This is a genomic window from Myxococcus sp. RHSTA-1-4 (assembly GCF_020037125.1).
GTDB lineage: Bacteria > Myxococcota > Myxococcia > Myxococcales > Myxococcaceae > Myxococcus.
Genome location: NZ_JAIQDG010000012.1, coordinates 56,174 through 252,786, shown reverse-complemented (window position 1 = coordinate 252,786; position 196,613 = coordinate 56,174). Strand labels below are relative to the sequence as shown.

At 70.7% G+C, this 196,613-nt stretch carries 147 protein-coding genes and 1 tRNA gene (1 of these 148 cut by a window edge); 52 read left to right on the top strand and 96 right to left on the bottom strand.

The annotated features are described in order from the left end of the window. Positions 1-272: 272 nt before the first annotated feature. The gene (locus K8638_RS18765) at positions 273-512 is read left to right on the top strand and encodes an addiction module protein (RefSeq protein ID WP_223755919.1); all 240 of its coding nucleotides are present in this window, start codon (positions 273-275) and stop codon (positions 510-512) included. Between the two features lie 1,280 nt (positions 513-1,792). On the opposite strand, the gene K8638_RS18760 is transcribed toward K8638_RS18765, so the two are convergent. Genes K8638_RS18760 through K8638_RS18750 form a run of 3 tightly spaced genes read right to left on the bottom strand, consistent with a single transcriptional unit; the run spans position 1,793 to position 3,912 of the window. Then, positions 1,793-2,236: a VOC family protein gene (locus tag K8638_RS18760; RefSeq protein WP_223755918.1), complete on the bottom strand. Its 444-nt coding sequence runs from the start codon at positions 2,234-2,236 to the stop codon at positions 1,793-1,795. A 57-nt stretch (positions 2,237-2,293) separates the two neighbouring features. Next, positions 2,294-3,553 (bottom strand): M56 family metallopeptidase, encoded by a 1,260-nt coding sequence (locus tag K8638_RS18755; protein WP_223755917.1) that lies wholly within the window; start codon positions 3,551-3,553, stop codon positions 2,294-2,296. Continuing rightward, positions 3,550-3,912: a BlaI/MecI/CopY family transcriptional regulator gene (locus K8638_RS18750; RefSeq protein WP_223755916.1), complete on the bottom strand. Its 363-nt coding sequence runs from the start codon at positions 3,910-3,912 to the stop codon at positions 3,550-3,552. The genes K8638_RS18755 and K8638_RS18750 overlap by 4 nt, the downstream gene beginning before the upstream one ends. An 893-nt stretch (positions 3,913-4,805) precedes the next feature. On the opposite strand from K8638_RS18750, the gene K8638_RS18745 reads away from it, so the two are divergent. Beyond that, a complete protein-coding gene (locus tag K8638_RS18745; RefSeq protein ID WP_223755915.1) occupies positions 4,806-6,530 on the top strand; it encodes a hypothetical protein in 1,725 nt (574 codons plus the stop codon). Between the two features lie 3 nt (positions 6,531-6,533). Here the strand turns inward: K8638_RS18745 and hrpA are convergent, their stop codons facing one another. Continuing rightward, complete coding sequence (gene hrpA / locus K8638_RS18740; RefSeq protein ID WP_255662781.1) at positions 6,534-10,211, bottom strand: ATP-dependent RNA helicase HrpA; 3,678 nt, start codon at positions 10,209-10,211, stop codon at positions 6,534-6,536. 301 nt (positions 10,212-10,512) lie between these two features. On the opposite strand from hrpA, the gene K8638_RS18735 reads away from it, so the two are divergent. From K8638_RS18735 to lspA, 3 genes are all read left to right on the top strand, one after another. After that, positions 10,513-11,517: an AraC family transcriptional regulator gene (locus K8638_RS18735; RefSeq protein WP_223755913.1), complete on the top strand. Its 1,005-nt coding sequence runs from the start codon at positions 10,513-10,515 to the stop codon at positions 11,515-11,517. A 142-nt stretch (positions 11,518-11,659) separates the two neighbouring features. After that, complete coding sequence (locus tag K8638_RS18730; RefSeq protein WP_223755912.1) at positions 11,660-12,553, top strand: SDR family oxidoreductase; 894 nt, start codon at positions 11,660-11,662, stop codon at positions 12,551-12,553. 262 nt (positions 12,554-12,815) lie between these two features. Further along, positions 12,816-13,343, top strand: coding sequence for a signal peptidase II (gene lspA / locus K8638_RS18725; protein WP_223755911.1), 528 nt, complete (start codon positions 12,816-12,818; stop codon positions 13,341-13,343). Here the strand turns inward: lspA and K8638_RS18720 are convergent. Together K8638_RS18720 and K8638_RS18715 are read right to left on the bottom strand one after the other, a co-directional pair. After that, entirely contained in the window at positions 13,249-13,842 is a 594-nt protein-coding gene (locus K8638_RS18720; protein ID WP_223755910.1) for a DUF885 family protein, read from the bottom strand. The genes lspA and K8638_RS18720 overlap by 95 nt on opposite strands. 131 nt (positions 13,843-13,973) lie before the next feature. Further along, positions 13,974-14,906, bottom strand: coding sequence for a LysR family transcriptional regulator (locus K8638_RS18715; RefSeq protein WP_223755909.1), 933 nt, complete (start codon positions 14,904-14,906; stop codon positions 13,974-13,976). A gap of 104 nt (positions 14,907-15,010) precedes the next feature. Here K8638_RS18715 and K8638_RS18710 point away from each other — a divergent pair, with 104 nt between their 5' ends. Both K8638_RS18710 and K8638_RS18705 read left to right on the top strand, forming a co-directional pair. Continuing rightward, positions 15,011-15,883 (top strand): aldo/keto reductase family oxidoreductase, encoded by an 873-nt coding sequence (locus tag K8638_RS18710; RefSeq protein ID WP_223755908.1) that lies wholly within the window; start codon positions 15,011-15,013, stop codon positions 15,881-15,883. 1,051 nt (positions 15,884-16,934) lie between these two features. After that, positions 16,935-18,530 carry an amidohydrolase family protein gene (locus tag K8638_RS18705; protein WP_223755907.1) on the top strand — a complete coding sequence of 532 codons (1,596 nt, stop codon included), beginning with the start codon at positions 16,935-16,937 and terminating at the stop codon, positions 18,528-18,530. On the opposite strand, the gene K8638_RS18700 is transcribed toward K8638_RS18705, so the two are convergent. Together K8638_RS18700 and K8638_RS18695 are read right to left on the bottom strand one after the other, a co-directional pair. Beyond that, on the bottom strand, positions 18,506-19,738 hold the full coding sequence (locus tag K8638_RS18700) for a styrene monooxygenase/indole monooxygenase family protein (protein ID WP_223755906.1): 1,233 nt from the start codon (positions 19,736-19,738) through the stop codon (positions 18,506-18,508). The two genes, K8638_RS18705 and K8638_RS18700, sit on opposite strands and share 25 nt — an antisense overlap. A 121-nt stretch (positions 19,739-19,859) precedes the next feature. Further along, positions 19,860-20,663, bottom strand: a complete 804-nt coding sequence (locus tag K8638_RS18695) for an SDR family oxidoreductase (RefSeq protein WP_223755905.1) — start codon at positions 20,661-20,663, stop codon at positions 19,860-19,862. A gap of 75 nt (positions 20,664-20,738) precedes the next feature. Here K8638_RS18695 and K8638_RS18690 point away from each other — a divergent pair, with 75 nt between their 5' ends. Beyond that, the gene (locus K8638_RS18690) at positions 20,739-21,197 is read left to right on the top strand and encodes an SRPBCC domain-containing protein (RefSeq protein ID WP_223755904.1); all 459 of its coding nucleotides are present in this window, start codon (positions 20,739-20,741) and stop codon (positions 21,195-21,197) included. Between the two features lie 56 nt (positions 21,198-21,253). Here the strand turns inward: K8638_RS18690 and K8638_RS18685 are convergent, their stop codons facing one another. Together K8638_RS18685 and K8638_RS18680 are read right to left on the bottom strand one after the other, a co-directional pair. After that, entirely contained in the window at positions 21,254-22,771 is a 1,518-nt protein-coding gene (locus tag K8638_RS18685) for a pectin acetylesterase-family hydrolase (RefSeq protein WP_223755903.1), read from the bottom strand. Positions 22,772-22,884: 113 nt separating this feature from the next. Further along, positions 22,885-25,695, bottom strand: a complete 2,811-nt coding sequence (locus K8638_RS18680) for a PKD domain-containing protein (RefSeq protein ID WP_223755902.1) — start codon at positions 25,693-25,695, stop codon at positions 22,885-22,887. Positions 25,696-25,876: 181 nt separating this feature from the next. On the opposite strand from K8638_RS18680, the gene K8638_RS18675 reads away from it, so the two are divergent. Continuing rightward, on the top strand, positions 25,877-26,479 hold the full coding sequence (locus K8638_RS18675; protein ID WP_223755901.1) for a hypothetical protein: 603 nt from the start codon (positions 25,877-25,879) through the stop codon (positions 26,477-26,479). A 27-nt stretch (positions 26,480-26,506) separates the two neighbouring features. Here the strand turns inward: K8638_RS18675 and K8638_RS18670 are convergent, their stop codons facing one another. Then, on the bottom strand, positions 26,507-27,025 hold the full coding sequence (locus K8638_RS18670; RefSeq protein ID WP_223755900.1) for an ATP-binding protein: 519 nt from the start codon (positions 27,023-27,025) through the stop codon (positions 26,507-26,509). 345 nt (positions 27,026-27,370) lie between these two features. On the opposite strand from K8638_RS18670, the gene K8638_RS18665 reads away from it, so the two are divergent. Continuing rightward, positions 27,371-28,234, top strand: coding sequence for a bifunctional 2-polyprenyl-6-hydroxyphenol methylase/3-demethylubiquinol 3-O-methyltransferase UbiG (locus K8638_RS18665; protein WP_223755899.1), 864 nt, complete (start codon positions 27,371-27,373; stop codon positions 28,232-28,234). A gap of 15 nt (positions 28,235-28,249) precedes the next feature. Here K8638_RS18665 and K8638_RS18660 read toward each other — a convergent pair whose 3' ends face one another. After that, complete coding sequence (locus K8638_RS18660) at positions 28,250-29,911, bottom strand: ATP-binding protein (protein ID WP_223755898.1); 1,662 nt, start codon at positions 29,909-29,911, stop codon at positions 28,250-28,252. Positions 29,912-30,137: 226 nt separating this feature from the next. On the opposite strand from K8638_RS18660, the gene K8638_RS18655 reads away from it, so the two are divergent. The 3 genes from K8638_RS18655 to K8638_RS18645 all read left to right on the top strand — a co-directional run bounded on the left by K8638_RS18655 (position 30,138) and on the right by K8638_RS18645 (position 33,967). After that, a complete protein-coding gene (locus tag K8638_RS18655) occupies positions 30,138-32,138 on the top strand; it encodes a propionyl-CoA synthetase (RefSeq protein ID WP_370644029.1) in 2,001 nt (666 codons plus the stop codon). A gap of 67 nt (positions 32,139-32,205) precedes the next feature. Further along, positions 32,206-32,445: a hypothetical protein gene (locus K8638_RS18650; protein WP_223755896.1), complete on the top strand. Its 240-nt coding sequence runs from the start codon at positions 32,206-32,208 to the stop codon at positions 32,443-32,445. Positions 32,446-32,518: 73 nt separating this feature from the next. Further along, positions 32,519-33,967, top strand: a complete 1,449-nt coding sequence (locus tag K8638_RS18645) for an FAD-binding protein (RefSeq protein WP_223755895.1) — start codon at positions 32,519-32,521, stop codon at positions 33,965-33,967. A gap of 35 nt (positions 33,968-34,002) precedes the next feature. Here the strand turns inward: K8638_RS18645 and K8638_RS18640 are convergent, their stop codons facing one another. Both K8638_RS18640 and K8638_RS18635 read right to left on the bottom strand, forming a co-directional pair. Further along, on the bottom strand, positions 34,003-36,252 hold the full coding sequence (locus K8638_RS18640; protein ID WP_223755894.1) for a PAS domain S-box protein: 2,250 nt from the start codon (positions 36,250-36,252) through the stop codon (positions 34,003-34,005). Positions 36,253-36,399: 147 nt separating this feature from the next. Then, positions 36,400-36,714 (bottom strand): hypothetical protein, encoded by a 315-nt coding sequence (locus K8638_RS18635; RefSeq protein ID WP_223755893.1) that lies wholly within the window; start codon positions 36,712-36,714, stop codon positions 36,400-36,402. Between the two features lie 274 nt (positions 36,715-36,988). Here K8638_RS18635 and K8638_RS18630 point away from each other — a divergent pair, with 274 nt between their 5' ends. Beyond that, positions 36,989-37,498, top strand: coding sequence for a hypothetical protein (locus tag K8638_RS18630; protein ID WP_223755892.1), 510 nt, complete (start codon positions 36,989-36,991; stop codon positions 37,496-37,498). 3 nt (positions 37,499-37,501) lie between these two features. Here the strand turns inward: K8638_RS18630 and K8638_RS18625 are convergent, their stop codons facing one another. Continuing rightward, the gene (locus tag K8638_RS18625) at positions 37,502-38,734 is read right to left on the bottom strand and encodes an SGNH/GDSL hydrolase family protein (protein WP_223755891.1); all 1,233 of its coding nucleotides are present in this window, start codon (positions 38,732-38,734) and stop codon (positions 37,502-37,504) included. Between the two features lie 278 nt (positions 38,735-39,012). Here K8638_RS18625 and K8638_RS18620 point away from each other — a divergent pair, with 278 nt between their 5' ends. Both K8638_RS18620 and K8638_RS18615 read left to right on the top strand, forming a co-directional pair. Continuing rightward, a complete protein-coding gene (locus K8638_RS18620) occupies positions 39,013-39,897 on the top strand; it encodes a LysR family transcriptional regulator (protein WP_223755890.1) in 885 nt (294 codons plus the stop codon). A 107-nt stretch (positions 39,898-40,004) separates the two neighbouring features. Then, the gene (locus K8638_RS18615) at positions 40,005-40,637 is read left to right on the top strand and encodes a CHRD domain-containing protein (protein WP_223755889.1); all 633 of its coding nucleotides are present in this window, start codon (positions 40,005-40,007) and stop codon (positions 40,635-40,637) included. A 25-nt stretch (positions 40,638-40,662) separates the two neighbouring features. Here K8638_RS18615 and K8638_RS18610 read toward each other — a convergent pair whose 3' ends face one another. Then, complete coding sequence (locus K8638_RS18610; protein WP_223755888.1) at positions 40,663-42,291, bottom strand: hypothetical protein; 1,629 nt, start codon at positions 42,289-42,291, stop codon at positions 40,663-40,665. Positions 42,292-42,467: 176 nt separating this feature from the next. Here K8638_RS18610 and K8638_RS18605 point away from each other — a divergent pair, with 176 nt between their 5' ends. The 4 genes from K8638_RS18605 to K8638_RS18590 are packed head-to-tail and all read left to right on the top strand — an operon-like array spanning position 42,468 to position 47,376. Then, on the top strand, positions 42,468-43,469 hold the full coding sequence (locus K8638_RS18605) for an ATP-binding cassette domain-containing protein (protein ID WP_223755887.1): 1,002 nt from the start codon (positions 42,468-42,470) through the stop codon (positions 43,467-43,469). Between the two features lie 35 nt (positions 43,470-43,504). Further along, positions 43,505-44,224: an ABC transporter permease subunit gene (locus K8638_RS18600; protein ID WP_223755886.1), complete on the top strand. Its 720-nt coding sequence runs from the start codon at positions 43,505-43,507 to the stop codon at positions 44,222-44,224. Between the two features lie 8 nt (positions 44,225-44,232). Next, complete coding sequence (locus K8638_RS18595; RefSeq protein ID WP_223755885.1) at positions 44,233-45,867, top strand: GldG family protein; 1,635 nt, start codon at positions 44,233-44,235, stop codon at positions 45,865-45,867. 21 nt (positions 45,868-45,888) lie between these two features. Then, complete coding sequence (locus K8638_RS18590; RefSeq protein ID WP_223755884.1) at positions 45,889-47,376, top strand: DUF4340 domain-containing protein; 1,488 nt, start codon at positions 45,889-45,891, stop codon at positions 47,374-47,376. 123 nt (positions 47,377-47,499) lie between these two features. On the opposite strand, the gene K8638_RS18585 is transcribed toward K8638_RS18590, so the two are convergent. The 3 genes from K8638_RS18585 to K8638_RS18575 all read right to left on the bottom strand — a co-directional run bounded on the left by K8638_RS18585 (position 47,500) and on the right by K8638_RS18575 (position 50,523). Beyond that, positions 47,500-47,979: a ferritin-like domain-containing protein gene (locus K8638_RS18585; RefSeq protein ID WP_223755883.1), complete on the bottom strand. Its 480-nt coding sequence runs from the start codon at positions 47,977-47,979 to the stop codon at positions 47,500-47,502. Positions 47,980-48,283: 304 nt separating this feature from the next. Continuing rightward, positions 48,284-48,799 (bottom strand): DUF3060 domain-containing protein, encoded by a 516-nt coding sequence (locus tag K8638_RS18580; protein WP_223755882.1) that lies wholly within the window; start codon positions 48,797-48,799, stop codon positions 48,284-48,286. Between the two features lie 200 nt (positions 48,800-48,999). Continuing rightward, complete coding sequence (locus K8638_RS18575; RefSeq protein ID WP_223755881.1) at positions 49,000-50,523, bottom strand: hypothetical protein; 1,524 nt, start codon at positions 50,521-50,523, stop codon at positions 49,000-49,002. Positions 50,524-50,677: 154 nt separating this feature from the next. Here K8638_RS18575 and K8638_RS18570 point away from each other — a divergent pair, with 154 nt between their 5' ends. Then, on the top strand, positions 50,678-51,574 hold the full coding sequence (locus tag K8638_RS18570) for an MBL fold metallo-hydrolase (protein ID WP_223755880.1): 897 nt from the start codon (positions 50,678-50,680) through the stop codon (positions 51,572-51,574). Positions 51,575-51,788: 214 nt separating this feature from the next. Here K8638_RS18570 and K8638_RS18565 read toward each other — a convergent pair whose 3' ends face one another. The 10 genes from K8638_RS18565 to K8638_RS18520 form a co-directional block, all read right to left on the bottom strand. Then, positions 51,789-53,798 (bottom strand): sulfatase-like hydrolase/transferase, encoded by a 2,010-nt coding sequence (locus K8638_RS18565; RefSeq protein WP_223755879.1) that lies wholly within the window; start codon positions 53,796-53,798, stop codon positions 51,789-51,791. Between the two features lie 92 nt (positions 53,799-53,890). Next, a complete protein-coding gene (locus K8638_RS18560) occupies positions 53,891-54,634 on the bottom strand; it encodes a hypothetical protein (RefSeq protein ID WP_223755878.1) in 744 nt (247 codons plus the stop codon). After that, complete coding sequence (locus K8638_RS18555) at positions 54,631-55,701, bottom strand: hypothetical protein (RefSeq protein WP_223755877.1); 1,071 nt, start codon at positions 55,699-55,701, stop codon at positions 54,631-54,633. Before K8638_RS18555 ends, K8638_RS18560 begins: the two co-directional genes overlap by 4 nt. Positions 55,702-55,961: 260 nt before the next feature. Beyond that, positions 55,962-57,158 carry a cupin domain-containing protein gene (locus K8638_RS18550; RefSeq protein ID WP_223755876.1) on the bottom strand — a complete coding sequence of 399 codons (1,197 nt, stop codon included), beginning with the start codon at positions 57,156-57,158 and terminating at the stop codon, positions 55,962-55,964. Positions 57,159-57,169: 11 nt separating this feature from the next. Next, positions 57,170-59,350: an ATP-binding cassette domain-containing protein gene (locus K8638_RS18545; RefSeq protein ID WP_223755875.1), complete on the bottom strand. Its 2,181-nt coding sequence runs from the start codon at positions 59,348-59,350 to the stop codon at positions 57,170-57,172. Continuing rightward, a complete protein-coding gene (locus K8638_RS18540) occupies positions 59,347-62,100 on the bottom strand; it encodes an ATP-binding cassette domain-containing protein (protein ID WP_223755874.1) in 2,754 nt (917 codons plus the stop codon). Before K8638_RS18540 ends, K8638_RS18545 begins: the two co-directional genes overlap by 4 nt. Beyond that, positions 62,097-63,287 carry an HlyD family efflux transporter periplasmic adaptor subunit gene (locus K8638_RS45240; RefSeq protein WP_223755873.1) on the bottom strand — a complete coding sequence of 397 codons (1,191 nt, stop codon included), beginning with the start codon at positions 63,285-63,287 and terminating at the stop codon, positions 62,097-62,099. The genes K8638_RS18540 and K8638_RS45240 overlap by 4 nt, the downstream gene beginning before the upstream one ends. A gap of 1 nt (position 63,288) precedes the next feature. Next, positions 63,289-64,530, bottom strand: coding sequence for an enterochelin esterase (gene fes / locus K8638_RS18530; protein ID WP_223755872.1), 1,242 nt, complete (start codon positions 64,528-64,530; stop codon positions 63,289-63,291). Positions 64,531-64,558: 28 nt separating this feature from the next. Next, on the bottom strand, positions 64,559-65,314 hold the full coding sequence (locus K8638_RS18525) for a hypothetical protein (RefSeq protein ID WP_223755871.1): 756 nt from the start codon (positions 65,312-65,314) through the stop codon (positions 64,559-64,561). 35 nt (positions 65,315-65,349) lie between these two features. Then, the gene (locus K8638_RS18520; protein ID WP_223755870.1) at positions 65,350-65,541 is read right to left on the bottom strand and encodes a hypothetical protein; all 192 of its coding nucleotides are present in this window, start codon (positions 65,539-65,541) and stop codon (positions 65,350-65,352) included. A gap of 198 nt (positions 65,542-65,739) precedes the next feature. Here K8638_RS18520 and K8638_RS18515 point away from each other — a divergent pair, with 198 nt between their 5' ends. After that, positions 65,740-66,672 carry a DUF2381 family protein gene (locus K8638_RS18515; RefSeq protein WP_223755869.1) on the top strand — a complete coding sequence of 311 codons (933 nt, stop codon included), beginning with the start codon at positions 65,740-65,742 and terminating at the stop codon, positions 66,670-66,672. 11 nt (positions 66,673-66,683) lie between these two features. After that, the gene (locus tag K8638_RS18510; RefSeq protein ID WP_223755868.1) at positions 66,684-67,175 is read left to right on the top strand and encodes a serine/threonine protein kinase; all 492 of its coding nucleotides are present in this window, start codon (positions 66,684-66,686) and stop codon (positions 67,173-67,175) included. A 35-nt stretch (positions 67,176-67,210) separates the two neighbouring features. Here the strand turns inward: K8638_RS18510 and K8638_RS18505 are convergent, their stop codons facing one another. Beyond that, the gene (locus tag K8638_RS18505) at positions 67,211-68,440 is read right to left on the bottom strand and encodes an alpha/beta hydrolase (RefSeq protein WP_223755867.1); all 1,230 of its coding nucleotides are present in this window, start codon (positions 68,438-68,440) and stop codon (positions 67,211-67,213) included. Between the two features lie 62 nt (positions 68,441-68,502). Between K8638_RS18505 and K8638_RS18500 the strand changes: the two genes are divergently transcribed. After that, complete coding sequence (locus K8638_RS18500) at positions 68,503-69,327, top strand: hypothetical protein (RefSeq protein WP_223755866.1); 825 nt, start codon at positions 68,503-68,505, stop codon at positions 69,325-69,327. Here K8638_RS18500 and K8638_RS18495 read toward each other — a convergent pair. From K8638_RS18495 to K8638_RS18485, 3 genes are all read right to left on the bottom strand, one after another. After that, the gene (locus K8638_RS18495; RefSeq protein WP_223755865.1) at positions 69,324-70,742 is read right to left on the bottom strand and encodes an outer membrane protein transport protein; all 1,419 of its coding nucleotides are present in this window, start codon (positions 70,740-70,742) and stop codon (positions 69,324-69,326) included. The genes K8638_RS18500 and K8638_RS18495 overlap by 4 nt on opposite strands. Next, the gene (locus K8638_RS44900; RefSeq protein ID WP_305071173.1) at positions 70,739-74,527 is read right to left on the bottom strand and encodes a hypothetical protein; all 3,789 of its coding nucleotides are present in this window, start codon (positions 74,525-74,527) and stop codon (positions 70,739-70,741) included. Before K8638_RS44900 ends, K8638_RS18495 begins: the two co-directional genes overlap by 4 nt. A 129-nt stretch (positions 74,528-74,656) precedes the next feature. Then, positions 74,657-77,173: an MASE1 domain-containing protein gene (locus K8638_RS18485; RefSeq protein WP_223755864.1), complete on the bottom strand. Its 2,517-nt coding sequence runs from the start codon at positions 77,171-77,173 to the stop codon at positions 74,657-74,659. A gap of 176 nt (positions 77,174-77,349) precedes the next feature. On the opposite strand from K8638_RS18485, the gene K8638_RS18480 reads away from it, so the two are divergent. Together K8638_RS18480 and K8638_RS18475 are read left to right on the top strand one after the other, a co-directional pair. Beyond that, positions 77,350-78,594 (top strand): MFS transporter, encoded by a 1,245-nt coding sequence (locus K8638_RS18480; protein ID WP_223755863.1) that lies wholly within the window; start codon positions 77,350-77,352, stop codon positions 78,592-78,594. 263 nt (positions 78,595-78,857) lie between these two features. Further along, entirely contained in the window at positions 78,858-79,682 is an 825-nt protein-coding gene (locus tag K8638_RS18475) for an SDR family oxidoreductase (RefSeq protein ID WP_223755862.1), read from the top strand. Positions 79,683-79,744: 62 nt separating this feature from the next. Here K8638_RS18475 and K8638_RS18470 read toward each other — a convergent pair whose 3' ends face one another. Then, complete coding sequence (locus tag K8638_RS18470) at positions 79,745-80,632, bottom strand: RNA polymerase factor sigma-32 (protein ID WP_223755861.1); 888 nt, start codon at positions 80,630-80,632, stop codon at positions 79,745-79,747. A gap of 313 nt (positions 80,633-80,945) precedes the next feature. Between K8638_RS18470 and K8638_RS18465 the strand changes: the two genes are divergently transcribed. Next, the gene (locus tag K8638_RS18465; RefSeq protein ID WP_223755860.1) at positions 80,946-81,395 is read left to right on the top strand and encodes a hypothetical protein; all 450 of its coding nucleotides are present in this window, start codon (positions 80,946-80,948) and stop codon (positions 81,393-81,395) included. 17 nt (positions 81,396-81,412) lie between these two features. Next, positions 81,413-81,709, top strand: coding sequence for a hypothetical protein (locus K8638_RS18460; RefSeq protein WP_223755859.1), 297 nt, complete (start codon positions 81,413-81,415; stop codon positions 81,707-81,709). Between the two features lie 14 nt (positions 81,710-81,723). On the opposite strand, the gene K8638_RS18455 is transcribed toward K8638_RS18460, so the two are convergent. The 4 genes from K8638_RS18455 to K8638_RS18440 all read right to left on the bottom strand — a co-directional run bounded on the left by K8638_RS18455 (position 81,724) and on the right by K8638_RS18440 (position 90,798). Further along, positions 81,724-87,702: a flagellar hook-length control protein FliK gene (locus K8638_RS18455; RefSeq protein WP_223755924.1), complete on the bottom strand. Its 5,979-nt coding sequence runs from the start codon at positions 87,700-87,702 to the stop codon at positions 81,724-81,726. Beyond that, a complete protein-coding gene (locus K8638_RS18450; RefSeq protein ID WP_223755858.1) occupies positions 87,695-88,312 on the bottom strand; it encodes a LysM domain-containing protein in 618 nt (205 codons plus the stop codon). The genes K8638_RS18455 and K8638_RS18450 overlap by 8 nt, the downstream gene beginning before the upstream one ends. 378 nt (positions 88,313-88,690) lie before the next feature. Further along, positions 88,691-89,413, bottom strand: coding sequence for an immunity 52 family protein (locus tag K8638_RS45235; RefSeq protein ID WP_370644026.1), 723 nt, complete (start codon positions 89,411-89,413; stop codon positions 88,691-88,693). Positions 89,414-89,430: 17 nt separating this feature from the next. Next, on the bottom strand, positions 89,431-90,798 hold the full coding sequence (locus tag K8638_RS18440; RefSeq protein ID WP_223755856.1) for a restriction endonuclease fold toxin 5 domain-containing protein: 1,368 nt from the start codon (positions 90,796-90,798) through the stop codon (positions 89,431-89,433). Positions 90,799-90,985: 187 nt separating this feature from the next. Between K8638_RS18440 and K8638_RS18435 the strand changes: the two genes are divergently transcribed. Further along, entirely contained in the window at positions 90,986-91,930 is a 945-nt protein-coding gene (locus K8638_RS18435; protein ID WP_223755855.1) for a hypothetical protein, read from the top strand. 12 nt (positions 91,931-91,942) lie between these two features. Here K8638_RS18435 and K8638_RS18430 read toward each other — a convergent pair whose 3' ends face one another. Beyond that, a complete protein-coding gene (locus K8638_RS18430; protein WP_223755854.1) occupies positions 91,943-93,226 on the bottom strand; it encodes an AAA family ATPase in 1,284 nt (427 codons plus the stop codon). A 176-nt stretch (positions 93,227-93,402) separates the two neighbouring features. Here K8638_RS18430 and K8638_RS18425 point away from each other — a divergent pair, with 176 nt between their 5' ends. After that, positions 93,403-93,615: a hypothetical protein gene (locus K8638_RS18425; RefSeq protein WP_223755853.1), complete on the top strand. Its 213-nt coding sequence runs from the start codon at positions 93,403-93,405 to the stop codon at positions 93,613-93,615. Between the two features lie 113 nt (positions 93,616-93,728). Next, on the top strand, positions 93,729-94,586 hold the full coding sequence (locus tag K8638_RS18420; RefSeq protein WP_223755852.1) for a DUF2911 domain-containing protein: 858 nt from the start codon (positions 93,729-93,731) through the stop codon (positions 94,584-94,586). Positions 94,587-94,616: 30 nt separating this feature from the next. On the opposite strand, the gene bshA is transcribed toward K8638_RS18420, so the two are convergent. Genes bshA through bshC form a run of 3 tightly spaced genes read right to left on the bottom strand, consistent with a single transcriptional unit; the run spans position 94,617 to position 98,196 of the window. Continuing rightward, positions 94,617-95,780 (bottom strand): N-acetyl-alpha-D-glucosaminyl L-malate synthase BshA, encoded by a 1,164-nt coding sequence (gene bshA / locus K8638_RS18415; RefSeq protein ID WP_223755851.1) that lies wholly within the window; start codon positions 95,778-95,780, stop codon positions 94,617-94,619. Further along, complete coding sequence (gene bshB1, locus K8638_RS18410) at positions 95,777-96,574, bottom strand: bacillithiol biosynthesis deacetylase BshB1 (RefSeq protein WP_223755850.1); 798 nt, start codon at positions 96,572-96,574, stop codon at positions 95,777-95,779. Before bshB1 ends, bshA begins: the two co-directional genes overlap by 4 nt. Beyond that, entirely contained in the window at positions 96,571-98,196 is a 1,626-nt protein-coding gene (bshC, locus tag K8638_RS18405; RefSeq protein ID WP_223755849.1) for a bacillithiol biosynthesis cysteine-adding enzyme BshC, read from the bottom strand. The genes bshB1 and bshC overlap by 4 nt, the downstream gene beginning before the upstream one ends. 142 nt (positions 98,197-98,338) lie before the next feature. On the opposite strand from bshC, the gene K8638_RS18400 reads away from it, so the two are divergent. The 7 genes from K8638_RS18400 (at position 98,339) to K8638_RS18370 (ending at position 114,117) form a co-directional block, all read left to right on the top strand. Beyond that, positions 98,339-100,825, top strand: a complete 2,487-nt coding sequence (locus K8638_RS18400; protein ID WP_370644025.1) for a PIG-L family deacetylase — start codon at positions 98,339-98,341, stop codon at positions 100,823-100,825. Then, positions 100,822-100,986, top strand: a complete 165-nt coding sequence (locus K8638_RS18395) for a hypothetical protein (protein ID WP_223755847.1) — start codon at positions 100,822-100,824, stop codon at positions 100,984-100,986. Before K8638_RS18400 ends, K8638_RS18395 begins: the two co-directional genes overlap by 4 nt. After that, positions 100,983-102,695 (top strand): sodium:solute symporter, encoded by a 1,713-nt coding sequence (locus tag K8638_RS18390; RefSeq protein WP_223755846.1) that lies wholly within the window; start codon positions 100,983-100,985, stop codon positions 102,693-102,695. The genes K8638_RS18395 and K8638_RS18390 overlap by 4 nt, the downstream gene beginning before the upstream one ends. A gap of 215 nt (positions 102,696-102,910) precedes the next feature. After that, positions 102,911-104,638, top strand: a complete 1,728-nt coding sequence (locus K8638_RS18385) for a serine/threonine-protein kinase (protein WP_223755845.1) — start codon at positions 102,911-102,913, stop codon at positions 104,636-104,638. 178 nt (positions 104,639-104,816) lie between these two features. Further along, the gene (locus K8638_RS18380; RefSeq protein ID WP_223755844.1) at positions 104,817-110,714 is read left to right on the top strand and encodes an alpha-2-macroglobulin; all 5,898 of its coding nucleotides are present in this window, start codon (positions 104,817-104,819) and stop codon (positions 110,712-110,714) included. Next, positions 110,711-113,023 carry a penicillin-binding protein 1C gene (gene pbpC, locus K8638_RS18375; protein ID WP_223755843.1) on the top strand — a complete coding sequence of 771 codons (2,313 nt, stop codon included), beginning with the start codon at positions 110,711-110,713 and terminating at the stop codon, positions 113,021-113,023. The genes K8638_RS18380 and pbpC overlap by 4 nt, the downstream gene beginning before the upstream one ends. 128 nt (positions 113,024-113,151) lie before the next feature. Then, entirely contained in the window at positions 113,152-114,117 is a 966-nt protein-coding gene (locus tag K8638_RS18370) for a hypothetical protein (RefSeq protein WP_223755842.1), read from the top strand. Between the two features lie 92 nt (positions 114,118-114,209). Here K8638_RS18370 and K8638_RS18365 read toward each other — a convergent pair whose 3' ends face one another. Together K8638_RS18365 and K8638_RS18360 are read right to left on the bottom strand one after the other, a co-directional pair. Further along, positions 114,210-114,890, bottom strand: coding sequence for an SRPBCC family protein (locus K8638_RS18365; RefSeq protein ID WP_223755841.1), 681 nt, complete (start codon positions 114,888-114,890; stop codon positions 114,210-114,212). Between the two features lie 174 nt (positions 114,891-115,064). Further along, positions 115,065-116,477 (bottom strand): L-serine ammonia-lyase, encoded by a 1,413-nt coding sequence (locus K8638_RS18360; RefSeq protein WP_223755923.1) that lies wholly within the window; start codon positions 116,475-116,477, stop codon positions 115,065-115,067. A 331-nt stretch (positions 116,478-116,808) separates the two neighbouring features. Between K8638_RS18360 and K8638_RS18355 the strand changes: the two genes are divergently transcribed. Next, on the top strand, positions 116,809-117,630 hold the full coding sequence (locus K8638_RS18355) for a bifunctional 2-polyprenyl-6-hydroxyphenol methylase/3-demethylubiquinol 3-O-methyltransferase UbiG (RefSeq protein WP_223755840.1): 822 nt from the start codon (positions 116,809-116,811) through the stop codon (positions 117,628-117,630). 21 nt (positions 117,631-117,651) lie between these two features. Here the strand turns inward: K8638_RS18355 and K8638_RS18350 are convergent, their stop codons facing one another. From K8638_RS18350 to K8638_RS18320, 7 genes are all read right to left on the bottom strand, one after another. After that, positions 117,652-120,504 carry a cation-translocating P-type ATPase gene (locus tag K8638_RS18350; RefSeq protein WP_223755839.1) on the bottom strand — a complete coding sequence of 951 codons (2,853 nt, stop codon included), beginning with the start codon at positions 120,502-120,504 and terminating at the stop codon, positions 117,652-117,654. A 19-nt stretch (positions 120,505-120,523) separates the two neighbouring features. Next, on the bottom strand, positions 120,524-121,501 hold the full coding sequence (locus K8638_RS18345) for a vWA domain-containing protein (RefSeq protein ID WP_223755838.1): 978 nt from the start codon (positions 121,499-121,501) through the stop codon (positions 120,524-120,526). Beyond that, positions 121,501-122,436 (bottom strand): vWA domain-containing protein, encoded by a 936-nt coding sequence (locus tag K8638_RS18340; protein ID WP_223755837.1) that lies wholly within the window; start codon positions 122,434-122,436, stop codon positions 121,501-121,503. The genes K8638_RS18345 and K8638_RS18340 overlap by 1 nt, the downstream gene beginning before the upstream one ends. A gap of 72 nt (positions 122,437-122,508) precedes the next feature. Then, the gene (locus K8638_RS18335) at positions 122,509-123,825 is read right to left on the bottom strand and encodes a hypothetical protein (RefSeq protein ID WP_223755836.1); all 1,317 of its coding nucleotides are present in this window, start codon (positions 123,823-123,825) and stop codon (positions 122,509-122,511) included. A 163-nt stretch (positions 123,826-123,988) separates the two neighbouring features. After that, positions 123,989-124,813, bottom strand: a complete 825-nt coding sequence (locus K8638_RS18330) for a hypothetical protein (protein WP_223755835.1) — start codon at positions 124,811-124,813, stop codon at positions 123,989-123,991. 15 nt (positions 124,814-124,828) lie between these two features. Continuing rightward, positions 124,829-125,632, bottom strand: a complete 804-nt coding sequence (locus K8638_RS18325; protein WP_223755834.1) for a hypothetical protein — start codon at positions 125,630-125,632, stop codon at positions 124,829-124,831. A gap of 61 nt (positions 125,633-125,693) precedes the next feature. Beyond that, positions 125,694-127,712: a serine/threonine-protein kinase gene (locus K8638_RS18320; RefSeq protein WP_223755833.1), complete on the bottom strand. Its 2,019-nt coding sequence runs from the start codon at positions 127,710-127,712 to the stop codon at positions 125,694-125,696. Positions 127,713-127,959: 247 nt separating this feature from the next. On the opposite strand from K8638_RS18320, the gene K8638_RS18315 reads away from it, so the two are divergent. After that, positions 127,960-128,634, top strand: a complete 675-nt coding sequence (locus tag K8638_RS18315; protein WP_223755832.1) for a GNAT family N-acetyltransferase — start codon at positions 127,960-127,962, stop codon at positions 128,632-128,634. A gap of 16 nt (positions 128,635-128,650) precedes the next feature. Here K8638_RS18315 and K8638_RS18310 read toward each other — a convergent pair whose 3' ends face one another. The 22 genes from K8638_RS18310 to gstA form a co-directional block, all read right to left on the bottom strand. Then, entirely contained in the window at positions 128,651-129,676 is a 1,026-nt protein-coding gene (locus K8638_RS18310) for a hypothetical protein (RefSeq protein ID WP_223755831.1), read from the bottom strand. Between the two features lie 82 nt (positions 129,677-129,758). Beyond that, positions 129,759-131,153, bottom strand: coding sequence for an ammonium transporter (locus tag K8638_RS18305; protein ID WP_223755830.1), 1,395 nt, complete (start codon positions 131,151-131,153; stop codon positions 129,759-129,761). Between the two features lie 211 nt (positions 131,154-131,364). Next, positions 131,365-131,649, bottom strand: a complete 285-nt coding sequence (locus K8638_RS18300; RefSeq protein ID WP_223755829.1) for a hypothetical protein — start codon at positions 131,647-131,649, stop codon at positions 131,365-131,367. 180 nt (positions 131,650-131,829) lie between these two features. Then, positions 131,830-132,921 carry a UvrB/UvrC motif-containing protein gene (locus K8638_RS18295; RefSeq protein WP_223755828.1) on the bottom strand — a complete coding sequence of 364 codons (1,092 nt, stop codon included), beginning with the start codon at positions 132,919-132,921 and terminating at the stop codon, positions 131,830-131,832. 258 nt (positions 132,922-133,179) lie between these two features. Beyond that, a complete protein-coding gene (locus K8638_RS18290; RefSeq protein WP_223755827.1) occupies positions 133,180-134,376 on the bottom strand; it encodes a cytochrome P450 in 1,197 nt (398 codons plus the stop codon). A 41-nt stretch (positions 134,377-134,417) separates the two neighbouring features. Further along, positions 134,418-135,323, bottom strand: coding sequence for an ABC transporter substrate-binding protein (locus tag K8638_RS18285; protein ID WP_223755826.1), 906 nt, complete (start codon positions 135,321-135,323; stop codon positions 134,418-134,420). Between the two features lie 15 nt (positions 135,324-135,338). Next, positions 135,339-135,494, bottom strand: a complete 156-nt coding sequence (locus K8638_RS18280) for a hypothetical protein (RefSeq protein ID WP_223755825.1) — start codon at positions 135,492-135,494, stop codon at positions 135,339-135,341. A 29-nt stretch (positions 135,495-135,523) separates the two neighbouring features. Then, complete coding sequence (locus tag K8638_RS18275; protein ID WP_223755824.1) at positions 135,524-136,300, bottom strand: ABC transporter permease; 777 nt, start codon at positions 136,298-136,300, stop codon at positions 135,524-135,526. A gap of 13 nt (positions 136,301-136,313) precedes the next feature. After that, positions 136,314-137,135: an ABC transporter ATP-binding protein gene (locus K8638_RS18270; RefSeq protein ID WP_223755823.1), complete on the bottom strand. Its 822-nt coding sequence runs from the start codon at positions 137,133-137,135 to the stop codon at positions 136,314-136,316. After that, on the bottom strand, positions 137,132-137,923 hold the full coding sequence (locus tag K8638_RS18265; RefSeq protein ID WP_223755822.1) for an ABC transporter permease: 792 nt from the start codon (positions 137,921-137,923) through the stop codon (positions 137,132-137,134). The genes K8638_RS18270 and K8638_RS18265 overlap by 4 nt, the downstream gene beginning before the upstream one ends. Further along, a complete protein-coding gene (locus tag K8638_RS18260) occupies positions 137,920-139,401 on the bottom strand; it encodes an aminotransferase class V-fold PLP-dependent enzyme (RefSeq protein WP_223755821.1) in 1,482 nt (493 codons plus the stop codon). Before K8638_RS18260 ends, K8638_RS18265 begins: the two co-directional genes overlap by 4 nt. Continuing rightward, positions 139,401-140,666: an ATP-grasp domain-containing protein gene (locus K8638_RS18255; protein WP_223755820.1), complete on the bottom strand. Its 1,266-nt coding sequence runs from the start codon at positions 140,664-140,666 to the stop codon at positions 139,401-139,403. Before K8638_RS18255 ends, K8638_RS18260 begins: the two co-directional genes overlap by 1 nt. A 64-nt stretch (positions 140,667-140,730) precedes the next feature. Further along, complete coding sequence (locus K8638_RS18250; RefSeq protein ID WP_223755819.1) at positions 140,731-142,395, bottom strand: B12-binding domain-containing radical SAM protein; 1,665 nt, start codon at positions 142,393-142,395, stop codon at positions 140,731-140,733. A gap of 64 nt (positions 142,396-142,459) precedes the next feature. Next, positions 142,460-143,827: a cytochrome P450 gene (locus K8638_RS18245; RefSeq protein WP_223755818.1), complete on the bottom strand. Its 1,368-nt coding sequence runs from the start codon at positions 143,825-143,827 to the stop codon at positions 142,460-142,462. A 77-nt stretch (positions 143,828-143,904) separates the two neighbouring features. Beyond that, positions 143,905-144,387 (bottom strand): DUF1330 domain-containing protein, encoded by a 483-nt coding sequence (locus tag K8638_RS18240; protein WP_223755817.1) that lies wholly within the window; start codon positions 144,385-144,387, stop codon positions 143,905-143,907. A 52-nt stretch (positions 144,388-144,439) separates the two neighbouring features. Further along, positions 144,440-145,555: a DNA alkylation repair protein gene (locus K8638_RS18235; RefSeq protein ID WP_223755816.1), complete on the bottom strand. Its 1,116-nt coding sequence runs from the start codon at positions 145,553-145,555 to the stop codon at positions 144,440-144,442. A 13-nt stretch (positions 145,556-145,568) separates the two neighbouring features. Then, positions 145,569-146,912: a coproporphyrinogen-III oxidase family protein gene (locus K8638_RS18230; protein WP_223755815.1), complete on the bottom strand. Its 1,344-nt coding sequence runs from the start codon at positions 146,910-146,912 to the stop codon at positions 145,569-145,571. 41 nt (positions 146,913-146,953) lie between these two features. After that, the gene (locus tag K8638_RS18225; RefSeq protein WP_223755814.1) at positions 146,954-147,775 is read right to left on the bottom strand and encodes an amidohydrolase family protein; all 822 of its coding nucleotides are present in this window, start codon (positions 147,773-147,775) and stop codon (positions 146,954-146,956) included. 24 nt (positions 147,776-147,799) lie between these two features. After that, positions 147,800-149,386: an NAD(P)-binding domain-containing protein gene (locus K8638_RS18220; RefSeq protein ID WP_223755813.1), complete on the bottom strand. Its 1,587-nt coding sequence runs from the start codon at positions 149,384-149,386 to the stop codon at positions 147,800-147,802. 41 nt (positions 149,387-149,427) lie between these two features. Continuing rightward, positions 149,428-150,438: an acetylserotonin O-methyltransferase gene (locus K8638_RS18215; protein WP_223755812.1), complete on the bottom strand. Its 1,011-nt coding sequence runs from the start codon at positions 150,436-150,438 to the stop codon at positions 149,428-149,430. Positions 150,439-150,770: 332 nt separating this feature from the next. After that, positions 150,771-151,130 (bottom strand): VOC family protein, encoded by a 360-nt coding sequence (locus K8638_RS18210; protein ID WP_223755811.1) that lies wholly within the window; start codon positions 151,128-151,130, stop codon positions 150,771-150,773. After that, positions 151,127-151,735, bottom strand: a complete 609-nt coding sequence (gene gstA / locus K8638_RS18205) for a glutathione transferase GstA (RefSeq protein ID WP_223755810.1) — start codon at positions 151,733-151,735, stop codon at positions 151,127-151,129. Before gstA ends, K8638_RS18210 begins: the two co-directional genes overlap by 4 nt. 312 nt (positions 151,736-152,047) lie before the next feature. Between gstA and K8638_RS18200 the strand changes: the two genes are divergently transcribed. Next, positions 152,048-152,911 (top strand): hypothetical protein, encoded by an 864-nt coding sequence (locus K8638_RS18200; protein WP_223755809.1) that lies wholly within the window; start codon positions 152,048-152,050, stop codon positions 152,909-152,911. Between the two features lie 205 nt (positions 152,912-153,116). Beyond that, entirely contained in the window at positions 153,117-154,724 is a 1,608-nt protein-coding gene (locus K8638_RS18195; protein ID WP_223755808.1) for a hypothetical protein, read from the top strand. Positions 154,725-154,790: 66 nt separating this feature from the next. Here K8638_RS18195 and K8638_RS18190 read toward each other — a convergent pair whose 3' ends face one another. Then, positions 154,791-157,682, bottom strand: coding sequence for a polysaccharide deacetylase family protein (locus tag K8638_RS18190; protein ID WP_223755807.1), 2,892 nt, complete (start codon positions 157,680-157,682; stop codon positions 154,791-154,793). A 157-nt stretch (positions 157,683-157,839) separates the two neighbouring features. On the opposite strand from K8638_RS18190, the gene K8638_RS18185 reads away from it, so the two are divergent. Further along, on the top strand, positions 157,840-158,325 hold the full coding sequence (locus K8638_RS18185; RefSeq protein ID WP_223755806.1) for an OsmC family protein: 486 nt from the start codon (positions 157,840-157,842) through the stop codon (positions 158,323-158,325). Between the two features lie 9 nt (positions 158,326-158,334). Here the strand turns inward: K8638_RS18185 and K8638_RS18180 are convergent, their stop codons facing one another. Next, complete coding sequence (locus tag K8638_RS18180; RefSeq protein ID WP_223755805.1) at positions 158,335-158,703, bottom strand: hypothetical protein; 369 nt, start codon at positions 158,701-158,703, stop codon at positions 158,335-158,337. A gap of 301 nt (positions 158,704-159,004) precedes the next feature. On the opposite strand from K8638_RS18180, the gene K8638_RS44895 reads away from it, so the two are divergent. Further along, a complete protein-coding gene (locus K8638_RS44895) occupies positions 159,005-161,644 on the top strand; it encodes an AAA family ATPase (RefSeq protein ID WP_305071172.1) in 2,640 nt (879 codons plus the stop codon). An 11-nt stretch (positions 161,645-161,655) separates the two neighbouring features. Here the strand turns inward: K8638_RS44895 and K8638_RS18165 are convergent, their stop codons facing one another. Together K8638_RS18165 and K8638_RS18160 are read right to left on the bottom strand one after the other, a co-directional pair. Continuing rightward, on the bottom strand, positions 161,656-163,221 hold the full coding sequence (locus K8638_RS18165; RefSeq protein ID WP_223755804.1) for a PAS domain-containing sensor histidine kinase: 1,566 nt from the start codon (positions 163,219-163,221) through the stop codon (positions 161,656-161,658). A gap of 113 nt (positions 163,222-163,334) precedes the next feature. Then, the gene (locus K8638_RS18160) at positions 163,335-164,588 is read right to left on the bottom strand and encodes a hypothetical protein (protein WP_223755803.1); all 1,254 of its coding nucleotides are present in this window, start codon (positions 164,586-164,588) and stop codon (positions 163,335-163,337) included. 324 nt (positions 164,589-164,912) lie between these two features. Here K8638_RS18160 and K8638_RS18155 point away from each other — a divergent pair, with 324 nt between their 5' ends. Next, positions 164,913-165,950, top strand: coding sequence for a hypothetical protein (locus tag K8638_RS18155; protein ID WP_223755802.1), 1,038 nt, complete (start codon positions 164,913-164,915; stop codon positions 165,948-165,950). 17 nt (positions 165,951-165,967) lie between these two features. Here K8638_RS18155 and K8638_RS18150 read toward each other — a convergent pair whose 3' ends face one another. Further along, a complete protein-coding gene (locus K8638_RS18150) occupies positions 165,968-166,534 on the bottom strand; it encodes a YqgE/AlgH family protein (RefSeq protein ID WP_223755801.1) in 567 nt (188 codons plus the stop codon). A 30-nt stretch (positions 166,535-166,564) separates the two neighbouring features. Continuing rightward, a complete protein-coding gene (locus K8638_RS18145) occupies positions 166,565-167,509 on the bottom strand; it encodes a hypothetical protein (RefSeq protein WP_223755800.1) in 945 nt (314 codons plus the stop codon). A gap of 499 nt (positions 167,510-168,008) precedes the next feature. On the opposite strand from K8638_RS18145, the gene K8638_RS18140 reads away from it, so the two are divergent. After that, complete coding sequence (locus K8638_RS18140) at positions 168,009-171,149, top strand: adenylate/guanylate cyclase domain-containing protein (RefSeq protein WP_223755799.1); 3,141 nt, start codon at positions 168,009-168,011, stop codon at positions 171,147-171,149. Between the two features lie 77 nt (positions 171,150-171,226). On the opposite strand, the gene K8638_RS18135 is transcribed toward K8638_RS18140, so the two are convergent. Continuing rightward, positions 171,227-171,502 carry a DUF6289 family protein gene (locus tag K8638_RS18135; RefSeq protein ID WP_223755798.1) on the bottom strand — a complete coding sequence of 92 codons (276 nt, stop codon included), beginning with the start codon at positions 171,500-171,502 and terminating at the stop codon, positions 171,227-171,229. Positions 171,503-171,682: 180 nt separating this feature from the next. Between K8638_RS18135 and K8638_RS18130 the strand changes: the two genes are divergently transcribed. Continuing rightward, a complete protein-coding gene (locus K8638_RS18130; RefSeq protein ID WP_225937380.1) occupies positions 171,683-172,342 on the top strand; it encodes an HAD family hydrolase in 660 nt (219 codons plus the stop codon). A gap of 161 nt (positions 172,343-172,503) precedes the next feature. Continuing rightward, positions 172,504-173,415, top strand: a complete 912-nt coding sequence (locus tag K8638_RS18125; RefSeq protein WP_223755796.1) for a phosphate ABC transporter substrate-binding protein — start codon at positions 172,504-172,506, stop codon at positions 173,413-173,415. Between the two features lie 117 nt (positions 173,416-173,532). Here K8638_RS18125 and K8638_RS18120 read toward each other — a convergent pair whose 3' ends face one another. The 6 genes from K8638_RS18120 to K8638_RS18095 form a co-directional block, all read right to left on the bottom strand. Then, the gene (locus K8638_RS18120; RefSeq protein WP_223755795.1) at positions 173,533-174,300 is read right to left on the bottom strand and encodes a viroplasmin family protein; all 768 of its coding nucleotides are present in this window, start codon (positions 174,298-174,300) and stop codon (positions 173,533-173,535) included. Between the two features lie 111 nt (positions 174,301-174,411). Beyond that, on the bottom strand, positions 174,412-174,993 hold the full coding sequence (locus K8638_RS18115; RefSeq protein ID WP_223755794.1) for a nucleotidyltransferase family protein: 582 nt from the start codon (positions 174,991-174,993) through the stop codon (positions 174,412-174,414). A 187-nt stretch (positions 174,994-175,180) separates the two neighbouring features. Beyond that, positions 175,181-176,293: an XdhC/CoxI family protein gene (locus K8638_RS18110; RefSeq protein ID WP_223755793.1), complete on the bottom strand. Its 1,113-nt coding sequence runs from the start codon at positions 176,291-176,293 to the stop codon at positions 175,181-175,183. Positions 176,294-176,444: 151 nt separating this feature from the next. Continuing rightward, positions 176,445-177,890 (bottom strand): hypothetical protein, encoded by a 1,446-nt coding sequence (locus K8638_RS18105; protein ID WP_223755792.1) that lies wholly within the window; start codon positions 177,888-177,890, stop codon positions 176,445-176,447. A 529-nt stretch (positions 177,891-178,419) separates the two neighbouring features. Continuing rightward, positions 178,420-179,052: a bifunctional 2-polyprenyl-6-hydroxyphenol methylase/3-demethylubiquinol 3-O-methyltransferase UbiG gene (locus tag K8638_RS18100; RefSeq protein ID WP_223755791.1), complete on the bottom strand. Its 633-nt coding sequence runs from the start codon at positions 179,050-179,052 to the stop codon at positions 178,420-178,422. A gap of 186 nt (positions 179,053-179,238) precedes the next feature. Further along, entirely contained in the window at positions 179,239-180,828 is a 1,590-nt protein-coding gene (locus K8638_RS18095) for an MYXO-CTERM sorting domain-containing protein (RefSeq protein WP_223755790.1), read from the bottom strand. Between the two features lie 163 nt (positions 180,829-180,991). On the opposite strand from K8638_RS18095, the gene K8638_RS18090 reads away from it, so the two are divergent. Continuing rightward, on the top strand, positions 180,992-181,393 hold the full coding sequence (locus K8638_RS18090; RefSeq protein WP_223755789.1) for a hypothetical protein: 402 nt from the start codon (positions 180,992-180,994) through the stop codon (positions 181,391-181,393). A gap of 1 nt (position 181,394) precedes the next feature. On the opposite strand, the gene K8638_RS18085 is transcribed toward K8638_RS18090, so the two are convergent. From K8638_RS18085 to K8638_RS18075, 3 genes are all read right to left on the bottom strand, one after another. Continuing rightward, entirely contained in the window at positions 181,395-182,573 is a 1,179-nt protein-coding gene (locus K8638_RS18085; RefSeq protein WP_223755788.1) for a winged helix DNA-binding domain-containing protein, read from the bottom strand. Between the two features lie 65 nt (positions 182,574-182,638). Then, positions 182,639-182,956 (bottom strand): hypothetical protein, encoded by a 318-nt coding sequence (locus K8638_RS18080; protein ID WP_223755787.1) that lies wholly within the window; start codon positions 182,954-182,956, stop codon positions 182,639-182,641. Positions 182,957-183,133: 177 nt separating this feature from the next. Further along, positions 183,134-184,111 carry an NADPH:quinone oxidoreductase family protein gene (locus K8638_RS18075; protein WP_223755786.1) on the bottom strand — a complete coding sequence of 326 codons (978 nt, stop codon included), beginning with the start codon at positions 184,109-184,111 and terminating at the stop codon, positions 183,134-183,136. Positions 184,112-184,320: 209 nt separating this feature from the next. Here K8638_RS18075 and K8638_RS18070 point away from each other — a divergent pair. Together K8638_RS18070 and K8638_RS18065 are read left to right on the top strand one after the other, a co-directional pair. Beyond that, positions 184,321-184,451: transfer RNA gene (locus tag K8638_RS18070), tRNA-Tyr, on the top strand. A gap of 725 nt (positions 184,452-185,176) precedes the next feature. Further along, on the top strand, positions 185,177-187,414 hold the full coding sequence (locus K8638_RS18065) for a M4 family metallopeptidase (protein ID WP_223755785.1): 2,238 nt from the start codon (positions 185,177-185,179) through the stop codon (positions 187,412-187,414). Between the two features lie 179 nt (positions 187,415-187,593). On the opposite strand, the gene K8638_RS18060 is transcribed toward K8638_RS18065, so the two are convergent. From K8638_RS18060 to K8638_RS18045, 4 genes are all read right to left on the bottom strand, one after another. Further along, a complete protein-coding gene (locus K8638_RS18060; RefSeq protein ID WP_223755784.1) occupies positions 187,594-188,901 on the bottom strand; it encodes a DUF418 domain-containing protein in 1,308 nt (435 codons plus the stop codon). Between the two features lie 116 nt (positions 188,902-189,017). Beyond that, positions 189,018-189,995 (bottom strand): HNH endonuclease, encoded by a 978-nt coding sequence (locus K8638_RS18055; protein WP_223755783.1) that lies wholly within the window; start codon positions 189,993-189,995, stop codon positions 189,018-189,020. Positions 189,996-190,149: 154 nt separating this feature from the next. Further along, entirely contained in the window at positions 190,150-190,536 is a 387-nt protein-coding gene (locus tag K8638_RS18050; RefSeq protein WP_223755782.1) for a nucleotide pyrophosphohydrolase, read from the bottom strand. A 34-nt stretch (positions 190,537-190,570) separates the two neighbouring features. Further along, entirely contained in the window at positions 190,571-191,407 is an 837-nt protein-coding gene (locus tag K8638_RS18045; RefSeq protein WP_223755781.1) for a metallophosphoesterase, read from the bottom strand. A 115-nt stretch (positions 191,408-191,522) separates the two neighbouring features. Between K8638_RS18045 and K8638_RS18040 the strand changes: the two genes are divergently transcribed. After that, positions 191,523-192,185, top strand: coding sequence for a hypothetical protein (locus tag K8638_RS18040; protein WP_223755780.1), 663 nt, complete (start codon positions 191,523-191,525; stop codon positions 192,183-192,185). A gap of 19 nt (positions 192,186-192,204) precedes the next feature. On the opposite strand, the gene K8638_RS18035 is transcribed toward K8638_RS18040, so the two are convergent. The 3 genes from K8638_RS18035 to K8638_RS18025 form a co-directional block, all read right to left on the bottom strand. Next, complete coding sequence (locus K8638_RS18035; protein ID WP_223755779.1) at positions 192,205-193,158, bottom strand: DUF2381 family protein; 954 nt, start codon at positions 193,156-193,158, stop codon at positions 192,205-192,207. A gap of 11 nt (positions 193,159-193,169) precedes the next feature. Continuing rightward, entirely contained in the window at positions 193,170-195,089 is a 1,920-nt protein-coding gene (locus K8638_RS18030) for a serine/threonine-protein kinase (RefSeq protein ID WP_223755778.1), read from the bottom strand. Between the two features lie 1,368 nt (positions 195,090-196,457). Further along, positions 196,458-196,613 carry the 3' end of an imm11 family protein gene (locus tag K8638_RS18025; protein WP_223755777.1) on the bottom strand. It continues 417 nt past the right edge of the window, so 156 of the gene's 573 nt are visible here — the last part of the coding sequence; the start codon falls outside the window, past its right edge — the gene reads right to left on this strand; the stop codon is at positions 196,458-196,460.

Sequence of the window (196,613 nt, the reverse complement as noted above, 5' to 3'; positions counted from 1 at the left end):
CCGCTCCCCGAAGCTATCGCTACCTCTCCTGCCGCCCCGCCCGCCAGGGAGCCTCCTCCATCACCTTGAAAGGGGTGGGGTTTAGGGCACCCCGTGTCCACGGGTTCAAATCCTGTCTCCCCGACCATAAAAGGCCCAGGAGTTTCGCGGACTTTCGCGAGGACTCCTGGGCCTTTCTCTTTTCCCCAGCAACCAGAGGGGCTGCTCCCAAGCGGGCATCCGAACCAGGCGCTCATTGTCCGTGCGCGGGGGCGGGGCCTACAATCAGCCGTATGGCGACCAAGGACGCACTGCTCTCGGACGCACTGCGACTCCCGCCCGAGGAGCGCGCCGAAGTCGCCCACAAACTGCTGCTCAGCTTGGAAGAAGGGGCGGAGGACCCAGATGCCCAGTCCGAGTGGTCTGCGGAACTGGAGCGCCGGGCTCGTGATGTGCTCGACCGGAGCGTAAAGACGGTGCCCTGGGAGCAGGTCGAAGAACGCATCCGCGCCCGGCTCGGCCAGCGACGGTGAAGGTCCGTCTCGAACTCCACCCCGAAGCTGGCCGTGAGGTGGATGCTGCCGTTGATTGGTACGAGGGCCAGCGGGCCGGCCTGGGAGCCGAGTTCTTCGCTGACCTCCGCCAGAGTCTCCTGGGGATTGCCGAGAACCCTCGCACCAACCCCGTCTGGCATGGTGGACGAGCGAGGGACCTGGGGGTGCGGCGTCGCCTTTATGGAGCGCTTCCCGTTCACGCTGCCCTACCTTGTGCTTGAGGAACTCGTGGTGGTGCTCGCCGTCGCGCACGTTCGCCGCCGGCCGGGATATTGGCTCCAGCGTGCAAGGCCGTTGCTGCGGCGCTGAAGCAGCAGCACCTGAGCGCGCCAAGCAGCCGTTGTTTGAGTTCTCGACGCTGACGCGGTTGGGGGCGGCCAAGCGGATCGCTACCCCTGTCTACCGAGTTTCCGCGGCCGAGGGCTTGCGGCGTCGAGCCGGGGGCGGATTGCGGTAGCTGTCGCCCTCGATGACCAGGACGTGGGCGTGGTGGAGCAGCCGGTCCATGGCCAGGCCTGATGCGTTCTCGCCGGGTCGGACTTGAAGACGGGCCGTCAGGTCGCGGGGGTGGGCGCGCGAGGGCATGACCGGGTTCGTACACCACCCAGAGAATCCTTTGGATGCTCGCTTCCCTGGCGGGTGGGGTGTGCTCGAAACCCGCCCCGTGGCCAAAGGCGGAGGGATGGGGCCGGCGAGCCCCATCCCCCCTATGCCCCGCTCCGCGACCAGAGCGGCTCGGGGCGCGAAGGAGTCGAGCATGGGTGGACTTCGAGGACAACAGCGGCGCCTGCTGGGGCAGGCGCGCCTGCCGTGGGATGAACGGGTGACGGACCCACGCGACCCGCGAGGCACGCGCCATGTGCACCTGGGCCTGTTGGGACAGGTGGTGGCGGCCTTCGCGGTGGGCAAGAAGGGGACGAAGCAGGCCGCGCAACTGGCCGAGGACGTGGGAGCCCGGACGCGCCAGCCAAGTGGGCCAGAGAATAGCCGTCCGGACCGTGTTTGGCGAACTTCGCGCCCCGAAACACAAAGGACCAGAGCTGCTTCGGGTACTCGTTGTCGTCGAGGCGGAGGGCATCTGTCGGCACTTCCGCCCTGAGCGAAGTGTGCCCACGGAACGCTCGAAATGAAGGTCGAGGTCCCCCTCATACCGTTCGACTGTTCGGCAGTTGGACACGCGAGAAGCCCGCGCTCGGCGATTCATCGGGGTTCCTCGCCCCGTCACGTAGGTCTCAGCCAGCCAGCGGTGAAAGGCAGCCTCATTCATGTTGATTCATCGCGACTGGCGGGCATGCCCGCGTCCGGGTCATTCTCCTGCAATAGCCGTGTGCGTGTCTTCGGCGCTTCGGCTTCGGAACGTGCTGATCAATCAGGATGGGGTTGCCATCGGGGTCGATGAGCATGAGGCTCGCGGGACCGGTGGAGGACTCGTCGGCGGCGGTGGCGAGGGTGAGGCCGCGGGCCTGGAAGGTTCGCTGGAGCTCGCGGACATCGTCGAAGTCAGCGAGCGGATTGGCGTTGCGGTCCCAGCCGGGGTTGAAAGTCAGAATGTTCTTGTCGAACATGCCTTGGAAGAGGCCGATGGTACTGGTCTCATTCTGCATGATGAGCCAGTGCTGGGCCGGGTCACCGCCGATGGCACGGAAGCCGAGCTTCTCGTAGAACGCGCGGGAGGTGGCGATGTCCTTGACGGCGAGGCTCACTGAGTTCGGCAGAGCCCGAGGCCTTCTCTCCCTTGGCGCTGGCTCGGATGACTCAGGTCAGGTGCCGGCTTCAGCGGCGGTCAGCGTGATGTGCAGCTCGATACTGTCGTTCTGCCCGTCTGCCTGCGGGTCGGTGCCCACTCGAATCCGGCCGGGCTGGCCACTGAGCATGCTAATCCTTGGCGTCGCGAAGATCTTGCCATCCCGCTTGATGGCCAAATTGAACATCAGCACATCGGGCCGGTTGCCCATGCCGCGCCCGACCGTCCCCTCGATGGTCCAGTCGTGGCCATCGGCGGATTTGTCGATAACGACCGACTGACCCAGCATCGTCACGAACGTCGTGGTCGTGGGCTCGCCGCCATGGATACGCAGCACTGCCTTCACGAGGATGCTGCCTGCTGGAAGGTTGGCCGCGGCTTTCTCGTTCGGCTGCGCGGCCCATGCGGCGTAACCCCCGGTCAGGGTCAGGGCGAGTACGCAGACGCAGCCGGAAAGCCACCGCTGGAACGAGGGAAGAGGTTGCTTGAGCATGATGATTCTCTCCTTGAGTGGATGACAGAAGCCCCAGTGACACCCCAGCGGCCAGGGCTGCATGGCCAGCTGGGTCTTCAACATCGCCTCGCCGTAGGTGCGGCGTGACTCCGGATGGCGTGCAATCACACGTTGGTCGCAGGACAGCTCCTGGTCCTGGCGGAAATGCCGCGCGGCGTAGTGCAGCAGCGGGTTGAACCAGAACAGGCAGCGCAGCAGCACCACGATGGCGTTGAACCGCGGGTCGCCACGGACGAGATGCTGGTGCTCGTGCTCGCGGAGCAGTCGCCGCTCCTCTTCGCCGTAGCGCACATCGAAATCCACCGGCACGATGATGCGCGGCCTCCACAAGCCCACGGCGGCAGGAAGGCCGGCAACCGTCTCGGCCTGATACATGCCGTCATCGCGCGGGCGTACGTGCCCCAGCGCGCACCAGAACCCGCGTTGCAGCGCGGCGAACCACAGCCCCGCGGCCACCGCGCCCACCAGCCAGACCGCCAGCAGCCACGCCGCCGCGTTCGTCGTGGAGCCCTCTTCGCTCGCCAACGTCCATGGCGCCGCTTCAGCGATGAACGTGAGGACCGGTGCCGGAGCGGGCCCCTCACTCGACGCGGGCAGCAACACCGCCAGCAGCGCGGCAGGCACCAGGCTCCACGCGGCATACGCAATCCGCGCGCCGAATCCCGCGCGCAGCACTCCGCGCAGCACCATGACCGCCAGGACGGCGGCACTGGAAGCCAGCGTGGTCTCCAGCAGCGCGCGCAGCACCCCAGCGGCCGTCATGGGTCCAGCTCCTCGAGCAGCTTGCGCAGCTCGGCGACGTCCTTCCGGCTGAGCTTGCGGTGCTGACTGAAGTGCGCGACCAGCGGCGCAACGCGGCCGTTGAACAGACGTTCCAGCAGCCCCTGGCTCTCCTCCAGGACCCAGTCCTCGCGCCGGAGCACCGGGGTGTAGAGGTAGCGACGGCCTTCCTTTTCCGCGTCAATCGCGCCCTTCTTGAGCAGGCGATTGAGGAGCGTCTTGACCGTGGCCTCCTGCCACTGCTGCGCCTCCGCGAGCGCCGCCACGACCTCCTCGGCGGCGAGGGGGTGCTGGCGCCAGAGCACTTCCATCACGAGGGATTCGGCTTCGCTGATCTTCATCGTTTACACCCGTAATTTACCTGAGAGATTACGGATGTAATCGTTCTTGTCAAGGGGCCGCTTCACAGAAGGACGGATAGGAGCCCTGTTGAGGGTGGCGGGCTGGTGAAGAGGGGCCAAGAAGGGTCGCTGGAGGGTGACGCGCGGGCTGTGCGCCGGGCCAGAGCAGAGGCCGTGCGGCCCCTCGGGGCACATGCCGGCCCAAGCGGCCCAGCCAGGCGGCAGGCCGCCGGGGCGTGGGCTTCCAGGTCACTGTGGATGCTTGGGCTCAACACCCCGCGCTCTGGGGTGGAGCCAGTGCCGGGGCTCGCTTCGCAGGCCGGGAGGGCCATGCCAGGTGCTCCAGAATGGCGCGCCCCCCACCGGGGGCCGTCAGGGATGCCAGCACCCTCCTGCGGCCTCCACACCGAGAGCAGGCGAAGACATCCAGCGCTTTCCGTCCTGCGCAGCAGTCCCGCCCAATCCAATCGCGGCGTGCGCTCCATCGTCGACTCCACCGTCGCATCCAGGGCCGGGCTCTCCTCCAGCCCCGGCTCCGCCCCCGCTTGAGGGAGCGCGAGAAGAAGGCCTCGTGCCGCATGCAGTGCGCGCAGAGCTGCGCCCGGGGGGGGCGGCGTGCGCTTCGAGGCGTTGCCGCCGCCCACGCAAGCAGAAGTGGAGAGCAGCAGCCGCACCTGCACGCCAACGACAGGCAGGGGCTGGAGTGGCTATGCGGCTGGCCTGGCGCTCCGTCACATGCAGCGGCCCCCCTCCCTATCTACCTGGAACCTCGCGGACCCCCATCCTCGATGACGCCCGACGAGTGAACGGCAGTGCGTCTGGCACGGCCGGAGCAAAGTGCTGAGCGCAGTTACAGGCGACCTGCGAAGTCGCCGCTTGAGGAGGGTGCCACCGTGAAGATCAGACTCGCAATGTGTACCGTGCTCGCGTTCCTTGGCCTATTGATCCCGCGGCCGGCGGCGGCGGGATGCCACTTCTGGAGCTTTGCCGACGGCACCATCGATAGCGACAAGGACATCTCCGGCGGCGAACCGAATGGACGCCCCCTCGTTCGGTTCTTCCTCGTCTGCCACGACAGCCTCGTGGACCACGCCACCCTCAACCCCGATCTGGGTGTCGGCGAAGTGCACTCCATCCCGGGAAGCGTTCCGTTGATGGTCGCTGCGCACGGCGGCAATGGAAATCTCCTCAGCTTCAAGAAGGGAGACGACGACCTGTCACCGATGGAGTCGACGTACCTGATGATCTACCCGCAGGGTGTCTGCGACGGTGACTCAGGCAAAAGCGCGGTCAGCGTTCAGCGGCAGACGCAGACCTACAACATCCTGAACAACGGCAACTGGCCGACGAACATCGTCACCTCCTGCACCGAGGATCTGGAGCAGACGACAGGGGCCATGGAGCAGGCGGTCGATCGGAACGCCGCGTTGACCAGCAGGGGGATGCAGAGCAAGTTCGAATGGCGCAGCGTGAAGGTCATTGACGGCGATCCGCTCGACCAGGAATACCTGATCAACTGCCAGGGGGGCATCGGGAGCCCCTGCGGTTTCCGTCTTGACGACTACAGCGTCCCCGGAAACGGGACGGGCGTCGACGCGCGTTACGCGGAGAGCGACCAGTATGCCTATCGCGATCTGCGGGCGATTGCCGGCATTGTGGCGCGGGTCAAGGCCATCTATTACCCGGTGAATGCGACGCCCCTGAAGCGATTCCTCGGGTTCTCATCGGGGGCCGGCCTCGGGCTCACGATCCTGAAATACCGGCATGACCTCTTCGACGCGTACGCCTTCGCGGGACACCCCGTGTCAATCCGATGGGTGCAGGCGGAGGAATTCACGCCGCTCGGAACGGCCAACACCTACTACGACGCCGCCCACTTCGCGAGCGGCCTTGGCTTCAATCAGTATCCGACGAACATCGGCGGACCGGAGGGGACGATGGCCTCCGGAACGTTCGACCTTACGGACGTGGGCAACGGGCACGACCCGTTCAACAGGGGGACGAGCAATGGACTCACGCTCGGCAACCTGAACCCGGCGGGAATCAACAAGCGAGTGCTCTTCGTGCAGGGCTCGGCGGACATGGCGAACCTGATGCGGATTTCCAGGCTCGACCCGGCCGACCCTGCGAGCGCCGGCTACGGCCCGCCTGCGTCCGGCGATGCGCTGCCCTCGCCGCAACTCTGCGGAACGTCGCTCAACACGTCGACGTCGAGCGCGTATGTGTGGCAACGCTACGTGAACCACTCGGCGCAGTTCCTGGACATGACCGCGGGGGCCGCGACGCCGGCGATCCTCGATCGACTGAGCTGCGCCAACAGCGGATGGACTTCCGTGGCGGCCCCGCCGGTCTTGGTCCCGACCAGCATCCTCAGCACGTGCGTGGACTTTGGCTACCCCAACTCATGCGGTGGAGACCAGGTCCTCACCAACTACGTCTACGAGTTTGGCGGCGGGAACATCAAGATGATCATCCCGGACTCAGGCGGTCACACGATGCCGACGGTGTTGAGCTCGGCGGGTGGGTCTGGCGGAGGCGGGAACCAGATCCGCGACTTCAGCCTGGCCCAGGAGGCCTGCATCTGGTTCGGCGACGGCTGCACGAGGACCGTCTGGTAGGGCCTAGCGCAGCGCCGCGAGGGCCGCGCCGACCTTCGCCACCGTCACCGACACGGGCGTCGTCACCTCCGGAGCGAAGATGGCCACGCGGAGCTCCTCGAAGGCCCACCGCAGCTCCCGCGCCGCCTCCTGGTCCCTCACGGTGGCGCGCCTGGCGAGGAAGGTCTCCCACAGCGGGGTGAAGGGCGCGGCCTTCCCTGCGTCCTTGCCGGGGTTCGCCACCGCACGCGACAGCCGTGCCTGGGCCGCGAGCAGGTAGCGCGGGTAGTTCAGCAGGCGCCCGAAGGGAATCCACTCGATGAGGTTCGCGGGGAACAGGTGCCCGAGCTGCGAGCGGATGTCCCGCACGGCCGCAGCGCCGCTCGGCCCCCTGGATGCTGTCTTGAGCGCAGCGAGCGTCGCGGCGAGCTCAGCGGAGGTGACAACGACGGCGTTCGCCCAGTCCCGGGCCACAGGCTCGATGCGCGGTGAGCCCTCACGGACCAGCGCCTCGAAGGCCGCCTTCGTGCGGGGCAGCGGCGCCCCCGGTGCGAGCTTGAACGCATCGTCGACACTGCGTGCGAGGACGAGCGCCCGGAAGGCGTCGGCCTGGCCCCGCGCGGGCGGCGGCGCGCCGTCCAGGGACGGGAAGGGCGGCGGCATGCGCGCGCCGCTGACGGCCACGTGTCCGCGCGCGGCGAGCATCAGGAGCCGGCGGACCCCCGTGCGCGTGGCCGCGTCGGCGGCGGCGGAGGTCTCGAGCAGCACCAGGTCCACGGTGGAGCCCCGGTCGACGAGCGCGGGGTAGCTGCGCACGTCGAGCCCGCCGACCCGCCGGGTGACCACGGGGGGCAGCTCGCCGAAGGTCCAGGCCGTCAGCCCCTTGCGCTCCCAGTCCGAAGTCGGTGCCACGCTGCGCAGCGCCGCCCGTGCACGTCCCCCGTACTGCTCGAGCAGCGTGTCGGCGTCACGGCTCCGCGCGAGCTCCTTTCCCCGCTCGTCGAGCACCCGGAGCGTGATGCGCAGGTACGGCGCCACGGCATCCGCCCGGAAGGACTCCTCGGGCACGTCCACGCCGCACAGCCGGGACACCGCACGCGCGAGCGCTGGAATCAGCGGCCCGCGGAAGGGCACCAGTTCCTTCTCGAGACGGTCGACCAGGGCCGGCAGCGGCCCCAGCTGCTTGCGCCAGGCGCGGGGGACCTGCTCGAGCAGGGCGGTGAGCTTCTCCCGCTGCCACCCGGGGATGGTCCAGTCGAGCTCACCCGGGACCAGCTGGGCGAGTAGCAGCAGCGGCACGCTCAGGGTGATGCCGTCGTCCTCGGCCGAGGGGTCGAAGGTGTACGTCACCGGCACGGACGCGCCGTGCAGGGTGATGGCGTCCGGGTAGTGCGCCGGGGACAGGCCCGGGTCGTGCGAGAGGGCATCCTCCATCGAGAGGACGAGCACGTCGGGGTCGGCCGCCTCGGCCTTGCGGCGCCAGACCTCGAAGCCCGCTCCGTCCGTCACGTCCGCCGGGACGCGCTGGTCGAAGAAGTCCAGCAGCGCCTCGCTGTCGAGCAGCTCGCTGCGCCGGGCCTTGTCCCGCAGGCGCGCCACGCGCTCGAGCACCTGGCGGTTCTTCTCCTGGAACGCCCCCCGGGTGCGGTACTCGCCGCGCACCAGGGCATGCTCGAGGAACATCAGCCGTGCCCGGGCGGGGTCCATGCTGGCCAGGGCCACGGGGCGCTCCTTGAAGACCTGAAGCCCGAAGAGGGTCGCGTTCTCCTTCACGACGGCGCGCGCGGACTTCTCCGACCAGTGCGGTTCGGAGTAGCTGCGCTTGAGCAGGTGGGGGGCCGCCGCCGCGAGCCACTCCGGGTCGAGCTTCGCCACGGTGCGCGCGAACAGCTGGGACGTCTCCACGAGCTCGAACGCCATCACCCAGGCCGGGGGCTTCTTCGCGAGCGCCGACGAGGGGTGAACCATGAAGCGCGTCTGCTTCGCGCCCGTGAAGTGGCGCGGCTCCGGATTCCACTGGCCGATGCGGGACAGGAGCCCGGTGAGGAGCGCCTGGTGCAGGACGTCCCCGCGCGCCGGGGCGCCCCGGCCCTTGCGCGGCAGGCGCAGCTCGCGGACAGTCTCCTCGAGCTGGCGCTGGACGTCCCGCCACTCGCGCACCCGCAGGAAGGACAGGAAGTTGTCCCGGCACACGCGCCGCAGATGGGACGTCCCCCGGCCCTCGGCCTCGCGCACGAACGCCCACAGCTTGAGGAGCCCCGTGAAGTCCGAGTGCTCGTCACGGAAGCGCCGGTGCAGCTCGTCCGCCTTCTGCGCGAGCTCCCGTGGCCGCTCGCGCGGGTCCTGCAGGTTGAGCGCCGCGGCGACGATGAGCACCTCGTCCAGGCACCCGTACTCGGCGCCGGCGAGAATCATCCGCGCGATGCGCGGGTCCACCGGGAAGCGCGCGAGCTGGTGCCCGAGCGGCGTCAAGGTGCGCTCCTTGCCCTCGATGGCCCCGAGCTCCTCGAGCACCCGCCAGCCCTCGGCGATGGCCCTCGGCTGGGGCGGGTCGAGGAAGGGGAAGTCCTCGACGTCACCGAGGCCGAGGGACTTCATCCGCAGGATGACCCCCGCGAGCCCGGTGCGCTTGATTTCCGGGTCGGTGAAGGCGGGCCGCGTGGTGAAGCCCGCCTCGTCGTAGAGGCGCACGCAGATGCCCTCGCGCACGCGGCCGCAGCGCCCCTTGCGCTGGTCGGCGCTGGCCTGGGAGACCGGCTCGATGTGCAGGCGCGTGGTGCCCGAGCGTGGGTCGTAGCGCGACAGGCGCGCCACCCCCGTGTCCACGACGTACACGATGCCCGGGAGGGTGACCGACGTCTCCGCGACATTGGTGGCGAGGATGACCCGGCGCTCGGGGATGGTGGCGAAGACGCGCGACTGCTCGGCGGCCGACAGGCGCGCGTACAGGGGCTGCACCACCGTGCCGCGGAGCTCGCGCGCGTTCAGGGCATTCTCGGCCTCGCGGATTTCCCGCTCCCCGGGGAGGAACACGAGGACGTCCCCGTCCGGGTCGAGCGAGAGCACGTTCGCCACCGCATCGGCGACGGAGTCGGCGAGCTCGTCGTCCTCGGGTGGCGGCTCGTAGAGCACGTCCACCGGAAAGGTACGGCCCTCCACCTGGATGACCGGAGCCCTCCCGAAGAACTGCGAGAAGCGCTCGGTCTCGATGGTGGCCGAGCTCACCACCACCTTGAGGTCGGGGCGCCTGGGGAGGATGCGCTTGAGCCACCCGAGCAGGAAGTCGATGGTGAGGCTGCGCTCGTGGGCCTCGTCGAGCACGATGGTGTCGTAGCGGCTCAGGAGCGGGTCGCCATGAATCTGCGCGAGCAGGACCCCGTCGGTCATGAACTTCACGGCCGTCTGCCGGGACGAGCGGTCCTCGAAGCGAATCTGGTAGCCGACGTCCGTGCCCAGCTCCGTGCCGAGCTCGCGTGCCACGCGCGCCGCCACGCTCGTCGCGGCGATACGCCGGGGCTGGGTGACGCCAATCTGGCGCGGGCGGCCGCGCCCCATGGCGAGCAGGACCTTCGGTAGCTGCGTCGTCTTCCCCGAGCCGGTGGCCCCCGCGACAATGACCACCTGATGGGCGGTGATGGCCGCGGTGATGTCCTCCACCCGGCTCGAGATGGGGAGTTCGGGGGGGAAGTGCAGGGTGGGCAAAGTATGGGAAGTATAGAGGAGATGAAGCGGCCGGCCAGCCACAAGCGGCCCAGCCAGGCGGCAGGCAGCCGGGGCGTGGGCTTCCAGGTCACTGTGGGTGCTTGGGCTCAACACCCCGCGCTCTGGGGTGGCCCCTGCGCTGGGGCCAACCGAGCAGGCCGCGAGGGCCATGCAAGGTGCTCCAGCATGCTGACGTGCTGGCTTCGCCTTGGGTGCGCGCGTCAGGTTGAGGAGTCCGAAGCTCCAGCTCGGCTTCGGCCGGTGGCTTGAATCGCAGTCAGACTTTCGCAATCGTTCGGAGATGCCGAACGACCCCTTCTCGGACGTCCTTCAGCTCACGGAAGCGACCTCGGTGGTATCCGGCGGCTTTGCCGCGAGAGGGGCGTGGGCACTGCGTTTCCCAGCGCCGGGGAAGCTCAAGTTCTCCGCCATCGCGAGGGGGAGCTGCTGGCTGCGCGTGGACGGAAAGAAGAAAGGCGTGATGCTGGAGGAGGGCGACGTCATCCTCCTCCCTGGACGAGACGGCTTCGTCGTCGCGGACAGCCTGACGACGCCGCCGAAGGACGCGCATCGCGTGTTGGCCCGGCGCGGTGTCTTCGCGGAGATTGGCGATGGCCGCGGCCCCGAATGCGTCGTGCTCTCGGGAATGGTCTCGCTCCATCCGTCGAGCGGCTCTCTGCTGACGGACGTCCTCCCCACGCTCGTCCACGTGCGCGCCGTGTCTCCCCAGGCCGCGCCGCTCCGGTGGATCGTCGAACAGATTCTGCAGGAACAGAGCTCGACGTTGCCGGGGGCCAGCGCCGCGTCCGCACAACTGGCGCAACTCCTGTTCGTCCAGGCGCTGCGTGCGCACCTCGCGAGCTCCGGGACGCTCCCCGCGGGCTGGCTCCGTGCCATCAGCGATGAACGGCTCACCCCGGCGCTGCGGCTGATGCATGGCGACCCGGGGCGCACCTGGACGCTGGGGGAGCTCGCGAAGGCCTCCGCCATGTCGCGCACGAGCTTCGCGGTGCGCTTCAAGTCCGTCGCGGGAGTGGCGCCGCTCACCTATCTCACGGGGTGGCGGATGCGCCTCGCGCAGAGGAGCCTGCGCGAAGACGGCACCTCGATAGCGGAGGTCGCCGCGTCCCTGGGATACACGTCCGAGAGCGCCTTCAGCAATGCGTTCAAGCGTGTGACGGGCACCGCTCCGCGCAACTATCGAAACGCGGCCAGGCGGCTTCAGCCGGAGGCCCGCGATGCGTTCGACCTCGAAGCCGGTCCGCGCGCCACGGCCGCGAGACGCGTTCCCCCCCGCGCGGATTGATGGAAACGGCTCGCTGAACGAACGCGAAAGTCTTCCGCACTCTGGCGCATTCTCCGTCCGTATCGCCCTGGTTATTTCTCCGCTCGTGAGCGCGAACGGGGCGTGGACCGCCCTGTTCGGCGGCGCGCAAAGGAGAGTGACAATGCGGGTGTTCATCACGGGTGCCACGGGGTTCATCGGGTCAGCCATCGTTCAGGAGCTCCTCGCGGCGGGGCATCGAGTGGTCGGCCTTGCCCGCTCGGATGCGGCGGCCAGGGCGCTTGCCGCCGCGGGTGCCGAGGTCCATCGGGGTGATATCGAGGATCTGGACGGCCTGCGGAGGGCCGCCGCCGCCTCGGATGGCGTGATTCACAACGGCTTCATCCACGACTTCACGCGGTACAAGGAAGCCTGCGAGATTGATCGGCGTGCCATCGAGGCGCTCGGGGCCGAGCTCGTCGGCTCGGATCGTCCCCTGGTCGTCACCTCGGGGACCGCGCTCGTTGCGCCAGGCCGGCTTGCAACGGAGGACGACGCGCCCGGAGTCGACTCCAGCGTGATGCCCCGTGTCGCCACCGAAGAGGCAGCTGCCGCGCTGGTAGCGCGTGGGGCGCGCGTGTCACTGGTCCGTCTTCCAGTGGTTCACGGCAAGGGAGATCACGGCTTCGTCCCGATGCTCATCGCCCTGGCGCGTGAAAAGGGCGTTTCGGCGTACGTGGGAGACGGGCGCAATCGGTGGAACGCCGCGCACCGGCTGGATGCTGCCCGGCTTTTCAAGCTTGCACTCGAGAAGGCCCCGGCGGGAGCGCGGCTTCATGCGGTGGCTGAAGAGGCCATTGCATTCCGGGAGATTGCTGAAGTCATCGGGAGGCGCCTCGACCTTCCGGTCGTTGCCAGATCGGCGGAGGACGCCGCGAGTCATTTCGGCTGGTTCGTGAACTTCGCCAGACTCGACTTCCCAGCTTCGAGCAAGCTCACTCAGGAGCGTTTCGGGTGGCGTCCGGTCCAGCCCTCACTCATCGCCGACCTCGAGAGCGAGAGCTATTTCGAGAGCTGAGCGGGACCTGCGCTCGATTTCCCCGGGAGCAGGGCTGGCTCGGGAAGACTCGCGCGGCCGGCCCGCAACACGACGGTCCCCCCAGCCACAGCGGCGAGTGTCCATCAGCCGCGCTCTGGGGGAGATCGGCTCCTCGAGGTGTTCGACGACGCCACGGGGGCGAGCTCGCCACGTCCTTCCGTCTACATTCGGCGAAGGCCCGGGGGCGGCCGGACTGAATCGGCGGTCCGGGGGGGTAGTCTCCCGCCGCATGATGCAGACCGTGAATCGCTGGTATCGGCTGACGCTCGTCACCCTGGTCCTCGCGGGGACCGTGGGGTGTGACCAGGCCACGAAGCAGCTGGCCATCTCCGGGCTGCGGGGAGCGCCGGGGCAGTCCTTCCTGGGCGGCCTCTTCCGGCTCACCTACGCGGAGAACCCCGGCGCGTTCCTGAGCCTCTTTGGCGGACTCCCCCGGATCGCGCAGTTCTGGCTCCTCACCGCGGGCGTGGGGGTGCTGCTGTTCGGGATGCTCGCCTATCTCATGGCGAGCGGGAGGCCCGGGCGCCTGCACTTCGTCGCGCTCGCGCTGTGCGTGGGCGGAGGGCTCAGCAACTGGTTCGACCGCCTGACGAACGACGGGCGCGTGGTGGACTTCATGATTCTGGGCGTGGGCCCGGTGCGCACCGGGGTCTTCAACGTCGCGGACATCGCCATCATGCTCGGCATCGGGCTCTTCCTGCTGGGGTCTCCAGCACCGCGGCGCCCTGCTTCGGCAGGTACTGGCCCACGTCGTAGAGCAGCGAGGTGAGGGTGAGGCGGTCCGTGCCGTCCGGGCCCCTCAGCTCACCGGGGCCGTCCAGCACCAGTTCCGAGCCGCCAATCACCGGCACTCCGCCGCGCAGGCCCACGCGCCCGTCTTCTCCGCCAGCCCTCGCGGCGACGCCAAGCACCGGGCCCTGCCGCGCTTCGCCTACGCGGAGCAGCCCGGGAGCGACGTGGTGGGCCCGGTGGCGCTGGGACTGCTCGCGCTGCACGTCCAGCGGCAGCGAGCCGTCGAGCAGCACCACGTCGTGGAACTCGCGCACGTCGAAGCGGGGGCCCAGCTCCTTCTCGGCGCGCGTGCGCAGCTCGCGAATCCGGAGCTGGCCAATCTTGTAGGCCAGCGCCCGGGCCGGCCACGCGATGTAGCGGTCGACTTCGTTGGTGGTGTCCAGCTCCTGGCGCGGCGAGTTCTCCATGAAGAAGTCGAGCGCCTGCTGGCGCGTCCAGCGCTTGGAGTGCATGCCGGTGTCCACGACGAGCAGCACGCCAGCGAGCCCTGGAAGCCCGTCCTCGTCTTCATCCGCGCGTCGAATCCACCGTCCCTGCGTTCAGCCCGTCCACTCTGCCCGCCGTCGCCGCGATGACGCCCGCCGTGCTCCCAGCGTACCGAGTGAATTCAGCGCCCGTCACGTCGACGAAATCGCGGCTGCGTCGACTGCATCTCCCTGACGAAGTCCACGAAGGCACGCAGCGGCGTCGGCGGGTGCCGACGACTGGGGTAGTAGAGGAAGGGCCCGGAGAAGCTCAGCCACCACGCCTGGAGCACGGGAACCAGCTCTCCCCGGTCGATGAAGGGGCGTAGCCAATCCTCGAATAGATAGACGATTCCGCTACCCGCCACGGCGGCATCCACGGCGAGCTCCATGGTGCCACCCAAACCGACGATCAGCGGGCCCTTCGGGTCGATTCTAAGCGTCTCCCCGTCTCGTTCGAATTCCCACGGGTGCAGCGGCCCGTTCGTGGAGCGCCATCGCAAGCAGTCATGTTCGAGCAGCTCATGTGGATGTGAGGGACGGCCACGGCGAGAAAGGTACGCGGGTGACGCGGCCGCGGCGAACCGCTGGACGCGCGGACCGATGGGGACCGCCACCATGTCCTTTTCGAGCCATTCTTCGTAGCGGATGCCGGCGTCGAAGCCTTCGGCGACCACGTCGACGCTACGCTCCTCGGCGGTCACCTCGAGGCAGATGTCGGGGTACTTCGCCAGGAAGGACGGCACGATGTGAGGAAGAACGAGCCGTGCGGCGGCGGTCGGCACGTTGAGCCTCAGCCGACCCGAGGGGCGGTCGCGAAAATCGTTGACCACGTCCAGCGCGGTGCGCACTTCGCTGAGCGCCGGGGTGAGCCGCTCGATCAGGCGCGCTCCTGCGTCAGTGGGTGTGACGCTGCGGGTGGTGCGATGGAGCAGCCGAACTCCGAGCCGGGCTTCCAGTCGACGAACCGCGTCGCCCATGCGCGACGCGCTCGTGCCCGTCGCACGGGCGGCGCTGCGAAAGCCGCCCTCACGGGCGACCGCGAGGAACGCGGTGATGTCTGCGAGGTCATCCATCGATTGTGCGGATTATCGCACAGCCTGTGCGGATTGCCGTGGATTGTCGCGCAGAGGGTTCTGCGTAGGTTTGGTGACGAAGTCCATCATCAAAGGACCCTGTCATGACCGACCTCCACATCGCAGACAGCTACCGCCTCGGCTCTCACACCGTTCGTCGTCTCGGCTACGGCGCCATGCAGCTCGCCGGCCCCGGCGTCTTCGGCCCCCCCAAGGACCGCAAGGCCGCCGTCGCCGTGCTGCGCGAGGCCATCGCGCAGGGCGTCAACCATATCGACACCAGCGACATCTACGGTCCCCATGTCACGAACGAAATCATCCGCGAGGCGCTGCATCCGTATCGCGAGGGCCTCGTCATCGCCACGAAGGTCGGCGCCGTGCGCGGCCCGTCGGGGTCGTGGGAGCCCGCCCTCTCCGCCACCGACATCGAGCGCGCGGTTCACGACAACCTCCGCAACCTCGGCCTGGACGTGCTCGACGTCGTGAACCTTCGCGCGATGTTCAGCGCCGCTTGCCCAGCGGAGGGCTCCATCGAAGCGCCGCTGACCGCGCTCGCCGAACTTCAGCGACGTGGGCTGATTCGACACATCGGCCTGAGCAACGTCACGGCCGCGCAGATCGCGGAGGGACGCAAGCTCACGGACATCGTGTGCGTGCAGAACCACTACAACCTGACGCACCGCCGCGACGACGCAATCATCGACGAGCTCGCCGCGCTCCGCATCGCGTACGTGCCGTTCTACCCGCTCGGCGGGTTCTCACCGCTTCAGTCCAGCACGCTCAACACGGTGGCCGCACGGCTCGGAGCCACGCCGATGCAGGTGGCGCTCGCGTGGCTCTTGCGTCGCTCGCCCAACGTGCTGCCCATTCCTGGCACGTCCTCCCTCGCGCACCTCTGGGAGAACCTCGCGAGCGCCTCAATCGTCTTGAGCGCCGAGGACCTGGCCACGCTGAACGGGCTTGCCGAGCGCTCCTGAAGGCCGACGTCCCCCGAGCGAGGTGCGCGAGGCGCCACCGGCGCGGCGTGGTACCGCCCACGCCCCACGAGCACGTCCCGGGCACCCGAAGTATAGGACGGATAGGAGCCCTGTTGAGGGAGGCGGGCTGGTGAAGAGGTGCCAAGAAGGGCCGCTGGAGGGTGACACGCGGGCTGTGCGCCGGGCCGGAGCAGAGGTTGTGCCGCCCCTCGGGGCACATGCCGGCCCAAGCGGCCCAGCCAGGCGGCAGGCCGCAGGGGCGTGGGCTTCCAGGTCACTGCGGGTACTTGGGCTCAACACCCCGCGCTCTGGGGTGGACCCTGTGCCGGGGCCAGCGTCGCAGGCCGCGCGGGCCATGCCAGGTGCTCCAGAATGGCGCGCTCCCCACCGGGGGCCGTCAGGGATGCCAGCACCCTCCTGCGGCCTCCACACCGAGAGCAGGCGAAGACATCCAGCGCTTTCCGTCCGGCGCAGCAGTCCCGCCCAATCCAATCGCGGCGTGCGCTCCTTCGTCGACTCCACCGTCGCAGCCTGGGCCGGGCTCTCCTCCTCCAGCCCCGGCTCCGCCCCCGCTTGAGGGAGTGAAGCCGGGCCGGCTCGAGCGCTGTGGCACGCGTCCGTTGTCAGCGGCGGAGCAGGCGCAGGTCCAGGAGCGTCTGGCGAAACACGCCGAGCAGGTGGCGGGGACGGAGCCCGGTGAAGCCATCGCCAGCGTGACGGGGGGGCGCCATCAACGTCTACTTCCACGTCATCAACCAGGGCCTCGGCGTCTCCAATGGGGACCTGACGGCGGCGATGATCGCCAACCAGATGACCATCCTCAACAGCGCCTACGCGCCGTGGGGCTGGTCGTTCAACCTGGTCGCGACGACCCGCACCTACGACCCCACCCTGTTCAACAACCGCGACAACTCCACGCAGCAGGCGCGGATGAAGTCGGGACTCCGCCAGGGTTCGGCGGACGACCTCAACATCTACACCTGCACCTCCTCGGGCGGCTCGCTGGGCTGGGCGACGTTCCCCAGCAGGTACCCCAGCGCGCCCGCGGATCATGGACTCCACCGACGACGCGTGCATGAACCGCTTCACCGCGGGCCAGGACGTGCGCATGGACGCGATGTTCACGGCGTACCGCTACAACCAGAAGTCGCCCGCTCGTGGAGTGGGCCCCGCCGCCCTCGTAAGCTGGACCGCCATGCCCCTGACCCGCCTCCTGCCCCCGGTCCTGTCGCGCCTCGATGTGCTCCACGCCCACGCCGCGTCCCCCAAGTCCCGCGCCACGCGACTGCTGACCGTCATTGGCATCGTCCTGCTGTGGCTCCTTCCGGGGCTCTCGCGGGCCCAGGCGCCCACGCCTCCGGAGCCCACGCGCCTCGCCGTCCGCGCCGCGAGGCTCTTCGACGGGAAGAGCGCCAAGGTCCTGCCGGATGCCGTCGTCCTCATCGAGGGACCGAGCATCAAGGCCGTGGGCACCCGCCTTCCCATTCCTCCGGGAACACGGCTCATCGACCTGGGCGACGTCACCCTGCTACCAGGATTGATTGATGCGCACTCGCACCTGCTCCTGGACCTCCCGCTGGATGGCGACGGCTCCATCATTTCCTACGTCGCCCGGACGAGCACCGCCGAGCGCGCGCTCCTGGGCGCGAAGCTGGGCCGCGAGGTGCTCGAAGCCGGCATCACCACGGTGCGGGACGTCGGCAACTCCGGGCGCAATGGTGACGTGGCGCTGCGCAACGCCATCCAGAACGGCTGGGTGAAGGGCCCGCGCATCTCCGCCTGCACCCGCGCGCTCGCGCCGCACGGCGGGCAGCTCGGCACGCTCCAGTCCGCGGCCCAGGGCCTCATCGAGGAGGAGTACGTCACCGTCTCCGGGGTCGAGGACGCCCGGCGCGCGGTGCGCCAGGCGCTCTATGACGGCGCGGACTGCATCAAGGTCATCGTCGACAACGGTCCCAACCTGCTCTCCCTGGAGGAGCTGAAGGTCATCACCGAGGAGGCCCACCGCGGGAAGCGCCCGGTGGCGGCGCACGCCACGACCGAAGCCAGCATCCGCCTCGCCGTCCAGGCGGGCGTCGACTCCATCGAGCACGGGTACTCCCTCCCCGACGACGTACTGGGCCCCATGGCGCGGAAGCACATCTTCCTGGTGCCCACCGAGAGCTCCATGGCGATGTGCGCCGCCTTCGCCTCCACGGTGGCCGACACGGAAAGCCGGCACCGCCAGGAGGAGCGCTGCCGGAAGATGGTCGTCCGGGGATACGAGCGCCTCCGCCGCGCCGTGGCCGCGGGCGTCCCGCTCGCCGCGGGCTCGGACATGTACGCGGCGGTGCCGGGGATGACGCGAGGCCGGTCGAGCCTGATGGTGCTGCCCGCCTATGCGGAGGCGGGCCTCCCTCCCGTGGACGTCCTGCGCATGGCGACGGTGAACGCGGCGGAGCTGCTCCGCATGCAGGACCGGATTGGCTCCATCGCGCCGGGCAAGGTCGCGGACCTGCTCGCGGTGAAGGGGGACCCGTTGAAGGACCTCGGCGCGCTGGAGCAGGTCCGGTTCGTCATGAAGGACGGCCAGGTGGTCCTGGACGCCCGGGGCCCGGAAGTCTCAGGCGACGGAGCTCACAGTCATGCCGGCAGCGCTCCCAGGTAGGCGTCGACCTTGTCCGGCGTCATGAAGAAGTTCGCGAAGTCGGTCGGGTCGTTGAAGCCGTTGACGATGCGCCGGGCCACCTGCGGGGCGCCACTGGCCGCGCCCAGCACCTTGAGCACATGGGGCGGCGGCGGCATCAGCAGGGCGTTGGTCCAGCTCGTGGTGAAGGTGCCGTAGCTGTTCCAGAACGACTCGAAGGTCTGGGTCATGAAGGCGGCGTCAAAGGCCTTGCCGCCATGGCCGACGATGGCCTGCTCGACCGCGTTGGAGAACTTGGCGGCGTTGCTGGAGCCCTGGCCGGTGATGGGGTCGTTGAGCATCACGGCATCGGCCATGCCCATGACGATGCGCCCGCTGGGCAGCTGGCCCACCGGCTTGCGCACCGTGGGGGTGAAGCGCCCGGTCATGATGCCGTTGGCATCGGTCAGCTCGACCTGCTCGCAGCGCGCCGCCTCCCACGGCAGGAACCTGGCCAGGATTTCCTTGGAGCGCGCCAGGTGCTGGGCCGGCGTCGACACGTCACTCCAGCAGTCCATGGGGCCACCGGGCACTCCCTCGAACACCATGATGTCGCACCGGCCGCTGACGGTGAGCGCCGGGAACACGAAGTATTCGCCGACACCGGGAATCAAGTTGAAGTTGACGGCCGAGAAGTCGGCGCGCGGCTTCATGCCGTGTACGTAGGTCAGGGCGAGTGCGCGCTGGGGCGTGTTGTAGGGGCTGCGGGTGGCGTCACGCTCGAACATCTGCGTGATTGCGCCCTTGCCGGCGGACACAATCACCAGGTCGTAGGTCTTCGCCCACTGCTCCAGGTCGTCGATGTTGGCTTCGTGAATGCGCAGGTCGCCGCCCAGGCGGGTGAACTCCTCCATCCAGCCGGGAAATTTCACGCGCTGGTCCACCGACTGGGCGTAGTGGTCCAGCCGGTGGGCCCAGCTCAGGGCTTTTTCGCCGGGCAGCTCGGGGTGCGGCACGCTGAAGGAGATGCCCTCGACCGGCGGGCAGTCCTTTTCCCAGAAGTTCAGGCCACGGTCGCGCTCCAGCTGCAGGCTGTCGTGGAACATGCACTGGCTGGACAGCACCTTGCCGGTGCGCAGCTCTTCTGCCGTGCGGTTGCTGGTGATGCTGACGCGGTAGCCGCGCTTGAGCAGGCTGATGCCCAGTTGCAGTCCGGACTGGCCGGCCCCGACGATCATGATGTTGCGCATGGTTCTGTCTCCTGGTGGGAGCGTGAAGAATTCATAGCAACTTCAGGGCCCTGCCGACCCAAGCACGGCCGCGCCCCTTCCAACAATCCTGTTCAGCGGCGGAGCGCGCGGGCCTTGTCACTCATTCCATCAGCTTGGGAATGGCGGGTTCGTAGGATTCGGGCCCCATGGCCGAGTAACCCCCGTCCACGGCGTAGTCGGCGCCGGTGACGAAGCTGGCGTGGTCCGAGCACAGGAACAGCACCACCTGCGCCACCTCTTCGGGGTCGCCGACGCGGCGCAGCAGGTGAAAGGGCGCGGCCACGCGGTCGGTCTTGGCCCTGTCGCCGTTCGTCAGCTTGTTCATGACGGCCGACCAGGTCCAGCCGGGCGAGACGCTGTTGACGCGGATCTGGTCCGGCGCCAGGTCCATGGCCATGTTGCGGGTGAGCTGCACCAGTGCGGCCTTGCTGACCGGGTAGAGCCAGCGCCCGGGTTGCGCCACACGCGAGGAGATGCTGGCGAAGTTGACCACCGCACCGCGCCCGGCCTTCTTCATGTGCGGATGCACCGCCTTGAGCATCATCACCGCGCTGACCACGTTGACGTCGAGGGTGCCCAGCCAGTCGGCGCGCGAGGACTTGAGGCCTTCATCCACATAGGAGCAGGCCAGGTTGACCAGGAAGTCCACGCCGCCGAAGCGGGCCGCGGTCTCATCGGCGCAGGCCTGCACCTGCGCGTCATCGGTGATGTCGGTGGCACGGAACCACACGCCCTCACCGCAGCTTGCGGCCACCGCCTCGCCACCGGTGACGTCGATGTCGGCCAGGGTGACCTTCACGCCCTGCTCGTGCAGTGCCCGCACCACGGCCGCGCCGATGAGGGTGGCGCCGCCGGTGACGATGGCGGTCTTGCCTGACAAACCTTGGAAAGTGGCCTTGGGCATGCTGTCTCCTGTCTGTGCACCTCAGCATAGAGGAGATGATGCGGCAGGCCAGCCATGAGAATGATGGGAGTCCCCATGGTCCGACTTGAAACCGAGGCCCACATCGACGCCCCACCCGACGCCGTGTGGCAGGTGCTCACGGACTTCGCGCGCTACGGCGAATGGAACCCGCTCATCCCGGAGGCGCTGGGGGAGGCGAAGCTCCGTGGCCGCGTCCGCATGAAGGTCTCCGCGCCGGAGGGTTCGGGGACGTCGTTCACCTTCACGGGCACGCTCGTGCGCTTCGAGCCCGGCAGGGCGCTCGAGTGGACGGGGGGCGTGCCGCTGCTCTTGAACGGACTGCACTACTTCCGCCTGTCCCCCTCCAACGGGGGCACGCGGCTGGTGCACGGGGAGGACTTCTCCGGCCTGTTTTCGTTCATCGCGGGATGCAAGCGGCCGCTGGACCTGCGCCCCGCGTACGAGGGCCTGAACCGGGCCCTCTCGGAGCGCGTGGCGAAGGTGCGCGGGAAGGCCCCCGCACCCTCGCCCTGAGCTCGTGCTCGCGTCGCGCGGCGGCGTCCACCTGGCGGACTCGCGGAGAGGGCGCCCTATTCGCAGCCGGCGGCGTCGCGGTCGGGCACCCAGTTGCAGTCGAAGGTGTGCACCTCGCCCGCGGCGCGGCCTCGGCCGGGGCCGGAGCCGAGCATCGTGTTCCAGAAGCGCGAGAGCACCGCGCCGAGGGAGTTGGCCTCGCCGCTCGGGGGCTTGCTGCTGTAGAGCATCGCCCCGTGCACGTTCGGCTCGAGCGAGCCGTCGGCGTGCTGCACGAGAGGGTCGCTCGGCGCGTAGAGCCACTTCATGCGTGACGACGTGTTCCTCCCCGTGATGCCCATCGCCTGGTTCATGGCCTGCACCCACCTGTCGCGAGCGGCGAGCTCCTCCGGCGTGTTGGCCGCCGACAGGTAAGGCAACCCGGAGTTGGACATGTAGAGCTGGTCCTGCCGGTTCTGGAAGACGAGGGTGGGCAGGTCGAAGCCTCCCTCGGACTCCGGCGCGGTGATGATGTCGTAGAGCACGGGGCCGCTGATGCACTCGTGCGGCGGGTGCACGGGGTCTCCGGGAGTCCGCGCCGCCACGCAGGACGGCGTGAGCGAGGAGCGCCACGTCGCCGTCAACTGGCCGAAGGCCTCCAGGCCCGAGCCGATGCCCAGCACGGGGTAGTCGGGCTCGTCCCAGTCGAGCGGCAGGTAGCTGGCGCTGGAGAAGACGAGCAGCCGTCCCTGCTTCGCCGCCCTGGGGAGCCGCCGGACGACGCGGTGGGTGTTGTTGAAGGCACCGAAGCCGCCCGCCGAGCCTCCACGCCACATCACGCGCAGCGGCTTGCTGTCGTCGAGGCCATAGCGCTCCACGAGCACCGCGAGCATCGCCTCCACATTGATGGCACCCGTGTACCGCCAGTCCCGCCTCGTCCCCTTGTAGGTGATGTCGGGCGCGTCGAGGGCGGTGCCCGTCCACAAGTCACTCGAGCAGTAGTGTCCGAGCACGTCGATGGCGCCGCTGAAGTCGTCCGGCTTCGCGGGGGCGCTCTCGCGCAGGGCGCGGTCGGAGGGCAGGTTCACCGACGAGACGAGGTCGATGCCCCGGTTGGCGCAGCCTCCATGGGGGCTGTCGCTGTCGAACGCGCAGAAGCCGCCGCCCTCCAGGCGGATGACCCACTGCGTGAGCGGGCTTCCGTCGGGCGGAGCAGGGGGGAAGGTGACCTCGAAGACGAACTCGTCACCCAGGTTGCAGCGCGCCTCCGTCCAGCGGCTGTCTCGGAGCGCGGGGCGCACGGTCTCCGTCAGCCGCCGGTTGGGGTCGCCGGCGCGAGTGCACGTGGAGACGTCGTAGCCGTTGCCCGAGGCCCGGCAGGTGGCGGAGCCGCTGGCCCACACCGCCGCGAGGCTGGCGCATGCGACGGAAGTGCCCGGGGCGCACACCGCCGCCTTCTCTTCGAGAGGAGCGCCTGCGTCGTCCGGCGTGGCCGCGTCGGCCGCGACGTCGCTCGGGTGCTTCGGGGGCGGTTCTCCCGCGCCGCATGCGACGCAGGCGAGGAGGGTGGGGAGCAGGAGGTGGATGGAGCGCATGGCCCCGTCAACCCGCGGCCCGCCGTGAAGTTGCGGTGCGTCCGGCCCGCTCGGATGAGGGAAGGCCCGGGAAGCCCGCCCCAGCGTGTGCGCCGGGGCGGGCCTTTTCGAGACTACGGCTTGCTGATGATGACCTCGTACGTCCCGACGCCCGAGTAGTTCACCACCCGGAAGCGGTAGTACGCGGCGGTGCCCGCGTAGGAGATGTTCTCCACCGACGTGGCGCCCGTGCTCGAGGCCACCTGCACCCAGGCGCTGCCGTCCCAGCGGTCCAGGTACAGGTCGAAGTCCGTGCCGCTCGGGCCCGTGAGGCAGGCGGCGTGGGTGCCGCTCACGGTGCTCTGGTAGTAGGTGCCGCCGGGCTGAATCTGCGTCTGCCCGTTCGCGCCGCTGAACGTGCCCGTGTAGCTCGTGCCGGGGCAGCCGGTGCCGGTGCTCACCGTCACGTTCTGCGTCGCCGTGCCCGCGGCGCCCGCGTTGTCCGTCACCGTCAACTGCACCGCGTACGTGCCCGCGGCGGAGTACGTCTTGCTCGGGCTCGCCGCGCTCGACGTCGTGCCGTCGCCGAAGGCCCAGGTGCGCGAGGCGATGTTCCCGTCAGCGTCCGTCGAGGTGTCGCTGAAGGTGGCCGTCAGGCCGCTCGTGGTGAAGGCGAAGTTGGCCACCGGGGTCTGGTTGGCCGCTCCGCCCGTCAGGTTCACCCTCCACGCGCCACGGCCATAGGTGGCGGCCACGAGGACGTGCGGCGAGTCGTCCACCTCCAGGTCCGTGACCACCAGTCCCAGCGGCAGGCCGGCGGAGAACGGCACGAAGGTGTCGCCGCCGTCGGTGCTCTCGTACACGCCGACATCGGTGCCCACGAACACGCGGTTGGTGTCCAGCGGGTCGATGGCCACGCTGTTGGCCGGCACGTTCGGCAGGCCCGAGCCCACGGCCGCCCACGTCGTGCCGCCGGTGGTCGAGCGGAACAGCTTGTTGCCGCCAAAGGCCGCGCGCGTGACGAACACGCGCAGCCGGTTGCCCGGCGTCATCGCCACGTCGGACACGTTGCCGCCCGGGTAGTTCCCCGTGACGTTGGTCCACGTCACGCTCGCGGCCGCCGCGTCCGCGGTGGCATGGATGGCGCCGCTGGACGTGCCGACGTACGCCGGGATGGTGGACCCCGTCAGCATCGGCGTGATGACCGACACGCGGGCGCCCAGGTTCGCCGAGATGGCCGTCCACGACATGGGGCTCGTGGTGGTGGTGCCGCGGTACACCGTGTCACCGGCCACGAAGATGCGGTTGCTGGCCACCGCCATCGGGGTGACCCAGGGGAAGTTCGAGGAGGCCGTGATGCCCGTCGTCGCCAGCTTGCTGAAGCTGCTCGGCGCCCCGCCCGTGGTGGAGCGGTAGATGCTGGGCAGGCTGCCGGAAGGGTAGCTCGTCTGGAACACGTAGTTCGTGTTGGTGGGGTCCACGGCGTTCATGAAGCCGTCGCCGCTCACGAACGTCAGGTCCCACACGGGGCTCGTGGTGCGCCGCGAGGAGGAGTTGTCCTGCGCGCCGCCGAAGAGGGTGTCCGCGTTGTTGGGGTGCACGGCCACGTCGTAGAACTGCGTCACGTTCAGGTTCGAGTTCATGTTGACGAAGCTCGAGCCGCCGTTGTCCGTGCGCCACAGGCCGCCGTCGCTGCCAATCCAGAAGCGGCTGCCGTTGGTGCGCGAGTACAGGACGACGTGGATGTCCTGGTGCACCGTCTGGCCCGAGCCCCACGTCGTGGTGAGATAGCTGAACGTCGTGCCGCCGTCCGTCGAGCGCGCCGGGCGGATGGTGCCCACCAGCACCTGGTTCACGTCCGTGGGGTGCACGGCGATGGTCTGGTTGTAGGTGCACTGTCCTTCGCACGCGCTGCTGTTGCGCAGGCTCCACGTGGCCGCCCCGTCCATGGAGCGGTAGACCTGACTGCCTTGCAGCACGTAGAGCACCTGCGCGTCACCGGGCGCCATGGCCAGGCGCATGCGGCTGCCCGACGGCGTCATGCCGCTGCTGGAGTTGGTCCACGTGGCGCCGCCGTCGGTGGACTTGAAGACGCCCTGGCCGGGGACGCTCGCGTACGCCGTCGCGCTGCCCGGCGCGAAGACGATGTCCTCCACGTTGTAGCTGAGCACGCGCGCCCACGTGGCGCCGCGGTCCGTGGACCGGAACATCCCGGGCCCCGTCGGGGAGCTCGTACCCGTGCAGCTGCCGGCGCCGCCCGCGAGCACCACGTTGGTATTCGTCGGCTGCACGGCCACGGCGTTGACGATGGAGAGCGGCATCGCGCTGGCGCCCGCGCCGTTCCTCGCGTTCCACGTGGTGCCGCCGTCGGTGCTCAGGAAGACGCCCTGGCCGAAGTAGCCCGCGCACCCGCCGCCGTTCTTGTCTCCCGTGCCCACCCAGACGTTGTTGGGCGCGGCCGGCTCCACGTGGATGGCGCCGATGGGCAGCGTGCCCACCGCGTCGAACAGCGGCGTCCAGCTGGTGCCCGCGTTCGTGGTCTTCCACACGCCGCCGGCGGCGCTCCCGAAGTAGACGGTGTTCTCGTCGGCCGGGTGCGGGACGACGGCGTTCACCCGGCCCGAGACACGGCCCATGGTCCAGCTGCCCATGTTCATGGCCGACGGGCCCATGGACGTCCACACCTCGCCGGCGAGGGTGAGCTGGCTCTCGCGTGCACGCCGCTGCTGGCGAAGCTCGTTGACGGCCCGGGCACGCTCGGCCCGTGGGTTGGCGCGCACCTTGTCCAGCCCGCGCGACTCGATGAACCAGCGCTTGCGCTCTTCAATCTCCCGGGTCTCATCCCGGGGACCGCCGCCTGACTCCTGCGCCCAGGCACTGCTCCCCAGCATCGACAACGCGAGCGCGACGAACGCGCCTCGCTGTCCGTACGGCTTCCGCTTCATCTGGACCCCTCCCTGTTCCGGCCGCACGCTAACGCCGGGCCCGGGTTCGCACGGAATCGAAATCGCCCGCCGCGGAGCGTCACGCACACGGCATCAGCCGCCGGCGGCGGCCGTTTTCACGAATCGGGTCCAGGCCCGTCACCACCGAGGGACGAGTCCCTCAAACACAAGGAGTGGTGTGATGATCAAGGCCTACGGACTGAACAACGCGTTTTCCAACGCGCAGGCGAACTGCGTCATCAAGCGCCTCAACAACGCGCCGAAGGGCGACGGGGGCGTGGACGAGCAGACGCAGGAGACGCTCGAGGGGCACGGCATCTGCTCGGGCATGACGACGACGTGGCTGATTGGCTTCCTGAACAACCGGGCGGATGCGTCCGACCCGGCCCAGTTCCAGGACTACTTCATGAACGTCCTGCGCTTCCAGGGGGCGTACCTGAAGGAATCCGGCGGCCGGGCCGACTCGCAGCTGGACGAGCTGGCGAAGGCGCATCTCGACCATGGGCTCAAGGCGCTGTCCGTGGCGACGGCCAAGGTGGCCGATGGGAAGCTGCCCTTTCCGAAGAGCCCGTGGGCGGCGTACGTGTCCATCTGGGGGCACGCCATCGGCATCGGTGAGCGCGACGGCAAGTGGTACATGATGGACCCCAACTACGGGTTGTTCGTGTACTCGGGGCGCGACACGTTCCTGGCGGACTTCAGCGCCATCGTGGAGGCCCGGCGGACCAAGAAGGGCAAGGGGCCGAACGACACCATCAAGCTGCTCTTCTACGCCCTGGCGTGAGCACGCTCGCTCCGCGCTGACGAGCGTCTACCCGTCAGCGTGGGTGTCCGTGGAGATGAACCGGACGTCGCGCCCGCTGCACTCGGCTTCGTCGAGCGGCTCCCACCGGTCGCTGGCCATCTCGAAGAAGGCCAGCGGCACCTCCATCGAGAACGTCTCCCCCTTCTCGCGGTTGCGTTGCTGGACGCGCTCGCGGCGGACCTCGCGGGGGGCATCCAGCACGTAGATGGTGAGGCCCTGGCCCCTGGCGTCCACACGCCGGTAGAACCGCTCACGGTCACGCCGGAGGATGAGGCCAATCTCGAGCACGACGTTGGTGCCCACGTCGAGGGTCCTCGTCGTCTGCTTCCAGATCTGCTCGATGCACCGGCCGGTGCGCTCGATGTACCACTCCATGACGCCCACCTCCGGGCGGTCCGGGCGGAAGAGCTCCGCCATCCACTCGTCCAGGTTCATGCGGACCGCGCGATGCTCCCGGGCGAGCTGGAGGGCGAACGTGGACTTTCCCGCCGCGACCGGGCCGACGATGAGGTGGAGCTGTGCCATGCCGAGACGTTGGTTTGTCGATGCGCGCGGAGTCAAGGCACCCGGCCGGGTCCACGGCCTTCACTGCCCGGTGCGTGCCCCACCGCCTCCACGTCACGGGTGCTGGCGCCCCTCCTCGTGCAGGTGCGCACCATCACGGCGGCACGCGAACGTGAGGGTGCCCGGGGGGCATGCGTGCTGGCTCATGCCGGGTTCGTGGCTCCCTCTCCGAGGACGCCGGTCCGGGGCAGGGCCCGTGTGGCGGCCTGCCCACCCGGCCACGCGGCGGCGTGCCGTGCTTCCTGTCTTTGACACCCTCGAAAGCCGGTGGATAAGGTCCGCGCTCCCCTCACGGATGGATGCCGCATGAAGACCGACCGCACCCGGCTGGAGCAGGTACAGCAGATGTACAGCGAATCGGACGCGGCGGTGCGGGGCCGGTTCGGCGCGGACGTGGAGCAGGCGCTCGCGTACGTCCAGCGCTACACGCGCTTCGTTTCCGCGCACGCGCCCGGGCCCTCCTCCCGCATCCTGGACGTGGGCTGTGGCGGCGGGTGGAGCACCCTGGTGCTGCGCCGCATGGGCCACCGCGCCGAGGGGCTGGACCTGCATGCCCACGCCCTCGAGGCCCGCGCGCTGGACCCCGGATTGCCCTACACCCAGGGGGATGCCACGAAGCTGCCCTTCCCCGAGGGCACCTTCGACGTGGTCTCCATGCGTGACGTGCTGGAGCACGTGCCCGAGCCTCGCAAGGCGCTCGACGAGGCCGTGCGCGTGCTGCGGCCCGGAGGCCGCCTCATCGTCGTCGGACCGAACCTGCTCAGCGTCCCGGTCAACGCGTACTGGGCGGTGCGCCACACCGTGCGCGTGCTGAAGACGAAGCAGCTCTGGGAGCGCCGCACGGAGGAGATGCCCCGGCACCCCGGGGGCAACACCATGCCGGAGTCGTGGGCGTACACGGCCCACCACCTCTGGCACACCGCGCGGAAGCTGGTGCTGGAGCGCAGCCAGCCGCGCTTCCTGATGCGCGAGCCGGACGCGCGCCCGCCGTTCCACGCGGACAATGACGCCTGCTACTACTGCAACCCCATGGACCTGAGGAACTGGGCCCGGCAACACGGGGGCCTGCGGCTCGTGCAGGGCTGGGCCGATGACCGGCGCGGCGGGCGGTGGCTCTGGCCGGTGCTCGGCGGCACGTGGATGGTGTTCGAGCGCGACGCCTCCGCGTAGGCCCTCCAGCCCCCGCTACGTGCACCGCGCCTCCGCCCCGGGCGGAAGGCGCGGGAGGCTGATGGAGAAGGTCGAGCCCTGGCCCGGGGCGCTCTCCACCGAGATGTGGCCCTGGTGCGCCTCGATGTGCTGCCGGCTGAGGTACAGCCCCAGGCTCACCACGCCGGTATAGCCGGACGCCCCCGGTGGAATCGGCTCATAGAGGGGCTCGAAGACGTGGCGCAGGCGCTCGGGCGAGATGCCCGGCCCGTGGTCGCGCACGGTGACCCGCACCTCCTCCCCATCCACCTGATGGGCCTCCACCTCCACGGGCTGACCGGGGCCGGAGTAGCGCAGCGCGTTCTCCAACAGGTGGCCGATGGCCTCGCCGAGAATCCGGCGGTCGGCGACCACCTCGAGGGGACGCGCGGCCTCTATCTGAATCGGGTTGTCGCCGGTGCGGGCGGCCCGCTCCGCCGCCTCGTCCAGCAGGGCCGTGAGGTCGAAGCGCTGGCACTCCAACCTGGGAGGGCCCGGCACCTTCCGCACCGCGGCCAGGAGGTGCTCCACGAGCCGGGTCATCCGCCGGGTGTGCTGGGTGATGGCGGTGAGGCCCTTCTGCTGCTGGGCGGTGAGGTGCTCCATCCGCAGCAGGAGCTGCGCCCACATCTGGATGGCCGTCAAAGGGGTCTTCAGCTCGTGGGCGGCCGCCGACATGAACTCCTCGCGAAGCCGCAGCGTCTCGCGGAGCTGCTGGAACAGGCGCGCCTTCTCGAGGGCCACCGCGAACAGGTGCCCCACCGCGTTGTGGAACTCCAGGTCCAGGAGTGAGACGGGCCGCGGGGCCTCGGTGTAGTAGGTCATCACTCCCACCAGGCGCTCGTCCACGCGCAGCGGAACGGAGACCAGGCCCCGGGCCTGCTGCTCCGTCGACAGCAGGCTCATGCGTATCGGCGTGCCCGGGGCGGTCGAGTCCTCGATGACCTGCGGCTGGCCGAGCCGGGCCGCCTGCGCGGTGAGGAAGGGGGAGTCGAAGGAGAGATGGCGGAGGGACTCCACCGTTGCCAGGGACAGGCCATGGGAGGCGAGCAGCGTCAGCTCCCGGCGCTCCAGGTGGGCCAGCCACAGCCCCACTCCGTCCGCGCCCAGCACCCGGTGGGACTGCTCAATCACCACCTCGGCGATGCGCTCGGGCTCCACCTCGCTGACGAGGACCTGGCCGATGCGGGCGAGCGCCTGCTCCCGGCCGAGGAGCCGGTCGCGCTCCTGCTCGGCCCGCTTGCGCTCGGTGATGTCCCGCCCGAGCACGACGAGGCCCTTGCGCCGGCCGTCCGGGTAGAAGAGGGGCACCTTGGTGACGTCGATGTAGCGCAGCGTGCCGTCCGGCTGGGGCACCGCCTCCTCCGCGCGGGAGTGCGTCCCCCGCTCCCAGGCGCGCTGGTCCGTCTGGTAGCAGTAGCGAAGGGCCTCCCGGTAGAAGTCGGCGAGCTCGGCGAGCTCCAGGTCCGTCTTCCCCTGGTAGTGCACGCCTTGCAGCTGGAAGACCTCGAGGCCCGCGTCGTTGGCCTTCAGCCACCGTCCCTCACCATCCTTCAGGTAGATGGGGTCCGGCGAAGCGTCGACGAGGGTGCGAAGCCGTTCCTCGCTCGTCAGCAGTTCCTCCAGCCACTGGCGGTGCTCGGGGTCGTCCGCAAGCATGTCCAACGCTCCCTGGTCTCGCCCGTGCCCCTTCCGGGCGGCAGGAGCTGACGAACCACGAAGCGCGATGGGCGTCCGGGCAGACCTTTTTGTTCAACCGGGTCAGCGACGTTCCTACTCCACCCCCGGAAGGCCCACGCGAGCAGCCCAGCCCCGGCGAGGATGGCGGCAGGGCCCGGGGCCAGGGGCCGCGTGCATGGGATGAAGAAGACAGAGTCACACGCGCGTGAAGCCAGACAGGGAGGAATGCCCTCCACCCCCCATCCGGTGCCACACCTCTTCGCATGTTAGGGTGAGCAGGGTTTCACGGGAGGGACGACATATGACTGGCAGGTACCGCGAGCTGTACGAGCGGTCGCTCGAGGACCCGGAAGGGTTCTGGTCCGAGGCAGCCGAGGGCATCCACTGGTATCGGAGATGGGACAGGGTCCTCGATGACTCGCGAGCGCCCGTCTATCGCTGGTTCGCCGGCGGCCAGCTCAACACCTGCTACAACGCGCTCGACCGGCACATCGAGCAGGGGCGCGGCGGCCAGCTCGCGCTCATCTACGACAGCCCGGTGACGGAGACGCTCCAGTCGTTCACCTACAGCGAGCTGCGCGAGCACGTGGCCCGGTTCGCGGGGGCCCTGGCCCGGCAGGGCGTGGTGAAGGGCGACCGCGTCATCATCTACATGCCCATGGTGCCCGAGGCGGTGGTGGCGATGCTCGCGTGCGCCCGCATCGGCGCCATCCACTCGGTGGTGTTCGGCGGCTTCGCCCCGCGCGAGCTGGCGGCGCGCATCGACGACGCGAAGCCGAAGGTCATCGTCTCCGCGTCCTGCGGCATCGAGGTGAGCCGCGTCATCCCGTACAAGCCGCTGCTCGACGAGGCCATCCACCTCTCGGCGCACCAGCCGTCGAAGTGCATCATCCTCCAGCGCCCGCAGGTGGAGGCGACGCTCGTGCCGGGGCGGGACCTGGAGTGGCGGCAGTCGCTGGAGGGGGCTCCGCCGGCGGATTGTGTTCCGGTGGAGGCGACGGACCCGCTGTACATCCTCTACACCTCGGGGACGACGGGCCAGCCGAAGGGCATCGTCCGCGACAACGGCGGCCACGCGGTGGCGCTCCGCTGGTCGATGAAGCACATCTACGGCGTGGAGCCCGGAGAGGTGTACTGGGCCGCGTCCGACGTCGGCTGGGTGGTCGGCCACTCGTACATCGTCTACGGGCCGCTGCTGAACGGGAACACCACCGTCCTGTACGAGGGCAAGCCGGTCGGCACTCCCGATGCCGGCGCCTTCTGGCGGGTCATCTCACAGCACGGGGTGAGCGTGATGTTCACCGCGCCCACCGCCTTCCGCGCCATCAAGCGGGACGACCCCAACGGCGAGTTGCTCGGGAAGTATGACCTGTCGAAGTTCCGCACGCTGTTCCTCGCGGGCGAGCGCTGTGACCCGGACACGCTCCGCTGGGCGGAGACGAAGCTGCGGCGGCCGGTCATCGACCACTGGTGGCAGACGGAGACGGGCTGGGCCATCGTCGCCAACCCCATGGGCGTCGAGCACCTGCCGGTGAAGGTGGGCTCCCCGACGGTGGCGATGCCCGGCTACGACGTGCGCGTCCTCGACGAGGAGGGGCGTGAGGTCGGACCCGACAAGATTGGCGCCGTCGTGGTGAAGCTGCCGCTGCCGCCGGGATGCCTGCCCACCCTGTGGAACGCGGAGGAGCGGTACGTGAGCGCGTACCTGAGCGCGTACAAGGGGTACTACCTGACGGGTGACGCGGGCTACAAGGACTCCGAAGGTTACGTGTACATCATGAGCCGCATCGACGACATCATCAATGTCGCCGGTCACCGGCTCTCGACGGGCGCCATGGAGGAGGTGCTGGCCTCCCATCCCGACGTCGCCGAGTGCGCGGTGCTGGGCGCCGCGGACTCCCTCAAGGGCGAGGTTCCGGTCGGCTTCATCGTGCTCAAGGCCGGCGTGACGCGGCCGCACGAGGACATCGTGAAGGAAGTCGTCCAGTTGGTGCGCGACAAGATTGGACCGGTGGCGGCGTTCAAGACGGCCACGGTGGTGCAGCGCCTGCCCAAGACGCGGTCCGGCAAGATTCTGCGCGGCACGATGAAGAAGATTGCCGACGGGACGGAGTACAAGACTCCAGCGACCATCGACGATGCGGCCACCCTCGACGAAGTCGCCGCCGCGCTGCGTAAAGTCGGGTATGCCCAGAAAAAGGGGTAGTCGCGCTTCGGGCGTGTTCCGTGCCAGAATGTGAGTGTTTCACCCATTGCTGGCAAAGGAGACACGGATGTCCTCGATGCTGACGCGCAAGCTGTCCACGTGGGTGTTGATGGGGGCCGCCGCCCTGTTCATGAGCGGCTGCTCCACCGCCGTTGCCGGGGGCGAGGAAGGTGAGCAGGCCGGCGCCGTGGCGTCCCAGGAGCTGACGGCCGCCGGGAGCGAGCACTCCGTGGCGGCCTGTGGCTCGACGTGCTACGGCCCCTGCAAGACGTGTGTCCTCGGGGTGTGTGAGAACACCTGCATGTAGCGGCCCCTCTCTCCTCCTCTGGAAATCTCCCATCGGACAGGAACAGGATGGGCGGACCATGAGTGAGGAAACCATGACGAGTCGAATCCTCTCCCGGAGGTCGGTGCTCCAGGGAGCGTTGGCGGCGGTGTCCTTCATCCCCGCCAGCCGGAGCTGGGCCACCACGCCGGAGCCCGGCTCCATCCCCCTTCCGCCGCTGGACGGCCAGCTCCTGGTCGACGCGGCGTCGCGCACCGCGGCGGCGGAGGACTTCGGCCACATCCAGCACCGCGCGCCCTGGGCCGTGCTCGTCCCCGGCTCGGTGGACGACATCGTGGCCATGGTCCGCTTCGCGCGGAAGCAGGGCCTGCGCATCGCCGCCGCGCGAGGGCTCGGCGAGAGTCACAGCACCTACGGCCAGTCCCAGGTGGAGGCCGGCATCGTCATCAACATGTCCGCGCTCTCCACCATCCACGAGGTTGGCGAGTCGAGCGCCTGGGTGGACGCGGGCGTCCGGTGGCATCAGCTCCTGGCGGCCACGCTGCCTTCCGGCAGGAGCCCGCCGACGCTCACCGACTACATCGAGCTGAGCATCGGCGGGACGCTGTCGGTGGGCGGCATCGGCGGGCAGGCGTTCCGCTGGGGCCTCCAGGTGGACAACGTGCTGGAGATGGACGTCGTCACGGGCGAGGGCGAGCTCGTGCGGTGCTCGCCCTCGCGCGAGCGGCCCCTGTTCGACGCCGTGCGCTCGGGACTGGGCCAGTTCGGCATCATCGTGCGTGCCCGGGTGCGGCTCGTCGAGGTGCCTCCCAGGGCGCGGACCTACACCGCGCTCTACAATGACCTCCACCGCTTCCTGGAGGACCAGCGGCGGCTCATCGAGGACGGCCGCTTCGACTACGTCGAGGGCTTCGCCGTTCCCGCCGCCGGTGGCCGGGCCTACCAGCTCGAGGTGGTGAAGTACTACGCCCCCGGCGCCGAGCCGGACGACGCGAAGCTGCTCGCCGGCCTCGGCTTCCAGCCCGGGACGCTCCAGGTGACGGATGGCAGCTACTTCGACTTCGCCAACCGGCTCGCGCCGCTGGTGGCGCTGCTGAAGCAGCTCGGTGTCTGGGAGTTCCCCCACCCGTGGATGGACATGTTCGTCCCCGCCCGGTCCGCGGAGGCGTTCATCGAGGAGGTGCTCTCACAGACGACCGAGGCCGAGATGGGGCAGGGGCCCATCATCATCTACCCCTTCCGCTCCGCCGCGCTGACCACGCCCTTCCTGCGCACGCCCGCGGACCGGCACGTCTTCCTCTTCTCGCTGCTGCGCACCGCCATTCCGCCGACGCCGGAGAACGTGGAGGCACTGGTACAGAAGAACCGCGCCATCTACGAGCGGCTCACCGCCATTGGCGGGAGGCTCTACCCCGTTGATGCCGTGCCGCTGAGCCCCGCCGACTGGCGCCGCCACTTCCACCCCTTCTGGGGGCGCTTCGAGCACGCGAAGCGGCGCTTCGACCCGGACCACGTCCTCACGCCGGGCCAGGGCATCTTCTGAGGTGGCCTCCGCCAGGGGTACCGGTGGGGTGACGCTCACCGGTATTCCGGCGCGATGGGGACCGAGAAGGAGAACGTCGAGCCCTGGCCGACCGTGCTCTCCACCCAGATTCTGCCCTCGTGGGCCTGGACGAGGCCCTTCGCGATGGCGAGCCCGAGCCCGCGTCCCCGCCGGTCCGCCGAGTCCGCCTGCCAGAAGCGGTCGAAGATCTGCGCCTGCTGCTCCTCGGGGATTCCGGCACCGGTGTCCTGGACGGAGAAGACCACGTCGTCCCCCCTCCGGGTGACCCGCACCGACACCCGCCCGCCCGAGGGGGTGAACTTCAGCGCGTTGCCCGCGAGGTTGGAGAGCACCTGGAGGAGGCGGTCGGGGTCCGCTGACAGCGGCGGCAGGCCGGGCTCCACCCCGACCTCCAGCAGGAGCTGCTTCTCCTCCGCCTGGGACTGGAGGGACTCGGCCACCTCGTGGACGAGCGCGGCGGGCACGACCTGCCCCCGCTGGATGGAGAGCCGCCCCTCCTCGATGCTCGCGATGTCGAGCAGGTCCTCGATGAGCTTCCGCATCGTGCGGCTGGCGCGCAGGATGCGGTCGAGGGAGGGGTGGAGCCACTCGGTGCCGCCCTGCTGCGCCGCCCGGATGGCGATTCGCCGCGCGGCGAGCTCGATGCCCTGCAGCGGGCTCCTCAGGTCATGGGAGACGACGCCGAGCATCTCGTCCCGCGCCCGCACCGCGCGGCGCAGCGCCTCCTCGATTTCCCTCAGGCCGGTGACGTCCTCGTTGACGACGATGGCCCCGGCGAACTTCCCCTGCTCGTCGTACAGCGGCAGCGCGGAGTTGATGATGGTCTTGAAGGAACCATCGAAGCACTGGATGCGCAGCAGCTCTCCGAGCGACGTCTCCCCCTTGTTCAGCGCGCGCGCCAGGGCCCACTCGTCCGCGGCGATGGGCTTGCCCGTGTCGGCCCACCAGGCCTTGTACTCGCCGAACTCGGAGACGCCGACGTAGCGGGCCCCGGCCCAGATGCGCAGCCCGGCGGGGTTGGTGCGAACGATGCGCCCGGTGTGGTCGGCGATCCACACGCCCACCGGAAGCAGCTCGAAGATGCCGTTCAGGAGCCGCTCGTTCGTCCGGATGGCCGCCGCGGCCTGCATCCGCTCACTCACGTCCTGGAACACGCCGACTCCGCCGATGACGTCGCCGTCCGCGTCGCGGATGGGCGCGGCGCTCCCCAGGATGGGGATGCGTTCGCCGGAGTCCTGCTCGATGAGGAACTCGACGCCCATGAGCGTCTCTCCCTTGAAGAGGATCCGGTGCGATGGGAGTTGCTCCGGCGGAACGGCCGTCCCGTCGGGGAAGAGGATGCGGCCGCGGTACTGCTCACTGCCCGCCGTGGGGGAGAGCGTCATGCCGAAGAGCTCTTCGGCGCGGCGATTGAAGCCGAGCCGGCCACTCGGCTCGAAGAGGAGCACGCCCAGCGGGACGGTGTCGATGACGGCCTGCAGCCAGCGCCGCTCCGCGTCCATCCTGGCGAGGAGGCGCTCGCGCTCCTCCTGGAGCCGCTTGCGCTCGGACACTTCGCGGACGAACGCGAGCAGGCGCTTGTCGGAGAGCATCCGCGCGCTCACCTCGACGATGGCCTCGGTGCCGTCCCCGCGCCGGATTCTCCACTCCCCGACATGGGTCTGCCCGGCGAGCATGCTCGCCGTCGTCTCGGACAGGCGTGCCAGCTCCTCGGGCACGACGAGGTCCGCGATGGTCATCGAGAGCAGCTCCTCGCACGTCCGGCCGAGCATCTCGCACGCCTTCGCGTTGGCCACGACGTAGCGCCCGTCCGCGTCCGCGAGCGCGATGCCGTCCGACGCCTCCTCGAAGATGGCCCGGAGCTGCTCCTCGCTCTGCCGCACCGTCGCCTCCAGGTGCTCCCGGGGCGCGCGGCCGCGCGGCCGCTCCTCCTCACGCTTCTGTCCGGTGAGCTCGAGCCCGACGGCGACGGTCTCCACGCCGCGATTCTCCGGAAGGGGCCGAGGTGTCGTGGCCCAGGTGAACCAGCGCACCGGGCCCTGTCGGGTGGGGAGCGGGGCGTCGAAGCGGTGGGGCGCGGGCCGGGCGAAGCCTTCGAGCCCCGGGAGGCTCCCCGGCGGAGCGAGGTCCGAGAGCGACCGCCCGCGGACCTCCTCGAGCGTCCAGCCCGTCACCTCCGCGCAGGCGCGGTTCCACGCGCGAATCCGCCCCGAGGCATCGAGGCCGAGAACCAGGACGCCGCTCACTTCCTGAAGATCGAGCATGGCCCCCCACGCTGCCGGTTCCCTCGGGCTAACGCGGTCGTGAGCCCGGAGTCAATCCAGGGGGAACACCGGAGCAGTGGAGGCGGGCGGGAGGCTGGACGGAGAGCAGGGGGCTCCAGGGGGGGAGGTTCGCTCCCACCCGGTGGGCTACCGCGCCTGCGCGTCGTGCTTCTGGCGGTAGATGCGGCGGCTGAGTTGGTTCTGCTCGCGATGAATCCGCGCGCGCTCGCGGGTGTCGAGGTGGCCGTCGTCGTGCCGCGCCTGGCGGATGTCCCGCTGGATGTCGCGGTGCTGCCGCTCCAGCCGCACCGCCTCGCGGCCGGTGAGCTCCCCGCTCTTCGCGCCCTGGATGATGCGCTCCTGCTGGTTCACCTGCCGCCGGTCCGCCTCCGCCGCGCCCGCGGGCAGCGCCATCACCAGCCCCAGCACCATCGTCCCCATCGCCAGGAAGTTCCGCTTCATGCTCGTCTCCGGGTTCATGCCGGCGGTGCCGGCGGAAGTCATTTGCTGGAATGAACCCGGGGGCAGGCCGGAAGTTGCGGGCTGGGCCAAGAGGGGGGGCCACCCCTTGAAGACCTCGATGGCGTCCGCCACGCGCCCGCCTCGGCGATTGCGGCCGCGAGCCACGCATCGCCGTCCGCCGGGGATGGTGAGCGTTTTCTCAGTCCTGTTTCAATCCAGGGGGACGTGTCTCCGGCAATGCTCGGCGGGATTCATCCCCTCCTGGAGGTCGCCGATGTCGTCGTGCCGTCATGCTGTCGCTGTCCTGTGTCTGTCACTCGTGGGGCTGCTCGCGGGGTGTGGTGAGGGGGGCGGCCTGGAAACGGTGCCCACGGACCAGTGCGCCAGCGGGAAGAAGTGGACGGGTGGGGACAGCGAGTCGGCCCTCATGCACCCGGGTGGCGACTGCATCGACTGCCACTCGCGGAAGGACGGGCCCCGGTTCGTGGTGGCGGGCACCGTGGCGGCGAGCCGCCGCGACGCGGATGACTGCGCCGGTGTCGAGGGCGCGGACGTCATCATCACCGACGCCAACCAGAAGACGTACACGCTGAAGACGAACGAGGCGGGCAACTTCTTCCTGCACGCGGGCGACGCTCAGGGCTTCGCGCTCCCGTTCACCGCGCGGGTGTCGTACCAGGGCACCGTGCGCGACATGGTGACGCCGCAGTCCTCCGGCGCGTGCGCCTCGTGCCACACGGTGGCGGGCACCGGCGGCGCCCCGGGGCGCGTCAACGTCCAGTAATGGCTAGGGGAGCACCCGGTCCTGGATGAACCGGGTCAGCTCCTCCGCCATCTTCTGGTGCGTGGCCGCCGACGGATGCCAGTCCTCACCGACGCCGTCGGCCTCGGGATTCTGCGCGGCCATCAGGTGGCGGTAGACCCGGTCATCCCCCGCCTGGTTGCGCTCCGCCACGAGCCCGGTCACCCACTCGCCGGCGTGCACCGAGGACACGGTGCCATTGCGCTCCTGCTCCTTGTAGCCGTCCGTCATGCTGCCCAGCGTGCACACGATGCGTGCGGACGGGTACAGCTCGCGAAGCCGCGACAGGAACTTCCGGTAGGCCGTCTTGAACGCCGTCTCGTCGGGGAGGAACTCGCGGGTGCCTCCACCGGCGAAGACGTCGTTGGTGCCCATGTTGAGGACAATCACGTCGGGCGCGTAGCTCGCGAAGTCCCAGGCGGCGGGCCTGCCGGGTACCGCGAGCTCGTAGAGCGCCGGCAGCAGCTCCGTCGTCGACATGTCCAGGTTGCGGTACACCCCGTGGCCTGAATAGCAGACGGTCACCAGCTCCGCGCCCAGGCGCCGGGCCGTGAGCCAGCCATAGGCGCGCGTGGGGTTCTCGTTCTTCGACGTGAAGACAGGCGCCGTCCAGGACGAGGACTCGGGAATGAGCGAGACCTCGTTGCCGTAGCCGCAGCTGATGGAGTCGCCGACGAGCTCCATCCGCAGTCCGGGGCGTGGCGGCGGCTCGCGGAGCTCCCCGTGGACCTCCAGGGCCACGAGCTCGCTGGGGCCCACGAGCGTCTCGGTGCGCTTGACGATTTCCACCGTGTGAAGCCCCACGGAGAGCCCGGTGGCGAGCGCGTAGGTGGACTGGTTGCTCCGGACCTCGAGCCGCGCCGGGGGGCCGTCGTCGATGCTCACGTTGAAGTAGTTCGTGGTCGTCTCGTCACCGAGGCCGAAGTCGTTGAGCCGCATGCGCACCGCGTCGCCCCAGAACCGCGCGCGAATCGTCACCCCGGGATGTGAGAAGACGACGCCCGCCTCGGAGCTGTACCTCCGCCCGGTGTACTGCAGGCGGGCGTCCGAGGCCGGGACGCTCACCCACGTCAGGGGGGCCTCGGGAGGGTGCCCCGCGTCCGTCCGCGCGGCGGGCGGCGGCTCGTGGGTGGAGGGCTCCGAGGAGCGCGGGGGCGCCCGGCACGCGGCCATCGACACGCAGAGTCCGATGCCGAGTACGACGTGTCGCGCGGCCATGGTGGCTCCTCTTCCTCGCTCGCCGGGTGGAGGCACTCGGGGCCTCGGAGCATAAGCGGAACAGGGGCCTCCTGATGGGCCGTGGGAGCCCTGTCCGCCGGAGCGAGGCGTGTGTCCGCCTCCACCCATCGCGGCGCTTGCCGCCGGGCCAGGGGCCACACCGGCCCGGGCTGGCCCGGCGATGGAGGTTTCGGGGAGGCTTGCCCCACACGGGGACATGCGTCTTCCTTCCCTGGTCGGAGCGGCCGTGGGGGGACTCCCGGCCACGAGGCAAACACATGGACCTGGAAGAACTGCGCGCCTTTCTCGACGTCGCGGAGACGGGCTCGTTCCTGGCCGCCGCGGATTCCCTGGGCGTGTCGCGCACCACCTTGAGGCGCCGCGTCGAGGCGCTGGAAGCACGCGCCGGTGTGCCGCTCCTCAAGAGCACCCGGACCGGCATCCTCCTGACGGAGGCCGGCGAGGTGCTCGCCCGGCGCGGCCGGGTCATGATGCAGGAGACGAGCGCGCTGCTGGCCTCCATCCGCGAGGTGGGCCAGGAGCCCTCGGGCCTGCTGCGGGTGGTGATGCCCGTCGGACTCCCACCGCACCTGCTCACCCCACTCTTCGGATTGTTGCGGACCACCTATCCGCGGCTGCGCGTCCAGGCGCGCTTCAGTGACAACCCCCTGGGCGAGCCGTTGCACGACGTGGACATGGCGGTCCACTTCGGAGAGGACATGCCCCGGGGAACGTGGATATCGCACGTGGTGATGCGGGTCCGTGAGGGGTTGCTCGCCAGCAAGGAGTACCTGCGGCGCCGGGGCGTTCCCCGCTCCGTGGAGGAGCTGCAGGGGCACGAGCTCTTCTCCTGGCAGGCACCGGGAGGTGATGCGCGCCTCTGGCCCATGCTGCGGGGGCCTTCGTTCGCGGTGGAGCCGGCGCTCATCGCGACGGACATCCACCTGATTCGCTCCTGCTGTCTCTCTGGGCTGGGTATCGGCCTGGTCCCCAGCGTCGAATTGGCGGACCCGGGCGACGGTGAGGACGGGCTGCTGCCCGTGCTCCCCGAGGTGGTGGGACGCGAGCGCCCGGTGCGCATCAGCGTCCCCGAGGCGCTCTCCGAGATTCCCAAGGTGAAGCTGGTGCTCTCGCACATCCACCGCTTCCTCGAGCCGTTCTGAGCCCCTGCGCATTATCCGTCCAACCGGTGTCCACCTTCGGCCATCCCCGGTCCGGTGCCTGAGCTACTTCCCCGGCATTCCTCTCCCTCTTCGTGAAGGAACTGCCCATGCGCAAGCCGACGATTCTCGCCCTCACCGCCGCCCTGGCCTCGCTGTCCGCCCACGCGAAGGACCCCGCGCTCGGCGCGACGACCTTCTACACGTACGAGGCCTTCATGAGCCCCGCGCAGGAGCCCGGCGAGGAGTCGGAGACGCCGAAGCCGTTGCAGAAGAGCCTCGGCGCCACGGCGCCTTCGACGCCGCGTGAGAGCCGCAAGTCCCGGGGGCATGGGCAGATTCGCTTCGCCAGGGACATGACGCGGGCCTACGTCGACGTCCAGATTGACGGGGTGAACCCCGCCGACATCCTCATGTTCCACATCCACTGCGGCCCGCCGGGTGTCCTCGGCCCCATCGTCGTGGACCTCGGTGAGTTCGGCGCCTTCACCAAGACGCTCGTCGACGGGAAGTTCTCGGCGGAGCTGTCCAACAAGAACATCACCTTCATCAAGGACATGCACGGCATCAAGCCCGGCCTGCCCGAGAGCTGCCCCGTCGAGCCGGGCTTCGCGGCCCAGACGAAGACGCTGTCCGCCCTGGACTACCTGGCGCGCAAGGGCGTGCTCTACTTCAACCTGCACACCAAGGCGCATACCTACTACGGGGAGATGCGCGGGCAGCTCTACGCGGCCCAGCCATAGTGGCAGCGGCGGGCAACGCGCCCCTTCAGCGGGCGAGCTGGATGGGGCGCGGGGGCTCCTGCCGGCGCATGTCGACGAGGATGTCGTACGCGCGCGGCTCGGGGAGGACGGGGGCGGCGGCGAAGCGGTAGAGCCGGGAGACGTCGCGCTCCTGGGGGAAGCGCTCGTGCACGAGCGCTCCGAGCATCTCCTTGGCCACCCACTCCGCGTCCACGGACACGGAGCCGAACTCGTCCAGGTAGCGCAGGGGCGCGGAGGCGTCGCTCTGCCGGGCCGTGAGGACGAAGACGCGGGGCCGCCAGCCGGGCACCACCTGGAGCGCGCCCTGCTCCATCCGCGCCAGCTCGCGGCCCTGGGGGAGCGCGAACAGCTCCAGCGACTGCCGGTGCGCGAGCAGGGCGCTCACCGCCACGAACGCGCCCAGCAGCGCGGTCGCCGCGCGGGGGCCGTGCATGGGCCAGCAGTGGCCGAGCGCCACCAGCGACGCGGCGAAGAAGACGCTCCACACGCCGGTGAGGGCGTACAGGGTGCGGTACGTGGGCCAGCGCTCGCCCGCGAGGAAACCGACGGAGTACGCGGCGGCGGACAGCACGCCCAGCCCCAGGAGCCACCTGACCACGCCGTCGGGGCCCGCGCGGCGGCCCTCGGCGAAGAGGCCCAGCGATACGAGCGTCAGTGTCAGGCCCACCATGGGCCAGTAGGCCGCCGGGGGCGGGGCGGCCGTCTTGTTGAGGACGCTCAGCGCCAGCGCGTTGGGCAGCACCTGGGTGAGGGCCCAGAGCGCCTTGTCGACGAAGTGCTTCTCGAACATGACGCGGGGCGAGGGCGTGAAGAGGCCCAGCGCGAAGGACAGCTTCGTGACGGCGAACGCCACGCCCAGCCCACAGCCCATGACGAGCAGGTGCCGCGCCATCCAGCGCGCGGTGGCTCGCAGGTCCGTGTCCCGGCGCACCACCAGCGCCGCCGCGAGCAGCACGGCGTAGAACAGGCCGCTGACCTGGTAGATGAGCGTCGCGGCGCCCATGGCCGCCACGCCGCCCAGGCTCCAGGCCCATCCGCGCCACTCGGCCTCCGTGGGAGACGAGAAGCCCCGCCGCGCCAGGGCGAACGCGCCCGTGCCCAGCAGAAGGGCCACCGCCTGGGGCCAGCAGATGCTCCAGCTGGCGACGACCTGCGCGGAAGGCAGGAGGGTGAGGTACGCGGCGAGCAGCGCCGCGGGGGCCGTGCGCCAGCCCTCCTTCAGTATCAGCAGGAAGACGGCGGCTCCCAGCAGCCCCAGTCCCGCGATGCTCAGCGCCCGCATGCCGCCCAGTCCGTCGAGGTCGCCCGCCGCTCGCGCGGACCCCTCCAGAAGCCAGCCGTACAGCGGGCGGCCCATGGCGGCGCAGACGCGGAGAATCTTCCCCGGCTCCTCGCGGGCCTCGCGCAGGAGGGCATAGTCGTCGCGCAGCCCGTAGCGCTGGAAGATGGCGCCCCCATAGACGAGCCAGGGCAGCAGGAAGAGCAGGGTGGCCGTCCCCGCGAGTCCGGAGGTGCGTGTCGTGATGCGTGTCAGCAGGTGAACCTCTGGAGGGCGGCGAGCCTGGGGGGCGGCATGACACGGCTCGTCATCTGCCGGGGCGCGAAGATGGCGGGATTGCGGGCGCGGGTCCACCGTCTGGCTCTGTGCTTCCGTGGGTTTCGGGCCGGGTATTCGCGTTTCAGCAGGGGTGAAACAGCCGGCCAGGCACCGGGAAAAATCCGCACGCGCTCACGTTGACAGCGCTCATCGCTGTCTTAGGTGCTGACGGCATTCGTGGAGATGAACTGTTCGTTTCATGGGGTGAGCCCGTGTCTCAACCGATGATCCGGATTGAAGGTCTGACCAAGAGCTACGGGGCCACTCAGGCGCTGCGTGGGGTCAGCTTCGAGGTACATCGAGGGCAGGTGGTGGGATTCCTGGGGCCGAACGGCGCCGGAAAGTCCACCACGATGAAGATTCTCGCCGGGTTCGTGACACCCACGTCCGGCACGGCGCGAGTCAACGGCATCGACGTCACCGCCGACCCTGTCGCATCCCGGCGGCTGATTGGCTACCTGCCCGAGAACAACCCCCTCTATGAGGAGATGATGGTCCGGGACTTCCTGGACTTCGTCGCCGAGGTGAGGGGCATCCCCCGGGAGCGGCGCGCCGAGCGAATCCGCAACGCGGTGGACCGCTGCGGCCTGCGCGCGGTGCTGGGCAAGGACATCCACCAGCTCTCCAAGGGCTACCGGCAGCGCGTGGGATTGGCGCAGGCCATCGTCCATGACCCGGACCTGCTCATCCTGGACGAGCCGACGACGGGCCTGGACCCCAATCAAATCGTCGAAATCCGGAGCCTCATCAAGGAGCTGGGCCGGGAGAAGACAGTCATCCTCAGCACGCACATCCTGAGCGAGGTGCAGAGCACCTGCGGCCGGGTGCTCATCATCAATGATGGGCGGCTGGTCGCGGACGACGCGCCGGAGCGGCTGGGGAAGGGCGAGGGCGGCACCGTCACCGTCGTGCTCGCGTCGCGGACCGGGGCCCTGCTCCAGGCGGACGCGGTGCGCGCGATGCTGGAGGGCGTGGCCGGCGTCACCGGCGTGGAGATGGCGGAAGGCGAGGGCGCTGGGACGCTGGGCTTCCGGCTGCGCTACGGCGCCGAGGACATCCGCCGCTCGCTCTTCGAGGCCGCCGTGCGCGCCGACCTCTGCCTGCTCGAGGTGAAGCGGCAGCACGTCAGCCTGGAAGAGACGTTCCGCAAGCTCACCGGCGGCGAGGCCTCGCGCGGTCCCCAGGACCCCGGGACTCCGTCGCTGGCGGCCTGAGCCGGTCCCCAGGCATTCGAAAAACGAGGTGGAGAATGGGAACGACACTGGCCGTCGCCAGGCGTGAGTTCAGGAGTTTCTTCAACTCTCCCGTCGCATACATCGTCATCGGCGTCTTCCTGGTCGTGGCGGGATGGTTGTACTTCAGCACCGTCTTCGTGGCCGGTGAGGCCTCGCTGCGGGCGTTCTTCGGCATCGCCCCCGTGCTGTTCGTCGTCTTCGCGCCAGCGGTGACGATGCGGCTATTGGCGGAGGAGCGGAAGAGCGGGACGCTGGAGCTGCTGCTCAGCATGCCCCTGCGGGACTGGGAGGTGGTGGCGGGCAAGTTCCTCGCGGCGCTGGGCATGGTCGCGGTGGGCCTGCTGTGGACGCTGCCCTATCCGCTCACCGTGGCGGGCCTCACCGCCGAGGGCGCGCGGTTCGACTGGGGCCCGGTGGTGATGGGCTACCTGGGCCTGCTGCTGATGGCGTCCAGCTTCCTGGCGCTGGGGCTCTGGGCGAGCGCGCTCAGCCGGAACCAGATTGTCGGCTTCATCATCGGGCTGCTGCTGTGCTTCGCCTTCTACTTCATCGACAAGTTCGCGATGGTGCTGCCGGAGTCCGCCGGTGAGCTGCTCCAGTACCTCTCGGTGGACTACCACTTCGCCAACATCGCGCGCGGCGTGCTGGATACGCGAGACGTCCTCTTCTACCTGTCGCTCACGGCCGTGGGGCTGGCGCTGACCACGCGCACCCTGGGCAACGTCCGTCAGTGAGGTTGACGATGAAACCCGGTTCCACCAACGCGAACATCTTCCTGGCGGCCATCGTCGGCTGCCTGGTGCTGCTCAACGTCCTGGGGCTGCGCACGTTCGGCCGCTTCGACGCGACCCGGGACGAAATCTACACGCTGGCCCAGTCCTCGCGGGAGACGATGGAGAAGCTCGAGGACCCCGTCACCGTCACCGCGTACTTCACGGACGACCTGCCGCCTCCGTATTCCAGCAACGCGCGCTACGTGCGCGACCTGCTCGAGGAGTTCCGTGCCGCCTCCAGGGGCCGGCTCTCCTTCGAGTTCCTGGACCCCATGACGCAGGAGACGGCCGAGGACCAGGAAGCGAAGAAGGAGATGAAGCGCGACATCTTCGGCCGCGTCTTCCGTGAGCCCACCTCGGTGGAGCGGGAGCTGGCGCAAGAGGGCGTCCAGCCCGTGGAGATTCGCGTCATCGAGGATGACCAGATGCAGACGAAGCGCGCCTACATGGGCATCGTCATCAAGCATCAGGAGAAGAAGGAGGTCATCCCCGTCGTCCAGGACGTCCGCACGCTGGAGTACGACCTCACCACGCTGGTGCGCAAGCTGACGCGCCCGAAGACGCCGGTGCTCGGGGTGGTGCAGGGGCACGACGCGCCCTCGCTCCGCGAGAAGCTCACCGCCGTGCAGACGCTGCTCAGCCAGCAATACGAGGTCCGTCCGGTGGACCTCTCCGGGAAGGAGCGTGTGGACGCGGACGTGGACGCGCTGCTCGTCGTCGGACCGAAGACGGCCTTCCAGCCGGCCGAGGTGAAGGCCATCGACCAGTTCGTGATGGAGGGGAAGAGCGTGGCGTTCTTCCTCGACTCCGTGCAGGTGGACCTGAAGACCTTCGAGCCGAGCGAGGCCACGCATGGGCTCGGGCCGCTGCTGGCGGCCTGGGGCATCCAGGTGGGCGACAGGCTGGTGGCGGACGTGGAGTCGGCGCAGCTCAACATCCAGGAGCGCCGCGGCTTCATGCTCGTCTCCATGCCGGTGCCGTACCCGTTCATCCCCATGCTGGAGCGGCTGGAAGGGGACAGCCCCGTCACCCGGGGCCTGTCGGGCGTAAGCCTGCCGTTCAGCACGGCGGTCACCGCCACCGCGCCGGAGGGCGCCCAGGCGACGGTGCTCGCGAAGTCCTCGCGGAAGAGCTGGCTGGAGGGCAAGCCGTACAACATCGACCCGCGGCGGGACTGGCGCTCGGAGACCGTCACCCCGGACGGCCCGCACCCGCTCATGGTGCAGGTGAGCGGGAAGCTGAAGAGCCACTTCGCGGCGGAGGCGCAGGCCAGCACGGCCAGCGGTACGCCCGTGCTCGCGGAGAGCAAGGGAGAGTCGCGCGTCATCGTCGCGGGCGGCTCGGCGGCGCTGTGGGATGACTTCATGGGCCGGCCCAACCAGGCGCTGTTGCTGAACGTCGCGGACTGGCTGCTGCTGGACCCCGCGCTCCTGGAGATGCGGACCCGTGGAATGGCGGAGGCACCGCTCCGGCAGGAGCTGAGCGCCACGGCGCGCAACGCCGCCAAGTTCGGCAATGCCTTTGGAATCCCCTTCGCGCTCGTCGCCTTCGGGCTCGTCCGCTGGCGGATGCGGGAGGCGCGGCGGGCCACCGTCACCGTCTGAAGCTCGAGCGGAGGAAGAGCCATGAAGAGAGGAACGCTCATCGCCCTTGGCGCGTTCGCGGTGCTGCTCGTGCTCGTGTTCGCCACCCGCGAGCCACGGGTCAGCGTGGGAGTCCGCAAGCTGGAGTCGCCGAAGGTGGAGAAGGCCCGCGTCACGGCGCTGGAGCTGACGGGGGCCCGCAGCGCCACCCTGCGCAAGGAGGCCGAGGGGTGGAAGGTGATGGACCCCGGGAAGCCGGATGCGAAGTACGCGGCGGATGAGGGCCTGGTGACCGCCGTCCTCGACGCGCTGGGGGAGGTGAAGCACCCCGACTTCGTCACCGACCGGGCCGAGCGGCTGGCGGAGTACGAGCTGGATGACGCGAAGGGGCTGAAGCTCAAGGTCCTCCAGGACGGCGGTCCCACGGTGGAGCTGGTGCTCGGGAAGACCGCCAGGAATGGCGGGGTGTACCTGCGCGAGGCGGGCGGAAACGACGTCTTCGCGCATCGGGGACGGCTGGACTGGACGGTGCGCAAGGAGGTCAAGGACTGGCGGAAGCGTCAGCTCGTGGCGCTGAAGGTGGAGGACCTCTCCGAGCTCGTCGTCCGCTCCAGGGATGGCGAGAGTGTGACGTTGAAGGCGGGGACGGGCCCGGGGGAGTGGAGCCTCGCGGAGGGGACGCCGGCGCCCGCCGGGTTCCGGTTCAGCTCGCAGGCGGCGCAGCAGCTCGCCCAGCAGCTCTCAGGCCTGTACGCGCAGGACTTCCTCGAAGGGGAGGCCGCGGCGGATTCCGCGACGGGGCTCGCCGACGCGCACGACACCGTGGAGGCGCGGCTCAAGGATGGAAGGAAGGTCGTGGTGCACCTGGGGCGGGAGCCCGAGGCGAAGGATGGCGCGGGGGCCGTGGCGGCCCGGGTGGAGGGCGACGCGCAGGTGTACCAGCTCCCGGTGTACGCCGCCTCGCAGCTTCGCAAGCGCCTCGCGGACTTCCGGGACCTGGGCCTGTTCCGTTTCGAGCCGTCGAAAGTCACCAGGCTGAAGCTCCAGGCCGGGGGCGCGCCGGTCGTCGTGGTGAAGGAGGGCGCGGAGTGGAAGCTCTCCGAGCCGAAGAAGCTCCCGGAGGGCTTCGAGTTCGAGCCGTCGCAGGTGGACGCGCAGCTCGCGTGGCTGAAGGGGCTTCGCGGAACCCGCCTCGTCGAGGGGCAAATCCCGGACGGGCAGGCGGGACTCGCCTCACCGGCCGCGCTCGTGGAGGTGAGCGTGGAGGGCGAGCCTGTCCACACGCTGCGCCTGGGCAGGGAGGTGCCGGGGGCGGCGAGCGGCGGAAAGGAGCTCTACGCCCGGAGCTCGGTGGACGCGCTCACGTACGCGGTGGGAGACGGCGTGCGGGCGCGGCTGGCCGAGGGCGTCGGGCTGTTCAAGCGCCGCCCGCGGCCGAGCTTCGCCGGGGCCGGGGGGATTCAGGGGCTCGAATCGCTTCCGCCCGAGGTGAGGCAGAAGCTGGAGGCCCAGCTCCGCGCGGCGCAGTGAGCGAGTCACCGGTGGTCCAGGTGTTCGCGGACGACGACACCAATGACCCGCTCATCGCGGCGCATCTACCGGAGCTCCGGCCTGCCGCTGAGAGGCTTGGGGGGGCGCCAGCGCTCGCGCCGCTCAAGGGCCCGAGGGCGGCGCCGCCTCCTGCTCCCAGAGCCGCGAGCGCGAAGCCGTCAGCACCCAGAGCAGGTGGCGCTGCTCGTCGGCGAAGTTGCGGTCGAGGAGGGCGCGTGTCCTGGCATCCCAGTTCTCCTTCAGCGCCCGCTCGTAGGCCCGGTTGGTGATCTGCTCGCCGTCCACCGTGGCGGTGATGAGCTCCTCGATGCTCATCTGGGAGCGGATGGGCGTGAAGCCGTGGCGCTCGCAGCTCTCGACGCTGCCCCGGGGCTGCTCCCGCTTGCCACCCAGCGCCTCAATGCAGTCATTGAGCTCCCGGACATGGCGCAGGTGGTCGGAGCGGAACTCCATCAGCGACTGCTCTATCTGCGGAGACCGGAGGGTCTTCAGCACCGCGTCGTAGAGGGCGATGGCATCCAGGTCGATGTGCAGCAGGTCCTTGAGGGTGGAGAGGAGCTGAGAGTCCGTTTGCTGTGCCATGAGGTGTATCTCCCGCGTTGACGCCGGAGGTCCTTCCGGGCGCCGCGAGAAAAGGTCGGCACCTCGGAAGGCGCACACCACCGGCCTCCGGGGACAGGCTGCCTTCGGAGACGCTCGGGGGGCGATGGCTCGCCAGGCCGCCCTCCCACCGGGGAGCCGCGCGCTCGATGCCCGGCTTCCAGCGAGCGGCTGATGCCCGTGCCGCGGGGCTACTTCCGGCCGGGGCTCAGCCACGGGGCCCGGCCGGGAGCCACCCACGGCGCCCATCTCCTGAGGGGACGGGCGCGCGGGACTTCGACGGCGGCTACTTCACCTGGGTGACCTTGTTGTTCACGCCGGTGCGGGTGACCTTCGGCTTCGACTTGCCGTGCCCGCGCTTGTAGGTGACGGTGTTGGCCGTGCCCTCCACGGTGATGGCGCGAACGGCCTCCGCCTTCACGTTGTTGCCGGAGCCGCTCACGGTGATGCTCTTGCACTCACCGGTCAGGGTGACGGTGTTGGACGCGCCGGTGACCTGCACCTCGGTGCTCGGCGTGCAGCGGTGCGTGGAGGTCTCTCCGGAGCCGGTGACTTCGATGGTGCCCTCGTCCGCCTCGTCGGACGCGGGCTCCACGTCGCCGCCCTGCGCCTGCACGGTGGTGTCGCCGGTCCGCACGTCGGCGTTGCCATCCTGGGTGTTCACCTCCGTGTCACCCGTGCGCACCTTGACGCTGCCGTCCCTGCCCACCTTCACCGAGGTGGGGCCCTGCGCACCGGCGGTCATCGGACCCAAGACACACGCCATCACCACGAACACTGCTGCGCCCAGCTTCTTGCTCATATGTTGATTCCCCTGATGCGGTGCGGACTGACCCATGTCTCCGCGCCGGCTGGACCCATCGACGCCGTGGGCGGCTTCCCATTCAATCCATCCACCAGCAGACAGGTCGCGATGTCTCATAGTGCTACGCGCACCGGGAGCGCCAGCCCCCCCACGAGCCCTCGCGCCCCGGCTGTTGGGGCCCCAAGAAGGGCTCCTGCTCAGTACATGGTGCGCCGGGTGAAGCCGGCGAGCGCCGCCAGCGGCAGCACCGAGCGCGGCAGGTACGGGAGCCTCCACATTCCGCCGTGATTGGCGCCCTGCATGATGAGCTCCAGCGGGTGGCGCAGCGGCACCTGGGGGTTGGAGAGCGCCGCCGGGTTGCGCAGGTCGTGCACCCACAGCGCGGCCATGAGCGCGTTGGTGGTGGCGGGCTCGAAGATTTCGACGCCGAAGGAGGAGGCGCCTCGGAAGCCCGCGGCCAGCAGCGGGTTCTTCACTACCGAGTGCGTGGCGGTGGACGGCGCGACGTTGATGGACACGCGCTGCCCCGCCGCGCGGGTGGCGATGGCGCGCCACTGCTGGAGCCGCTTGGCCAGCGCGTAGTTGGGGCCCTGCTGGAGGATGATGCAGTCGACCGTGCCGTAGCGCTGGCCGTTGCTGCTCTCGATGATGCGGCTGGTGTTCGGCTGGAACAGGGCGCCGCGGCTCACGCCGCGCAGGGTGGCCTGGGCCGCGCGCCCGAGCGCCGCCCGCTTCCCATAGCGCTCGGCCGCCGCGCGGCAGACTTCCTCGGGCACGGCGAACACGTCCGTCGGCGTCGCCATGTACGCCAGCGACGTGCCGGGCCGCGCCTCACCGAGCGTGGTGACGATGGCGTCCATCGCCACCGACACGCGCACGTGCCGCTCGCCGTCGAGGTAGGCGAGGGAGGCGATGTCCAGGTCCCCGGGAAGTGACTTCAGCCAGGCGGCGATTTCCGGCGCCTGGGTGAGCAGGTCCGCGCCCGCCTCGGCGCGCACGTGCTCGGGGCCGTCCCCCGCGGGCGCGGTGGTGGCGACGGGCGCGAGGAGCCGGCCGTTGCCCGTGGCCGCGAGCTCCACGAGGCGCTGCCACACGCGCGGGCGCCGCAGGTCCACCGCGGCCACATTCGCGCGCCAGCGCATGAGCCAGGGGTACGGGCCCGCCTCCGAGGCCGCTCCGAGCAGCACCAGCGTCCGGTCGGAGAGGTCCAGCCACTCCGGGTTGCGCTGCACCTGGCGGAGCGCCTCGGCGTGCGAGGGCTCCATCACGCCCGCGCGCTCCCACTGGTCCAACTGCCGCAGGAGCGTGTCTCCGGAGAGCGTCTGCCCCCGGTACGGCACCTCCCACGTCGCGGGCGCCGTGCGGTCTCTGCCTTCGAGCGTGGCGGTGCGGAAGCCCTCCGCCGAGGGGGAGGCCATGGCTCCGTCAATCGTGAAGGGCTGCCCGTCGCGCCAGAACTGGAACGCACGCCGCGTCGCGTCGAGGCCGGCGCGCGCGATGGTGATGGCATTCTCGGGGCTCTCGAGCGAGCGCTCCACCAGTTGACGGACGTAGTGGGGATAGCGCTCACGCCACCGCCGCTCCGCGCGCAGCTCTCGTGAGGCCTCGGCGCCCGTGGCCTCGAAGGCCGCCTCGAAGACGGCCCGCGCCGTCTCGGTGGTGCTGCGCCGCCCGTCCGGGGTGGAGGGAAACTGAATGCCGCTATCGCTGACGCTCGTCATCCGGCCAGCATGTACAGGCGCCGGTTTCGTCGTTCAATGACGGAGTGCCCTTGTGTTCTGCTCGGGAATTGCCCGTCGGAGAGCGGCCGGGTGAATCCTTTTTCCGCGGTCCCGACTCCTACGTTGCACAGGCCTTCCACGAAGGAGCCACCCCATGCGCATCCAGCATTTCTTCGACCCGCAGACCTTTACCCTGACTTACGTGGTGTATGAGCCGGCCACTGGCGACGCGGTGGTCATCGACCCGGTGCTGGACTACGACCCGGCCTCTTCACAGACGTCCACCGGGTCGGTCGAGGCGGTGGCCGCCTTCCTGGAGCGCGAGCGGCTGAAGCTCCGCTATGTGCTGGAGACGCACGCCCACGCCGACCATCTGTCCGGCTCCCAGTTCCTCAAGCGCCGCTTTGGTGCGCCGGTGGCCATCGGTGAGCGCATCCGGGAGGTACAGGCCACCTTCCAGGCGCTCTTCGACCTTCCGGCGGACGTCCCCACCGACGGGAGCCAGTTCGACCGGCTGCTGGCCGACGGGGAGGAGTTCCAGGCCGGAGCCCTGCGCATCCGCGTCATCGCCACGCCGGGCCATACCCCCGCCTGCGTCAGCTACCTCATCGGTGATGCGGTCTTCACCGGGGACGCGCTCTTCATGGAGGACTCCGGCACTGGCCGGTGCGACTTCCCCCGGGGCAGCGCGACGGACCTGTACCACTCGGTGCACGACCGGCTGTACTCGCTGCCGGACGCCACGCGCGTCTTCGTGGGCCATGACTACCAGCCCGAGGGCCGTCCCCTGCGCTTCGAGACGACCATCGGCGCCTCGAAGCAGGGCAACTCGCAGCTCAAGGCCTCCACCTCGAAGGAGGAGTACGTGCGCTTCCGCACCACGCGCGACGCCACGCTGAAGGCGCCGCGGCTGCTGCTGCCCAGCGTGCAGGTGAACGTGGATGCCGGCCGCCTGCCCCGGCCCCACGCCAACGGCAATCGCTACCTGCACATGCCCGTCAACATCTTCGGCCCCACGGACGAGGCGGGCATCCCGCTGCCTCGCGCCTGACGTGGGCCGTGTCTCCTCCCCGCCCGGCGGGGCTCCCCGGGCCGCGCCCGGGGAGAAGGCGCACGGCGGGGAGCGGGTGGACACTTCACCCATGGCGTGACGGGCAGGGCAGGGCGCCCGCTTCTCCCGCTCGTCGCGCGCGGGCCGTCACCTCACCCGTGGCGTGACGGCCAGGGCGCCAGCTTCTCCCGTTCGTAGCGCGCGGGCCGTCACCTCACCCGTGGCGTGACGGCCAGGGCGCCAGCTTCTCCCGTTCGTAGCGCGCGAGCAGGGCGCCAAGCGCCGTGGCCTTCTGTGCGACGGCGTCCCTGCGCGAGGCCGGCACCGTTGGCGCCGGCTCGGGGAAGGGGCCATTCACGGCGAGCAGGTTGTGGGCCTCCAGCGGGTCCGTCTCCAGGTCGTACAGCTCCCACTGGTCGGACTCGACGCCGCTCGGGTCGAAGTAGCGCGACAGCTTCCAGGTGCCGCTGCGCACGCAGCGCACGTGGTTCGGCTGGCGCACCGGGCCCGGCGCCAGCTCGGGGACGTGGGGCACCGGCACGGACGCGGGCAGCGCGCCGCGCTCACCGGTGCGCAGCAGGTCCACCACCTTGCAGTAGAAGGCGTAGTTCTCCACGTCCTGGACGGAGTGCGGGTCTCCATCCGCCGGCAGCGGCTCGGTGATTTCATCGTCCGTGGCGAAGAGCACGCCCTCGCGCTCCGAGCCATCCGGCTCGCGCACGACCTGCGTCTCGCCCTTCACCACCGGGCCCAGGTCGGCGCCCACGAACGGGGGGACGACGCGGTGCAGGCGCAGCTCCTCGCGGGCCTTGTCCAGCGTCTCCCCCTGGACGCCCATGAGCCCCAGGAGCGTCGGCGCCAGGTCCACGTGGCTGGTGAGCGCATCGACCTGCCGGGGCGCCGGGTCCGAGTTGAGAGACGGGTGGCGGAACACCACCGGCACGTGCAGCGCCTCCTGGTAGGCCGCGTGCCACTTCTCAATCATCATCCCGTGGGCGCCGCCGTACTCGCCGTGGTCGGACATGAAGACGACCAGGGTGTCCTCGTGCAGCCCCACCTCCTCGAGCGTGTTCAGCACGCGGTTGATGTGCTGGTCCACGACCTGGTGCAGCCAGGCGTAGTACTGGACGAAGGCGGCGACCGAGGCCTCCGGGTCCACCGAGAGCTGGAAGGGGATGTTGGAGGCGAGGGTGAACGCAAGCGCGGCGGCCTCGGGGTTGTCGGGCTGCTTGCCCGCGGCCTGCAGCTGCTTGAGCGCGCCCATTCCCGTCCTCGACGCGAGCGCGAGCCCCACCTTGTAGGCGTAGTCCCGCTGGCACGCCGGCTTGTCGGGGCCGAGCGCCTGCGCGGCGGGAGGCGGCGGCCGGGCGCACGTGGCGTCCAGGCCGCCGGGGTTGAGCGGGAAGCGGAAGGTGCCTCCCGACGGCGGCGTGGACAGCGTGCCCTTCGCGGGGATGGGCAGCGGGCCCACCTTGGGGGCGTCCGGGTCGAGGGTGCGCGGCAGGGCCGGGTAGGTGGCGATGTCGTGGGGGTTGGCGAAGGACACCACCGCCATCCACGGGGCCTGCTCGGAGGGCGGGGGCTGCTGGAGGGGCGCCCTCGCGGTGGCGTTGGACTGGACCCGGTCGACCTCGAGGGCCAGCGCCTTGCGGCGCAGGAAGGTGCAGGCGAGGTCGGCGAAGCCGTGGTCCCGGTAGAAGGCCAGGTTGTTGGGGCTGGAGCCGTGCGGCTCGGGGTAGCTCAACTCCCAGTCCTCGAAGCCGTAGCGCGCCAGCGAGTGCTCCGGCGGGTTCGAGACGTGCCACTTGCCGAAGTAGTGGGTGCGGAAGCCGGCGGCCCGGAACCAGTGGCCCAGCGTGGGGATGCCGTCGGGCCGAAGCCAGGGGAAGGCGGCGGCGTCTCCGCTCTTGAAGACGCCGTCCGTCTGGGTGACGCCCGTCCGCGTGCCGTACTGGCCCGTCATCAGTGCGGCGCGGCTGGGGATGCAGGCCGACGTGGCGATGGTGTGGTTGCGCAGCACGACGCCGTTGCGCCGCAGCTTCACGAAGCCGGGGAACCGCGAGGCATAGGGGTTGTCCTCGCGCAGGGGCTGAAAGCCGAGCAGCTCCTTGAGGGGCTCGGCGAAGCCCCACTCCGGGCCGTAGGGGAAGCGGGGGAAGCGCATCTGGTCCACCATGAGGACCAGGAGGTTGCGGGGAGGCTTCGGGGGCTGGTGGCGCGACATGCTTCGGAGGCTCCTGGTTGAGGCGGCTCGAACCGGACGGCGCCCGGCGAGCCTATGCCGTACTGACTCGCCAGGCCCAGCCTCCGTGAACTTCAGGCGGCCACGCCGAGCAGGCGCCACGTGCCCTGGGACGCGCTCAGGCAGTCCGCGAGGAAGCGCAGGTAGCAGTCCAGCCCGCGCGAGCCGAACGCCGCCAGGCGGGGGGCCACCTCGGGACGGGTGACGAGCACCTCCTCCATCATCCGCTCGTTCAGCGCCGTATGGCCCACGTCCACGGCGGCGTGCTCGTTGAGGAAGGAGAGCTGGTCCAGCGTCTGCTGGCCGAGCACCTTCTTCACCTGCGCCAGGATGCGGGGCACCAGCACCACCGCCAGGTAGCCGACCTCGTACTCGATGGCGGCCTGGCCGAGCGGCAGGTCGCCGTGGATGGCCTCGTCATGCACCTGCCGGTACTGGCGCATGGCCTCCGTGGGCGCCTGGGCCACCAGGGCGTCCGCGTCGAGCTGCTGCGCGTAGCGCGCATTCCACCGGTGCACCAGCACCCGCGCGTCCTCGATGGTCATCAGGTGGTGGCCGGCCTCGTGCCTCGCGTGGGTGATGAGCGCCCGGCCGAGCCTCGCCTGCCCCAGCGCGATGCAGCGCTCGCCCGCGCCGCGAATCCAGCCCTCCACCGGCTCCGTCATGTACGCCCCTCGCGCGGACCACTCGATGAGGAAGCGCTCCAGCAGGGCCGGAGAGATGTCCGGCGCCAGCAGCGTGCGCACCACGGGCTCCGTGTCGAGGCGTGCGCGGGTCTCCAGGGCGTGCGGCAGGTACTGCGTCTTCATCAGGCTCATGACGGCTCCTTCTCGGTGTTGGCGGTGGGCAGACGGCTCACCGTCTGCTCGTGGATGTGCTCCAGGAACCCGGGGGCGAGGTCGGAGGGGATGACCCACAGGTACGGCTTCGCCTCCGGGGCCTCGTCCCGCAGGCGGGCCGCCTCGGCGTCACCGTCCTCCTCGCTCAGGAAGACGAAGCCGTCGCGGCCCCGGCGGGCGTACCAGCGGCGCGCGGCGTCCAGCAGCGCCGGATAGGCTTCGCGCCCTCCGGCGGAGAGTGGGAACAGGCGCGCGGAATCCAGCAGGCGGAAGGGGTTCGTTCCCAGCGGCCCCACCTCCAGCACCGCCGCCGCCACGGGTGTCCTCCCGCGGCGCGCCACCACCACGTGCCGCTCGCGCTCCAGCCCCGCGGCACGCCACGGCCGGGCCGCCTCCTCCAGGTCCAGGGCCTCGGGGCCCAGGTCCAGGGCCTCGACGTAGCAGGCGGGGCGGGTGCGGGAAATCTCCTCCGCGAGCAGGGCCCGCTCACCGGCCGTCGCGGGACCGACCTCCAGCCCCCGCGCGTCCTGGCCGCTCGGCGCGTCGCAGGTGACGTCGAGCATCCTCAGCGGACGCAGGAGCACGCGGCCCGTGCCGGCCATCCGCTCGACGAAGCCGACGTGCGCGCGGTGGATGAAGGGCACCGTCGATTCGATGTAGGCCGCCAGCCACCGGAAGCCGGGGTCGCCCTGGGCGTGCGCCACCATGCACGTGTAGAGGTCCCGCAGCATCTGCCCCGGCACGCGCTCGAACCGGGAGCCGCCCTGACGTTTGGCGAGCTGGTGAGTCAGCCACAGGGAGCGGTACGGCTTCATGACGGAGAAGGTCGCTTCCACGCCCCGCTCGGACGTCCACGCGGCCTGGCACAGGAGCCGGGACAGCTCCGGGGCTCGCCGCCCCAGCTCGATGAAGCTCGCGCGCCGTGACTCGAACCACGCCACCGACCTGCCGGCCAGTTCGAAGTAGCCCGAGTCGATGAAGAGCCGCCATATCTCCTCCACCAGGGCGCCGTCGGTGCGCGTCGCGGGGAGGAGTGCTTGTTTCACCAGCTCCCGCCCGCGCTCCGCGTCGAGGCGGTCCAGCGGTTCCGCTCGGAGGTCACGGGCCTTGGAATGCCACGATGTCTCGGGCGACGGGCGGACCCGTGCCTGGGCGTGATGCTCCCTCAAGCTGCCTCCCTCGTTGTGTACGGGTTCGCGCGCGACCTCTCCCGGGCTGATGGGTGGACGTGGCCTGTGCCGTGACAGGTCCCGTCCGCGAGCCGCGCACGAAATTCATACGGAGAAAGCCTCGAGGTCTGGTTGTTTCATGCGGCTCGCGTGGCCCGCAGCAGCCCCTCCTGGACGAGGCGGCGGCACAAGGTCACCCGGGCCTCCTCGGTCAACGTCGCTGGCAAATCCCGAATCCGGAATCGGGATTGCTCCAGGACGTACCGCAGCGCGGGCTCGCAGAAGGCCGGCGCCACCAGGGAGCCGCCGTTGAAGCTCAGGCTCACCTCGTCACCGCTCCGGGTGAGCACGCCGGAGTGCCCCGGCCGGCATTCCAGCTCGCTGTCCGGACGCAGCGCGCCGAGGTGCTCCAGGGAGCTCAGGTAGCCCCCCGGCCCCAGGCCCACCACCTCGTCCGGCTTCAGGAGTTGTTCCTCCAGGCTTTCCAGCAGCGGCTCGAGCGGGCCCAGTGCGCCGAGGTCCTCCGACAGCCGCGCGGCGATGGCCTGGAGCGAGGGCGCCTGTCGCGCGCCTCGGGCGCCGGCGGGCGCCACCGAGCGGCGCCAGTGGACATGCCGCTGGACCACGGTGCGGACGAGCGCGGAGAGCACCGCCTCCATGAGCACCGGCCGGAGCCCAATCGACAGGTGGACGGAGCAGCAGTCCCCGGTCACCGCCGAGTGCGGAACGCCCCTCGGCAGGTACAGCAGGTCCCCCGCCGACAGCTCGAGTTCCCGTACGGGGGCTCCCCAGCCATGGGCCTCTCCACGCGGTGGCGTCTTGCTGCCTTCGAGCGGCAGCTCCTCCTGCACCGCGTACAGGCGCCACCGCTTCCGGCCGGACGTCTGCAGCACGAGGACGTCGTGGCCGTCATGGTGGGTGCCGAAGCCCTGCGATTCCGGGCCGGTGATGTATGCGTTGCCATTGGCGTAGCACCGGAAGCGGCGCTGCACGGCATCCACGAGCGCGTGCACCGCGGGCCAGTGCCGGTGCACTCCATTGAGGTTGAGGGTGTAGCCCTCGCGGAAGGCCTGGTACACCACCTGGGGCGGAGCCTCCTCATGCTCGTGGAAGACGATGTCTGGTTTTCCGCGGGCCACCAGCCGCAGCTCGTTTCCGCGCGGCTTGACGGCGAAGAGGTACTGCTCGACCTCGTCCAATCCAAACAACCCGGAGTAGTGGCCGGGGGCGTGGCGCTGGAGGTGGAGCGGCTCCTTCTCCCAGTACGCCTCCATGAAGGTGGGCAGGGAGATGGGGTCGAGCAGCCTGGAGATGACGCGGTCGAGGTCGGACATGATGTGGCTCCTCACGGATGGGCAATGACCAGGAGGCTGGGGACCCGGGCCGCGACGCACTGGTAGCAGCGGCGCAGCGTCTCGGGGTCGAGCGCGGCGAAGCTCTCGTCCAGCACCAGGAGGTCCGCCTGTTGAATCAGCGCCCGGGCGATGAAGAGGCGGCTGCGCTCTCCGTGCGAGAGCTGCCAGCCCGTCTCTCCGACGATTTGCATGATGCCGGCCGGCATCCGCTCCAGGAGCTCTCCCAGCCCCAGCTCCTGGCAGATGGCCGTCGCCAGCTCGAGGTCCTCCGGACGCGGCGGCCACTCGCGGCTCATCAGCAGGTTGAACGCGAGCGTGCCGGAGAACACATGGTTCTCATGGAACTGGGGCGCGGCGACGACGCCGTTCCTCCAGCGGTCGGGCCCGAGTGTGCGCCGGTCGAGCCCGTGCAGCAGCAGCAGGCCCGCCTGGGGCTGGCGCAGTCCGGCCAGCAGCGCGCCCAGGGTGGACTTGCCTCCTCCGGACGGCCCTTCGAGGAGGAGGTGCTCGCCCCGGTGGACGCGCAGGTCGCAGCCGCGCAGCACGGGCTCGCCCCGCTCCTGGTAGCGGAAGACCAGGTTCTGCGCTTCGAGCAGCACCTCCGGCTCCGCGCGTGAGGCCATGCCGGGGCGCAGGGGGACGGTGTTTCCTTCCCGTGCCTCGACACGGGCGGGCAGCGGAGCGGACAGCACCGGCAGGGCGGCCTCTTCCGTCCGGCTCGCGGCGTGGAAGAGCCCGGCGAGCTGCTTCCAGGCGCTGCCCGACTCCGCGAGGGCGGACAGGCCCACCACCAGCCGGCTGAAGGCGCGGTACGCCAGCAACACCCCGCCCACGCCCACCGCGAGCGCCACCGGGGAGCCGTTTCCGAGCGCGAGCGAGAGCGACAGCCCGAGGACGCCCAGCAGCAGCCAGCCTCGCGGCATCAGGCCGGTGAGCAGCACCTCGCGCCGGTCCAGGTGCTCCGAGACGCGCTGGTAGTGTTCGAGCGCCTCGTCCTCACCCTCGTGCCAGCGCTCCCGGGACTCCTGCGCCAGGCGGGTGCGGTGGCCCACCATGCGCTCGATGAGGTCGTTGGTCATGCTCACACGCGAGGCGTTCCAGCGCTGGCGGGACTGGATGCAGCGCCAGCCGCCCACCAGGGTGAGCGCGGTCCACCCGAGCAGCAGCAGGGCCGGCACCGGACCCGCTCCGACCGCCAGCACCACCCCGGCGAAGAGCAGCTCAATCAGCGCGAGGAGCCCCGCCAGCCCGCCATTCAGCGCCAGCGTCTCGAACGCCTCGGCTTCGAGCACACGCCCCAGGAGCTGGCCCGCCCCCTGGCCGCGGACCTGCTCCACGTCCATGCGCAGCGCTCCGGCGAGCAGGCGTTGCTTCAGCAGACCTCCGCCCCGGATGCTCAGCCGCGCGGACAGCCACTGCGCCAGCATCTGCACCGGCACCTGGGTGAGCAGCAGCATCGCCCAGGCGAGGAGCCAGCCCCGGTCCACCCGGCCCATCAGCAGGCCCTTGCCGATGAGCCACCAGGCCAGCAGGCCCAACGTGTACTGCGTGACGTGAGCCGCGATGAGCAGCGCGAGCTGGCCGGGGATTCGGGCCTGCTGGAGCTGCGTGCGGAAGGCCCGTCCGGGCGGGAGTCGCAGCAACCAGCCCACGTCGAGCCACAGCGTGCCCAGCCGCTCGCCCAGGAGCAGCGTCCGGACCTGGTCGCGGCGGCGGGCGGGGACCTGGGCCTGTTCGAGCAGTGCGTCCACGGAGGGCCGCAGGGGCGTCTCGAGCTCCTGGCAGAGCGCGCCGTGCAGCGATTTCCATTCAATGGATTCCACTCGCGAGAGCGGCGTCAGCACGCGCAGCCGGCCCCGGCGCGCTCCCAGCAGCACCAGCACCTCCGGCTCGCCCTCTCCGGGCAGCCGCACCAGTGCCGGCCCGGCCCGGCGCAGCAGGTGGGGCAGCTCCGCGTAGCGCGTCCCGATGGGCTCCGCCTCGAAGCCCAGGAAGGTGGCGGCGGACTCAATCCAGGGACCGATGGGGTGCTCGCCACGGCGCAGCGGCGCGTCGGGGACGGGCATCCGCGAGACGGGCCGGCCCGGCATCCCGCTGTGATGGGCGAGCCGCTGGAGGGCCTCCCCCAGCCTGGCGGCGGGCCATGCGAGTGTTGACAGGGCAGGTGTCATCCCACGGCCTCCTTTGGCCACTCCTGCTCCGGCCGCTCTCGCGGCGCGGTCTCGATGAGGCCGTCCTCCATCCGGATGCGGGTCCACCCGGCGCCGGACCAGACCTCGGCCTTCGCCTGGGCCTCGGCCTCCAGCAGGGCCCGGTACCGGGAGCCCGGCATGGCGGCCAGCTCGGCGGGCTCGCCGTGCTCGACCACGCGGCCGGCCTCCACCACCAGCACCCGGTCGAAGCCTCGCGTCTCGGCCACGTCGTGGGTGATGCACAGCATCGTCGCGTCCGCCCACAGCCGGCGGGCCCGCTCCAGCAGCTCGTGGCGCTTCACCCGGTCCAGTCCCCGGAAGGGCTCGTCGAGGAGGGCCAGCCGGACGCCGGGCCGGAGCAGGGCGCGGCCGAAGCGCATGCGCTGGCCTTCTCCGCCGGAGACTCGTGCGCCCCCTTCACCCAGCGCCGTCTGGAGCCCATCCGGCAGGGTCTCCAGCACGGACAGCAGGTCCGCCGTCGCGATGACCGGACTGAGCGACGTGGGCAGCTCCGACGCGGCGCCGTAGGTGAGGTTGTCCAGGAAGGAGCGGTTCCAGAGGTGCACGGACGGGTCCACCCAGGCGGTCTCCCTCCGGAGCCGCTCCAGTCCGGCACCGTCGAGGGGGACACCGTCGACGCGCAGCGTCCCCTCGGAGACGCGCTGCCAGCCGACCAGCAGCCCGGCCAGGCTGGACTTGCCGGCGCCGGAGGGACCCACGATGGCCACGTGGGAGCCCGGGGCGATGGAGAGGTCCACGTCCTGGAGCACCGAGTGCCCGCCCGCGCGGACCGCCACCTGCTGGAAGTCCACGGCCACGCCCGGCTCCCGGCGCTCCGCGTGAGTGAGGCCCGGTGTGTTCGCGGGGGCGTGTGCATCGTCCAACGCGCCGAGCGGCTCCAGCAGGCGGAGGGTGACGTTCCGGTGCAGCGGGTACTGCCGCGCGAGCTGAGCCAGCTTCTGTCCCAGCATCGGCAGGTTGAGCGTCCAGTACAGGAACAGCAGGGAGCTGCTCAGCGAGGCGGTCCTCGCCAGGTGCCCGAAGACGAGCGCCACCGCGAGTCCCAGCCCGGCCAGCGCCAGCAGGCCCTCCGCCACCACCGACACCCGCTGCATGGCCACGCCCGAGCGTGCCCACTCCACGACGTGTCCCTCGTGCTCGCGGCGGAGCGCGCGCTCCGCGCCGTGCGCGCGCACCGAGACGAGGCCGAGCAGCGCGTCGAGGTAGAACCGCGAGAGCATGGCGCCATGGCTGCGCACCCGCAGCTCGCGCTCGGCGAGCACCGGCTGGAGGGCGAGCGGCGCGAGGAGTGCCACCAGCATGAGGCCCACGGCCAGCGGGGCGGCGGCGGGGTCGAGCAGGATGAGGCCCGCGGTGGTCAGGAGCAGCTCGAAGGCGCTGAGGACGAGCTGGCCTCCCAGCCCGGGCAACAGGCGCAGCCGGTGCAGGCTGTGGCAGCGCTCGGCCATGTCCGAGTGGGGCCGGCTGCTGAAGTAGCGGTCGTGCATCCTCGGGAGCTTTTCGAGGAAGGCCATCCGGAAGCGGACCTCGAGCCTCCGTCCCAGCCGCCGCATGGACAGGCCATTCAGCAGGTCCAACCCCAGGCAGAGGGAGAGGAAGAAGCAGAGCGCCAGCAGGGCTTCGAGCCACTGGGATACCAGGCTGAGCCGGCCGCTGACCTCGAGCAGCCCACGGAGGAGGAGCGCCTCTCCGAGGGTGCCGAAGGCGGCCAGCGCGAGGCCGGCGATGAGCGCGGCGGGCGCGAGCAGGCCATCGGCGCGCAACATCCGCAGCAGCTCGTGTCCGGGCCGGGGCGGAGGCTCGGCCAGCGCGGCGGCGAGCTCGGGAGGCAGGTCCGCTTGGGGCGGCGAAGTCTCGGCGGTGGTCTCCTCCGGCCGGGAGGTCTGCCGCCGTCCGGCCGTGTGAACGACGACGGCGCCGCGGAAGACGAGCCGCGGCTCCTCTTCCTCTTCGCCCGGGAGGGGAATGACCGGCCAGTAGGGGGGCGCCACGGTGACGGGCCCGAACGGCGGCTCCCGCAGGGCCTGAGTGAAGAACGTGTCCACGGCCCGGGCGGCGGGGCGTCCCGCCGACAGCCCACCGGACCGCACGAGGTAGCCGACCATCTTCCGCGTGGCCTCCAGCGCCGCGAGCGAGTGCCACCCGCAATCCGCCAGCGCGACACGCTGGTGTCCGTCAATCTCCTCGTCACTCAACCCGAGGTCCCGGAGTTGGCCCCGGAGCACGGCGAGCGAGGTCGCGGAGCCCGCCCAGTCCCTCCAGACGGAAGCGGGAAGGGCGGTGGTGTGGAGGTAGAGCTCGCCGATGAAGGACCGCAGCGGCACCCAGCGGCGTCCCCGGCTGGGGTCCATCACCTGCACGAGCCTGCCGTGCCGCCGCCACACCACCACGAAGTGGGTGGCGCCGCTCGGGAGCTGCACCACCACGACGGCGGGCAGCGTCCCCGCGGCCGGCTCCAGCAGGTGGTCGGCGGGGACGAGCGTCTGCTCGGCTTCGAGTCCGCACCGCCGCGCCACCTCTTCCAGCGTGTCGATGGACGTTCCATCGACATCCGTCTGGCACGCCTCGCGAAGCCGGCCGTAGCTGACCGGAATGCCGAAGCCTTCGAGCAGGCACTTGAGGGCCGCGGGGCCGCAGTCCATCCAGGAGGACTGGATGACCTCTGGAGCGAGGCGCCGGCGGCCGTCCGTGGGGCGAAGGCGAATCATGACGCGCCTCCCCGCGCCGCGGCGGGCGGACGCGAAGCGGCGCCCAGCCGCTGTCCCGCCGCGCGGAGAATCAGCGTCGCCGGCGAGAGGTCATCCACCGCGACCTCCAGCGTGCCGGGCAGGCCGTGCTGCCGCGGAATGTGGGGGCTGCTGCCGGGCCGGAGCTGGCACTCCACCCGGACCTTTCCGTCCCGCGCCTCCGACGCGAGCGTGCTGACCGTGGCCGTGAGGGTGCCGTACTCCGCCCACGGGAAGCCCTGGAGCCGCAGCCGCGCCGTCTGTCCGGGACGGATGCGCCCCAGCGCGTCGGAGGGGGCGAAGTCGGCCACGATGCGGAGCTGGCCGGGCGGAATCAGCACCGCCAGCTTGTCCCCGCGCCCCACCTCCGAGCCGGGCTGGAGCCTCGCCACCTCGCCCACCTGGCCGCTCGCGGGCGCACGCAGGACGAACTGCTCCAGCTCGTGGGTGAGGGACGCGATGCGCGCCTTGGAGGTGGTGATCTGTCCCTCCATGGCGGCCAGCTCCCGCTCGAGCCGTGCCACCTGGGCCAGGCCCTCACTCTGCTGGTTCAGGCGCTCCGACTGGAGCCGGCCGGCCTCCTGCTCGAGGGCCTCCAGCGAGGCCCGCCGCTTCTCGTGCTCGGACTTCACGCGGAGGTACTCCAGCTCGCCGATGGCCTGCTTCTTCAGGAGTGGCTCGAGCCGCTGTTGCTCCTCCGCGGCGAAGGACAGCGCGGCCCGCGCCTCACGCTGCCGGGCGCGTGCCTCGCTCAGCTTCGCGCCCGAGGCCAGCCGGCTCGCCCCCAGCGCGCTCCGCTGGGCCTCCAGCTCGCTGCGCAGCGTGTCCACTTGAGGGAGCAGCGTCTCCAGGCGTGCCTGCTCCTCCTGGAGCTTGAGGCGTTGTCCGCTCGAATCGAGCTCCAGGAGCACCTCGCCCTTCTCCACGTGCCGGCCGATGTCCAGGCGGCTCGTGATGACGCGGCCGTCCACCTGGGCCTCCACGGGAAAGACGGCCTTGTCCACCTCGAGCCGGGCGTTCTCGGAGACCTCGTACACGGTGACTCGCGAGCACACGAGCCACACGAGCCAGGTGCAGGTCAGGAGCGCCACCAGCGCGAGGGCCCACCCGGGCCGTCGAAAGCCATCCTCGTCGAGGGCACGCAGGGAGTGGGAGAAGTTCGCCGGCACGTCACACCTCCCGTCCAAGCAGGGACATCAGCCCGTCCGCCAGCCCCGCCATCCAGCCGAGGTAGTCGTGGCCACCGTTGAGCTCGCGGTAGATGACCTCGTGTCCCTTCGCCCGCAGGACGTCTCGCAGGTGCCGGTTGGCGACGAGCTGGCTCGGGCTGTTTCCCGGAGACGGGCCGCGCTCCAGCAGCCCGACGTTGAGATGGAAGCGGACTCCGCTGCGTGGAGCGCGGGCGAACTGGCCGGTGAGCCACTCATGCTCCTCCGCGCCCCCCGGCGCCCACCAGAAGGAGCCGGACTGCGACAGCACGTTGCCGAAGACCTCCGGGTGGCGCAGCCCGGCGTACGCCGCCGCGAGCCCTCCGAAGCTCCAGCCGCCCATCACCGTCCGGGCGGGGGCGGCGCGAAGCCGGAGCTCGCTCCGCACCAGCGGCAGCAGCTCCGCCGCCACTTCCTCCACGAACGCGTCGTTGCACGGCAGCTCGACGTTGCGGTCCGAGTGGTGCAGCAGGACGCAGACCAGCGGCGGGATGTGGCGGCCGGCGATGAGGTTGTCGAGAACGTCCGTCACGCCGAGCTCCAGGTGGCCCGCGCCGTCACAGAGCACCAGGAGCGGCGCGTCTTCCGCCACGGAGCCGCTCGCGGGCCGGTACAGCCAGAAGGTGCGCTCGCGGCCCGAGCGCGCGTCCTGGTACACGCCCTCGTCGAGCCGGCCCCGGGGAACGTCCGGCCGCCGCACCGTCCAGTGCCGTCCCGGCGCCTCCGGCAGCTCGATGACGGACATGGGCGGAAGCGAAGGGTGGGGCGAGAACCGGCGGGGATTGAGCGCGTCCGGGCGCCAGACCTTCATTCGCTCCTCGAGGTACCGGGTCTCTTCTTCGGCGCTCATCTCATGGAGGGCGCGGAGCGGCTCGTCGGGTGAGAAGCAGTAGGTGGTGCGAAGGTCCCGCCTCACCCGCCAGGTGCGGTGCCACAGGCTCGTCCCCGGCACCGGCACCAGCCGGTTGTGTTCAGGCTGCCAGATGGACTCCAGCCCCGGCACGACCACCACGCCGCGCACCGGCTCCTCCGCCCGGAAGACCAGGGTCAGCAGCAGGTGCTCCCGGTCTCCCTCCTCCTCTTCGAGCAGCGGCGTTCCCTCTCGGGTGAGCCGCCGCCAGAAGGACTCGGCGGCGGTGGTGTCGCCCGCCTCGACGTGACGGCGGAGCTCGGAGATGCGCGGGCTGATGGCAGGTCGGCTCAAGGTGAATCCCCCCGGATGACGATGGCGCTCAGGCGAACGCCGTCTGCGGGTCCGTCCTGGCGCGGCCGACCTCTTCCAGGGTCAGCTCGTTGAGCTGGACGATGCGGGTGGGAGCGATGTCGCGGATGAAGTCTCCGTCCCCGGTGGCCAGCGCTTCGTCGATGAGCCGCGCCGTGTAGCCCACGTGCCGCGTCTCGTCCCACATGAGCCGGTCGAGCATCCGCGTGAGGCGCTCTTTCGACTCCTCCGGGCAGTACGTCAGCAGCACCGGGCGCGCCAGCATCTGGTTCACCATGGTGCGGATTTCGGCCACGTTCATCTGGAGCAGGTTGTCCAGGATGGCCTGGTAGGAGTAGGGCGGCAGCCGCTCCGGCTTGTCGTCGGCGCGGTAGATGGGCGCGAGCGTCTTGAGCTCGCTCCGGAGCGCATCGCCCACCGTGCCGGGGAAGATGCGCTCCACCATGCTCGAGTACATCCGGGAGTGGCGCGCCTCATCCATCGCGTGCTGCTGGATGAGGACCGAGACGTGCTCCTCGTGGGTCTTCCCCGCGAGGTACCAGAGCTTTCCGGAGCCCCAGCCCTCGGTGGACGCATTGCCCACGATGATGTTCGCGAACCACTCGCGGTCTCTCGCCATCTCCCGGAACTGGTCGCCGTACCAGGCGACGCTGAAAGGGGGAGGATGTGCCTCGAAGGTGTTCCTGAGGCATTCGCTATAACGCTCCAGCGGCCCGAGCTGATGCTGCTTGAGCGCTTCCAGGGTGACTTCAGCAACGACATTCATGGACACATCCTCCCTGTCTCTCTCACGGGGCCGGGTTACAGGTGCTCAGGCGCGAACGGGGCGTTGCGCGCGAAGTAGATGCAGTCGAACCCCGTGGACGCGCCGGCGCGGACGGCGGTCTTGATGGTCAGCTTGCCGTTGGACGACTGGCGCGACTGCTCGATGGACTTGAGCTGGCTGTCCTTCAGCTCGAAGGAGATCTGCGACGACTCGGTGGTGCGCTGCATGCTGGTGACTCCTGAGGGTTGTGTCGGGTTGGAATGAGGTCGCGGCAACCGGGAATGGTTTCCGCCGTCCCTCACCTGCTTTGAGTGGGGGGCGGGACGGGTGTGATGCATGGCCCGAACGAGGTGCGGCTCCACACCCGACAAGCGGGGTATTCTGGTTGCTACGCTCAGACCCACCTTGTTAGGTTGGTTGAGCCCATGCGCACCTCCTCACTTTTCAGGTGTGGTCTGTTTCTTGCCCTGGTGGTCTCTCCTGCTCTGGCCCGGGACATGAATGAGACCCTCACGATTCGGACCCTCAAGGTGCCTGAGCATCCAGGCCAGCAGGCGCCGTCCATCTTCGTTGCCGGGCAGGTGGCGACGGTGCTGCGTTTCGAGAAAGACGTCGACCCGGCGAGGACGGAGCTCCAGTCCTGGAAGGGTCGTTTCGAGCCGCCGCTCGTGGGTGGCAAGAAGGTGGTGCTGGAGCCGCTACGTGATCTCGCTGGTGGTGAGGCGCTTCCCTTGCGCGTGGCGTTCGTTGACGGGACGGAGCTCATGCTCCTCGTGCGGTCCCGGAGTCGCGAGGACGGGGGATGGATCGACTACCAGGTCAACGTGTTCAGGGACCTCGACAGCTACAACGCCGTCCTTTCGTCCCTTTACGACTCGCTCAACAGGGAGCGAAAGCTGAGCGACGAGAACGAGCGGCTCAAGAAGGAGGAGAACTCCGTCGATCACGCCCTCGCGACGCTGCTCGCGAATGGTGAGGTGAAGAAGACGCCTTTCCGCCTCAAGAGGCGCTGGCGCTCGAAGAACGAGGACATGGACACCCGGGTCGATTTCTACGAGGGCCCCGGGAAGGCGGCGGTCGTGGTTCACCTGACGAACACCGACCATGGCGAGCCCTGGACGTTCGACGGTGCCTACCTGACCCGGGATTTCACCAACTCCACGGCTCGGCCCTTCGCGCTTCGCATGGACCGGCCCATACTCGTTCCTGGTCAGTCGGGAAAGATCGCGGTTGTCGTGGACAAGAGCGCATTTCTGACGGACCAGGGACAGCTCACCGATCTTGCCCTCCAGCTCTTCCGTGGAGACGGTCTCCTCCAGGTGGCCGTTGCGGTGGATCACACGCTGATTCGGCAGTAGAAGTGCCGCTCATGCCCACGACCAAGGCCCTGCTGCTCGGCTCCCTCGTCTTGCTTGCCACGTCTTCCGGCTGCACCACGACGGGAGGTGTTGCACTGCGCCCGGATGGCACACCGGGGCCGCAGGAGTGCTCCGAGGAAGCCAAGAAGGCGATGCGCTACATGAAGCTGCGCGTCGGGGATTCGGCCTGGGTGGCCCTCGACGCGAACCAGCTCGACGCGAGGCGCATCTCTCTCTACGACGGACCTATCGAGAGCATGCTGGACGAAGAGCTTGGGACGCTTGAATCGACGACCCGTCTGTACGGGCAGGTCTGGACGGGCGGCCCGCAGGTCGTCATCCGGTGGTACGAGGCCCATCCTCCGGACAGCGAGAAGGTTCCCATCTGCGCGGTGGCCCGGCTCAGCCGCGACCAGATGCGGAAGCTGCCCGAGTCGAAGCCCGGGATGGCTATCCTCGAAGGCTCTTCCGCTGCGGCCTATATCGTCGATGCTTTCCGCTGACTCGTGTTGTGGCCGCTGTCTCGACGTGCTCCGGCTCAGGGCCGACGCGGGCCGCCGGCGGGCACGTGCCGCTGGAGGAACCGGTCCACCAGGGCCCGGGCGAGCTGCCGGCCGAAGCCGCCATCCCAGACATCGAAGGCGTGCTCCGCGTACGGCAGCGTGAAGAACTGGTGGGGCACGCCGGCCTGCTCGAGCCGGGCGGCCAGCGCCCGTGAGGCGTGGAGCGGCACCACGCTGTCGGCCCCGCCGTGCAGGAGGAGCGTGGGCGGAGCCTTCGGGCCCACATGGGTGAGCGGGGAGAGCAGGGCGTACAGCTCCTGGTGGCCCTCCAACGGCACACCCGTGAAGCCCTCGAGTTGCCGCCGCGTGCCCGGGCCGATGTGCTCGGCCTCGAAGATCAGGTCGCTGGGGCCGTAGAAGCTGATGACGGCCTTCACCGACGTGTCCCCAGCCTCGCAGGAGGGCGGAAGGCGCGGGTCACCTGCGGCGTAGCCGGCGAGCGTGGCGAGGTGCCCGCCCGCGGACTCGCCGAAGAGGACGAGCTGGTCCGGGTCGATGCCGTAGGTGGCGGCATGGGCCTTCACCCAGCCGATGCCGCACAGGACGTCCCCCGGCGCCTTCAGCCCGGTGGCCGGCGGAAAGAGCCGGTAGTCGAGGCTGATGAACGGGTAGCCCCGTGAGGTGAAGAAGTCGGCCCAGGCGCGGGCATGGCCGCGCTCTCCACCGCTCCATCCACCGCCGTGGAGGTAGAGGACGGCGGGGCGGGGACCGGACGCCGGGGCGCCGGGAAGGAAGAGGTCGGCGTGTAGGTCGACCCCTTCGAGGGTGGCGAAGCGCACCGTCTGGCTCGGGAGCGGCCGGTGGCCCACGAGCGGCCGGAAGTAGTCGCGCGGGCCGAGGGGAATGTCGTGGGCCCTCGCCATCCGCCACGCGGACAGCGCGGGCCACACCGCGGCGAAGAAGACGAGCAGCGCGGCGGCACCGGCACCCCAGCGCAGCCAGCTCCATTCCCCGGCGCGCCAACCGCGAGCCGCGAGCAGGGCCGTCAGGAGCGCGGGCACCAGCAGGACGAGGCTGTACTCCCGCAGGATGCCCTTGAAGAAGTGCACGAGCGCGGGTGACCGGGGCGGCGCGAAGAACACCGCCGCCAGCAGCAGGCAGCCGGCGAGGTGGGCCAGCGTCAGCGCGGTCAGCAGCAGCGAGAAGGGGGCGGGGCGGAGCAGCGACGTCCTCCAATGACGTGGACACCCCCGGTTATCGCTCATGCCGCTCTGCCTGGACCAGGGACTCCCATGCTCCCTGGCTCGGACCACGCTACGCTGGGGGGATGGCAGAGCACTCCACCATCCACGTGAAGTTCTTCGACGCGCAGTCGGGCCAGCTCATGGGGGAAGCGGAGATGCCCGCCTCGAACCTCCCCCAGAGCTTCGAGGCCTCCACCACGTTCCAGATTGAGGGCCGCTCCTATCAGGTCGTCTCCGCCTCCCCCATGACGGCCCGCGAGTTCCGGGCGAGCGGAACGCTGCGCATCGACATGCGGGAGGTGCGCATCGAGACGGCGAACCCTCGCGACATCCTCTATTCGCTGCCCACCCTCTGCGAGCAGCTCCCCTCCATCGAGGAGGGCTCGACGAAGCTGGGCCGGCGGGTGCTCGAGCTGCACGAGGATGACTGGCGGCAGGTCGAGCTGGTGACGCTCCTGCACCAGGGGGCCATCGAGGAGGACCTGAGGGCCGTCGAGCGCATCCACACCGAGCACCGCAAGGGCCCCGGCTTCGATGCGCTCCACATGCGCAAGGCGGTGGTTTCTCCGCTGGAGGGAACGCTGCTCACCCTGGCGGACCTGAGGAGCGCCCTGGGTGAGGCCGCGACGTGGCTCGACGGCATCGCGTTCCAGGGCGTCGCCGGACTCGTCGAGGACGGCTTCGCCGTGAAGCTGCCCTCGGGGCTCGCGCTGTACGGCACGCAGGAGGCAGGGCGTGTCGCCGTGCTGGGGCTCCACGGCGCGGGAGCCGGTGCGGCCGTCGAAGGAGACGCGCGCCTGCTGGCGGCGCTCGCCACGCGGCACCAGCTCTGCCTCGTCGACTGGTGCCGGGTGGAGCAGCTCCCCGCCTCCGCCCAGCGCTTCCAGGCCTGGATGTCGGGCGGCTAGTGCTGGTACTGGAGGCCGGCGCCGAGGATGCGCGTCCGCGTGCTGTAGCTGCCTCCGTTGACGGTGTCCGCCGGGAAGTCCTCACCGGCCAGCGGGTTGATGCGAGGCATCGCGGCCTCGGAGGGCGTCACCTCGCGGCGCCCTCCGAAGTCTTGTGAGTACACCGCGTCCAGCCGCCAGCGCCCGCCCACCCGCAGGCCCAGGCCCAGCGAGCCCGACACCTTGTCCGTGTCCACCGTCAGCGGCGATACGTAGGCGGCGGGAATGGCGCTCTGCTCGTAGCTGAGGCCCGCGCGTGCATCGAGAGCGAACGCGCCCACGGTGAGGGCGTACTCGCCTCCCAGCCGGAAGGACTGGCTGTCCTTGAACCGGCGCGGAATGGAGACGGCCGGCACCTGGAATGGGCTCGGGATGCCTGTCACGTCGAGGATGCGCACGTCCTCCGGGAGGATGTCGATGGACTGATGGGACGACCACAGCTCGCGCGCGTAGCCCAGCTCCACCCGCAGCGCTTCGAGGGGCCGCGCCTCCACACCCGCCCGGAGGATGGCCGGCAGCTTCATGCGCATCCGCGCCGTGTCGCCCTCCTGCCGCGCGCGGGCGAATACGTCGGCGCTCGGCAGCCGCACCCGTACCGTGGCCGGCGCGTCCAGCGAGTACCCGAGCTGCCCGCTCAGCCCCACGCGCAGCCAGGGCCTCGGGCGCAGGATGATGCCGAGGTTCGCGCTCGGCGCCAGCAGGCCCGTGGCCTTCAGCTCCGCGAGCGCGTCGTAGGACGGGTCCTCCGGCGCGGAGAGGAGGCGGTCCGGCGGGCTGGTGGCGAACACCGTCCGCGCCGCGAAGCTGCCCACCATCACGCTCACGCCCGCGCCCACCTGGAGGAAGTCGAAGGGGCGGTACGCCGCCGAGACGCCGGGAATGGCCAGCAGGGAGCCGTCCAGGGTGACGAGCGAGTAGCGTGACGGAGAGGGGCTGCCGTCCTCCAGCGACAGCGGGTAGCTCATCAGGGCCACCTGGGGCGCGAGCACGCCCGCTGCGACCACGAATTGCTTCCGCTCACCGAAGGCCCGGGCCCCCGCGAGCGTGGGGATGGGGAGGAAGGCGGATGTGCCCCGCACGGCGGGCATGGCGCTCTCCCACGTGGCGCCCGCGCCGTCCGCCAGCCGCACCCGGCGCGTGTAGTCCGCGGAGAAGCTCACCCACGAGGCGTCCAGCAGCACGCCCGTGCCCGCGTCCACCAGGCCCGCCGGGTTGTACCAGAGCGCCCCCAGGTCATCCGCGCCCGCGACGAAGGCCCCACCACGGCCCAGTGGACGGACGCCGCGGTCCCCCACATAGAGGCCGCTGGCCCCCGCGAGCAGGGGGAGGAGGAGGGCGGTGAGGAGGACCGCGGGAATGGACGTGGACGGCTTCACGGTGCACCTCCGGCCTGGTTCGCCACCACGTAGAACCGCTCCAGCCCGTGCTCCGGGTCGAGCAGGAAGGACGCCAGCTCCCGGGCAATGCGCTGGTAGTCCTCCGCAGAGCGAGGCTCCGGCTGTCCCGGCACCTCACGCTGGATGTCCGCCACCGCCTCGGTGAGGACCTCCCAGGGTGTCCGTGGCGCCGCCTCACCCGGTATCTCCGTGGGCGTCACCAGCCTCGCGAGCACGCCGGGCAGCACGTCGTGAGGGTCCATCTCCCGCGCGCAGACGCGGGTCGTCCCGTCGCCGGCGTACGCCTTGCCCGCGACGCGGCGCCCCAGCGTCAGCGCCGAGTCCACCACGTCATCGGCCTTCAGGGCTTCCGCGCCCAGATGCGCCAGCGCCACACGCTGCCTTCCGTCGGAGGCGAGCCACTGAATCACGTCCACCGAGGTCCCCAGCAGCGCGGGCCACGCGCCGTCCGGTGAGTCCGGGTCCAACAGGGAGTCCGCCAGCGCGTCCACCTGGGCCCGCAGCGCCGCGTCGCCTCGTGCCGCCTCCAGGAAGTCCCAGCCGGTGGCGAGCAGCGGTCCGCCCAGCGCGTCCCGGGTCTCCTGGGTGAGGGTGTCCCGCATCCACGCGCACCGCGCATGGGGCGGCACGAAGGTGTCGGGGCAGCGCGCGTGAAGCTCCGAGCGCAGCAGGTCCAGCGCCGGGGGGAGCAGCCGTGGCACCAGCGGGTTGGCGAACGAGGACGACTCGCGCTCGCCCTGGACCGTGAGGAACTGGTCCGACAGCCGCGACAGGGCGCTGTCCCAGGCCGCGCGCCGGTCCGGCCCGCCGGGGTGCTCCGCCGCGAAGGCGTCGATGAGGAGGGACAGCGGCGTCACCTGGGCCCGCGTCACCCCGTCCTGCCGGAGGTGCGTGGCATTGCCATGCCGGTCCGTCAGGCCCGCCAGGCCGGCGCGGTCCGGGTCGATGGCCGTGCGCACCAGCTCCGCGATGACCCTGACGCCGTCCCACGTCTCGGTCCGGGTGCACCGCCGTGTCGCCGCATCCACCGCCATGCAGTGTGGAACCTGCGTGGCCTGGAGCCGCTGCGTCAGGGCCTGGAGGCTTCCCATGGCATCCCCGCGCAGGAACTCCGCCACGAGCCGCTCGTACCGGGACACTCCCGCCTGGGAGCACATCGGCCGGGTGTCGCCCGGCTGGCGCGTCAGCCGGCACTCCCTCTCCGGCGCGAGCCCGGTCGCCCAGTGCCGGTGCAGCGCCTCCATGACCTGGATGAACAGGTCCTCGCGGTCTCGCATGGTGAAGGCGAGCAGCAGGGGGCGGATGGCCGTGTAGAAGCCCTCGGTCTCCAGCACCATCATCGAGTCCGGTGTGCGCTGGAGGAACCACTCGCCCTCGGGACAGGTCCGCAGGCCCCGGACCTTGCCGTCTGGCGCGGCATCCGGCGCGCCCGGGTCCGGGTCGTCGATGACGCGCTCCGCGCAGACGGAGCTGCCGAGCTGGGTGCCCTGCAAGTCCCTCAGGAAGCGGTGGGTGATGTAGTTCCTTCCGGTGGACGTGGGGCTGTCATTCACCTGGTCGAACACGAGCGTGCGGTTGATCCACTCGGGCTTCGGGCGGAAGTCGCGGCTGTTGCCCGGCGTCCAGAAGCCGGTGATGCCGCTGGATTGCTCCAACACGCTGACCGTCGTCGCGCCGATGCCGAGGACTCCGTTCCGGAGGATGCTCGGCCGCAGGTACAGCCGAGCCTTGCCCACGATGGACTGGAGGTAGAACACGGCCATGTTGTCGATTTTGAAGACCTCGCACTCGCGATACGTCCCGCCGAACAGCGGCAGGTCGATGTCCCCGATGAGGTCCACCCCACGCGCGTGCACCACCGCGTTGGCCTTGTTGCAGTAGGTCACCCCGTTGGCGTCGTGCACGACGTTGAGGAAGCGCTGGAGCATGCTCCGGTTCGCCCCCGCGTCCGGCTGCGTCCGGTCCACCGGCGTGCGCGGGTTGCCGTGCTCTCCCGTGGACGCGTTCAGCGCTGGGCCGTTCAGCGCATTCCGGTCGTAGGTGATGGCGTCGCGGTGCTCCATGTGGCTCGCGAGCGCCTGACCCAGCCCCTGCGACTCCGGCCGTGCGAGCGCCTTCAGGACGTCCTCCAGCAGCCCCGGCTCGCGGGCAATCTCCACCGCCACGTCCAGCAGGTCGTCCCGCAGCGTGTTGCCCGCCTTCAGCTCCGCCTCCGGGTGCGCGTCCGCCGTGCGGGAGAGGAACCGGAGCAGTCCCACCAGCCGTGCCACCTCGCCCGGGTGGTCCGCCGCCAGCGTGCGCAGCAGCGCCAGCGTGTCGTCCGCGGAGGGCTGTCCCAGCACCTGGGCGCCCGCGTGCACCAGGTCCAGCAGCGGTGCCTCGTCCGCGCGGAAGCCGTCATAGGCCACGGTGACGGGAGGGTAGTCGCGCGTGCGCGTCGCCGCCCCGTCGCGAGGCCCCAGCAGGACGGGCAGTCCGTCCAGCAGCTCCGCCACCGTGCTTCGCGGGTGCGTGCCGTCCACGGCGAGCATCGGCCGCACCTCTGAGAGCACCTGCCCCAGCAGCGTGTGCCGCGCGTCGACGTAGGCGTACAGCGGTGCGTTGTCCGGCCCGGCGCGGACGCGGCCCCCGGCGTCGCGCTCGGCGGTGTCCACGAGGCCCGGCACGGGGAAGGGCGTGGGCACGGGCGCGGTGGAGCCCCGGATGAACCGGCCGAGCGCGTCCACGTCCGGGAGCCCGTCCGCGTTCGCGTCCGCGAAGGGCAGCCCCGGGGAGGCCACGGCCGCCACGCCACGCCCATCCCTGCGCACGGCCAGCACCGGAGGCCCGGAAGGCGCGGGCCCCGCCTCGGTGAGCAGCAGGGTGGACAGCAGCTCCGCCCCGGTGCGCGGGCGGGACACCACGTCCCGCCGCGCGAGGTCATCTCGCGTCACCAACAGTGGCGCGCGGGGGGACTCCGGCGCCAGGGTGCGCAGCTCGTGGTGCACCACCTCCAGCAGGGACGTGAAGGCGGCGCGAGCGGGGCCGGGTGTGGACGTGGGCCCCACGGCGCGGGTGGTGGTGTCCAGCACGTCCCGCAGCCCCGGGTACGTGAGCAGCGGCCGCATCAGCCCGAGCACCCGCTCCGGTGGCTGATAGCCCTGTCGCGCATCCAGCGTGGCCCAGGCGCGGGCCGCCTCGGGGGAGGACTCGAAGGACTCCAGCCAAGTGCCCAGCGCGCGCGTCGTGTCCGGCAGCGTGCCGTCGCCGTACAGGGCCGTCATGCGCCCCAGCAGCGCCGCCAGCTCGTCATGGAGCCGCGCCTCGGCCGGTGTCCCCGGGCCGCACGTCAGCGCGGCGTCCGGGTTGGACACGTCCCGTACCGGCACCCCGGTGTCCGGGAAGAGCGCATCCAGCGCGGCCACCACGCGCGGGCGTTGCCGGGCCAGTGCCGCCAGCCGGGCCACGGCCTCCGCGCGCTTCGCCTCGCGCGAGTCCACCGCGTCCGCGGAGGGGGCCGGCAGCAGCGACGTGTCCACGCCGTCCGCGTACCCTCCGTCCAGGCTCCGGTGGCAGACGCCGCGGAAGGAGGCGCCCGACAGGTCCTCGGGCAGGATCAGCGCGCCCATGCGGTCGCACAGGACGCCGAAGAAGGCCTCGCCGAGGGTGCTGGGGGGCGGGGCAAGGCGGGTGGTGTCGAGCTCGGTGCTTCCACACGCGGCGCACAGCAGCAGCAGTGCGCACGCGCGGGCAGGCCACGGCACTCCGGGGGGAAGTGGACGCATGAGACCTCGCGAAGCGGGGGACATCGCTGAGGAGTCGACGCACGACCGGGCTGGCATCCAGCGTCCAGCGACACTTGACGCTCTGTCAAGGGAGGTCCAGAAGCATCCGCTTTCCGTGTAACAACAGACTCAGCTCGCCCAGGGGGACGGGGCCGTCTCGTGCCTGGGGGGCGCCTTGGTGGCCCGCAGCAGGGGGAGCGAGAAGGTGAAGGTGGAGCCCTGGCCCACCTCGCTGTCCACCCAGATGCGTCCGCCGTGGGACTCCAGGATGTTGCGGCAGAGGTACAGCCCCAGGCCCAGGCCGCCGTAGGACTGCACGGGCGTGTTGCTGCCCCGGAAGTAGCGGTCGAAGACATGGGCCCGCTGCTCGGGAGGAATGCCCACGCCCGGGTCGGACACGGCCACCTGGACCTCGTCTCCCGCCATGCCGAGCGTCATGCGGATGGTGCCTCCCTCCGGGCTGTACTTGACGGCGTTCTCCAGCAGGGTGAGCAGCACCTCCTCCAGGCGGAGCCGGTCTCCCAGCACCCAGACCTCGCAGCCTCCCGTCTGCAAGTCCAGCACGTGCGAGGTGCCCAGGCGCGGGAAGCTCGTCGAAATCGAGCGCACCAGCGCGTGGAGGGGCACGGGCGCGAGCCGGATGGAGAGCTGTCCCGTGTCCACCTGGGCGGCTTCGAGCAGGTGCTCGATGAGGCGCTGGAGGCGCCGTACATGGGCCCGGAGCCCGTCCAGCGTCTTCGCCTCGGCGGGGTGGTCCGGCCGCAGCCGGCCCGCGAGCGACTCCATGCGAATCGCCAGCGGGGTGAGCGGTGTCTTCAGCTCGTGCGCGGCCAGGGTGAGGAACTCGTCGCGCGCGCGAATCGCCGCCCGGGCCTCGCGCAGGAGCCGGGTGTGGACCCCCTCCATGCGCTTGCGGTCGGTGATGTCATGGACGAGCACGCCGGCGCCGAACGGCGCCCTTCCCGCCGAGGACCGGACGGGGAATCCACTGGCCAGCAGGTACCGCTCCTCCCCGAACGAGCGGTTCTCCAGCTCCCGCTCCATCACCGGCTCTCCAAGCTGGAGGGTCCGGTGGAGGAGGGGCACCAGGTCGGAGCAGATGTCCCCGGCCCGGCGCTCTTCCGGGAGGTCCCCACCCAGGCCGAGCAGGTGGAGGAAGGCCTCGTTGGCCCGCAGGCACCTCAGGTCGGCATCGAAGAAGGCGAAGCCGATGAGGGCCGTCTGGAGCACGGTGTCGAGCTGGGCCAGGGACTCCTGCGCGCGCCGCACCGCGCCCGCGAGCTGGTCGTGGAGCTGGGCGCGCTCAATCATCAGCGAGCAGCGCCGGGCGAGCTCCTCGGCGAGGGCGCGGTCCTCCCGCTCGAAGCCGCGCCCGGGTGCGGTGCGGAAGAGCGCGAGCTGCCCCAGGACATGGCCCTGGCTGTCGAGCGGGAGCGTGAGCTGCATGCCTTCCCGGGGCGACGCCGCGGCCGCGACGGTGGTCGTGGCCATGGGCCGCGTGGCGTCGGAATCGCGTCTGGGCAGGAGCCACTCCAGGGCATTCCGCTCGCCCGCCACGCCCACGGGGACCAGGTCCGACGGGCCGCCGTGCCGGAGCGACAGCACGCACGCATCCGCCAGCTCGGGGACCACCCTCCGGGCGACGCGCGCGAGCGCCATGTCATCCAGCGACTCGGCGAGAATCGCGCTCGCGTCCGCGAGCAGCCGCTGCCCGCGCTCCACCCGGCGCCGCTCCCGCAGCGCCGCGGCGAGCATGAGGGCCAGGATGCTGAAGACGGCGAGGAAGGCCTGGGTGGCCACGAGCGCCTCGTGGGGCGTGGCCTCGCTGAGCTGGAAGGGGCCCAGCCCCCGGCCCGCGTTCCAACCCGCGATGAAGGCCAGCACTCCCGTGGCGGTGGACACCCCCAGCACGCCGAAGCGCAGGGCCGCCCACACGAAGAAGCCGAAGGCGGCATAGAGGACGATGAAGACGGTGGGCAGCAGCCCGCGGGTGCCGGGCACGGAGGGGATGCTGAACACCCACTGGCTGAGCACCGCGAGCAGCAGCAGCAGTACCACCGCCTCCACGCGGCGCCAGAAGCGGATGCGCGGAAGGGGGAAGACGGTGAGGAAGAACGGGCCCACCAGCACCACGCCGAGCGCGTCCCCCAGCCACCAGCTCGTCCACCACGTCAGGAAGGGCACGTCCGGAGCCAGCCAGCGCGCGGCGGCCGCCGCGGCCAGGAGCCCGCTCACCATGGCGGGGAGCAGGGCCCCCAGCCCCACCAGCGCGAGCACCTCCCGGGGATGGGTGAGCGTCACCGGGCGCCGGAGGACGGCGCGCAGCAGCGAGGCTCCCAGGAGGGGCTCCATGCTATCGGCGATGCCCCAGGCCAGGGCAATCGGCGCGGGGCGCCCGTGGACGAGGAGTTGGAGCAGCGTCTCCGTGAAGAAGATGGCCGCGAGCCAGGCGGGCCAGGTCCGTGCCGGTGTCCGCAGCAGCAGGGCGAGGGTGAAGCCGGCGGGCAGCCAGAACGCCAGGAACCGGGCGGGGTCGGAATAGAAGTACTTGTCGCTGAGCGCCGCCAGCGCGGCATAGACGAGGCCCACGAGGACGGCTCTTGGAAGAAGCGGAGCCGCCAGCCGGACGAAGTTGCCGTGGGCCATCACACCACCGCCTTCCCCACCTCGCGGGGCCGCCACCCGCGAGGAATGCCCATGATGAACGTAGGCACCTGGACGGAGGCGATGACGGGCAGGGAGGGTGGGGGCCGTTCGTTCCAGCGGCCGACGGCTGGCCGAAGAACTGGAGCCGCCCGGCGGAGGAGGGCATCGTCCGGCACATGGACGTGCCCACGTCAGTTCCCGTCGTGCCCCTCACCCTCCAGCGCCGGGTGAGGGCGCTCGTCTTCCTCACCGTCTTCCTGGACCTGGTGGGCTTCGGGCTCATCATCCCGCTGCTGCCCTTCTACGTGGAGTCGATGGGGGGCTCGGCCACCACGGCGGGCGTGCTGCTCGCCCTGTTCTCCTCCGCCCAGCTCGTGGCCACGCCGGTGCTCGGGCGGCTGTCGGACCGCGTGGGCCGGCGCCCCGTCATCCTGCTGAGCCTGCTGGGCAACGCGCTCTCCATGGCGCTCTTCGCGTACTCCACGTACGTCCACCTGCTGCCGGTGCTCTTCGTCTCGCGGCTGCTCGCGGGCGCCACCGCGGGCAACCTGGCAGCGTGCTCGGCCGCGGTGGCGGACGTGACGGAGCCCGGCGCGCGGGCGGCGGGGCTGGGGCGCGTGGGCGCCGGCATCGGGCTGGGGATGGTGCTGGGGCCCGTCATCGGCAGCCAGCTCCACGTCTGGGGCGAGTGGGCGCCACCGCTCGCGGCGGCGGTGTTCGCGGCGGCCGCGCTGCTGGGCGTCTTCTTCCTCTTCCCGGAGACGCACCCGCGCCACGCGCCGCACGCCACGCCCATGCCGGAGCGGCGGCGGGTGTCGCTCATCCAGGCGCTGGCCCAGCCGGGCATCGCGCCCGTGCTCGCGCTCTTCTTCCTGACGTTCATCGGGATGACGAACCTGCAGGTGTCACTGGGGCTGCTGGCGCAGGAGCGCTTCGGCTGGAGCGGGCGGGAGGTGGGGCGCCTGTTCGCGTTGCTCGGGTTGATGTCCTTCGTGTTGCAGGGCTTCGCCATCGACTGGCTGACGCGCGTGGCGCGAAGCCTCACGCTGGTGGTGCTGGGCATCGTCCTCATGGGAGCGGGCCTGGCGTGCATCGCCCTGGCGGCCCAGCCCGCCTGGCTGGTGGTGGCGATGGTGCTGGTGGGCACGGGCATGGGCATGTTGCAGCCCGTGCTCGCCAGCCTCGCCTCCGCGCTCGCCGGGCCGGAGTTGCAGGGCGGCGTGCTCGGCATCGCACAGTCGGCGGGCGGACTGGCGCGCGTGGTGGGCCCGGTGTGGAGCGGCTTCCTCTACTCGCGCTTCCACCCCGGCGCGCCCTTCCTCAGCGGCGTCGCCGCCGCCGGAGTGTCCCTGCTGGTGGCCATGGCCCTGTGGCGGAGCCACCCCGGCATGCGCCCGCCTGTCTCATCCGCCAAGACTTGACCTGGGTGGTTCGTCACCCGTGTCCGTGCGTCCTACCCGACGCATGGCGCTGGAAATGACGCACTCCACGTCCTGACGGGATGTGTCAAACGGTGGGTGAGACTGTCTGTATTTCAACCCGCGCGCAAACCTTCAAACGTGCCAGTGAAAACCTTCAATGCCCTGGCATACAGGCAGGCATGTGTCTGTTTTTTGTCCGGCAAGTCCACAAGTTCCTGTTTCTGGGCGTTAATAAGGAGCATCACCCCTGAGCAGGAGCACGCATGAGCAACTCTCGAAGCAGGGTGGTCCTCATCACCGGCGCATCCTCTGGCATCGGCCAGGCCTGCGCGGAATTGCTGGGCGCGAATGGCCACGCCGTCTACGGCACCAGCCGCCGGCCCACTCCCGACGGTGAGCACTACAAGATGCTGGAGATGGACGTCACGCGTGACGACTCCGTCCAGCGCGCGGTGGACATGGTGCTGGCGCGCGAGGGGCGCATCGACGTGGTGGTGAACAACGCCGGCTTCGTGATGGCGGGCGCGGTGGAGGACGTCTCCATCGAGGAGGCGCAGCAGCAGCTCGACACCAACTTCTTCGGCGTGCTGCGCGTGTGCAAGGCGGTGCTGCCGTCCATGCGGGCGCGGCAGTCGGGGCTCATCGTCAACATCAGCTCGCTGGGCGGCGCGGCCGGGCTGCCCTTCCAGGGGCTCTACAGCGCCAGCAAGTTCGCGCTGGAGGGGCTCACGGAGAGCCTGCGCCAGGAGGTGGCGCCCTTCGGCATCGAGGCCACGCTGGTGCAGCCCGGCGACGTGCGCACGCGCGTCCGGGAGAACCGGGTGAAGGCGCGCGAGTCCGGCCCCGGCTCCGCGTACCGCGAGCTCTTCATGAAGGTGCTGAAGGCGGTGGAGGCGGAGGAGGGCGAGGGCATCGCGCCCCAGGCGGTGGCGCGCAAGGTGCTGGCGCTGACGGAGAAGCGGCGCGTGCGGGTGCGCTACACCGTGGGCCACCTGTCCCAGCGCGTCGCGCTGATGGCCAAGACGCTGCTGCCGTCGCGCACCTTCGAGCACATGGTGATGTCCATCTACGGGCTGCCCCGCCGCTGAAGCCGGGGCAACGGACGCGCCACGGGCGCCGGAAGCGGTTCCCGTGGCGTGGGCTTCGTGGCTCAGGCGGCGAGCGTCGCCTCGTCCACGCCGGCCTCGGCCATCAGCGCGGCCAGGGCGGCCTTGAGCTTGTCCTTGGCGCGAATCTCGAGCTGGCGGGCGCGCTCGCGCGAGAAGCCGAAGTGCTCGCCCAGCTCGCTGAGGGTCATCTCCGCGTCGCCCATCACCCGCTGCTCGATGATGAAGCGCTCGCGCGGGTCCAGACGGCGCAGCGCCCGCTGCACGAGCTCGCGCGTGAGGTCTGCCTGCTGCTTGTCGGCGACCTCGTCCACCGCCGAGGCGGAGTCGGACTCCACGAAGTCCAGGTGGGTGGCGTCACCGTCCTCGCCCATGGGCGCGTCCAGGGACAAATCCCTGCCGCCCATGCGCTGCTCCATCTCCCGCACCTCGGAGGCCTTCACGTTCAGCTTCCGGGCAATCTCCTCGGCGTTGACGATGTGGCCCTCGCCGGCGCCCAGCTTCTCCAGCTCGCGGCGCGTGCGGGCCAGGCTGAAGAACAGCCGGCGCTGCGCCTGCGTGGTGCCCAGCTTCACCAGGCTCCAGTTCTTGAGGATGCAGTTCTGGATGTACGCGCGAATCCACCACACCGCGTAGGAGATGAGGCGGATGCCCTTGTCCGGGTCGAACTTCTGCACCGCCTTCATCAGGCCGATGTTCGCCTCCTGGATGAGGTCGGACATCTTCAGGCCGTAGGAGCGGTACTCGTACGCCACCTTCACCACGAAGCGAAGGTTGGCGGTGACGAGCTGGTGGCCCGCGGCCAGGTCGCCCGCCCGGAAGCGCCGCGACAGCTCCTGCTCCTGCTGCTGGGTGAGCAGCGGGTACCGGTTGATCTCCGAGAGGTAGGTGGAGAGGGAGTCAGGGGACGAGAAGGAGTTGGTAGCCTGCATGGTGTCTCTCGGGGAAAAGAGATCGGGTTGGGGGACCGCGTCACTGCGAACGGGGGGGCCTGTCGCAATGCACATGCCACGGCCGCGAGGCTCCGTTTTCGAGTGGATACGCGGGTTTGCACAAAGGGCCGGCGGTGCTTAGGGGCGGTACCCGGTAGCTTTTACAGGGGGCTTTCCGAAGACTCTTCCGACCGTTCAGCACCGGACGGGAGGGTGGTGCCGGGCGGGTGCGAGCAGGTGCGTCCAGCCAGGCGGGCCCTCGCACGCCGGGCGTGCTCCTCCTTCCCTCGCGCGTCATCGCCACCTTGGGAGGATGGTGCGTCTCTTCCAGCTCTTCGCGGTCTCCGCCGTGGTGATGGGCGTGTCGCAGACCCTCGCCAAGGAGCGCATCTTCGCCCCGCTGCGTGAGCGGCTGGGGGGGCAGGAGACGTGGTTGGGCTACCTGGTGTCCTGCCCCTACTGCATCTCCCACTACGTGGCCTTCGCGCTGGTGCCGCTGACGGGCACGTACGCCATCGACGTGGTGGTGGGGGGCTGGCTGGGGAGCGCGCTGCGCTGGTTCCTCTCCTCCCTGCTGGTCACCGTCATCGCGGCCTTCTTCCGCGTGGTGTTCTGGTTCATGGATGAGTCGCAGGGCCTGGTGCGGCGGCGGCAGAAGACAGAGGAGGAGGAGACCGCGACGAAGCGCCTGATGCGCAAGCACGTGGAGCAGCGGGTCTCCCAGCCGGAGGGGAGCGAGCCTCCACCGCCGGCACCCCATTGAGCGAGGAGGAGGCGAGCATGGCTTCGGAATGGGCGGAAGAGGCGGAGCGGCAGGCGAAGGCCATCACCCGGGACCTCATCGAGGTGGGCCGGGTGAAGGGCTTCCGGGTGACGTACCAGAAGCAGGAGGCGCGCTTCGCCCTCCGGGCCGCGAGTGCCACGACCTGGTTCCCCGCGCATGACTACGAGCGGGGGCCGAACCGGGACATGGACTGGCTCCAGCTCCGCATCGACATCCTCACGCAGGTCCGGCGGGGGCTGCAGGGGATGTGGAGGGAGGAGATGGAGGAGGCGTCCATTCCCTCTCCCTCGTAGGCACGTGAATCGGGTCAGGTGTTGAAGATGCGGATGGCCGTGGCCGCCGCCGCGTCTCCGGGAGCCACCCCCGCGCTGGCCGCGGCCGCCGCGGCCAGGGGCGCACTGCGCGGCTCGAGCGCGCGGACGGTGGCCAGTGCCGCCGCCGCCTCGGGTGTGGCCCCCGAGGCTTGAAGCGACGTGGACTCGGAGATGGCGATGGAGATGGGGTTGCCCATGCCCGCGCTCAGGGCATTGGCGGCCAGGTCGACCTGGGCGGCGGTGATGCCGATGACCGAGGCGCCCGCCGCGGCCGCGACAGCGCGGTGGTTGGCGGGACCTCCCAGGGCGAGCTGGGTGACGGCCATGGCCGCCGCGACGGTGGCGGAGGCGTCCGCGGCGGCACCCGCGCCCTGTGCGGTGGCCGCGTCCGTGGCAGCGTTCACCACGCCCAGGGCGATGCTCCCCGCGGCCGCGTTCGCGTCCGCCGCCGGGATGCCCGCGACCGCGGCCGCCGCGGCGTAGCACTCGGCGGATTGCGCCGCGGCGGGCAGGGCCAGCCCGTCGGCCGTGACGAGCGCGTGGGCGGCCGCTACCGCCGCGCTGGCCTCCGGGGTGGAGTTCATGGCGTTGGCGGCCGCCACCGCCGTGGCGCCGACGGCGGGGACGGCGGCGGCGGTGATGGCGCCCACGGCCGCATCGGCGGCGAGGCCGGCATTCACGGCCGCGGCGGTGACGGCCGCGGCGGCGGCGGCGTAGCAGACCGCGGCATCCACGGGCGCGGCGGGGGCCGTGCCCGCGGCGGTCATGATGGCGGCGGCGGCGGCCACCGCGGCTCCCGCCTCCGCGCTGGAGTTCGCCACCGTGGCGGCGTTGGCCGCGTTGACTGCGACGGGAGGAAGGGCGGCGCCGACGAGCAGGCTGGCGCAGTCCTCCGCTGCGGCCGGAGCCACGCCCGGCACGGTGGCCGCCGCGGCGGCGTAGCAGATTCCCGCCTCCACGGGCGCGGCGGGGACCACGCCGGCGTTGGCAACCGCCGCACTGGCCGCGAGGACCGCGGCGACGGCCGAGGGGATGGCCGGCGGGGGGACGTTGACCAGCCCGCCCATGAGGGCGTGGTAGCCAGGCGCCACCGGGGCCGCGCCCGCGACGAGGTTGGCCGCGGCGTCCAGGTCCGCGGGGTTGGGGGCGCCCTCCGCCATGGCGGAGCCGGCCGCCACCGAGGCCGCGACGGCCGCGGGCAGGCCCGCGCCGAGCGCGACGGCATGCGCGCTTCCGAGGATGGCCGCCGTGAACCGGGGCCCGCCGGCGCATTGGTTGGCCGCATTGGCGCCCAGGGTCGCGGAGGCGGCTGTCCCTGGCAGCAGGGCCACAACCGCGGCGATGGCCTGGGGCACCGCCTCTCCGAGCGACACCGCCGTGGCCGCCAGCATCGCGGACAGGTCCGCGGGGGGCAGGGCCAGGCCCGCGCCCGTCACCGCCAGTTGTGCCGCGGTGACCGCCTCGGCGGCCGTGGCCCCCACCATCGGGTTCAGCGCCACGAGGCCCTGGGCCGCCATGGATGGCAGTCCTCCTCCCGCGACGTCCGCACGCGCCATTCCCGCCGGCCACCAGGCCGTCAGCACCGCGCGGGTCGCGCGCATGCACGCGGGTGTGGCATTCGCCGCGGCGACTCCCGCCACCGCGGCCGTGGCGTGGGCCACCGCCGCGCGCGCCGCGGTGGTGGGTACCAGGCTCCGCTGTGCCGCTCGCGCGGCCGGCACGCTCAGCCGCCCCAGGCCCGCGGCGTTGACGGCGGCCGGCGCAGGCGGCGCGGCTGCTGCGGCGGCGGGGACCACGCCCATGGCGGTGGCGACCGCGGTGGCCGGGGCCATGCCCAGGGCCGCGGTGGCGCGGGCAGACGCCACCTCCGCGCAGCCGTCACAGGCGCGGGAGATGGTGCCCGCCACGGCCGCGGCCGGCCGCAGCGGGCCTTCGTAGGCCGGGGCCACCTCCCAGCCCAGGGCCAGGTGCCCGCGAGGGCTGTCGTCCGGCTGGGTGCTCTGGTCCGCGTACATGCTGGTGTTGCGCCGCGCCGCCCAGCCGCGCCGGCGGTACTTGTCGATGGCGAGGTGCGCGGGATGACCCACGCCCTGCGAGGGGTACCGGTGCGGGAAGGGAGGCACCGCCAGCGCCCCACCCGTCTGACTGGAGACGCCGTACGAGTAGCCGATGCGGTCCGCGGCCGCGTGGGCGAGTCCGGAAGCAACGGGCGCCCCCGCGGTCTGCCCGTTCTGCGCGGCGCGCGCCGCCTCGACGACCTGGGCCACCGTGTCGAAGGGCGCCGCGGGCCCGAGCGCCGCGAGGGCGGCGGCAATCTCCACGACGGAGAGGGGAAACTGCGTCGCCCCCGTCGTCGGGTTTCCTCGGGACAGCATCGCGTCCAGCACCACTTCCGGTGCCACGCCGACGAAGGCGTTGGCCACCGCCACCGCCGTGTTCGCCGGGTCGATGGGGATGCTCGGAGCGGCGCCGAGCGCCGCCTGCACCGCCGCCAGCGGTGGGTTGGGAATGGCGGCGACCGCGGTGGTGATGAAGCCGGCGGCCGCCCCGGGCAGGTGCGCGATGCCGGCTCCGGCGATGGCCGCCGCCGCGCCCAACGCGCCCGCGGTGATGCCCACCTCGGAGGCCTCGGCAATGGCCGTCGCTCCCGCCTGGGCGACTGCGCCTCCGGCGTGGAGGCTCTGCCGTACCGTCACGGCCGCGGCGACGGCCAGCAGCACCGGCTGGGGGGCTCCGGGTTTCACGTTCTCGTGGGCACCCTTCACCGCCCTCCGTGCCGCGGTGACGTGGGCGGCCGGTGGCGCCGCGTCCATGAGGACGGCCTCCGTGGCCGCGCGGACCACCTCGGGTCCTCCTGGCACCGCCGTCACGGGGGCCAGCCCCGCCACGGCCGCCGCGCCGCCTCCACCGAGGGCGGCAATCACCGCGCCCCAGGCCGCGGCCGTCGCGCCGGCCAGTGCGCCGGGGGCCACGGCGCCCGCCGAGACGTTGCCCAGGAGGGTGAACTGGCCCGGCAGCGTGCCGGGAGCGCCAGCCTCCAGCACGACCGCCGCCGCCGCCGCGCGCGCCACCTCGAGCGCCGTGCCGGGCCCCACGAGGCTGGCGGTGTGCGCGGCCTGCTCCGCCGCCGCGGCCAGCTGGGCCAGGTTCGCTGGTGGGACGGGCCCGAGCGCCGCCGCGGCCGCCGCGGCCGTGGCGGTGCGCCGGAGGTTGGAGCCCGGCAGCGCCGCCGCCTGGTGCGCGACGGCGGCCGAGAGGGTGGCCGGGGTGTTGGGCGCCCAGGGGATTCTGGCCGGCTCGAGGAGGTTCTGCCCCACCTTGTTGGAGCCGTGGTGCGTGGCGGTGAGGCCCACGACGACGGGCGGGTGGGCCGTGGGGGCGTACGGGAGCGCCACCGCCGCTCCGGGAGCCACGGCGGCGGGCGGCGCGAAGGGACGCTTCTGCGCGGGAATGAAGCCGTAGTTGACGTCTCCCGTGAGGAGCACGAAGCGCTCGTTGGCGTGGAAGGGCGCCTCGCCCTGGAGCGTCTGCGGCAGCGGGGGCGCGACGGCGTTGCAGACGGCCACCGGGTTGTCGACGCCGGCGGCGCGGGCCACCTCTCCCTCCAGGGACAGGCCGGGCCGGGCCGCGACCAGCGGGGGCGCCTGCGTCCGCGCCACGGCCATCACCGCGGCCTTCACGGCCTCCGCCCCTCCCAGCACCGGCGCGGCGGCCGCCGTGTTCGCCGCGGTGACGACGGGGGAGACGGCCGGGGCCCCCGCGATGGCGCCCTGCACGGCGGCCAGCGCCAGTGCGTCGGCGCCACCCGGTGCCAGCGGGGCGCCGCCCGCGGCCGCCACCCCGATGGCGTTGAAGGTGGGCAGCCCCGTCCCGGGGGCTCCGCCCTCGACGATGACGGCCGCGCCGGCGGCCGCCGCGACCTGCGCCAGGGTTCCCCCCGCGCCCGCCGCCGCGGCGGCGGCCACCTCCGCGGCCCGGCTCAGGCCCACCGCCACGGCGGGGGCGAGCGCCGGTTGCGCCACGGCCAGCGCGGCGATGACCAGCCGCTGGCGGGCGGGCAGCCCCGCTCCAGGCGCCGCGGGGCCCACCGCCGCGGTGGCGGCCAGCGACTGCTGCCGGGCCGCCAGGGCCGCGGGGTTGGGGGCGCCGCCGCCCGGCTGCATCGCCGCGAGGAAGGCGGCCAGGCCGCCGGGGACGCCGGGGAGCGCGGGCCCGCCGAAGGCCGCGCCCACCCAGCCGGGAGGCGCGCCGCCGCCAATGGTGACCAGGCCGCGGCCGGCGCCTCCCAGGTTGTTGGCGTCGGTGGCCACGGGGCCCGCGCCGACGGCCGCGACGCCGGGCGCGTCACGGACACAGACGTATAGCGCCAGCCCGGAGTTGTTGCGTGGGTCCGAGCCCGCGGCGAGCGGGTTCTGGGCGGTATCGCGGTAGTTCCGCTCGATGAAGCCCCAGGGGAACCGCATGTGGCTGCCACCCGGGCGGTCCCAGGAACTCGGCGTGCCGCGAGGCGTGGCGGCAGTTCCGGGCCGCCCCGAGGCCGTCCAGATGTAGAACTCGCCGCCGTCGTGCACCACCCGCGCGACGGTGTCACGGCACACGGCGGTCCCCATGTGCTGCTGGGGCGCGAGCCACCGGCACCGGAAGGACTCCGGGTAGAAGCGGCCCAGGTCGCAGTGGTCCATGTCCCAGTGGGACAGGATGATGAGCGGGCCGTTGCACATGCACGGGCCCACGCAGTGGCCCTGGGGGATGACGGGGAAGGTCGCCTGCTGCCCGTTGGCCGGGCTGCCGAAGTCGTAATAGACGATGGCGCGCCCCTGGTTGTCATACAGCACGCAGCACGAGCCCTGCCCCACGTTGAACAGCCCCACGAAGGGCGCGAAGCTCGCGTTGGGGTCCGACGCGTCCATCGGATTGGGATTGCCGTCACCGATGTAGCAGTGGGCCGTGGGCGGGGGAGGACGCGGGCGTGACGCGGCCCCTCGCTTGCCCGGTGTCTCTCTCCATCCCGGAAGTGAAGGGCCGCCCGCGAGCGCGAGCGCCGGTCCGCCGGGGGGCATCCAGTCGTCGAAGAAGTCCGTCACCGTGTTGGTGATGGCGCGCACGTGGCGGGACAGCTCGCTGGCGGCGGAGCGCATCCACCGGGCCAGCGCCGGCGTGGCGGCGCGGGCAACCACCGGGATGGGAATGGGCTGCAGGGAGGGGACGGAGAGCGGGCCGTCCAGGGGCGGCTCCGGCACCCGGCGCCCGCCGCCTCCCGGACCTCCCGGCGTCGAAGGCGGGGGGAGGGGCGGCGCGGGAAGCGGGAAGTGCAGCGCCTTGAGCGCGCCCTGGGTGAGCGCGCCGCCCGAGCTGTCCTCCACGCGCACGAAGCGGCGCATCCACCGCTCCACCGGCGGTGCGTCCGTGTCCGGCGTGAAGCCACGCACCAGGTGCGCGCCCGAGCGCCGCACGCGCCCGGCTCGCACGAAGTCGTCGTCGGGGCGGGTGCTGTCCGGTGCGGCCTGCAGCTCCAGGTGGAACCAGTCCGTCTCGTCCACGCCATCCCGGAGAGGGTCGCCGGGCGCGAGCTCGAATTCGAAGACGGACACCGGCGCGAAGTCCCTCCCGCCGTCGATGACCCGCCGCAGGAACCAGTAATAGACGACGTAGAAGATGTTGAGCTGGTCGAGCGTCGCCGCGTCGTAGAAGTCCTCGAACTTCCGGCCGTTGATGACGGAGTTGAAGAAGTTGAGGAAGTCGCCCGGGGCGAACATCTTCTCCAGCTCGCTCCAGACCTTGTCCATCCAGTCGCGCTCGACGCACTCCAGGCGCAGGTAGAGCGTGTCGTCGTCGGTCCCCTCGCGCTCCGTGACGAACGCGTAGTAGCGGCCGGGGAAGCGGATGTTGAGCGTGTTGAGCTCACCACCGCGCGCGACGTGGCCGAGCCGGCGGCGCTTCGGGGGGGCGGAGGGAGTCTCGCTCTCAGACACCGTGCGCCTCCCTCAGCTTCTCCCGCGTCGTCTCGTCCACCGTGCCGTTGGGCATCAGCCCGTGCTCGGCCTGGAAGCGCGTGACCGCCTGGGTGAGGGCCTCGTCCCCGCCGGAGTCATCCTCCAGGTAGCCGAGGTTGGCCAGGCGCGCGCGCAGTCCCTCGTCCGTGGACACGGGCTGGAGCGTCCCCAGGGACAGCGTGTATTCCTCGCCGCCGACCTCCAGCCGGGCCTCGCGGGCGCCGGGAGGAATCGCGCACTCGATGAGGCCCTTGTCGTCCGTCTCCCCTTCGTGCGTGACGTCTCCGATGACGAGCCGGTAGGGCACTCGCGCCCGCGGTCCGCCGTCCTCGTGCAGGCGGAGGCGGAAGCGCTCCGGAATGCCCTTGAGCCTGAAGGTGTGCGTCCTTCCCGTCGCGCAGGGCACCCAGCGCTCCGTCTTGTCCGGCAGGACGACCTCGTCGCCGGGCTTGAGCACGTGTGGGCTCGTCCGCTCACGGCGCAGGGGCTCGTTCTCGGGAGCCTCCCAGACGTGCTGGGGGCTCAGTCCATGTGCGTGGGCAATGCTGGAGACGCAGTCGCCTTCCCGGACGGTGTACTTGCGAGTCATGGATGTCGAAGGCTCAGGGAGGGGGGAAGCCCTGTCGATATGGCAATGCGGATGAGGAATGGTACGCCTCGGCAGGGTGAGTCTCCAGCCTGTGTCTGACGTGCTGGCTCCGCATGAGCGCCGCTTCAGGTGCGAGCCAGCGGCCCTACTCGCACCGGGCACAGGGAGCTGAGCAGTATTTGAGAAAATGGTTCTGGCGTGGGTGAGAGCCATTGGCCAGGGCTGATGCTTCCCCTGGGCGCGCACCTGGTTGCGTGCGGCCTGGAGCGCGTTTCTGGAGGGCCTCCGTCAAGACTTCGCCCCACGTCAGCTTCCGCCACCTGGCGGGTGTCGCAGGTGCGTTCCCGGCGCGAGGTGGGGGGCTGGTGCTTCCCGCCTCTACTTCGGCACGGGTTGTTGCAGCGGGCGCAGCAGGCCGGCCCTGTCGAGCAGCTCCTGGACGCGGGCTGCGAGGGCGACGTGCTCCGGGCTGGAGGCGGTGAAGCGCTCGGGGGTGAGGATGATGAGGGTGCCCTTGTCCTCGACGGGCTCGATGCGTACGGGGGCGGGGAGTGGGGGCACGGTGCCGCGTTGGCGCGAGAGGTACGTTATCCAGCCGGTGAAGGTGCCTATCGGTGGGCGCTGCCAGGCCGTGTCCCGGTGCAAATCCGACGTGGCCACTCCACAGTCGGGTTCATAGGCCAGGGCCATTGCGCGCACGACTTCGGCCAGCACCGAGGCAGTCAGAATCCGTTCCGCCGCGCCGCCTTTGTGAGGGGGCATGAGAACGCAGGCTGGGCTCGACCACGGGTCGTCAGAGCCGCAGGCGGCGCTGACCGATGTTGTCTCATTGGGGTGCTCGCCTGCCCATAGCCAGAACCGGAATTCGTCATTCCCAATCCGATTCCTCTTTTTCTGAAACAGCTTTTCAAAGCTTCTTGTATCCGTGGACACCTGGCGCTTGCGTGCATCCGCGAAGGAATTTCCCGTCTCGTGCCACTGGCTCCAGGTCGGCTCTGCCGGTCCGAGCCTCCGAAAGAGCTCTGCCGCACGATGGGCGCATGTTTCGACAGGCTCTTTTCGAGGGAGCCAATAAACTCCCGCGTAGTAGGTGTCATTCATGGCTGGTCCAGTCCTTGTCACGGGAGGTGAATGACGTCGACCTTGTGTAAGTTATACCGGGCGAAGAGCTTGCGCAGAGCATCCGCGAGTTTCTGCTCAGCGACGACCCAACGGACGCGCCTGTCATGGGCAACCCTCTGCTGCCGCTGGGCCTGTTCAAGGAACTTGTTCGCACCCTTGAAGAAGCCCTTGGGGTCGAATGAGTCGTTGAAGAACTTCGCCAGATTGTAGCCCTTGGCCTCCAACAGGACGTCTTCTTTCGGGTCGAAGCCGTCGAAGTCCGCTTCCTCACCGCGCCCCTTCACCCGGTACGCATAGCCCCTGGGCGTTCCCGTCACCCGTTCCTGGTAGGCGCGAGCCGCTTCGGGCATCGACTCATTCACCTGCACCCATTCTCCCGGGCCGCCTGTCGGTAGCAGCTTCACGCCCGGGTTCCCATTGCCCATCGCCGCCATGGCGACCGCGTTGGGGGCCAGGGTGATGACGAGCTGGCCCTCCACCACCGCCACGGACGTCACCTCCGCGGCGGCTTCCAGCCGCACCCCCACCTGACGTGCCGCCAGCGCCGCCGCCTCCGAGAAGCGAGGCAGCCGGGGCAACCGAGTCGCCAGCCATGAAGCGCCCCCGGCCGTGCCCCTGCTCACCAGCAGCGTCGCCACCAGCACGAAGACGCGGGCCCCCTCCGCTCCCATCACCCGGCCGAAGCGCGCGCCGGCCGCGTCGAGCTCCTGGAACGTGGTGGCCCTGTCGGTGGCCTCCTTCAGCTCCGAGCAGGCTCGCACCACCTCGAGGAAGGCGTCGACGCCGAGGTATGCGACCAGCACCACGGCCAGCACCGCCGCCGCCTTGGTGAAGACGGGCTCGGGGTTGGCCGCGAGGATGGCCCACGAGACCAGCGCCGACACCACGACGGCCTTGAAGAGCGTGGGGCTGAAGGTGTCCTCCAGGGCCTCGGCGATGCTCTCGTGCATGGGGTCCAGCGACAGGCCCAGGGCCACCGCCAGCCTGTCCGTGGCCGAAAAGCCCAGGCCGTCTTCCAGCAGGGAGAGGCAGTCACCCGGGGCCTCGTAGGCCCGGCACCAGCGCCCGTAGTCCCTGCGCAGCGCGAACTGCCACACCCCGTCCATGGCCGCGCCATGGCCCGGAGAAGCGGTGCGCACCAGCCAGCCCGCCTGGGACGTGCGGATGGAGAGGGGCACCTCCAGCACCAGCCGGGCCAGTGCCTCCTGGAACTCGCCCTCGTCGATGTCGACGGACTTGTCCCAGGAGGGCGCCGCGTACTCCAGCGGGCGCCCCTGTCCGGTGTCCAGCCGCACCACGCGATTGCTCGCGCAGCCCATGACGCACAACAGCAGGCACAGCGACAGCACCCTCTGGAATGTCACCGTACGCCCCCAGTCCTGGCGCCCGCTCACCACGGGTCTCGGGGCGTGACGTTACGGCATCGAGGGGCCGGGGCACTGATGACCCGCTCTGGGCGCCTGCCCAGGGTCTCCCCCGGGCACGCAACTCCGGAATGGGATTTGAGAAAATGGTGGGCAGGCCCATTTGCTCCGTAGGCGGGAGGTCCCCATGAGCCTCATCGACCGCAGCCGCAATCTCTTCAGCCCCGCTCCGGCCAAGACGTCCGCGGCGGCGCCGAAGAACCTCCTCGACTCAGTGGTGGACGCCGCGAAGCAGGGGCTGGCCGACATCCCCCGCTTCGTGAAGATGGGCGCGGACGTCTTCGAGGCCTCGCACCTTCGCGAGGTGCAGCGCCTCTTCGGCGGCGATGCGAAGCCGGACCGGATGAGCGACGGAAAGTTCGTCGGCGCCAAGGGGCAGTCCTTCCCGCCCGGCACGTCGCTGAAAGATATCCCCGCCGTCACGCCGCTCGACAACCCGAACCCCTCCAAGAGCATCCTCTACGTCAACGGCATCATGACGCCGATGGAGGGGCAGCTTCGCGAGATGCAGTCCATCGCGGACACCGCGGACGCGCGAGTCATCGGCATCCACAACGCCACCCAGGGGCTGGTGACGGACCTGGCGCAGTGCGTGGGTGACAAGCTGGACAAGGGCCACAACCCCGCCGTGGATACGCTGGCGGACACCGTCTACAACGAGCTCAAGGCCGGCCGTGAAGTGCACCTCATGGGCTACAGCCAGGGCGGCCTCATCACCGCGCGGGCTCTGTTCGACGTGCAGCGCCGGCTGCGCATCGAGGACGGGATGTCCAAGGCCCAGACCGAGCAGTTGATGAGCAGGCTCAACGTGGAGACCTTCGGCGCCGCCTCCACGCGCTACCCGGACGGGCCCAGGTACGTGCACTACATCAACGACGCCGACCCGGTGCCCACGCTCACGGGCCTGGGCGGCAGCATCGACCCGCTCGCCTTCCTCAAGGACGCCGGCAAGGGCGCCGTGGTGCACCGCTTCACCGACGGCAACCTCAACCCCATCAGCAACCACATGCTGGACACCCTCTACATGAAGCACCGGGTGGACTTCGACGAGGCCCGCGCGGGGCGCTTCTGACGCCCAGTCCGCTCACCACAGCCCCTGCTCGCGCAGCAGCGCCGCCAGCGGACGCGCCCCCAGCCGGTACGCGTCGAAGAGCCGGCCCGCGGCCTCTCGCGAGGGATTGGCCCAGTCGATGCGCTCCGGGCCCGCGCCGCACAGCAGGAGCGAGGCCCGCAGCTCCTCCGCCGAGGCGTACCGCGTGTGCTCGAAGGGAAGCGGGTTCTGGCTGGCCAGGAACACCTGCCGCGTCCCCAGCTCGCGCATGCTGGCTTCCACCCAGCGCGGGTGCAAGCCATTGGCCAGCTCGTCCAGGATGGCGAAGTCCTCATTCACATCCAGGTAGTAGAGGAAGGACAGCAGCCGCTTCTGCCCGAAGCCCAGCTCCGCGTGGGACAGTCCCCGGCCGTCGAGCCGCCTGAAGTGGAAGCCGAACCCGCCGAAGCCCACCCGGCCGCCGTTCTCGAACGAGCGCTTCTCCTGCACCTCCACGCGGAACGTCCCGGCCGCGAAGCCCGCCAGCGCGACGAAGCGCGCCAGGAAGCTCCGTTCCAGCGCGTCATGCCTCAGCTCCAGCACGTCCGGCGGTGCCTCGCGCTCCACCTGCTCGCGCAGCCACCCCGGCATCCACGTGGGCAGGGCCATCAGCCCGAGCGGGAACACCTCTCCGTCCCGCACCTCCATGGCGTACCGGATGTGGCCGATGCGCTCGAACATCCCGAGCGCCTCGTCGAACCGCTGGGGCGCCAGCAGGAAGGTGCGGCGCAGCAGGTCCTTGAGCCGCTCCTTCAGGTCGCGGTCGATGTACTGCGCCGTCATGAACAGCAGCGTCCACACCGAGCGGTCCAGCAGGGACCACTGCATGGCCCGCGACCAGACGGGCTCACCGTCCACCTTGCAGTCGAGGCCCTCGTTGTCGGCGCGCATCCCCAGGTGGACGGCGGGAGACATGAGCCGCAGGTCCACCTCGAGGCGGGGGTGGAGCCCCAGTCCCTCCGCCGACGGAGTCCGCAGCGGCAGCAGCTCCGCGCCCTTGCGGGGAGGGGCCTCCGGCTCCGGGGTGGCGGAGGGCTGCTCGTTGCGGACGTAGACGTGGAGCTTCATCCCCGGGAAGGACAGCTCGTACTCCAGGGCGAAGGCCTCGTGGATGAGGCCGGAGAAGTCCGAGCCGACCACCGTGGCGAGCAGCTCCAGCAGCGTGGTCCTCCCGGTGCCGTTCTCGCCCAGCACCAGGTTTCGTGCCGGGCTGAACACGAGCTCGGTGCCGGGCGTGACGTTTCGGTAGTGGTGGACCACGAGCCGCGTGAGCTTCATCGTGCACACAGCATGACCACCCCGGAGGCGAGGGGGAACACCTCTCTGCTCCGGAGTGTCCACGTCCACGCGTCGGCCCGCGGGGCAGGGGCCGCGAGTCCCGCACCCGGGGTAGGGTGGGGCCTCCTCCTGAGTGGCGCGCGGGGGACCCGCCGCCGGAAAGGTACGGGCCGGACATGGACTACCAGAAGCTGTTCCAGGTGCTGGTGATGGGCGGTGCGCTGCTGGGCGGCGCCACGGGCTGCGAGAGCCGGGGCTCGGGGGAGCGCTCCGGTCAGACGGAAGAAGGAACGGGCGGCTCCGGCTCCGCGGATGCGGGAACAGCCGGTGGCGCGCAGCGTGACGCGGGCGCACCGGCTCCGGGCGGCGGAGGTGTCAAGGGCTGGTGACGCGCGGGCTCGCGCCATGACGCGGTGCGGGCTGAAGGGAAACGTGTGGCGGCCCGGGGACTCATCTATACACTCCGCCGGCTCTTCAACCTGCCTGGTTGAGAAAGGACGAAGTGAGGACGATGAAGAACGTTGCCCTCGGATGTCTGCTTTCCGCGCTGGTGGCCCTGGTGGCCACGCCCGCGGCCGCCCAGCTCAAGCTCCCCGCCGCGAGCCCCGCCGCCAAGGTGATGCAGGAGGTGGGCGTCACGGAGATTTCCATCGAGTACTCCAGCCCTGGCGTGAAGGGCCGGAAGGTATGGGGCGACCTGGTGCCCTTCGACAAGGCGTGGCGCACCGGCGCCAACGCGGCCTCGAAAATCACCTTCAGCCGTGACGTCACCTTCGGGGGCAAGCCCGTCCCCGCGGGCACCTACACCATCGTCACCCTGCCCTCGCAGAAGGGCTGGAAGATGATGCTGAACAAGGACCTGACCATCTGGGCGGGCCTCAAGCCGTATGACCCGGCCCAGGACCTCGTCACCGTCGACGCCACCACCACCGAGATTCCCCTCCGCGAGCGGCTGGCGTTCCTCTTCAGCAACACCACCGATGACGCGACGTCGCTCGACATGGAGTGGGAGAAGCTGCGCGTCTCCGTGCCCATCAAGGTGGACACCGCCGCGCACGTGCAGGCCGGCATGCAGACCGCCGTGGTCAGCTCCTCCCGGATGCTCGCCAACATGGCCCGCCACGTGGCCGAGTCCACCAAGGACTACGCCGCCGCGCTGAAGCATGCGGATGCGTCCGTGGCCATCCAGTCCACCTGGTACAACCAGTGGATTCGCGCCGACATCCTGGCGCGCATGGGCAAGTACGCCGAGGCCCGCAAGGCCGCGCAGGCGTCCTGGGACCTGGGCCAGAACGACAAGGGCTTCTTCTTCCGCGACCAGGTCTCCAAGGCCCTCGCGGAGTGGAAGGGCAAGAAGTAGCCGCGCCGCCGCTACCGTGCGCGGGGGCCCTCAGCGACGGGGCGCCCCCGCCGCGAGCCGGCGATAGAGCGCCTCGTAGCGGTCGATGGCGGGGCCGAGCCGGAAGCGCTCCAGCACCTGCTCCCGCGCGCGGCGCGAGAAGGCCTTCCAGCGGGCCGGGTCCTCGACCAGGGTGAGCACGTGCCGGGCCATGGCCCGCGTGTCCCCCACCGGCGCGAGCAGCCCCGTCTCTCCCGGCGTCACCAGCTCGGGGATGCCGCCGATGTCGCTCGCCACCACGGGGATGCCGCAGCTCAGCGCCTCCAGCGCGGCGAGCCCGAAGCTCTCCTGCTCGCTGGGGAGGAGGAAGACGTCCGCGGCGGCGAGCAGTTCCTCGAAGCGGTCCTGCTTGCCCAGGAAGGCGACACGGTCCTCCAGGCCCAGCTCCCGGAGGCGGCGCTCGGCGGGCGAGCGCTCGGGGCCGTCGCCAATCATCACCAGCCGGCAGGGACGCTGGCGGTGGACCTCCGTGAAGACGTCCACCACGTCGGTGATGCGCTTCACCGGCCGGAAGTTGGAGATATGGATGAGCACCGGCTCCGGCTCGCGCAGGTCCGGGAAGAGCGGCCGCAGGACCGCGCGCTCTCTCACCGGCGCGTAGCGCTGCGTGTCCACGAAGTTGAAGATGACCTCGATGGGGAAGCTCTCGGGAATGCCGAAGCCCTCCCACGTCGCGCGACGGAGGAAGTCCGAGGGCGCCGTCACCGCGTCGCTGCGCAGGATGGAGAAGCGGGTAATGGGCAGGTAGCTGGGGTCGATGCCCACCAGCGTGGTGTCCGTCCCGTGCAGCGTCGTCACGATGCGCGGTGCCTTGTCCCCCAGCACCTCGCGCGCCATCCATGCGGCGGTGGCGTGGGGCACCGCGTAGTGGACGTGCAGCACGTCCAGGCGCTCGTAGCTGGCGACCTCAATCATCTTGGAGGCCAGGGCGATGGGGTAGGTGCTGGAGTGCTGGAGCGCCGGGTAGTCGCTCTCCGTCACCTCGTGGAAGAAGACCTTGCGGCTGGTGCCGTGCAGGCGCACCGGCAGGTCCTTGGCGATGAAGTGGACGCGGTGCCCGCGGTCCGCCATGGCCAGTCCAATCTCGGTCGCGACCATGCCGCTGCCACCGAAGGTGGGAAAGCAGGTGATGGCCACATTGAGCGGTTCGGTCATCGGCGTTGGGGGAAGAACAGGGGCCGCGCGAAGCTATTCCGGCGGAAGTGGTCCAGCGGGTCGCTCAGTCCCAGCGTCTCGCGGACGACGTAGGGCTCGCCGTGGGAGACGCCCACCTGCGCGCCGTAGAAGGCGTCCCGCGCCTGCAGCGAGGAGAGGGACAGCGGCGAGCCCACCAGTGTCGGCGGCGCGTCCGGGCGCGGCTGCACCTGGCTGGCATAGCAGTGGACCGCCGCCAGCTTCCGCTCGTACACGGAGGACACGTCCACGACGAAGCTCGGCTCGGCCAGGTGCCGCAGCGGATAGTAGAGCACCTGCCGGGGCGTGAAGGGCGCGCCGGGTGGCTCCGCCTCGAACTTGCGGACTCCGGCGAAGAACAGCGCACGCGTCACCAGCGCGCTGGCGGCCTCGTGGTCCGGGTGGCGCTCCTCCTCCCAGGGGACGACGACCAGCTCCGGGCGGAGCCGGCGCAGGACCTCCACCACGCGGGCCACGGCGGAGGTGTGGGCGCGCTCGGCCTCGGGTGCCTCGAAGCCGGCCCACGGGCTGAGCCAGCCGTCCGGCAGGCCCAGGTTCTCCCGGAGGGACAGGCCCAGCGCGCGGGAGGCCGCCTCCGTCTCCCGTGCCCGCGTCTCCGGAGTCCCGCGCGAGCTCTTCTCCCCGCGCGTCAGGTCCACGATGCCGGTGCGGTAGCCCAACGCCGCCATGCGCGCGAGGAGGCCTCCACAGAACAACTCCACGTCGTCCGGGTGGGGACCGAAGGCGAGGACGTCGATGCCGTAGGGCTCGCTCATGGCGTCAAGTCCTGGAGCGCGCCGGAGAAGGGCACGCACGCATCGAGCACCTGCCGCGTGAACGCGCGCGTGCCGATGCGGCAGGCGAAGTAGGGCAGCCCGAGGACGCGCTCCTGCGGCGCGTCCTCCGGGGTGAGCCAGGTGCGCAGGCGGTCCACCCGCTCGGCGGTGACGCCGTCGCGCCGGGTGAGCGCGCGGCCGTACCTTCCCGCGAGCCGGGACACGGCGACGCGGACGGTTCCCCGGGTGCGCTGGAGCGCGTCCTGGAGCGCCGGGTCGAGCGCGAGCAGCGAGTCACCCAGGCGGTCCAGCTCCGACGCGAAGGCGCCGAAGAGGCGGGCCTCCAGGGCCTCGGGCGTCTCGAGGGGCTGGCTGGCGTCACGGGCGGCCAGGCGCGTGAGCAGCTCGTCGCGCGGCGTGTTCACCTCGTCGGGCCGGAGGCCCAGCTTGCCCAGCCACCGCCGGGCGCGGTCATCGAGCACGCGGAAGCGGGCCCGCGGCACGACGAGCGGCATCGGAAGGCCCGCGTGCGCGTAGAGGGGCGCGAGCTGCGCGAAGTAGGCAACCTCGCCGGGGCCGCCGACGTAGGCCGCCGTGGGAAGCCAGGTGTCCTGGAGGAGGGGGCGCAGCAGGGCGGAGGTGGTGAAGCGCAGCGGCTCCCGCTCCAGCCAGCCGAGGAGCGCGTCCGTGGTGACGGTGCCATTCTCCGGGTGGCCCGCGAGGTTCCACCGGCCGGGACCCGCGGGGTCCAGGCGGTAGCGCGGGCCATCGATGGCATCCGGGGAGAAGAAGCCGAGCGGTGAGCCGGGGCGGATGTGGACCTGCTCGGAGAAGCCGGCGTCGGAGAGCGCCCTCACCCGGGCGGACATCGTGTCGGAGATGACCGCCGCTTCCTGGATGGCGCGGCGGTGCACGGGCGCGGCGAGCGGCGCGAGCCGTGCGTCCCTCGGGTCGAGGAAGATGAGCCCCTCCTCGGCGAACACCGTGGAGAGCACCTCGGTGAAGGCCTCCGCCAGCGTGGCCTCGGGACGGTAGGCGCGCTCAAGCAGGGACAGGTGCTCTTGTGCGTGGGGCTCGTCACCCAGCTCGTTGCGCAGCGTGGTCAGGGCGGCGGTGACGCTCGGGCCCAGGCGGCGGTGGGCGATGGGGGCGCGCGAGGTGGCCGCGCCGGGCAGGTCCAGCGCCACGCGCAGCGGCCCCCCGGTGGCCCGGGGGATGAAGCAGTGGTCGATCTCCGGGAGGTCGTGGTCCTCCGTCTGGAGCCAGAAGACGGGCACGCAGGGCCGGCCCGTTTCCCGGGAGAGCGCGCGGGCCGCGACGATGGCGGCGGCGGCCTTGTAGAGCGTGAAGAGCGGCCCGAGGAAGAGCCCCATCTGCTGCCCGGTCACCACGGCCACGGTGCCGGGACGGGAGAGCAGCTCCAGGTTGCGCTCGCGGGCGGGGCTGGGCGCGAGGCGCGCGTTGCGGGCCACGAGCACGTCGAGCAGCGCGGGGGACACGGTGCGCGACGCGGCGGCGGCCACGGCCTCGGCCCGGGCGGCCGGGTGGCGGTAGCGGTCGGGGAGGAAGGAGAGCGCGCGCGCATCTCCTCGGAGCCACTCGGCGGAGAACGAGGACGTCACGGGTCGTGCTTGATAACAGGTCCGATGGAGGCCGGCACGGGAACGGACAAGCGAGCGCCGTACTTATTCCCTGGCCGTCCGCGTCATGTCGTTTGAACGTGGCACGCGCGAGTGCGAGGGCCTTGTTATAGGGTCCGCCCGGATGCGGAACCTGCTCACCTTTGGAATGGCGCTGGTCATGAGTCTTGGAGTCGGGTCGACGGCACTCGCGCAGGCGCCCCGGCAACCGCACGCGGGGGAAATCGCGGCGGGCCTGCGTCGGCTGGGGGTGACGGGCAGCGTGCTCTACGTGGCCGCCCACCCCGACGACGAGAACACCCGCTTCCTGGCGTGGCTGGTGGGCGAGCGCGGCCTGCGCGCGGGCTACCTGTCCCTCACGCGCGGCGACGGTGGGCAGAACCTCATCGGCACCGAGCAGGACGAGCTGCTCGGGCTCATCCGCACGTATGAGCTGCTCGCGGCGCGCCGCGTGGACGGCGCCGAGCAGCTCTTCACCCGGGCTCGCGACTTCGGCTACACCAAGAGCGCCGACGAGGCGCTGCGCATCTGGGGACACGACGAGGTGCTGGCGGACGTGGTGCTCGCCATCCGCCGCTTCCGGCCGGACGTCATCGTGACGCGCTTCACCACGAAGCCTCCCAATCATGGCCACCACACCGCCTCCGCGCTCCTCGCCGAGGAGGCCTTCGCCGCCGCGGCCGACCCGAAGCGCTTCCCCGAGCAGCTCGCGGAGGTGAAGCCCTGGAAGGCGGACCGGCTGCTGAACAACGCGGCCACCTGGAACCTGGCGCCGGGCGCCGACATGTCCGGCTACCTGAAGGTGGACGTCGGGGGCTACGACCCGCTGCTCGGGCGCTCCTGGGGGGAGATTTCGGCGGAGAGCCGAAGTCAGCACAAGAGCCAGGGCTTCGGCGTGCCGGCCGCGCGCGGGCCGCTGCTGGAGTACTTCACGCCCGTGGCCGGGACGCGCCCGAAGGGCGACGTGTTCGAGGGGTTGGACTTCTCGTGGAAGCGCTGGAGCGGCGCCGAGGCCGTGGCCCGCGCGGTGGACGAGGCGCAGAAGGGGTTCGACCCGCGCGCGCCCCACCGAGGTGTCCCCGCGCTGGTGCGCGTCCACGAGGCGCTGTCCTCGCTGCCGGACGACAACCCGTGGAAGGCGTACAAGCTGCGCGAGACGGAGGCCCTCATCGCCGCCTGCGCGGGGCTGTTCCTCGAGGCGCGCGCGGCGGAGCCCACGGCGGTGCCGGGCACCCAGGTGGAGCTGAACCTGATGGCGCTGAACCGCTCGCCCGCCGCGCTCCGGCTGGTGAGCGTGACGCTGCCGGGCGGCGAGTCCGTGGTGGCCAACACGGAGCTGGCCGGGCACGCGCCTTTCAAGCTGACGCGGAAGATGGCGCTCCCCCAGGACGCGGCCATCTCCACGCCGTACTGGCTGCGCAAGCCCGTCACCGGCGGCCTCTACACGCTGGAGGGCGCGGACCGCGCGCTCACCGGCCAGCCCGAGGGCGAGCCCGCGCTGGCGGTGACGTTCGTCTACGAGGCGAACGGCCGGCGCTTCAGCGCGACGCGGCCGGTGGTGTTCGTGTGGACGGACCCGGTGCGCGGCGAGCTGTACCGCGCCTTCGAAATCGTCCCCGCCGTCACCGCGACGCTGGAGCGGGACGTGCTGATGTTCCCCAACGGCGGGGCCCAATCCGTGTCCGTCGTGCTGGCCGCGGGCCGCGCGGAGGCCAGCGGCAAGGCCCGGCTGGAAGTGCCCGAGGGCTGGCGCGTGGAACCCTCCGAGGTTCCGTTCCAGCTCGCCGCGCGTGGTGACGAGCGCACCGTCGTCTTCAAGGTGACGCCTCCGAAGGGGGCCACGGGAAAGGGCCGCCTGCGCGCCGTCGTGGAGAGCGGCGGCCGCACCGAGTCATGGCGGGTCCGGACGGTGTCGTACGAGCACATCCCTCCACAGGCGGTGCGCCAGCCCTCGGAGGCGACGCTGGTGCCCTTCTCGCTGGCCACGAAGGTGAAGCGCGTGGGCTACATCCCCGGGCCGGGGGACCGCGTGGCGGAGAGCCTGGCGGCGGTGGGGTACGAGGTGACGGTGCTGCCCGAGGAGCGGCTCGCCGGGGAGCGGCTGGAGCGCTTCGAGGCCATCCTCGTCGGCGTGCGCGCCTTCAACGCCAACCCGCGCCTCGCCGTGCACCGCGAGCGGCTGCTGAAGTACGTGGAGGGGGGCGGGCGGCTGGTGGTGCAGTACAACACCAACAGCCGCGTGGGCCCGCTCACCACCTTCGTCGGCCCGTACCCGCTGGAGATTGGCCGGGAGCGCGTGACGGACGAGACGGCGGCGATGTCTCCCGTCGCCCCGAGCGAGCCGCTGCTGCGGGGGCCCAATACGCTGAGCGCGGCGGACTTCGAGGGCTGGGTGCAGGAGCGCGGTCTCTACTTCGCTTCCACCTGGGACTCGCGCTACCGGCCCGTGTTCGCCATGAGCGACGCGGGCGAGGCTCCTCTTCAGGGCTCACTTCTCGTCGCCCGTCATGGCAAGGGCGCCTTCGTGTACACGGGGCTGGCCTTCTTCCGTCAGCTCCCCGCCGGCGTGCCCGGCGCCTACCGCCTCCTGGCGAACATCCTCGCGCAATGAGCACACCTGGTCCTTCCCTGGAGAAGCCCGCCGCGCCGCGGCCCGAGATGGATGACGCGCCGCCGCTGCTCGGCTCGTGGCGCAACATCTACCTCGTGGTGCTTGGCACCTTCGTCCTGTTCGTCGCCCTGTTCTGGGCCCTCACCGAGGCATACGCGTGACACTGCTCGACTGGTTGGTCCTCGTCGGGACGACGGTTTCCATCGTCGCGTGGGGCATCTGGAAGAACCGCAAGGCGAGCACCAGCGAGGACTACCTGCGCGGGGGGCGTGAGCTGAGCTGGCCCACCATCGGCCTGTCCGTCATGGCCACGCAGGCCAGCGCCATCACCTTCCTCTCCGTCCCCGGGCAGGCCTACGAGGACGGGATGCGCTTCGTGCAGTTCTACTTCGGACTGCCGCTGGCGATGATCATCATCAGCGCGGTCTTCGTGCCCATCTACTACCGGCTGAACGTCATCACCGCGTACGAGTACCTGGAGTCGCGCTTCGACCTGAAGACCCGGCTGCTGGGCGCGTTCCTGTTCCTCATCCAGCGCGGGCTGGCGGCGGGCATCACCATCTACGCGCCCTCCATCATCCTCTCCGCCATCCTCGGTTGGCCGCTGGAGCCCACCGTGGTGGCCATGGGCGCGCTCGTCATCCTCTACACGGTGACGGGTGGCTCCAAGGCCGTCAGCCAGACGCAGAAGCAGCAGATGGTGGTGATGATGGGCGGCATGGTGGTGGCCGCCATCGTCATCGTGTGGCGGCTGCCCGAGCACATCTCCTTCGGCAAGGCCGTGGACGTGGCGGGCGCCTTTGGCCGGATGAACGTGGTGAGCTTCGACCTGGACGTGCAGGACCGGTACAACTTCTGGTCCGGCATCACCGGGGGCCTCTTCCTGTCGCTGTCGTACTTCGGCACGGACCAGTCACAGGTGGGCCGCTACCTGACGGGACGCTCCATCTCCGAGAGCCGGCTGGGGCTGCTGTTCAACGGCGTCCTGAAGATTCCGATGCAGTTCCTCATCCTGTTCGTCGGAATCCTCGTCTTCGTCTTCTACCAGTTCAACACGCCGCCGCTGCTGTTCAACGAGCCGCTCCGCGAGCGCGTGCAGGGCACGGCGCAGGCGGCGGAGTACGCCGCGGTCGAGGCGAGGTGGGAGCAGGCGCAGTCGGCCAAGCGCGCGGAGGTGGAGCGCTACCTCGCGGCGCGCGAGACGGGAGACACCGCCGCCGCATCCGCGTCGCGGGAGGCGCTGCGGGCTTCCTCGAAGGAGGCGGGAGACATCCGCAAGGAGGCCAAGGCCGTGGTGGCACGCGCGCTGCCGGGCGTGGAGACCAAGGACTCGGACTACATCTTCATCGGGTTCGTGAAGCGCTGGCTTCCGAGCGGATTGTTCGGGTTGCTCATCGCCGTCATCCTGGCGGCGGCAATGAGCTCCATCGCCAGCGAGTTGACGGCGCTGGGGGCGACGACGACGGTGGACTTCTACCGCCGTGTGTTCCGCCAGGATGCGTCCGACCGGCACGTGCTGGTGGCGTCCAAGCTGTTCACCGTGTTCTGGGGGCTGGTCGCCGTGGGCTTCGCGACCTTCGCGTCGCTGCTCGACAACCTCATCCAGGCCGTGAACATCCTGGGGTCCATCTTCTACGGGACGGTGCTGGGCATCTTCCTGGTGGCCTTCTTCCTCAAGCACGTGCGCGGGCATGCCGTGTTCGGGGCGGCGGTGCTCTCGCAGGCGACGGTGATTGCGCTCTTCATGCTCAGCGACATCGGCTACCTGTGGTTCAACGTCATCGGGTGCGCGCTGGTGGTGGCGCTGGGATTGGGACTCCAGGCCGTGCTGCCCCGGCAGCCGGAGCCGGTCGTGACGGCGGGGGCGTAGCGCGACGGGCCCCTGGGCTCCTCACGGCAGCGAAGGTGGGCCTGGGCCCCACGAAAGACGACCCTCCCTCCAGGACACTGGGGGCTGGGCCGGGGCACCCAGGGGTGGACGGCGGCGCGCTCACCGTGCTCCCCTGGCGGGCGCGTGTGGTGGCCGCTGGCCCGGGGTTCGCATCACCCGCGCCCGGGAGGTGCACCGTGGAGCGCGTCCAGCCCATGACGGGCCATCGAGAGGTCGAAGCATCCGGAGAGGCCGCGTGCGTGGTTTGCGAGGCCACCCTGGAGGCCTCCCGGTGCGGCCACTGCGGCGCGGCCGTGGCTCCGGGTGGCTACCTCGTCCGGCGGGTCATCTCCCAGTCGGTCCATGGGCGTGTGTACCTCGCGGAGGACCCCGAGGGCCGGCGCGTGGCGCTCAAGGAGCTGCTCTTCGCGCTGGTGCCCGGCACCGAGCAGCTCGACGCCTTCGAGCGCGAGGCGGCGGTGCTCCGCTCGCTGAGCCACCCGGACATCCCCCGTTTCCTCGCGAGCTTCCGGGAGGGCAGCGGGGTGGGCACCCGGCTCTACCTCGCCCAGGAGTTCCTGGAGGGCGAGTCCCTCCTGCAGCGCATTGAGCGGCGGCGCCTGGACGAGGACGAGGCGTGGACGCTCGCGGGGCAGGTGCTGGGGACGCTCCAGGCGCTTCATCAGCGCACTCCCGCGCTCATCCACCGGGACGTGAAGCCCGCCAACCTCATCCTCCGCCCCGATGGGCGCACGGCGCTGGTGGACTTCGGCGCCGCCCGCCACCTGGCCCGGGAGGTGACGCACGGCTCCACGCTGGTGGGGACGTTCGGGTACATGCCGCCGGAGCAGCTCGGCGGGACGGTGGAACCGTCGAGCGACCTGTACGCGCTGGGCGCCACGCTGGTCCATGCGCTCAGCGGGCGCGCGCCGGCGGACCTGCTGGATGACGGGCTGGCGCTCGCCTTCGAGAAGCATGTCCAGGCGTCCGAGACGCTCCGGACCTTCTTGCGCCGCCTCCTGGCGCCGAAGCGCTCGGCTCGGTTCGGCTCCGCGGTCGAGGCGCTCGCCGCCCTGCGGACCGCCCGGGACGTTGCGCCGGGGCCGGACCGGGCCCTGGGGGCGCCCTCGGCGGGACGGAACGCCCATTCCGGGCGACAGGTGGGCGCGGCCCCAGGGAGGACTCCTGCGGAATGGAGCGTCCATTCCGGGCGACCGGCGGGCGCGGCCCCAGGGAGGACTCCTGCGGAATGGAGCGTCCATTCCGGGCGACCGGTGGATGGGGTCTCGGAGGAGCCGTTCGTGGAATGGAACGTCCATTCCGGGCGACTGGCGGACCGGGCCCCGGGGGCACCTTCCGTGGAATGGAACGTCCGTTCCGGGCGGCTGGTGGACCGGGCTCCAGGGGCACCTTCCGTGGAACGGAACGTTCATTCCGGGCGGCTGGTGGACCCGGCCTCGGGGACTCCCTCCGTGGAATGGAACGTCCGTTCCGGGACCCGACGCGCCCAGGCCGCTGCAGCCGGGGAAGGGCAGGGGCCCGCGGAAGGAACCGCCCTGGCGGCGGCTGTCGCGGAGGAGCGGGGGCACATGGAGGCCACTGCCCAGGATGCAGTGGTCGCGGTGGGGGCGGGCCCCGTGGAGGAAGCCACCGTCCAGGCAGCCCGGAGCGCTTCGTTACTCTCGCGACGTCGAGCGTTCCGCTGGGTGCTCGTGGGCGCGTCCGTGGGCGCGCTGCTCGTGGGCGCGCTGCTGGTGAGTGGGCTCCTGGCGCCGCGCTCCTCGGTGGTCGTGGTGAACGACCCGCCCGATTGGAGCGCTCCTCCCCAGGTGCTTCCGTCCCCCGCTCCGCCGTCTCGCCACACCCCTCCCTCGGGGACCGGGACGCACCGGCACTTCCGCACCCCGTGGCCGGGCGAGTCGGGCGCTTCCGGTTCCCGCTGACGCCCGCGAGCAAGCGGCCGGGCAGCCACGGAGCTCCCGGCATCGTGGCTCCGCGCGCACAGGCCCGTGGTCCGCCGCCCACGGCCCTCGGATTGCGGCCCCTGTCGTGGTTTCATCCCTGATGGTTGGCCCCGGGCTTGCTCCTGCCGGACAGGCCCTTCGCGCCGCACCCCACCCCATGTCCTCAAACGAATCGGAACCCACTCCGCCCCGGCCGCGGCTTCTCACCCGCGTCTTCGGAGAGCTTCGCTGGAACCCACCGCCCTGGGCCGCCACGCTGGGACGCGCCACCTCCCGCGTGGCCCGCCGCGCCGCGGATTGGGTCCGCCAGCACCCCAAGCGCCTGGCGCTCTTCGCCGGCGCCCTGGTGCTGCTCGTCGTCGCCGCGGATGCTGGCTACCGCTGGTACGAGAGCCGGCCCAAGCCGGTGACCTACGTGTTCGAGGCCACCAGCCCCATGCTGACGCGCCTTGAGGACGTGCCGCAGCCGGGCCCGGTGTACCTCCGGTTCGATGGCTCCGTCGCGCGGCTGGAGGCCATTGGCAAGCCCGTCGCGGCCGGTATCACCCTGACGCCCGCCATCCCCGGTGAGTGGCGCTGGACCGATGACCGGACGCTCACCTTCGCTCCGGCCGAGGACTGGGGCGTGGGGCAGGAGTACAAGGTCGTCCTGGACCGCTCGCTGTTCCCGGACCACATCCTGCTCAAGGAGTACGAGACGCGCTTCCGCTCCGCCGCGTTCTCCGCGTCCATCACCGACATGCAGTTCTACGAGGACCCGCGCAATCCGAAGGAGAAGCGCGTGGTGGCGACGCTGTCCTTCAGCCATCCAGTGGACCCGGCCACGCTCGTGCGCAACCTCTCGCTGTACCTGGGCGAGGAGAAGCGGGGCCTGCTCGGCACGAGCACCGAGGGCACGCCGTTCAACGTCACCTACGACAAGCTGAAGGGGCAGGCCTACATCCAGTCCGACCTCATCCCCATTCCGGACCGCACCCAGCGCATGACGCTGGCGGTGTCGCCCGGTGTCCGCGCGGCGCGCGGTGGGGAGGGCACCCAGGAGAAGCTGTCGCGCCAGGTCGACATCCCCGGCATGTACTCGTACTTCCACACGGGAGGCGTGGAGGTGTCGCTCGTGCGGAACGACCGCTACGAGCCGGAGCAGGTGCTGGTGCTCAACTTCTCCACGGGCGTCACCGAGGCGGAACTGCGCAAGAACCTCCAGGTCTGGCTGCTGCCCAGGGACAGGGCGGCGCGGAACGGCGCGCCCGCGGAGCCCGACTTCCACTGGAGCAACCTGGGCGTGCAGTCCATCGGCGAGGACCTGCTGGCCACCTCGTCGAAGCTGAAGCTGGACGCCGTGCCGACGGACCGGGAGCACGCCACGCTGCACAGCTTCCGCATCCAGGCGGACGTGGGGCGCTTCCTCTACCTGCGGGTCAAGAAGGGCACGAAGTCCGCCGGTGGCTACGTGCTGGCGGAGGAGTACAACACCGTCATCCAGGTGCCTCCCTTCCCGGAGGAGGTGAGCATCCTCCACGAGGGCGCGCTGCTCAGCCTGGCGGGCGAGAAGAAGGTCACCGTCCTGTCTCGCGACGTGAAGGCGCTGCACTTCTCGCTGAGCCGCGTGCTGCCGGACCAGCTCAACCACCTGGTGACGCAGACGGAGGGCCGCTTCACCCACCCCGAGTTCAGCTCGTACCAGTTCAACGAGGAGAACATCTCCGAGAGCTTCTTCGAGGTGCGCCCGCTGGAGGGCGCCGGGCGCGGCAAGGCGCAGTACGCCGCCTTCGACCTGACGCCCTACCTCACGCCGGAGAACGCTCCGTCCTCGCGGCGCGGCCTGTTCTTCTTCAAGGTGCAGAGCTGGGACCCGGTCCACAAGCAACCCACGGGCAGGGAGGACGCCCGGCTGCTGCTGGTGACGGACCTGGGCCTCGTCGTGAAGGACAACGCGGACGGCTCGCATGACGTGTTCGTGCAGAGCCTCGGCGCCGGCCAGCCCGCGGAAGGCGTGACGGTGAGCGTGCTGGGGAAGAACGGCGTGCCGGTGGTGAGCGCCACCACGGACGCGGACGGCCACGTCGCCTTCCCGAAGCTGACGGACTTCGTCCGCGAGCGGACGCCCATCGTCTACCTGGCGCGCAAGGGCGAGGACTTCGCCTTCATCCCCGTCAACCGGTACGACCGGCAGCTCAACTTCAGCCGCTTCGACGTGGGCGGCGTGGAGAGCGGCTCCACGCCGGACCGGCTCTCCGCCTTCCTCTTCTCCGACCGCGGCCTCTACCGCCCGGGGGACACCTTCCACGTGGGAATGGTGGTGAAGGCGTCCGACTGGAGCCGCCCGCCCACCGGCGTGCCCCTGGAGGCGGCCGTCATCGACCCGCGCGGCCTGGAGGTGCACAAGAAGAAGATTTCCCTCTCCGCCGTCGGGCTGGAGGGCCTCCAGTACACGACGGAGGAGACGTCTCCCACGGGCAACTACCAGGTCCACCTGTACGTGGTGAAGGACGGCCACCGGAGCAGCCTGCTGGGCTCCACCACCGTGCGCGTGGAGGAGTTCCTGCCGGACCGGATGCGCATCACCACCCGCTTCAACGCCGAGCCTGGCGAGGGCTGGGTGTCCCCGGCGGGCCTCAAGGGCCAGGTGACGCTGAAGAACCTCTTCGGCATTCCCGCCGCGGACCGGCGCGTGTCCGCCGAGGTGTCCCTCAGCCCCGCGTACCCTCGCTTCGGCAAGCACCCCGGCTACATCTTCCATGACCCCCTGCGGGCCCCGCGCAGCTTCACCGAGCGCCTGGAGGAAACCACCACCAACGAGAACGGCGAGGTGGAGGTGGAGCTGGGGTTGGAGAAGTTCGAGAAGGCGACCTGGCGCGTGTCCTTCCTCGCGGAGGGCTACGAGGCGGAAGGCGGCCGGGGCGTCTCCTCCGAGGCGTCCCTGCTGGTGTCGCCGCTGCCGTACCTCGTGGGCTTCAAGCCGGACGGCGGCCTGTACTACCTGAGCCAGGGCTCCGCCCGCTCGGTGGACTTCATCGCCGTGGACCCGAAGCTGAAGAAGGTGGCGGTGCAGGGCCTGAAGGCGGAGCTGGTGGAGCGGCGCTGGGTGTCCGTGCTCACGCAGCAGTCCAACGGCACGTACCGCTACCAGTCCATCCGCCGCGACACCGTGCTGCGCACCCGGGACTTGCCCCTGGGCGAGGGCGGCTTCAAGTACGCGCTGTCCACCGAGCAGCCCGGTGACTTCGTGGTGGTGGTGAAGGACGCGGAGGGCACGGAACTCAGCCGCGTGGAGTACTCCGTGGCGGGCCACGCCAACCTCACGCGCGCGCTGGAGAAGAACGCGGAGCTGGAGGTGAAGCTCGCGCGGGCGGACTACGCGCCGGGCGACGACATCGAGCTGAGCATCAAGGCGCCGTACACCGGCGCGGGGCTCATCACCATCGAGCGGGACCGCGTCTACGCGTGGAAGTGGTTCAAGACGGACGCCACCAGCTCCGTGCAGACCCTCCGCCTGCCTCCGGGGCTGGAGGGCAACGGCTACGTCAACGTGACGTTCGTCCGCGCCATGGACTCGCAGGAAATCTTCATGAGCCCGCTGAGCTACGGCGTGGTGCCGTTCTCCGTGAGCCGGGACAGCCGCGCGCTGCAGGTGACGCTCACCAGCGCGGAGAAGGCCCGCCCCGGCGAGCCGTACCGCATCCGCTACCGCGGCAACCGCGCGGGCAGGGTGATGGTGTTCGCGGTGGACGAGGGCATCCTCCAGGTGGCCGGCTACCGCACGCCGGACCCGCTGGCGCACTTCTTCAAGAAGCGCGCGCTGGAGGTGCGCACCGGGCAGATTCTGGACCTGCTGCTGCCGGAGTTCTCCGTCTCCAAGGCGGTGTCCGCCATGGGCGGCGACGACGAGGGCGCGGCCGCCATCGGCAAGAATCTGAATCCCTTCAAGCGCAAGCGGGACAATCCGGTGGCGTACTGGTCCGGCATCGTCGACATCGACGAGAAGGAGAGGGAGCTCGTCTACCACGTGCCCGACTCCTTCAACGGCGAGCTGCGGGTGATGGCGGTCGCCGTGGGCACGGAGTCGGTGGGCGCCGCGAGCCGGTCCGCCGTCATCCGCGGCCCCTTCGTGATGACGCCGAGCGTGCCCACCTTCGTCGCGCCGGGGGACGAGTTCAACGTGGGCGTGGCGGTGGCCAACAGCCTGGACGGCTCCGGCAAGGGCGCGGAGGTGGTGCTGGAGCTGAAGACGTCCGAGCACCTGGAGGTGCTGGACGAGGTGAAGCGGCCGCTCAAGATTGACGAGGGCCGTGAGGCGAGCACCACCTACCGCGTGCGGGCGAAGACGGTGCTCGGCTCGGGGACGCTGGCCTTCACGGCGTCCCTGGGCAAGGAGCGCGTGAAGCAGTCGGTGGACCTCAGCGTGCGTCCGCCGGTGCCCTTCCTCACCTCCGTCGCGGGGGGCCACCTCAAGGACGGCAAGGCGGACCTCGCCGTGTCCCGGAAGATGTACGGGGCATACCGGACGCTGGAGGTGAGCGCGTCGCCGCTGCCGCTGGGCCTGGCGCGCGGCCTGTCCACGTACCTGGAGAAGTACCCCTACGGGTGCACGGAGCAGCTCGTCAGCCGTGCCTTCCCGGCGGTGGTGCTGAAGGGCCGGAAGGAGCTGCTGGGCCAGGGGCCGCAGGTGGCCGAGGAGTCCTTCGCCACCGCCCTCCAGACGCTGCGCACCCGGCAGAACGAGGAGGGCGCCTTCGGGTTGTGGGCGGCCAACTCGTACGCGCCCACGCTGCCGAGCATCTACGCGCTGCACTTCCTCACCGAGGCGAAGGAGCGCGGCTTCGTGGTGCCCCAGGACTTGCTGAACCGGGGCCTCACCTGGCTGGGCGTGCTGGCGGTCAACACGCCCTCCAACCTCACCCAGGCGCGCAACATCGCCTATGCGCAGTACGTGCTCACCCGCAACGGCAAGGTGTCCAGCAAGGCGGTGGCGTCGCTGCGGCTGTGGCTGGACACGAATGCGAAGGAGCAGTGGCCCGGGGATTTGACGGCCGCGTACCTCGCGTCCACGTACAAGCTGCTCAAGCAGGACAAGGAGGCGGAGGCCGCGCTGAAGGGCGTGCGCCTGGGCGCCCCGCAGCAGATGGACTACGCGGCGCTGTATGACGGGCTGGTCTACGACTCGCAGGTGCTCTTCCTGCTGTCGCGCCACTTCCCGGAGCGGCTCGAGGCCGTCACGGGCGACATGCTGGTGGCCATGGCCCGGCCCATCACCGAGGAGCGCTTCAACACGCTGTCCTCCGCCTACGCCATCCTCGGCCTGGACGCGTATGCCCAGGCGCTGGGCGCGCAGGGGATGCCGTCGCGCGGCGGCGCCGCCGTCCTGGAGAAGGTGGCCGACAAGCTCCGCCCGCTCACCCTGCCCGAGGGGCTCTTCCCCCGGGTGGCCTTCTCGGAGGAGGCCACCGCCGTCCGCGTGGAGGGCTCCACGGAGGCTCCGCTCTTCTTCCAGGTGACGCAGGCGGGCTACGACCTGGAGCTGCCCACGCAGCCCATCCTCCAGAAGCTGGAGGTGCAGCGCGAGCTGCGGGGGCTGGACGGCAAGGTCGTGACGGAGGTGCCGCTCGGTGGCGAGGTGGAGGTCCACCTCAAGCTGCGCTCGCTCGGAGACACCGTCTCGCACGTCGCCATCACCGACCTGCTGCCCGGCGGCTTCGAGGTGGTGATGGAGAAGCCCCAGGACGAAGGAGAAGGAGAAGGAGCAGGAGAAGGCGCGGAGGAGGGTGAGGGGGAGGAGGAGGAGCACTACTACCAGGAGCCCGAGCCCGTCGCGGGCGGCTGGGTGTCCCCGGTGGGCGCGGACCGCTCCTCGTTCTCGCCCGAGTACGTGGACATCCGCGAGGACCGGGTGGTGCTCTACGGCCGGGTGGGCTCCAGCGTCACCGAGTACATCTACCGCATCAAGGCCACCAACACCGGCCGCTTCGTGATGCCGCCGGCCTTCGCCGAGGGCATGTACGACCGCGGCGTGCGGGCGCGCTCGGTCGGCTCGAAGGTGGCGGTGCTCGCGCCGTGAGCCGGAAGGTGTTGCGCCGGGGGCTGTGGGCGGTGCTGGGGCTCGTGGTGCTGTACGCCGCGGTGCCCCGGCCGCCGCTGCGCGAGGGGCTGGGCTTCTCGCAGGCGGTGTTCGACCGCGAGGGCCGGCTCCTGCGGCTCACCCTGTCGCCGGACGAGAAGTACCGGCTCTGGGTGCCGCTGGAGCGCATCCCCCCGGCGCTCGTGGAGGCCACGCTGCTCCACGAGGACCAGCACTTCCGCCAGCACTTCGGCGTCAACCCCGTGGCGCTGGGCCGCGCCGTGTGGAGCACCTACCTCACGGGCGGGCGCCGCATGGGCGGCTCCACGCTCACCATGCAGCTCGCGCGCATCCGCTATGGCATCGAATCCCGCACTCCGCTGGGGAAGCTCCGGCAGATGCTGCGGGCGCTCCAGCTCGAGTGCACGTACGCCAAGGACGAAATCCTGGAGGCGTATCTCAACCTCGCGCCGTATGGCCGCAACGTGGAGGGCGTGGGCGCGGCCAGCCTCGTCTACTTCTCCCGGGGCGTGGAGCACCTCACCCTGGCCGAGGCGCTCACCCTGGCCGTCGTCCCGCAGAGCCCCGCGCGCAGGGACCCGGGCCGTGACGCGGGGGCCCTGACGGCGGCGAGGCTGCGCCTCTTCGACCGCTGGGTGGCGCTCCATCCGGAAGACGCCGAGCGCCGCTCCGTGCTGGCCCAGCCGCTTCCGGTGCGCGCGCCGGAGGACCTGCCCTTCCTCGCGCCGCACTTCGTGGGCCGCGCGCTGCGGGCGAGCCCGGCGGGCTCCAGCGTGAGGAGCACGCTGGACCTGTCCATGCAGAAGCTGCTGGAGCGGCACCTCCGGCAGTACGTGGAGCGGCGGCGCGAGGTGGGCATCCACAACGCGGCGGCCATGCTGGTGGACTGGCGCTCGCTGGAGGTGCGCGCGGCGGTGGGCTCGGCGGACTTCTTCGACGTGGCCATCGACGGGCAGGTGGACGGCACGCAGGCGAAGCGCTCTCCCGGGTCGGCGCTCAAGCCGTTCATCTACGGGCTCGGCTTCGACGAGGGGCTGCTCCACCCGCGCACCATGGTGAAGGACGCGTCCACCGGCTTCCGCGGGTATGACCCGGAGAACTTCGACGGTGAGTTCGTGGGGCCGCTGGCGGCGGAGGATGCGCTGGTGCGCAGCCGCAACATCCCCGCCGTGGCGCTGGCGAAGCAGCTCCGCGCGCCCGGGCTGTACGGCTTCCTCAAGCAGGCGGGCATCACCGGGCTGCGGAGCGAGGAGCACTACGGCCTGTCCCTGGCGTTGGGCTCCGCCGGAGTCTCCATGGTGGAGCTGGTGGAGCTGTACGCCATGCTGGCCAACGGCGGGGTGCTCCGGCCGCTGCGCCTGGGGACGGACGCGCCGCGCGACGAGGGCGTGCGCCTCTTGAGCGCCGAGGCCAGCTTCATGGTGCTGGAGGCGCTGGAGAAGGGGCCCCGGCCCTCGCAGTCCTTCCGGCCGGAGTGGACGCGGGACACGGTGCCGGTGGCGTGGAAGACGGGCACCTCCACGGGCTTCCGGGACGCGTGGAGCGTGGGCGTGGTGGGGCCGTACGTGGTGGCCGTGTGGGTGGGCAACTTCGACGGGCAGCCCAACCCGGCCTTCGTCGGGCAGACGGCCGCCGCGCCGCTGATGTTCGAGCTGGTGGACTCGGTGCGCTCGCGAGATGCCGACGTGCGCACCGTGCGCAGGGCCCCGCCGCCCGGACTCAGCCGCGTCCACGTGTGCGCGCTGTCCGGAGGACTTCCCGGGCCGCACTGCCACCGGAAGGCGAGCACGTGGTTCATCCCGGGGACCTCGCCCATCCGCGCGTGTGACGTGCACCGCGAGGTCCTGGTGGACACGCGCACGGGGCTGCGGGCCTGCGTGCCAGGGCCCTTCACCCGCGCGGAGGTGTTCGAGTTCTGGCCGTCGGACCTGCTGCGCCTGTTCCAGAAGGCGGGCCTGCCGCGGCGCGTGCCGCCGCGGGAGGACTCGAGCTGTGATTTGGAGCAGGGCGCGAGCGAGGGCATTCCTCCTCAAATCACGACGCCGGAGGAGGGCGTGGACTACAACCTGCGGGTTTCCTCCTCCGCGCCCCAGACGGTGCCGCTGGCGGTGGTGACGGACGCGGACGTGCGCCGCGTGTTCTGGTTCGTGGACGAGCAGCTCGTGGGCACCGCGCCGCGCGGCGAGCCGCTGCACTGGGCGGCCCGGCCGGGGACGTACGTCGTGCGCGCGGTGGATGACCGCGGCCGCTCGGATGTGCGCACCCTGCGCGTGCGCCTGGTGCGCTGAGCCGCCGGGCGCTCACCCCCGCCGCTGGATGCGCGTGCGCGCAGGCGGGAGTGGTGGGTTCCCGACAGTGTGCCCGGAAGTCACCGCCTGGCCCGGGCCGGGTTATCCTGGCCTGACGAGGAGCGGCCATGGCGAACGGACAGAGACGGGGCGGCGGCCCGAGCCGGCACGAGGAGACGCGTGTCGCGCTGGAGGAGGACCCGGACGCGACGCGCGACATCCCGCTCCTCACCCGGCCCGAGGAGACGCGCATGGCCCCGCTGGAGACGGGCGCCAATGAGACGCGCATGGGGCCGGTGGAGGACCGGCCCGTCCGTGGCGGCAAGGCGCGCGGGGGCGCGGCACCGGGCCGGGGGGCTCGTGATGAGGAGCTGCCCCCGCTGGATGTTCCCACGGACATCCGGACCGAGAAGCCCCCGGTGGTGGCCCGTGGGGGCAAGGAGAAGGCGTCGGGCTGGCTCGCGAAGGGTGGCGGCGAGAAGCGCGCGAGCCCTCCGCCGGCGCAGGTGGGCGTGGTGCGGCTGAGTCCGCTGGAGCCCGCGAAGGGCAAGATGCCGGCGGAGGACGAGCCCCCCGCGCTGCGGACGATGTTCGCGAATCACTCCGCGCTGCTCGCGGAGCAGCTCCGGGGCGCGATGTCCTCCAAGATGTACGGCCGGGGACCGCACCGCGTGCTGCGCATCGACGAGCCGGAAGGGCCGAGCACCGCGGGAGGGAAGCTGGCCCGGCAGGCGATTTCGCTCGTGCCCCGGAAGGGCAACTCGCCGTCGCTGATTTGCGGCTGGGTGGACGTGTCGAAGCGCGAGGCGCAGCTCCGCAACTTCGAGGCGGTGGCGAAGCGCTACGAGTCCCACCACGGCGTGCCCCTGGAGATGCAGGCGGAGGAGTACGAGCGCTTCCTGCGGGACGTGGAGGAGGTGCTCGTCCAGGCCGTCATCAAGGTGCGCATCATCGTCCCGGAGGAAGGCGCGGGAGCGGTGCGCGTCGTGGCTCCCGTCACGGCACGACGGAAGGGTGTCCCGGTGCTGCTGGCGGTGAGCCTGACCGTGCTGGCGTTCTTCCTGGGCGTGTACGTGGGGCGGATGCCGGGCTGAGCCCCGGCCGGCGGACGCGCGCGGAAACCCGGGCCGCGCCCCGCGACGGAACCGTGTGCACGGGGGCGGCGGTTGATTGCGTCAGCCGTGTTTCACGGCGTGGGCTGGGCGACGCCCGGCGTGCCCTCGGCGGGCTGGCCCTCGGCGGCAGCGGCGGCGGCGGCGGCAGCCTCGGCGGCGGCCTTCTCCGCGGCGGCCTTCTCCGCGGCCACGCGCGCGGCCTCGGCCTCGGCGCGCTTCTTCGCCTCGGCCTCCGCCGCGACCTTCATGCTGGCCAGGCCCTTCTCGAAGTCCTTGCCGACCATCGCGTCCATGTCCATGAACAGGTCGAACGCCTTGCTCATGAAGTTGTTGGTGCCGCTCATGGCCCACGTCACCTCGGTGCCGCCCTCGACGGGCTTGAACGCGAAGGTGGTGGTGTTCGTGGACTCGAAGGGCTTGATGAACTCCAGCTTGATTCGGACGAGCTCGTTGACCTTGCTCTCCTCGATGGTCATCCGGCCCTCGCCCACGTCGTCGTTGCCGGCCCAGGCGTACACCGCGCCCGTGCCCGACTCCGCGCCGGAGTGCGTGGTCTTCTGATTCGGGTCCAGCTTGTCCCACGGCGACCACTCGTTCCACCGGTGGAAGTCGTTCACCAGCGCGAAGGCCACGTCCGGCGTCACCGGCAGGATGGCGGTGCGCTGCAGCTTGAAGTCAGCGGGACGGGTGGCGATGACGGCGACGAGCACCAGGATGGCGGCCGCGAGGCCGCCGAGGATCTTCTTGAGCATGGGGTGTGTCCTCTGGACAGGGGGCCCTGTGGGGGAGCGGGCCCGGGCGCGTCTTAGAGCGCTCGGGCAACCCGACGCAAGGCGCACCCCGGCACCGGCGGGACTCTCCACGTCGGGTCCTCCCTGCCGGCGGCCACGTTGCACGTCAAAGGACCGCGGGCCGGATGCGCCCCGTCAGCACTCCGGCAGGCCGACGCTCAGGTTGGCCACTTCCAGCACGTTGACGGCGAGCCCGCCGCGCGCGGTCTCCTTGTACTTGTCCTTCATGTCGCGGCCGGTGTCGCGCATGGTCTTGATGACCTTGTCCAGGCTGACGAAGTGGCGACCGTCTCCGGACAGCGCCATGCGCGCGGCGTTGATGGCCTTCACGGACGCCATGGCATTGCGCTCGATGCAGGGCACCTGCACGAGCCCGCCAATGGGGTCACAGGTGAGCCCCAGGTTGTGCTCCATGGCGATTTCCGCCGCGTTCTCCACCTGGAGCGGCGTGCCGCCCAGCACCTCGGTGAGCGCACCGGCCGCCATGGAGCATGCGCTGCCCACCTCGCCCTGGCAGCCCACCTCGGCGCCGCTGATGGACGCGTTCTCCTTGTAGAGCACGCCGATGGCGCCGGCCGTGAGGAGGAAGCGCACCACGCCGTCGTCGTTCGCCCCCGGCACGAAGCGCCAGTAGTAGTGCAGCACCGCGGGGATGATGCCCGCCGCGCCGTTGGTGGGCGCGGTGACGACGCGGCCACCCGCCGCGTTCTCCTCGTTGACGGCGAGCGCGTACAGGTTCACCCAGTCCAGCACCGTGAGCGGGTTGGTGAGCCCGGCCTCGGGACGGCTGAGCAGCCGCTGGTACAGGGCGGCGGCGCGCCGCTCCACCCTGAGGCCACCGGGGAGGATGCCTCCGCTGGTGCAGCCCCGGCGCACGCAGGACTGCATGACATCCCAGATGCGCAGCAGTCCGGTGCGAAGCTCCTCCTCGCTCCGCCACGCCTTCTCGTTCGCCAGCATGATGGAGCTGATGGACGCGCGCTGGCGGTCGCAGTGCTCCAGGAGCTCGGCGGCGGAGTGGAAGGGGAAGGGCAGCGGCGTGCCGTCCTGGCGCAGCGGGTCCTGCCCCTGCACCGCCGACTCGTCCACCACGAAGCCTCCGCCCACGGAGTAGTAGACGCGGGCGTCCAGCTCCGTGCCGTCCGCGTCGAAGGCGGAGAAGCGCATGCCGTTGGGGTGGTAGGGCAGCGCGCGGCGGCGGTGCATCACCAGGTGCTCGCCGTCGCGGAACGTCACCTCGCGCTGGCCCAGCACCGGCACGCGGCCCTCGGTGCGCCAGCGGGCAATCACCGCGGGAATGGACTCCACGTCCACGCCCTCGGGCGTCTCACCGCGCAGGCCGAGCAGCACCGCCTTGTCGCTGCCGTGGCCCTTGCCGGTGGCGCCCAGCGAGCCGAACAGCTCCACCTTCAGCTTGCAGAGCCGCTCCAGCTTGCCGGCCTCCGCCAGTCGAAGGACGAACGCGCGCGCGGCACGCATGGGCCCGACGGTGTGAGAGCTGGAGGGCCCGATGCCAATCTTGAAGAGGTCGAAGACGCTGACGGCCATGGGGGCGGAACATGCCACGTTCCGTATTCCCTCCCAGCGCCCGCGAGCGAAACGCGTGTCGCCGTCCGGACGGGCGCCGCTCATTGGAAGGCCAACGTCATCGCCGGGACGCGCTCGTGACGTAGACGCACTGCGTTGGCGCGGTTGCGTCATGTGGCCTGTGCTGACAGGCCGGGGCGCGGCGGCGCTCAGTCCGTTGCGCCAGAGGCCAGGAGGACCATCCGCCTGGGATTCAACTTGTCAGGCAGACTGACTTTGGGACTGACCGCGGGTTGGGATTCGGCGGGGAAGGGTGTTGATATGACATTCATCCGGGCCGATGCTGCGGCCCATGCTCGACATTTCACGAAAAGTGCTCACCCGCGTCCGGCGTGGCCTCTATGCGGCGTTGGCGGACATTCCCACGTCCGCGCACGGCGTCACCAACAGTGCCGTGCCCGCCCAGGCCTCCACGCCCCAGGCCTCCGAGCCCCAGAACGCGAAGGCCCTCTGGACCGAAGCCCTGCCCACCGAGATTGCCTTCTGGGACAACTGGTTCAAGACCCATGGAGGCGAGTGGCCCGAGGACTACAAGGTCCGCATGGACCCGGACACCCCGCTCCAGAGCTTCGTGGAGGCCTACCTCCCGCCTGGGGGAGAGGACATCATCGAGATTCTCGACGTGGGCGCCGGGCCGGTGACGAAGCTGGGCAAGCGCTCCGCCAACCGGAAGATTCGCATCACGGCGGTGGACCCGCTCGCGGATGCGTACGACCGCGTCATGGCGAAGTACGGAGTCACTCCTCCGGTCCGCACCACGTGGTGCCACGGTGAAATCCTGACGACGCGGTTCGCCCCGGAGACGTTCGACCTGGTGTGGGCCCAGAACTCGCTCGACCACAGCTATGAGCCGGTGCGCATCATCGAGCAGGCGCTGACGTTGACGAAGACGGGCGGCTACCTGGTGCTCGCGCACGCGCGGAACGAGGCCGTCAACGAGAACTACCAGGGCCTGCACCAGTGGAACTTCGACGGCGAGGACGGTGACTTCATCATCTGGAACCGCCAGAGCCGGGTGAACGTCTCGAAGCTGCTCCAGGCGCGAGCGGAGATTCGCGCCCGGGTGGATGCCACGTTCATTGAGGTCAGCTTCCGGAAGACGGTCCGCGGGTAGCCCCCGCGGGGAGAGAGGTGCTCAGCCGGCGGCGGGCCGCACGCCCACCACCGGCTCCGGCGCGGACGTCATGGCGTGGGGCCGGACGAAGAGCAGGCGCAGGCCGTTGGCGACGACGAGGAGCGTGCTGCCCTCGTGGAGCACCACGGCGTGGCTGATCTGCGTGAGGCCGAAGATGGCGGCGATGATGAGGATGCCGCTGATGCCCAGCGAGATGACCAGGTTCTGCTGCATCACCGCCGTGGCCTGGCGCGCCAGCCCCAGCGCGAAGGGCAGCCGGGACAGGTCGTCGCTCATCAGCACCACGTCCGCCGTCTCCAGCGCCGCGTCCGAGCCCGCCCCGCCCATGGCCACGCCCACCGCCGCCGCGGCGAGCGCGGGCGCGTCATTCACGCCGTCGCCCACCATGGCCACCGAGCCCTGACGGCCCAGCTCCCGCACCGCCGTCACCTTGTCGGCCGGCATCAGCGGCGCCCGCGCCTCGTCCAGGCCTACCTGCGCGGCGATGGACTTCGCCACCCGCGCGTTGTCGCCGGAGAGCATCACCGTGCGCCCGATGCCGGACTCCTTGAGTGTGTGCACCACGTGCCGCGCCCCCGGCCGCAGCGTGTCCGCCACGCCCAGCACCCCGAGGAAGCGCTCCGCCTTGCGCACCACCATCGTCGTCTGGCCCGCCTCCTCCAGCCTGTCCACCTGGGCGGCAATCTCCGCCGGCACCGCCTGCCCCTCGAAGAGGGCGAGGCTGCCCACGTCCACCCGCGCGTCACCCACCTTCGCGCGGATGCCCTTGCCGTGGATGGCCTCCAAATCGCTCCCCGCCGGGGCCTGGATGCCGGCCTCGGCCGCCGCCTCCACCACCGCCTTCGCCAGCGGGTGCGCGGAGAGGGACTCCACCGACGCGGCCGTGCCGAGCAGCTCCTCGCGCGATACGCCCTCCGCCGGAGCGGTGGCGAGCAGCTTCGGCCGGCCCACCGTCAGGGTGCCCGTCTTGTCGAAGGCGATGGCGTTCACCTTCGCCAGCAGCTCCAGGTAGATGCCGCCCTTCACCAGCACGCCGCCCCGCGCCGCCGCCGCCACGGCGGACAGCACCGCCGACGGCGTGGAGATGGCCAGCGCGCACGGCGAGGCCGCCACCAGCAGCGCCACCGCGCGGAGGATGGCTTCCTTCACCGGCGTGCCCAGCAGAATCAGCACCACCGGGAACACCACCGCGCCAATCATCACCAGCGGCGCCACGATGCGCTCCAGCCGCTGCGCGAAGCGCTGGTTGGGGCCCTTCTGCGCCTCCGCCTCCGCCACCATGTCCACCACGCGCGCCAGCACCGACTCCGAGGAGAGGCGGGTGACCTCCACCTCCAGCATGCCCTCGCAGTTGATGGTGCCGGAGAACACCTCGTCCCCCGGCTTCTTGGCGACGGGGATGGACTCGCCCGTAATCGCCGCCTGCTCCAGCGAGCTCTTTCCCTCTCGGATGATTCCGTCCAGCGCGACGCGGTCGCCGGGGCGCACGACGATGCGCTCGCCGCGCTGCACCTCGCCCACCGGCACCTCCACCACGTCACCCCCGCGGCGCACGCGCGCCACCTCGGGGCGGAGCGCGCCGAGCGACTCGATGGAGCGCCGCGCGCGGTCCATGGCCCGGTGCTCCAGCGCGTGGCCCGCGCCGAAGAGGAAGAGGAGGAAGGCGCCCTCGAACCAGGCGCCCAGCACCGCCGCGCCCAGGGCCGCCACCACCATCATCGTCTCGATGTCGATGCGCAGCTGGAAGAGCGACTTCACCGAGCCGCGGATGGCGAAGAAGCCGCCGGTCGCCATGGACAGCGCCCAGACGAGCGTGGGCACCAGCGGGGACACCTGGAAGTAGCGCTCCAGCAGCCAGCCCCCGAGGAGCAGCACGCCGGAGACCCCCACCAGCGGCATCTCCAACAGGGGCGCCAGGCCTCCCCCGTGCGCGTGGTGCGAGCAGGCGTGCCCGTGCGAGGGCACCTCCAGCGCGTATCCGAGCGCCTTCGCCTTCGCCTCCACGTCCTTCAACGTGACTTCCTCACTGTCGTACTCCACGACGAGGCGCTCGCTGGCGTACGCCACGCTCGCGGAGAGGACACCCTTCAGCTTCCCGAGTCCGGTCTCGATGGTGGAGGCCGCGTCCGCGGACTCCATGCCGCGCACGAACCACGTCTGGTGCTTGTAGCGCGCGGAGACTTCGGCCCCGGTGCGCTGCGCGGCGGTGAGGAGCTGCGTCGCGCTCACCAGCTCCGGCTTGTAGTGGATGCAGACCTCCGCGTAGCCCTGGTCTCTCCGGAGGTGGACGTCGGTGACGCCCCGGTGGGCCTCCAGCGCGGCCTCCAGCTTCTGGAAGCGGCCCACGTCGTCCGTCTCGCCCGGCAGCGCGCCCTCCAGGTCGAGCTGGAGCGCCGCGCCCCCGCCCTCCGCGGGCCGGTTCCCGGGAGGACGGATGCGCTTCGGCTTCGGGTGATGGTGACCATGGTCATGGCTGCACCCGGGGCCGTGCTCATGGTCGTGGTCATGGTCATGACCGTGGTCGTGGTTGCAGCCAGGGCCATGCACATGCTTCTCGCCGTGCGCGTGGTCATGACCGTGGTCGTGGTCATGGTCGTGGTTGCAGCCCGGACCGTGGACGTGCTTCTCCGCCTTCGCGGGGCCGATGATTTTCAGCTCCTTGAAGGACAGCTTCCCCACGGGCTTCACCGCCGCCAGGGAGGGGCCGTGGTCGTGCTTGCACCCCGGCCCGTGGACGTGAGGCTCGCCATGCCCGTGCGCATGAGCGGCGTCATGGTCATGCGCGTGGTCATGCTCGCAGCCCGGCCCATGGACATGGCCGGACTGCGCACCGCTCTTCTTCTGCTCGGACATGGCGTCGTGATTCCTGGTGCTAGTGGCGGTGGCCGCCGTGCTTGCGGGAGGGAGCGGGGGCGGGGGCGCTCACCGGTGCGGGCTGGGGCTCCTCTTCCTCGTGGTGGTCCTCGTCCTCGTGCTCCTCGGGGATGGGCTGGGTGAACTTCTGACCCGCCACCTCCAGGGTGAAGGCCTTGCACGTCTCGGGGACCTCGAACTCGAGCACCGCGGGCAGCCGGCCCTCGTACGACTTCAGGACCTTGCCCTGCTCGTCGTAAATGGTGCCGCCCGCCGCGACGGTCATCGTCTCGTCCACCAGCACCGCCACCAGCTCCGCCATCTCCTCCATGCGGTGGGAGATGCGGTGGCACCACAGGTGGCCCACGCCCGGGTACGTCTCGTGGGAGATTTCCTCCATCTGCTCTTCATCCACCTGGTCGCCCACGCCGACGAACACGAAGTTCATCCGCGGCAGGCGGCCGGCGGCGATCTCCTTCGCCACCTGGGTGGCGTAGGCCCGCACGTCGTTGCCGTCCGAGAGCTGCGAGTCGGTGATGATGACCGCCAGCCCCCGGCGCGCGCCCGTCTGCACCTGCTGCTTCATGTGGGCCACGAAGTCCCGCAGCACCGGGAGCATCACCGTGGCCTTGCCGTAGAAGCGCGGCCCCGGGAAGCGGAAGTCCTTCGCCTGCAAGGCGGTGAGGTCCCCCACGTGCTCCAGCTGGCTGCCGTCTCCCGTGGCCCAGTACGCAACGCGCACCACGCCGTCGCGGTCCTTGGATGCGAGGTACTCCAGCATCCACCGCATCTCCGGCTCGACCTGGTTCTTCACGGGCGCCAGCTTCGCCAGCACGCCGCGAGGCCCGTACTCGTCCTCCATGCTCGCCGAGCCGTCCATGTAGAGGGCCACGTCCAGCCCCTCCACCGTCGGGTCGTGCAGCAGCGTGGCGACGACCTTGTTCCCCATCCGGTGCACGTCCGAGAACGGCCGGACGATGACTTCGTGGCCGGCCATCAGTGGTGGTCCTCGTCCTCGTCGTGGTGGTCCTCGTCCGGCAGCGGCTGGGTGTAGCGCTGGCCGTTCACCTCCAGGGTGAAGCTCTCCGCGCCCTCGGGCACGTCGAACTCCAGCACCGCCGGGAGGCGGCCCTCATAGGTCTTCAGGACCTTGCCCTTGTCGTCGTAGATGGTGCCGCCGGCGGCGACCGTCATGTTCTCGTCGACGAGCACGGCCACCAGCTCCGCCACCTGGGTGATTTCCTTGGCGATGCGGTGGCACCACAGGTGGCCCACGCCCGGGTACTCGGTGTGGGCAATCTTCTCGAGCTGCTCCTCGTCGATGCCGTCACCCACGCCCACCAGCACGAAGTTCAGGCGCGGCAGCTTTCCGGAGGCGATCTCCTTCGCGACCTGCTCGGAGAACTTCTCCACCTCATCCGCGTCGTGGAGCTGGCCGTCGGTGACGATGACCGCGCAGCCGCGGCGGGCGCCCTGCGGCACCTGCTCCTTGAGGTAGCGCACGTAGTCCTTCAGCGCGGGGGCCAGGTACGTGTGGTTCCCGAGCTTCTTCGCGCCGGGGAACTTGTACTGCTTCACGTCCACGCCCTTCAGCTCGCCCACCACCTCCACCTCGCGGCCGGAGTTGCCGCAGGCCCAGTAGGCCACGCGGAGCTGGCCGTTGCGGTCCTTGGTGGCCAGGTACTCGAGCATCCACTGCACCTGGGGCTCCACCTGGTTGGCGGGGTCCTTCAGCGGCGCGCCGCGAATCCACTCCAGGAAGGTGCGCTGGGGCCGCTCATACTTGTACTCGTCCTGCATGCTGCCCGACGCGTCCATGTAGATGGCGACGTCCAGGCCCTCGACGGTGGGGTCGTGCAGCAGCACCGCGCGCACCTTCCCCTCCTCCACGTGGAGGTCCGAAAACGGCTCTACCGGCTTCTCGTGTCCCATGGTGTCGTTGTTCCCCCTGCGATTGGGGGGCGACGGTATCGCCCCGCGGGCAGGAGCCGCAACGGCCCACCCTCAGTCCTCGAAGTCGCTCATCCAATCCGGCTTCTTCGCGGGGGACGCCGTGTTCGTGGAGGGCTTTGACGCGGGTTCACCGCGAGTGGCGCCGAAGTCCGCCATCCAGTCCGGCGTGCCGGACTTCTTCGCGGGCGCGGGAGGCGGAGTGAAGGCCGGCTTCGCCCGCGTGAGCTTCGGCTTCGCGCCGCCCGGGTGTGACGCGGCGTGCGCGTTGAGGAAGTCCTGCATCCACTCGTCCGGGCGCGGCGGCTTCGGTGGCGCGCGAGGGGGCAGGGGACGCGGCGCCACGGCCGCGGCGGCCACGGGAATGGCCATGGAGCCGACGGGCACGGGCGCGCTGCCTCCGGGACGGACGAGCGCGCGGAGCACCCGCTCCGATTCCCCGGGCCAGCCGGGGAGGGCGGCGAGCGCGGCGCGGGCCACCTCGAGGAAGCCGGGGGCGCCGGCCTCGGTGGGCACCTTCACCTTCTCCGCGCGCAGCCACTCCGCCATGCGGGTGAGGAGGCCCGGGTGGTTGCGCCGGAGGATGGCCACGTCGCCCTTCACCTCATAGCCGCGCAGCTCCAGGTCCGCGATGGCCATGGCGCGGCTGGGGACGGGCAGCTCCATTCGCGCCAGCGGCTCCGGGCCGCCATGCGCGCGGGCGTCCTCCTGGAGCTGCGTGAGCACGTCATGGAGGATGCGCGCCACCATGGGGCCGTTGGAGGCGTTGCCCACCTGCAGCTCGGGTGGCACCGCGGGCCAGGCGAGCACCAGGCCCCGGCCCTCGGCGAGGCGCTCGGGGCGGTCCCCTGGAAGCAGCGCGTGGTAGCCGCGCGGCGCGGAGGGGCTCTCCGGCGTCTGCACGTAGTGGAAGGCCTCCGCCGCGCCGTGCACCAGCCCGGCCAGCACGTCCCCGCGCGTCACCGTGAGCTGCCCCGGCACGCGTGTGGGCGCATCACCCGGCCACGGGCCCGACAGGTGGCCATAGAGGTACACCGGGTCGTTGAAGCCCTCCGCGTCGGAGGGGTGCTCCACCAGTTCCACGGCGAAGAAGTACAGCTCCTCCGCGGCGATGCGCCGGGGCGTGCGGCCGGAGGCGACCTCGTGGTGCGTGAGCTGCGCCTTCGCCTCGGCGGGGAGCGGGTCTCTCGCGCTGGCGGGCACCACGTGGACGTTGCCCACCGCGTCGATGCCGACAATCCACTCCTGCTCCAGGAGGTGTCTGGCCTCGAAGCGGAACGCATCCACCACGTGCGCTATCGCGGAGGCGTCCGACTGGACGGGCTCGGCCGCGCTGGCGGCATGGGGGACGAAGTAGCGGGGATGGCTCACGGCGGAAGGGGAAGGCTCGCGCAACCGCGCCACTCAATCAAGGCCGGCCCGCCGGCTTCCCGCCCGGACCTCGAGCCGGGGACACTGAAACGGCCACGGGCCGGGAGGAGCGTCGTGGAGACGTTCCGCCCGGCCCGCGGGGCCGGCGCCGTGAGGCGCGTGGCTACTGGTCGTCGCAGGGCGTGCCCAGGCGGGCGCCCTCGTACACACCCAGGTCGTTGTAGATGAGCGGCAGGTTCTCGTGGACGGGCACCTGGCGCAGCTCGAAGGACTTCTTGGTGTTCTCGATCCACATGGAGGACTTCTCCTGGTCGAGCACCAGCCGGAGCTCGCCCTTCTTCGTGGAGAAGATTTCGCCCTCGGAGTCCGAGACGACGTTGGTCATCTTCTGCTGCTTCAGGGTGCCGCGCTGGCCGATGAAGACGCGGTAGCTCTTCTGGTCGGCCTCGTGGAAGCCGCGGTCCACGAAGTAGTAGTTGCCCTTGGTGTCACGCAGCAGCGCGTGGGGCGCGTACTTCTGCGGGTTGGGCTGGTACGTGGCCTTGCGCAGCAGGTCCGCGGCCTCCGCGCCGTCCATCAGGGTGAGGGGAATCTTCTTCTCGCCGCAGCGCAGGGCGCAGCTCTTCTCCTTCGCGTCCAGCTCCACCTCCGACATCACGCGGTAGTCCATGCCGCGGAAGTTGGGGTTGGCGGACTTGTTGAAGAAGCGCGGCTCCAGGAAGGAGTTCGACGGCGCATAGTGGCCCGGGCTGGCCACCAGGACGAAGGTCTTCCCGTCGCCGTAGTACATGCGCGGGCGGTTCTCGTCGTCCTCCGGCGCCAGCACCACGTAGTGCCCCTTGCCGTCGGTGCACACGGAGGTGGCTTCCATCAGCATCTTCTGGCCGAGGTTCTCCTCCTTGCCCCAAGGCGGCTGGACGGGGTCGGCGGCCAGGGAGGCACCGCACGCGAGGGACATCGCGACCGCTGCGAATCGCTTGAAGTTCATCTGGGAGGGCTCCGGCTACAGGTTCGTCTTGAGGAACCGGGTGGCGTGTTGGTCCTGGTTGCTGGCGTCCTTGTGGGTCGTCCAGATGACGCGGTCCGCCTCGAGCTTCGGCTCCAGGGCGTTGCCGAAGCGGCAGCTGACCTGCTTCACCTTCTCGCGCACGGTCTGCTTCGCGATGTTGGAGACGGTGCACAGCTGCTTCATCGCGGTGAGCGGGGCGTCACAGTAGCTGGAGATGCTCAGCTCCTTGAGGTGGTCGTCGGTGACGCTGCTCCAGTCGATGGCCGCCGACACCGAGGTGCCGCACGCGCTGTTCATCTCGTGGAGCGTGTCGGCGTAGTCCTTGTCGTGGCGCGCGGCCTCGCCCTTGCGGTCGAAGGCCATCAGCTTCGCCAGCGTGCCGTCCTTCTGGAGCTTCTGGTACTGCGAGTAGACCTCCTCCGGCTTGAGGGACTGGGTCTTCTTCTCGTCGTAGGTGAGGCGGATGGCCTGCTGGCGGCCGGGCACGTACATCTCGTAGCGCTGGTCGCGCACGTGCAGGGCCGTGTAGTCCCGGCCGTGCCACTGCGTCTTGTAGTTGAGCTGCACGGTGCTGCTGGTGCTCCAGTCGTTCAGCTCGTAGGGGAAGACCTTCCCGTCGAACTCGGAGCCCGTGCCGCGCACGCGGATGAGGAACTTCTTGTCGGACCGGGGCGCAAGGGGGACGACCGCGACTTCCTCGCCCTCGGTACCGGAGTACACCTTGCCCGCCTCCACGGGGGCAGCCGCCAGGCTGGGTGCGGCCCCCAGCGCGACCGCCGCGACAATCACTGCGACCATGGTTCTCAAGCGAATCACCTCGTGCTGCGGAGAGGGCCCCCCTTCGCGAAAGGCCCGTGTGTCAGAGTTCGGTGCCGTACCGCTTGCAGAACTTGCGGACCCGGGGCTTGTCCGAGGCGGCGACCTTGGGCCATTGGGCATTGATATTGCTCAGGTCGTTCTGCTTGCAGTAGGCGCGGGTGAGCAGCGAGTACGACGCCTTGGCCACGAAGCCCGTGCGCTGGCTGCTCTGTGCGAGAGCGATGGCCTTGACGGCATCGCCAGCGGCCAGGGCGCGCTCGCCCTCGGCCAGCAGCTCCCGCACCCGCTCGGGCATTTCCTCGGACTGCTCCGGGCGCGCCGTTGGGCGGGTGGTGGTGGCCGGCTTGTCCGGCGTGGTGGTGGCCACCGTGGGAGTGTTGGAAGGGCCCGGCTCCGGCGTGCCCACGTCGGGCGGAGGCTGCTGCACGGCAGTCGTCGGGGTGCCGCTGCCGGAGTTTGTTGGGGGCTGATTCACCAGGGCCGTCGGGGTGCCGTTGCCGGAGTTGGCCGGGGGCCGCTGCACCGCCGTCGTCTGGGGGCCGCTCACCGGCGTCGTGGACGGAGTCCCGGGGCGGCTCATCAGCCAGACCACGCCACCACCGGCGACGAAGAGCGCCACGGCCGCGGCGGTGACCAGCGGGCCACGGCTCCTGGTGGGCGCGGGCTGCATGGCCTGCGCGGGAGCCACGGCGATGGGCTGCGCGGGGACCCCGGCCACGGACTGCGCGGCGTGCATGGGCTGGCCCGGGGCCACGCCCTGGACGGACGCGGGGCCCTGCTGGGGCACGGACTGCACCGGGGGCGTCACCGCGGTGATGGGCTGGGGCGGGCGCTCCGGCGGAGGGACGGGGACCTGCTTGGAGATGAGCGTGGGCTCCAGGGCCGGCGGGTCCATCAGCGGCGCGCCCATGCGACCCGTGCCGCCCCCCGCGAAGGGCTCGGGCTGCACCATGCCCATGCGGCCCGTGCCGCCCCCCGCGAAGGGCTCGGGCTGCACCATGCCCATGCGGCCCGTATCCGGGACGGCGGCCTTGCCGCTGCCCGGTGCAATCGTGGCGTCGAAGCCTTCCTCGCCCGCGTTGTCCGAGGGCAGCGCGATGCCCGAGACGGGCCGGGCGCTCGGAGTGGGATGGGGCGCCGCAGGGCGGGGAAGCGGCTGCGCTCCCGGCTGCGGAGAGAGCGTGTGCAGCGGGCTGCCCGTCAGCGCCTCCACGAAGGAGGCCACGTCCGGGAAGCGGTCATCCGGGCGCTTGGACAGCGCACGCTCCACCGCGGCGAGGGTGTGCGCCGGGGCCTCCGGGCAGAGCGGGGCCAGCGGATCGGCCGGCTCGTACACGACGCGGAAGATCATCTGCGCCAGGGTGCCCGCGCCGAAGACGGGCTTGCCGGACAGCATCTCGTAGACGATGCACCCGAGCGCGAAGATGTCCGTCCGCGCGTCGATTTCCCGGTTCTTGCCCATCGCCTGCTCGGGCGACATGTACTGCGGCGTGCCGATGATGGTGGCTTCCTGCGTCTGCAAGGTCTCCGAGCTGAGGACCTTGGAGATGCCGAAGTCGAGCAGCTTCACGCGCTGAGCCACCACCCCGCCGGAGTCGGTGGGCACCAGGAACACGTTGGCCGGCTTGAGGTCCCGGTGGACGATGCCCGCCCCGTGCGCCGCCTGGAGCGCCGAGCCCATCTGCCGCGTGTAGGAGAACACCTCGTCCAGCGGCAGCCGCCCCCGCTCCAGCCGGGACTGGAGGCTCTCGCCGCGCAGGAACTCCAGCACCAGGAACGGAGTGCCGTCCTCCAGGGTGTCGTAGTCGAGCACCTCGACGATGTTGGGGTGCCCCAGCCGGGAGGCGATCTCCGCCTCGCGGCGGAAGCGGGTGAATATCTCCTGCGTCACCTGGTCCCCACCCCGGAGGACCTTGACCGCCACCTGCTTGCCGGGAAGGCGCAGGTGCTGGGCCAGGTACACCGCGCCCATGCCTCCCCGCCCCAGCACGGAGACAATCTTGTAGGTGTTGCGCAAGACGGTGTCGGTACGGAGGTCACCGTCGGAGGGTCGAGTCATTGGGTCGGAGCTCGTGGGTGTCGCGGCTGCCTGGTTGTCCCCATTCCATCCTCCCACCCCACCTGCAAGCAACCCTCCTGATGTCGTACGGCACCCAGTCCGGGGGCTTCAGGAGGGGAACACGCAGGTCTGACAGGCGTCCAACCCCCTATTTCCCGGCACGGGGCGCTGGCCGGCACCGGGCGGGGCGCCAGCCGGGACCGGGAAGTGCTGGAGGGTTTCCTCCATCCTGCTATGGAGGCGGCGTATGCCGACGGAGAAATCCCAGGACACGCTCGAGGTGCGCGTCCGCCGCATCCACCGCCGTGATTTGAACCGGACCTGGGAGTTCCTGAAGCTCGTCTTCCGCGACGTCAATCGCGAGACGGTGGAGTACCAGCGTCCCCGCTCCAAGCGGCGCTTCATGGAGGTCTACACCTCCGATTGGATAGAGCAGCTCCTCTACGAGGTGGACGGGGAAATCGTCGGCTATTCCGAGTGCGCCTTCGAGGCCACCGGCGACGACAACTGGGTCAACCCGCGCTGGTTCGAGAAGCGGGGCATGCGGCCCCTCTTCGTGGAGGAGCTGGCCGTGCACCCCGACTACCAGGGGCGCGGGGTGGGCAGCTTCATGATGGATCAGCTCCAGCACCTGGCTCGCACCCGGGGCTGCACGCACCTGGTGCTGGAGGTGGCGGAGAACAACGAGGCCGCCCTGGCGTGGTACCGGGCGCGCAACTTCTACAAGCTCGATGCCGCCATCTTCATGGCGCAGAAGGTCCCCGGCGAGCCAGACCTGCTGCCGCCCCGGCGCATCAAGCGCAGGCCGAAGGTGGCCCCGGATGCGGAGGGCAGCCCCAACAACGGCCCCATGCCGGAGACCGTCATGGTTCGCGTGGGTGGTGGGCGCAGGGGCAGGGCGGGGGCGAAGAAGGGCGGTTGAGGCCCGGTGCCCGGACTCAAGGGCCCGGAGCCGCGGGCGCCAGGGTGCGGGTGAAGAAGCGCTCGGCGTCGGTGGCCAGCTCGCGGTGGAGCTTCTCGCGGTCCACTCCGGGCGCGTCCGTGCAGAGCTCCTGGGCTTCCTCCTTTGCTTCCGGTGTGCAGGGGGCGAGGAACACGTAGTGCCCCGCTCGGGGGATGAGCGTGTACTCGGGCGGCGCCGGCAGCGAGGCCCGGACGTGGGCGGCGTGGTCCGCGACGGGGAGCAGCTCGTCCTTCGCGGCGGCGTAGAGCCGCACGGGGACCTTCACGTTCTTCAGCCCGGCTTTGTCGAAGAAGACGCCGACGGGGGCCATGGAGAAGACGGAGCGGATGCGCGGCTCGGCGGTGTCCTTCTTCAGGCCGGGCCGCGTGGCGCGGACCTTCGTCAGCTCCGCGCAGATGACGGGCTGCTTGCGCGCCTTGCAGTGCCGCTCCAGCCTGCCGAAGTCCGGCTCCGCGCCCGCCAGCAGCAGCACGGTGTATCCGCCCGCGGAGAAGCCCAGGGCGCCGACCCGGGCCGGGTCGACCGAGGCGCCGACCGTCCCGTCCGCCAGCACCGCGTCGAGCAGCGCCCGCATCTGCGACGCGCGCCCGAGCCACACCGCGTCCGTGCCCGCGCCGCTGGGGTCCCGGTAGTTGTCGCCCGGGTGGTCCAGCGTCGCGACGATGAAGCCCTTACGTGCCAGCGCGGTGGCGAGGTCGTGGTGCCCCCAGCGGCTCCCGGAATGGCCGTGGGAGATGAGCACCAGCGGGTAGCGGCCCGGGGCGAGCTCCAACTCCCTGCCCGCGTCGACGAGGTACAGCGCCACGGGGAGCGGCTCGTTGGGCTGCGCCGCCGGGTAGAAGACGAGGCCACTCATGGGGCCTCCGCCGACGGGGTCCTTCATCGCCAGCTCGCGGAAGCCCACGCCTTGTGAGTCCGCCAAGGCCGACGTGCCCAGCAGCAGGGCGAGGAGGGGGAGGGCTCGGTGGAGCGGGTTTCCGCGCGGTCCGGGTGTTTTCATACACCCCCATCCACGCGCAAAGGCTGGCGCCATTGCAAGCGCCAGCCTTCGCGAACCCCTGGCCCGCGTTACATCCGGTACGTCAGGCCGGGAGCGGCACGGAGGGGCCCCGGGGTTCCGCGTCCGGGGTGGCCGTGCTCGCGGCCGCGACGGTGGGGAGCGGAGGCGCCGGGGGCACGGAGACCTCGCCCACCGTCTCGCCGTGCTGGCTGAGGTCGAGCCCTTCCTCCTCCTGCTCGCGGGTGACTCGCAGCGGGACGATGCGGTCCACCAGCTTGTAGAGCAGGTACGAGCCCACGAAGGAGAAGACCGACACCAGCACCAGCGCCAGCATGTGCATCATGAAGGTGCGCGTCTCGCCGTGGATGAGCCCCACGTCCTTCGCCAGCACCCCCGTCAGCACCATGCCCACCACGCCGCCCAGGCCGTGGCAGGGGAAGACGTCCAGCGTGTCGTCGATGGCCGTGCGGCTCTTGAAATGCGCCGCCGCGTTGCTCACGAAGCTGGCCACCAGGCCCACCACGATGCTCTGGCCCACCGTGATGAAGCCCGCCGCCGGAGTCACCGCCACCAGGCCCACCACCGCGCCGATGCAGGCGCCCATGGCGCTCGGCTTGCGGCCGCGCAGCCAGTCGAAGGCAATCCACCCCAGCATCGCCGCCGCCGAGGCCGTGTTGGTGGTGGCGAACGCCAGCGCCGCCAGCGACGAGGCGGACAGCGCCGAGCCCGCGTTGAAGCCGAACCAGCCGAACCACAACATGCCCGTGCCCAGCATCACGAAGGGGATGTTGGCCGGCGTGTGCGCGGCGTTCTCCTGGTGCACCGTCCGGCGCCCCAGCACCAGCGCGCCCGCCAGCGCCGCGAAGCCCGCCGACATGTGCACCACCGTGCCGCCCGCGAAGTCCAGCACCCCCCACTTGCGCAGGAAGCCCTCCGGGTGCCACGTCCAGTGCGCCAGCGGCGCGTAGATGAACAGCGTGAAGAGCACCATGAACAGCACGTACGCCTTGAAGCGCACCCGCTCGGCGAACGCGCCGGTGATGAGCGCCGGGGTGATGATGGCGAACTTGAGCTGGAAGAGCGCGAACAGCAGCAGGGGAATCGTGGGCGCCAGGTCCGGATGCGTTTCGCCACCCACCCCGCTGAACATGAAGAAGGTCCGCGGATCTCCGATGAGCCCGTGGATGCTGTCACCGAAGCTCAGGCTGAAGGCCACTACCACCCAGAGCAGGCTGATGACCGCCATGGCGATGAAGCTCTGCAAGAGCGTGGACACCACGTTCTTCAGCCGCACCATGCCGCCGTAGAAGAACGACAGGCCCGGCGTCATCAGCAGCACCAGCGCCGTCGCGGTGAGGAGCCACGCCGTGTCCGCCGCGTTGATGGGCCCGCCCTGCTTCACCTGCGTCGCCGGGCTCACCAACAAGCCCATCGCACCTACACCCACCAGTAGGGCCACCGCCAACCACTTCTTCATTGCGCCTCCTCACGGAAGACTGACGCAACGCATTGTGGATCGGCTCAGGGTTAATTTCAACGGCAGGTAGCCTTGGTCGGCGCTCAGGAAGGATAAGTTCGTTGGTATTTGAGCTTGTTGGTCCTGATTCCAAGGGGGAAGGGAGATGGGGCGCCCGGCTGTCCGGCCCCCATCACGGCGGCCGGGCGCTCCCTTCCAGGAGGGTTCCGGCCTACTTCACCTGGAGCTTGCCGTCCTTGATGTCCAGGTCCTCGCCGCCCTTGAGCACCACGTTGCCGGCGCCCGTCTGCACGGTGCAGGGACCGGAGCCCTGGATGGTGACGGAGGCCGTCTGGCTCCGGCCGAACGTCACGCTCGTCTTCACGCCGCTGCACACCGCCGACCACGTGTAGTCGCGCGAGTCGCGGTTGTAGTAGCGCACGGTGACGGCCGCCCACGCGGCGGACGACGCGAGCAGCGAGGCCACCAGGGTCAGCGCCGAGAGCTTCGTCTTCATGTCTTCGTTCCCCCTGAGTCGGAGTGTTTGGGAATTCATACGAAGTCATACGCCGCATCCCTGACATCTTCCATGGCGGAGCCCGACGCGTGGGGACACCTCCCGTCGTGGTTTTCCACGACTCCGCGCGGAGTCCTTCGCGTGTGAACCAACTTCAGGGGTGCGCCGGACGCGCGGTCCTCAGTGCGCGGGCGTGGAGGCGTCCGGCGGCGCGAGGAGGCGGCTCGCGGGAAGGGTGCGCTCCAGCTCCTCGGGGTGGAGGCGGAACCAGCGGGCGATGAGCATCACCTCCTGCGCCTCGTGCGCGCGCAGGCCGAGCGTCTCCGGCTCCGGCCGCTCGAAGACTTCGCGCGCTCGTGCTCGCAGGGCCTCGCTCTCTTCGAGCGTGCCCGGCGCGGGCAGCTCGTCGCGCACGCTGCCCCGGCGCACGACGTAGGCGCGGTCCTCGCCGCCGTGCCCGGGCACCGTGTACACGAAGGAGAGCTGCTTCAGGAGCTGGCCCAGCTCGACAATCCAGCCGCGCATCAGCTCCAGCCGCTCCGCCCTGTCCCTCAGCTCCGCGGCGTATTCGAACTGGAGACGGCGGGCCGCCTGGCTCATCCGCTCGCGCAGCAGGAGGAGCGGCGTGTCGGACGTGCCTTCCAGGAAGCCGCGGGCCTGCGTGACACGGGCGTGGTACTCCGCCTGCGTGCAGCCGCCGGCGCACGGGGACAGGCAGCGGGAGAGCTGGCCGCGCATGCACAGGGGCTCCTGCTTCACCGGGAAGAGCTGGCCCTGGTCCGCCAGCCGCATCGGCGTGTCCGCGGCGCAGTCGCGCAGCTCCAGCAGGTCGCTCACCGCGCGCACCACCTCGGACACCGCGCTCCGGCCGTGGAAGGGGCCGAAGTAGTCGCCGCTCTCTCCGTTGGCCTGGCCGGCGACGCGCAGCCGGGGCACGGGCTCTCGCGTGAGGTGGATGAAGCAGTGGCCCCGGTCCTTCTTGTGCTCCACGTTGTAGAGCGGGCGGTGGGACTTGATGAGCCGGAACTCGTGCAGCAGCGCGGCGAACTCGCTCGCGGTGTACTCCCAGTCGATGCGGTGTGCGTGGGAGATGATCTCCGCCGCCTTCTCCCCGTCGTCCGCGCGGAAGTACGAGAGCAGCCGCGTCCGCACCCGCACGGATTTGCCCACGTAGAGGAGCTCTCCCGAGGGGCCCAGCATCCGGTAGACCCCGGGGCGGTTCTCGGCGTGCTCGCGAACGTGGGCGAGGAGTGAGTCGACGCGGGAGTCCATGCGCAGCGAAAGGGCCCTGGCGTGGAGCGGGGCCGGACGCTCCACCGTACACCGCGCCCGTGCGCCCGGGCGGAGTGGGTCCGGTGCATTCCGGTGCACGGCCGGAGGGCGAGCGGCCCGTCGCGGTGGGGGCCCGAGCGAGCGGGCGGCGGTTCACAAGCGTCTGTGGAGTTGCTGCTGGGGGGCTTCGCGCGCCCCCCGGCAGCGGGACTTCACGGGCGCGGTGAGGCCGGCCTCGGCCTCCCGGCGCACCGGCGCTCAGACGGGGTACAGCTCGACGGGCAGCGACTGCGGCCCGCGGACCGTGAGGGAGGGCGTCCACTCGATGCGCTCCGTCCGCAGCTCCAGCCGGTCCACCCGGGAGACCAGCTCCTCCAGGGCGACGCGCGCCTCCAGCCGCGCGAGCATGGAGCCCAGGCAGAAGTGGGAGCCGTGGCCGAAGGAGAGGCTGGGCGTGCCCTCCCGCTCCAGGATGAAGCGGTCCGCGTCCGGGAAGTGCTTCTCGTCGCGGGCCGCGGAGGCCAGCGACACCAGGACCATGGAGCCCTGGGGCAGGTTCACTCCGGCGACCGTCACGTCCTGCGTGCACGTGCGCAGCGTGGCCACGGCGGTGGGCTCGACGCGCAGCGTCTCCTCGATGAAGCGGGGGATGAGCGCGCGGTTCTCCCGCAGGCGCGGCAGCAGCTCCGGGTACATGGCGAACATCCGCGCGCTCTGGCTGAGCAGGTTCGCCGTCGTCTCCAGGCCCGAGACGAGCAGCAGGAAGAGGAAGCCCATCAGCTCCCGGTCCGTCAGCGACTCCCCATCCACCCGGACCCGGATGAGGTCGCTCACCATGTCATCCCCCAGCGTCTTGCGCCGGTCCGCCAGCACGCCCTGGAGGTACTGCTCCATCTCCTCGACGGTGCGGCGGCACTGCTCCATCAGCTCGGTGTCCCCCGGGAGCGCGCCGCCAATGGCGGCGATGTCGTTGGACCAGCGCTTGAAGTGCCGCCGCAGGGACGGGTCCAGCCCCAGGAACCAGCTGATGACGGTGGCGGGGATGGGCATGGCGAAGCCGTCCACGAAGTCCACCTTCCGCTCCTCCATCATGCGGTCGGCGAGCCCCTCGGCGACGGCGCGGATGCGTGGCTCCAGCTGGGTCAGCGTCGCGGGCGTGAAGGCGCGGCTGATGAGCGTCCGCAGCCGTCCATGCTTGGGCGGGTCCAGGAAGATGATGGACTCCGCGATGGGATTGGGGCGCCCGAGCCAGTCGGGGTCCATGGCCATCCGCAGCGCCTCCGACGAGAAGAGCTGCGTCGACTTGAGCACGTACTGCGCGTCGTCGTAGCGGGTGACCGCCCAGATGCCTCCCGGGTCCACCTGGACGATGGGCGCCGAGCGGCGCAGCTCCGCCAGGTAGGGATGGGGATTGTCACGGACCTCGGGTGCCAGCAGGTTGAGTCGGCTATTCATGTGTGCGCGACCTCCGGTGCCTCGGGTGGTGAAGCGGTCCTTCACTCCATGGGAAGCTGGTTCACGTCCATCCGGCCGTGGCCGACCGGGTAGTCCCAGGCGGTCTCGGCCACGGCGCCCTCCGCGAAGCGGGCGTCCACGTAGTCCTCGAACGCGATGGGTTTTTCGATGAGCCCGTATTCGAGCATGAGGCCGTGCACGAGCTCGAAGTCGTCCTTCCGGGGCAGCAGGGGATTGAAGCGCACCCGGTCCAGGGGGCGCGTGAGGGCCCATTTGAGGAGCGAGGGAGGCTGGTTGTAGTAGTAGCGCCCGACGAACTCGGCGGCGTACTCCCGCTCCGTCTGGCCCTCGTCCAGCCAGAGGCCGGAGCGCGCGATGCCATCCACCAGCACCTGGACCGCCTCGGGCCGCTTCTCGATGATGTCGTCCCGCACGACGAGCACACACGACATGTAGTCCGGCCAGTACTCACGGGCATGGAAGAGGACCTGCCCGAAGCCGCCCATCTCCGCCTGCGAGGGGAAGGGCTCTCCCATGACGAAGCCGTCGATGGCATCCGACGCGAGCGCTCCCGCGACGTCCGGGGGCGCCATCTCCAGGGTGCGCACGTCCGTGGGCCCGAGCCCGTTCGCCTTGAGGGCCCGCAGCAGCAACAACCGCTCGTCCGAGAACCGGCTGGGAATGGCAATGGTCTTCCCCTTCAGGTCGGCCACCGTCTTCACGGGGCCTCCCCGTTTCACCACCATGGCGCTGCCATAGCGGTGGCCCAGGAACACAATCTTGATGGGCACACCCTGCGACCGCAGGGCGATGGCCAACGGTGCGACGAGAAAGCCCGCCTGAATCCTGTTGGAGATGAGTGCTTCCTTTATCTCCGGGAACCCCTGGAACATCTTGGGGATGAACAGGTACTGCTCGAGCGAGTGGCGGGCGATGTAGTCCGTCACCGGGCACGTGAGGTGTCACGTGACTGGGATGTAGGCCACGTTGAGCTTGCGCTCCTGCTCGGGGCGCAGCTCGTTGACGAAGCTGTCCCAGCGCGTGTTGAGGGAGACGTGCAGCACGGAGATGGCCAGCGTCCAGAGGGCGAGGGCGGTGAGCAGCTTGCGAGGTGACATGGTGGCTCCGAGCGGTGAAGGGTGAGGGGTCAGGTTTCCCGGTGGTACGCCCAGCGCACGGAGCGGGCCCGCTCCAGCCGGCGCATGAGCACGTCCAGGCCCAGCCCGATGCTGCCGATGAGGAGGATGCCGGCGACGACGAGGTCGTAGCGCTTGCCGGCGTTGCGCGCGTCGATGATGAGGTAGCCGAGCCCCGAGTCGACGCCAATCATCTCGGCGGCGACCACCACGAGCCAGGCGATGCCGAAGCTGAGGCGCAGGCCGGTGAGGGCATAGGGGAGCGCCGCCGGGAGGATGACGCGGCGGAGCAGGGCCACCCGGCCGAGTCCGAAGTTCTGCCCCGCCCGGAGGTAGATGGCGGGCACGCTCCGGACGGCGTTCATCGCCGCCAGGGTGAGGGGGAAGAGGGACGCCAGGAAGATGAGGAAGACGGTCGCCGTGTTGGCCACGCCGAACAGGATGATGGAGACGGGAATCCACGCCAGGGGGCTGATGGGGCGCAGCAGCTGGATGACGGGCCCGAGGACGCGGGCGGTCGGCGCGTGCAGTCCCATGAAGAGCCCGGCCGGCAGGCCCACGGCCACGGCGAGCAGGTAGCCCGTCACCACCCGGTGGATGGAGTCCCGGATGTAGCCGGTCAGGCGGCCCTGGCTCGCCAGCTCCTCCATGCCGCGGAGCACCTGCCAGGGCGTGGGGAAGGTGGTCGTCTTCGAGAGCCGCACCGCCCCATGCCAGAGCAGCAGCAGCAGCAGCCCGGTGAGGGTGGGCAGCAGCAGCGTCTCCAGCGTCTTCCGGGAAGGGCGCATGCGGGCCGGCTCCTCAGACCTTGTGTGCCACGCCGAGCTCGTCGAGCAGCTCGTCGCGGTACTGGAGATAGCGGGGCGCGCTGATGTCCCGTGGGTGTGGAAGGTCGATGTCCACCACCCGCTGGATGCGGCCCGGCCGCGCCGACATCACCACCACGCGGTCGGCGAGCTGCACGGACTCGTCGATGTCGTGGGTGACGAAGAGGATGGTCTTCTTCTCCGTGGTCCACAGGCGCAGCAGCTCCCGCCGCATGGTGTGGCGGGTGATGTAGTCGAGCGCGCCGAAGGACTCGTCCAGGTAGAGCATGTCCGGGTTGACGGCGAGCGCGCGGGCCACCTCCAGCCGCTGCTTCATGCCGCCCGACAGCTCGGACGGGTAGGCCCGCTCGAAGCCCCGCAGCCCCACCATCTCGACGTAGTGCGCGATGCGCTGGCGGCGCTGCTCCGCGGGCAGGTGCTGGAGGCCGAAGCCGATGTTGCCCTCCACGGTGAGCCAGGGGAACACGCCGCGCTCCTGGAACACGAAGATGCGCCGCGGGTCCGGCCCGGTGACGGGCTGCCCGTCGATGAGGACCTGTCCCTGGGTGGGGGTGAGGAAGCCTCCGATGACGTTGAGCAGGGTGGACTTGCCACAGCCGGAGGGGCCCAGCAGGCAGATGAACTCCCCCTCGCGGCACTCGAGGTTGATGCCCTCCAGCACGGTGCGCTGGACGCCCTCCATGCGAAAGGACACCGAGACGCCCGTGACACGCAGCTTGACGGGGCGGGTGTCCGCGCATGGCGCCGGAGTCGTCTCCTCCGCCGGAAGGAGCCTCGCGGTGGCCACGCTACTCATGGGGTGTCTCCAATCATGTCACGCCCCCTCAGGAAGCCCCGGGCGAGCCGGCTGATGGTCCAGTCCAGCAACAGCCCGATGAGCCCGATGAGCACCATGCCCGCGACGACCAGGTCGTAGCGGTTGCCCGCGTTTCGCGAGTCCACGATGAGGAAGCCGAGCCCCGAGTTCACGGCAATCATCTCCGCGGCCACCACCACGAGCCAGGCGATGCCCAGCGTGAGCCGCAGCCCGGCCAGCAGGTCCGGAAGCGAGGCGGGCAGCAGGATGCGCAGGAACAGCTCCCGGGTGCCGAGCCCGAAGTTCTGGCCGGCATTCACATACACGGCGGGCACGTTGCGCACGGCATTCATCGCCGTCAGCACCAGGGGCGTCAGCGAGGCGAGGAAGATGATGAAGACGGCCGGTGGGTCCCCCACGCCGAACCAGAGGATGGCGATGGGAATCCACGCCAGGGGGCTGATGGGGCGGAGGAACTGGACGAAGGGCCCGAGCGCCCTGCCCGCGCGTGCGTTCCAGCCCAGGGCGAAGCCGAGGGGAATGGCCAGGCCCACCGCGAGCAGGAAGCCCCAGGTGACCCGGAACAGCGAGGCGGCGATGTGCTTCAGCAGCACGCCCCGGGTGAGCAGCTCGGCCAGGCCGAGCACCACCTGCCACGGCCGGGGCAGCAGCGGCGCGGCGGACAGGTAGAGGGCCAGGTCCCAGGCCAGCACGAGCAGCACCAGCCCGCCGGCGGAGCGCGCGGCGTCGCGCGTCTGGAGCCATGAGGGGCGCCCAAGCTTCATCATGGGCGGACCACGTCCGCTCCCGGCTGGCGCGTTCCCGCGTGCCGCAGGACGGCCGCGAGCATCTCGTCGACATGGCGCGGCTCCGTGACGTAGTTGCTGATGGCGACCCGCAGGTAGAGCTCGCCACGCCAGTCCATCAGGGTGATGTAGCTGTGTCCCTCCGCGGTGACGGCGCGCTGCACGGCGGTGTTCAGCGCGTTGCGCGCCTCGGGGGTGGGCCCCCGCAGGCGGAAGCAGCAGATGGGGAGCGTGGGCTCCATGAGCAGCTCCAGCCGGGCGTCCTCCCGGACACGCGCGGCCAGGTGCCGAGTCGCCTCCAGCAGGCGGGACTGGAGCGCCTGCAGGCCGGTGCGCCCCAGGTGCCTCAGCGTCAGCCACAGCCCCAGCGAGCGCCACTGCCGCGTGCCGTAGGGGCTCATCTGGAACAGGTCCAGCTCTCCGAGCTCCTCCCAGTAGTGGCCGGTGGCCGTGAAGCTCTTGTAGAGCTCACGCCCGTCCCGCACCAGCAGCGCGCCGAGCCCGAAGTGCTGGAACATCCACTTGCAGGGGTCCACCGTGAGCGAGTCCGCCAGCTCCAGCCCCGAGAAGAGCCCGGCGCAGTCCGGGTGCCGGCCGAGCGCGCCGCCCGAGGCCCCATCCACGTGGAACCACATCTGGTGCTCGCGGGCGATGGCGGCCAGCGACTCCAGCGGGTCCACGGCGCCCGTGGGCGTCGTGCCCGCCATGCCCACGAGGCACACGGGCTTGAACCCCTGGGCGACATCCTCGTGGATGCGCTGCTCGAGCGCGCCGGGGTCCATCCTCCCGCTGCCGTCCACCTCGATGAGGCGCACGGACTCCCGCCCCAGGCCCAGCAGGTCCAGGCCGCGCCAGACGGAGAAGTGGCCCTCCCGGGACATGTAGAAGGCGGGCTGGACGCCCAGCCCGGTGAGCCCCCGCGTCTGGACGTGGCGTCCCAGCACCGTGTCGCGGGCGAGCTTGAGCGCGCTCGCGTTGGCCAGGGTGCCCCCACTGACGAAGATGCCGCCGGGCAGCGAGCCCACGCCCCGGGGATAACCGACGAAGTCCGCCAGCCAGGCGAGAGTCTCGGCCTCGATGACGGTGGCGCCCGCTCCGCCGCGCCACGCGCCGGGCACCTGGTTGAGGCCGCTGCCGAGCAAATCCCCCAGCAGCGGTTGCAGGAGGGGCCGCGGCGAGACGTAGCCGAAGTACCGGGGGTGCGCGAAGTTGCAGCAGCCGGCGGTGATGCGCTCCTCCACCTCGCGCAGCGCCGCCGTCAGCTCCGTGGCCCCTTCCGGGAGCGGGCCCGGGTGCACGGCCTGCTCCCGGAGCCACTCCTCCGACGTCAGCACGGGCCGCTCCTCCGCGTGCTCGCGGGTGCGGGCAATCACCTCCAGCACGTGCTGCACGGCGTCGCGGAGCTGCCGCCAGTCGTCGCCGGGCGCCGGTGGCACGCCAGTGTCTCGGGTCGGTTCCATCAGGCGAAGGGCTCGATTTCCAGGCGGATGGACTCCTGGATGCGGCGGTGCAGCGCCAGCACCTCGTCCCGTGTCTCGCCGCCGATGAGGTAGTAGGTGAGGTGCGGCTGGGCGGACTCGGGCAGCGCGTAGACCCGGTCTCCCGGCTTGTGCAGCACCACGTGCGTCATGAGGCCGGGAATGTCCCGGAAGACCTCCAGGCCGGTGACGCTCCGGAGCGTGCCGCTGTACGGGTAGACGATGCCGCCGTAGAGCGCCGCCTTCCGCCGGGGAGTGATGCCGGGGGCCCTGCCGCCCGACAGCATCCGCGCTACCTCGACGGGCATGTTGTAGCCCGTCAGGTGCTCGATGGCCTGCATGGTGTAGCCGCCTCCCGGACGCAGGCCGGCCTCGAGGACGCGGGGGCCCTGCTCCGAGTAGCGAATCTCCACGTGCGCCGCGCCCACCGTGGCGCCCAGGGCCTTGACGGCGGCGATGGCGAGCCGCCCCAGCTCCGCCTCCTTCTCCGGGCCCAGGGACGTGGGGGACACGGACATCGTCTCCGCGAACCAGGGCCCCATGGCGGGGGCCTTCTCGAAGATGCCCGCGACGACGTACTCACCGCCGCCCATGAGGATGTCCACGTTGACTTCCGAGCCCCGGCAGAACTCCTGGGCCAGCACCTTCACGGCGCCACGCCCGTACGCCAGGCGGTTGCGGTCGCTCTGGATGTCGATGTCCACCGGACGCGACAGCATGGTGCGCAGCACCTCGCGGTACGCCGCGTACTCCTGGCGGTCGCGCACGAGCCCCACGCCCTGGCTGTTCATGGAGTCCGCCAGCTTGACGATGGCCGGAAAGCCCAGCTCCTTCTCGATGGCGTCCGCGGCGTGGTCCAGCTCCAGCAGGGGGATGGTGCGCGGGGCGCTGACGCCCGCGCGCGCCCAGCACTGGTAGGCCAGGTACTTGTTCCGGCTGGCGTCCGCAGCCTCCGGCGGGTTGCCGGGAAGCCCCAGCCGTGCGGCGATGGCGGCGCTCAGGTGCGTGCAGCCCTCGTACAGCGGGACGACGAGGTCGAGCGGCCGGGTGCGGTGGAACTCCTCGACAGCGGCCATCACCGCGGCATCGTCGTGCAGGGGCGCGTCGATGACCGCCTCCACCGGGGCTCCCGGCGGCACGACGTCGCGCGGGCAGACCAGGACGACCTGGAGCCCCGCGCCGTGCAGGCTGTCGATGAGGTAGCGGTTGGGGTACGGATGGAGGACGCAGGCACGCCCTTGCAGCATGAAGGCTCTCCTTCTTCGCGGAACGACGAGGTGGGTCCTCCCCGGCGGGGGCCGGGGCCTGTGGCTAGGGGGCCGTGGGGGCCTGCTGCGCGAGCCCCCCGCCGCGCACATAGTTGGGATTGACTCCCGGGGCCTGGATGCCCGGCTGCGAGGTGTGGCCCTCGGAGATGTGGCGGGCGATGACGTCGTAGGCCGCGTCGGACGTCAGCTTCCCGTCACCCACGGCGAGCAGCGTGTCGACGATGAAGGGCTCGGGCGCGTAGGGGATGGGCCCCGGCCCCTGCCAGCCGTCGCGGAGCAGCTGCGCGTATTTGACCTCCTTCTCGATGATGTGCTTCCGCTCGATGCCCAGCGCGCCGCAGATGCGGAGGTTGCGGCTCATCCGCTCCTTGGAGAAGTGGGTGTGGCCGTAGCCGCGCAGGCGCTCGGAGACCATCAGCTCGGCGGGGTAGCGGAAGCCGTTGTTCTTCACGTCGTGGGAGGTGGCGCTCGTCCAGGCGCCCTCCGGGATGAAGCCGTCCTGCACGGCGGCCTCGTAGATTTTCGTCCCGGGCCACATGCAGAGGATGGAGAAGTAGGTCTCCGTGAAGCGGCTGCGGATGGCGTGGTCGATGGTGGCCTTCAGCTCCTCCTCCGTCTCGTCGGGGAAGCCGACCATGTAGAAGCCACGCAGGAGGATGTCGTACTGGGCCGTGTAGTCGATGATGGGGTCCAGCTTGTCCATCTTCATGTTCTTCTTGATCCACTTCTGCAGCCGCGGCGTGGCCGTCTCGACGGCGTAGTGGATGCAGACGGTGCCGGCCTCGACCATCAGGTCCACCAGCTCCTTGTCCATGATGTCGCCGCGCAGGCCGTTGGGGAACGAGAAGCGGACCTTGATGCCGGAGCGGATGACCCCGCGCATGATTTCCTTCGCGCGGTCCTTCCGGATGTTGAAGATGTCATCGAGGATGGCGAAGTGGGTGACGCCCTTCTCGCCGTGCAGCCAGAAGATTTCGTCCAGCACGTTCTTCACGCTGCGCTCGCGGCTCAGCTTGCCGAAGCCCTCGTGACAGTAGGTGCAGCGGTAGGGGCAGCCGCGCTGGGTGAAGAGCGAGGTCCACGTCTCCCCGTTGGCGATGCGCATCGGGTTCTCGACCTTGGCGAAGCGGTCGAGGTGGACGTGCTGGTAGTCCGGGAAGGGGATGGTGTCCACGTCGTCAATCCACGCCATGGGCGGGTTGATGACGGCCTGCTCGCCCTTGCGGTAGCCCAGGCCGCGAACCTTCTCGACCTCGCCGCGGCCCAGCAGGCGCGCCTCGATGAACTGCTTCAGCACCTCCTCGCCTTCCTGGCTCGCGGTGTAGTCCACGCCCGGGTGGTCCTTGAGGATGAGGGCGGCGGAGTCGGAGGCGTACGGGCCACCGGCGATGATGGGCAGCTCGGGGAACTCCTTCTTCACGGCGCCGGAGAGAATCTCCATGAAGTCCCGGCCGCTGGTGAGCGAGCGGATGCCGAGCATGTCGTAGCGCTGGCCGCGCAGCTCCTCGAGGACGACCTCCAGCGGGTGCCGCTTCTGCTCCAGCAGCGCGAGCGGGAGCGACATCACCTTGACGGACGCGACTTCAGGCAGGTGCTGCTTGATGTACGCCGCCAGGTACTGCAGGCCGATGGGCGGGCTGGCGTGGGGGAACTTGTAGGCGGTCTGCAGCGGAAGGTCGATGTTGTCGACGAGGAGCAGGTTGAGCACGGGGACTCCCTTGGGTTGGACAACAACAACGGTTTGAGGACTGGAGCCTTCGAGTCCGGCGGTGTCAGCCGGTCGCGCTCATGGAGGAGGGTGGGGACTCGGACAGCCTGAGGTGGAGCCCGTTGCGGGCCCGGAGCACCAGGGTGGACTCCAGCTCCACCGGGCGCCAGGGGGACAGCTCGAAGCGGAAGCGGGGCAGCAGCTCGGCGAAGAGAATCTGCGCCTCCATCATGGCCATGCCCTGGCCGATGCACTTCATCCGGCCTCCGCCGAAGGGGAAGTGCGCGTACCGCGGGCGGTGCTCCGCGCGGGAGGGGAGGAACCGGTCCGGGTCGAAGACGAGCGGGTCCTCCCACCAGGCCGGGTCCCGGTGGGTGACGTACGGGCAGGTGATGATGTTGGAGCCCTTGGGGATGGTGAAGCCGCCCAGCTCCGTGTCCTCCTGGGCCTTGCGGTCCACAATCCAGAGGGGCGGGTTGAGCCGGATGGCCTCGTTGAAGACGCGGCGGAAGTAGGGCATGTCCGCGGTGGCCGCGCCCAGCGGGCCGCCGTCCGGCAGGGCGCGCACCTCGGCGCGCAGCTTCCGCTGCACCTCGGGGTGGGCCGCGCAGGCGTGGAGCGTCCAGCTCATCGCGGACGCCACCGTGTCGAAGCCGGCGAGGAACAGGCCCTTGGCCTCGGCGAGGATTTCCGCGTCCGTGAGCTTCCGGCCCTCGGGCGTGGGCGTGTGGACGAGGATGGAGAGGAAGTCGCCCCGGTCCTCGGGCTTCAGCTCCTGGCGGCGCTCCTGGACGTGCCGCAGGATGATGCGGGAGATGTCCGCCGTGGCGGCCACCAGGCGCCGCATGCTCGGCGTGGGAAGCCACGCGGGCAGCGGAACCATGGCGGAGAGGCGGTCCGCCATGCTCTGGAGGCAGACGTACCAGGCGCGGGAGATGGCCGCGGACTCCTCCGCGTCGAAGGTGCGCCCCACCAGGTAGATGGCCATGACCTCCAGCGCGTAGCGGGTGATTTCCTGCTGCGCGTCAATCTCCCGCCCCTGCTGCCGGGCCTCCTCCCAGCGGGCCACCAGCCCCAGCGCCGCCTCGCGCATCCTGCCGGCGAGCTGCTTCAGCCGCTCCCGCGCGAAGGTGGGGGAGAGTGCCTGCCGCTGGCGGCGCCACGGCTCGCCGTCGGCGATGATCATGCTGCCACCCAGCAGCGGCTCGAAGAGTGACGCGACGTCACTGCGGCCGAAGGTGGCGCCCTCCAGCACCCGGGCCACGTGCTCCGGGTGGAAGACCAGGTACAGGTCCACCGGGCCCATGCGCAGCCGGACGACGTCGCCATAGGTCCGCTTGCACCTCATCATGAGGTCCAGCGGGTGGTCCCGGAACTCACGGGCATTTCCCAGCAGCAGGTGGCCGAAGGGACCAGGGGCCAGGGCGGGCATGAGGGCGTCTCTCCGTGGGCGGCGGGAGGAAGGGGCCCGGTGGACGGCGGCCGGGCCCCCCTGTGTGAACGGCAGGGTCAGCTGACGGCCACCTGCAGCATGGCGAAGCTGCCGGTGAAGATCTTCGAGAGCTCCTGGATGGCGGGGGTGCGGTACTCGGGGTCTCCCATCAGGTTGCGGATGGTGTCCGGGGCGGGGAACTGGACGAGCTCGAAGCCGTCGAACTGCCAGCCGCCGCGGCGGGGCGTGAGCCCGCTCATCAGCACCTTGCCGCCATGTCTGGCGAGCGCGGGCGCGCGGGCCTCCACGTAGCGGCGCACCTCGGGCTCACCCTTGCCCGCGTCGAGCTGGAAGGCGATGAAGAGCACGGCCGTGCCCGGGTCGTGGACGAGGTTGGCGAGCACCGGGGTGACCGGCACGGCGGAGGGGTCGGGCAGCGTCCGGGCCACGGTGACGAAGTTCGCCGCCAGGTTGCCCATGACGGTGGCGGTCACCTTCGCGTGGAGCCTCTCGGGGGGGATGCTCGCGGGCTGCGCCTGGTCAGACAAGGTCAGATACATGGTGTGTAACGACTCCTGCTACGTCGGGGTGAGACTGCGCTGGGGGCCGGGCTCAGACGCTCAGCATGAACTCGCGGGTGCCGAGCGCCTCGCCATTGACGAGCAGCTCGACGAGGTGCTGGCCCGGGTAATAGCGGCGCGTGGTGATGGGGTAGATTTTGTGGACGCGCTTGAGCTCCACCTGCTCACCCGCGGCGAGCTGGCGCGTGGTCCACTTGAAGACCTTGGGAGACAGCTCTCCCGAGGCCTTGCGGTGGTGGATGCGATAGTCGATGACCAGCTTCTGGTCGCTCTTCGCCCTGGAGTGCAGCTCGATATGGAATTGCAGCTCGCCACCGAGCTGGATGGACTTCGACGACAGCTTGAACGTCTTGAGCTCGAGGCGTGGCTTGCGGGTGAAGCCGAGCACGTCGAGCGCGCCCGGATGGCCCTGCTTGACGAGCGTCCTGCTGGCATGGCGCACGAGCCACTGCGTCTCCGGGCCCGGTGACTCGCTGGCCCAGCGGCGGACGACCCGCACGACGGCGTCGGGGTGGTCCTTGGCGATGTCGTTCAGGTTGTTGGCCACCGAGCGGCGGACGAACAGCGCGGGGTCCGCCTTGAGCTTCTCCAGCAGCTCGAGCACCGGGGTGGGGTCCTTCTGGAAGGCCGGCAGCCGCTGGGCCCAGGGCAGGCGCGGGCGCGTGCCCTCGGAGACGAGCCGGCGCACCGTCTCGTCCGAATCCCGGGTCCACCGGTGCAGGTACTCGAGGACCTGCTCCTGGTAGCGGAGCAGGAAGGGGCGGATGGCGAACTCGGAGGTGAACCGGGTCGTCAGCAGGCGCATGGCCCGCATGGAGTCATCCAGGTGGTCGAGCCCGTACTCCTCCACGAAGTGGCACAGCGGCCAGATGCGGAAGCCCCGCAACGGTGACAGGGGGCCCTGCTCCGAGCCCGCCATCGCCTCGAGCTGGCGGAGCGCGGTGGGGTAGTCCTCCGCGAGATGGCGGCGCAGCGTCTTCGCCAGGTGGCGGACGCGGTCCTTCATCTCCATGGACTCGAGTCCCTGGCTGGCCTCGCGTACGAAGGCCTGGGCGTTCAGCCCGGGCACGACGGCCGCGCCGCGCTTGCCGAGGTCGAGGATGGCTTCACGGTTGAAGAGGTCCTTGAATTGGGTTCCGGTGCTCATGAGGGGAGGGGATTCAGAAGGTGCCCGTGCGCACGCCGGGCTTCTTTTCGAGCGCGTTCAGGGAGACGCCCGCGACCTGCCGCTGGGAGGACTCGAAGGCGTCGAGCATCATGTTGGGGGTCCACTGCTTGCCGTGCTCGCTCAGCTCCCAGGAGCCCGGCGTTTCATAGATGAGGCCGCTGTCCTGCCACGCCTTCCACACGTCCGCGGGGATGGTGTCGATGGCGGCCTGGTGCCGCTTGGAGATGCGGAAGAACTTGGGCATGAAGACCGCGCCCCGGTTCTCGGGCCGCTCCAGCCGGGCGGACAGCTTGGCCACGGGCAGCTGGCCCTGCTCCACCATGGAGCAGTAGGTGTTGACCTCGCCGGTGTTCATGTACGCGACGCCGCTCAGGTAGCCGCGCGCGGAGGTGCCGACGGCCACCGTCTCCGCCGAGTGGTCCCCCTCGCCGCCGCCCCAGAGCAGCCGGAAGTACTCACAGACCTTGTCGTACTTGGAGAAGACCTGGTCCGCGACGGCGTTGTAGCCCATCTCCCGCATGTGCCAGCGGATGTGCTCGGTCATGGCCATGTGCATGTCCATGCCCGGCTTGGGCGGAATCTCCCCCGAGTCCATCGCGGCCCGGAACTTCTTGGGGAACGCGTAGTAGTGCAGGTTGTAGTAGTCCACGCTGTCGAAGTCCGCGGCGCGCAGGGCCGCCAGGTCCTCGTTCAGCGTGGTGAGGTTCTGCCCCGGCAGGTCGTACATCATGTCGACGTTGATGTCGTGGAAGCCCAGCCGGCGGGCATTCACGGTGACACGCTCCACGTCCTTCAGCGTGGCGACGATGCGGAAGCGCTGCCGCTGGACTTCGTCATACGTCTGCAGCCCGAAGCTCAGGCGGCTGACCTTCCACTCCTTGAGCAGCTCGAGCAGCTCCGGGTTGCCCAGCGTCCGGGGCTCTCCCTCGAAGCTGATCTCCGCGCCGGGTGTGAGCCGGAAGTGGCGGTGGATGCCCTCCAGGAGGCGGCGGATGTGCGGCACGGGGAGGATGGAGGGCGAGCCACCCCCGAAGTACACCGCCGAGAAGGTGCGCTGGGCGATGGACGGACGTTGCGCCAGCAGCTCCATCTCCCGGCAGAGGCTGGTGGTGTAGCGCTCGTAGACGTCCTCGCCGCTCGCAATCTTGATGTGGAACGGACAGAACTGGCACAGGTCGTGGCAGTACGGGATGTGGACGTAGAGCAGGCTCTCCGCCGGCTTCGCCACCTCCGTGTCCAGGATGGTGTCGAACAGGTCCTTGTGGGCACCCGGGGCGTAGTCACCCTGGAGCAGCGGATAGAAGTAGTACGTGACGGGATGGAGGTCTCTGTACATGGGGGACCCTGCCGGACGTGAGACTGCTTCGATGGGACTGCTCAGGCCCTGCCGGCACGCGAGAGGATGCGGTCCGCGTTGCCATGGAGGATGTCGCTGGCGATGTCGGGAGGCAGGTGGGCCTGCTCCAGCTGGCTCATGAGCTTGCTGTAGCTGCCGGCCACCGGCCAGTCGGAGCCGAAGACCACCTTGTGGCGGACGTCGCGCAGGTCCCCGAGCACCGTGGTGAGCTCCGTGAGCGGCACCAGCGCGGTGTCGACGTAGAGGTTCTCGTAGCGCAGCACGAGGTCCCTGGCGTCCTGGTACCAGAGCGGCTTGCCCGCGTGCGCGAGGACGATGGTCAGCCCGGGGAAGCTCCCGGCGATGCGCTCGAAGTCCGTGGGCTGGATGTTCTTCTGCTCGGCGTCACGCTGGGCGGTGTGGCCGGTGTGGAAGATGATGGGCAGGCCGTGCCGCTCGCACTCGCCATACACGGCCCACATGTCCCGGGTGTACGGGTCGAAGGAGTGGTCCGCCGGGTAGAACTTGAAGCCCCGGATGCCCAGCGCGAGGCTCTTCTCGAGCTCCTTCCGGGCATCATGGAAGTTGGGGTTGATGCTGCCGAAGGGGATGAAGAAGTCCGAGCCGCGCGCCTTGGCGGCAATCATCTCGCTGTCGATGGAGAAGTTCGTGCCCGGCCCGCACTCGGCCAGCATGACGGCGCGCTTCACGCCGTGGCGCCGCAGGTAGCGCTCCAGCTCGGCCGGCTCGGTGAACAGCCGGGTGATGTCCTCCCCTTCCTCGAGGGGGCGGCGTGTGAGCAGGCCCTGGATGTCGTCGCGGAGGCGGAAGAAGTCACCTGCGTGGACATGGAAGTCAATCATGGCGGCCTCGGTGGGGGACTGCGGCTAGTGGGACGCCGCCATGGCGGGGCGGGACATGGGAGTCGCTGCGGGCATGGCGGGCTGGAGCACCCGCTGGACGAAGTCACGCAGCGGCTGCACGTGCTCCGGCTCGCGCCACTCGGCGGCGAGGTCCTCGATGACGTGGTGCTCCGCGGCGAGCTGGCCGTCGACGTAGTGGCGGACGATGGGATGGAGGAAGGCGCTTTCCTTGGCGCGGTTCACGTCCGAGCGGTGGATGCGCTCGCTGGCGAACGGGTCGGCGCCCGCCGAGTGCCCGAACTCCAGCGTCAGCATCAGCAACTCGGTGCCCTTGCGCGCCAGGTGCTCGCGCGCGTAGTCGACGGAGAACTCCTCGCGCCCCACGCCGCGCCCGCCTCCGGTCAGCTCCAGCACGTCACACAGGAAGCCCGGCTGCTGCCAGAGCGCGGACGTGGAGTTGATGCGGTCCAGCAGCCAGGCCGAGACCTCCTCATGGCCGGAGACGGCGCGGGAGATGGGCCAGGGCTTGCCGTGGAACCTGGACTCCAGGATGTGGCTCAGGGAGCGGATGTTGTAGCGGAACCCATGGATGAAGCCGGACATGTACTTCTTCAGGTCCCGCATCTGCATGATGGTGCCGGCGAAGAAGAGACCGGGCACGTTCACCGACTCCCACTCGCTCGTCTGCATGGGGAAGCGGCGGCAGGGCGTCACCGCGGGGCGGCAGGCCTCGTCGAAGAGGGTGTTGTCGAACTTGAACCCCGTGCAGAGGATGACCCGGTCGTACGTCAGCGTTTCGACCTCGCCGCCCGCGTGCGAGTACTGGAAGGTGACCTCGTAGTGGTCCCCCACGCGGTTGATGCCGAGCACCTGGGCGTCCAGCAGCGCGTTCTGCATCTTGAGCTGGTAGGTGTCGAGGAGGTTGTTGTTGACCGCCCGGAGGTCACCCACGAAGTGCGTGCGCCAGGCCATGCGGATGGGCCGGGGGCTGGCCAGGTGGAGGACCGCGGCGCTCTCCATGAGGTGGTCCGCGGTCTCGAAGGCGGAGTTGCCCTTGCCGAGGATGAGGACGCGCTTGTTGCGGAACTCGGTGACGTCCAGGCTGACGGAGCCATAGCGGTCGGCCAGCTCCACGCCGGGGATGTCCGGGACGTTCTCCCGCGACACGCCGGTGGCGATGATGAGCCGCTCGCACGTGAAGGTCTTCCCCTCGGCGGTGCTCAGCTCGAAGCGGCCATTGCGCCGGATGCGGGTGACGTTGACGCCGTACTGGATGTTCAGCTCGTGGCGCCGGGCGAACTCCCGCAGGTAGGCGCCCATGGTGTCCGCCGGGGGGAAGTAGCTCTGCGAGAACTCCTTGAAGAGCGGCCCCTCGTGGTTGGACAGCAGGGAGTTCCAGTCCCAGCGCAGGTTCAGCTCGGGGTCCTCATGGCCGGTGTAGACCTTGTTGATGGAGATGAGCTTGCGGTGGCGCGGAAAGGTGGAGAAGAACGTCCCCGGGGAGGAGCCGCGCTCGAGGACCCGGTAGTCCCGGCCGTTCTCCTCGAGGAAGTAACCAACCTGCAGGCCGGCGGGACCTGCGCCCAGAACCAGATACTCGTGGTGCTCCATCGTAGAGGGCCTTTCGCGAGTCAGTGGAACGGCTTGGGCGGTCATTCCTTGATGCCGATGACCATGTGCTTCTCGTAGCTGGAGTGGTGGACGGGGCCCGGGGCGAAGCCCGCCTGCCGCAGCAGGTCGTGGTACTGCGAGGCGCTCCGGTGTTTGCCGCCCGTCTCCAGCAGCATGCAGAGGTCCATCAGCGCGGTGGGCAGGGGGCCCGTCCGCTGTTCATTGAAGAGGCGCTCCAGGACGAGGACCCGGCCACCGGGGGCCAGGGCCGAGTGGACGGAGCGGAGCAGGCGGACGCTCTGGGGGTCTGTCCAGTCCGAGAGGATGAAGCCCAGCGCGTACACGTCCGCCCGCGGGAGCGGGGACTCGAAGAAGTCGCCACCGGTGAAGCCCAGCCGCGTGGAAAGCCCGTAGTCACTTCGCGTCCGGGCCACGGTGGACTCCATGGCGGGCCTGTCGAAGACCTCGGCGGTCAGCGCGGGCCAGCGCTGGAGCGCGGCGACGGCGAACGAGCCGCTGCCACCGCCCAGGTCCACGAGGTGGCCGCCCCGCTCCAGCCGCAGGTGCTCCACCAGCTCCGTGGCGGCCTGGTAACCCAGACTCCACATGGCCCGGGCGAAGCGCTCCAGGGCCGCGGCATCCTGGTAGATGATGTCGAAGGGGGCCGCGCCTTCCCCGGGCAGCACCTTCTTCCACTGGGGGGCGCCATCCACCATGGCCTCGCCCAGATGCTGGAAGGTCCGCATCGAGAAGTTCTTCAGCAGGGGAAAGACGCCACCACAGTAAAGACTGCTGCTCCGCGTCAGGAATGGGCGGAGCGGGTCCGGCATGCGGTACCCGTCCCCTTCGCGTGTAAGCAATTGCATGCTGACGAGCGCGGTCAGCAGCCTGTCCAGCGCGGAGGGCTCGGCCTTCAGCTCCAAGGCCAGCTTATGTGTTCCATGAGTTCCGCCACGGGCGAGCGTGTCCAGCAATCCCAGCTCATCCGCGGCGAAGAGCACATTGCTGGCCATGAAGCCGAAGATGGCCCGCTCCAGAGCGGGCGGAGGCAAGTGGCCATCTGGCTTCGCAATCTCAAGCATGAACCGCCCCCCGCGGTGTCGCCATACTCTGAGAGCGGAGGCCGGAGGGCCGCCGCCTTGTTCCGGGATGCCACCGCCAGGCCAGCCGCTGGCATCCACGGAGTCACTGACTCAATGCATCATCATGCCGCCGAGCATTGCGTCATGCAGTGAACGCTTTATTACTGGGAGTACTGGCTGTAATCAACATTAAAATTTCGGCCCTCAGACAACGAGGGCCGGCGGGGTGGGCTGCTTTTGAAGGTTGGGCGGATTTTTCTCGTGGAGAGTTGTCTTTCTGGGAGGTGCCGCCCAGGCGCCTGTCATACGGGCTCGATGAAGTTCAGGCGGTAGCCGTCCGGGTCGGTGACAATGATTTCCCGGGTGTGCCATGGCTGGAGGGTGGGGCCTTCCACCAGGGCCCCGTGGGCCTGGGCACGCTTCAGCACCGCGTCCACGCCCCCCGCGTCCGTGACGCGCAGGCCCACCAGCACGCCCAGCCCCCGCCGTCCCTCCACCTTGAGTTGGGGCGGAGGCGTGACGAGGTACACGTCCATGGCGCCGGCCCAGCTGAGGTGGACGAAGGGGGGCTCGGTCTGCTTCCGCTCGAAGCCGAGCGCCTCGTAGAACGCCACGGAGCGCGAGACGTCCTGGATGAGCAGCTTGACGAAGGGCGTCGTCATCGGAGCAACCCCTCGGCCTTCATGGCCGCCTGGACGCTCGGCCGTTCCAGGATTCGTGCCTGGAACGCGCGCAGGGCGGGAAAGGGCTCCAGGTCGACCTTGAGGTAGCCGCACCAGCTCAGCACGGTGAAGAGGTAGACGTCGGCGACGGTGAACCGCTCGCCCATGACGTACGGGCTCTTCTCGAGGGTGGGCTCCAGGACGCGGAAGCGCTGGGCGAGCCGCTCGCGCGTGATTCGCTTGCCTTCCTCGGGGTAGGCCGCGTTGACGAGGGATGCGAAGGGCTTGTGCAGCTCCGAGCAGATGAAGTTGAGCTTCTCCTGGAGGCGGTAGCGCTCCAGGGTTCCATGGGCCGGGGCCAGCCCGCTGTCCGGGAGCTTGTCCGCGATGAACTGGAGGATGACGGGTCCCTCCATCAGATGGCTCCCGTCATCGAGCTGCAGGACGGGGACATAGCCGTGCGGGTTGATGGACTGGAAGTCCGCGCCAGTCTCCGTCTTCTGGGTCCGGAGGCTGACGCGCTCGAGCTGGAAGGGCAGGCCGGCTTCGCGCAGCGCGATGTGCGGCGAAAGCGAGCCGGTTCCCGGCGTGTAGAAGAGCTTCATGTGCGTGGAGTCCTCATGTCTTGAAAGAGGGGCGCGGATTCCTGCACGGCTCCCCGCCGCCGCGCCACGGAATCCCGGCGTCAGCGGCTGGCCGGCGGTGCCCGGCCGGCTGCTCCCGGCCCGCCCGCGGCATGCCGTGGCCCCCAGGGTCAGCCCGGCCCCGATGACCCGGGCCTGCTCCGGGTGATAGGTGTTCGTCGAGGTCGGCGCCGCCCCGGGGAGTCCGCCGAGCTTCATGACTTGCAGAGCCAGCCCGGCCCCGCGGGCACTCGGAAATACACCGGGCCCACGGGCCCGGCTCGGAAGGACGTTATGCGCTTCAATCGGTTTGTGGTGCTGCCCCTCGCGGTGCTCGCGCTGGGCGTGATGCCCGCCTGCTCGGGTGACGACGGCGACGACGACAACAACCCCGACTCGGGCACGTCCGCGGATGCGGGCACGGACGCGGGCACCGGCGGGCAGCAGGACTCGGGCACCGTCGTGTTCCCCGACGCGGGGACGGACCCGGGCACCAGCCCGGCCGGCACGTGCCCGGCCAATGCCATCATCTGCGAGACCTTCGACAAGGGCCTCAACGGATGGGAGCCCAGCACGGAGCACGCCACCATCCAGGCGGCCAACGGCATGCTGCGCGTCGTTACCGAGGACGGCCACAACGAGGACACGACATTTGGCACCCAGGCCATCGCGCGCTGGGCGAGGCCCATGCCCGCCTTCCAGACGCAGCTCTGGGTTCGCGCGCACGTGTACATGGACTCCCTGCCCAAGGTCTTCGGGCAGATGGGGACGTTCTTCGTGGTCTGGAACCTGGAAGACAGCGACTTCGGCGGCATCGAGCTGCAGGCGATTTCGGACCGGGGCTTCGCGCTGGACAACTGGACCGGACGCGGCACGGGCTGGAACCGTCAGGACCTCCCCATCAACGTGGGCCTGAACGCGCGCCGCTGGATGTGCCTGGAATGGGAGATTCGCCGCGACACCGCGTCGAGCTCCCTGGGCATCGCGCGGGCCTATGTGGATGGCGCCCTGGCCTATGAGTTCACCGACGTCGGCATGCGGGGCTTCAAGAACTTCTCCGTGGGCTACGGCTTCGTCCACCCGAAGGGCCAGTCCGGCTCCGAGACGTTCTACGACAACGTCGTGGTGAGCAGCACCGCGCGCATCGGCTGCCAGTAGTCCCGCCGCACCCGCCGGGAGCGCGGTGGGCCACGGCCCTCGCGCCCCGGCGTGCTCCGTGCCCGGGCGCTGGACGCGCTCCCCGGTGTCCTCGGGCTTTCCGCGAATATTTCGGCTGTGGGGACGCGGATTTAACTCGGTTTAATTCAACCGCCGCCCCCGCCCGCGTGAAAACTCCTGTGAACGTTTCACGAGGGGGAAGCACATGGCGGGACCCATCAAGAGCAATCAGCCTTTCACCTACATCCCGAAGCCGGCCAGCGGCACCCAGGCCAGCAAGCCGCAGGCTCCGGCCCCGGCGCCGGCCGTCCTCCCGAAGCCGGCGGCGACGGGCCAGGGTGGCACGGCCAGCGCCTTCACCGACGGGTTCGGTGGCGGCACGCGGACCAGCTCGCTGCGCAACCCCCTGTTCCCACAGGACAACGGCGCCGTGTTCCTCCAGGGCGGCACCCCGCCTCCCGTCACGCCGACGCCGGAGGAGCCGGACGACGGCCCCATCTCCCTGGACGCGGGTGTCAGCGGCTCCGTCACCGTGGGCCCCAATGGCGTCTCGGCGCAGGCGGGCGCCGAGCTGGGTGTGTCCGTGGAGGGTGGCCCCTTCTCGCTGACGGTGGGCGCCTACACCGAGGTGGGGGCGAGCCGGACGACCGAAGGCGACATGACCACCTTCAACGTGGAGGCGGAGGTGGGCGTCAAGGGGGAGGCGGGCGTGGAGGCGGGCATCGTCTCCGGCAACGTCAACGGCTCCGCGGGCGTGCGCGCCAGCTACGAGGTGACGATGCCCACCTCGGCCGCCGAGGGCATCACCTCGCCCGAGCAGGCCGCCCAGCTGCTCAACCCGTTCGAGCCGGAGAACCTCCCGGTGGGCACCACCATCACCCTGCACGGTGAGTCCTTCGTGCAGACGGGGATGTCGGTGACGTTCCAGAACATCGCCCGCGTCTTCGACCTGTCGGTGAGCGACAGCGTGGAGCGCGCGCAGGGCATGTCCATCGCCGTCAACAAGGTGGACGAGAACACGGTCCGCGTCACCATCGGCCCCACGGAGATGGTGTCGCGCACCGGCAGCGTCGGCCTCGCGGTGGGCGGCGTGGGGGTGGAGCTGGCCTCCACGGGCACGGTGAACCAGCAGACCGCGCGGCAGGTGGACTTCGACATCTCCACCCCCGAGGGACGCGCCGCGTATGACCACTTCATGGCCACCGGCGAGCTGCCCGGCAACGACCCCGCCAACGGCACCTCCAACGCGGCCACGGTGCAGGTCATCTCCGGCGAGGCCACCCAGGAGCTGACGCTGGGCATCTCCTTCGGCGAGAGCAGCCTGGCCAGCGACGAGTACGTCTTCACCACCTACGACGACGGCCGCCAGGAGTTCGCGTACACGGGCACCCTGGGCCCGGTGACGTTCCAGGTGAGCGGCGATGTGAATGACCCGAGCACCCACACGTACCAGGCCACGCTCACGGACGTGAATGCCGGCTCCGTGGACGGCCTGTCGCAGCTCTACCCGAACACGGGCACGGGCGGCACGGTGACGATGTCCTTCACGGCGGAGGAGGCGGCGCAGATGCAGCAGCTCGCCAAGGACTGGGTCCAGGCCCATGAGGAGGGCCGCCCGGGCTACGCGGACCCGCCGCCGGAATGGGTGATGAACGTGGCCAACGCGGAGTCGCCGGAGGCGGCCATCTCCTGGCTGATGACGCCGACCATGAACAACGACTCCACCACGGTGGTGGACCGGGTGAACCAGCTCGGCATCTTCCAGCTCAACAACGGTGGCGGTGAGATGCCGGGCACCGTCATCGCCCAGTAGGAGGAGTCCGGGCGGCCCTGGGAAGGGGGACTCCAGGGCCCCGGGCGGGGGGGGCTGGCGCGGTTTTCAGCGGCCCAGCCGCGCCAGCTTCTCCTTCACGGCGCCCGCGGCGGGCCCGTCCGGCAGCAGCGCCAGGTAGCGCCCGTAGGCCTTCGCCGCGTCCGGGCCCCGGCCCAGCTTGTCGTACGCGTCGCCCAGGTTGAGGTACGCCACGGCGCGCTGCGGGTCCAGCGCCAGCGTCTTCTCCAGCCACTTCACGGCCTCCGCGTACTCGCCGCGGCGGAAGTGGACGAAGCCCACGTTGTTGGTGGCCTGCGCGTCCGTGGGGTCCAGGCGCGCGGCGGCCTGGAACTCGGCCAGGGCCTCCGCGTAGCGCTTCTCGCGGTAGAGCGTCATGCCGCGGTCTCCATGGCGGCGGGCCTGCTCGGCGGGCGTGGCGGGCGGCACCGGCGCGGCGGCGGCCACGGTGCCGGCGTCCTGCAAGCGGGAGAGCTGGTTCTTCGCCTCCGCCAGCTCTCGCGCCAGGGCCTCGTTGCGCGCCGTCTTCTCGGCGATTTCCCGGCGCACGCGCTCCAGCTCGGCGTTGAGGCGGATGGCCTCGGTGTCGAGCTGCTCGGAGCTCTCGCTGAGGAACTCGCCCTCGTGGTTCAGCTCGAGGACGAACTCGCCGCCCTCGCTGCCGGGCATGCTGCCGAAGGCGGGCGTCTGCCGGGACAGCGAGGACACGGTGGGGCCCACGTAGGCGGCCAGCTCGGACGCGGTGACGTAGCCGTCGGTGTTGAGGTCCGCCTGTCCCTCCAGCCCTTGCAGCAGCGTCCACGTGAAGATGGAGTGGCCATTGGGGCCCTGGTCCGCCACCTGCTCGTCGGCGCCGCCCGCGGTGAGCACCTGACGCACGCTCCGGCGCGTCACCTCCTGGAGGTACTTGCGTACGTCCGCGCCCGCCGGGGCCCCGCCGCGCGTCAGCGCCAGCCCGCTGTAGCAGGCGTCCATGACGAAGAAGACGTGCTTGGCGGCCATGGCCTCGCTGATGTCCTGGAAGTTGGTCATCGAGATGGCCGTGCTCTGGTAGTTGGACGTGTCCGCGTCCACCGGGACGATGTAGCCCAGGCTCTTGCCGTTGGGCAGGCGGCGGGTGATGCCGTGGCCCGCGAAGAAGACGAAGACGCGGTCCTCGCGCTGCACCTTCGACGGGTCCGCGAGTGAATCACCCAGCACGGAGAGGATGCGCTCGCGCGTGGCCTGCTCGTCCAGCAGCACCGTGACGTTCTCCGGCTTGAAGCGGTACTTGCGCACCAGCAAGTCACGCACGCCCTGCGCGTCGTTCACCGCGTAGGAGAGCTTCGGCCACTTCTGGTACGCGTTGATGCCGATGACCACCGCATGGCTCTCGCGGTAGAGGGCCGCGGGCGCGGGGGCCGCGGGCGTGCCGCCGTCCGCGTCACCGCCGAGCACCGTGGCGCCGTCCCATAGGACGAAGCGGTAGCCGCGCGTCTGGAGCGTCTCCAGGATGAGCGGGAGCGCCTCCGCCGTCTGGGCGTGCACGTCGTGCAGGAGGATGACGCCCCGGCCGTTGGCCTCCACCTGCTGCACCACGCGGTTGGCGATGGAGGTGGGCAGCGGGTCACTCCAGTCGAGCGAGTCCACGTTCCACAGGTAGGCCTTGAGCTGCCGGGCCGCGAGCGCCGCGCTCACCTTCTCGTTGCGCGCGCCGTAGGGCGGGCGGAAGAGGGAGATGCGGCTGTTCGTCACCGACTCGATGATGCGCTTCGACTCGTCGATTTCCTTGGTGAGCCGCTCGTCGCTGAGCTTGGGCAGGAAGGCGTGCGTCAGCGAGTGGTTGGCGAGCAGGTGCCCCGCCTGGAGGATGCGCTCGGAGTACGCGCCCGCCTCCGTGCGGTGGAGCGCCGTGCCCGCGTCGGCGGTGCCCTTCGCGGGCAGGGCGACGTTCTGCCCCACCTCGAAGAAGATGGACTTCACGCCGAACTTCTCCAGCGTGGCGAGGATGGAGGGCGTGTGGCGCGGGTGCGGGCCGTCGTCGAAGGTGAGGACGAGCGTCTTCGGCGGCAGGGTGTTGCCGGTGATGATGGCCGGGTCCTCCTTGCGAGGCCCCTTGCCGCGCAGCCCCTCGCCCAGCGGGCGCAGCGTGTCGTCGAAGGACTGGAGGATGGATTCGCGGGTGAAGCGGCCCTTGAGGAAGGCGAGGTAGGCCTCCCAGGCCTCGCGGCGCACCGGCATTCCGCGCGTGTCGAAGCGGCCGAAGACGGCCTGGAGCTCCTTCTCGTAGAGCGCCTGGATGGCCTGCAGCGCGCGCTGGTCCTCCTCGGCGCGGGCCCGCAGCGACGCCTTCCACGCGGGAGCGGGCTCCAGGGACGTGAGGGCGTCGCGCAGGTCCGCCAGCGTGTCCCGGAAGGCGAGCTTGTCCGCGTCGTGCAGCTCGGCGTCCTTCTCCAGCCAGTCCAGGAACGTGGTGACGGAGGTGGGGGCCGTGGGCGAGCCCGAGGCGGCGGTCAGCGCGGCATGGAGCCCCTCGCCGAGGGACTCCAGCGCGTGCCGGTTCTCTTCGAAGAGCATGCGGCCGACGATGGCCACGCGCTCGCGGGTCTCCGCGTCGAGGGTGGCCTCGTCCGCGGCGAGGACGATGTTCTGCCGGTAGCGGGTGACGATGCCCGTCAGCGCCTCGCGGCCGAGCGCGCCGTCTTCCCCGTGCGCCGGCGCGGCGGTGGCGGGGCCCGCGTCGGGAGCCGCGAGCGCGGTGGCGGCGGGCTCCTGCTTCGACGCCGTGGCGGGCTCTTGTTTCGCTGCGGGGGCGGGCGACGTGCCCTTGCAGGCGACGACGAGCACGGCGGTGAGCCACGGCAGGGCGCGGCGCCAGGGCTTCCGGCGCGCGGCGGGAGACGACACGGGGTGGAGCGGGACGGGAGTCTGGCGGGCGCCAGCGAAGTTCGGGGTGCTCATGCGTGGGCGGGTCCGCGCGGAGCATGCCTGCTGGGGCGCGGGGACGCCACCCGTTGGCCCGTATCATTATATGCGGGCCATGCGGTGCTCCCCGCCTCGCGGGGGCGGGTGCGGTGATAGACGTGGAGGGCAAGGGCCGCACGGCAAGGGAGGCACCATGGCTGGGAAGGAACACCGCTACGCCGTCACCGTGGAGTGGACCGGGAACCGGGGCGAGGGCACCTCGAGCTACAAGCGCTATGAGCGTGCGCACGAGCTGAGGGCCGAGGGCAAGCCCACGATTCCGGGCTCGTCCGACCCGGCCTTCCGGGGAGACCCGGCGCGCTGGAACCCCGAGGAGCTGCTCGTGGCTTCGCTGTCCGCGTGTCACAAGCTCTGGTACCTGCACCTGTGCGCCACCGCCGGCGTGGTGGTGACGGACTACGTCGACGACGCCGAGGGCGTCATGGCCGAGGAGGCGGACGGCGGCGGCCGCTTCGTCCGCGTGGTGCTGCGGCCGCGAGTCACCATCACCGCCGGCTCGGACCGGGACAAGGCGCAGGCGCTCCACCATGAGGCCCACGCCCTGTGCTTCATCGCGCGCTCGGTCAGCTTCCCCGTCACCCACGAGCCCACGACGCTCGTCGCGGCCGCGCGCGCGTAGCGCCGGGCTTCAGACGCGGGGTTCGAGGACGGACAGCGCCGGCAGGAGCACCGCGGGCGTCACGGTGGGCTGCGGCATGACCAGGGTGGGGTAGGTGTCCACGGGCGCGGCGCACCCCACCACGAACTCCGCGGCCTCGCGCAGCTTCATCAGCGCGAACTCCGTACAGTGGATGGTGATGATGGGGAGGAAGCCCGGCTCACTCATCCACTTCACCGCGTCCGACAGGTGGTGGGCGCTCAGGAACCGCAGCACGGCGTCCCGAAGCGTCCGGCTCTCCTCCACCGTCGATGCGAGGAGGTTGCTCCGGTCACGCTGGGGCGAAGGGACATACGGCTCCGACTCTTCGCGCGGCATGATGATGGTCTCGATCCACATCGGAGCGCCTCCGGACGGGTGGCTCGGCGGTGGAGAGGACCGCGTGGGGGCGCGGGCCGTGGGGCCGTCGAGCAGTACCTGCATGATGCGCGATTCGGGCTCGGACGGTTTCACTTCCGGCGCCAATTCCTTCCTGGAAAGCGTCAGCATGTAAGAAACTGGAGTGTGTGAGTTGCGCACCCCGTTGCCACTGCGCACACCCGTGCAGGTGGGCCCTGGGGGCCTGGCCCCGCATGTATACGGGAGCCGACACCGGAGCCTGACGCGAGGGGGCCCTTCCAACCCTACAATGGGTCCACCAATGCACACGTCGTCTCGTCAGGGGCTGGGGCCGCCCGCTGTCTTCGTCGGGCGCTCCGAGGAGGTGCAGCGCCTGGGCGGCATGTTGCGGCGCGTGCGCACCGGCGTCGTCTACGGCCTGCCCGGCGTGGGCAAGTCCGCGCTGGTGGCGGCGGTGGCCGCGCGCTACCGGGGGCCCGTCGTGCACCGCCGCGTCCGGCCCGGGGACACGCTGGATACCGTGGTGGACGACGTGCGCCGCCTGCTGCGCGAGGCGCCCGTGGCCCAGGCCCTGTCGGATGCGTCGCGCCTGGAGGACCTGGCGCGCGAGCTGGAGGCGCGCCGCGCGCTGTGCGTCCTGGATGATGTGCACGGGCTGAAGCCCGAGGAGCGCGCCGCGCTGCTGGAGGAGCTGGGCGGGCGGCTGCGGCAGGGCGCGCTGCTGGCCACCTCGCGCGAGGCGGTGCCCCGGCACGCCACCAGCCCGGACCGCTTCGAGCTGCGGCTGGACGGCCTGCCCGAGCCCGCGGCGCGCGCGCTGTGGGAGCAGCTCGATTCCCTGTACGGGCACCGCGAGGGCTTCGGCGCGGCGTGGGCCCGCTCACGGGGACTGCCCTTCCTCCTGCGCCGCGCCCATGCCGGCGACGTGGGAGATGAGGAGCCGGTGCGCGCGGCCCTGGAGGCCCTGCCCGGGGACGAGCGGCGGCTGGCCGCGGTGCTGGCGCTCAGCGAGGTGCCGCTGCCGGCGCGGGCGCTCCAGCACGTGCTGCCCGGGGGCGAGGCCGGCGAGGCGCTGCGGCGGCTGTCCGCGAGGTTGCTGGTGGAGACGGACGCGCAGGGCCGTCACGGCGTCCATGACCTGGTGCGCGAGGCGCTCGGGGCGCTGCTGGGCCCGGAGGAGGCGCGCTCCGCGCACGAGGCACTCCTGGAGCTGCTCTCCCGAGAGCCGCTGCCGGCGGTGGTGCGGGTGCGCGCGATGTGCCGGCACCTCCAGGCGCTCGGCCGTCACCGGGAGCGCGCGGCCTTCATCATCGAGCAGGCGGAGCCGCTGGTGCGCCACGGCGCCGCCGCGGAGCTGCTGTCGCTGCTGGGCTCGCTGCCTCCGGAGCTGCGCACGGCCGAGGTGCGGCTGGCCCGCGCGCGGGCGCTGGTGCGGCTGCTGGATTTGCGCCGCGCCCACGCGGAGCTGCTGGAGCTGCGCGCCGCGCTGGACGCGCCGGGCGAGGCGGCACTGGAGGGCGTGAACACGGTGCTGGTGCGCGTGGCCCTCTTCTCCCTGGAGCTGGACACCTGTGAGCGGGCGCTCGGCTCCATGCCCATGCCGGGCAACCCGGAGGACCTCCTCCAGCAGCTCCTGGCCTGGGCGGCGCTCCGCTTCTTCCAGGGCCGGCTGGACGAGTCGCTGGACATGCTGAACACCGCGGCGGCGGGGACGGAGGACCGGCACGTGCTGGGCTGGTTCGCCTACTCGCGCGCGCTGATGCTCTGGATTGACGGCCGCGACGGCGAGCTGGCGGAGCCGGTGGACCGGTGCATGTCGCTGCTGGAGGACGCGCCGCTCGACTCGCGCGGGCCGCTGGTGACGGCCATGTCCGCCGGCATCCTCAGCCGGCTGGGGCGCTTCGCGGAGGCCGAGGCCGCCATGGCGAGCGCGCGCGAGCGGCTCGAGCGGCTGGGGGCGCCCCGGCTGGCGCTGGAGCTGGACTGCATCGCCGCGTGGATGCGCGCGGAGCAGGGCGAGCGCCGGGCCGCGCTCGCGCTGCTGCGGCAGACGGAGGCCCGGGCCGAGCAGGCGGGCTACCTCTTCATCCGCTACCTCTCGCGCGTGGGCGCGGGGCGCATGTTGCTGGAGCTGGGGCGGCGCGCGGAGGGCCTGGCGCTGCTGGACGCGGTGGAGGCCGACGTCGTCTCCCGCGGCGCGCGGGGGCTGGCCCGGGCCGTGGAGGTGGCCCGCGCCATGGACGTGCCGGGGCAGCTGGAGCGGCCCGCCACGGTGGAGCCTCGCGAGGTGCGCCCGGGCGTGGCCGCCCGCCAGCGCGCCCTGGCCGCCCTCCACGCCGCGAAGCACGGCGACAGCGTGCGCGCGGTGGGGCTGCTCGCCTCACTGGAGCCGCTGGCGCGGGGAGAGGACTTCGCGCTGGAGCGCGCGCTGGGCCACCTGGCACGGGCCCAGGTGCACCGGCTGGCCGGGCGGGCCATGGACGCCCAGGCCTCGCTGGAGGACGCCGCGCGCGCCGCCGCCGAGGGCGAGGTGGACCCGGAGCTGATTCCGGAGCTGGCCCGCGCGCTGGCCCCGCGGGCCGCGGAGCCCGAAGCCCCGGAGGCTCCCGCCGGAGCGGCGGAGGGGGTGGTGCTGGATGCGCGGCAGCACGAGCTGCGCGCCGGGGGGCGCACCGTCTCCCTGGCGAAGCGGGTGCTCCCGCGCCGGCTGCTGTACGCGCTGGCCCGTCAGCCGGGGCGCACGCTGCCGAAGGAGGCGTGCGTGCGCGCCATGTGGGACGCCGACTATGACCCGCGGCTGCACGACAACGCGCTGCGCGTCCACGTGCGCTACGTGCGGGAGCTGCTGGAGGGCACCGGCACGCGGGTGGTGTTCGAGGACCCCGGCTACCGGCTGGAGGTGTCGGAGGGCTTCGCCTTCCATGACGGGCCCGGCGCCTGAGCGCGCGGCCGCTACAGCGGCAGCTCCACCACGAAGGCCGCGCCGCCACCCGGTGCTTCCTCCACCCGGATGTGGCCGCCGTGCGCCTCGACAATCTGCCGCACGATGTAGAGCCCCAGCCCCAGGCCGCCCTTGTGCGGGGCGTTGTGGCCCTGCGAGAAGCGCTCGAAGATGTGCTCGCGCTCCTTCTCGGGCACGCCCGGTCCGCTGTCGGCCACCCTCAGCCGGGTGAGGCCCCCGTGCCGGGTCAGCGACACGCGCACCGGGCTGCCCGCGCCGTAGCGCAGGGCATTGGACAGCAGGTTGCTCACCACCTGCTCCATGCGCAGCAGGTCGAAGCGGCCTGGCACCGGCCCGTCCACCCGCGCGCTCAGCACCACGCCCGCCTGCCGCGCCTCGTCCGTGAAGCGCGCGACGAGCTCGGACACCACCGCCGCCAGGTCGCCGTCGGCGTACTGGAAGTCCAGCTTGCCCCGCTGGATGCGGCTGACGTCCAGCAGGTTGTCCACCAGCGCCCCCAGCCTGCGGAGCTGGCGCTCGGTGGTGTCCAGCTTCGCCACCACCTTCGGCGAGCCGAGCGGCTCCCCCGCGCCGGTCTCCGCCATGCGCCGCAGGAGCTGGAGCTGCAGGCGCAGCGAGGTGAGCGGCGTGCGCAGCTCATGGCTGGCCAGTGAGAGGAAGTCGTCGCGCGTGCGCACCGCCTGCTGGAGCGCGGCCTCCGTCTCCTTCAGCGCGGTGACGTCGAGGATGGCCCCGCGCACCACCACCACGTTGCCCGCCGCGTCGCGCAGCACCTTCGCCCGGCTGATGAGCCAGTGCCACGAGCCGTCCGGCCAGTGGACGCGGAAGGTGGAGGCATAGGAATCCACCTCGCCGGAGAAGATGGCGGCGACCTGGGCCTCCACCCCGGGCCGGTCCTCCGGATGGATGGAGGCGAGGAAACGCTCGTGCGTCCACTCCTCCAGGGGCTGCGCGTAGCCGTAGAGCCGGTCATGTCCCTCGGAGCGGAACACCTGGCCGGTGGCGAGGTTCGTCTCCCAGACGGCCATCTGCGCGGAGTCCAGCGCCACCTGGAAGCGCTCGCCGAGCTGGCGGAAGCGCTCCTCGGTGCGGGACACCGCGTGCTCGGCATGCTGGCGCTGGGTGATGTCGGCCGCCAGCACCCAGGTCTCATCCCCCACGGCGCGGACCTTCACCTCCAGCCAGAGGCGCGACGGCAGCTCCGCCAGGAAGCGCCCTCCCTCGCGCAGGGTGAGCGCGGCCATCAGCCGCTCATGCAGCACGGTGCCCGCCAGCTCGGGCCAGGCCCGCCACGGCTCCCGTCCCAGGAGGCGTTCGGCGGGCTGGCCCAGCAGGGCGGCGGCGTGGGTGTTCAATTCGCGGATGCACCCGTGGGCGTCCAGCGTGAAGAAGGCCTCGTCCATCATCTCCCGCAGCACGTACAGCCGTGCCTCGGGGGAAAGGCCCGCCTCGTCGGCGGCCGCGGCGGGCAGGGGAGCCGGCTCGGAGCAGGCGCGCGGATTCCTGGCCGCGCGCGAGGTCTCTCCATCGTCCGAGGTGGTCCAGCCCTCTGCCATCTTTGTCCTACCCTGCCTCGGGGAGACGTCCACGCGTCAGCATGGCCGCCGGCCTGGTCTCCGACGCTCCCGCCACCGGGTCCCCCCTGGCAACAACGGGCGGACGCGCCGGGTCAATCCCCGGCGGTCAGCGCGGCCGGGTCCACCACGGGGTCCGGCATCGCCCAGAGGGCCGTGGGCTGGAGGTACGCCTGGTCGAAGGCGTGGAGGATTCCCGTCCAGCGGTCCCAGAAGACGGCCCAGTTGTACTCGGTGGGCGGCGAGGTGAACGGATTGCCGTCCCGGTCCGGCTGGCCGTACGCGTAGTCGGCGTAGTTCCACTCCATCGTCCCGAACCGCGTGCGCAGCAGCGGGGTGATGGCCTGCAGCAGCTTGGGGCGGGACACCTCGTCCGGCGCGCGGGAGGCGGGCATGAAGACGGGCTGGGCCATGTCGTGCTGCTCGCGCCAGGCGACGTAGTTGTTGCCCATGGCGATGAGCGCGTCGCGCGCGGCGGGCGTGGGCGCGAGGCGGGCCTCCTCGTACACGGCGAAGGCCGCCACCAGCAGGCTCTTCCAGTTCATGCCCGGCAGGAGCAGGTCCAGCTCGTACGGGCGCGGCGAGTCATACGCATGGGCGAGCGCGAAGTCGTAGGCCTGGCGCGCCTCGGCGGCGGACGCGCCCGGCAGCACGAACTCCGTCAGCACGCGCTCCGGCGTCACCGCACCGGCGCCCTGGCGCCAGTCGAGGTAGAGGCGCCCCGCGGCGCCGACGTCCGTGAAGATGGCCAGGTTGCCCTCGTGCAGCGTGCGCTCCAGCGTCACCACCACGCGCTCCGCCTTGTCGAGCGGGAAGAAGGCGGGGGCGCTCCAGTAGAGCGAGGCCAGGCGCGACGCCGTGGTGAGCAGCGTGCGCGGGTCCGCGAGCGCCTCGGCATTCAGGGAGGAGGTGAGCGAGCCGAGCGAGGCGGCCGCGTCGAAGGGCAGGCCCTGCAGCACCAGCTCCAGGCCGAGCTGTTCTCCCGAGACGAGGGCCTGGCCGGTGAGGCCCACCCGCTCCAGGGCCTGCAGCACCGAGAAGGTGGTACGCCCGCGGGCGGCGTCGATGACGCTCCGGGCGATGGCCGTGCCGAGCATGCCCTCGCCTCCGGTGCGGGAGGCGTGCGGCGCGAAGACGTACCAGTTGGGACGGACGCTGCTGATGCCGCCGGGCTCGAGCTCCGGGTCCAGCACGGCGCCCATCTCATAGGCGAGCTGGATGTAGCCCTCGGTGATGCGGCGGTTGTCCTCCAGCGGCGTGGCCGCGCGGGACGGCTGCGCCAGCAGCACGGAGGCCAGGAGCAGGGTGGGGCAAAGACAGGACAGACGCGAGAGGTTGAACGATGGCATGGGACGTGAGGACTACAACGGGGAGTGTCGGCGCGGTAGTCATTGTTCAAAATATCCCAGGGCCTCCCGTGCGTGTCCGGCGCACATCCCCAGCGGAACTTCATCCAAACCCTGTCACCGCGCGCGGCTGTTCGTCGCGAGACGGGACATGTGTCGCCCATGGATGGATGTCCCGGCCCGCGGTCCCGGTAGGCACCCGGAAAGCGTGAAGACGGGGTATTTCCTTCAAGGGGCCTCACCCTGTGCTGCCCACCTTCGCCCGCCCCTCCGGACGTGGCGAGCGCCTCGTCCGGTGTCGTCCCAGACCCTGACGAGGAAGAACACATGACCCCCACTCGGAATGAACACGGGCATCGTCGCGGCGCCAGGCCGCGAGCGGGACTGTGCCTGGCGGTGCTGTTGTTGCTCGGGGCCGGCTGTGCCCCCGCGGAGGAGTCTCCGGAGCTGCCTCCGCCCGGGCTGTCGCCGCGAACGTCGGCCACGGCCCAGGCGCTGGAGAGCGATAATGGCCTCTCCGTGAATGGGCTGTCGTTCAACGGGCTGTCGTTCAATGGCTTGTCGTTCAACGGCCTGTCCTTCAATGGCCTGTCGACCAGCGCCTTCGCGTCCTGGTTCGACCAGGAGCCGGCGCTGGCCGACATGGTGATGCGCTACCTCATCCACTGCGCCGTGCCGGCCGGAGAAATGCGCACGTACACGGAGCCGCGGACGGGGCAGCAGTACACCTGGACCGGCGGGCTGGGGCTGGCCCCGGACTGGGCCGGTGGCGCGCCGGCCACCGTGCGCGAGCAGCAGGTGGTGTCCGCGTGTCTGGCGGCACATGCCAACAAGTATGGCAAGCACGTGCCCATCTCCGTGCTGGGCCGCCGGGCGGATGGCCGGGCCATCTCCACCACCGAGGACGAGCTGAAGCAGTACAAGTGGCGGGAGTCCTGCTTCTTCGGAAACCTCTTCAGCGGCGAGGGCCTCTTCGTGGGCCGTGACAAGGGCCGGCTCAGGTCTCGCGAGAGCTCCTCGCGGGCCTGCTCGGTGATGGCCAGCCGGGGGGACGATGAAGACGAGGAAGCCGATGGGCTCGATGATTCCAGCGCGGTGGGCTCGGCCGAGGAGCTGGAGCTGAACCGCCGCCGCTGCGCGCCGCTCGTCTACATCGGCCGGTGCGCGCTCCACTGCGTCATGGATGAGTCGAAGTTGTTCTACACGTCCTGCACGTACAACGGCGTGACGTACCAACCGCTCACCACGCGGCTGGACAAGCGGACCTTCTACAAGTGCGGGGACGGCATCTGCCAGCCCACCGAGGCTTGCGGGGAGCGGAACGACCATCTCTCCTGCAAGGACGACTGCGGCACCTGCGGCTGAGCCCGTCCCGGGCACCGTCACAGGTGCCGCGCGGCGAGCTCCGCCCACAGCGCGTCGGGCGCGGTGAACACGGCCCTGGCGGTGCCCTCCACGCCCCACCAGGCGCCGCGGGTCAGCTCCTCCTCGAGCTGCCCCGGCGCCCAGGACGCCACGCCGGTGAAGGTGAGCGCGGAGCCGCCGGGCGCTCCGTCCTCGCGTGTGCCCTCGTACCAGGAGAGCCCCTGGAGGACGCCGGTGCCGCGCGCCCCGTCCTCGAGGACCAGGGTGACCCGGTAGTCGGCATGGACCGGTCCACCCCAGCGGTCCACGCCGGCTGGCAGCGGCCCGCCGCCGGGCGGCCTCGGGCGGTTGAGCACGAGCCCCCACGTGCGCGTCCCGTCCGCCTCCAGCAGCAGCACCACCGTCTTGTCGAAGGTGTGGCCCACCCCGCCGGGCCGCGCCACCAGCAGGACTCCGGGCGCCGGCGCGCGGGGGACCGCCTCAGCGGACTCGAGCGCGTCGATGACACGGGGGAGGACTCCGAGCATCAGCAGCGCGCTGGCGAGCAGCAGGGCCACCGGAGGCCGCTGTGAGAAACCCTTCACCCGGCCCACGATAGAACGGCCGGGCGCGGCTCAGGGACAGGGGCAGTCCAGTCCGCAGCTGTCGTACCGGTTCGAGGTGCCGCACCGCTCGGTGGCCTGGCACTTGCCGTCTCCGCACTTGTTGACGTCCCCCGTGCGCAGCCGCGTGGTGAGGGGGCGGTGCCAGGTGACGCCGTTGTACGTGCAGGACGTGTAGAAGTTCCCGGTGGCATCGAGCTGGCAGAGGGAGTCGCAGGAGGCCGTGTACATCAGGGGCGCGCAGGGCGCCTTGGCCTCGGTGCCCTCGTAGAGCAGGGCGCCACAGGCCCGGGAGGTGCTCTCACTGGGCCCCAGGGGCTCCCGGTCGGCGCCCACGAAGAGGCCCTGGCCGGTGAAGAGGTTTCCGAAGAAGCAGGACTCCCTGCGCGAGTGCGAGGTCAGCTCCTCCGCGGTGTACGAGAGGGGCGTGCCCGCCGCGTTCCGGCCCAGGACGGAGATGGACACGGTCTGCCCGAGCCGGTTGGCGTGCGCCGCCAGGCACGAGGACACCACCTGCTGCTCGAGCTCGGTGGCGATGGCGCCCGAGGCCCACGACGGGGCCAGCCCCAGCCCGCCGGCCCAGGTGTACTGCTGCCCCGTGGAAGGGGAGACGTACGAGCGCGTCTCTCCCGCGGGCGCGGCGCAGCGGACCACATAGCGCATCACCGCGTCCGCCAGCGCGGGGTCCGCCTGGAACCACGTGTTGAAGGCGCTCGTGGACATGCCGTTGAACGAAAGGCCGTTGAAGGACAGCCCGTTGAACGAAAGGCCATTGAAGGACAGTCCATTGAAGGACAGGCCATTGTCCGACTCCTCCGCCTGCTCCTGTTGCCCGAGCGGCGGGGGAACCGGCGTGTCCTCCACCGGCCCGCAGGCGGTGATGAGGCACGACGCGGCGACGGCCACGAACGCGGCGGCAAGTCCATGGCACTTCTGCTCCAACAGTCTCGTTTTCATCGGCTCCTCGACATCCAGGCGTCAGCGGGCGGCGCGCGTTGGGCGACGTCCGTGAAGGCCACGCGAGGAGCACGGGCACGGTGACGGTGGCCCTTCGAGGGAACGTTGCATCGCGCTGGCCTCCACGGAAGTGGACGCCGGTGTGGGGCCCATCGCCCCCGGACATCGGGGCCATGAGGGCAAAGACGGGGGTGTGTGCGTCCGTCACGCATTGGATGTCCATGTGGCGAGGTGACGCGTGACTCACGGTATTGGAACGTGGGCGCGGTGCGCCTGCCCTCATGGGACAGATGCTGCGTGACGTGGTGGACGCTGTTCCGGGAATCCGTTGTTTGCCGGATGCTGGCCACGTCAGCGCCATACGCTCGCCGGCGTCCAAGATGGGCGGAGTCACAACCGCGTGGTGAAATTTATCCAGCAGACGGGCGCGTGAGTGCGGGGCGGGCAAGGCGCCGCGTGAATGGCTCGGGGGCTCCGACTGGCACAGCGGGAGCGGGCGATGGGAGATGTCTCCAGAAAGTTGCTGCTTGCGCCGGCGGGCAACCTGCGAGCCCTGCCCGGACACGAGCCGGCATCCGCGGAGGGCACGTCACCGTCCGTGCCGCCGACGGGGACGGTGGCGCTGGTCTTCACGGACGTACAGGGCTCCACGCGGCTGTGGGAGCGGTGTGGCCCGAGCATGCGCGCCGCGCTGGAGGTGCATGACCGCGTGCTGCGCTCGTTGCTGGCGGACGGCAACGGCTACGAGGTGAAGACGCAGGGCGACTCCTTCATGGTGGCCTTCCCCTCCGTGCTGGAGGCGCTGCGCTGGTGCCTGGACGCGCAGGAGGCGCTGCTTCGCGCACCCTGGCCGGCGGACCTGCTGGCACAGCCGGAGGCGGCGGAGGAGCACGGCCCCCAGGGGCCGCTGCACCGGGGGCTGCGCGTGCGCATGGGCGTCCACGTGGGCGAGCCCGAGTGCCGTGTGGACGAGCGGACGGGACGGGCGGACTACCTGGGCCGCATGGTGAACGTGGCGGCGCGGGTGACGTCGGCGGGACATGGCGGGCAGGTGCTGGTGAGCGGCGTGGCCTGGGCGCAGGCCGCGCCGGCGCTGGAGTCGCTGGGCCGGCCCGCGGTGCGCCCGCTGGGGACGTTCCGCCTGAAGGGCATCGACGACGCGGTGGCGCTGGTGGAGGTGCTGCCGGCGTCCCTGGCGGAGCGGCGCTTCGGCGCGCCGCGCGCGCCCCGGGACAGGCAGGGCAACGTACCGGTGGCGCGCGAGGGGCTGGTGGGGCGGAGCGTGGAGCTGGGCTCGCTGCGGCGCTGGCTGGCGGAAGGCGTCCGGCTCATCACCGTGCTGGGGCCGGGCGGCATGGGCAAGACGCGGCTGGCCACGCACTTCGGCGCGCTGGAGCTGGAGTCGGGCGCGTGGGAGGGCGGCGTCTGGCTGTGCGAGCTGGCGGAGGCGCAGACGGCGGACGCGCTCTGCCACGCGGTGGGGCAGGCGCTGGGCGTGGCCCTGCGGCGGGACGGCGACCCCACCGAGCCGGTGGAGCGGCTGGGCCGCGCGCTGGGCGACTGTGGCGACGTGCTGGTCATCCTCGACAACCTGGAGCAGGTGGTGCGGCACGTGCCGGCCACGCTGGGAAGGTGGCTGGCGCTGGCCCCGCGCGCCCGCTTCATCACCACCTCGCGTGAGGCGCTGCGCCTGCCCGGGGAGCGCCTGCTGGACTTGACGCCGCTGGGGGTGCCGGAGGCGGGGGCGGCGCGGCTGGAGGACATCGGCCGCGCGGACGCGGTGCGCCTGTTCGTGCAGCGGGCGCGCGAGGCGCGGGGGGACTTCGAGCTGACGGCGGAGGAGGCGCCCCGGGTGGCGGACATCGTGCGCCAGCTCGACGGAATCGCCCTGGCCCTGGAGCTGGCGGCGGCGCGGATGAACGTGCTGAGCGTGAGCCAGCTCCAGGAGCGGCTCCCGCGCCGCTTCGAGCTGCTGCGGGGAGGACGGCGGGATGCCAGCTCACGGCAGGCCACGCTGCGTGGCGCCATCGACTGGTCCTGGAACCTGCTGGAGCCGGCGGAGCAGTCCGCGCTGGCGCAGTGCTCGGTGTTCCGGGGCGGCTTCACGCTGGAGGCGGCGGAGGCGGTGCTGGCGCTCCCGCCGGACGGGCCGGACGTGCTGGACGTGCTCCAGTCGCTGCGCTCCAAGTCGCTGCTGCGCGTGCTGGAGATGGAGGGGCCCGGCGGGGAGCCGCGGCTGGGACAGTACGAGAGCATCCGCCAGTACGCCGCCGCGAGGCTGCCGGAGGTGGGGGGCGCCCGCTCGCTGGAGGAGCGGCACGCGGGCTGGTACCTGACGCTGGCGCGCGGCCTGCGCGGGCGGGTGCGCGGCTTCGGCGCGGCGGAGGCGCTGCGGCGGCTCGCGCTGGAGCGGGAGAACCTCCTGGCGGCGTGTGACAACGCGCTCGCGGTGATGCCTCCCACGGCCGCCTCGGTGGAGCGGGCGCTGGAGGCGCTGGTGGCGCTGGAGCCGGAGGTCGTCACGCGCGGGCCGGTGAGCCTGTTGCTGGCGCGGCTGGACACGGCGGTGGTGGCGGCCGGCGCGGTGGCGGTGTCGCCGCGGCTGCTGGCCGAGGCGCTGGCGGTACGGGGCCGGGTGCTGCTGGAGGCGGGGCACCTGGAAGCGGCGCGGCGGGATTTGGAGGAGGCGCGCTCCGCGCTGCGGGGGCTGGGGGCGGTGGCGGGGGAGAAGCGCGTGCTGGTGGACCTGTCCATCGTCGCCCGTCACGAGGGCGAGCTCGGGCGGGCCTCGGCGCTGGTGCGGGAGGCGGGGCGGCTGCCGTCGGGGGAGGAGCGCTGGCTGGAGGCCTACGCGGTGGGCAACCTGGGGCTGGTGGAGCAGGCGCGGTGCGGCGCGGAGGCGGCCATTCCCCACCTGCGTGCCGCGCAGGCGCTGTTCCGGGAGGTGGGGGACGTCACGTTCGAGGTGGGCTTCCTCACCAACTGCGCGGTGGCCATCGGTGAGGCGGGGCGCACACGGGAGGCGCTGGGGCTGCTGGAGGAGGCCATGACTCGCGCGGCCAGCGAGGGAGACAGGGCGGGGCACGCGCTGGCGCGCCTCAACCTGGGCTGCTTCCTGCTGGAGGAGGGCCGGGCGAAGGAGGCGCGCGAGCACCTGCTGGCGGCGGGGCGCATGGGGCGGCAGCTCGGGCAGCGGTTGCTGGAGGGCACGGCGATGGGGGAGCTGGGCCGCGCGGAGCTGGCGCTGGGGGCCATGGAGGAGGCGTGGGCGCGGCTGTCGGAGGCCGTGTCCGGGCTGGGGCGGGTGTCGCGCGCCCAGGCGCTGCGCTTCGCCGTGCACCGCGCCGCGGTGGAGGCCTTCCTGGGCGACCCGTCGGCGGCGGAGGCGAGCTTCGTGGTGCTGGAGGGCGCGCCCGAGTTCCGGGACGACCCGGTGCTGCGTGAGCTGGTCTCGCTGCTACGCGGGGCGGTGGACGTGGCGGATGCCCGGAGCCTGCCTGGTGATGACCCGCGGGTACGGCAGGCCCGCGAGTCGGTGTGGCGGCGGCTGGAGCGGGCGCGCGGCGCTCCGGCGGAGGCGGCGTCGTCCGACCTGCGTGGGGCGCTGCGCTTCCTGGAGGACGCGCTCGCGCGGATGTGACGGTGGCGCGTCACGGGCTCGGGCCGCACCCGAGCCGGGCCGGTGGGCGGGCCGTGAGTGCACGCGGCGGGGCTGCCTCAGAAGCAGGTGCCGGAGTAGTAGTCGTAGTACGCGGTCGTCGTGCCCCACCGGAACCAGGCGCCGCACGAGCAGCCCCTGCCTCCGACGACGTTCAGCTTGGCCGGGTCGCTGTAGTACGTGTACTCGTAGTCCAGGCCCGTGCAGTCCGGCAGCGCGTCCTCGCGCGAGGTGAGGTCGGCCGGCTCACTCGCCTCCACGCCAGCACCTCCACATCCCGCCATCAGCATTCCGGCAGCCAGCAGCGCGCTTGCGACGAAGTTCCTTGCCTGCATGTGAGCCTCCCAGACCGAGCCACGGGGTTGACTGCATTCCCAGGATACCGAGTTCAGGTAGGGGCGGCGCGCCGGGCGGGGACGGGCACGGGCCCGAGGTGGAAGGCCTTCCACGGCTCTGTTCACCAGTTGACGATGCCGGACCTCCGACAACCCGTGCACGAGGGCGCCGGACGGCGTATGCACCGGTGCGTGAGCACCGCCGAACCCCGTGGCATCCTCTTCGACCTCGACGGCACGCTGGTGGACTCGCTGCCGGACATCATCGACAGCTTCCTCCACGGCTTCGCGCACCTGGGGCTGACGGCCCCTTCGTACGCGGAGGTGCGTGCCCTCATCGGCCAGCCGCTGGACGCGATGTACACCGTCTTCGCGCCCGAGCACCACGTGCCCGCCCTGTGCGCGGCCTACCGCGAGCACTACCCCGCCAACTTCCACCGGCGCTCGCGCCCCTTCCCCGGCGTGGCGAAGGTGCTGCGGACCCTGCGCGAGCGTGGCTACCTGCTGGCCGTGGCCACCACCAAGCGCGGCGACATGGCGCGGCGCTTCGTGGACGCGATGGGGCTGGGGGACGTGCTGCACCACGTGCAGGGCACGGACGGCTTCCCCCACAAGCCCGCGCCGGACGTGCTGTACCGCGCCCTGTCCGCGCTGGGCACCGGCGGGCTGTGGATGGTGGGCGACACCACGCTGGACCTGCGGGCGGGCCAGGCCGCGGGCCTGCGCACCTACGCGGTGACGTGGGGCACCCACTCCCAGGAGGAGCTGGCCAGCGCCGCGCCGGACGAGCTCCAGCCGGACCTGGAGCGGCTGCTGGCCCTCCTGCCGCCCCGGGGCTGAAGCCCGGCGCCCCCGGTTGTGACGAAGTCGTGACGAAGTCTCGGACAGGACGGAAGCCGGGGTGTGTTTCACCTGGGACGTCGCGCGCTGGCCCGGTCGTGAGATGGTCGCGGCGCATTCGTGCTGTCGGATGTGTCTCCACTCCCTTCCTGGAATCGCGCATGAAGAAGAACACCCTCTGCTCCCTGCTGACCCTCGCGCTCCTCTCGCTCGTCACGGCCTGCAAGGGTGGCGACAAGTCCGGCGCGGCTGGCGCTCCGGACGCGAGCGCGCCGTCGGAAGCCGCGCCGGCGGCGGGTGGGGCGCTCACCGTCAAGGGCAGTGACACCATGGTCATCCTCGGCCAGCAGTGGGCCGAGGCCTTCATGAAGAAGAACCCAGCCATGCGCGTCCAGGTGACGGGCGGCGGCTCCGGCACGGGCATCGCGGCGCTGCTCAACGGCACGACCGAAATCGCCATGTCCAGCCGCGCCATCAAGCCGGCCGAATCCCAGCAGGTGCAGGCGCGCCACAAGGCGCAGGCGCAGGAGACGGCGGTGGCCCGCGACGGCGTCACCTTCTACGTGCACGAGGCCAACCCGGTGCGCGCGCTCTCCCTGGAGGACCTGCGGGCCATCTACCTGGGCGACGTGAAGAACTGGAAGGAGGTGGGCGGCCCGGACGCGCCCATCGTCGTCTACTCGCGTGAGAACTCCTCCGGCACCTATGTCTTCGTGAAGGAGGAGGTGCTCAAGGGTGAGGACTTCGCTCCGGAGGCGCTGACGCTGCCGGGCACCGCCGCCGTCGTCAACGCGGTGTCCAAGGAGAAGAACGGCATCGGCTTCGGCGGCGCGGCCTACGGCAAGGGCATCCGCGAGCTGGCGGTGAAGGTGGGCAGCGACGAGGTGGCGCCGAGCCAGGAGAACATCCAGAGTGGCCGCTACCCGCTCAGCCGCGACCTCTTCTTCTACACGCGCGGCGCGCCCTCGGGCACCGCGAAGGCCTTCATGGACTTCGCGCTCTCCCCCGAGGGGCAGGCCATCGTCACGCAGGTGGGCTACTTCCCGGTGAAGGGACAACCGCAGCAGCAGTAGCCCTCCCCGCGCGTGCGGCCGGCCTTCAGCGTGGATGCGAGCAGGTCGAGCATCGAGCCGGTGAGGACGTACCGGTAGTCGAGCCCCAGGGCGGCCAGGCCCCGGACCTGGCCGGGCTCAGTCCTCCGCCTGGACGTCCTCGGTGCTGAAGCCCCACTCCTCGAGGACCTTGGCCTCCTCCAGTGCGCTCCGTGTCTTCTTGAAGCGGGCGCCGGGCACGCCCTTCACGCGGCGCTCGCACGCGGCCCAGGTGGAGTGGCGCTTCACGGTGCGGCCCACCTCGCTGAGGTAGGAGTACGCCTTGCTGGAGGAGCCCTCGCGCTGCCGGGTCTCCTTCTCGGGGATGGAGGTGTCGTCGGGGATGTCGTGCACGGCCACGCCGTATCCCTGGAGCGGGCCGGTGTAGAGGGCCGGGCGCTTGCCCTTGGAGAAGGCGACGGCGATTTCATCCACGCGCTCGTTGCCGGGCACGCCGACGTGGCCGCGGACGTACTTCCACTCGATGGAGGCGGCCTCGCCGGAGAAGGACTGCCTGCGCTCGGCCAGCAGGGCCATCAGCCGCTTCCAGTAGGCGGCGTTGGCGACGTCGCCGCCCTCGGCCGTCTTCCACCCGCGCTTGCTCCAGCCGAAGGCCCAGCGGGTGATGCCCTGAATCACGTAGGTGGAGTCCGTGAGGATGTGCAGGGGCCCCGGGGTCCGCTCCAGGTGGCGCAGCGCCTTGCCCACGGCGGTGAGCTCCATCCGGTTGTTGGTGGTCTCCGGCTCGTGGCCGCCCAGCTCCGTCACCTGTCCGTCGGGCGTGACGATGATGACGCCCCAGCCTCCCGGGCCGGGGTTGCCGGAACATGCACCGTCGGTGAACACCAGCGTGGCGCGACTCTCCATGGCCGCCACCCTATGCGGCCACGGGCTTCACGGCCATGGCCACGAAGGCGCGGGAGGTGCCGAGGAAGCCCCGCGCCCGGAGGTGGGGGCTCCCCGGGCCCGTAGGTCGGCTCACCGCAGTCGCGCGAGGTCCGCCACGGTATCCACGTCCTCGCCGCCACCGGGCAGCGGCACCTCGGCCACGCGCGAGGGCTCACGGGCAATCACTCCGCGCGCGCCCTGCTCGGGGCCGAGCGCCTCCAGCTCCGGGAGCACGGCGCGGGAGAAGAGCGCGGGGACGCCCCGGGTCTCCTCGTAGGAGGAGGCCACCACGGCCGCGCCGGTGCGCCTCCACGTCTCCACCAGCGCGCGCAGGTGCGAGGAGTCCACGCGGAGCTGGTCACACAGCATGACGAGCACGGCCTCCACGGAAGGCACCGCCCCGGTGAGGGCCCGCACGCCCGCGACGAGCGAGCCCCCGGGCCCCGCTGCCCAGTCCGCATGCTCCACGGTCCGTACGGGGAGGCCCGCCAGCTCCGAGGCCACGGCCTCGCGGTGCGCGCCAAGCACCACCACCACGGGGCCGCACTCCACGGCGAGCGCGGACTCCGCGGCCCTCCGCACCAGAGTCCTGCCTTGATGGAGCACGAGCTGCTTCGGGCGCCCCAGCCGCGAGGAGCCTCCAGCAGCCAGCACCACCACTCCGACTGTCACGTCAGCCTCCGTGCGGGAGGTGCTGCCCCCGGCTGCATCAGGAGCGCCAGCAGCGCGGCACTCCGTGCGGCCAGCAACACCATGCCCCACCGTCACGCCAGCCTCCGCGTTTGAGGAGCAACCCACGGCAGCGTCAGGGGTGCAAGCAGCGTGGCACCCCATGCGGTCAGCGGCGCCACGCCCGCCGTCATGCCAACCTCCGAGCCGGAGGCGGAGCCACGGAATGGATGGGAGCCCGCCGCTCGCGCAGCTTGCCTCCGTCGCGGTCAGAGACGACCGCCTGCAGCTCGGCGATGACGGACAGCGCAATCTCCTCCGCACCCTCCGCCCCCACGTCCAGTCCCATGGGCGCATGCAGCTTGTCGAGCTGCGCGGGCGTGGGCGCGGGCGACATCTCCGCGAGCAGCCGCTCCGTGCGCGCGCGCGGGCCCAGCACGCCCAGGTAGCGCAGCGTCCTGGGGAGCAGCCGGGGCAGCAGCTCGCGGTCCTGCGGCAGGCTGTGCGTCATCAGCACCGCGAGTGTGCGCGGGGACAGGGGCACCGCGTCGGCCGCGTCGCGGGCCTTCGCCGACACCACCGCGTGCGCCAGGGGGAAGCGGCGCCGCAGCGTCTCCGCGGGGCGGTCCGCCACCACGGTGACATGCCAGCCCAGGCCCGCGGCCTGCGTCACCACCGGAGCCACGTCGAAGCCGCTGCCGAAGATGACGAGCGGATGGGGCGGCTCCACCACCTCCACCAGCACGTCCGCGCCACCGCACGGGCCACTCCACGTGTGCCCTGCCTCCAGCGCCTCGCGGGCCGCCTCACGCACGGCATCGCGCAGCGCTCCGGACAGGTCTCCCGCCTCCGTGCCGTCCTCACCCATCAGCAGCCGCGAGCCCGCCGCGCAGGCGGGGCCCCGGTACACGGTGGCCACCACCGCGCGCCGTCCCGCCCGCCGGGCCTCGTCCGCGAAGGTGAGCGCATCCGCGGGGCCCGCCTCGAAGCGCTCCAGCAGCACGTCCACCACGCCGTTGCACCCGAGCGCGAAGGACAGGCCGCCCTCGTCCTCGGCGTTGTCGCCGGTGGAGTCGTAGCGCAGCAGCCGGGGGCCGGTGCTCGTCCAGAAGAAGGCCTTGCGGACGATGTCGGCCTCCAGGCACCCGCCGCTCACGCCACCCGCCAGCCACCCCTCCTCGCCCATCAGCATGCGCGCACCGGGCTTCCGGTACGACGAGCCGGACACGGCAACGACGGTGGCCAGCACCAGCGGTCCTCGGGCTCGCTGCCGGGCTCGGAGGATGGCGTCCAGGTCCTTCATGTCGCATTCCCTGGCTGAGAGAGGTGGCGGTACATCGCGGTGCCCGCAGTATCCGCGAAGCGCCCGCGCCTGCCCACCCACCCCGTGGGCCGCGGCCGTGGGGGCATCCCGTGCAAGCCCCGCCCGGCGGCCATCCGCCATGCCGCCGCGCTCATCCGGCGCTGTCACCCACGGTGCGGTGGGTGGCCGGTCTCCGAAGCCGGATTCGCGTGGCCAGCCGGGCCCCCTCCGAGCAGAGGAACACGAACAGCACCGGCTCGACGAAGTACTTGAACCGCATGTTCTCGCCCTTCTCGAAGAGGACGCTCACCGCGGCCACGTAGAGGATGGGCAGCACCAGGGCCGCCGTGTGCCGCCAGTCCTCCGCGCCCTTCAGCCGCCGCGCCGCGCTCACACCGGCGGCGAGCAGCAGCAGCCACAGCACCGGTGAGGAGAAGACGAAGTCGTACGCCCCGCGCCAGGGCAGCCGGTCCACGAGGACATTCGGCTGGTATCGGCTGGACGGCCGGCCATACAGGAGCGCGTTCTGCGCGAAGGAGGCCAGTGTGGTGGACAGCGGCCGGGAGCGCAGCGCCTGCCGGCACACGTGCTTCAGCGCCGCCGAGTACCGCAGGTAGTCGAGCTGGTTGTAGTTGTAGTGCCCGCCCAGCTTCTCCTCCTCGCGCAGCACGGCGGCGCGAGTGGGTGAGGGCAGCGACCCGGGGAAGATGTCTCGCGGCAGGCGCAGCTCGCTGACATCCGGCTCCCCCATGCCGATGGCCCGGCAGAAGTTCATCCCGTCGAAGGTGGACGTCATCGGCGTGCCGAACAGCACGAACTGCTTGGCGACGTACAGCCCCGCGAGCAGCCCCACCACCGCCGCATACCGCACCACGCGACGGGCCGGCACGCGTAGCAGCACCAGGCTCAGCACCCCCAGCACGAGGAACGGCCACTGGAAGATGGAGCGCAGGAAGAAGAGCACCAGCGTCGCGGCCGCGAGCCGTGGCACCGACCCCTCTCCCCGGTGGAAGCGCCATTGCTCCAGGCAGAACCACAGGAAGGCGGCGGCGCTGGCGGCCGTCCCATCCAGGAGGGTGGCGAAGGCGATGGCCGCCGGATGGAGCACCCACAGCACCGTGCCGACAAGCGCCGTCCTCCATCCCGCCAGCCGGTGCAGCCAGGAGAACACGAGCGCCGCCGTCGCGGCGAACACGGCCGCCCAGGCCACGTACGTCCACCGGTCCACGGCGTCCACCAGCGAGGCTTCGTCCAGCGAGCGGTGCAGCCCCGCCAGCGAGGCGCGGAAGACATCGAGCAGTGGCGGCTGGATATGGAGGTACCAGAGCGAGCGCAGCGGCTCGTCGCGCAGGTCTCGCAGCGACAGCGTCTGCATCATCCGCTCGGAGTTCCACGCCTGGAAGCGCAGCCCGTCCGGGGCGTACCGCCGGAACCCCGCCTCCAGCGCGAGGAGGAACAGGAACGCCGCGCTGAACACCGCGCACGTCCAGCGCCAGCCGGGAGCCCCGGTGGTGCGAGCGGAAGGCGTGAGAGCAGGGGAGGGGGCCACCGCGATGGAGTCTCGCAGCCCTCGCGGCATGGCGTACAGCGAAGGCATGCGGAAGGTGGCTCACGCGGGACGCGGATGGGACCCGTCGCGGAGCCATCTCGGCCACGCGGTAGCAGGAACGGTGTCTTGGACATGTCCGGGGGGCCCGAGCCGGAGGGCATGCGAAGCTCCGGGCCCTGTCTCTCAGGCCACGGCTTCCTGCCGGGTCAGCGCCCGGGGCGCCATGTCCGGAATGGAGCGTCCATTCCACGTGGCAGCCAGGCCCTCACCACCCGTGGGCTCAGCCACCCTGCCGGGGCCGTCCCCGGGGGCGCCAGGTCCGGAATGGAGCCTCCATTCCGCGTGGCCTGTCAGGTCCTCGCCGGTGGCGGGCTCCAGCCTCCCCACCATGTCAGACCCCTGGGGTGGACACCCTGATATGGGGAGCGCTGGCGGCGGAGAAGGACTCAGGCTCCCGGGGCATTGGCACGCCTCCTCCGGGGATGGCAATGACGGCAGACTCCGAGCCCGGAGGAGCCGGCGCGTTTGCGCCTGTCGCGGAGCACGTCGAGTCGTGCGATTCCTACTGCGTCATGAGTCAGCGGGTCGGCTTGCGCGCCAGCACCTGCACCACCGCGCCCCTGCCGGTGTGGAGCTTCCCCTCCACCACGTCACGCTCCAGCTCGCGGAGCACCAGGAAGTCCAGCCCCTGGAAGTCCTCGCGCAGCTCCTCGGCGGTGTAGAGCCATTCGCGTTTCGGGGGCCCACCCGTGCGCAGGGCGAGCTGGGCCGGCGTGTACCCTTCGAGCACCACCATGCCGCCGGGCCGCAGGCTCGCGACGACGGCGCGGTGCACCTGTCTCCGCAGCGGCATGGGCAGGTGGCAGAAGATGGAGACCACGACGTCCCACGTGTCCGGCGTGAGGGTGAAGTCCGCCAGGTCGCTCACCACCGTCTTCAGCGAGACGCCGCGCTCCGCCGCGAGCTTCTCGGCCTTGCCCAGTCCTACCTCCGATGCATCCACCGCCGTCACTCGGTGGCCCAGCGTCGCGAGGAAGACGGCATTGCGTCCCTCGCCCTCGCCGAGACTGAGCACGCGCGCGGGCGCGGGAGGCAGCGAGGACGCGGACTCCGCGAGGAAGTCGTTGGGCTTCGTGCCGTAGACGTACTCCTGCGCGGAGAAGCGTGAATTCCACTGGTCGCGAACGTCGGGACCGCCGGGTTGGGACATGGTGGGCCTCCTCACGCGAGTGTGCCGCAATCACGGCTGCTCCGCGAAGTCCCGAGGTGACGTTCCGCGCTCCAGTCCACGGTTCCGCCCCGCGCTGTCGAGGCGCATCACCCCGCGACCGGGATGGACCGTGCTCGCGGAGGTGTGACCGCGGGGCCGAGTCCTCGCGGTCACACCCCGGGCGCTTCAGCTCGCCCGCCGTCCACGCCGAGCGGCCAGGGCCGCGAGCAGCAGCAGCGCGAGCGGCCCGGCGAACCCTCCTCCCGTCGCGCCGCACCCGCTGTCGTCCCCCGAGCCCGGATTCTCTCCGGGCTCCGTCACCGGAGGCGGGCCCGCGTCGGGCGTCTCCGTCCCGGCGTCCGAGCTCCCCGCGTCCGGAGTCCCCGCGTCCGTCTCCGCTCCGGGCTGCACGGTGTCCCCATGCGCGCCGATGTGGCCCGGGCTGACCTGTGCGCGCCGTTCGCCGGAGGTGTGCTTCACGTACTGCCACGCCACCGGATGCCCGCTGGCCTCGGTGGGAGGTGCCACCGCCTCGTCCCGGAGGGGCGAGCCCGCGGTCAGGCGGAAGTCCTGTCCGGAGAGGTCGGCGAAGCCCGGGTCGCTGCCGGTGAGGTTGCCGCCGGTGTCCACCACGGAGCCGGTGACGGTGCCGAAGCTGGACACGTAGCCGGGCTTGTACCAGTTGCCCCCGTGGCGCAGCGTGCCCGCCGCGTCGGTGAGCGACAGCGTGTTGCCATTGGCCGCGGCCACCAGCACGACGTTGCCCGTCACGTGCGCCGTCTGCGCGTTGTCGGACAGGCGCAGCAGCGTGGTGCGGTCCGTGCGCGAGGACACCACGGTGTTGTGGAAGAAGTAGAGCGTGCCGCGGTAGTTGGCGGTGGTGCCGTTGTCGCCGCCGAAGTGAACGATTTGCCGGTTGCCCGCGCCCTCCGGCTCCAGCAGCACGTTGCCGTAGACGAAGGTGCGCGCATAGGACGGGTCCGCTCTCAGCGTGGCGCTGCTGGACTCCACCAGGTCCAGCTGCCGGTTGCCGCCCTCAATCCAGTTGTAGCGGATGACGGTGCCGGCGGAGCGGTCCTTCAGGTTGTTGCCCAGGCAGCCCGTGCACAGCGGTCCGAAGCGGTTGAACTGGTAGGTGATGCCGAGCGCCTCGGTGTACGCGTTGTGCTCGTAGATGCTGTCGGGGTTGCCGTTGCCGAGGATGTGGTTGTTCTCGACGGTGACGTCCGACGTCGCGTTGGCGATGAACAGTCCGTTGCCGCTGTCCTCCAGGACGTTGCCGCGCAGGGTGATGTGCTCGCCCTTCTCGACGAAGATTGCGGCGGCGTTGGCCGCGTACGAGGAGGCACCGTTGCGCCCGGTGAAGGCGCCACGCGCCCGGCGCAGGTGCAGGTTCTCCACCACGAGGTATGCGGGCACCGTGTCCGCCGGCGTGTTGGAGCCGCCAATCTTCAGGATGCCGCGCTCCTCGTTCCAGTAGTTGAGCTGAGAGCGCGTGGTGGCGTTCTCCCCGACGATGACGGGCAGGTTGCCCGCCGCGTCCTTCACACCCCGCACGGTGATGGGCGCGGCGGCGGTGCCTCGCCGTCCCAGCACCCACTTCTCCGCGTAGGGCGTGGACCGCGCGTGGATGAGCACGGTGTCCCCGGGCGCGAGTGACTCCCAGGGCACCGCGCCGATGGAGGCATACGGCTGCCCGGGGCCCACCCGGTACTCGGCGGCCTGGGCTGCAAGCGAAGGGAGCAGGACGAGGAGCGCGACACGTGGCAGGTTCATGGCCCGAAGTCTGGCGCGCCCCCGCACGCGCGGTCCACCAGACCTTCGTGACTTTCCTGCCTCCCTGAAGTGAGCCGCGAAGATTGCAGGAGGAGCGCGCGGAGGGGGCTCGCGCGGGTGGGACTGGATGATTCGCCCGGCCTGGGGTGTAGTTCCCATCCACATGCCCGTCTTGCGCTACGTCTTCACGCTGAACGCCGTGCGCGAGCTCGGCCGCATGGCTCCGGAGATTGCCCGTGCGCGGGCGGAGGCCTCGCTGGACGAGTGCCTCCAGGGCATCCGCGAGGCCTGCACGCTGTCGCTCGGCATGGAGTTCGACACGCTGGTGCGCTTCGACGCACGCTCGGTGGTGCGCCTGTTCGCCCATGCGGAGCAGGCGCGCATCCTCGCCCGGCTGGTGGACGAGCGGGCGCGGGCCCATGCGGAGCGCGGCGAATTCCGGGCCGCGCTGGAGGACACCGTCTACGCGGGGCAGCTCCTGGCCTGCTCGCGCCAGCGCTTCGGCGTGCCGAAGGACGCCCGTGCCGCGGAGGCGCTGGAGCGCGAGCTGCCCGCGCTCCGTTGACTCACGAGGCGACGCGGGCCCGGGGGCGGCGGACGCGCTGCGCGCCACACGCCGCCGCATGGCGCTCGAGCGCCGCGTCCAGCGCCGCGTCGTCCAGCTTCACGCCCTTCTCACGCCACAGGTTGTCCACGTGCAGCGTGTCCTCGCGCACGCGCGCCTCCAGGCGGCCCACCAGCCTTCCGCGGTGGAGCAGCGGGCACACGTACCAGCCCCACTGCCGCTGCGCGGCGGGCTTGTACACCTCCCACACGTAGTCGAAGCCGAACGCCAGCCGCACCAGCCCGCGGTCCCACAGCACCGGGTCCAATGGCCCGAGGATGCGCATCCGGTCATCCGGCTCCGGGAAGGAGCGCTCGCGAAAGCCGGTGGGGGCCAGGTAGCGCCGGGGCGAGCCCGGCAGGGACACCTCCTCCAGCAGGCCCTCCTTCACGAGCGTGTCCGGCAGGCCGGTGGTGCGCACGTCGGACAGCATGGACCAGTGCGGCCCGCTGGCGCGGCTGAGCAGGCCCGCGGCCTCCACGCGCTCCATCAGGGCCCAGCGCTCGAAGGGCTGCGTCACCGGAGCCTCCGCGTGGCGGGGCAGGGCGCGGCGGGGCACGTCGTACACCTTGCCGCCGGGAGCGCGCCCGCACACCACCACCTGGCAGCGCGTCCACAGCACCTCCAGGGCCATGGCCGTGGCGCGCCCGGTGCCCTTCCAGCCGCTCCAGTCCAGTGGCACCACCGCTCCGTGGTCGGTCAGCTCCTTCGAGGATGCGGGGCCCGCTTCCTCGACTTCCTTCATCACCGCGTGCAGCACCGCCTCGGGCAGGCGCTTGAGCCGCTCCTCCAGCCGCCACCACGGCGCCTGGGCCGCGCGCTCGCGGTAGTAGGGGAAGGCGCTGGCGGGCAGCAGGCAGCGCTCCTTGGCGAAGTGTTCGAAGGCATGGCCCGGCATCAGGTGGCGGTACACGTCGCCGCGCGCGAGGCCGTCCACGCGCGCCAGCGCCACCAGGTCCGCGTTGGTGCCGATGACGTCCAGCGGGTCCAACTGGATGCACCGCAGCGTCTTCAGCAAGGCGCGCACGCCCCGCGCGCCCGGGGGGAACACGGACCGGGCCAGCCCGTGCTGGCCCACGAGGTAGCGCCGCGCTTCGTCCGGGTGCAGCGTCACGGCGGGAGGAAGGGAGGACGGAGGCACGCGGCGGACGTTAACAGGCCCACGCCCGCGAGCCACGGGGCTCCACCCCTGTCCCGAAGCCACGCCTACTCGCGCAGGGAGACGGGCTCCTTGCCGCGCGTGCTCGCGTCCTCGTCCTCGTCGCGGGACTCGGGCTCCGGCTCCAGCCGGGCCTGGCGCTGGCTGGCCTCCCAGGACTCGCCGGCGTCACGGGCGTGCACGCGGGCGGCGGCCTCGTCGTCCTGGGAGCCCGTCCACGTGGTGTGTCCTCCGGCGTAGCCCTCCAGCGGACGGGCCCCCCGGCGTGACTCCACCTCCAGGTCCTTCCGCTCCTGCTCGCGCAGCCGCTCCCGCTCCTGCTCACGCTCGCGCTGGTGCTGCTTCTCGACGGGGTTGTCCGCCATGGTGCTGTCACCTCCTGCACCAAGGTGCGGTCCGCCCCCGGAGGACGGCAGCGGGGGAGCGAGCGCCCGCGCCCGGCCGTCCGCCCCGCGGGCACCCTGGCACGAGCGCCGGCACGGTGCCATCCGGCCGGGCGGCTCCCGTCTCCGCCGGACAGCCATGCCTTCCGGGCGCGTGCCTCAGCCCGGCCGCACGCGCAGCACCACCTTGCCCGTCGCCCGCCGCGCCTCCAGCTCGCGCAGCGCCTGTGCGCCCTGCTCCAGTGGGAAGACGCTGCCCACCACCGGGTCGAGGATGCCCTGCTCCGCCATGGCCTCCAGGTCCTTGGCGATGGTGGGCGTCAGCGTCGGCTCATGCAGGAGGAAGGCGCCCCAGGCCACGCCCACCACGTCGATGTTGCGCAGGAGCAGGCGGTTCACCTGCACCTCGGGGATGCGGCCACCCGCGAAGCCCACCACCAGCAGCCGGCCTTCCGGCGCCAGGCACTTGAGGCTCTTGTCGAAGATGTCGCCGCCCACCGGGTCCAGCACCACGTTGGCGCCCATGCCGCCCGTCTTCTCACGCACCTGCGCCACCCAGTCGCCGGTGGACAGCAGCACCTCGTGCGCCCCGGCCTTGCGTGCCACCCCGGCCTTGCGCTCGTCGCTCACCACGGCGAAGACGCGCGCGCCCGCGCCTCGCGCCACCTGGATGGCCGCCGTCCCCACGCCTCCCGCCGCGCCGTGAATCACCACCACCTCGCCGGCCTTCACGCGCCCGCGCCGGTGCAGCGAGAAGTGCGCCGTGTGGTAGTTCATCACCACGCCCGCCGCCGCCTCGAAGCTCCAGCGCTCGGGGATGCGGAACACCATCTCCGGCTGAATCGCCGCCACCTCGGCGAAGCCGCCCAGCCCGAAGCTGAACCCCATCACCCGCTCGCCCGGCTTCACCCCCGCCCCGGCCGGCGCGCTGCGCACCACGCCCGCCACCTCGACTCCCGGCACGAAGGGCAGCGCGGGCTTCGCCTGGTACTGCCCCCGGGAGAGCAGCAGGTCCGGGAAGCTCACCCCCGCGGCCACCACGTCGATGAGCACCATGTCATCGGCCTCGGGCTCGGGGATTTCCACCAGCTGGAGCCCGTCCGGCCCATCCAGTCGCTGTACTTGCAGTGCTCGCATGTGCGTCAAACCTCCAAGGTGGGCCCTAGACTAACGGCCCCTGGCGAAAAATCCCCTGTCAGGTCGCCGTGTCCATGCGCGTCCTTCTCCTCGCAGGCACGGTCGACGGTGGCAACGCCCGATACCGAGCCACCCCTTTTGAAGCGCCCGGCCGGTGAGGCCCTACACGCCCATCTTGTTGGTTCGAATCCAACTTCCGCCGCCTGTGGCGGAATAGCCAAACTGGTAAAGGCACTCGACGGTAAATCGAGCGGTACCCGATGGCTTCACCCCTCGGGCGCTTCAAGTCCCTTCAGCACCCAGGTGTCCCGAGGCGCCGGTTCGATTCCGGCTCTCCCGAAACGTTTCGGGAGATGGCTCAGTGGAAGAGCGCGGGCCGTATTTCGAAGGGCGTCCCCATCCGGATGCCCCCTGCAGCACCCAGCTTCAGACGCTTTGGCGTCCGTCCGGAGAGGCCCTACACGCACTGGGAGCCCGTGGTCGCCGGTTCGAATCCGGCTCTCCCGAATGCTTCCGGGAGATAGCTCAGTGGGAGAGCGCGAGCCTTGAAGACGGATGGCTTCTCCACTCGGACGCCACCCCTTTCTTGAAGAACCCGGCCGGGCCGCGCGCGAGGGAGTGCTGTCATCCAGCACCCACCTGTCGCCGCGGCCCGGCCGCTTTTTCCGCCTCGCGCGCGGACCCCAGGAAGTGCATTTCGGCCACATCGCGGCTCCGTCACGAGCGCTCAATCGCCCCTCGCGCGCGCGGACCCCGTGGAGTGCGCTCCGGCCACAGCGCGCCCCGCTCGCGCATTTTCCGGCCGCCTCGCGCGCGCGGACCCCGTGAAGTGCATTTCGGCCACGGGTTTGGGCGAAAAAACGGGGTATCCGATGTGACCCATCACGTTCTGTCACAATCTCCGGGGTTTTACTTCACCCGGTGTAAGTCCATGGAACTTTTGGGCTTTCATGGCATGACCTGCAATCTAAGAATTCGCGAGAAACTAAAATAATCTCGCAACCTTGAAACAACTGTAACGTCTGTGCCACCATGCTTCCTAATCTTTCCGCTTAGGAGGATTACATGGTGCAGAACAAGCGGGTGCGAGGAGCACTCGGAATCGCGGCGCTGTCGGTTGTTGTCGGCTGCAATGAGTCCACCCCCACCCCCGAGTCGAACAAGACCGGAGAGGCCGCGAAGAGCGCGGCGCTGGAGAACGGGCACAACGTCGTTTCCAAGGACTCGGCCGGTGTGGCCACGTTCGTGACGGGCAACCTGGGCGCGGCGCCGGAGCTCCCGGCGGCGGGCGCGGCGGCCCTGCAGCAGGCGGCCCTGGTCCCCGTGGTGGAGGCGCTGGCCCCGGTGTTCCACCTGGCCCCGGCCAACCTGGTCTTCACGAAGGGCTATACGGATCCGCAGGGTGACAGCCACTTCCGGTATGCCGTGCGTCACAACGACATCCCGGTGTTCGGCGGTGAGTTCCGCCTGCACGTGCGCGCCGGGCAGGTCTTCGCGGCGAACACCAACGTCCGCAGCGACCTGAAGGCGGACGCGAAGCCCGGCATCGTCGCCGAGACGGCCGTGGCCTCCGCGGCCTCGGACCGCGACGCGCTCGAGGGCTTCGTCACCCACCCGGAGGCCGAGCTGGTCTACTGGCGTGACGGCGACGAGCTGCGCCTGATGTACAAGGTCCTCCAGACGGGCGAGAAGCGGGACGGCACGCCCGTGCGCGACATCCTCCTGGTCGACGCGCGCAACGGCGACGTGCAGCTGCGCATCCCGACCATCCACGAGGCGCTCAACCGCCGCCTGCACGACGGCAAGAACCTGAGCACGCTGCCGGGCCCCGTGGCCCGCCTCGAGGGCGAGGCCCCCGTGGCCGACCCCGTGGTCAACACCAGCTACGACCACCTGGGCACCGTCTACAACTGCTACAACAGCCTCTTCGGCCGCGACTCCATCAACAACGCGGGCGCGACGCTCATCAGCACCGTGCACCACCGCGTCAACTACGTGAACGCCTTCTGGGACGGCACGCAGATGGTGTACGGCGATGGCGACAACGTCAACGCCAGCAACCTGGCCAACTCGCTGGACGTGACGGCGCACGAGCTGACCCACGCCGTGACGGACAACGAGTCGGACCTCATCTACTCGGGTGAGTCCGGCGGTCTGAACGAGTCCATGTCCGACATCTTCGGCGCCGTGTGCGAGTGGTACGGCGACGGCGCGGGCGACGTCTCCGCCCGCCACTGGCTGATTGGCGACGACGTGTGGACGCCGAGCATCCCGAACGATGCGCTCCGCTACATGCACAGCCCGACGATTGACGGCGTCTCGCTGGACCACTACCACGACTACCAGTCCGGCGTGGACGTGCACTACAGCTCGGGCATCTCCAACCTGGCGTTCTACCTGCTGTCGCAGGGCGGCACGCACCCGCGTGGGCGGTCCACCGAGGTCGTCGCGGGCATCGGCATCGAGAAGGCCGCGCGCATCTTCTACAAGGCGAACGCCGACCTCCTCCTGCCGTCCTCCAACTTCGAGGCCGCGAAGGCCGCCACCGAGCAGGCCGCGCAGCAGCTCGGCTATGACGCCGCCACCATCGCCTCGGTGACCAGCGCGTGGAAGGCCGTGGGCGTGGGCGTGCCCATTCCTCCTCCCGTCTCCACCCCGATTGAGAAGGACGTGCCCGCCACGGACCTGTCCGGCGCTCGCGGTGGGAAGCAGTACTTCTCCGTGACGATTCCCGAGGGTGCGTACGACCTGGCGTTCACCATGTCCGGTGGCACGGGTGACGCGGACATGTACGTGCGCTTCAACAACGCGCCGACGACCACCACCTACGACTGCCGTCCGTACCGCTCGGGCAACAACGAGTCCTGCGCGTTCGCGGCGCCGCAGCACGGCACCTGGTACGTGATGCTGAACGGCTACAGCGCGTACTCCGGCGTGACGCTGTCCGTGACGTGGAAGGGCGGCTACATCCCCATCGAGAGCGGCGTGCCCTACAAGTTCTTCGACGGCGCGGCGGGCTCCTCGACGGTGTTCACCATCCAGGTCCCGGAGTACAAGCCCGGCTCCGGCACCAACACCCTGCGCATCCAGACGGGCCAGGGCTACGGCAACCCCGACCTGTACGTGAAGCTCGGCGGGGCCCCGACGAAGTTCGACTACGACTGCCGCAGCGTGAAGGAGCACATGTCCGAGGTGTGCAACCTCAACAACGTGCCGGCCGGCAAGTACTACATCGAGGTCTACGGCGCGAAGGGCGGCTACACCGAGCTCGCGCTCATCGCCTCGTACAACAAGCAGTGGTAGTCCCCTGACGTGACGGCGCGGCGCGAGCCGCGTCCACGAGGCCCCGGGCGTACCGCTTCACGCGGCGCCCGGGGCTTCGTGCTTCCCAGGGGCGGTGCTTCAGGGGCGAGCGCTGGGCGCTGTCCTGGGCAGGACGCTGCGCGCGGCACCCGGGGCTTCGTGCCTGGAGCCGGTGGCCGTCAGAAGGCCGCGGGCGCGGGAGTGTCGGCGGGCTGGCGGCGCAGCGGCTGGGGCTGGCCGTAGGTGAGCGAGCGCCACAGCCACTCGGCGGGGCCGAAGTGGAAGCGCGCCAGCCAGAGATGGCTGAGCGCCACCTGCACGGTGAAGACGGCCAGCGCGAGCCCGAGGAGGCGCGAGGCCGGCAGCCGGCCCATGAGCCCGAGCCCGTAGCCGTTGAAGAGGCAGAGGCCGAGCACGGTCTGCGTGAGGTAGTTCGTCAGGGCCATGCGGCCCGCCGGGGCCAGCACGGACAGGCCCCGCTGCCACGCCGGGTGCTGGAAGAGCAGGGAGAGCCCGGCCACGTACACCGCGGCGAGCCCGAGGAAGCCCACCTCGTGCAGCCACGCCATGGTGAACATCCACGGGTCCACCGCCGGATCCACGAGCCCGCGCGCGCGCAGGTGCTGGATGAAGGCGACGGCGCCGGTGCCGAGCACGCCCATCACCAGGCCCCCTCCGAGCAGCCGGCGGTGCCAGGAGCGGCGGCGGGGCACGTCGTGCAGCAGGGCATGCCGGCCGGCGAGCAGGCCCAGCAGGAACTTGCCCAGGATGGCGGCCGCATCCACGGCGAGGAGGGGCCTCCAGAAGGTGCGTGCGAGGTAGTGCGCGCTGGCGAGCTGGGCGTCGAGGAAGGAGCCGCTGGAGAGGGCGGCGAAGGTCTGGGCGCGCAGGTCCGCGTCGCTCGCGCGGGTGGCGCGGGACAGGGCGGCGGCGGCCTCGGGGCCCAGCGTGAGCAGGGGCCCGAAGCGGGTGATGGCGGGGACCAGCAGTGGGACGGTGATGAGCAACGCCGCGGCCCAGGCCAGCACCGTGCGGTCCGAGCGGTGGCGGAAGGCGAGGAGGAAGAAGCCGAGCACCGCGTAGAGGTGGAGGATGTCGCCGTGCCAGAAGCAGAGCAGGTGCACGAGGCCGATGAGCAGCAGGGCGGCCAGGCGCCGCGAGTACAGGGGGACGATGGCGACGCCGTGCTCCTCCGCGCGCGAGAGCTGGATGGAGAAGCCGAGGCCGAAGAGGAAGGTGAAGAGGGTGAGGAACTTCCCGTTCACCAGCACGCCGAAGAGCGTGTCGAGGGCGGACTCCAGCGGCGGGCGCGCGGCGTTGCCCTGCCGTGGGAGGAGACTCTGACCGCTGAAGTGGGTGACGGTGTTGGAGAGGAAGACCCCGCAGAGCGCGAAGCCGCGCAGCACGTCCAGGAGGACGATGCGCTCGGCGGCATCCACCGGGCGGGTGGCGCTGGCATCCGGCACGGCAGGAGGCGAGTCGGCCATGCGCCCAGCAGACGCAACCCTCCGCCCACCGTCAACCCAGGCGAACTCTCCGCGTTCGCGTCATCCCACGGGCCCACACCGCGCTGCTCTGCGTCATGAGCGGCGTGGCCGGGAACTCATCGCGCGGGCATTCGCAGGCACAGCTCCCGATGTCGTTTGAGCAGGTCGCGTGATGGTTGAGGTCCAACTGGAAGTCGGATGCGTTGGCCCTCGACTTCTTTCAATCGAGTGCCCAGGTGCGAGGCGCGGTCGACTCGGTGGGTCAGCCGTATGTGGAACTCCTCATCAAGGATGATGAATCCTCGTTCGAAGGCGCGGTCATGAAGGACACAGAGGCACATGCAATTGGCGGGATTGAGTCGCTGCTGCTCATCCATGGCCCAGGCGACGATGTGCCCTGCGACGAGGAACTCTTTCTCGGTGATGCCACACATCGCGCAAGCGTTCTGGTAGTTCGCCTTCACCTTCTTTGCGAACTGAGCGTACCTCTGTCGCCGCTTCGCCTTCCCGGTGATGTCGGAGGCCGAGTAGTCCGTTGCCGCTGGTTCGGCCGCGATGGGAAGGGGGCCGGCAGGCTCCTCGAATTGCGGAGGAAGTTCGAAGATCCTCAGCCACTCCGTTAGCGAGCCATGTTGGTCCTCAAAGGCTTGGAGCTTCGTGTCCTGCACGCGAATCGTGCTGTAGACCTTGTAGTTGTCCTGGTAGCCGAGTTGCTTGACGAGGTCGGCTTTGGGGACGTCGAGCGGCTGGATGTCGCGCAGGAAGTAGATGAGTTCCCAGGAGTTCTGGCCTTTGAACGGCCAAAGGGCGTCACCCAGCGTCTTGTTCTCCAGCTTGAAGGTCACCCATGCGGCATACGTGAAGCGCCCTGTGCCCGATTCCGACAGAAGAACGAGATCCCCCGGCTGCATCTTCTCGAAAGAGGCGCGCAGGGCTGAGGTCATCGCCCAGCAGCGGATCCCCTCCGCTCCAGCCCTGGCCTGGATCTCCATGACAATGTCTTTGGGCACATCGGTGAGCAGATTTGGAGGAACGTCCCTCTCGATCGATTTATCCAGGTTCTTGCGGTCTGCTGGAACAAGGTAGACGGACACGGGGCCTCCTGGCGGGGCGCCAGAAGCCAGCCGTGGAGGCTGGCCAGCCCGTACAGGAGTGGAGCGCTGGATTGCTCACCAGGACTCCCAAGGTCATCTCATACGCACATGCCCTATGGGGGCACACGCACGGAACGTGTCACTCTGGCTGGCTTCATGACCTGGAGCGCCCGGGCCTGTCCGACCGGCCTCTGGAACTTTCGACGGGATAGTTCCTGCGATTGACCTCAAGCTTGTCGAGGATGGCCTGCCGAAGGTCGATGCTGGTGCGATCGCATAGCAGCAGGAGTGAGATGGCGACGTCCGCGATCTCCGCCTTGAGACGCGCGTGGTTCTCGGGATCCCGGGCGAAGGCGTCTGCCTCCTCGTTGCGAATCCAGCGTAAAATGGCAACGAGTTCCCCTGCCTCCGAGGCAACTGCCATCGAAAGGTTCTTGGGGTCGTGGAACTTCGCCCACTCTCGTTCGGCGGCGAATGCGCGCAGTTCACGGATGAGCGCGTCGAACGGGTCGGAGGGCGGCGAGTTACCCGAGTCGGTCATGTGCTGAAGGTAGCAGCAGCCGGGCTTGCAAGCGTCAGAGCGGCCGCACCGCCGGACCGGGGAGGATTTCCCGCAGGCCGCGTTCCAGCGTCATTCCGCGGTACTTCCACTGCATGGGGTAGCCGAGCGACACCTCCTCGAAGCGCACGCCGTCGCGCCAGAGCGTGGCCGGCATGTGGAGGTGCCCGGAGACGACCACCTCCGCGCGGAAGCGGGTGTGCCAGTCCTCGGTGCGCTTCGTCCCGCACCAGATGGAGAAGCGGGGGATGCGCGGCAGGCGCACGTGCTCGTAGCGCAGCGGGTAGTGGTTGATGAGGATGGTGGAGCAGTCGGGGGGCAGCGCCTGCAGGCGTGCCAGCGTGGACTCCACGCGCGCGGCGCACCAGGCGGAGCGGCTGAGGTACGGCTCGGGGTGCAGGAGCACCTCGTCCGTGCACAGCAGGTCCTCCTCCCACGCCCACTCCAGCGCCTTGCCCTCGGGCACGTGGTCCGGGCGGAACGAGTAGTCGTAGCCCAGGAACATGGGGACGAGGACGCGCGGCGGCCCCTCGCCGGGCCAGCGCGGGTAGGGGTCCTCCGGCGTGAGCGCGCCGTAGCTCCGGCACAGTGACACCAGCCGCTGGTAGCGCGCCTCTCCGCGCAAGGGGGGCTGCTCCGAGGGCAGCGTCCACAGCTCGTGGTTGCCCGGCACCCAGATGACCTGCCGGAAGCGCTCGGTCAGGGTGCGCAGCATCAGCTCCATCTCGGCCAGCGTCTCCCCGACGTCACCGGCGACGATGAGCCAGTCGTCCGGGTGGGCGGGGAGCGCTTGGAGCGCCTGACGGTTGTCGGTGTGGCGCAGGTGCAGGTCACTGATGGCGTAGAGCTTCATGGCGCGAAGCCCGCCACCTTAGCGCGCGAGAGGGCGGGCGTCGTCACCGGCTTGCCCTTCGGATTGTCGCCGGGTTGGGTCATGATCCGCCGTGCCCGGAAGGGGGACTCCTGGAGTGAAGGACTACTACGTACGTTTTCCCGCCCTGCCGATGACCCGGTCGGACGTCATGCATCGGCTCGAGCCCGTCCTCCAGGTCGAGGACCTCGTCCTCGCCGAGGACGAGTGCGAGGAGCTGGCGCTGGAGGCCCGGCTCCAGATGCATGTCTGGACGGGGAGGACCGAGCCGTGCCGGAGCGTCGCGGACGCGCTGAAGCAGGCGGAGGGCTGGCAGGGCGTGGCCGTTCACTTCCGGTATGCCCGCGAGCACCTCCGGGGCTCTCTGGCCGTGCTGCTCTGGAACTACCACCGGTCGGACCTGACCACCGTGGCCGTCTATGAGGACTCGGAGCGGTTCACCTGGCAGAAGGAGCACCCCGCCGCCTGGGCGCGGGCCCGGGGGCTCTTCCTGGCCATGAGTCGTGCGCTGGAAGCGTCCTTCTGCCACCTGGAGTGCGAGCCGGACCTGAGCACACCGACGCTCTACGAGGTGTCCGGCGCGCTGGAGAACGTCGCGGCGGGCCGCTACGTCCCCTTGTTGCTCGCGGCGCGTCCAGAGGTGCTGCCGGAAGCGCTCGACGCCGTGCGCGCGGGGAGCCGGTGCCGCGTCGTGCGCGAGCAGGGCTACGTGGTCATCGAGGACGCGCGCATGGGCACGCGGGACGAAGAGGTCGCGTGACCTGGGCGCGGTGGTGAAGTCACGGAAAGACGACGTCGCGTAGCGTGACGGTCTGGCCTCCCTCCGAATCCTGGAGCTTCAGCGTGAACGAGCCTCGCAACTCGTTTCCCCTGGGTTCCACCCCCAGGACGAGGTGCCCCCGTTCGCCCGGTCCCAGGTTCGCTTCCATCCATACGTCCAGCGTCTTCACATTCGCGCCCTCCGGACTCTCCAGTCGCGCGCCTCCGGCCTGCCAGGACTGGGCGCTGGAGGTGTTCTCCAACTCCAGCAGCAACGCCGCCTGTGAGCCGAGGCGATAGGTCCAGGCCGCACGTACCTCGATGGGCTGCTCCGGGAGACTGATGTTCCGGGTCGCGAGCGGACGCACGGCAAGGTCTGCTTTCTTCAGCGGCCCGTTCGTGAACAACCCGCCGAGACCGACGGAGCAATCCCGTGCGGAGAAAAGAGGGCCCATGTCTTGTCGCAGCCGTCGGTTCTCTTCGCGCAGCGCCTCCAGGGCCTGCCGCAGTTGCTGGTTCTCCTCGTGCAGGTCCTCCAGCTGCATCGGGTCGCGCTCCCTGGGCCGCGGGCGGCGACGCACCTCCACCTCTCGCTCAGCCGCGTCCTCGTCCACCAGCAGCGTCAACACCGCGCGCTCCTGCATCTGGCCATCCTGAAAGTGCAGAGTCAGCGTCAATCGTGCTCCCTCCGTAAGCCCTGCGGACGGCACCAGGGTGAGGGTGTCTCCGGCCAGTCGTACGCGGCGGAAGTGCCGGGGCTCCTTCACCTCTACGCTTGTCGGGGGCGTGTCGAAAAGCACCACGGTGCTGAGGGTGGGGCTGATGCGTAGCTCTGGCGGCTGACGCGCGGGCTCCGCGCCCAGCTCGATGACGCGCGCTCCTTCCCCCCTCTTCCCCACGGCGGATTGTCCGGCGGCACTGGCGGCAAGGAGCAGCGAGAGCACGAGGAGGGGAAGGGGAGGAGCGCGGGACATGAGCGTTGGACTCACTCGAAGCGGGGGACCGCCTCCAGTTCCACCTCGGAGTAGATGCGGGCGGAGTCGGGGCTGTCGTCTCCGGGCTCCCTGGGGACTCCCCGGTCACGCACCGGCGCAGTTCTCAAGATGAAGCATACCGGGTAGGTCTGTCCGTCTCGGGTGCTCCCCTGGTCGAAGTAGCCGTACACCCGGTCCGACACGAAGAGCCGCCCGGACACCGTGCCGTTGTTCAGCCGGCCGAGGCCGATGCCCACCCGGATCCGGACAGGCCCGTCACGCACGGTGAGCACATGGTTCGGTTGCTTGGATGTGGCGAACGTGGCGGAGCCGTCCTGCCCGCTCTCGACATCAATGCCGAGCTCCTGCATGGCCTCCACCGCGCCCGGGGGACACGGCTCGGAGCGAGGCGGCGGCCTCATCTGGGGCCCGCTGGAGCAGGCCAGCCCCGTGCAAGCGGCGGCGGCGGCCAGGGTGCGCCCCAGCGGCCCCCATCCTCCCGGGGGCGTGGGCGTATCGGTGGAAGGGGACGGCTTCATGGGCATGTCGGGCTCCTGCTGTGACGCCGCCGGAGCGGCGGCCGCGGAGGTGGACACCGCCAGGGGCGGCGGCGCGGCTTCGGCAGGTTCCAGCCCTCGGGCGGCGCGCGCCACTTCCCGATTCACCACGGCGCTCGTGTCCGGTGGCTCCTCTTGTTTCCTGGGCTCCTCGGAGGGCGCCTGTGCGAGGACCGCCGTCAGGTACACCCCCAGTCCAGCGAGCACCCCTGTCCGGAGCCAGACCCGAGTCCTCTTCGAGCGGCCGGTAGGCTTCCGCGCGACGCCCGCTCGTGGCGTCTCTGAAGGCCTGAGCGGCGCGGGCTGCGCGAATGCTTCCATGCGCGGGCCTGAGGGGCCCGCTTCCGGCTCCACGAGCCCGTCCACGGTGCGGGTCCGGTGGTCTCGTGGGCCTGGGCTCCCCGCCTTCATCACTCGAGGTGTGCTCCGGAGGCCGGCCACGGGCCCTTCCGGGGCCCTGTCGTGCAGCGGCACCTCCCAGTGGGTGTCCACGCCCGCCAGCAGCGCTTCCACCTCTTCGCGGAGCGCCTGGGCGCTGCCGCGCTCCCCGGGCTCCCGGGAGAGGAGCCGGAGACACAGCGTGCTCAGCACCTGGGGCACCCGGGAATTGGCCTCATGCGGAGGGATGGGCGGAGCTTCGAGCGCCGCCGCTCCGGCGAAGTCCACGTCGGGGAAGGGGTACTGCCGGGTGAGCACGCGGTAGAGGACGACCCCCAGCGCGAACAGGTCGTCCGTGGGCGCGGACGTGTAGCGGGCCTCGGGCTGGCGCCAGTGCGTCTCGCGGAAGGCCAGGGCCTCCGGGCTGCGGTAGAGCGGGGTGCCTGGAGGCAGCACCCCCTGCGTGAGGCGCGGAGCGCCGGGGTAGTCGCCCACGCCGAAGTCCACCAGCACCGGCTCGCTGTCCGACGCGCGAATCACGATGTTGGACTCCTTGATGTCGCGGTGCAGTACCCCCGCCGCGTGGACGACCTCCAGCCCCCGAGCCAGCCCCCGCAGGAGGAGGAGGGCCCGGCGCGCGTCGAGGGGCTCCTCGTGCATCCACAGGTGCAGGGGCCGGCCCTCCACCAGCTCCATGGCCAGGTAGAACCCGCGGGGCGCGAGGTCCGGCCACGTGCCGCAGGCACGGAAGCCCACCACGTTGGGGTGCTTGAGGCGCAGGAGGATGGAGACCTCGCGCTCGGCCCAGCCAGCGAGCCCTTTCAGGGGCTGGAGCTTGAGGGCGAAATGCGCTCCGCCGCGCCGGGCCCGGTAGACCGCGCCGGAGGCCCCCGTGCCCAGCAGCCCCTCCACCGTGAAGCCGCCGATGTCGGTGCCGTCCGGCACGGCCAGCAGGTGCCACACGCCCACTCCCACCTTCCTGGCGCCCTGTCCCATGTGACGCAACCTCCCGAGCCGGGGGCGGGTGGCGTGAGCCTCCATGACGGGAGGGCACCTGCCCGGGAAGGTTGATTAACATGGACTGGACGTAGTGGGTAGAGTGAGGCCGCCGCGGTCAATCCTTGGACCTCATCCACTCCGGCATGCAGATCGGGGGGCGGTCCTCGTCGGCTCGCGCGCAGTAGAACCCCTTGCCGCAGGAGTTGGGCTTCGCGGTACAGGTCGGGCGGCATTGCAGCCAGCCGCAGGCGCTCCCCTCGGGGCAGGGTGGGAGGCCGTCCAGGTCGCATCGCCGGACGCACTCCATCCACACCTGTCCGGGGGATTGTGGGAAGGCGGCCACGTCGCACTCCGTGCAGGTGGGGTCGTCCTGACAGTTGTGGCCATACACGACGGCGCACGCTGAAACCCCGTCATCATGCCGCACGCACCGCTGGCCCTCGGGGCAGCTTCGTCCCTCACAGGTCGGAAGGCAGAGGGGTTCGGGCGCCACGTTGGCGCAGAAGAAGCCTTCCGGGCAGGGGGGCGTGCCTTGCCTCCCGCAGGGCCGGGCGCACCAGCCTTCCCCTCCGCACAGCAGCTCTGAGCCGCATGCGGTATCCCGGGTGGTGGGCGTGCTCCAGCATGGCTGACCCTCCTGGCGCTCGCCCACGGTGACGCAAAGCCGTACCAGCCGCCCTCCGCCCACGGCCTCCACGCTCCGGCAGACCTCTCCTTCGGGGCATTGCACGTCCGTCATGCACTGGCTGTCGGTACACCAGGTCCACCGCCTCCGGATGTCGGACAGGCAGCTCAGCGGCGGCTCACACTCCGAGCCGTCGCGGCAGTGGCGGTGGTACGTCTGCAGGCGCATCTTCTCCTCGAACTCGAGGACCGGGCTGACGGGCAGGGCTCCTGGCTCGGGCGGAGGTTGAGGGGGGCTTCCCGCGTTGAGCAGCAGCAACACCAGAGGCAAGGGCAGTAGCAGGCCGATGACCGCGCCAGCTATCGCGCGCGTGCTCACTCCTCGTCCTCGGTGATTTGCGCTGCGGCTTTCTCGGGATTCGCCAGCAACCACCTCACGGCCGTCTTCCAGTGCATGGCTCTCCCCGTTGGCCGCGGGAAGGTACCCTGCCTGCGCGGACCCATCGGCGAAGCCGGGCAACTCCTGATAGAGGAGTGCAGCTCTAAGCCTCCACGTCATGTGTACCCAGAAACGAATGAAGGCCCGGCCGGAACAGCTCGTTCATTCGGCGGTGGCAGCCCCCCCAAAGACGCAAGACCCAGCGCCCGGTCCCGTGACGCTCGGGGAACTGGAGTCCCATCTGTGGGAGGCGGCCAATATCCTCCGGGAAAGTCCGGTCGACCGTACGGACGCGGACCGATTCAGACCTCGTCGAAACGGCCACCGAGGATGCCGACCCGCTCCAGGGCTTCCTTGAGCTCTTCGTTGACGATGATGGACACGTGGTAGCCCCAGAGCCGGAACACGCGGGCGTCACCGACTTTCGATGTGTCTATGCGCAGGCCGGCGACAGACCG

Bases quoted from the DNA above. Each gene is read 5' to 3' on its own strand.
- K8638_RS18765 (WP_223755919.1), top strand. From the start codon at position 273: ATGGCGACCAAGGACGCACTGCTCTCGGACGCACTGCGACTCCCGCCC.
- K8638_RS18755 (WP_223755917.1), bottom strand. From the start codon at position 3,553: ATGACGGCCGCTGGGGTGCTGCGCGCGCTGCTGGAGACCACGCTGGCT.
- K8638_RS18750 (WP_223755916.1), bottom strand. From the start codon at position 3,912: ATGAAGATCAGCGAAGCCGAATCCCTCGTGATGGAAGTGCTCTGGCGC.
- K8638_RS18735 (WP_223755913.1), top strand. From the start codon at position 10,513: ATGCCGAACGACCCCTTCTCGGACGTCCTTCAGCTCACGGAAGCGACC.
- K8638_RS18730 (WP_223755912.1), top strand. From the start codon at position 11,660: ATGCGGGTGTTCATCACGGGTGCCACGGGGTTCATCGGGTCAGCCATC.
- K8638_RS18715 (WP_223755909.1), bottom strand. From the start codon at position 14,906: ATGGATGACCTCGCAGACATCACCGCGTTCCTCGCGGTCGCCCGTGAG.
- K8638_RS18710 (WP_223755908.1), top strand. From the start codon at position 15,011: ATGACCGACCTCCACATCGCAGACAGCTACCGCCTCGGCTCTCACACC.
- K8638_RS18705 (WP_223755907.1), top strand. From the start codon at position 16,935: ATGGACTCCACCGACGACGCGTGCATGAACCGCTTCACCGCGGGCCAG.
- K8638_RS18700 (WP_223755906.1), bottom strand. From the start codon at position 19,738: ATGCGCAACATCATGATCGTCGGGGCCGGCCAGTCCGGACTGCAACTG.
- K8638_RS18695 (WP_223755905.1), bottom strand. From the start codon at position 20,663: ATGCCCAAGGCCACTTTCCAAGGTTTGTCAGGCAAGACCGCCATCGTC.
- K8638_RS18690 (WP_223755904.1), top strand. From the start codon at position 20,739: ATGGTCCGACTTGAAACCGAGGCCCACATCGACGCCCCACCCGACGCC.
- K8638_RS18685 (WP_223755903.1), bottom strand. From the start codon at position 22,771: ATGCGCTCCATCCACCTCCTGCTCCCCACCCTCCTCGCCTGCGTCGCA.
- K8638_RS18680 (WP_223755902.1), bottom strand. From the start codon at position 25,695: ATGAAGCGGAAGCCGTACGGACAGCGAGGCGCGTTCGTCGCGCTCGCG.
- K8638_RS18675 (WP_223755901.1), top strand. From the start codon at position 25,877: ATGATCAAGGCCTACGGACTGAACAACGCGTTTTCCAACGCGCAGGCG.
- K8638_RS18670 (WP_223755900.1), bottom strand. From the start codon at position 27,025: ATGGCACAGCTCCACCTCATCGTCGGCCCGGTCGCGGCGGGAAAGTCC.
- K8638_RS18665 (WP_223755899.1), top strand. From the start codon at position 27,371: ATGAAGACCGACCGCACCCGGCTGGAGCAGGTACAGCAGATGTACAGC.
- K8638_RS18660 (WP_223755898.1), bottom strand. From the start codon at position 29,911: ATGCTTGCGGACGACCCCGAGCACCGCCAGTGGCTGGAGGAACTGCTG.
- K8638_RS18650 (WP_223755896.1), top strand. From the start codon at position 32,206: ATGTCCTCGATGCTGACGCGCAAGCTGTCCACGTGGGTGTTGATGGGG.
- K8638_RS18645 (WP_223755895.1), top strand. From the start codon at position 32,519: ATGACGAGTCGAATCCTCTCCCGGAGGTCGGTGCTCCAGGGAGCGTTG.
- K8638_RS18640 (WP_223755894.1), bottom strand. From the start codon at position 36,252: ATGCTCGATCTTCAGGAAGTGAGCGGCGTCCTGGTTCTCGGCCTCGAT.
- K8638_RS18635 (WP_223755893.1), bottom strand. From the start codon at position 36,714: ATGAAGCGGAACTTCCTGGCGATGGGGACGATGGTGCTGGGGCTGGTG.
- K8638_RS18630 (WP_223755892.1), top strand. From the start codon at position 36,989: ATGTCGTCGTGCCGTCATGCTGTCGCTGTCCTGTGTCTGTCACTCGTG.
- K8638_RS18625 (WP_223755891.1), bottom strand. From the start codon at position 38,734: ATGGCCGCGCGACACGTCGTACTCGGCATCGGACTCTGCGTGTCGATG.
- K8638_RS18620 (WP_223755890.1), top strand. From the start codon at position 39,013: ATGGACCTGGAAGAACTGCGCGCCTTTCTCGACGTCGCGGAGACGGGC.
- K8638_RS18615 (WP_223755889.1), top strand. From the start codon at position 40,005: ATGCGCAAGCCGACGATTCTCGCCCTCACCGCCGCCCTGGCCTCGCTG.
- K8638_RS18600 (WP_223755886.1), top strand. From the start codon at position 43,505: ATGGGAACGACACTGGCCGTCGCCAGGCGTGAGTTCAGGAGTTTCTTC.
- K8638_RS18595 (WP_223755885.1), top strand. From the start codon at position 44,233: ATGAAACCCGGTTCCACCAACGCGAACATCTTCCTGGCGGCCATCGTC.
- K8638_RS18590 (WP_223755884.1), top strand. From the start codon at position 45,889: ATGAAGAGAGGAACGCTCATCGCCCTTGGCGCGTTCGCGGTGCTGCTC.
- K8638_RS18585 (WP_223755883.1), bottom strand. From the start codon at position 47,979: ATGGCACAGCAAACGGACTCTCAGCTCCTCTCCACCCTCAAGGACCTG.
- K8638_RS18580 (WP_223755882.1), bottom strand. From the start codon at position 48,799: ATGAGCAAGAAGCTGGGCGCAGCAGTGTTCGTGGTGATGGCGTGTGTC.
- K8638_RS18575 (WP_223755881.1), bottom strand. From the start codon at position 50,523: ATGACGAGCGTCAGCGATAGCGGCATTCAGTTTCCCTCCACCCCGGAC.
- K8638_RS18570 (WP_223755880.1), top strand. From the start codon at position 50,678: ATGCGCATCCAGCATTTCTTCGACCCGCAGACCTTTACCCTGACTTAC.
- K8638_RS18565 (WP_223755879.1), bottom strand. From the start codon at position 53,798: ATGTCGCGCCACCAGCCCCCGAAGCCTCCCCGCAACCTCCTGGTCCTC.
- K8638_RS18560 (WP_223755878.1), bottom strand. From the start codon at position 54,634: ATGAGCCTGATGAAGACGCAGTACCTGCCGCACGCCCTGGAGACCCGC.
- K8638_RS18550 (WP_223755876.1), bottom strand. From the start codon at position 57,158: ATGTCCGACCTCGACCGCGTCATCTCCAGGCTGCTCGACCCCATCTCC.
- K8638_RS18545 (WP_223755875.1), bottom strand. From the start codon at position 59,350: ATGACACCTGCCCTGTCAACACTCGCATGGCCCGCCGCCAGGCTGGGG.
- K8638_RS18540 (WP_223755874.1), bottom strand. From the start codon at position 62,100: ATGATTCGCCTTCGCCCCACGGACGGCCGCCGGCGCCTCGCTCCAGAG.
- K8638_RS18525 (WP_223755871.1), bottom strand. From the start codon at position 65,314: ATGAATGTCGTTGCTGAAGTCACCCTGGAAGCGCTCAAGCAGCATCAG.
- K8638_RS18520 (WP_223755870.1), bottom strand. From the start codon at position 65,541: ATGCAGCGCACCACCGAGTCGTCGCAGATCTCCTTCGAGCTGAAGGAC.
- K8638_RS18515 (WP_223755869.1), top strand. From the start codon at position 65,740: ATGCGCACCTCCTCACTTTTCAGGTGTGGTCTGTTTCTTGCCCTGGTG.
- K8638_RS18510 (WP_223755868.1), top strand. From the start codon at position 66,684: ATGCCCACGACCAAGGCCCTGCTGCTCGGCTCCCTCGTCTTGCTTGCC.
- K8638_RS18505 (WP_223755867.1), bottom strand. From the start codon at position 68,440: ATGAGCGATAACCGGGGGTGTCCACGTCATTGGAGGACGTCGCTGCTC.
- K8638_RS18500 (WP_223755866.1), top strand. From the start codon at position 68,503: ATGGCAGAGCACTCCACCATCCACGTGAAGTTCTTCGACGCGCAGTCG.
- K8638_RS44900 (WP_305071173.1), bottom strand. From the start codon at position 74,527: ATGCGTCCACTTCCCCCCGGAGTGCCGTGGCCTGCCCGCGCGTGCGCA.
- K8638_RS18485 (WP_223755864.1), bottom strand. From the start codon at position 77,173: ATGGCCCACGGCAACTTCGTCCGGCTGGCGGCTCCGCTTCTTCCAAGA.
- K8638_RS18480 (WP_223755863.1), top strand. From the start codon at position 77,350: ATGGACGTGCCCACGTCAGTTCCCGTCGTGCCCCTCACCCTCCAGCGC.
- K8638_RS18475 (WP_223755862.1), top strand. From the start codon at position 78,858: ATGAGCAACTCTCGAAGCAGGGTGGTCCTCATCACCGGCGCATCCTCT.
- K8638_RS18470 (WP_223755861.1), bottom strand. From the start codon at position 80,632: ATGCAGGCTACCAACTCCTTCTCGTCCCCTGACTCCCTCTCCACCTAC.
- K8638_RS18465 (WP_223755860.1), top strand. From the start codon at position 80,946: ATGGTGCGTCTCTTCCAGCTCTTCGCGGTCTCCGCCGTGGTGATGGGC.
- K8638_RS18460 (WP_223755859.1), top strand. From the start codon at position 81,413: ATGGCTTCGGAATGGGCGGAAGAGGCGGAGCGGCAGGCGAAGGCCATC.
- K8638_RS18450 (WP_223755858.1), bottom strand. From the start codon at position 88,312: ATGACTCGCAAGTACACCGTCCGGGAAGGCGACTGCGTCTCCAGCATT.
- K8638_RS45235 (WP_370644026.1), bottom strand. From the start codon at position 89,413: ATGAATGACACCTACTACGCGGGAGTTTATTGGCTCCCTCGAAAAGAG.
- K8638_RS18435 (WP_223755855.1), top strand. From the start codon at position 90,986: ATGAGCCTCATCGACCGCAGCCGCAATCTCTTCAGCCCCGCTCCGGCC.
- K8638_RS18430 (WP_223755854.1), bottom strand. From the start codon at position 93,226: ATGAAGCTCACGCGGCTCGTGGTCCACCACTACCGAAACGTCACGCCC.
- K8638_RS18425 (WP_223755853.1), top strand. From the start codon at position 93,403: ATGGACTACCAGAAGCTGTTCCAGGTGCTGGTGATGGGCGGTGCGCTG.
- bshA (WP_223755851.1), bottom strand. From the start codon at position 95,780: ATGACCGAACCGCTCAATGTGGCCATCACCTGCTTTCCCACCTTCGGT.
- bshB1 (WP_223755850.1), bottom strand. From the start codon at position 96,574: ATGAGCGAGCCCTACGGCATCGACGTCCTCGCCTTCGGTCCCCACCCG.
- K8638_RS18400 (WP_370644025.1), top strand. From the start codon at position 98,339: ATGCGGAACCTGCTCACCTTTGGAATGGCGCTGGTCATGAGTCTTGGA.
- K8638_RS18395 (WP_223755847.1), top strand. From the start codon at position 100,822: ATGAGCACACCTGGTCCTTCCCTGGAGAAGCCCGCCGCGCCGCGGCCC.
- K8638_RS18385 (WP_223755845.1), top strand. From the start codon at position 102,911: ATGACGGGCCATCGAGAGGTCGAAGCATCCGGAGAGGCCGCGTGCGTG.
- K8638_RS18380 (WP_223755844.1), top strand. From the start codon at position 104,817: ATGTCCTCAAACGAATCGGAACCCACTCCGCCCCGGCCGCGGCTTCTC.
- K8638_RS18370 (WP_223755842.1), top strand. From the start codon at position 113,152: ATGGCGAACGGACAGAGACGGGGCGGCGGCCCGAGCCGGCACGAGGAG.
- K8638_RS18365 (WP_223755841.1), bottom strand. From the start codon at position 114,890: ATGCTCAAGAAGATCCTCGGCGGCCTCGCGGCCGCCATCCTGGTGCTC.
- K8638_RS18360 (WP_223755923.1), bottom strand. From the start codon at position 116,477: ATGGCCGTCAGCGTCTTCGACCTCTTCAAGATTGGCATCGGGCCCTCC.
- K8638_RS18355 (WP_223755840.1), top strand. From the start codon at position 116,809: ATGCTCGACATTTCACGAAAAGTGCTCACCCGCGTCCGGCGTGGCCTC.
- K8638_RS18350 (WP_223755839.1), bottom strand. From the start codon at position 120,504: ATGTCCGAGCAGAAGAAGAGCGGTGCGCAGTCCGGCCATGTCCATGGG.
- K8638_RS18345 (WP_223755838.1), bottom strand. From the start codon at position 121,501: ATGGCCGGCCACGAAGTCATCGTCCGGCCGTTCTCGGACGTGCACCGG.
- K8638_RS18340 (WP_223755837.1), bottom strand. From the start codon at position 122,436: ATGGGACACGAGAAGCCGGTAGAGCCGTTTTCGGACCTCCACGTGGAG.
- K8638_RS18330 (WP_223755835.1), bottom strand. From the start codon at position 124,813: ATGAACTTCAAGCGATTCGCAGCGGTCGCGATGTCCCTCGCGTGCGGT.
- K8638_RS18325 (WP_223755834.1), bottom strand. From the start codon at position 125,632: ATGGTCGCAGTGATTGTCGCGGCGGTCGCGCTGGGGGCCGCACCCAGC.
- K8638_RS18320 (WP_223755833.1), bottom strand. From the start codon at position 127,712: ATGACTCGACCCTCCGACGGTGACCTCCGTACCGACACCGTCTTGCGC.
- K8638_RS18315 (WP_223755832.1), top strand. From the start codon at position 127,960: ATGCCGACGGAGAAATCCCAGGACACGCTCGAGGTGCGCGTCCGCCGC.
- K8638_RS18310 (WP_223755831.1), bottom strand. From the start codon at position 129,676: ATGAAAACACCCGGACCGCGCGGAAACCCGCTCCACCGAGCCCTCCCC.
- K8638_RS18305 (WP_223755830.1), bottom strand. From the start codon at position 131,153: ATGAAGAAGTGGTTGGCGGTGGCCCTACTGGTGGGTGTAGGTGCGATG.
- K8638_RS18300 (WP_223755829.1), bottom strand. From the start codon at position 131,649: ATGAAGACGAAGCTCTCGGCGCTGACCCTGGTGGCCTCGCTGCTCGCG.
- K8638_RS18295 (WP_223755828.1), bottom strand. From the start codon at position 132,921: ATGGACTCCCGCGTCGACTCACTCCTCGCCCACGTTCGCGAGCACGCC.
- K8638_RS18290 (WP_223755827.1), bottom strand. From the start codon at position 134,376: ATGAATAGCCGACTCAACCTGCTGGCACCCGAGGTCCGTGACAATCCC.
- K8638_RS18280 (WP_223755825.1), bottom strand. From the start codon at position 135,494: ATGTCACCTCGCAAGCTGCTCACCGCCCTCGCCCTCTGGACGCTGGCC.
- K8638_RS18275 (WP_223755824.1), bottom strand. From the start codon at position 136,300: ATGCGCCCTTCCCGGAAGACGCTGGAGACGCTGCTGCTGCCCACCCTC.
- K8638_RS18270 (WP_223755823.1), bottom strand. From the start codon at position 137,135: ATGAGTAGCGTGGCCACCGCGAGGCTCCTTCCGGCGGAGGAGACGACT.
- K8638_RS18265 (WP_223755822.1), bottom strand. From the start codon at position 137,923: ATGATGAAGCTTGGGCGCCCCTCATGGCTCCAGACGCGCGACGCCGCG.
- K8638_RS18260 (WP_223755821.1), bottom strand. From the start codon at position 139,401: ATGGAACCGACCCGAGACACTGGCGTGCCACCGGCGCCCGGCGACGAC.
- K8638_RS18255 (WP_223755820.1), bottom strand. From the start codon at position 140,666: ATGCTGCAAGGGCGTGCCTGCGTCCTCCATCCGTACCCCAACCGCTAC.
- K8638_RS18245 (WP_223755818.1), bottom strand. From the start codon at position 143,827: ATGCCCGCCCTGGCCCCTGGTCCCTTCGGCCACCTGCTGCTGGGAAAT.
- K8638_RS18240 (WP_223755817.1), bottom strand. From the start codon at position 144,387: ATGTATCTGACCTTGTCTGACCAGGCGCAGCCCGCGAGCATCCCCCCC.
- K8638_RS18235 (WP_223755816.1), bottom strand. From the start codon at position 145,555: ATGAGCACCGGAACCCAATTCAAGGACCTCTTCAACCGTGAAGCCATC.
- K8638_RS18230 (WP_223755815.1), bottom strand. From the start codon at position 146,912: ATGTACAGAGACCTCCATCCCGTCACGTACTACTTCTATCCGCTGCTC.
- K8638_RS18225 (WP_223755814.1), bottom strand. From the start codon at position 147,775: ATGATTGACTTCCATGTCCACGCAGGTGACTTCTTCCGCCTCCGCGAC.
- K8638_RS18220 (WP_223755813.1), bottom strand. From the start codon at position 149,386: ATGGAGCACCACGAGTATCTGGTTCTGGGCGCAGGTCCCGCCGGCCTG.
- K8638_RS18210 (WP_223755811.1), bottom strand. From the start codon at position 151,130: ATGACGACGCCCTTCGTCAAGCTGCTCATCCAGGACGTCTCGCGCTCC.
- gstA (WP_223755810.1), bottom strand. From the start codon at position 151,735: ATGAAGCTCTTCTACACGCCGGGAACCGGCTCGCTTTCGCCGCACATC.
- K8638_RS18200 (WP_223755809.1), top strand. From the start codon at position 152,048: ATGCGCTTCAATCGGTTTGTGGTGCTGCCCCTCGCGGTGCTCGCGCTG.
- K8638_RS18195 (WP_223755808.1), top strand. From the start codon at position 153,117: ATGGCGGGACCCATCAAGAGCAATCAGCCTTTCACCTACATCCCGAAG.
- K8638_RS18190 (WP_223755807.1), bottom strand. From the start codon at position 157,682: ATGAGCACCCCGAACTTCGCTGGCGCCCGCCAGACTCCCGTCCCGCTC.
- K8638_RS18185 (WP_223755806.1), top strand. From the start codon at position 157,840: ATGGCTGGGAAGGAACACCGCTACGCCGTCACCGTGGAGTGGACCGGG.
- K8638_RS18180 (WP_223755805.1), bottom strand. From the start codon at position 158,703: ATGTGGATCGAGACCATCATCATGCCGCGCGAAGAGTCGGAGCCGTAT.
- K8638_RS44895 (WP_305071172.1), top strand. From the start codon at position 159,005: ATGCACACGTCGTCTCGTCAGGGGCTGGGGCCGCCCGCTGTCTTCGTC.
- K8638_RS18165 (WP_223755804.1), bottom strand. From the start codon at position 163,221: ATGGCAGAGGGCTGGACCACCTCGGACGATGGAGAGACCTCGCGCGCG.
- K8638_RS18160 (WP_223755803.1), bottom strand. From the start codon at position 164,588: ATGCCATCGTTCAACCTCTCGCGTCTGTCCTGTCTTTGCCCCACCCTG.
- K8638_RS18155 (WP_223755802.1), top strand. From the start codon at position 164,913: ATGACCCCCACTCGGAATGAACACGGGCATCGTCGCGGCGCCAGGCCG.
- K8638_RS18145 (WP_223755800.1), bottom strand. From the start codon at position 167,509: ATGAAAACGAGACTGTTGGAGCAGAAGTGCCATGGACTTGCCGCCGCG.
- K8638_RS18140 (WP_223755799.1), top strand. From the start codon at position 168,009: ATGGGAGATGTCTCCAGAAAGTTGCTGCTTGCGCCGGCGGGCAACCTG.
- K8638_RS18135 (WP_223755798.1), bottom strand. From the start codon at position 171,502: ATGCAGGCAAGGAACTTCGTCGCAAGCGCGCTGCTGGCTGCCGGAATG.
- K8638_RS18130 (WP_225937380.1), top strand. From the start codon at position 171,683: ATGCACCGGTGCGTGAGCACCGCCGAACCCCGTGGCATCCTCTTCGAC.
- K8638_RS18125 (WP_223755796.1), top strand. From the start codon at position 172,504: ATGAAGAAGAACACCCTCTGCTCCCTGCTGACCCTCGCGCTCCTCTCG.
- K8638_RS18120 (WP_223755795.1), bottom strand. From the start codon at position 174,300: ATGGAGAGTCGCGCCACGCTGGTGTTCACCGACGGTGCATGTTCCGGC.
- K8638_RS18110 (WP_223755793.1), bottom strand. From the start codon at position 176,293: ATGAAGGACCTGGACGCCATCCTCCGAGCCCGGCAGCGAGCCCGAGGA.
- K8638_RS18105 (WP_223755792.1), bottom strand. From the start codon at position 177,890: ATGCCTTCGCTGTACGCCATGCCGCGAGGGCTGCGAGACTCCATCGCG.
- K8638_RS18100 (WP_223755791.1), bottom strand. From the start codon at position 179,052: ATGTCCCAACCCGGCGGTCCCGACGTTCGCGACCAGTGGAATTCACGC.
- K8638_RS18095 (WP_223755790.1), bottom strand. From the start codon at position 180,828: ATGAACCTGCCACGTGTCGCGCTCCTCGTCCTGCTCCCTTCGCTTGCA.
- K8638_RS18090 (WP_223755789.1), top strand. From the start codon at position 180,992: ATGCCCGTCTTGCGCTACGTCTTCACGCTGAACGCCGTGCGCGAGCTC.
- K8638_RS18080 (WP_223755787.1), bottom strand. From the start codon at position 182,956: ATGGCGGACAACCCCGTCGAGAAGCAGCACCAGCGCGAGCGTGAGCAG.
- K8638_RS18075 (WP_223755786.1), bottom strand. From the start codon at position 184,111: ATGCGAGCACTGCAAGTACAGCGACTGGATGGGCCGGACGGGCTCCAG.
- K8638_RS18065 (WP_223755785.1), top strand. From the start codon at position 185,177: ATGGTGCAGAACAAGCGGGTGCGAGGAGCACTCGGAATCGCGGCGCTG.
- K8638_RS18060 (WP_223755784.1), bottom strand. From the start codon at position 188,901: ATGGCCGACTCGCCTCCTGCCGTGCCGGATGCCAGCGCCACCCGCCCG.
- K8638_RS18050 (WP_223755782.1), bottom strand. From the start codon at position 190,536: ATGACCGACTCGGGTAACTCGCCGCCCTCCGACCCGTTCGACGCGCTC.
- K8638_RS18045 (WP_223755781.1), bottom strand. From the start codon at position 191,407: ATGAAGCTCTACGCCATCAGTGACCTGCACCTGCGCCACACCGACAAC.
- K8638_RS18035 (WP_223755779.1), bottom strand. From the start codon at position 193,158: ATGTCCCGCGCTCCTCCCCTTCCCCTCCTCGTGCTCTCGCTGCTCCTT.
- K8638_RS18030 (WP_223755778.1), bottom strand. From the start codon at position 195,089: ATGGGACAGGGCGCCAGGAAGGTGGGAGTGGGCGTGTGGCACCTGCTG.